187 protein-coding genes, 4 tRNA genes, 3 pseudogenes and 1 riboswitch (1 of these 195 cut by a window edge) are annotated in these 209,019 nt (G+C 68.2%); of the genes and pseudogenes, 83 read left to right on the forward strand and 111 right to left on the reverse strand.

Annotated elements, in window-relative coordinates; genetic code table 11:
* The 3 genes in view from LGR54_RS15940 to LGR54_RS15950 are tightly spaced (at most 55 nt apart) and all read right to left on the reverse strand, a layout consistent with a single transcriptional unit that may run on beyond the window.
* Nucleotides 1–804, reverse strand: partial view of an aspartate dehydrogenase gene (locus LGR54_RS15940; protein ID WP_230362979.1) — the 5' portion only. The gene continues 15 nt to the left of window position 1, outside the view; only the first 804 of its 819 coding nucleotides appear in the window; it begins with the start codon at nucleotides 802–804; the stop codon falls past the left edge of the window.
* Between the two features lie 4 nt (nucleotides 805–808).
* On the reverse strand, nucleotides 809–1,561 hold the full coding sequence (locus LGR54_RS15945) for an SDR family oxidoreductase (protein WP_230362980.1): 753 nt from the start codon (nucleotides 1,559–1,561) through the stop codon (nucleotides 809–811).
* A gap of 55 nt (nucleotides 1,562–1,616) precedes the next feature.
* A complete protein-coding gene (locus LGR54_RS15950; protein WP_230362981.1) occupies nucleotides 1,617–2,159 on the reverse strand; it encodes a cupin domain-containing protein in 543 nt (180 codons plus the stop codon).
* Nucleotides 2,160–2,329: 170 nt separating this feature from the next.
* On the opposite strand from LGR54_RS15950, the gene LGR54_RS15955 reads away from it, so the two are divergent.
* The 7 genes from LGR54_RS15955 (at nucleotide 2,330) to LGR54_RS15985 (ending at nucleotide 8,621) form a co-directional block, all read left to right on the forward strand.
* Nucleotides 2,330–3,016: a GntR family transcriptional regulator gene (locus LGR54_RS15955; protein WP_230362982.1), complete on the forward strand. Its 687-nt coding sequence runs from the start codon at nucleotides 2,330–2,332 to the stop codon at nucleotides 3,014–3,016.
* Nucleotides 3,017–3,092: 76 nt separating this feature from the next.
* A complete protein-coding gene (locus LGR54_RS15960; RefSeq protein ID WP_230362983.1) occupies nucleotides 3,093–4,199 on the forward strand; it encodes a branched-chain amino acid ABC transporter substrate-binding protein in 1,107 nt (368 codons plus the stop codon).
* A 140-nt stretch (nucleotides 4,200–4,339) separates the two neighbouring features.
* Nucleotides 4,340–5,281, forward strand: coding sequence for a branched-chain amino acid ABC transporter permease (locus LGR54_RS15965; protein ID WP_230362984.1), 942 nt, complete (start codon nucleotides 4,340–4,342; stop codon nucleotides 5,279–5,281).
* A 10-nt stretch (nucleotides 5,282–5,291) separates the two neighbouring features.
* The gene (locus LGR54_RS15970) at nucleotides 5,292–6,308 is read left to right on the forward strand and encodes a branched-chain amino acid ABC transporter permease (RefSeq protein ID WP_230362985.1); all 1,017 of its coding nucleotides are present in this window, start codon (nucleotides 5,292–5,294) and stop codon (nucleotides 6,306–6,308) included.
* Nucleotides 6,302–7,141: an ABC transporter ATP-binding protein gene (locus LGR54_RS15975; protein WP_230362986.1), complete on the forward strand. Its 840-nt coding sequence runs from the start codon at nucleotides 6,302–6,304 to the stop codon at nucleotides 7,139–7,141. The genes LGR54_RS15970 and LGR54_RS15975 overlap by 7 nt, the downstream gene beginning before the upstream one ends.
* Nucleotides 7,113–7,808 carry an ABC transporter ATP-binding protein gene (locus LGR54_RS15980; protein WP_230362987.1) on the forward strand — a complete coding sequence of 232 codons (696 nt, stop codon included), beginning with the start codon at nucleotides 7,113–7,115 and terminating at the stop codon, nucleotides 7,806–7,808. The genes LGR54_RS15975 and LGR54_RS15980 overlap by 29 nt, the downstream gene beginning before the upstream one ends.
* A gap of 42 nt (nucleotides 7,809–7,850) precedes the next feature.
* A complete protein-coding gene (locus LGR54_RS15985) occupies nucleotides 7,851–8,621 on the forward strand; it encodes an SDR family NAD(P)-dependent oxidoreductase (RefSeq protein WP_230362988.1) in 771 nt (256 codons plus the stop codon).
* Nucleotides 8,622–8,637: 16 nt separating this feature from the next.
* Here LGR54_RS15985 and LGR54_RS15990 read toward each other — a convergent pair whose 3' ends face one another.
* The gene (locus tag LGR54_RS15990; protein ID WP_230362989.1) at nucleotides 8,638–9,327 is read right to left on the reverse strand and encodes an HAD family hydrolase; all 690 of its coding nucleotides are present in this window, start codon (nucleotides 9,325–9,327) and stop codon (nucleotides 8,638–8,640) included.
* A gap of 173 nt (nucleotides 9,328–9,500) precedes the next feature.
* Here LGR54_RS15990 and LGR54_RS15995 point away from each other — a divergent pair, with 173 nt between their 5' ends.
* From LGR54_RS15995 to LGR54_RS16040, 10 genes are all read left to right on the forward strand, one after another.
* Complete coding sequence (locus LGR54_RS15995; RefSeq protein WP_230362990.1) at nucleotides 9,501–9,899, forward strand: hypothetical protein; 399 nt, start codon at nucleotides 9,501–9,503, stop codon at nucleotides 9,897–9,899.
* Between the two features lie 115 nt (nucleotides 9,900–10,014).
* Complete coding sequence (locus LGR54_RS16000; RefSeq protein WP_230362991.1) at nucleotides 10,015–12,906, forward strand: hybrid sensor histidine kinase/response regulator; 2,892 nt, start codon at nucleotides 10,015–10,017, stop codon at nucleotides 12,904–12,906.
* Complete coding sequence (locus LGR54_RS16005) at nucleotides 12,903–13,820, forward strand: diguanylate cyclase (RefSeq protein WP_230362992.1); 918 nt, start codon at nucleotides 12,903–12,905, stop codon at nucleotides 13,818–13,820. Before LGR54_RS16000 ends, LGR54_RS16005 begins: the two co-directional genes overlap by 4 nt.
* Before the next feature lie 298 nt (nucleotides 13,821–14,118).
* Nucleotides 14,119–14,787, forward strand: coding sequence for an FCD domain-containing protein (locus LGR54_RS16010; RefSeq protein WP_230362993.1), 669 nt, complete (start codon nucleotides 14,119–14,121; stop codon nucleotides 14,785–14,787).
* 23 nt (nucleotides 14,788–14,810) lie between these two features.
* Nucleotides 14,811–16,241: an MmgE/PrpD family protein gene (locus LGR54_RS16015; RefSeq protein WP_230362994.1), complete on the forward strand. Its 1,431-nt coding sequence runs from the start codon at nucleotides 14,811–14,813 to the stop codon at nucleotides 16,239–16,241.
* A gap of 63 nt (nucleotides 16,242–16,304) precedes the next feature.
* Complete coding sequence (locus LGR54_RS16020) at nucleotides 16,305–17,291, forward strand: tripartite tricarboxylate transporter substrate binding protein (protein WP_230362995.1); 987 nt, start codon at nucleotides 16,305–16,307, stop codon at nucleotides 17,289–17,291.
* Between the two features lie 102 nt (nucleotides 17,292–17,393).
* Nucleotides 17,394–17,870: a tripartite tricarboxylate transporter TctB family protein gene (locus LGR54_RS16025; protein WP_230362996.1), complete on the forward strand. Its 477-nt coding sequence runs from the start codon at nucleotides 17,394–17,396 to the stop codon at nucleotides 17,868–17,870.
* Nucleotides 17,867–19,393: a tripartite tricarboxylate transporter permease gene (locus LGR54_RS16030; RefSeq protein ID WP_230362997.1), complete on the forward strand. Its 1,527-nt coding sequence runs from the start codon at nucleotides 17,867–17,869 to the stop codon at nucleotides 19,391–19,393. The genes LGR54_RS16025 and LGR54_RS16030 overlap by 4 nt, the downstream gene beginning before the upstream one ends.
* The gene (locus LGR54_RS16035; RefSeq protein ID WP_230362998.1) at nucleotides 19,390–20,772 is read left to right on the forward strand and encodes an MmgE/PrpD family protein; all 1,383 of its coding nucleotides are present in this window, start codon (nucleotides 19,390–19,392) and stop codon (nucleotides 20,770–20,772) included. The genes LGR54_RS16030 and LGR54_RS16035 overlap by 4 nt, the downstream gene beginning before the upstream one ends.
* Nucleotides 20,769–21,542 carry an SDR family NAD(P)-dependent oxidoreductase gene (locus LGR54_RS16040; RefSeq protein WP_230362999.1) on the forward strand — a complete coding sequence of 258 codons (774 nt, stop codon included), beginning with the start codon at nucleotides 20,769–20,771 and terminating at the stop codon, nucleotides 21,540–21,542. Before LGR54_RS16035 ends, LGR54_RS16040 begins: the two co-directional genes overlap by 4 nt.
* 15 nt (nucleotides 21,543–21,557) lie before the next feature.
* Here the strand turns inward: LGR54_RS16040 and LGR54_RS16045 are convergent, their stop codons facing one another.
* Nucleotides 21,558–22,493 carry a LysR family transcriptional regulator gene (locus LGR54_RS16045; RefSeq protein WP_230363000.1) on the reverse strand — a complete coding sequence of 312 codons (936 nt, stop codon included), beginning with the start codon at nucleotides 22,491–22,493 and terminating at the stop codon, nucleotides 21,558–21,560.
* 195 nt (nucleotides 22,494–22,688) lie between these two features.
* On the opposite strand from LGR54_RS16045, the gene LGR54_RS16050 reads away from it, so the two are divergent.
* The 5 genes from LGR54_RS16050 to LGR54_RS16070 all read left to right on the forward strand — a co-directional run bounded on the left by LGR54_RS16050 (nucleotide 22,689) and on the right by LGR54_RS16070 (nucleotide 28,075).
* Entirely contained in the window at nucleotides 22,689–23,723 is a 1,035-nt protein-coding gene (locus tag LGR54_RS16050) for a PdxA family protein (RefSeq protein ID WP_230363001.1), read from the forward strand.
* An 87-nt stretch (nucleotides 23,724–23,810) separates the two neighbouring features.
* Complete coding sequence (locus tag LGR54_RS16055) at nucleotides 23,811–24,773, forward strand: tripartite tricarboxylate transporter substrate binding protein (RefSeq protein WP_230363002.1); 963 nt, start codon at nucleotides 23,811–23,813, stop codon at nucleotides 24,771–24,773.
* 136 nt (nucleotides 24,774–24,909) lie between these two features.
* Entirely contained in the window at nucleotides 24,910–25,389 is a 480-nt protein-coding gene (locus LGR54_RS16060) for a tripartite tricarboxylate transporter TctB family protein (RefSeq protein ID WP_230363003.1), read from the forward strand.
* A 44-nt stretch (nucleotides 25,390–25,433) separates the two neighbouring features.
* The gene (locus tag LGR54_RS16065; RefSeq protein ID WP_230363004.1) at nucleotides 25,434–26,933 is read left to right on the forward strand and encodes a tripartite tricarboxylate transporter permease; all 1,500 of its coding nucleotides are present in this window, start codon (nucleotides 25,434–25,436) and stop codon (nucleotides 26,931–26,933) included.
* A gap of 65 nt (nucleotides 26,934–26,998) precedes the next feature.
* Nucleotides 26,999–28,075: an isocitrate/isopropylmalate family dehydrogenase gene (locus tag LGR54_RS16070; protein WP_230363005.1), complete on the forward strand. Its 1,077-nt coding sequence runs from the start codon at nucleotides 26,999–27,001 to the stop codon at nucleotides 28,073–28,075.
* Between the two features lie 75 nt (nucleotides 28,076–28,150).
* Here the strand turns inward: LGR54_RS16070 and LGR54_RS16075 are convergent, their stop codons facing one another.
* From LGR54_RS16075 to LGR54_RS16110, 8 genes are all read right to left on the reverse strand, one after another.
* Complete coding sequence (locus LGR54_RS16075; RefSeq protein WP_230363006.1) at nucleotides 28,151–29,017, reverse strand: HlyD family secretion protein; 867 nt, start codon at nucleotides 29,015–29,017, stop codon at nucleotides 28,151–28,153.
* Nucleotides 29,014–29,223, reverse strand: coding sequence for a DUF1656 domain-containing protein (locus LGR54_RS16080; RefSeq protein ID WP_214010336.1), 210 nt, complete (start codon nucleotides 29,221–29,223; stop codon nucleotides 29,014–29,016). Before LGR54_RS16080 ends, LGR54_RS16075 begins: the two co-directional genes overlap by 4 nt.
* A gap of 4 nt (nucleotides 29,224–29,227) precedes the next feature.
* Nucleotides 29,228–31,291, reverse strand: coding sequence for an FUSC family protein (locus LGR54_RS16085; protein ID WP_230363007.1), 2,064 nt, complete (start codon nucleotides 31,289–31,291; stop codon nucleotides 29,228–29,230).
* Nucleotides 31,288–31,746, reverse strand: coding sequence for a MarR family winged helix-turn-helix transcriptional regulator (locus LGR54_RS16090; RefSeq protein ID WP_230363008.1), 459 nt, complete (start codon nucleotides 31,744–31,746; stop codon nucleotides 31,288–31,290). Before LGR54_RS16090 ends, LGR54_RS16085 begins: the two co-directional genes overlap by 4 nt.
* 117 nt (nucleotides 31,747–31,863) lie before the next feature.
* Nucleotides 31,864–34,200 (reverse strand): xanthine dehydrogenase family protein molybdopterin-binding subunit, encoded by a 2,337-nt coding sequence (locus LGR54_RS16095; protein WP_230363009.1) that lies wholly within the window; start codon nucleotides 34,198–34,200, stop codon nucleotides 31,864–31,866.
* Nucleotides 34,193–34,666, reverse strand: a complete 474-nt coding sequence (locus LGR54_RS16100) for a (2Fe-2S)-binding protein (protein WP_230363010.1) — start codon at nucleotides 34,664–34,666, stop codon at nucleotides 34,193–34,195. The genes LGR54_RS16095 and LGR54_RS16100 overlap by 8 nt, the downstream gene beginning before the upstream one ends.
* A gap of 13 nt (nucleotides 34,667–34,679) precedes the next feature.
* Nucleotides 34,680–35,981 carry a cytochrome c gene (locus LGR54_RS16105; protein WP_230363011.1) on the reverse strand — a complete coding sequence of 434 codons (1,302 nt, stop codon included), beginning with the start codon at nucleotides 35,979–35,981 and terminating at the stop codon, nucleotides 34,680–34,682.
* A 186-nt stretch (nucleotides 35,982–36,167) separates the two neighbouring features.
* Entirely contained in the window at nucleotides 36,168–37,010 is an 843-nt protein-coding gene (locus LGR54_RS16110) for an SDR family NAD(P)-dependent oxidoreductase (protein WP_230363012.1), read from the reverse strand.
* A 473-nt stretch (nucleotides 37,011–37,483) separates the two neighbouring features.
* On the opposite strand from LGR54_RS16110, the gene LGR54_RS16115 reads away from it, so the two are divergent.
* The 12 genes from LGR54_RS16115 (at nucleotide 37,484) to LGR54_RS16170 (ending at nucleotide 52,548) form a co-directional block, all read left to right on the forward strand.
* A complete protein-coding gene (locus LGR54_RS16115) occupies nucleotides 37,484–38,482 on the forward strand; it encodes a TRAP transporter substrate-binding protein (protein WP_230363013.1) in 999 nt (332 codons plus the stop codon).
* 20 nt (nucleotides 38,483–38,502) lie between these two features.
* Nucleotides 38,503–39,300, forward strand: a complete 798-nt coding sequence (locus tag LGR54_RS16120; protein WP_230363014.1) for an Asp/Glu racemase — start codon at nucleotides 38,503–38,505, stop codon at nucleotides 39,298–39,300.
* The gene (locus LGR54_RS16125) at nucleotides 39,297–39,869 is read left to right on the forward strand and encodes a TRAP transporter small permease (RefSeq protein WP_230363015.1); all 573 of its coding nucleotides are present in this window, start codon (nucleotides 39,297–39,299) and stop codon (nucleotides 39,867–39,869) included. The genes LGR54_RS16120 and LGR54_RS16125 overlap by 4 nt, the downstream gene beginning before the upstream one ends.
* Nucleotides 39,866–41,152 (forward strand): TRAP transporter large permease, encoded by a 1,287-nt coding sequence (locus LGR54_RS16130; protein WP_230363016.1) that lies wholly within the window; start codon nucleotides 39,866–39,868, stop codon nucleotides 41,150–41,152. The genes LGR54_RS16125 and LGR54_RS16130 overlap by 4 nt, the downstream gene beginning before the upstream one ends.
* Before the next feature lie 169 nt (nucleotides 41,153–41,321).
* A complete protein-coding gene (locus LGR54_RS16135) occupies nucleotides 41,322–42,536 on the forward strand; it encodes an efflux RND transporter periplasmic adaptor subunit (RefSeq protein ID WP_230363017.1) in 1,215 nt (404 codons plus the stop codon).
* Between the two features lie 11 nt (nucleotides 42,537–42,547).
* Entirely contained in the window at nucleotides 42,548–45,703 is a 3,156-nt protein-coding gene (locus tag LGR54_RS16140; protein WP_230363018.1) for an efflux RND transporter permease subunit, read from the forward strand.
* A 50-nt stretch (nucleotides 45,704–45,753) separates the two neighbouring features.
* Nucleotides 45,754–46,098, forward strand: coding sequence for a hypothetical protein (locus tag LGR54_RS16145; RefSeq protein ID WP_230363019.1), 345 nt, complete (start codon nucleotides 45,754–45,756; stop codon nucleotides 46,096–46,098).
* 332 nt (nucleotides 46,099–46,430) lie between these two features.
* The gene (locus LGR54_RS16150; RefSeq protein WP_230363020.1) at nucleotides 46,431–46,709 is read left to right on the forward strand and encodes a hypothetical protein; all 279 of its coding nucleotides are present in this window, start codon (nucleotides 46,431–46,433) and stop codon (nucleotides 46,707–46,709) included.
* A gap of 177 nt (nucleotides 46,710–46,886) precedes the next feature.
* The gene (locus LGR54_RS16155; protein WP_230363021.1) at nucleotides 46,887–47,606 is read left to right on the forward strand and encodes a response regulator; all 720 of its coding nucleotides are present in this window, start codon (nucleotides 46,887–46,889) and stop codon (nucleotides 47,604–47,606) included.
* Nucleotides 47,603–49,144, forward strand: a complete 1,542-nt coding sequence (locus tag LGR54_RS16160; RefSeq protein WP_230363022.1) for an ATP-binding protein — start codon at nucleotides 47,603–47,605, stop codon at nucleotides 49,142–49,144. Before LGR54_RS16155 ends, LGR54_RS16160 begins: the two co-directional genes overlap by 4 nt.
* Nucleotides 49,145–50,027: 883 nt before the next feature.
* Complete coding sequence (locus LGR54_RS16165; protein ID WP_230363023.1) at nucleotides 50,028–51,281, forward strand: Hint domain-containing protein; 1,254 nt, start codon at nucleotides 50,028–50,030, stop codon at nucleotides 51,279–51,281.
* A 310-nt stretch (nucleotides 51,282–51,591) separates the two neighbouring features.
* The gene (locus tag LGR54_RS16170) at nucleotides 51,592–52,548 is read left to right on the forward strand and encodes a glycosyltransferase (protein WP_230363024.1); all 957 of its coding nucleotides are present in this window, start codon (nucleotides 51,592–51,594) and stop codon (nucleotides 52,546–52,548) included.
* 127 nt (nucleotides 52,549–52,675) lie between these two features.
* Here LGR54_RS16170 and ldtR read toward each other — a convergent pair whose 3' ends face one another.
* The 3 genes from ldtR to LGR54_RS16185 form a co-directional block, all read right to left on the reverse strand.
* Nucleotides 52,676–53,188 (reverse strand): transcriptional regulator LdtR, encoded by a 513-nt coding sequence (gene ldtR, locus LGR54_RS16175; protein WP_230363025.1) that lies wholly within the window; start codon nucleotides 53,186–53,188, stop codon nucleotides 52,676–52,678.
* Between the two features lie 149 nt (nucleotides 53,189–53,337).
* The gene (locus LGR54_RS16180; protein WP_230363026.1) at nucleotides 53,338–53,769 is read right to left on the reverse strand and encodes a DUF6163 family protein; all 432 of its coding nucleotides are present in this window, start codon (nucleotides 53,767–53,769) and stop codon (nucleotides 53,338–53,340) included.
* 25 nt (nucleotides 53,770–53,794) lie between these two features.
* The gene (locus LGR54_RS16185; RefSeq protein ID WP_230363027.1) at nucleotides 53,795–54,859 is read right to left on the reverse strand and encodes an enoyl-CoA hydratase/isomerase family protein; all 1,065 of its coding nucleotides are present in this window, start codon (nucleotides 54,857–54,859) and stop codon (nucleotides 53,795–53,797) included.
* 151 nt (nucleotides 54,860–55,010) lie between these two features.
* Here LGR54_RS16185 and hemB point away from each other — a divergent pair, with 151 nt between their 5' ends.
* The 5 genes from hemB to LGR54_RS16210 all read left to right on the forward strand — a co-directional run bounded on the left by hemB (nucleotide 55,011) and on the right by LGR54_RS16210 (nucleotide 60,122).
* Nucleotides 55,011–56,072 (forward strand): porphobilinogen synthase, encoded by a 1,062-nt coding sequence (gene hemB, locus LGR54_RS16190; RefSeq protein ID WP_370638213.1) that lies wholly within the window; start codon nucleotides 55,011–55,013, stop codon nucleotides 56,070–56,072.
* A 181-nt stretch (nucleotides 56,073–56,253) separates the two neighbouring features.
* A complete protein-coding gene (locus LGR54_RS16195; RefSeq protein ID WP_230363028.1) occupies nucleotides 56,254–57,432 on the forward strand; it encodes a branched-chain amino acid ABC transporter permease in 1,179 nt (392 codons plus the stop codon).
* A gap of 8 nt (nucleotides 57,433–57,440) precedes the next feature.
* A complete protein-coding gene (locus LGR54_RS16200) occupies nucleotides 57,441–58,667 on the forward strand; it encodes a threonine ammonia-lyase (RefSeq protein WP_230363029.1) in 1,227 nt (408 codons plus the stop codon).
* Between the two features lie 91 nt (nucleotides 58,668–58,758).
* Nucleotides 58,759–59,280: an RDD family protein gene (locus LGR54_RS16205; RefSeq protein ID WP_230363030.1), complete on the forward strand. Its 522-nt coding sequence runs from the start codon at nucleotides 58,759–58,761 to the stop codon at nucleotides 59,278–59,280.
* Between the two features lie 83 nt (nucleotides 59,281–59,363).
* The gene (locus tag LGR54_RS16210) at nucleotides 59,364–60,122 is read left to right on the forward strand and encodes an arginyltransferase (protein ID WP_230363031.1); all 759 of its coding nucleotides are present in this window, start codon (nucleotides 59,364–59,366) and stop codon (nucleotides 60,120–60,122) included.
* Nucleotides 60,123–60,204: 82 nt separating this feature from the next.
* Here the strand turns inward: LGR54_RS16210 and parC are convergent, their stop codons facing one another.
* The 12 genes from parC to rpoZ all read right to left on the reverse strand — a co-directional run bounded on the left by parC (nucleotide 60,205) and on the right by rpoZ (nucleotide 71,657).
* Nucleotides 60,205–62,436 carry a DNA topoisomerase IV subunit A gene (gene parC / locus LGR54_RS16215; protein ID WP_230363032.1) on the reverse strand — a complete coding sequence of 744 codons (2,232 nt, stop codon included), beginning with the start codon at nucleotides 62,434–62,436 and terminating at the stop codon, nucleotides 60,205–60,207.
* 99 nt (nucleotides 62,437–62,535) lie between these two features.
* The gene (gene recO / locus LGR54_RS16220) at nucleotides 62,536–63,282 is read right to left on the reverse strand and encodes a DNA repair protein RecO (protein ID WP_230363033.1); all 747 of its coding nucleotides are present in this window, start codon (nucleotides 63,280–63,282) and stop codon (nucleotides 62,536–62,538) included.
* Nucleotides 63,283–63,312: 30 nt separating this feature from the next.
* A complete protein-coding gene (gene era, locus LGR54_RS16225; RefSeq protein WP_230363034.1) occupies nucleotides 63,313–64,266 on the reverse strand; it encodes a GTPase Era in 954 nt (317 codons plus the stop codon).
* Complete coding sequence (rnc, locus tag LGR54_RS16230) at nucleotides 64,266–64,982, reverse strand: ribonuclease III (protein ID WP_230363035.1); 717 nt, start codon at nucleotides 64,980–64,982, stop codon at nucleotides 64,266–64,268. The genes era and rnc overlap by 1 nt, the downstream gene beginning before the upstream one ends.
* On the reverse strand, nucleotides 64,979–65,734 hold the full coding sequence (gene lepB, locus LGR54_RS16235; protein ID WP_230363036.1) for a signal peptidase I: 756 nt from the start codon (nucleotides 65,732–65,734) through the stop codon (nucleotides 64,979–64,981). The genes rnc and lepB overlap by 4 nt, the downstream gene beginning before the upstream one ends.
* A 122-nt stretch (nucleotides 65,735–65,856) precedes the next feature.
* Nucleotides 65,857–66,276, reverse strand: a complete 420-nt coding sequence (acpS, locus tag LGR54_RS16240) for a holo-ACP synthase (protein WP_230363037.1) — start codon at nucleotides 66,274–66,276, stop codon at nucleotides 65,857–65,859.
* 7 nt (nucleotides 66,277–66,283) lie between these two features.
* Entirely contained in the window at nucleotides 66,284–67,075 is a 792-nt protein-coding gene (locus tag LGR54_RS16245) for a pyridoxine 5'-phosphate synthase (protein WP_230363038.1), read from the reverse strand.
* A complete protein-coding gene (pyrE, locus tag LGR54_RS16250) occupies nucleotides 67,072–67,665 on the reverse strand; it encodes an orotate phosphoribosyltransferase (protein WP_230363039.1) in 594 nt (197 codons plus the stop codon). Before pyrE ends, LGR54_RS16245 begins: the two co-directional genes overlap by 4 nt.
* 83 nt (nucleotides 67,666–67,748) lie before the next feature.
* Complete coding sequence (locus tag LGR54_RS16255) at nucleotides 67,749–68,486, reverse strand: transglutaminase family protein (RefSeq protein ID WP_370638214.1); 738 nt, start codon at nucleotides 68,484–68,486, stop codon at nucleotides 67,749–67,751.
* Nucleotides 68,487–68,624: 138 nt separating this feature from the next.
* On the reverse strand, nucleotides 68,625–68,804 hold the full coding sequence (locus LGR54_RS16260; protein ID WP_230363041.1) for a hypothetical protein: 180 nt from the start codon (nucleotides 68,802–68,804) through the stop codon (nucleotides 68,625–68,627).
* Between the two features lie 73 nt (nucleotides 68,805–68,877).
* Nucleotides 68,878–71,097, reverse strand: coding sequence for a bifunctional (p)ppGpp synthetase/guanosine-3',5'-bis(diphosphate) 3'-pyrophosphohydrolase (locus tag LGR54_RS16265; protein ID WP_230363042.1), 2,220 nt, complete (start codon nucleotides 71,095–71,097; stop codon nucleotides 68,878–68,880).
* 167 nt (nucleotides 71,098–71,264) lie between these two features.
* Nucleotides 71,265–71,657, reverse strand: coding sequence for a DNA-directed RNA polymerase subunit omega (gene rpoZ / locus LGR54_RS16270; protein WP_214010369.1), 393 nt, complete (start codon nucleotides 71,655–71,657; stop codon nucleotides 71,265–71,267).
* A gap of 235 nt (nucleotides 71,658–71,892) precedes the next feature.
* Between rpoZ and LGR54_RS16275 the strand changes: the two genes are divergently transcribed.
* On the forward strand, nucleotides 71,893–72,516 hold the full coding sequence (locus LGR54_RS16275; RefSeq protein ID WP_370638215.1) for an NYN domain-containing protein: 624 nt from the start codon (nucleotides 71,893–71,895) through the stop codon (nucleotides 72,514–72,516).
* Entirely contained in the window at nucleotides 72,513–73,178 is a 666-nt protein-coding gene (locus tag LGR54_RS16280; protein ID WP_370638216.1) for a uracil-DNA glycosylase, read from the forward strand. The genes LGR54_RS16275 and LGR54_RS16280 overlap by 4 nt, the downstream gene beginning before the upstream one ends.
* Here LGR54_RS16280 and epmA read toward each other — a convergent pair whose 3' ends face one another.
* Nucleotides 73,179–74,225 carry an EF-P lysine aminoacylase EpmA gene (gene epmA, locus LGR54_RS16285; protein ID WP_230363204.1) on the reverse strand — a complete coding sequence of 349 codons (1,047 nt, stop codon included), beginning with the start codon at nucleotides 74,223–74,225 and terminating at the stop codon, nucleotides 73,179–73,181.
* A 174-nt stretch (nucleotides 74,226–74,399) separates the two neighbouring features.
* Between epmA and efp the strand changes: the two genes are divergently transcribed.
* The gene (gene efp / locus LGR54_RS16290; RefSeq protein ID WP_230363044.1) at nucleotides 74,400–74,969 is read left to right on the forward strand and encodes an elongation factor P; all 570 of its coding nucleotides are present in this window, start codon (nucleotides 74,400–74,402) and stop codon (nucleotides 74,967–74,969) included.
* 96 nt (nucleotides 74,970–75,065) lie between these two features.
* On the opposite strand, the gene smpB is transcribed toward efp, so the two are convergent.
* Complete coding sequence (gene smpB, locus LGR54_RS16295) at nucleotides 75,066–75,542, reverse strand: SsrA-binding protein SmpB (RefSeq protein WP_214010373.1); 477 nt, start codon at nucleotides 75,540–75,542, stop codon at nucleotides 75,066–75,068.
* Nucleotides 75,543–75,688: 146 nt separating this feature from the next.
* Nucleotides 75,689–76,579: a 4-hydroxy-tetrahydrodipicolinate synthase gene (dapA, locus tag LGR54_RS16300; protein WP_230363045.1), complete on the reverse strand. Its 891-nt coding sequence runs from the start codon at nucleotides 76,577–76,579 to the stop codon at nucleotides 75,689–75,691.
* A 354-nt stretch (nucleotides 76,580–76,933) separates the two neighbouring features.
* Between dapA and LGR54_RS16305 the strand changes: the two genes are divergently transcribed.
* Nucleotides 76,934–79,210, forward strand: a complete 2,277-nt coding sequence (locus LGR54_RS16305) for a lytic transglycosylase domain-containing protein (protein WP_230363046.1) — start codon at nucleotides 76,934–76,936, stop codon at nucleotides 79,208–79,210.
* A 138-nt stretch (nucleotides 79,211–79,348) separates the two neighbouring features.
* On the opposite strand, the gene LGR54_RS16310 is transcribed toward LGR54_RS16305, so the two are convergent.
* The 4 genes from LGR54_RS16310 to LGR54_RS16325 all read right to left on the reverse strand — a co-directional run bounded on the left by LGR54_RS16310 (nucleotide 79,349) and on the right by LGR54_RS16325 (nucleotide 83,771).
* Entirely contained in the window at nucleotides 79,349–79,498 is a 150-nt protein-coding gene (locus LGR54_RS16310) for a hypothetical protein (protein WP_230363047.1), read from the reverse strand.
* A gap of 6 nt (nucleotides 79,499–79,504) precedes the next feature.
* Entirely contained in the window at nucleotides 79,505–81,610 is a 2,106-nt protein-coding gene (locus tag LGR54_RS16315) for a flagellar motor protein MotB (RefSeq protein WP_230363048.1), read from the reverse strand.
* Nucleotides 81,611–81,736: 126 nt separating this feature from the next.
* Nucleotides 81,737–82,996: an aminopeptidase gene (locus tag LGR54_RS16320; protein ID WP_230363049.1), complete on the reverse strand. Its 1,260-nt coding sequence runs from the start codon at nucleotides 82,994–82,996 to the stop codon at nucleotides 81,737–81,739.
* Between the two features lie 139 nt (nucleotides 82,997–83,135).
* Nucleotides 83,136–83,771 (reverse strand): nucleoside 2-deoxyribosyltransferase, encoded by a 636-nt coding sequence (locus LGR54_RS16325; protein WP_230363050.1) that lies wholly within the window; start codon nucleotides 83,769–83,771, stop codon nucleotides 83,136–83,138.
* Between the two features lie 214 nt (nucleotides 83,772–83,985).
* Between LGR54_RS16325 and LGR54_RS16330 the strand changes: the two genes are divergently transcribed.
* Nucleotides 83,986–84,885 carry a hypothetical protein gene (locus LGR54_RS16330; RefSeq protein ID WP_230363051.1) on the forward strand — a complete coding sequence of 300 codons (900 nt, stop codon included), beginning with the start codon at nucleotides 83,986–83,988 and terminating at the stop codon, nucleotides 84,883–84,885.
* A 21-nt stretch (nucleotides 84,886–84,906) separates the two neighbouring features.
* On the opposite strand, the gene LGR54_RS16335 is transcribed toward LGR54_RS16330, so the two are convergent.
* The 3 genes from LGR54_RS16335 to LGR54_RS16345 all read right to left on the reverse strand — a co-directional run bounded on the left by LGR54_RS16335 (nucleotide 84,907) and on the right by LGR54_RS16345 (nucleotide 88,760).
* Nucleotides 84,907–85,671 carry an aldolase/citrate lyase family protein gene (locus LGR54_RS16335; RefSeq protein WP_230363052.1) on the reverse strand — a complete coding sequence of 255 codons (765 nt, stop codon included), beginning with the start codon at nucleotides 85,669–85,671 and terminating at the stop codon, nucleotides 84,907–84,909.
* A gap of 14 nt (nucleotides 85,672–85,685) precedes the next feature.
* On the reverse strand, nucleotides 85,686–87,440 hold the full coding sequence (gene araD / locus LGR54_RS16340; protein WP_230363053.1) for an L-arabinonate dehydratase: 1,755 nt from the start codon (nucleotides 87,438–87,440) through the stop codon (nucleotides 85,686–85,688).
* 315 nt (nucleotides 87,441–87,755) lie between these two features.
* Nucleotides 87,756–88,760: a tripartite tricarboxylate transporter substrate binding protein gene (locus LGR54_RS16345; protein ID WP_230363054.1), complete on the reverse strand. Its 1,005-nt coding sequence runs from the start codon at nucleotides 88,758–88,760 to the stop codon at nucleotides 87,756–87,758.
* A 166-nt stretch (nucleotides 88,761–88,926) separates the two neighbouring features.
* Here LGR54_RS16345 and LGR54_RS16350 point away from each other — a divergent pair, with 166 nt between their 5' ends.
* Nucleotides 88,927–89,631 carry a GntR family transcriptional regulator gene (locus tag LGR54_RS16350; protein WP_230363055.1) on the forward strand — a complete coding sequence of 235 codons (705 nt, stop codon included), beginning with the start codon at nucleotides 88,927–88,929 and terminating at the stop codon, nucleotides 89,629–89,631.
* Between the two features lie 95 nt (nucleotides 89,632–89,726).
* A complete protein-coding gene (locus LGR54_RS16355; RefSeq protein ID WP_230363056.1) occupies nucleotides 89,727–90,314 on the forward strand; it encodes a cupin domain-containing protein in 588 nt (195 codons plus the stop codon).
* A 17-nt stretch (nucleotides 90,315–90,331) separates the two neighbouring features.
* On the opposite strand, the gene LGR54_RS16360 is transcribed toward LGR54_RS16355, so the two are convergent.
* On the reverse strand, nucleotides 90,332–90,547 hold the full coding sequence (locus LGR54_RS16360; RefSeq protein ID WP_230363057.1) for a DUF1127 domain-containing protein: 216 nt from the start codon (nucleotides 90,545–90,547) through the stop codon (nucleotides 90,332–90,334).
* A gap of 406 nt (nucleotides 90,548–90,953) precedes the next feature.
* On the opposite strand from LGR54_RS16360, the gene LGR54_RS16365 reads away from it, so the two are divergent.
* Nucleotides 90,954–91,391 carry a YqaA family protein gene (locus LGR54_RS16365; RefSeq protein WP_230363058.1) on the forward strand — a complete coding sequence of 146 codons (438 nt, stop codon included), beginning with the start codon at nucleotides 90,954–90,956 and terminating at the stop codon, nucleotides 91,389–91,391.
* A gap of 111 nt (nucleotides 91,392–91,502) precedes the next feature.
* On the opposite strand, the gene LGR54_RS16370 is transcribed toward LGR54_RS16365, so the two are convergent.
* Entirely contained in the window at nucleotides 91,503–91,787 is a 285-nt protein-coding gene (locus LGR54_RS16370; protein ID WP_230363059.1) for a hypothetical protein, read from the reverse strand.
* Between the two features lie 308 nt (nucleotides 91,788–92,095).
* On the opposite strand from LGR54_RS16370, the gene LGR54_RS26065 reads away from it, so the two are divergent.
* Both LGR54_RS26065 and LGR54_RS16380 read left to right on the forward strand, forming a co-directional pair.
* Nucleotides 92,096–92,956: a CatB-related O-acetyltransferase gene (locus LGR54_RS26065; RefSeq protein WP_230363060.1), complete on the forward strand. Its 861-nt coding sequence runs from the start codon at nucleotides 92,096–92,098 to the stop codon at nucleotides 92,954–92,956.
* Between the two features lie 1,580 nt (nucleotides 92,957–94,536).
* Entirely contained in the window at nucleotides 94,537–94,980 is a 444-nt protein-coding gene (locus LGR54_RS16380) for a DMT family transporter (RefSeq protein WP_230363061.1), read from the forward strand.
* A gap of 83 nt (nucleotides 94,981–95,063) precedes the next feature.
* Here the strand turns inward: LGR54_RS16380 and LGR54_RS16385 are convergent, their stop codons facing one another.
* The 4 genes from LGR54_RS16385 to LGR54_RS16400 form a co-directional block, all read right to left on the reverse strand.
* Nucleotides 95,064–95,306 (reverse strand): hypothetical protein, encoded by a 243-nt coding sequence (locus tag LGR54_RS16385; protein WP_230363062.1) that lies wholly within the window; start codon nucleotides 95,304–95,306, stop codon nucleotides 95,064–95,066.
* A 187-nt stretch (nucleotides 95,307–95,493) separates the two neighbouring features.
* Nucleotides 95,494–96,150: a hypothetical protein gene (locus LGR54_RS16390; RefSeq protein WP_230363063.1), complete on the reverse strand. Its 657-nt coding sequence runs from the start codon at nucleotides 96,148–96,150 to the stop codon at nucleotides 95,494–95,496.
* A 320-nt stretch (nucleotides 96,151–96,470) separates the two neighbouring features.
* Nucleotides 96,471–96,548, reverse strand: a tRNA-Pro gene (locus LGR54_RS16395).
* Between the two features lie 21 nt (nucleotides 96,549–96,569).
* Entirely contained in the window at nucleotides 96,570–97,106 is a 537-nt protein-coding gene (locus LGR54_RS16400) for a GNAT family acetyltransferase (RefSeq protein ID WP_230363064.1), read from the reverse strand.
* Nucleotides 97,107–97,233: 127 nt separating this feature from the next.
* Here LGR54_RS16400 and LGR54_RS16405 point away from each other — a divergent pair, with 127 nt between their 5' ends.
* On the forward strand, nucleotides 97,234–97,875 hold the full coding sequence (locus LGR54_RS16405) for a nitroreductase (protein WP_230363065.1): 642 nt from the start codon (nucleotides 97,234–97,236) through the stop codon (nucleotides 97,873–97,875).
* A gap of 49 nt (nucleotides 97,876–97,924) precedes the next feature.
* Here LGR54_RS16405 and LGR54_RS16410 read toward each other — a convergent pair whose 3' ends face one another.
* Entirely contained in the window at nucleotides 97,925–99,469 is a 1,545-nt protein-coding gene (locus LGR54_RS16410; protein WP_255607659.1) for an aldehyde dehydrogenase family protein, read from the reverse strand.
* A 461-nt stretch (nucleotides 99,470–99,930) separates the two neighbouring features.
* On the opposite strand from LGR54_RS16410, the gene LGR54_RS16415 reads away from it, so the two are divergent.
* Nucleotides 99,931–100,308 (forward strand): septal ring lytic transglycosylase RlpA family protein, encoded by a 378-nt coding sequence (locus tag LGR54_RS16415; RefSeq protein WP_230363066.1) that lies wholly within the window; start codon nucleotides 99,931–99,933, stop codon nucleotides 100,306–100,308.
* 821 nt (nucleotides 100,309–101,129) lie between these two features.
* Here LGR54_RS16415 and LGR54_RS16420 read toward each other — a convergent pair.
* From LGR54_RS16420 to LGR54_RS16445, 6 genes and pseudogenes are all read right to left on the reverse strand, one after another.
* A pseudogene (locus tag LGR54_RS16420) lies at nucleotides 101,130–101,385 on the reverse strand (MerR family transcriptional regulator); the annotation flags it as partial.
* Between the two features lie 46 nt (nucleotides 101,386–101,431).
* Nucleotides 101,432–101,740, reverse strand: coding sequence for an integration host factor subunit alpha (locus LGR54_RS16425; protein ID WP_230363067.1), 309 nt, complete (start codon nucleotides 101,738–101,740; stop codon nucleotides 101,432–101,434).
* Between the two features lie 112 nt (nucleotides 101,741–101,852).
* On the reverse strand, nucleotides 101,853–102,830 hold the full coding sequence (locus LGR54_RS16430; RefSeq protein WP_230363068.1) for a beta-ketoacyl-ACP synthase III: 978 nt from the start codon (nucleotides 102,828–102,830) through the stop codon (nucleotides 101,853–101,855).
* The gene (gene plsX, locus LGR54_RS16435; protein WP_230363206.1) at nucleotides 102,827–103,909 is read right to left on the reverse strand and encodes a phosphate acyltransferase PlsX; all 1,083 of its coding nucleotides are present in this window, start codon (nucleotides 103,907–103,909) and stop codon (nucleotides 102,827–102,829) included. The genes LGR54_RS16430 and plsX overlap by 4 nt, the downstream gene beginning before the upstream one ends.
* A 130-nt stretch (nucleotides 103,910–104,039) precedes the next feature.
* Nucleotides 104,040–104,576, reverse strand: coding sequence for a DUF177 domain-containing protein (locus LGR54_RS16440; RefSeq protein WP_230363069.1), 537 nt, complete (start codon nucleotides 104,574–104,576; stop codon nucleotides 104,040–104,042).
* Complete coding sequence (locus LGR54_RS16445; RefSeq protein WP_230363070.1) at nucleotides 104,573–105,133, reverse strand: ubiquinol-cytochrome C chaperone family protein; 561 nt, start codon at nucleotides 105,131–105,133, stop codon at nucleotides 104,573–104,575. Before LGR54_RS16445 ends, LGR54_RS16440 begins: the two co-directional genes overlap by 4 nt.
* Before the next feature lie 192 nt (nucleotides 105,134–105,325).
* On the opposite strand from LGR54_RS16445, the gene LGR54_RS16450 reads away from it, so the two are divergent.
* Nucleotides 105,326–105,877: an outer membrane protein assembly factor BamE gene (locus LGR54_RS16450; protein ID WP_370638217.1), complete on the forward strand. Its 552-nt coding sequence runs from the start codon at nucleotides 105,326–105,328 to the stop codon at nucleotides 105,875–105,877.
* Nucleotides 105,878–105,958: 81 nt separating this feature from the next.
* Here the strand turns inward: LGR54_RS16450 and LGR54_RS16455 are convergent, their stop codons facing one another.
* From LGR54_RS16455 to LGR54_RS16550, 20 genes are all read right to left on the reverse strand, one after another.
* Nucleotides 105,959–107,215: an FAD-binding oxidoreductase gene (locus LGR54_RS16455; RefSeq protein WP_230363071.1), complete on the reverse strand. Its 1,257-nt coding sequence runs from the start codon at nucleotides 107,213–107,215 to the stop codon at nucleotides 105,959–105,961.
* A 104-nt stretch (nucleotides 107,216–107,319) separates the two neighbouring features.
* The gene (locus LGR54_RS16460) at nucleotides 107,320–108,084 is read right to left on the reverse strand and encodes an ABC transporter substrate-binding protein (protein ID WP_230363072.1); all 765 of its coding nucleotides are present in this window, start codon (nucleotides 108,082–108,084) and stop codon (nucleotides 107,320–107,322) included.
* A gap of 107 nt (nucleotides 108,085–108,191) precedes the next feature.
* Nucleotides 108,192–109,337, reverse strand: coding sequence for a thiamine-phosphate kinase (gene thiL, locus LGR54_RS16465; protein ID WP_230363073.1), 1,146 nt, complete (start codon nucleotides 109,335–109,337; stop codon nucleotides 108,192–108,194).
* Nucleotides 109,338–109,344: 7 nt separating this feature from the next.
* Nucleotides 109,345–109,845: a transcription antitermination factor NusB gene (gene nusB, locus LGR54_RS16470; protein WP_230363074.1), complete on the reverse strand. Its 501-nt coding sequence runs from the start codon at nucleotides 109,843–109,845 to the stop codon at nucleotides 109,345–109,347.
* 7 nt (nucleotides 109,846–109,852) lie between these two features.
* Nucleotides 109,853–110,335 (reverse strand): 6,7-dimethyl-8-ribityllumazine synthase, encoded by a 483-nt coding sequence (gene ribH / locus LGR54_RS16475; protein ID WP_230363075.1) that lies wholly within the window; start codon nucleotides 110,333–110,335, stop codon nucleotides 109,853–109,855.
* Nucleotides 110,336–110,446: 111 nt separating this feature from the next.
* Complete coding sequence (locus LGR54_RS16480; protein ID WP_230363076.1) at nucleotides 110,447–111,037, reverse strand: riboflavin synthase; 591 nt, start codon at nucleotides 111,035–111,037, stop codon at nucleotides 110,447–110,449.
* Between the two features lies 1 nt (nucleotide 111,038).
* Nucleotides 111,039–112,133: a bifunctional diaminohydroxyphosphoribosylaminopyrimidine deaminase/5-amino-6-(5-phosphoribosylamino)uracil reductase RibD gene (gene ribD, locus LGR54_RS16485; protein WP_230363208.1), complete on the reverse strand. Its 1,095-nt coding sequence runs from the start codon at nucleotides 112,131–112,133 to the stop codon at nucleotides 111,039–111,041.
* 46 nt (nucleotides 112,134–112,179) lie between these two features.
* The gene (gene nrdR / locus LGR54_RS16490; RefSeq protein WP_230363077.1) at nucleotides 112,180–112,698 is read right to left on the reverse strand and encodes a transcriptional regulator NrdR; all 519 of its coding nucleotides are present in this window, start codon (nucleotides 112,696–112,698) and stop codon (nucleotides 112,180–112,182) included.
* Nucleotides 112,699–112,752: 54 nt separating this feature from the next.
* Nucleotides 112,753–114,054: a serine hydroxymethyltransferase gene (gene glyA / locus LGR54_RS16495; RefSeq protein WP_230363078.1), complete on the reverse strand. Its 1,302-nt coding sequence runs from the start codon at nucleotides 114,052–114,054 to the stop codon at nucleotides 112,753–112,755.
* 162 nt (nucleotides 114,055–114,216) lie between these two features.
* Nucleotides 114,217–114,927, reverse strand: a complete 711-nt coding sequence (locus LGR54_RS16500) for a metallophosphoesterase family protein (protein ID WP_230363209.1) — start codon at nucleotides 114,925–114,927, stop codon at nucleotides 114,217–114,219.
* A gap of 22 nt (nucleotides 114,928–114,949) precedes the next feature.
* Nucleotides 114,950–115,672, reverse strand: a complete 723-nt coding sequence (locus LGR54_RS16505; RefSeq protein ID WP_230363079.1) for an ATP12 family chaperone protein — start codon at nucleotides 115,670–115,672, stop codon at nucleotides 114,950–114,952.
* A complete protein-coding gene (locus LGR54_RS16510; RefSeq protein ID WP_230363080.1) occupies nucleotides 115,669–116,367 on the reverse strand; it encodes an HAD-IA family hydrolase in 699 nt (232 codons plus the stop codon). Before LGR54_RS16510 ends, LGR54_RS16505 begins: the two co-directional genes overlap by 4 nt.
* 130 nt (nucleotides 116,368–116,497) lie before the next feature.
* A tRNA-Val gene (locus LGR54_RS16515) sits at nucleotides 116,498–116,573 on the reverse strand.
* 458 nt (nucleotides 116,574–117,031) lie between these two features.
* Nucleotides 117,032–117,310: an HU family DNA-binding protein gene (locus LGR54_RS16520; protein ID WP_018386927.1), complete on the reverse strand. Its 279-nt coding sequence runs from the start codon at nucleotides 117,308–117,310 to the stop codon at nucleotides 117,032–117,034.
* Between the two features lie 338 nt (nucleotides 117,311–117,648).
* Nucleotides 117,649–120,087, reverse strand: a complete 2,439-nt coding sequence (gene lon, locus LGR54_RS16525) for an endopeptidase La (RefSeq protein ID WP_230363081.1) — start codon at nucleotides 120,085–120,087, stop codon at nucleotides 117,649–117,651.
* Between the two features lie 343 nt (nucleotides 120,088–120,430).
* Nucleotides 120,431–121,702 carry an ATP-dependent Clp protease ATP-binding subunit ClpX gene (gene clpX, locus LGR54_RS16530; protein ID WP_214010408.1) on the reverse strand — a complete coding sequence of 424 codons (1,272 nt, stop codon included), beginning with the start codon at nucleotides 121,700–121,702 and terminating at the stop codon, nucleotides 120,431–120,433.
* A gap of 449 nt (nucleotides 121,703–122,151) precedes the next feature.
* Nucleotides 122,152–122,784 carry an ATP-dependent Clp protease proteolytic subunit gene (locus tag LGR54_RS16535; RefSeq protein ID WP_214010409.1) on the reverse strand — a complete coding sequence of 211 codons (633 nt, stop codon included), beginning with the start codon at nucleotides 122,782–122,784 and terminating at the stop codon, nucleotides 122,152–122,154.
* A gap of 181 nt (nucleotides 122,785–122,965) precedes the next feature.
* Complete coding sequence (gene tig / locus LGR54_RS16540; RefSeq protein ID WP_230363082.1) at nucleotides 122,966–124,315, reverse strand: trigger factor; 1,350 nt, start codon at nucleotides 124,313–124,315, stop codon at nucleotides 122,966–122,968.
* A gap of 134 nt (nucleotides 124,316–124,449) precedes the next feature.
* Nucleotides 124,450–124,534, reverse strand: a tRNA-Leu gene (locus tag LGR54_RS16545).
* Nucleotides 124,535–124,680: 146 nt separating this feature from the next.
* Nucleotides 124,681–126,213, reverse strand: coding sequence for an NAD(P)H-hydrate dehydratase (locus LGR54_RS16550; protein ID WP_230363083.1), 1,533 nt, complete (start codon nucleotides 126,211–126,213; stop codon nucleotides 124,681–124,683).
* Between the two features lie 283 nt (nucleotides 126,214–126,496).
* On the opposite strand from LGR54_RS16550, the gene LGR54_RS16555 reads away from it, so the two are divergent.
* Together LGR54_RS16555 and glnA are read left to right on the forward strand one after the other, a co-directional pair.
* On the forward strand, nucleotides 126,497–126,835 hold the full coding sequence (locus LGR54_RS16555) for a P-II family nitrogen regulator (RefSeq protein ID WP_213355983.1): 339 nt from the start codon (nucleotides 126,497–126,499) through the stop codon (nucleotides 126,833–126,835).
* A gap of 79 nt (nucleotides 126,836–126,914) precedes the next feature.
* Nucleotides 126,915–128,324, forward strand: coding sequence for a type I glutamate--ammonia ligase (glnA, locus tag LGR54_RS16560; protein WP_230363084.1), 1,410 nt, complete (start codon nucleotides 126,915–126,917; stop codon nucleotides 128,322–128,324).
* Between the two features lie 163 nt (nucleotides 128,325–128,487).
* On the opposite strand, the gene LGR54_RS16565 is transcribed toward glnA, so the two are convergent.
* The 4 genes from LGR54_RS16565 to LGR54_RS16580 form a co-directional block, all read right to left on the reverse strand.
* The gene (locus LGR54_RS16565) at nucleotides 128,488–129,705 is read right to left on the reverse strand and encodes a diguanylate cyclase (protein ID WP_230363085.1); all 1,218 of its coding nucleotides are present in this window, start codon (nucleotides 129,703–129,705) and stop codon (nucleotides 128,488–128,490) included.
* A gap of 186 nt (nucleotides 129,706–129,891) precedes the next feature.
* Nucleotides 129,892–130,368: a 30S ribosomal protein S9 gene (rpsI, locus tag LGR54_RS16570; RefSeq protein ID WP_213355980.1), complete on the reverse strand. Its 477-nt coding sequence runs from the start codon at nucleotides 130,366–130,368 to the stop codon at nucleotides 129,892–129,894.
* Nucleotides 130,369–130,370: 2 nt separating this feature from the next.
* Nucleotides 130,371–130,832, reverse strand: coding sequence for a 50S ribosomal protein L13 (gene rplM / locus LGR54_RS16575; protein ID WP_230363086.1), 462 nt, complete (start codon nucleotides 130,830–130,832; stop codon nucleotides 130,371–130,373).
* 163 nt (nucleotides 130,833–130,995) lie between these two features.
* Complete coding sequence (locus LGR54_RS16580) at nucleotides 130,996–131,415, reverse strand: PaaI family thioesterase (protein ID WP_370638223.1); 420 nt, start codon at nucleotides 131,413–131,415, stop codon at nucleotides 130,996–130,998.
* A gap of 204 nt (nucleotides 131,416–131,619) precedes the next feature.
* Between LGR54_RS16580 and LGR54_RS16585 the strand changes: the two genes are divergently transcribed.
* From LGR54_RS16585 to LGR54_RS16605, 5 genes are all read left to right on the forward strand, one after another.
* Nucleotides 131,620–132,060: a CoA-binding protein gene (locus LGR54_RS16585; protein ID WP_230363088.1), complete on the forward strand. Its 441-nt coding sequence runs from the start codon at nucleotides 131,620–131,622 to the stop codon at nucleotides 132,058–132,060.
* Nucleotides 132,061–132,186: 126 nt separating this feature from the next.
* The gene (locus LGR54_RS16590; RefSeq protein WP_230363089.1) at nucleotides 132,187–133,482 is read left to right on the forward strand and encodes an O-acetylhomoserine aminocarboxypropyltransferase; all 1,296 of its coding nucleotides are present in this window, start codon (nucleotides 132,187–132,189) and stop codon (nucleotides 133,480–133,482) included.
* A 195-nt stretch (nucleotides 133,483–133,677) separates the two neighbouring features.
* A complete protein-coding gene (locus LGR54_RS16595; RefSeq protein ID WP_230363090.1) occupies nucleotides 133,678–133,839 on the forward strand; it encodes a DUF1127 domain-containing protein in 162 nt (53 codons plus the stop codon).
* Nucleotides 133,840–134,022: 183 nt separating this feature from the next.
* Nucleotides 134,023–135,450, forward strand: a complete 1,428-nt coding sequence (gene trmFO / locus LGR54_RS16600) for a methylenetetrahydrofolate--tRNA-(uracil(54)-C(5))-methyltransferase (FADH(2)-oxidizing) TrmFO (RefSeq protein ID WP_230363091.1) — start codon at nucleotides 134,023–134,025, stop codon at nucleotides 135,448–135,450.
* Nucleotides 135,447–136,544, forward strand: a complete 1,098-nt coding sequence (locus tag LGR54_RS16605) for a serine/threonine protein kinase (protein ID WP_230363092.1) — start codon at nucleotides 135,447–135,449, stop codon at nucleotides 136,542–136,544. The genes trmFO and LGR54_RS16605 overlap by 4 nt, the downstream gene beginning before the upstream one ends.
* 274 nt (nucleotides 136,545–136,818) lie before the next feature.
* Here the strand turns inward: LGR54_RS16605 and LGR54_RS16610 are convergent, their stop codons facing one another.
* Nucleotides 136,819–137,739, reverse strand: a complete 921-nt coding sequence (locus LGR54_RS16610) for a LysR family transcriptional regulator (RefSeq protein ID WP_230363093.1) — start codon at nucleotides 137,737–137,739, stop codon at nucleotides 136,819–136,821.
* Nucleotides 137,740–137,860: 121 nt separating this feature from the next.
* Between LGR54_RS16610 and LGR54_RS16615 the strand changes: the two genes are divergently transcribed.
* From LGR54_RS16615 to LGR54_RS16645, 7 genes are all read left to right on the forward strand, one after another.
* Entirely contained in the window at nucleotides 137,861–138,628 is a 768-nt protein-coding gene (locus LGR54_RS16615) for an SDR family NAD(P)-dependent oxidoreductase (protein WP_230363094.1), read from the forward strand.
* Nucleotides 138,622–139,344 (forward strand): SDR family NAD(P)-dependent oxidoreductase, encoded by a 723-nt coding sequence (locus LGR54_RS16620; protein WP_230363095.1) that lies wholly within the window; start codon nucleotides 138,622–138,624, stop codon nucleotides 139,342–139,344. The genes LGR54_RS16615 and LGR54_RS16620 overlap by 7 nt, the downstream gene beginning before the upstream one ends.
* 23 nt (nucleotides 139,345–139,367) lie before the next feature.
* Entirely contained in the window at nucleotides 139,368–140,144 is a 777-nt protein-coding gene (locus tag LGR54_RS16625) for a creatininase (protein ID WP_230363096.1), read from the forward strand.
* A gap of 19 nt (nucleotides 140,145–140,163) precedes the next feature.
* Nucleotides 140,164–141,120, forward strand: a complete 957-nt coding sequence (gene speB / locus LGR54_RS16630) for an agmatinase (RefSeq protein ID WP_230363097.1) — start codon at nucleotides 140,164–140,166, stop codon at nucleotides 141,118–141,120.
* On the forward strand, nucleotides 141,120–142,076 hold the full coding sequence (gene speB / locus LGR54_RS16635; protein ID WP_230363098.1) for an agmatinase: 957 nt from the start codon (nucleotides 141,120–141,122) through the stop codon (nucleotides 142,074–142,076). Before speB (LGR54_RS16630) ends, speB (LGR54_RS16635) begins: the two co-directional genes overlap by 1 nt.
* A 136-nt stretch (nucleotides 142,077–142,212) precedes the next feature.
* Nucleotides 142,213–142,701 (forward strand): DNA starvation/stationary phase protection protein Dps, encoded by a 489-nt coding sequence (gene dps, locus LGR54_RS16640; RefSeq protein WP_230363099.1) that lies wholly within the window; start codon nucleotides 142,213–142,215, stop codon nucleotides 142,699–142,701.
* Nucleotides 142,702–143,061: 360 nt separating this feature from the next.
* Nucleotides 143,062–143,610 (forward strand): MarR family winged helix-turn-helix transcriptional regulator, encoded by a 549-nt coding sequence (locus LGR54_RS16645; protein ID WP_230363100.1) that lies wholly within the window; start codon nucleotides 143,062–143,064, stop codon nucleotides 143,608–143,610.
* An 85-nt stretch (nucleotides 143,611–143,695) separates the two neighbouring features.
* Here LGR54_RS16645 and LGR54_RS16650 read toward each other — a convergent pair whose 3' ends face one another.
* From LGR54_RS16650 to cckA, 3 genes are read right to left on the reverse strand one after another with little or no spacing between them, the layout of a single operon-like run.
* On the reverse strand, nucleotides 143,696–145,324 hold the full coding sequence (locus tag LGR54_RS16650; protein WP_230363101.1) for an alpha-D-glucose phosphate-specific phosphoglucomutase: 1,629 nt from the start codon (nucleotides 145,322–145,324) through the stop codon (nucleotides 143,696–143,698).
* 16 nt (nucleotides 145,325–145,340) lie between these two features.
* Nucleotides 145,341–146,987: a glucose-6-phosphate isomerase gene (gene pgi, locus LGR54_RS16655; protein WP_230363102.1), complete on the reverse strand. Its 1,647-nt coding sequence runs from the start codon at nucleotides 146,985–146,987 to the stop codon at nucleotides 145,341–145,343.
* 32 nt (nucleotides 146,988–147,019) lie between these two features.
* The gene (gene cckA / locus LGR54_RS16660) at nucleotides 147,020–149,524 is read right to left on the reverse strand and encodes a cell cycle histidine kinase CckA (RefSeq protein WP_230363210.1); all 2,505 of its coding nucleotides are present in this window, start codon (nucleotides 149,522–149,524) and stop codon (nucleotides 147,020–147,022) included.
* Nucleotides 149,525–149,806: 282 nt separating this feature from the next.
* Here cckA and LGR54_RS16665 point away from each other — a divergent pair, with 282 nt between their 5' ends.
* On the forward strand, nucleotides 149,807–150,685 hold the full coding sequence (locus tag LGR54_RS16665) for a flagellar biosynthetic protein FliO (protein WP_230363103.1): 879 nt from the start codon (nucleotides 149,807–149,809) through the stop codon (nucleotides 150,683–150,685).
* An 81-nt stretch (nucleotides 150,686–150,766) separates the two neighbouring features.
* Here the strand turns inward: LGR54_RS16665 and dksA are convergent, their stop codons facing one another.
* On the reverse strand, nucleotides 150,767–151,183 hold the full coding sequence (gene dksA, locus LGR54_RS16670) for an RNA polymerase-binding protein DksA (protein WP_214010431.1): 417 nt from the start codon (nucleotides 151,181–151,183) through the stop codon (nucleotides 150,767–150,769).
* Between the two features lie 622 nt (nucleotides 151,184–151,805).
* Complete coding sequence (locus LGR54_RS16675; protein ID WP_230363104.1) at nucleotides 151,806–152,669, reverse strand: MipA/OmpV family protein; 864 nt, start codon at nucleotides 152,667–152,669, stop codon at nucleotides 151,806–151,808.
* Nucleotides 152,670–152,842: 173 nt separating this feature from the next.
* On the opposite strand from LGR54_RS16675, the gene LGR54_RS16680 reads away from it, so the two are divergent.
* Genes LGR54_RS16680 through LGR54_RS16690 form a run of 3 tightly spaced genes read left to right on the forward strand, consistent with a single transcriptional unit; the run spans nucleotide 152,843 to nucleotide 155,872 of the window.
* Nucleotides 152,843–153,352, forward strand: coding sequence for a histidine phosphatase family protein (locus tag LGR54_RS16680; RefSeq protein WP_230363105.1), 510 nt, complete (start codon nucleotides 152,843–152,845; stop codon nucleotides 153,350–153,352).
* 4 nt (nucleotides 153,353–153,356) lie between these two features.
* Nucleotides 153,357–154,820 carry a YcjX family protein gene (locus tag LGR54_RS16685; protein WP_230363106.1) on the forward strand — a complete coding sequence of 488 codons (1,464 nt, stop codon included), beginning with the start codon at nucleotides 153,357–153,359 and terminating at the stop codon, nucleotides 154,818–154,820.
* Nucleotides 154,821–154,822: 2 nt separating this feature from the next.
* Nucleotides 154,823–155,872 (forward strand): YcjF family protein, encoded by a 1,050-nt coding sequence (locus LGR54_RS16690; protein WP_230363107.1) that lies wholly within the window; start codon nucleotides 154,823–154,825, stop codon nucleotides 155,870–155,872.
* 509 nt (nucleotides 155,873–156,381) lie between these two features.
* Here the strand turns inward: LGR54_RS16690 and LGR54_RS16695 are convergent.
* Entirely contained in the window at nucleotides 156,382–156,702 is a 321-nt protein-coding gene (locus LGR54_RS16695; RefSeq protein WP_230363108.1) for a 2Fe-2S iron-sulfur cluster-binding protein, read from the reverse strand.
* Nucleotides 156,703–157,060: 358 nt separating this feature from the next.
* Between LGR54_RS16695 and LGR54_RS25890 the strand changes: the two genes are divergently transcribed.
* Nucleotides 157,061–163,249 carry an apolipoprotein acyltransferase gene (locus tag LGR54_RS25890; protein WP_304512004.1) on the forward strand — a complete coding sequence of 2,063 codons (6,189 nt, stop codon included), beginning with the start codon at nucleotides 157,061–157,063 and terminating at the stop codon, nucleotides 163,247–163,249.
* A gap of 830 nt (nucleotides 163,250–164,079) precedes the next feature.
* Here LGR54_RS25890 and LGR54_RS16705 read toward each other — a convergent pair.
* The 4 genes from LGR54_RS16705 to LGR54_RS16720 are packed head-to-tail and all read right to left on the reverse strand — an operon-like array spanning nucleotide 164,080 to nucleotide 167,791.
* Nucleotides 164,080–164,694, reverse strand: a complete 615-nt coding sequence (locus LGR54_RS16705; RefSeq protein WP_230363109.1) for an ABC-type transport auxiliary lipoprotein family protein — start codon at nucleotides 164,692–164,694, stop codon at nucleotides 164,080–164,082.
* Nucleotides 164,695–164,735: 41 nt separating this feature from the next.
* The gene (locus tag LGR54_RS16710) at nucleotides 164,736–165,782 is read right to left on the reverse strand and encodes an MlaD family protein (protein WP_230363110.1); all 1,047 of its coding nucleotides are present in this window, start codon (nucleotides 165,780–165,782) and stop codon (nucleotides 164,736–164,738) included.
* A gap of 8 nt (nucleotides 165,783–165,790) precedes the next feature.
* Nucleotides 165,791–166,633, reverse strand: coding sequence for an ABC transporter ATP-binding protein (locus LGR54_RS16715; protein WP_230363111.1), 843 nt, complete (start codon nucleotides 166,631–166,633; stop codon nucleotides 165,791–165,793).
* A gap of 9 nt (nucleotides 166,634–166,642) precedes the next feature.
* The gene (locus LGR54_RS16720) at nucleotides 166,643–167,791 is read right to left on the reverse strand and encodes an MlaE family lipid ABC transporter permease subunit (protein ID WP_230363112.1); all 1,149 of its coding nucleotides are present in this window, start codon (nucleotides 167,789–167,791) and stop codon (nucleotides 166,643–166,645) included.
* Between the two features lie 288 nt (nucleotides 167,792–168,079).
* Here LGR54_RS16720 and dgcA point away from each other — a divergent pair, with 288 nt between their 5' ends.
* A complete protein-coding gene (dgcA, locus tag LGR54_RS16725; RefSeq protein ID WP_230363113.1) occupies nucleotides 168,080–169,057 on the forward strand; it encodes an N-acetyl-D-Glu racemase DgcA in 978 nt (325 codons plus the stop codon).
* Nucleotides 169,058–169,072: 15 nt separating this feature from the next.
* On the opposite strand, the gene LGR54_RS16730 is transcribed toward dgcA, so the two are convergent.
* Nucleotides 169,073–170,206, reverse strand: coding sequence for an MFS transporter (locus LGR54_RS16730; protein WP_230363114.1), 1,134 nt, complete (start codon nucleotides 170,204–170,206; stop codon nucleotides 169,073–169,075).
* A 102-nt stretch (nucleotides 170,207–170,308) separates the two neighbouring features.
* Nucleotides 170,309–171,151 carry a bifunctional hydroxymethylpyrimidine kinase/phosphomethylpyrimidine kinase gene (gene thiD, locus LGR54_RS16735; protein ID WP_230363115.1) on the reverse strand — a complete coding sequence of 281 codons (843 nt, stop codon included), beginning with the start codon at nucleotides 171,149–171,151 and terminating at the stop codon, nucleotides 170,309–170,311.
* A 55-nt stretch (nucleotides 171,152–171,206) separates the two neighbouring features.
* A riboswitch (TPP riboswitch) is annotated at nucleotides 171,207–171,330 on the reverse strand.
* A 169-nt stretch (nucleotides 171,331–171,499) separates the two neighbouring features.
* On the opposite strand from thiD, the gene LGR54_RS16740 reads away from it, so the two are divergent.
* On the forward strand, nucleotides 171,500–171,736 hold the full coding sequence (locus LGR54_RS16740) for an Lrp/AsnC family transcriptional regulator (RefSeq protein WP_230363116.1): 237 nt from the start codon (nucleotides 171,500–171,502) through the stop codon (nucleotides 171,734–171,736).
* Between the two features lie 30 nt (nucleotides 171,737–171,766).
* Here LGR54_RS16740 and LGR54_RS16745 read toward each other — a convergent pair whose 3' ends face one another.
* The 3 genes from LGR54_RS16745 to LGR54_RS16755 are packed head-to-tail and all read right to left on the reverse strand — an operon-like array spanning nucleotide 171,767 to nucleotide 173,947.
* On the reverse strand, nucleotides 171,767–172,699 hold the full coding sequence (locus tag LGR54_RS16745) for a DMT family transporter (protein WP_370638218.1): 933 nt from the start codon (nucleotides 172,697–172,699) through the stop codon (nucleotides 171,767–171,769).
* A gap of 54 nt (nucleotides 172,700–172,753) precedes the next feature.
* Complete coding sequence (locus tag LGR54_RS16750) at nucleotides 172,754–173,503, reverse strand: cytochrome b/b6 domain-containing protein (protein ID WP_230363117.1); 750 nt, start codon at nucleotides 173,501–173,503, stop codon at nucleotides 172,754–172,756.
* Between the two features lie 3 nt (nucleotides 173,504–173,506).
* Nucleotides 173,507–173,947: a cytochrome c gene (locus LGR54_RS16755; protein WP_230363118.1), complete on the reverse strand. Its 441-nt coding sequence runs from the start codon at nucleotides 173,945–173,947 to the stop codon at nucleotides 173,507–173,509.
* A 253-nt stretch (nucleotides 173,948–174,200) separates the two neighbouring features.
* Between LGR54_RS16755 and LGR54_RS16760 the strand changes: the two genes are divergently transcribed.
* Nucleotides 174,201–175,013, forward strand: a complete 813-nt coding sequence (locus LGR54_RS16760) for a universal stress protein (protein ID WP_230363119.1) — start codon at nucleotides 174,201–174,203, stop codon at nucleotides 175,011–175,013.
* Between the two features lie 70 nt (nucleotides 175,014–175,083).
* Here the strand turns inward: LGR54_RS16760 and LGR54_RS16765 are convergent.
* Nucleotides 175,084–175,931 (reverse strand): annotated as a pseudogene (locus tag LGR54_RS16765) (fumarylacetoacetate hydrolase family protein).
* A 161-nt stretch (nucleotides 175,932–176,092) separates the two neighbouring features.
* Between LGR54_RS16765 and LGR54_RS16770 the strand changes: the two are divergent.
* The 3 genes from LGR54_RS16770 to LGR54_RS16780 all read left to right on the forward strand — a co-directional run bounded on the left by LGR54_RS16770 (nucleotide 176,093) and on the right by LGR54_RS16780 (nucleotide 178,694).
* Nucleotides 176,093–176,695, forward strand: coding sequence for a LysE family translocator (locus LGR54_RS16770; RefSeq protein WP_230363120.1), 603 nt, complete (start codon nucleotides 176,093–176,095; stop codon nucleotides 176,693–176,695).
* 119 nt (nucleotides 176,696–176,814) lie between these two features.
* Nucleotides 176,815–177,621 carry a UDP-2,3-diacylglucosamine diphosphatase gene (locus LGR54_RS16775; RefSeq protein ID WP_230363121.1) on the forward strand — a complete coding sequence of 269 codons (807 nt, stop codon included), beginning with the start codon at nucleotides 176,815–176,817 and terminating at the stop codon, nucleotides 177,619–177,621.
* Nucleotides 177,621–178,694 carry a glycosyltransferase family 1 protein gene (locus LGR54_RS16780; RefSeq protein ID WP_304512005.1) on the forward strand — a complete coding sequence of 358 codons (1,074 nt, stop codon included), beginning with the start codon at nucleotides 177,621–177,623 and terminating at the stop codon, nucleotides 178,692–178,694. The genes LGR54_RS16775 and LGR54_RS16780 overlap by 1 nt, the downstream gene beginning before the upstream one ends.
* A gap of 255 nt (nucleotides 178,695–178,949) precedes the next feature.
* Here LGR54_RS16780 and LGR54_RS16785 read toward each other — a convergent pair whose 3' ends face one another.
* A complete protein-coding gene (locus LGR54_RS16785) occupies nucleotides 178,950–179,951 on the reverse strand; it encodes a threonine/serine dehydratase (protein ID WP_230363122.1) in 1,002 nt (333 codons plus the stop codon).
* Nucleotides 179,952–180,111: 160 nt separating this feature from the next.
* Here LGR54_RS16785 and LGR54_RS16790 point away from each other — a divergent pair, with 160 nt between their 5' ends.
* On the forward strand, nucleotides 180,112–180,732 hold the full coding sequence (locus LGR54_RS16790; protein WP_214010451.1) for a helix-turn-helix domain-containing protein: 621 nt from the start codon (nucleotides 180,112–180,114) through the stop codon (nucleotides 180,730–180,732).
* 87 nt (nucleotides 180,733–180,819) lie between these two features.
* On the opposite strand, the gene LGR54_RS16795 is transcribed toward LGR54_RS16790, so the two are convergent.
* The 11 genes from LGR54_RS16795 to LGR54_RS16845 all read right to left on the reverse strand — a co-directional run bounded on the left by LGR54_RS16795 (nucleotide 180,820) and on the right by LGR54_RS16845 (nucleotide 196,466).
* Entirely contained in the window at nucleotides 180,820–183,996 is a 3,177-nt protein-coding gene (locus tag LGR54_RS16795; RefSeq protein ID WP_230363123.1) for an efflux RND transporter permease subunit, read from the reverse strand.
* Between the two features lie 17 nt (nucleotides 183,997–184,013).
* A complete protein-coding gene (locus LGR54_RS16800) occupies nucleotides 184,014–185,240 on the reverse strand; it encodes an efflux RND transporter periplasmic adaptor subunit (RefSeq protein ID WP_230363124.1) in 1,227 nt (408 codons plus the stop codon).
* 161 nt (nucleotides 185,241–185,401) lie between these two features.
* A complete protein-coding gene (gene murJ, locus LGR54_RS16805) occupies nucleotides 185,402–186,931 on the reverse strand; it encodes a murein biosynthesis integral membrane protein MurJ (protein WP_230363125.1) in 1,530 nt (509 codons plus the stop codon).
* Nucleotides 186,932–186,964: 33 nt separating this feature from the next.
* Complete coding sequence (locus LGR54_RS16810; RefSeq protein WP_230363126.1) at nucleotides 186,965–187,558, reverse strand: Uma2 family endonuclease; 594 nt, start codon at nucleotides 187,556–187,558, stop codon at nucleotides 186,965–186,967.
* Nucleotides 187,559–187,759: 201 nt separating this feature from the next.
* Complete coding sequence (locus LGR54_RS16815) at nucleotides 187,760–188,914, reverse strand: DegT/DnrJ/EryC1/StrS aminotransferase family protein (protein WP_230363127.1); 1,155 nt, start codon at nucleotides 188,912–188,914, stop codon at nucleotides 187,760–187,762.
* A 13-nt stretch (nucleotides 188,915–188,927) separates the two neighbouring features.
* A complete protein-coding gene (locus LGR54_RS16820; protein WP_230363128.1) occupies nucleotides 188,928–189,926 on the reverse strand; it encodes a Gfo/Idh/MocA family protein in 999 nt (332 codons plus the stop codon).
* Nucleotides 189,927–190,060: 134 nt separating this feature from the next.
* The gene (locus LGR54_RS16825; protein WP_230363129.1) at nucleotides 190,061–191,296 is read right to left on the reverse strand and encodes an SH3 domain-containing protein; all 1,236 of its coding nucleotides are present in this window, start codon (nucleotides 191,294–191,296) and stop codon (nucleotides 190,061–190,063) included.
* Nucleotides 191,297–191,682: 386 nt separating this feature from the next.
* Nucleotides 191,683–192,975, reverse strand: a complete 1,293-nt coding sequence (gene pncB / locus LGR54_RS16830; RefSeq protein WP_230363130.1) for a nicotinate phosphoribosyltransferase — start codon at nucleotides 192,973–192,975, stop codon at nucleotides 191,683–191,685.
* Between the two features lie 207 nt (nucleotides 192,976–193,182).
* Complete coding sequence (locus LGR54_RS16835; RefSeq protein WP_230363131.1) at nucleotides 193,183–194,739, reverse strand: DHA2 family efflux MFS transporter permease subunit; 1,557 nt, start codon at nucleotides 194,737–194,739, stop codon at nucleotides 193,183–193,185.
* 128 nt (nucleotides 194,740–194,867) lie between these two features.
* Nucleotides 194,868–195,989 carry an HlyD family secretion protein gene (locus LGR54_RS16840; protein WP_230363132.1) on the reverse strand — a complete coding sequence of 374 codons (1,122 nt, stop codon included), beginning with the start codon at nucleotides 195,987–195,989 and terminating at the stop codon, nucleotides 194,868–194,870.
* A 9-nt stretch (nucleotides 195,990–195,998) separates the two neighbouring features.
* Nucleotides 195,999–196,466, reverse strand: coding sequence for a MarR family winged helix-turn-helix transcriptional regulator (locus tag LGR54_RS16845; protein WP_230363133.1), 468 nt, complete (start codon nucleotides 196,464–196,466; stop codon nucleotides 195,999–196,001).
* 160 nt (nucleotides 196,467–196,626) lie between these two features.
* Between LGR54_RS16845 and LGR54_RS16850 the strand changes: the two genes are divergently transcribed.
* Nucleotides 196,627–197,718, forward strand: coding sequence for an alkene reductase (locus tag LGR54_RS16850; protein WP_230363134.1), 1,092 nt, complete (start codon nucleotides 196,627–196,629; stop codon nucleotides 197,716–197,718).
* Nucleotides 197,719–197,795: 77 nt separating this feature from the next.
* Here LGR54_RS16850 and LGR54_RS16855 read toward each other — a convergent pair whose 3' ends face one another.
* From LGR54_RS16855 to LGR54_RS16880, 6 genes are all read right to left on the reverse strand, one after another.
* On the reverse strand, nucleotides 197,796–198,764 hold the full coding sequence (locus LGR54_RS16855) for a transglutaminase family protein (protein ID WP_230363135.1): 969 nt from the start codon (nucleotides 198,762–198,764) through the stop codon (nucleotides 197,796–197,798).
* A gap of 26 nt (nucleotides 198,765–198,790) precedes the next feature.
* Nucleotides 198,791–199,066, reverse strand: coding sequence for a hypothetical protein (locus LGR54_RS16860; RefSeq protein ID WP_230363136.1), 276 nt, complete (start codon nucleotides 199,064–199,066; stop codon nucleotides 198,791–198,793).
* 455 nt (nucleotides 199,067–199,521) lie between these two features.
* Nucleotides 199,522–199,597 (reverse strand) — tRNA-Lys (locus LGR54_RS16865).
* Between the two features lie 89 nt (nucleotides 199,598–199,686).
* Nucleotides 199,687–201,186: a tripartite tricarboxylate transporter permease gene (locus LGR54_RS16870; protein WP_230363137.1), complete on the reverse strand. Its 1,500-nt coding sequence runs from the start codon at nucleotides 201,184–201,186 to the stop codon at nucleotides 199,687–199,689.
* Nucleotides 201,187–201,204: 18 nt separating this feature from the next.
* Entirely contained in the window at nucleotides 201,205–201,690 is a 486-nt protein-coding gene (locus tag LGR54_RS16875) for a tripartite tricarboxylate transporter TctB family protein (RefSeq protein ID WP_230363138.1), read from the reverse strand.
* 92 nt (nucleotides 201,691–201,782) lie between these two features.
* Entirely contained in the window at nucleotides 201,783–202,766 is a 984-nt protein-coding gene (locus LGR54_RS16880; RefSeq protein WP_370638219.1) for a tripartite tricarboxylate transporter substrate binding protein BugD, read from the reverse strand.
* Between the two features lie 238 nt (nucleotides 202,767–203,004).
* Here LGR54_RS16880 and pabB point away from each other — a divergent pair, with 238 nt between their 5' ends.
* The 3 genes and pseudogenes from pabB (at nucleotide 203,005) to LGR54_RS16895 (ending at nucleotide 205,998) form a co-directional block, all read left to right on the forward strand.
* Complete coding sequence (gene pabB / locus LGR54_RS16885; protein WP_230363139.1) at nucleotides 203,005–204,417, forward strand: aminodeoxychorismate synthase component I; 1,413 nt, start codon at nucleotides 203,005–203,007, stop codon at nucleotides 204,415–204,417.
* 28 nt (nucleotides 204,418–204,445) lie between these two features.
* Nucleotides 204,446–205,009, forward strand: a pseudogene (locus tag LGR54_RS16890) (aminodeoxychorismate/anthranilate synthase component II); the annotation flags it as partial.
* A 155-nt stretch (nucleotides 205,010–205,164) separates the two neighbouring features.
* Nucleotides 205,165–205,998, forward strand: coding sequence for an aminotransferase class IV (locus tag LGR54_RS16895; RefSeq protein WP_230363140.1), 834 nt, complete (start codon nucleotides 205,165–205,167; stop codon nucleotides 205,996–205,998).
* On the opposite strand, the gene LGR54_RS16900 is transcribed toward LGR54_RS16895, so the two are convergent.
* Complete coding sequence (locus LGR54_RS16900) at nucleotides 205,976–206,752, reverse strand: DUF930 domain-containing protein (RefSeq protein ID WP_230363141.1); 777 nt, start codon at nucleotides 206,750–206,752, stop codon at nucleotides 205,976–205,978. The two genes, LGR54_RS16895 and LGR54_RS16900, sit on opposite strands and share 23 nt — an antisense overlap.
* 378 nt (nucleotides 206,753–207,130) lie before the next feature.
* Here LGR54_RS16900 and LGR54_RS25895 point away from each other — a divergent pair.
* A partial coding sequence (locus LGR54_RS25895; protein ID WP_370638220.1) for a DUF6600 domain-containing protein occupies nucleotides 207,131–209,019 on the forward strand: 1,889 nt, incomplete at its 3' end.

Consider the following 209,019-nt stretch of genomic DNA (forward strand, 5'->3'; position numbering starts at 1 on the left):
ATCGAAATGGCGCCGCACCGCCGCGACAAGACTGAGCGCGGTAAGGACGGACGTCTTGGGATTGTCCGGCGACGGCCGGTTGGTAAAGCGCATCGCGGCACGGCCGGCCGGGCTCTCCACCGTGATCTCGTGCGTGTTGCTCGTCACCGCCGGATCGGCGACGACGCTGACGCCCGCAAGAGCCGGGCCGACGGCGAGTGCCACGGTGAGCCCGGCATTGAGATTGCGCGGGTAGCGCGCCGCCGCCTCGGCGGCACCGCCCTCGAACAGCACCACTTCCGCGGCCAGCGACACCGGATCGTGGCCGAGCGCGCGCAGTTCCTCGCTCCACGCCGCCGGCGGCTTGCGCGAGATGTAGCGCACCCGCGCATCCGGGAGGCCGGCTATGGCGGCGAGGTAGTCGAGCCCGCCAATGGCGCCGGCCGGCACGACGAGGCGCGCCCCGCTGGTCGCCGCGGCAAGGGTAAGCCGGTGCAGCAGCCCGTCATCGGCGAGCGCGCCGGTCGAGGCGACGACGAGGCTGATGCCGGCCTCCAGCAGCGCCGGTCCGTACTCAGCGACGGCGCCCTGCCCCGCCGCCTCGACCACCAGGGCCGGGCGAGCGGCAATCAGTGCCTCCAGCGTATCGACCGCGTCGACCCCCGCCAGCAGCGCACCATCCCCCCGCCGCAGCACCGTGAGGCGATAGGCCGGGTCGGCGCCGAGCGTCGCCGCCAGCGCACGGCCGATGGCGCCGAAGCCGATCAGGCCGATAGGGCGCTGGCCGACATGGCGCGGACAAGCCGGGTCGCGCGGCGCACTCATGGCCTCACCAGGCCGACATGCCGCCATCGACGGTGAACATCGCACCGGTGGCGAAGGAGGCCTCGTCGGAGGCGAGCCAGAGGATGGCGCTGGCGATCTCGACCGGCTGGGCCCAGCGATTGATCGGCGACCGCGCCTTCAGCTTGGCCTTGAAGGTCTCGGGATCGGGATGGTTGGCGACCATCTTCTCGAAATAGCTCGACCAGGTGACGCCCGGCGCGACGCAGTTCACCCGGATGTTCTGCTCGGCATGGTCGAGCGCCATCGCCTTGGTCAGCGCCGCGACGCCGCCCTTGGAGGCGACATAGGCGGCGCGGTCGAAGATGCCGACGGTGGCGACGTTGGAGGCGGTGTTGACGATGGTGCCGCCGCCCTGCGCCGCCATCGCCGGGATGGCATGCTTGCAGCAGAGGAAGACGCCCTTGAGATTGACCGCCATCAGCGCGTCCCAGTCGGCCTCCTCGGTATTTACAACCGTGCCCGGAATACCGTAGCCCGCATTGTTGGCGAGGATGTCGAGGCGACCGAAACGCTCTACGGCGGTATCGATCATCCGCTTCACATCGTCGTTGCGGCTGACGTCGACCGCCATGGCGATGGCGTTCGGGCCCAGGCGCTCGGCGACCTGGGCGGCACCCTCGCCGTTGCGGTCGGCCAGCAGGACGCGGGCACCTTCCCGCACGAACAGTTCGGCTGCCGCCTCACCGATCCCGGCGGCGGAGCCGGTGATGATGGCGGCTTTGTCTTTGAGACGCATGGAATCCTCGACAGTCAGGAAGGGGTCGCCTCCGGCCGGCAGGCGGCCGAAGGGCTCACGGCCGGCGCTGGTCGGTCGGCTGGGCGGCGAAGACGGTGTCGCGCTCGATCTGCAGCACGTTTTCCGGACGCGGGAACGGCTCGGGCGCCGGCTCGCCGGGCTGGCGGTCCCGGCCGATCAGGCGGAAGAAGTCCTCCAGCCCGTTCGGCACGATGAGCCAGGTCCAGAGGATGTCGCCCTCGCCCTCGTTGATGAACATGTGCCGGCGGTTGCGGCCGATGAAGAAGGCCGAGCCCGGCAGCATCGGATGGTCGACGCCGTCGATCACGGCACGCCCCTTGCCACTGACGACGAAGATGACCTCCTCGTTCCGATCATGGGCATGTTCGCGCACATAGCCGCCCGGCGGCACCGTCTGCGTCCCGAAGCCGATGGGAAACTCCATCGGCACGACATGCGGGGCGAAGATCACGTCGATATGGCCATTGGCAGGCACCGGCTGCCAGTAGCTGATCGCCTCGCCCGGCTGCTTGATCAGCACGTCGCCGACATGGGTCGCCGTGCCCGCCTGGGAAGTTGCGTCCGCTTGTTCCGACATGGGTCTGCTCCGCTCTCTCCGCAGAGAGGATTGAATACAATATTCAGGCTAGACCTCGAAAAATTGGAATGAAAGACCAAAAAATAAGCATTTATGAGATAAATATGCCTATTAAATAGGCTTGTTGATCTTCATCAATTGAATATCGTATTCAATATGGAGCGAATGGAATGATCGCGAAAGTCGGCCGCCAGTCGTTGACGGATCAGATCGTCACCGAATTGCGGCATCAGATCATCACGGGCCAGCTGGCCGAGGGCGCACCCCTGCGCCAGGAGAAGCTGGCCGCCGAGCTGGGGGTTTCCCGCGTCCCGTTGCGCGAGGCGATCCGCCAGCTGGAGGCCGAAGGCCTCGTGGTGTCGGAACTGCACAAGGGGACCGTGGTCTCCTCCCTGTCGCTGGAGGAGATCGAGGAACTGTTCGAGATCCGCATGCGCATGGAGACCTGGCTGTTCGAAGCGGCCATTCCGCACATGACGGAAGAGGATTTCGTCCTGGCCGAGACCGTCACCGACGAGGCCATGGCGAGCGGCAGCGTGGAGAACTGGGGCGAGCTCAACTGGCGCTTCCACGAGGCGCTGTATCGCCCGAGCGGCCACATGATCGCGCTGCGGCTGCTGCGCACCGTGCATGACAACGCCAACCGCTACGTGAACCTGCAGATCGCGGTGGCGGAGGATGTGGAGCGCGAGCTTCAGGACCATCGCGCGCTCATCGCCTTCGCCCGACTCGGCGACATCCGCCGGGGTAGCGACACGCTGCGGGCGCATATCCAGCGCGTCTCGCGCAACCTCATCGCGTCGCTGGCCGAAGGGCGGCGGGGCAAAGCGCGCAACGTCGCGCGCAACATCGCTTGAAGACCAGGCTGCCGGCGCGTGTTGGCACCCTGAATACAAACGGTCCGAAACGGACCCCGGAGAGAAGGGAACTGACATGCGTTTGAAGAACATGCTCTGCGCTGCCGTTGCCATGGCGGCGCTGACCGGAGCCGCGCAGGCCGACATCCTCATCGGCACGGCCGGGCCGACCACCAATGCCGAGGCGCTGTTCGGCACCACCTGGCAGAACGGCATGGACCTCGCCATCCGCGAGGCGAATGCGGCCGGCGGCGTCCAGGGACAGAAGCTCGTCCTCGTGCGCGACGACGATGGCGGCGATCCCAAGCAGGGCACGCTGATCGCCCAGAAGCATTGCGACACGGCCGGAATGCTCGGCGTGGTCGCCAACTTCAACTCGGGCGTCACCATCCCCTCGTCGGACATCTATAATCGCTGCGGCATGCCGCAGGTGACCAACGCCTCCAACCCGAAGGTCACCAAGGCCGGCTACAAGAACCTGTTCCGCCCGATCGCCAACGACTTGTCGCAGGGCGGCGCGCCGGCCGAATACGCGCTGACCAAGCTCGGCGCCAAGAAGGCCGCCGTGGTCCACGACAAGCAGGCCTTCGGCCAGGGCGTCGCCGAAGTGTTCCGCGACACCTTCACCAAGGGCGGCGGCACCGTCACCTCCTTCTCCGGCATCGCCCAGACGGATGTGGACTTCAGCGCGCTGCTCTCCTCGATCCGCGCCGAGAACCCGGACGTGATCTATTTCGGCGGCGTCATGCCGGCGGTCGGCCTGTTCGTGAAGCAGGCGCGCGAGCTCGGCATCAAGGCGACCTTCTTCGCCGCCGACAGCGCCTTCACGCCGGACTTCATCGCCGGCGCCGGCCATGCCTCGGAAGGCGCGGTGGTGTCGTTCCAGGCGCCGCCCTATGACTCGTCGCCGGCACTCAAGAAGTTCGCCGCCGACTACAAGGCCGCCTTCGGCGAGGAGCCGGGCCCGTACTCCGCCTATGGCTATGTCGAAGCCAGCATCATCATCGAGGCGATGAAGAAGGCCCCTGCCCCGCTGACCCGCGCCGGCATCGTCTCCGAGATCGCCAAGAGCGACTTCGACGGCATCGTCGGCCACGTCTCCTTCACGCCGGAAGGTGAGCTGCAGAAGCCCTTCCTGTTCCTCTACGGGGTGAAGGACGGCAAGTTCGGCCTCGTCAAGTAAGACCCGGTTTCCGGTTCTGCTGCTCCTGCTTCACGATCCGGTCCCCTCCGCCGTGAAGCCACTGGGTCCGGCGCGATGCGCCCCTGCATCCCCGCGCCGGACCCCTTTTCGCTCGACCCCGGAAGCAACGGAAGGCTGCCATGGGCGCCCTGATTCTTCAGCAGATCATCAACGCCCTCACCGTCGGATCGATCTACGCGCTCATCGCGCTCGGTTACACGATGGTCTATGGCGTGCTGCGTCTCATCAATTTCGCCCATAGCGAGCTGTTCACCGCCGGCGCCTTCATCGGCCTCGCGCTTGCCGGCGCGCTCGGCGTGGCCGGCCACCCGACCGGCGGGCTGCTCGTCGGCTTCATCACCTTCGTGCTGATCGGCCTCGCCGGCGTCAGCGTCGAGATCGTCGCCTACCGGCCGCTGCGCGGCACCTCGCGCCTCGCGCCGATGCTCTCGGCGCTCGGCATGGCGGTGGTGATCCAGAACGCGGTGATGCTGATCGGTGGCCGCCGACCGCTGATCTACCCGTCCTTCCTGCCCAGCGGCGTGATCGACACGTTCGGCGCCATCATCACCTACAAGCAGATCACCATCTTCCTCGTCGCCGTGATCCTGATGATCGGCCTTGAGCTGTTCGTGAACCGCACCAATCTCGGCGTGCGCATCCGCGCCGTGGCGGAGAATGCCGAGACCGCCTCGCTGGTCGGCATCAACCCGAACATGGCCATCTCGCTGATCTTCTTCATCGGCCCGGGCCTCGGCGCCGTCGCCGGCATCCTCTATTCGTCCTTCTACGGCGTGGCGACCTTCACCATGGGGTTCGTCATCGGCATGAAGGCCTTCACCGCGGCGATCCTCGGCGGCATCGGCTCGATCCCCGGCGCGGTGCTCGGCGGCTTCCTGCTGGGCTTCATCGAGACCTTCGCCACCGCGTGGATGCCGGTGCTCACCGGCGGCCTGATCGGCACCGAATATCGCGACATCTTCGCCTTCTCCGTGCTGGTCCTGATCCTGCTGTTCCGGCCCGCCGGCCTGCTCGGCGAGCACGTCAGCGAAGAAACCATGGTGTACAAGAGTGACTTCTGAGGCATCGCACATGGAAAGCCCCGCCCGCGCGGCGGCGCCCGCCTCGGGAGCCGCCGCCCCCCGCAAGCTCTGGCCCGGCGCGCTGGCGATGCTGGCCGTGCCGGTCCTGCTCCTCATCTTCGGGCCGCATCTGCCGTCCTACCCGCTGCGCATCCTCGACATGATCCTGCTCTATGCCGTGCTTGGCCTGGGGCTGAACATCATCGTCGGCTATGCTGGCCTGCTCGATCTCGGCTATGTCGCCTTCTACGCCATCGGCGCCTATTCCTGGGCGCTGCTGGCCTCCGGCCAGTTCGACATCCACCTGCCCTTCGCGCTGGTGCTGCTGATCGGGGCGAGCCTCGCCGGCCTCGCGGGTATCCTGCTCGGTATCCCCGTGCTGCGCCTGCGCGGCGACTATCTCGCCATCGTCACGCTGGGCTTCGGCGAGATCATCCGCGTGCTGATGAACAATCTCGACCGCGTCACCAACGGCCCGCAGGGCATTGCGCGCATCGACGAGGCGCATCTGTTCGGCTGGACGCTGAGCACGCCGGACGACTTCCTCTATCTCCTCGTCGCCATGCTGGTGGTGGTGTTCCTGTTCGTCTGGCGCATCCAGGAAAGCGCGCTCGGCACCGCCCTGTCCGCCGTGCGCGAGGACCAGGACGCCGCGCGCGGCTGCGGCATCAACACCACCCGCGTGAAGCTGGTCGCGTTCGCCTTCAGCGCCTTCATCGGCGGCGGCTGCGGCGTGGTGTTCGCCGCCATGCAGCGCTTCGTCAGCCCGGAGAGCTTCACCTTCTGGGAATCGCTGGTCATCGTGCTGGTGATCGTGGTGGGCGGCCTCGGCAATCCGTTCGGCGCGCTGCTCGGCGCGACGCTGCTGATCCTGCTGCCGGAATTGCTGCGCGCCTATGCCGATTACCGGCTGCTGTTCTACGGGATGGCGCTGGTGGTCATCATCCTCGCCCGCCCGCGCGGCCTGATCAGCCGGCAATACGGGCCGAGTTGGCTGATGCGCCGGCTGGGAGGCGGCAAATGCTGACATTCGACCACGTCACCAAGCGGTTTGGCGAACTGGCGGCCATCGACGACGTCTCCTTCGAGGTGAAGCCTGGCATCATCACCGCGGTCATCGGGCCCAATGGCGCCGGCAAGTCGACCCTGGTCAACATGGCCGCCGGCTCCTACGGCGTCACCTCGGGGCGCATCCTCGTCGATGGCGTCGAGCTGCAGAAGCTGCCGAAACACCGCATCGCCCATGCCGGGCTGTCGCGTACCTACCAGAACATCCGCCTGTTCGACGGCATGAGCGTGGTGAAGAACCTCGAAGTGGCGCTGGTGCCGCCGCGCGTCGGCAGCCTCATCGCCAACACCTTCGGGCTGAGCGGCCGCGCCGCCGCCGAGGAGCGCCGCGCCCGCTGCCACGCGGTGTTGGAGCGGCTGGGGCTGGCCGCCCATGCCGAGCGGCAGGCCGGCAGCCTCGCCTATGGCCAGCAGAAACTGGTCGAGCTCGCCCGCGCCATCGTCGCCGAGCCGCGCGTGCTGCTGCTCGACGAGCCGGCCGCCGGCCTCAACCATGGCGAGACCGAGCAGCTCAAGCAGCACATCCTCGCGCTGCGCTCCCCGGACCTCGCCATGGTCCTCATCGAACACGACATGAAGCTGATCATGTCGATCTCGGACATCATCGTCGTGATGAATCGCGGGCAGCTGCTGGCGCAGGGCACCGCCGCCGAGATCCGGTCCAACACCGAAGTGCAGGAGGCGTATCTTGGCCAGCCAGGAGCCATCAAGGACATCGAAGCCGCTGCTCGCGGTCGACGCAATCGAGTCCGGCTACGGGAGGGTGAAGGTCTTACATGGCATCAGCCTTGAGGTGCTGCCCGGCGAGGTCGTCTGCATCATCGGCCCCAACGGCGCCGGCAAGACCACGCTGCTGCGCACCATCAGCGGGCTGAACAAACCGACGCGCGGCTCCATCCGCTTCAAGGGCGAGGAGGTCGCCGGCCTCAAGCCCTACCAGATGGTGCGGCGCGGCCTCGGCCACTGCCCGGAGGGGCGGCGCGTCTTCCAGCTCTCCATCGAGGAGAACCTGATCACCGGCTACATCCCCGGCCGCGGCAAGAGCTTCGCCGAGCTGCGCGATCAGGTCTACGCGCTGTTCCCCATCCTCGGCGAGCGGCGCCACCAGTCGGCCGGACGGCTTTCCGGCGGCCAGCAGCAGATGGTGGCGATCGGCCGCGCGCTGATGGGCAGCCCGGAACTGCTGCTGCTCGACGAGCCCTCGCTCGGCCTGGCGCCGATTATCATCCACCAGATCTTCGAGATCGTGCTGAAGCTGGCCGAGAGCGGGGTGTCGATCATCCTCGTCGAGCAGAACATCGACCTGTCCTTCGAGGTGGCCGACTTCGTCTACGCGCTGGAGCACGGCTCGCTGCAATGCTCAGGCCCGGCCGCCAAGATGGCCGCCGATCCGCGCATCAAGGACATCTATCTGCCAAATCTCGAGGACCACCGCCTCGACGGCCAGGATTCCCACTAGCTCGCCCCGCCCGGGGCGCCGCGCATTGAGACGGAGAGCGTGATGTATCATCTCGACGGGCGCGTCGCCCTCGTCACCGGCGGGGCGGTCGGCATCGGGCGCGGCATCGCCACCCGCCTCGCCGAGGAGGGCTGCGACATCGCCATTCTCGACCTCGACGCGGCCGGGGCAGAGGAGACCGCCAGCATGGTGCGCGCGCTCGGGCGCCGGGCGCTAGCGCTGCCGGTCGACGTCGCCGACCACACGGCGGTGGATGCCGCCGTCGCACAGGTCCGCGCGGCATTCGGGCCCGTCGACATCGCGGTGAACAATGCCGCGATCACCGCCGTCGGCAAGGTTGTCGACATCGACGCCGCCGCCTGGAAGCGGGTGTTCGCCATCAACACCGACAGCGTGTTCCATGTCGCCAAGGCCGTGCTGCCGGACATGATTGAGCGGCGCGCCGGGCGCATCGTCAACATCGCCTCCTGGTTCGGCAAGATCGGCAAGCCGAGCTACGGCGCCTATTCCGCCTCCAAGGCGGCGGTGATCGCCTTCACCCAGTCGCTGGCGGCCGAGGTGGCGCCGCTCGGCGTCAACGTCAACGCGGTCTGCCCCGGCTCCATCGTCGGCACGCGGATGCGCGACGATGCCGACCGGATGTCGCGTGAGCAGGGCCTGCCCACCGCCAAGGAGCGCGAGCACATGATCCCGATCGGCCGCGTCGGCGTGCCCGACGACATCGCCCGGGTGGTCGCCTTCCTCGCCTCCGACGAATCCGCCTACATGACCGGCCAGGCGATCAACGTCACCGGCGGCTTGTGGATGAACTGAGCCCCCGCTTCGCCTTCTATCGCGCGACGAAGTCGAGGAAACCCGACAGGTCGCGATGGCGCGGCACGTCGGCCGGAAAATAGTCCGGCGCGCCTTCCGCGACGATGGCGAGGAAGGGAATGCCCAGTTCCACCGCCGCGTCGAACTCGGTGCGCGCATCGCCCACCGCCAGCACCTCGCCCGCCGCGAGATTTTCATCGGCGAGGATGCGGCGGAACTCCGGCAGCTTGAACCGGGGCGTGCCAGCGACCGACGTGAAGAACCCGTCCAGACCGCGCCGCACCAGCAGTGCCCGCAGCGCGATCTCGGGCATGCCGGAGACGAGATGCAGCGGCAATCGCCCGTGAAGCACTGCAAGCACCTGCTCCGCGCCGGGAATGAACGGCGCCTCCATCATCGCCGTGTCGATGAGTTCGGCAAACCGTCGGCACAGTGCGTCGAGCGCGGGCGGATCGCCCGGCCGGCCGAACAGCTCGCGCTCGTAATGGGCGAACTTGTCCCGGCGTCCGATGCCGCCATGCCGATCCTGATAGGCGACGACCTCGGCGAGCTTCTCCTCCGCCTCGCCCGCGTAGCAATCGGCGAAGGCCTGCGTCTTCAGCCGCGCGGAATCGAGGATGACGCCGTCGAAATCGAAGATGATCGCCTGCGGGCGAATGTCAGTCCCTCGATGCGAACCGTCTCGCTGCAAGCCCTCTGGGTACAAGCCGTCGTCTCCCTTTGACACATCGCGCGGGCCGCCACCCGCCTTATGACATCGATGCCGTCCACTACCAATTCCGAACGCCGACAGGATGGTGAGACGAGCGGTTTCCCGGTAGGTTGAGGGAACGGACTTACGAGGATCGGGGCATGGACGTAGCAGGCGAACCAGGGCGCATGGCGGGGCTTCCCTCGTCGCTTGCCGGGACGCGCCATCTCCGCGCTTCCCCCGTGCGCCCCGCCCCGCGCCGCGCCGGCGGCGGATGGCGCCAGCTCTGGCCGGCAGTCGCGCTGCTCGTGGTCAGCACCTCGGTCATCAGCCTGACGATGCTCACCGCGAAGGCCTCCACCGAGCATGTCGCCGTCGTGGTGCCGCCCTGGTACGGCGCCCGCGAGGCGATGGAGCTGGTCGGCCGTGCCGGCGGGCGGGTCATCGAGATGGGCCGGTTCGACAGCATGGTGGTTGCGACCCATGGCGAGGCCGACACACAGCAGCGTTTTCTCGACGCCTTGCGCAGCGAGGGCGCCTGGCTCACGCTGGACGCCGGCGCGCTACGCGGGTGCGCCACGCAGTAGTTTTGTTCTTTTCGGTAGCAACTTCCGCGCTTTTCAGTAGTGAATTTTCCGTACGGTGCCGGCCGGACATGACAGGGCCCGCCCTGCACCGTGAATTCCTTGTGAGACCGCCCCCATGATCGAGATCGACCGCCTGCGGGTCCGCTTCGGCTATCTGCTGCTCGCGCTGCTCTGGCTGCATGTGCCCGTGGCCATGGCCATCGCCTACGCCGTCGGAGTGGCGATGACGCCGCCAGCGCTGATCGCCGCCGGGCTGGCCGGCGCCTACACGGTCTCCTGGCTGGTCTACGGGGTGGAGCCCGTCACCCGCTATGTGTCGGCGGTCGCGCTCATGGGCATGCCGTCGCTATTCGTCTTCCTGCTGGCCGGGCATGGCTGGCAGATGGACCTGCACATGTATTTCTTCGCCTCGCTGGCGCTGATGATCGGCTGGTGCGACTGGCGCGCCATCCTCATGGCCGCGGTCGCGGTGGCCGTGCACCATCTCACGCTCAACTTGCTGTTTCCCGCCGCCGTATTCCCGGCCGGGCAGGACCTCTCGCGCGTCTGGCTGCATGCCGGCATCGTCGCCTTCCAGACTGCGATCCTCGTCTGGATCTGCGAGATGCTGGTCGGCGGCTTCTCCCGCATCCAGGCGATGAGCGACGAGATCATGCTCAGCAACGAGACGCTCGAGCAGCGCGTGGAGGAGCGCACCCGCGAGGCTCAGGCCGCCAATGCCGCCAAGGGCCTGTTCCTGGCCAATATGAGCCACGAGATCCGCACGCCGATGAACGCCATTCTCGGCTTCACCCATCTGGCGCTGCGCGGCGAGGTGCCGCCCAAACAGCACGAGTATCTCAACAAGATCAAGCAGGCGAGCACGGCGCTGCTCGGCCTGATCAACGACATCCTCGACTTCTCGAAGATCGAGGCCGGCAAGCTGGTGCTGGAGAAGTCCTGCTTCGACATCCGCGAGGAGGTCGAGGCCACCGTCGACATCGCCGGGCTGAAGGCAGCCGAGAAGCGGGTGGCGATCAACGTCACCTTCCAGCCCAACGTGCCGGACATGGTGGTCGGCGACGCGCTGCGTCTCAACCAGGTCATCCTCAACCTGGTCGGCAACGCGGTGAAGTTCACCGATCGCGGCGAGGTGCAGGTCGCCGTCCGCCGGCTGCCCGACACCACCCCGTCCGACGTGGTGCTGGAAATCGCGGTGCGTGATACCGGCATCGGCATGGACGCCGAGCAGCAGGCCAACCTGTTCCGCTCCTTCGCCCAGGCCGACAGCTCGACGACCCGCAAGTTCGGCGGCACCGGGCTCGGCCTCGCCATCACCCGGCAGTTGGTGGAGCTGATGGGCGGCACGATCGGCGTCGAGAGCACGCAGGGCAAGGGCAGCGTGTTCACCGTCACGATCCGCCTGGAGGAAGGCTTTGCCCAGCCCGCCAAGGTGGTGGAGTTCCCGCCCGCGCTGCTGAACCTGCGGGTGCTGATCGTCGACGACAATCCCGGTGCGCGGGAGATCCTGCACGCCATCTTCACCGGCTGGTCGCTGCAGACCGACCTCGCCGCCTCCGCGCCGGAGGCGCTGGCCGCGCTGGAGGCCGCCGCGACGCAGGGCACGCCCTACGACCTGCTGCTGGTCGACTGGAAGATGCCGACGATGAGCGGCGTCGATCTGGTGCGCGAGCTGGAGCGCACGCCCACCCTCACCCGGCTGCCGGTGGCGCTGATGGTCAGCGCCTATGCGCGGGAGGACGCCATGGCGGCGGCGCGCAATGCCGGCGTCGCCGCCTTCCTGGTCAAGCCGATCGATCCGCGCATGCTGCTCGACACCATCGTCGACCTGTTCCGGCCGAAGAGCGAAGCGGAGCTGAACGCGCCTTCCGGCCTCGACACCGCCGGCGGCATTCCGGCGGTGTCGGCCGGCGTGCGCGGCGCGCGGGTGCTGCTGGTCGAGGACAACGAGATCAACAGCGAGGTCGCCTTCGAGATCCTGACCGACGGTGGATTGCTGGTGGAGTTGGCTGGCAACGGACGCATCGCCTGCGAGATGGTGCTCGACGCCGGCCGGCACTACGACGCGGTGCTGATGGACGTGCAGATGCCGGAGATGGACGGCTACGAAGCCACCCGGCGCATCCGCCGGACCATCCCGTCGAGCCAGCTGCCGATCATCGCCATGACCGCCCATGCCTATGAGCGTGAGCGCCAGGCCTGCCTGGAGGCCGGGATGGACGATCACATCGCCAAGCCGGTCGACCCGCCACTGCTCATCGGCACCCTCGATCGCTGGATCCTCCGGCATCGCGACGGCGTGCGGCGCACGACGGCGGACGCGCCGGCGGCATCGCAGCCCCCCGTCGTTGCAGCGGCGGAAGCGCCCCGGGCGCCGGCCGGGCTGCCCGACATGCTGCCGCCCTTCGACATCGCCACCGCGCTCAACCGGGTGAACGGCAAGCGCCCGCTGCTCATGCGGCTGATCATCGGCTTCGGCGAGAAGAATGCCGGCACCGTCGCCACCCTGCGCCAGCAGATCGCCAAGGGCGAGTTCGACGAGGCCCGGCGGCTGGCGCACACGCTGAAGGGAGTGGCCGGTTCGCTGGAGCTGCGCCATGTCAGCGAAGCGGCCCGTCAGGCCGAGGACGCGCTGGCGCATCGCGAGACCGACAGGCTGGGCCCGCTGGTGGCCCGCCTCGACGAGGCCATGCAGCCCGCGCTGGCCGCGGCCCGCTCGCTCAGCCCCGCCGAGGAGGCGCCAGCGCCGGCTGTGGCGGCGGCCCTCCCCCCACAGGTGCGGTTCGACGACACGGCACGCGAACTGCTGGCCACGCTGACCACCCAGCTCGAGCGGCGCAGCATGGGCGCGCGCAAGACCTTCGAGCGGCTGGACCACGCCGTCGGCCCCGGCACGGCACTGCTGGAGCCGCTGAAGGCCGCCGTGAACAGCCTTGACTTCAATGCCGCGCTGGCCTTCTCACACCAGATTGCCGAGCGGATGGCGAATGAGGAGAGCCGATCTTGAACGAGCGCCAATCGGTGCTGATCGTTGACGATGAGGTCTCGAACATCGAGATTCTGTCGGCCGCGCTGGAAGACGACTACGAAATCTACTTCGCGACGTCCGGCGCCGAGGCGATCGATGTCGCGCGTACCAACCTGCCCGATCTCATCCTGCTCGACGTGCTGATGCCCGGGCTCGACGGCTACGAGGTGTGCAGCCTCCTCAAGGCCGACCCGATCATCGGCGACGTGCCGATCATCTTCACCACGGCGCTCGGTGACCGGGACGCGGAAGTGCGCGGCCTGATGCTCGGCGCCATCGACTACATCACCAAGCCGATCAGTCCGGTCGCGGTGCGGGCGCGCGTGCGCAACCATCTCGACATGAAGCGCATGCGCGACCAGCTGGCCGAGATGGCGGTCACCGACGCGCTCACCGGCCTCGGCAACCGGCGCCGGCTGGAGCGGGCGCTCGACCAGGACACGCTGCGGCTCGCCACCAGCGGCGCGCTGCTGTCGCTCGTCTTCGTCGATATCGACTTCTTCAAGCGCTACAACGATTCCTACGGCCACACCGCTGGCGACCGCTGCCTCTCCATGGTGGCGGCCGCGCTCAAGCGGACGATGAACCGCGCGGCGGATGTCGCCGTCCGCTATGGCGGCGAGGAATTCGCCTGCGTGCTGCCGGAATGCTCGCATGAGGAGGCAATGGAGGTCGCGCACCAGATCCATCGGCGCGTCCAACTGCTCGACATCCCGCACAAGACCTCGGACACCGCCTCCTTCGTCACGGTGAGCGTCGGCGTGGCCACCGCCGCCTGTGCGCTCGGCGCTTCTCCCGAGGCCTGGGTGCGGGCCGCCGACGAGCAGCTCTATCTCGCGAAATCCGCCGGCCGGAACCAGGTGCTCGGAACGCAGTTCGTCCTGGCGGTGTAGCCGTCCGTCCCGTGCCGGCTCACCGAGCGAGGCGCCGCGCCTTCCATTCGGGCGATGATCCGCCCCCTTCGCGCCTCCCCACATGGCGAGGCGGTGAAAGCGGCTCGCCCCGCCCCGCCGGGCGCTCCGGCACCCATACCTGTCCACCCTAAGGTCCCGCCGCCGCGACCGCTCCGACATGGCGCGGCGCGGGACGATGTGAGCTGCGAATAAGTCGCCTTCGAATAAATTGTCCTACAATCTTCAATTGACATGAGGGCAATTCCATCGCTAGATCCATGGCAACGGAGAGGGACGCATGCCGACGCCCGAAATCGAACTGCTCAAGTCGCGCTCCCTGCCGATGCTCATCGAGGAAGAGATCCAGCGGGTCATATTGAGCGGCCAGTACGCTCCGGGTGACCGCATCAACGAGAAGGAACTGACGCTGCGCTTCGGCACCAGCCGGGGACCGATCCGCGAGGCGCTGCGTTCGTTGGAATCCAGCGGGCTGATCGAGCAGATTCCCAATCGGGGCGTATTCGTTCGTCGCCTGACGCCGCAGCAGGCGGCGGAGATCTATGACGTACGGGCCTTCCTGTTCGCTCTCGCCGGGCGCCTGCTGGCAATGCGCGCCAGCGAAGCGGAGATCGCCACCTTGCGCGGCTTCGTCACCGCCATGGACGATGCGATCGCCGCCGACGACACCGACCGTTACCTGCGCGAGAACTTCGCGTTGCACGAATTCATCGTCGCCCATGCCGCCAATCCGGTGCTGGCCAGCCAGTATCTGTCGCTGATCAAGCAGCTCCAGCTCTACCGTGCCCGCAATTTGATGCTCGTCGATTCCATGCAGGTGTCGAACCGCGAGCACCACGAGATGGTCGAGGCGATCGCCGCCCGCGACCCCGACCGCGCCCAGGCGGCTCACATGGCGCATGTGATGTCGGCCAAGCATCGGCTGATGGCGAACGCCGGCCTTTCCTAACGTTTCATCGCAGGAGTGAATTCATGAGCGCTGCCGATATCACGAGCCAGGCGCTGCGGTTCGTCGAGACGACGACCTATGCGGATCTTCCCGAGGAGGCGTTGCGCATCGGCCGACGCTGCATCGTCGATGCCGTCGGCCTCTACCTCGCCGGCAGCCAGGAATCGTCCGTGCGCATTCTGGTCGCCGACGCGCTCGACCAGGGCGGCCGCGCCGATGCGCCGCTGCCGGCGGCGGGCGCCCGCCGCGTTCCCGCGCCGCTCGCCGGGCGCATCTGGGGCACGGCCGGCCATGCCCATGACTGGGACGACACCCAGGTCTCGCACGACCCGGCCCATGTCTACGGCCTGCTCACCCACCCCACCATCCCGCCGCTGACGGCGGCACTGGTCGTCGCCGACATGCTCGGGCGGCGCGACGGGCGTGAGGTGATGCTCGCCTTCCAGCTCGGCTTCGAAGTGGAGTGCAAGATCTCCGAATGGATGCTGCCCCGTCACTATCGGCGCGGCCACCATTCCAGCGGCACGGTCGGCACCTTCGGCGCCTGCGTCGCCGCCGCCAAGCTGCTCGGCCTCACCGGCCCGCGCCTCGCCCATGCCTTCGGCATCGCCGCCAGCCTCGCGGCCGGCATCCGGGTGAATTTCGGCACCATGACCAAGCCGCTGCATGTCGGGCGCGCCTGCGAGAACGGCATCACCGCCGCCCTGCTCGCCGCCCGCGGCTTCGACGCCGACCCCACCGCGCTCGACGGTCCCTGGGGCTTCTTCTCGGTGATGGGCGAAGGCTTCGACGCCGGCAAGGCGGTACAGGGTTTCGGCAATCCGCTGACCATCGTCAGCCCCGGCGTGTCGATCAAGCCTTATCCGTCCGGCATCCTCACCCATCAGTCCATGGACGCGATGCTGAAGCTGGTGCTCGACCATGACCTGAAGCCGGAACAGGTGGAGCGCATCCGCTTCTTCGCCGGCAAGAACATCATCGAGCCGATCCGCTACCCCATCGCCCGCAACCATTTGCAGGCCAAGTTCTCCATGCCGGCGCTGCTGGCGATGATCGTGCTGCGCCGGCGCGCCAGCCATCATGAATTCGAGGACGCCTTCGTCGCCGGCCCGGCGATGCAGGACCTGCAGGCGCGCACCGACGTCATCAACGACCTCGAGATCGACGCGCGCGGCTACGACCTGATCCGCTCGCGCATCGAGGTCGAGACGAAGGACGGTCGCACATTGGTGGAATGGGCGGATGAGCGCTATCGCGGCGGCCCGCTCAACCCGATCAGCGATGCCGATCTCGACGCCAAGTTCCGCATGTGCGCCGAGGGCGTGCTGGAGGCCTCGGCGCAGGAGGATGTGCTGGCGCTGGCGCGCAGCCTCGATACCGGCGCGGACCTTTCGCGGCTGATGGCGCTGCTCTCCGCCACCGATGCCGGCGAGATACGGGCAGTGGCGGAATAGCGATCCGCGGAACGACCGGCGAGCAACCCGAAGAGGTGCCGCCTTTCACTGGGAGGAACGAGCATGAACTTCAAGGTCGAACTGACCCGCAGAACGGGTCTGGCGCTCCTGCTGGCCGGCGCGCTGGCGGGCGGGAGCCTCTTCGCCGGCAAGGCCGCGGCCGATCCGGCGCCTTATCCGGTCAAGGTGGTGACGCTGGTCACCCATTCCAGCCCCGGCGGCGGCTCCGACGTGTTCCTGCGCGAGCTGTCGAAATATCTCGGCAAGTACATCGACGCCACCTTCGTCGTCGAGAACGTGCAGGGCGGCAGCGGTGCCAAGGCGGTAGCCCGGGTCGCCGGCGCGCCAGCCGATGGCAGCGTGTTCTACGCCACCACGCCGACCTACATCTACACCTCGCTGCTGTCCAAGCCGCCGAAGACCTACAAGGACCTCGAGCCGCTGGTGAACATCTTCGCCGACAGCGAGGTGGTGTTCACCCGTGCCGACGGCCCGTACAAGACGCTGCAGGACGTGATCGACAAGGCCAAGAAGGACCGCGGCAAGTGGGGCGCGGCCAACCCCGCCTCGCTGGAGCGCCAGGCGGCCGAGCAGCTTAAGCATGCCGCCGGCGTCAATGCCGCCATCGTCACCCATGAGGGCGGCGGCGACATGATGCTGAACGTGCTGAACGGCACGCTCGACATCGGTGTCGGCGAATTCCAGGAACTGCGCTCGCAGATCGAGGCCGGCAAGATCCGCGTCCTCGCCACCTTCAATCCGGAGCGCCTGCCGGAGAAGCCGGACGTGCCGACGGTGAAGGAAGCCGGCTTCGACGTCCAGCTGGTGAAGTTCCGCGGCCTCGCCGGCCCCAAGGGCCTGCCGGATGCCGTCACCAAGGCGTGGGACACCGCGATCCAGAAGGTGCTGCAGGATCCCGAGTACAAGAAGGAATACACCGAGGAAGTGCTGGTGGCGAAGTTCATCGACCACAAGGACTACCCCACCTTCGTGAACTCCTTTGCCACCACGACCGAAACCTTCCTGAAGGAGACCGGCGCCATCAAATAGCGCTGGCTCCCGCCACCGTCGGCGCGGTGGGCGCCGATCGGATCACCCTGCGCGACGCGGACCGCTAGGCGGCCGCGTCGTGGCTTCGGGAAAGGGTCTGCCATGAACAAAGATACCTGGAGCGGCGTGGTGCTGCTCGCGGTCGCCGGCGCCTATTACTGGGCCACGGGGGCGATCCCGGACAGCACGCTGGAGGACGAGGTCGGCGCCGTCGGCCTGCCGCACGTGCTCGCCGCCGCGCTGGCGGTGCTGGGGCTCGTTCTCCTCGTGCGCGGCGCGCTCGCCGCCCGGACGGAAGCCGCCGGAGGGCCCGAGGACGAGGAGCGCGACGCCAGATTGCCGCGCGCCCTCGGCTTCCTCGCCCTCGGCGCGGCCTATGTGCTGCTGCTTCCCTATGTCGGCTATTTCATCGCGGTGGCGCTGCTGATCGGCAGCGTGACGCTCTATGAGGGCGCCCCGCGGCGCTGGACGGTGCCCGTCGCGGCGCTGGGCGGTGCGGCGCTCTACTGGGCGGTCTTCGTCAAGCTTCTCGGGGTCAGCCAACCCGTCGGCACTCTGTTTCAGGGACTGTTCTCATGACGACGTTCTGGGACATCGTCCATCTGCTCACCGGCACGCCGCTGATCCTGGTGGCGATCATGGGCCTCACCTGGGGCATTCTCGGCGGCGCGCTGCCGGGCATCTCCGCCTCGATCACCATGGCGCTGGTGCTGCCCTTCACCTACACCATGGACCCGGCGATGGCGATCGCGCTGCTCGCCTGCGTCTATATCGGCGCCGAATATGGCGGCTCGATCCCGGCCATCCTCATCCGCACGCCCGGCACCAATTCCTCCGCCGCCACCGTGATCGACGGCTATGAGCTGAACCGCCAGGGCCGGGCCGGCGAGGCGCTCGGCATCTCGCTGATGTCCGGCGTGGTCGGCAGCCTGTTCGGCCTCGCCATGCTGGTGCTGCTCACCGAACCCCTGTCCTGGCTGGCGCTCGCCTTCACCCCGCCCTCCTATTTCGGGCTGGGCATTCTCGGCCTCAGCGTCATCGCCTCGATGACCGGCGGCTCGCTGGTGAAGGGCCTCGCGGCGGCGGTGATCGGCCTGATGATCGCCACCGTCGGCACCGACCCGATCTCCGGCGTCACCCGCTTCACCTTCGACGTGCCGGACCTCTTGAACGGCGTCGAGCCGGTGCTGGTGATGGTCGGCCTGTTCGCGCTCACCGAGCTGATGAGCCAGTCCGGCTCCACCTCGCTGACGCAGCTGAAGGAATCGGTGCGCATCCGCCTGCCCAGCCTTTCCATGATGAACAAGCTGAAGCGCTCGCAGACCATCGGCTGCATCCTCGGCCTGTTCGAAGGGCTCACCCCCGGCGGCGGCGGCTCCATCGCGGCCTTCATGTCCTATAACGAGGCGCGGCGCTGGTCGAAGACGCCGGAGAAGTTCGGCAAGGGCTCGGAGGAAGGCGTCGCGGCGCCGGAGACGGCCAATAACACCGTGGCGAGCACCGCGCTCATCCCGCTGCTCAGCTTCGGCATACCGAGCTCGAACTCCACCGCCGTGCTGCTCGGCGGCCTGCTGATGCACGGCCTGCTGCCCGGCCCGCGCCTGTTCGAGCAGAACCCGCAGGTGATCGACAGCCTCTATGTCGGCTCCTTCGTCGCCATCATCGCGCAGATCGGCGTCGGCATGCTGCTGCTGCCGGCGGCGGTGTGGCTGGTGAACCGTCCGCGTCCCTACCGCGCCGGCTTCATCTTCGCGCTCATCCTCTCGGGCATCTACACGCTGAATACCTCGACCTTCGATCTCGGCATCGCGCTGGCGCTCGGCGTCGTCGGCTATCTCATGCGGCGCACCGGCTTCCCCTTCCTGCCGATGATCCTCGGCGTGGTGCTCGGCCACATGGTGGAATCCAGCTACCGGCGCTCGCTGGTGCTGTCGGGCGGCGACATGATGGTGTTCCTGCAGGACCCGATCTGCGTCGGGCTGCTGCTCGCTGCCACCGGCTTCGTCATCTTCTCGCTCACCCGCGAGCTACGCGACGCGCGCCGGGCCAAGGCCCAGCACATTCGAGACCATCAGACCCACGGGCAGGAAGCGCACGGATGAACCAGCACAGCCCCCTCCCCGCCGCCCCGCTCGCCGCCACGGTCGGCACCTTCGCCGCCTCGGCGAAGCCGTCCTCCGCAGCGGCCGCGGTGTGCAGCAGCCTACTGTTCGACATCGCCGGGCTGATCGTCGCCGCGCGCGAGACCGACTATGTGCAGGCGGCGCTCACCAGCGCCGTCGACGAGGGCCGCTGCACCGCGCTCGGCCATGCCCGCCGGCTTGGCATGTATGACGCGGCGCTGGTCAACGGCACCGCCGCGCATGGCGAGGATTTCGACGACACCTTCGAGGGCGGCCCGGTGCATCCCGGCGCCGTGGTGGTGCCGGCGGCACTGGCGGCGGCCGAGCAGCACGGCATCGGCGGCGAGGCGGTGATGCGCGGCATCGCGGTCGGGGCGGAGCTGATGTGCCGGCTCAGCCTCGTCGCCCCGCAGGCGACGCACAAGGCCGGTTTTCACCCCACCGCGATCTTCGGCGCCCCGGCGGCCACCGCCACCGTCGCCGCCGTGCTCGGTCTGGACGCCGAGACCACTGCCCGCGCGCTGGGCATCGCCGGCAGCCTCGCCTCGGGCATCATCGAATATCTCGCCGACGGCTCCTCCACCAAGCGGCTGCATGCCGGCGCGGCGGCGCAGGCCGGGCTGCGCGCCGTGCACCTCGCCCGCGCCGGCTTTGCCGGGCCGCCGACGGTGTTCGAGGGCACGCATGGCATGTTCAAGGCCTTCGCGCCGTCGAAGACGCCGGACTTCGCCCGGCTGACCGAAGGCCTCGGCACGCGCTGGGTCATCGAGGGCCTCGCCTTCAAGCCCTATGCCTGCGGGACCATGACCCAGCCCTTCATCGACTGCGCGCTGAAGCTGGCGGCGAGCGGCGTGAGCGCGGACGACATCGTCGCGATCCGCTGCAAGGTGGGCGAAGGCACGGTGCACCGGCTGTGGGAGCCGCTCGCCGGCAAGCATCGCCCGCCGAACGGCTATGCCGGCAAGTTCTCCACCCCCTATTGCATGGCGGTGGCCTTCCTCGACGGCGCGGCCGGCCTCGGCCAGTTCACCGATGCCCGCTCGCAGGATCCCGCCGTGCAGGCGCTCGCCGCGAAGATCGCCTACGAGATCGACCCGGCCGACGAGTATCCGCGCAATTTCTCCGGCCAGCTCGATGCCACGCTCCGGGATGGCCGGGTGATGAGCTTCCGCCAGCCGCATATGCGCGGCGGCGCACACGAGCCGCTGGACGACGCCGAGCTGACGGCGAAGTTCGAGGCCAATCTGTCCTTCGGCCACATGGACGACGCCGGCATCGCCGCCCTGCGGGCCGCGTTGGCGGCCCTCGCCTCGGGCGGCGCCGTCGACCTCGCGCCCGCACGGTACGGCGCGCAATGACCCTCGTTCCCGACGCCTTCGCCTTCTCCGGCCGGGAGCTGGCCGGACGGGTCGCTCTCGTCACCGGCGCGTCGCGCAACATCGGCCGCGCCATTGCCCTCGCCCTCGCCGAGGGCGGGGCGGCGGTGATGGTCGTCGGGCGGCGCGACCGGACCTCGGTCGACGCCGTCGTCGACACCATCGCGGCGGCCGGCGGCCAGGCCCTGGGCGTGCTCGGCGACGTCACCCGCCCCGACGATGTCGCCGCCATGGTCGAGGCGGCGACCGAGGCGTTCGGCCGGCTGGACATCCTCGTCAACAACGCCGCGGTGCGCGACGAGGCACCGCTCGCCGAGCTCACCTATGAGCAATGGCGCAGCGTGATGGCGCTGTCGCTCGATGCACCGTTCCTGATGGCGAAGGCGGCGCTGGAGCCGCTGTCGCGTTCCGGGCAAGCGGCGATCATCAATATTGGCGGCCTCACCGCCTATATCGGCGCGCGCAACCGCGCCCATGTGGTCGCCGCCAAGGCCGGCCTCGACGGCCTGACCCGGGCGCTCGCGCATGAAATGGCCGGGAATGGAGTCACGGTGAACCTCGTCTCGCCCGGTCTGATCGACACGGTGCGCGACGGCGGTCCCCGCCCGCATCACCACGGCTCGACCGCCAATCTCGTCGGGCGGCGCGGCACCCCGGACGAGGTGGCAGCGCTGGTGCGCTTCCTGTGCGGCCCGGCGGCGCGCTACGTCACTGGCCAGACCCTGCACGTCAATGGCGGCGCCTATATGTGAGCGTCGCCGCGGGCGTCAGCCGGCGGCTCCCTCGTCGCGGAGCGCGGCGGCCTTTGCCTGGGTCCAGAAACGCTCCGCCGACTTCTTCAGCCGTGAGCGCGGCCGGAACAGCCGGATCTCCACCGCCACGTCCCAGGCCGGCGAGCCGGCATGCACCAGCCGCCCGGTGGCGAGTTCCTGATGGATGAGCACGGTCGGCAGCCAGGCGAGACCGGCGCCGTCCAGCGCCATCTCGGCGAGCAGCGTCGCGGGCCCGGTGAAGGTGGGGACAAGCGCGGAGGACTTCTCGCGTGTCTTCAGGAAGCCGTCGAGGATGCGCCCGACGCCGGATCCCGAATGATAGGTCAGATAGGCCAGCGGCTCCCTCGCCGAGCCCGGCAGCTCGAAGCGCGGCACGCTGGATCCCGCCTCGCGCGGCACGCTCACCGGGATCAGATGCTCCCGCCCCAGGATGATCGAATGGAAGCGCGACGCCTGAAGCCGCGTGGGCGTCGCCGGATGGTCATAGGCGAGGAGGAAGTGCACCTCGCCGTCGATCAGCAGGCGCTCGCAGATCGACATGTTGGCGGCGAAGAGCTGGATGGTGATGCCCGGTTCGCGGCTCTGGATCTTGCGGATCCAGTTGGGAAAGAACCGCTGCGACAGCACATGCGTCGAGGCGAACTGCACCGATTCCGACGTCGCCTGGGCGGTCTCCAGCACCCGCTCCCGCCCGGCCTCGACCCGCCGCAGCATGTCCTCGGCGAAAGGCCGGAAGCTGCGGCCGGCCGGCGTCACCTGCACCGAATGCGTGTTGCGCTCGAACAGCGGCGTCCCCAGCCACTCCTCCAGCGCCCGGATGCGACGGCTGAGCGCGGGCTGCGAGACGTGCCGGCTCTCGGCGGCGCGGGAGAAGCCGCCGGCATCGATGACGGCAATGAAATCCTTGAGCCAGCCGAGTTCGAGGTCCATGCGCCCAACGCATCAATTGATGTCGTACTGTTATTACCACGCACTCTTTCGCGCCGCTATGTTGCCAGCATCGGGACGGCATCGAGCGAGAGCGCGGCGGTGGGGATCCGGCGGCGGCGCCACGCGCGGACGCCCGCAAATCCCCGGCCTCGAACGGCGACCTCTCCTCTGCCATTCATATCGAAGAGGATAGTAATGACCCAAGAGCGGCTCACGGAGCGGCCCATCATCGCCCTCGTACCGGGCGACTGCACCGGCATCGGCCCCGAGCTCACCGCCCGGATACTGGCGGAAGGCAAGCTCGCCGAGGAGGCGCGGCTGGTGGTGGTCGGCGATACCCGGGTGCTGGCCCTCGGCATGCGGCAGGCCGGTGTCTCCTTCGAGGTCGCCACCATCGCCTCGCCGAAGCAGGCGGACTGGTCCCGCCCGGCCGTCCCCCTCGTCGACCTCGCCAATACCGACCCGGCGCTGTTTCCCCTGGGCGTCGCCAGCGCCGAAGCCGGCCGCCTGATCGGCGACACGCTGGCGGCGGCGATCAAATTCGCCCAGGCCGGCGAGGTCGACGCCGTCACCTTCGCGCCGCTGAACAAGCGCGCCATGTTCGACGGCGGCTGGAAATTCCCGGACGAGCACAAGATGTTCGCCCATCTCCTCGGCCACACCACCTATTTCTCGGAGATGAACGTCCTCGACAATCAGTGGATGTCGCGCGTCACCGGCCACACCTCGCTGCGCGAGGCGATCGACCTGATCAACGAGGCCAGCATCACCGACTCCATCGTCCTGGTCGATCGCATGCTGCGCAAGGCCGGCTTCGAGCACCCGCGCATCGCGGTGGCCGCGCTCAATCCGCATGCCGGCGAGAACGGCCTGTTCGGCCGCGACGAGATCGAACTGATCCGCCCCACCGTGGAGAAGGTGGCGCGCACCGGCATCGACGCGCGCGGTCCTTTCCCCGCCGATACCGTGTATGTGCGGGCGTTCGGCGGCGAATTCGACAGCGTCGTCGCCATGTATCACGACCAGGGGCAGATCGCGACGAAACTCAAGGGCTTCAACCGCGGCGTGACCGTCACGGCCGGGCTGGAGACCATTTTCACCACCCCGTCGCACGGCACCGCCTTCGACATCGTCGGCCAGGGCATCGCGAAGACCGGGGCGCTGGAAAACGCCATCCGGCTAGCGAGCCGGCTGGCCGACGCCACCGCGGCGACCGCCAAGGCCGCCTGACCATTACAGCGATCAAGGGTGGCGGTTTCGATCATCCGCATTCGGCAAGCCCGGCAAACGGGCCCATCCATTGTCTGGGAGGACAAGATGAAGAACTGGATTTCCATCGCCGTCGCATCGGCGCTGGTTCTCGGGGCCGGAGCGGCCAGCCCCGCAATGGCCGAGCTCAAGCGGCTCGAGATCGTCGCCCCGGCGGCGCCGGGCGGCGGCTACGACCAGAATGCCCGCATCATGCAGTCGATCTTCCAGAAGAAGGGACTGGCCTCGGGCATCCAGGTCGAGAACGCACCGGGCGCCGGCGGCACCATCGGCCTCGCCAATTTCGTCAACAAGAACAAGCGCAATCCCAGCGTGCTGATGGTCGGCCTGGCGCTGGTCGGCGCCGTGCTGACCAACAAGTCCGCCGTGACGCTCGACGACACCTACCCGCTCGCCCGCCTCAGCGGCGAGTATCAGCCGATCGTGGTGGCGCCGGACTCACCGCTCAAGACCCTTGATGACCTCGTCGCCAAGCTGAAGGCCGATCCCGGTTCCGTCTCCTGGGGCGGGTCGGGTCCGGGCAGCTCGGACCACATCCTCTACGGCCTGCTCGCGAAAGCCGCGGGCGTCGATCCGAAGAAGATCAACTATGTCGTGCTCACCTCCGGCGGCGAGATGCTGTCCGGCGTCATGGGCGGGCATGTCACGGTCGGCACCGGCGGCTACAGCGAATTGTCCTCGCAGATCAAGACCGGCCAGGTGCGTGCCCTCGGCATCGCCTCCCCCGAGCGGCTCCCCGGCGTCGACATCCCGACCTTCAAGGAGCAGGGCTACGACGTCTCCTTCGTGAACTGGCGGGCCGTCGTCTCCTCCGCCGATCCCAAGGGGCCGGAACGCGCCGAGCTCGAAGCGGCGGTGGCGGAGATGGTCAAGACCGAGGAATGGAAGCAGACCATCGGCGAGCGCGGCTGGCAGGACATCTACATGCCGCCGGCGGAATTCGCCAAGTTCCTCAAGGACGAGCAGGCGCGCGTCCAGGCGCTGTTCAAGGATCTCGGTCTGATCCAATGAGGACGGAACGTACCGTGGCGAGAGTCGGGAAACCGGGCTCGCCGCGGCGGCATCCCGGGGCGGCCGACGGCACCCCGGGGTACGCCCTTTCGGCCGCACATCCATGTCGGCAACGTGCAGATCGGGGAGTTTGCCCATGAACCCGGCAGCAAAGCTGCGAACCGCCCATGCCGTGCTGGGCGGGCTCATGCTGCTGATCGCCGTGGCGATCGGCGCCGACACGATCACGCATGTCTCGTCCGGCCAGCAGGCCGTCGTCGGGCCTGCCTTCTTCCCGCTGCTCATCGCGCTCGGCCTCGCCGTCAACGGTGCGGTACTGGTCGCCAACGCGCTGCGGTCCAGCTTCGCCGAGGAGGGCTGGAGCCAGATCGACATCGGTCCCGTCGCCCTGGTCCTCGCCGGCCTGCTGCTCCAGCTGCTGATCCTTGAGACGGCCGGCTGGATCGTCGCGACGACGCTGCTCTTTGTCATCGTCGCGCGGGCGTTCGGCAACCGTCGATGGCTGGCCAATCTCGCCATCGGCCTGATCGTCGCCGGCCTCTCCTTCTACGTGTTCAACGAGCTTCTCGGACTTTCGCTGCCAGACGGCTGGATCGTCGAGCACTTCCTCGACTGAACCGCGTCGCTCCGCCCGCTCGACCATCTGGGGACCAGGATCCCATGCAGACCCTTCAGTTTCTCCTCGACGGCTTCCTCGTCGCGCTCGCGCCGGCCAACCTGTTGTGGGCGGCCATCGGCGTGCTGGTCGGCACCGCCATCGGCGTGCTGCCCGGCATCGGGCCGGCGCTGACGGTGGCGCTGCTGCTGCCGGTCACCGCCACGCTGGAGCCGACCGCCGCCTTCATCATGTTCGGCGGCATCTTCTATGGCGCGATGTATGGCGGCTCCACCACCTCGATCCTGCTCAACACGCCCGGCGAATCCGGCTCCATCGTCACCGCCATCGACGGTCACTCCATGGCGCGCAAGGGGCGTGGGGCGCAGGCGCTGGCCACCGCGGCCATCGGCTCCTTCGTCGCCGGCACCATCGCCACGCTGGCGCTCACCTTCGTGGCGCCGGCCATGGTGCGCTTCTCGCTGCATTTCGGGCCGGCCGAATATTTCGCGCTGATGATGGTGGCCTTCGTCACGGTGACAGCGGTGCTCGGCTCCTCGCTGCCACTCGGCTTCGCCAGCCTGCTCATCGGCCTCGCGCTCGGCCTCATCGGCACCGACCGCCAGACCGGCGTCGCCCGCCTGACCATGGGCTTCCCCGAGTTGCTCGACGGCGTCGGCATCGTGATCGTCGCGGTCGGCCTGTTCGCCGTCGGCGAGGCGCTCTATCAGGCGGCACGCTACCGCTACGAGACCGAGGAGATCTACGCGATCAAGGGCTCGTTCTGGATGAGCCGGGAGGATTGGAGCCGCTCGTGGAAGCCGTGGCTGCGCGGCACGCTGATCGGCTTTCCCATCGGCGCCCTGCCCGCCGGCGGCTCGGAAATCCCCACCTTCCTGTCCTATGCCGTCGAGAAGCGCTTCGCCAAGCACCCGGAGGAATTCGGCCATGGCGCCATCGAGGCGGTGGCCGGGCCAGAGGCCGCCAACAACGCCTCGGCGGCCGGCGTGCTCGCCCCGCTGCTGGCGCTTGGCCTGCCCACCTCCGCCACCGCCGCGATCATGCTCGCCGCCTTCCAGCAATACGGCCTGCAGCCCGGCCCGCTGCTGTTCGAATCCAGCCCCGAGCTGGTCTGGGGCCTGATCGCCAGCCTCTATGTCGGCAATCTCTTCCTGCTGCTGCTCAACCTGCCGCTGGCGGGGGTATGGGTGAAGCTGCTCCTGATCCCGCGGCCCTGGCTCTATGCCGGCATCCTCACCTTCGCGACGCTGGGCGTCTACACGATCAACAACAGCGTGTTCGACCTCGCTTTGCTCTGGATCATCGGCATTGGCGGCTTCGGCATGCGCCTGATCGGCGTGCCGGTGGCGCCCTGCATCGTCGGGTTGATCCTCGGACCGATGGCCGAGCAGCATCTGCGCCGGGCGCTGGCGATCAGCCAGGGCGACATCTCGGTGTTCTACAACCCCTTCACCCATCCCCTGGCGTCCGGCCTGCTGGCCGTCGCGGTGGCGGCCCTGCTCATCCCCATGCTGATGCGGCTGCGCAAGCGTGCCATCGCCTGAACGGTGCCGTCGCCTGAACGGCGCCGCCACGCGCCCGCCTCCTCTGCGTTCCCATGGAGCCTGACATGTCTTCGCTCAAGATCGCGGTCCTTCCCGGCGACCACATCGGTCCGGAAATCACCGCCGCCGCCGTGCTGGCGTTGCAGGCCGCCGACCGTCGCTTCGCGCTCGGCCTCGCCTTCGAGGAGCACGTGATCGGCCATGCCAGCCTCGCGGCGCACGGCACCTCGCTGACCGACGATGTCTATGCCGCCGCCGTGGCGGCCGACGCCATCCTCCTCGGTCCCTGCGACAATGGCGGCTACCCGTCCTCGGCCGGCGGCATCAACGTGCCCGGGCGCTTCCGCCACGATCTCGACCTCTACGCCAATCTGCGGCCGTCGAAATCGTCGCCCAGCGTGCCGAACGCGCGGGCGGGCCTCGACGTGCTGGTGGTGCGCGAGAACTCGGAGGGCTTCTATCCCGACCGCAACATGTTCGAGGGCTATGGCGAGATGATGCCCGTCGAGGGCGTGGCAATCTCGATGCGCAAGATCACCGCACATGCCTCGAAGCGCATCGCGCACTCCGCCTTCCAGTGGGCGCGGCGGCGGCGCGGCCACGTGACCGTGCTCAGCAAGAAGCACATCTTCAAGATGACCGACGGCCTGTTCTACGACGAGTGCATGAAGGTCGCCGCCGAGTATCCGGACGTGCGCTGCGATTCGGTGATCGTCGACGCCTTCAACGCCGACATCTACATGCGGCCCGAGCGCTACGACGTGGTGGTGATGACCAACCTCATCGGCGACATCATCTCCAATCTCTGCTCGGCGCTGGCGGGCAGCCTCGGCCTCGGCGGCGGCCTGAACGCCGGCGCCGACCATGTGATGGCCAATGCCTCGCACGGCTCCGCGCCGGACATCGCCGGCGAGGACAAGGCCAATCCGATCAGCATGGTGATCTCGGCCGGCATGATGCTCGGCTGGCTCGGCGCCCGGCACGGCCGGGACGACCTGCTGCTGGCCGAGAAGGCGATCACCACCGCCATCGACCAGTCGCTCGGCAGCGCCGCGACACGGACGGTGGATGTCGGCGGCACCGCCTCCTGCCGCACCGCCGCCGCGACCATCGCCGAGGCGATCGCCCAGTACCGGGACTGAAGCAGCCCCGACGCCGGTGGCTGCTCCCTTACCGCGCCCCGCGCCCGCCTTGGCGGGTCGCCGGGGAGCGGCGGCTCACTTCTCCCCCACCGACACGGTGGCGGTGAGGCCGGCGACGAGCTGCACATTGGCCGGCGTCTCGTCGAGCACGATGCGCACCGGCACGCGCTGGGCGAGGCGCACCCAGCTAAAGGTCGGGTTGATGTTGGCCAGCAGCCCGGTGCCCACCGTGCGCTCGCGGTCCTCGATGCCGGTGGCGATGCTCTCGACATGGCCGCGCAGCGGCGCCGCCTGCCCCATCAGCCGGATCGTCACCGGCGCGCCGACCTGGATGCGGGCGAGCTTGGTCTCCTCGAAATAGCCCTCGATCCGCAGCGAGTCGGTATCGACCAGCGCCACCTTGGCGGTGCCGGTGGTCACGTAGTCGCCGGGCCGCAGGCTGAGATTGGAGATGGTGCCGTTGACCGGCGCCTTCACCTCGGTGCGATCGAGATTGAGCTTGGCGAGGTCGCGATCCGCCTGGGCCTGGCGGAGGGCCGCGCCGGCCTCGGCCTCGGACATCCGCATCTGCTCGGTCTTCTGCTCGGAAACGACGTCCTTCAGCTGCTCGTAGCGCTCGCGGTCGCGCACCGCCTGGTCGAGCGTCGCCTTGCGGCCGTCGACCACCGCCTCGGCCTGCTCCAGCGCGATGGCGAAGCGGGCGCGGTCGATGCGGAACAGCACGTCGCCCTTCTTGACGGACTGGTTGTCCTGCACCAGCACCTCGCTCACGAAACCCGACACGTCCGGCGCGACGCCGACCACGTCCGCGCGCACCTTGGCGTCGCGAGTCCATGGGTCGTCCATGTAATGGGTCCAGAGCTCGCGCCCGGCGCCGATCGCGGCGAAGACCAGGGCAAGAGTGACGATGACGCGGATGGCGCCGCGAAACGAGAACTTCATGACAGCCACCATTGGGACAGCAGGGACATGCCCTGTAACAGGATGACATAGAGGGCGACGTCGAACAGCCCGCGGTGCCAGACGAGGGCGTAGACGCCGAGAAAGGCCAGCACCCGCCGCACGACGAGGCTGACCAGCAGCGTCGCCACCATCAGCGCCAGCAGGTTGGGAATGTAGACGCCGTAGATATCGACTTCACCGGCCATGGACCTACTCCGCCGCCAGCAGCGTCGGCTGGTCGGGATGCTTGGGGGCGAAGCCGCCCGTGGGACCCGGCGCGTCGGGGAACAGTGCCCGGCGCAGGCCGACCAGCGCATCGAGCGTCCGCCGCGCCACCCCGCCCTCCTCGGGCGCGATCAGCCGCAGCGCGTCGTCGAGCGCCGCGCAGAGCTGTTCGGACGGGGCGATGAACCGGCGCCGGGCGGCGCGCTCGCGGTACAGCACCGTGAGGCTGGCGAGCACGCCGTCGACGGCGGTGCGCGCCTCATCCCTCAGTTCGCGCCGCGTCTTCTGCAGCTCGACGATGTTGAAGCCGACGCGCACCTCGGCAAAGCCGTCGACCTTCGCCAGCTCGACGTCGTCGACCATGGCGAGCCGCGGCACCAGCTGGCCCAGCCGGTCGAGCATGCGGCCGGCCAGCCGCTCGGGATCGTCGCGATGGCGACCCGAGGCGGTCTCGGCGAGATCCGACCAGCCGGCCTGCACCAGCCGCCGGGCCGCGATCTCCGCCCCGAAGGGCCGGGTCGCGATGGTCCAGACGAAGGCGAAGGAGATGCCGACGATAGCCGCGAGGCCCTCATTGGCGAAGCTCGCGAAATCGACGCTGTAGCGGTTCTGCATCGCCACGAAGGAGGCGGTGTTCACCGCCATCAGCACGCCCAGCATGTTGAACTGCGGCTTGGGAATGATCAGCCCGAGCAGCAGGAAGGGCGGCGCGAACACCAGCACCAGCATCTCGAAGTCATGCACCATCGGCAGGATGGCGAACTGGTACACCGCCGCGACGACCACGCTGACGGCGGTCAGCACCGCCATGGTGCGGATGAACGGCGCCGGACGGTCCATCGCGGCGAAGAACGAGCAGGCGACCGCCGCCATCATCACCGCGCCCGAGCCGCTGGACCAGCCGCTGACGATCCAGAAGCCGGTGAGGACCAGGATCGCCGCCACGCAGGAACCGGCGGAGAACAGCATCAGCCCGAAATCATAATGCCGGGCCCGGCTGACCACCCGGCGGTGGCGGAAGCGCGGACGCCACGGCCCGGCATGCTGGCCGCGCTCGATGTCGGCGCGCAGGCTGAGGCAGTCGCTCCACAGCGCGACGATCTCGGCAAGCCGGTCGAGCGCGCTCGACCGCATCAGCTCGGTCCAGTCGGCCGAGCCTTCCGGGCGGATCGCGGTCATCGCGGCGATGAGCTCGTCGGCGACGGCGGGATCGGCGGCGCGGCCCTTGGACAGCCAGTCGGCGACGCGTTGCAGCAGCGCGGCGAATTCCGCCGGCAGGCCGCCATCCTGCGCCTTCAGCGCGTGCAGCCGGTCGGCCAGCGAGGAGAGCAGCGGCAGCAGCATCAGCAGCCGGCCGCGCAGCTCGCGCGCATGGGGCAGCACGTCGCGGGTGGCGGCGTCATAGGACAGCTGGCTGATGATCAGGTCGAGGCCGGTGATGTCGGCGGCGAGCTTCTGCCGGCGCAGCGGCGTCTTCGGCAGGGCGCCCTCGCCGCGCAGGATCTCGCCGGTCCAGGAAGCGGCGTCGTCGAGCCAGCCGGAGATGCGCGCCGACAGCGCGGTGCCGACGCTCGTGGGGAACACCACGGCGCCGACGATGCTCGCGCAGGTGATGCCGATGATGATCTCCTCGCTGCGCGCCAGCGCGACGTCGAAGATCTGGTCGGGCGTGCTGATCACCGGCAGCGCGATCAGCGGCAGGCTGTAGCCGGCGAGCATGAACACATAGCTGCGCGGCGTGCGGTCGAGCATGGAGATGTAGAGCAGCGTGCCGGTCCACAGCGCCACGACGAGGCTGAGCAGCTCCGGGGCGTTGACGAAGATCGGCACGAAGAACACCGCCGCCGACGCGCCGATCAGCGTGCCGAGCGCCCGGTAGAGGCCCTTGGAGCTGGTGGCGCCGGCGAGCGGATTGGCGACGATGTACACCGCTGCCATCGCCCAGTACGGGCGTTGCAGATCGAAGGCCAGCGCGATGTAGAGCGCCAGCATGGACGCGAGAAAGGCCTTTCCCGAGAACAGCCAGTCCCGCCAGGACGGCAGGGTCACGACGACACCTCCTCAGGCGAACGCGCGGCAACGTCGTCGAACGCCTTGAGCACACGTAGCGCCGCCTCGAGGTCGGACGGGTCGATGCCGGTCAGCACCTGCCCGCGGACATCCACCAACACGTCTTCGATGCGGGAGGCCAGCTCTTCGCCGGCCTCGGTCAGCCAGATGGTCTTGGCGCGCCGATCGGTCGGATCGTCGCGCCGCTCGATGAGATCGGACGCCGCCAGCTGGTCCAGCAGCCGCACCAGCGACGGCCCCTCGATGCCGACATAGGCGGCAAGCGTCACTTGCCGCACCCCGCCGCCCAGCCGGCCGGTCCACAGCAGCGGCGCCGCGCAGGCCTCGGAAATGCCCAGCGCACCCAGCTCCCGTTCGGCGATGCGGCGCCATTGGCGTCCCGCCTGGAGAAGCTGGGCGGTGAGCGTCCGCCGGAGGGTGTTGATCTCGTTCATGGGCAGATCGATAGGATTCTAATTATATTTTTGCAAACAAAATATGTAACGACGCACTGGTTCGTGAAGGCAGCCGGCGACGATGGGCGAACCCGCTACGGCAAGCGCCCCTTCCGGTTACTTGGTCTTCAGCGCGGCGAGCACGGCTTCCGGGCGAATCGGCAGATGCCGCAGCCGCACGCCGACCGCCTCGAAGATCGCGTTGCCGATCGCCGGCGCCACCACCGTCGTGCCGGGCTCGCCCAGCCCGACCGGAACTTCCGTGCTGTCGACGAACTCCACCACGACCTCCGGCGCATCGACCATCCGCAACGGCGTGTAGCTGTCGAGGTTGCGGTCGCGAACCTGCCCGTGCTCGAACTCCGTGCCCTCGCACAGCGCCATCGACAGGCCCCACAGAGCCGCGCCCTCGCATTGGGCGCGCGCGCCGTCGGGATCGACGACGGTGCCGCAATCGACCACCAGCCAGATCTTCTGCACGTCGACGAAGCCGGTCCGCCGGTTCACATGCAGCTGGACCGCGCCGCCCACCCAGGTCGGCATCGAGCGCGACTGGCCGTAGCTGGTGGCCACGCCGATGGCGGTGTCGGCCGGCAGGCCCGGCTTGCCATAGCCGGACAAGGCGGCGACCCGAGCCAGCACCTGCGCCTGGCGCGCCGCGCCGCCCACCGAATCCGGCGCGGTGCCGGCGTTGCGGCCCTCGGCCTTCAGATGGTCGAGGCGGAACCGCACCGGGTCGCGGCCGCTCTTCACCGCCACCTCGTGCATGAAGCTCTCCACCGCCCAGTTGACCCAGCCCGGCGAGACCGAGCGCAGCCAGCCCGGCCGGAAGGTGCTCTCCGCCAGGTCGTTGGAGATCGCCCGCACCCGCTGCGCGCCTACCGAATACCAGTGGTCGGCGCCGTCGATGGAGAACGGGTCATAGGGCTCGCCATTGATGCCCTTGGGCATGAAGGCCGGCAGCATCGCCTTGGTCGGCCAGCCGGCCGCCACCGCCATGTCCATGGCGATGACGTTCTTGTCGGCGTCGAAGGCGATGCGCAGGCGCTGCACCGAGGGCGAGCGCGGGCTGTCGAACCGCAGGTCGTCCGACCGCGTCGCCACCATCTTCACCGGCACGCCGCCGAGCGCCTTCGAGGCCAGCGCCACCGGCACCGCATAGTCGCCGTTCAGGCGCCGGCCGAAGCCACCGCCCAACATGTAGCTGCGCATGACGACGCCGTTCTCGTCGACGCCCAGCGCCTTTTGCAGCCAGGGCAGCGCCAGCGATTGCCACTGGTTGCCGGTGTGGATCTCCCACACGCCCTCGGCATTGCGGAAGGCCAGCGCGTTCACCGGCTCCAGCTGGAAATGCAGCACCGTCGCGGTGGTGTATTCCGCCTCCATGGTGACGGCGGCGCGGGCGAATACCGGCGTGACGTCGGTGTCGCCGGTGTCCAGTACCGCCCCCTTGCCGTCATCGGCGATCAATTGGCGCGCATGCCGCTGGATGTCCGCCTCGCTCACCTTGGCGGCCGGGCCGGTCTTCCACTCCACCTTGACGAGGCCGGCCGCCTTCTGTGCCGCCCAGTGGCTGTCGGCGATCACCATCGCCCAGCCCGGCGCGGTTCCCGAGGGGTCGTCGAGCTTCAGCGTCTGCCGATAGCCCTTCACTGCCTTCGCCGCGCCGTCGTCGATGCGCAGGATCTCGCAGCCATAGCGGGTCGGCGGCAGGAGGGGCGCCGCGTGCAGCATCCCCTCGACCCTGGCGTCGATGCCGAAGATCGCCTGGCCGGTGGTCTTGCCGGCGATGTCGAGTGCGGTCACCTCGCGGCCGACCAGCGTCAGCTCGGCATGCGGCTTGAGCGGCAGCGCCTTCAGCTCCTCCTCGGTGAAGCGGCGCTCGATGCCCTGCGCCACCAGTTCGCCGAAGGTGGCGCGGCGCTCGCCGCCGGACACCACGCCGTCGGCGACGCTGAGCGTCGCGGCGTCGACGCCCCAGAGCTCGGCCGCCTTCTGCGCCAGCGCCGCCCGCCCCGCCGCCCCGGCCTGGCGATAGACCGGCCAGCTCTGCCACACCGACCAGCTGCCGCCGGTGACCATCAGCCCCCATTTGGCGGCGGTGTCGACATGCTCGATATGCACGTCGTCCCATCTGGCGCCGAGCTCGTCGGCGAGGATGCGGGCGATGGCGGTGCCGACATGCTGGCCCATCTCGGCGCGGATGATGTTGACGTTGACCCGCCCCTGCGCGTCGATCCAGTACCACAGGGTCGGCTCGTAGCGGGCGCCGGCCGCCGCGATCGGCGCGCCGCCGGGCACGGCGGGGTCCATCGCCGCGCGGCCGGCGCGCGGAAAGCCGAAGACGGCGCCGGCGGCGCACATCGAGACCAGGAAGCCGCGGCGGCTCAGGCTCCCGGCCCGGGACAGGCCGTCCTTGCCGGGGCGGCCGCGCAGGCCGGACAGGTCAGCCATTGGTCGCCTCCCCCCGCAAGGCCGCGGCCGCCTCGCGCACGGCGGCGCGGATGCGGTTATAGGTCATGCAGCGGCAGAGATTGCCGGTCATCACCGCGTCGATGTCGGCGTCGGTCGGGCCGGGAATGTCCTTGAGGAACGCCGCCGTCTGCATGATCTGCCCGGACTGGCAGTAGCCGCATTGCGGCACCTGCAGCCGGCGCCAGGCCTGCTGCACCGGATGGTTGCCGTCGGGGTCCAGCCCCTCGATGGTGGTGATCTCGGTGCCGGCGACGTCGGCCACCGGGGTGATGCAGGCGCGCGTCGCCCGGCCGCCGACATGCACGGTGCAGGCGCCGCACAGGCCGATGCCGCAGCCATATTTGGTGCCGGTCAGCTCCACGGTGTCGCGGATGACCCACAAGAGCGGCGTGTCCTCCTCGACATCGACGCTGACCTGCCGTCCGTTGATGGTGAAGTCGATCATGCCGATCCCCCCGTCAGTGCCCGGCGCCCTCGGCCCGGATGCGCGCCACCTGCGCGGCAAGCTCGGGCCAGGGCGCCAGCTTGGCGCGCGTCTCGCGCAGATAGGCCGCCACCGCCGCGATCTGCGCGTCCGACAGCGCGTGGCGGAAGGCGGGCATGACGATGCCGCCGGTGCCGTTCTTCGCATCGACGCCGTCGAGGATGACGTGAATGAGATTGGTCGGCTCGGCGAGCCGGGCGGAGGAGTTGATCGCCAGCTCCGGGCGCCCCTCGACCACCGTCGAGGCATTGTAGTGGCAGGCGGCGCAGGCGGTGGCGTAGAGCCGCTCGCCGAGATCGCGGCGATAGGCCGGGTCCAGGCGGCCGGCTTTCAGGCTGGCCATCACCACCGGGTTGTCGGCCGGGTTGGTGTCGGGGGCGCCGATCGCCGCGCCGAGATAGGCGCCGATCGCCTCGATGTCGCTCCTCGGCAGCTCGCGCAGGCCGGCATGCACCACCGGTCCCATCGGGCCGGCGGCGATGCCGTGATAGACCCCGGAGCCGGTGGCGAGATAGCGGGTGAAGTCGGCGGCGCTCCACGGCACCACCGAGGGATTGGCGGCAGTCAGCGCCGGGGCGATCCATTTGTCGATCGGCGCGCCGGCATAGGCCTCGCCGGTCTTCTCGGCACCGAGCAGGTTGCGCGGCGTGTGGCAGGCGCCGCAATGCGTCACGCCCTCGACGAGATAGGCGCCGCGGTTCCACTGCGCCGACTTGCCGGGATCGGGCCGGTAGCGGCCGAAATCGACGAAGAGCAGCTTCCAGCCGGCCTGCAGGATCCGCTGGTTGAGCGGGAACGGCAGGGTGTTGTCCCGGGTCTTCTCCGCCACCGGCGCCACGCGGGCCATCAGATAGGCATAGATCGCGTCGACGTCCTCGTCGGTCATCTTGGTGAAGTGGTCGAACGGGAAAGCCGGCAGCAGATGCGCGCCGTCGCGGCGGACGCCATCATGCATGGCGCGGCGGAAGGCGGCGGGCGACCAGCCGCCGATGCCGGTCACCGGGTCCGGGGTGATGTTGGAGGCGTAGATGGTGCCGAAGCCGGTCTCCACCGGGTAGTTGCCGGCATAGGACTGGCCGCCGGCGGCGGTGTGGCAGGTGGCGCAATAGCCTGCCGCCGCCAATATGCGGCCCTTCTCCACCATGTCCGGACTGAAGCTCGAAGGCTCCACGACGGTGACGACGGGCAGGCTCGGGCGATAGGCGTAGAACCCGAAGCCGGCCAGCCCGGCGATCACCACGACAGCAACGATCGACAGCAAGAACCGGGGACTCACGCGCGGCATCCCTAAGACGACCAACGCCTGAATTAGAATTCTTCTGACATGGAGCGTCAAAGCAATTCTGGCGGGAGCCAGCTCCACGCCACCGCAACTTTAGGTCAAGGCGCGCCGGTTTAACTGCGGTCCCCTGCCTCCCGCCGCCGCGCGCGGTCCCCGTGGCGCTCCCGCGCGCCGCCGGCCTCAGCCACCGCCCTTCATATAGGCGGCGAAGGCCTCGGCGTAGTCGGGATGCCAGCGCGACAGCGCCGGCCGGTTCTCGACGATGTCGCCCATGCCCCAGCGCATGCGCTTGAGGTCCATCTCGCGCGTCACCTCATTGTCCGGGCAGAGCAGGTAGAAGTCGCCCTTGCCGAGGCCGTCCAGCATGAAGTCGGCCACCTGCTCGGAGGTCCAGGCCCCCGCCGGCTTCTCGCTCACCCCCTTGGCGCGGGTGAAGCCGGTATAGGTGAAGCCGGGGATCAGCAGATGCGCGCTCACCCGCCCGCCGGTCTGTTTGACGAGGTCGTGCGAGACGGATTCCGCCAGCGCCCGCAACGCCGCCTTCGAGACATTGTAGGCGGTGTCGCCCGGCGGCAGGGTGATGCTCTGCTTGGAGCCGGTCACCACCACCGCGCCGGGCAGCGCCGAGCCGGTCATGTCCGGCAGGAAGAGCTGCAGCCCGTGGAACACGCCCCAGAAATTGACGTCCAGCGTGCGGCGCCACACCGCCTCGTCGGCGGCAAGCCCGCCACCGCCCTCGCGGCCGGCATTGCACATCAGCACCGTCACCGGCCCCATGCGGTCGGCCTGCGCCTTGGCGGCGGCCATCTGCGCGCGGTCGCTCACATCGGCCGGCGCCGCCACCGCCGCGATGCCCTCGGCCTTGAGCGCGTCCACCGCCTCGGTGAGCGCGGCGCCCGGCAGGTCGACGACGAGCACCGCCATGCCCGCCGCGCCGAAACGTCGGGCGGCGGCGAGCCCGATGCCGCTGGCGCCGCCGGTGACGACCGCGACGCGGTCGGGTGCGATGGCCGGATGTGTCATGGTGCTTCCCTCGGTTTCGCCGTGGCCCCGCCCGCCCCACTGGAACGGCCCGGCCAATTCCCGGGACGGCAGGCCCTTCCCTATAGCGCCGCCTCCCGCCGCCCCGAACCCGGCTTTCCTCATCGCCGCGTTGAACCTAGCTCAACGATCGGCAGGCGCGCGGCAGGAAAACACCCCCGCGCATCGGAAAATGCGATCATCAGCATTGAACATGTTTATTCCGATGCCGTAAAGTTATCCGCGTTTACCTGCACCATCACACGATGAAACGTATATTTATTGAATAGAGATTTCCTATCTTAGAAATAGAACTACATAATTTTATCTGATTAAATATGCGCCTTCATCCTGTATCGCTGCTTCCCCCATGGGCATACGTAGAGTTATTGGCACAGATTCCCTAGTGTTTCTGCTGCTGGCACGCTCGATGCAAACAGATCCGCGGTCTTTCTCTAGGGCAAGGAACGCGCATCATGTTCACTCTCTCGTCCCTGAAGCGGCTCGCCACCGTCGGCGTCGTTGCTTCGGTGCTCGGCGCCGCCGGGCTGGCCTCCCCGGCGTTCTCCCAGACAAAGCTGCGGCTGGCGGTGGAAACCAATGCCGGCGATCCGCTCAACATCATGCTGGCCAATTTCCGCGACGCGCTCGCCAAGTCGGCCGGCTCGGGCGTCGCCATCGAGTTCTTCGAGGGCGGCGCGCTCGGCGACGAGACCGCGCTGATGGAACTGATCCGCGCCGGCGAGGTGCAAGTCGTGCCGCTCGGATCCGACGTCGTCACCCTCGACAAGGGCTTCTCGGTGCTCGACACGCCGTTCCTGTTCGCCGACAAGGCGGCCGCCCGCGCCGCCTTCGACGGCAAGTTCGGCGAGCTGCTCGGCGCCTCGCTGCGCGAGAAGGCCGGCCTCGAGGTCCTCGCCTTCGGCGAACTCGGCTTCCGCACCATCTCGACCACAGCCAAGCAGATCAACGTTCCCGCCGATCTCAAGGGCCTGAAGATCCGCACGCCGGGGAGCCCGACCCGCATCCTCGCCTTCAAGACGCTGGGTGCCGCGCCCACCCCGATGCCGCTCGGTGAGGTCTACATGGCGCTGAAGCAGGGCGCACTGGACGGCCAGGAGAACCCGCTCTCGGTGATCAAGGACTTCTCCTTCTTCGAGGTGCAGAAGTTCATCGCGCTGACCAACCACGTCTACACCCCCATCACCCTCGCCATGAACGGCGCCGCCTATGACGCGCTCCCCGCCGAGATGAAGGCCAAGCTGAAGGAAGCCGCCAAGGCCGGCAGCGCTGCCACCCGCAAGGTCTCCGACGACAGCGACGCCCGCCTCGTCGATGAGTTCAAGTCCAAGGGCGTCACGGTGACGACGCCGGATCTCGCCGCCTTCCGCGCCGCCGCCGAGCCGGTGAAGGGCGAGATCGCCAAGGTGGTCGGCCCCGACCTCATGGCCAAGCTCGAAGCCAGCCTGAAGTGAATGCGAGCGAGCTTTCCGAGATGACCTCGATCACTGGTGAGGAAGCCCGCGAGGGCTTCCGTTACGACGGCTACGCCACCCTCGGCCGCCTCGGCCTCATCTACATCGCCTCCAGCATCGTCATGGACGCCGAATGGGCGGCCATGGCGGCGCCGGGCCTGTCGATCCACACCACCCGCGTGCGCCTGCCCAAGGTCACGCTGGAAGGCATCGACCAGATGATGAACGCGCCGGAGCTGGAGCAGTCCGCCCGGCTGGTCGGCTCGGCGCCGATCGACGTGCTGTGCTTCGGCGGTACCAGCGCCTCCTTCGTCTACGGTACCGCCTATGACAAGGCGCTGATCGGCCGCATGGAGGGCTGGGCGCCGGGGGTGAAGGCCACCACCGCCTCCACCGCCTCGCTCGCCGCGCTCAAGGAGGTGAAGGCCGGCCCGGTGGCGCTCGCCACGCCCTATGTCGACGCCATCCACCAGCGGGCAATCAACTTCCTCGAATCCAACGGCCACAAGGTGCTCAACAGCGGCAATCTCGGCATCGACGAGGATTGGGCGCTCGCCGAGGTGCCGCTGGAAAAGGTGTTCGACCATGTCGTCGCCTGCGACCACCCGGACGCCACGGCGATCTTCATCTCCTGCACCAATTTCCGCTCCGCCGGCGTCATCGAGGCGCTGGAGACCGCGCTCGGCAAGCCGGTGATCTCCGCCGTGCAGGCCTCGTTCTGGCATTGCCTGGAAGTCGCCGGCATCGACGGCGCCCGTCCCGGCTATGGCCAGCTCTTCGCCCGCCGCCTCGCTGCCGAAGGAGGAACGCCGTCATGACCTTCAAGCTTCTGGAGGCGCGGCGCACGCCCTCCGACCTTGTCGGCCGCGCCAGCCTCATCGGTGCGGCCTCCTGGCTCTTGGAGACCGCCGGCGTGGTGCTGATGGCGGCGCTGAGCGTGCTGGTGCTCGCCAACGCGACCGGCCGCTATTTCCTCAACAACCCGCTGCCCTGGACCGAGGAGGCCGTCTCGATCCTCTTGGTGTGGATCGCCGCGGTCGGCGTGGTGCTGGCGGCGGGGCGCGGCGCCCTGGTCGGCTGCGAGATCGTCACCAGCCGGCTGAACGCGCGCAATGCCCGCACGCTCTCGCAGGTGATCAGCTTCACCAGTGCTCTCCTGATGCTCGGCGTCGCCTGGTTCTCCTGGCGCTACATGATGGTGTTCGGCCGCGACGTCACGCCGATGCTCGACATACCCAAGTCCTGGATCTCCGGCGGCCTTCTCGCCGCCGCGCTCGGCATGGCCATCGCCTTCCTCTACCGCACCGTCGTGCCGCACGCCCCGGTGCACATCGAGGATCTCGCGCAGGAGATCGCCGACCACCCCGCCCATGAGGTGAAACTATGATGCTCGCCCTCGCCGGCGGCTCGCTCGTCGCCCTCTGCCTATTGGTCGTGACCGGCTTCCCGATCATCGTGGCGCTGGTCGCCTCGGTGTTCATCTTCCTGTCGATCAGCGGCGGCTGGTCGCTCGCGCTGCCGCAGCAGACGCTGACCGGCGTCGCCGACTACATCCTCGTCACCCTGCCCCTGTTCATCCTTGCCGGCGGCATCATGAACAATGGCGGCATCGCCAAGCGGCTGTTCGACTTCGCGGTGGCGCTGGTGGGGTGGATGCGCGGCGGCCTCGCCCATGTCGACGTGGTCACCTCGGTGCTGTTCGGCGGCATGATCGGCACCTCGGTGGCCGATCTCGCCGGCACCGGCTCGGTCACCATCCCGCATCTGAAGAAGCACGGCTATCCCGGTCCCTTCGCCGCAGCGGTCACCGCCACCTCCTCGGGGATCGGCGTGCTGATACCGCCCTCCTCGCCGATGATCCTCTATTCGGCGGTGACGGGCACCTCGCTCGGCGCGCTGTTCCTCGCCGGCGTGGTGCCGGGCCTGTTGATGGGCGGCATGATGATGGGGGTGATCTCCTTCCTCGCGCCGCGCCGGGGCTGGGGCACCGCCGGGCCTTTCATGCCGGCCGAGGTGTGGCGCACCGGCAAGCGCGCCATCCTGCCGCTCGGCCTGCCGGCCTTCATCCTGATCAGCCTGATCTCCGGCGTGTGCACGCCGAGCGAGGCCGGCGCCTTCGCCCTCGCCTATGCGTTCGTCCTGTCGAAATTCGTCTACCGCTCGATCACCTGGTCGGAACTGCGCCAGGTGACGGTGGATGGGGTGATCATGACCGGCGAGGTGTTGATCGTGGTGGGCTTCTCCACCGCGCTCGGCTGGGCGCTGTCGCAGGCCAAGGTACCGATCGCGCTGGCCGACGGCCTTCAGATGCTGTTCCCCTTCGAGGGGCAGACGCTGAAGCTGCTGGTCCTGCTGCTGCTGGCGCTGATCGCCGGCATGGTGCTCGACCCGCTGATCCCGATGATCATGCCGGTGCTGCTGCCCTCGCTGATCGCCATGCAGGTCGACCTCGTGCATTTCGGCGTGCTGATCGTGGTGACGGTGGTGATCGGCCAGATCACCCCGCCGGTCGCCATCGCGATATTGGTGTCCGCCAAGATCGCGCGGGAGGACGTGGTGCATGTGTTCCGCGCCAACATGCCGTTCTTCTGGGGCATGATCGCGTTCCTCATCCTGCTCACCGCGGTGCCGTGGCTCTCCACCGGCCTGCCGTCGCTGATGGCGGAATGAACGCGCCGGCGGCGGCCCGAGGGTCGTCGCCGGATCTTTCGGCGACAAATGTAACAATCCGTCGCGCATCGATGCCTCGCGACAGCTGACGACAAAATCGATGGTGCATCGCGGAAACTCCGCGACAAATGCCCGCTAGCGTCCCTCCCGGTTCAAACAAGGGACAGCTATGCGCACCCCCGTCACTCGTGCCGTGACACTTGCCGCCGGTCTGTCGGTCGCCGCCGCGCTCGCCGCCTTCCATCTCGTCTTCGAGATCCCGGCCGGTCTGCCGTCCTCCGCGCAGGCACAGAGCCCGCAACCGGCCGCCGCGCCGCCCACGGTGACGGTCGCCCCCCCGGTGCGGCGCGAGATCGTCGAATGGCGCGAATTCGCCGGCCGCTTCGAGCCCAGCGCCGCGGTGGAGATCCGCGGCCGCGTCGTCGGCCACCTCGCCTCCATCGATGTCGAGGACGGCGCGCTGGTCGAGGCGGGCCAGTTGCTCTTCACCATCGATCCCCGCCCCTACCGCGCCGCGCTCGACGAGGCCCGCGCCCAGCTCGCCAGCGCCGCGGCGCAGGTCGAGCTCGCCGATCTCGAACTCAACCGCGCCGAGCAACTGGTCAGCTCCAGCGCCGTCTCGCAGTCGACCCTCGACCAGCGCCGCCAGCAGAAGAAGGCCGCCGACGCCGCCCGGGCGCTGGCGGAGGCCTCCGTCTCCAGCGCCGAGATCGATCTCGGTTTCACCGACATCCGCGCGCCCTTCGCCGGGCGGGTGTCCAATCGCCGGCTCGACATCGGCGCGCTGGTGTCGGACGGCGCCATCCTGACCACGCTGGTGGCGCTCGACCCGCTGTATTTCGTGTTCGACATCAGCGAGCAGGACCTACTGGCCTACCGGCAGGCCGCCGAGAGCGGCACGCTGCCGCTGCTCTACGACCGCCGCATCGCCGTCGAGGCGCGCGGGCAAGCCGACCGCGACTGGCCGCACAAGGGCACCGTCGATTTCGTCGACAACCGGCTCGAGGCCGGCGCCGGCACGCTCAGGGCCCGGGCGGTGATCGCCAATGCCGACGACGCCGTCATCCCCGGCCAGTTCGGCCATGTGCGCCTGCCCTTCTCCGGCAGCTATGCGGCGATGCTGGTGCCCGAGACCGCGCTGACCACCGACCAGGCCGACCGCGCGGTGTTCACGGTGGCGGAAGACGGCACGGTCGCCTCCGCCCGGGTGCAGCTCGGCCCGCGCCAGGATGACGGGCTGCGCATCGTGCGCAGCGGCCTCGATCCCGAGGACCGCGTCGTCGTTGGCGGCCTGATGCGGGTACGCGCCGGGCAGAAGGTGACCACGCAGACGGCGGAGGCCGAGCCGCGCGCCGCCGCGCTCGCTCCTATCCCCGCCAACTGAGGGACGGTCCGATGCGCCTCGCCCATTTCTGCATCGACCGGCCGATCTTCGCCACCGTGCTGTCGATCCTCATCGTGCTGGTCGGCCTCGCCGGCTACGTCACCCTGCCGATCGCGCAATATCCGGAGATCGCTCCGCCCACCGTGGTGGTGAGCGCGCAATATCCCGGCGCCTCCGCCGAGGTGCTCAGCAACACGGTGGCCACCCCGATCGAGCAGGAGATCAACGGCGTCGAGAACATGCTCTACATGTCCTCGCAGGCGACCGGCGACGGCCAGCTCTCCATCACCGTCACCTTCGCGCTCGGCACCGATATCGACGACGCGCAGGTGCAGGTGCAGAACCGCGTCGCGGTGGCCTCGCCGCGCCTGCCGGAGGCGGTCAGCCGCGTCGGCGTCACGGTCCGCAAGTCGTCACCGGACATCCTCATGGTGGTGCAGCTGTTCTCGCCGGACAATTCGCGCGATCAGCTCTATCTCTCCAACTACGCCACCCTCCAGCTGCGCGACGCGCTGCTGCGGGTGCCGGGCGTCGGCGACGTGCGCCTGCCGGCCTCGCGCGACTACGCGATGGTGATCTGGCTCGATCCTGACCGTGTCGCCGCGCGCAATCTCACCGCCGGCGAGGTGGTGGAGGCGCTGGCGGCGCAGAACGTGCAGGTCGCCGCCGGCATGCTCAATCAGCCGCCAGTACCGCCGGGCGGCGCCTTCCAGCTCAATGTCGAGACGCTGGGCCGGCTGTCCGAACCGGCGCAGTTCGAGAACATCATCGTGCGCACCGATGCGGATGGCCGCGTCACCCGCGTGCGCGACATCGCCCGCGTCGAGCTCACGGCGCAAAGCTATCGCGCCGGCGCCAATCTGGACGGCCGTCCGGCGCAGCCCGTCCAGGTGGTCCAGCAGCCGGGCACGAACGCGCTGGAAACCTCCGAGCGGGTCGTGGCGGAAATGCGCCAGCTCGGCGAGACGCTGCCGTCCGGCGTCGCCTACGACATTCCCTTCAATCCGACGCTGTTCATCGAGGAGTCGGTCAACGAAGTCTACAAGACCCTCGGCGAGGCGATCCTGCTCGTGGTCGTCGTGGTCATCCTGTTCCTGCAGAGCTGGCGTGCCGCGGTCATTCCCATCCTCGCCATCCCGATCTCGCTGATCGGCACCTTCGCGGTGATGGCGGCGCTCGGCTACTCGCTCAACAACCTGTCGTTGCTCGGGCTGGTGCTGGCCATCGGCATCGTCGTCGACGACGCCATCGTGGTGGTGGAGAACATCGAGCGGCATCTGCGCGCCGGCCTGTCGCCGCGCGACGCCGCGCATCGCTCGATGGACGAGATTTCCGGCGCGCTGGTCGCCATCGCGCTGGTGCTGTCGGCGGTGTTCATTCCGGCCGCGCTGATCCCCGGCATTTCCGGCCAGTTCTTCCGGCAGTTCGCTGTCACTATCGCCGTCTCGACGATCATCTCCGCCTTCGTCTCGCTCACGCTGAGCCCCGCCCTCGGGGCGCTGCTGCTGAAGCCGCACCACGCGCATGCACCCCGCCGGGGGCCGCTCGGCTGGCTGGGGCGCGGCTTTTCCGCCTTCAATACCGGCTTCGACCGGCTCTCCTCCGGCTATGGCGGGATGACCCGGCGGGTGCTGCGGCTCGGCGCGCTCGCGCTCATTCCCTATGCCGGTCTCATCGCTCTCACCGGCTGGCAGCTCGAACGGGCGCCGCGCGGCTTCATCCCGGAGATGGACCAGGGCTATTTCATCACCTCGGTGCAGTTGCCGCCCGGCTCGGCGCTGCCGCGCACCGAGGCGGCGATGATCCAGCTGTCGAACCGATTGATGGAAATGGACGGCGTCGTCCATGTCGTCGCCATGGCCGGCATCGACGGCGCCACCTCCACCAGCAACTCCGCCGGCGGCATCGCCTTCGTCATCCTCGAACCCTTCGCCGAGCGGGCGGCGCGCGGCCTCGACGTCGATACCGTGATGGCGGCGATGCCGCGCCAGACCGCCGATATCGACGCGGCCCGACTGGTACCGATCAAGCCGCCGTCGGTACGCGGCATGGGCAATACCGGCGGCTTCAAGATGATGGTGCAGGACCGCACCGGCGGCACGCCGGCCGATCTCGAAACCGCGATCGGCGCCGTGGTGGCGGAAGCCGCCCGCCATCCCGAGCTGGTGCGCGTCTTCTCCTCCTTCAACACCGCCACCCCGAAGCTCTATGCCGACATCGACCGGGTGAAGGCGGAAATGCTCGGCGTGCCGTCGAGCCGGGTGTTCGAGGCGCTGGAGGTCTATCTCGGCTCCGCCTATGTCAACGACTTCAATCTCCTCGGCCGCACCTTCCAGGTACGGGCGCAGGCCGACGGCGCCTTCCGCCAGGATCCCGCCACCATCGCCAACTTCAAGACCCGCAGCGACAGCGACGCCATGGTGCCGTTGAGCGCGGTGGCGAATTTCGAGGAGCGCACCGGCCCCTATCGCATGCCGCGCTACAACCTCTCCATGGCCGGCGAGGTGCAGGGAGCGGCGGCGCCGGGCACCTCGACCGCCGGCGCGCTCGACAGCATGGAGGCGATCGCCACCAACGTCCTGCCGGCCGGCTACAGCTTCGAATGGACCGAGCTTGCCCTCCAGGAGCGGCTTGCCGGCAGCTCCGGGCTGATCGTCTTCGCCGCCTCCATCGTCTTCGTCTTCCTGCTGCTGGCGGCGCAGTACGAGAGCTGGATGCTGCCACTTTCCGTCATGCTCATCGTGCCATTGTGCCTGCTGGCGTCGATATCCGGCCTGCTGGTCGCCGCGATGAGCGTCGACATCCTCGCGCAGATCGGCTTCGTGGTGCTGATCGGCCTCGCCGCCAAGAACGCCATCCTGGTGGTGGAGTTCGCCCGCCAGCGCGAGGGGGAGGGCCTCGGCCCGGCCGAGGCGGCGGTGGACGCGGCGCGGGTGCGGCTGCGGCCGATCCTGATGACCTCGCTCGCCTTCATCCTCGGCGTGATGCCGCTGGTGCTGGCCGAGGGCGCCGGCGCCGAGCTGCGCCGCTCGCTCGGGGTGACCGTCTTCGCCGGCATGCTCGGGGTCACGCTGTTCGGCCTTCTCTTCACCCCGGCCTTCTACGCCATCTGCCGCGCCCTGCCCCGGCGGTCGGGCGCTTCGGTGCCGGCGAACGAACACGCCTGAGGCCGCCGCGCGCGGCCTCGCACGACTATTTCCATGGAACGGAGGTTCACATGTCCGACCATCCCGAACGCCCCTCCCCGCGCTGGCGCGACATCGGCGCCGGCTTCCTGCTCACCGCCGCCGTCCTGCTCGGCATGGTCGTGTTCGGCGATGCCGGGTCCGACATCGACCCGCTCGCCCTGCGCGCCGCCGACCCGCCGATCGTCAGCCGGCAGGTCGCCGACGACTGGCAGGAGAACGACGCATGGGGGCTGTATGACGACTGGCGGCCCGGCGAGCCGCCGACCTATCAGGTGACGACGCCGGAGGTCTCCTCGCGCGCCCGGCTGTACTGCCGTGGCGAACTGCCCGCCGCCTTCCTCGACGTGCTGCTGGAGGAATACGCGCGCTCCTAGGCAATGCCCCCCGCTCCGGCGGGGGCGAGCGCGCGGGACATCGCGCCGGCGGCCCCCATCGCCGGCGCGATGTCATCTCGAACGGCCAGCCACCATGCATCGGGGCAAGCCGTGACCGAAGCTCCGCAAAACTCACCCCGATCCGGCAAATGTATCCGCTGCCCAGAAACCTACAATTCCGATCGCCACGGATACATTGTCGGCACATATCGCCAAAACCCTGCGACAGGGCACGTTCATCTTTGCCATCAGACGACCACGACCGGGTCGTCGCCGAAAAGTTGTTTCCCTGAAGCCGACGGCTTCATCCAAGCAACCAAAAGGAATGGCATATGCGAATTCATACCGTCCGCGCCCTCGCCGCTCTTCTCTTGGCCGCCGCCGCTCTCACGCCGGCGAGCGCCGAGCTGCGCGCCTCCAGCGACGCCGAGCGCTATGCCGAGGCGCCGCGCAGCGCGCAGCAAGCCAAGCCGGCCCAGCGCGACGAGCCTCCCTCTTCCGCCAAGCCGGCCACCGCCCAGCAGCCCCGCGCCACCAAGACCCCTACCACCGTCGGCATCGTGCCCGACATCGCCCGCACCATCGAACAGAACGCCCGCGGCGGCCGCTGAACCGGGGGCCGCGAACCCGCCTTCCGGGCGGCGTTCGCGGTGCCGGCGGCCGGGGGCGCCCCCGCCGGGAGGAATTGTCGCAAGCCATCACGTGTGCGGCACCCGCGACATTCTGCGACAAATTTTTCGGTCGGCCCGCGAATTCTCCCTGTATTGGAATGGGCGAAGGACCAGCCGATGGAAGCGACACCGCACATTGCCGTCGTCGACGACAATCGCGACATCCGCGATCTCGTCGGCAAATATCTGCAGAAGCACGACTACCGCGTGAGCCTCGCCGAGAACGCGGCGGCGCTGCGGCGCCTCGTCGAGCGCAACGCCATCGACCTCGTGGTGCTCGACATCATGATGCCCGGCGAGGACGGCCTGTCGCTCTGCCGCTTCCTGCGCGAGACCACCCAGCTGCCGGTGATCATGCTGACCGCGATGGCGGAGGAAACCGACCGCATCGTCGGGCTGGAGCTCGGCGCCGACGACTATCTCACCAAGCCGTTCAACCCGCGCGAATTACTGGCCCGCATCAAGGCGGTGATGCGCCGGGTGCAGAGCCTGCCTCCGCAGCGGGCGCAGATCCAGGCGAAGGAAGTGCGCTTCGACCGCTGGCTGCTCCATGTCGGGCGCCGCGAGCTCATCGATCAGGACGGCATGAGCGTGCCGCTCTCCACCGCCGAGTTCCGGCTGCTCAGCGTGTTTCTCGACCATGCCGGGCTGGTGCTCAGCCGCGACCAGCTGCTCGACCTGGCGGTCGGACGCAATGCCGAGCCGTTCGATCGGGCGATCGACAACCGCGTGAGCCGGCTGCGCAAGAAGATCGAGAGCGATCCGAAATCGCCGGCGCTGATCAAGACCCATTGGGGCGGCGGCTACAGCTTCTCCGCCGAGGTGGTGTCGCAATGATCCGCCTGTGGAGCCGCAGCCTCACCGCGCGCTTCGTCGCCATCATGCTGCTGGCGCTCGCCTTCTCGCAGGGCGTGAGCTTCCTCTTGTCCATGGACGAGCGCGGCCAGGCGCTCGGCAAGGCCGCCAAGGCCGAATTCCTCAGCCGCTCCGCCTCGGTCGCCCAGCTTCTGGAATCGACGCCGCCGGAGCTGCGGGCGGACATATTGCGCGCCAGCGGCACCGGCTATTCGCGCTTCTGGGTGACGCCCGGCTTCCCGGCCGATGCCGCCGCCTGGCGGGAGGACGCGCGGCACCGGCTGGCCGAGTCGCTGCCGACGGTGGCGACCCTCGCCACCCCCGGCCATGCGTGGGCGACGGGGGATGACGAGATGTCGGTGGCCGGCATGTCCACCCAGGCAGGCGCCGCCGAGACGCAGCCGCTCGACAGACCGTCCTGGGTCGACATGCCCGCTTATGCCTGGCCGCTGTCGCGGCCGGCCAAGTTCCTCATTCTCGACGACGCCAACGGCATGGGCCTGACGGTGCGGCTCCAGGACGGGTCGTGGCTGTGCAGCGCCTTCGGCAAGAAGATCGTCAACAGCATCTGGAGCTCGCAATCGCTGCTGTCGCTGGGCGTCACCGCGCTGGTGCTGTCGATCAGCGCCGCCTTCATCGCGCGCTGGATGACGCGTCCGATGCGCCGGCTGGCGGTGGCGGCGGAGGCTTTGGGCCGCGGCGAGGGCGTCGAGCCGCTACCGGAGAACGGCCCGGACGACATCCGGCAGGCGGCGATCGCCTTCAACCTGATGCGGGCGCGCCTGCAGCGCTTCGTCGAGGACCGCACCCGCATGCTGGCCGCCATCGGCCACGATCTGCGCACGCCGATCACCTCGCTGCGGCTGCGCACCGAGTTCGTCTCCGATGACGAGACCCGCGAGCGGATGCTGGCGACCCTCGACGAGTTGCGCGCCATGACCGAGGCGACGCTCGCCTTCTCGCGCGAGGAGGCGGCCGAGGAGCCGACCCGCAATGTCGATCTCACCGCGCTGGTGGAAAGCCTGTGCGACGACCTCATCGAGATCGGCCACCAGGTGAGCTTCGTCGAGGCGCCGCGTATCGGCTATCGCTGCCGCGCCGATGCGCTGCGCCGTGCCGTTCGCAATCTCGTGGAGAACGCGGTGCGCTACGGCGAGCGAGCCCGCGTTGCCGTGCGCTCGCATTCGGGCGGCATCGAGATCGCCATCGAGGACGACGGCCCCGGCATTCCCACCGAGACGATGGAGCAGGTGTTCGCCCCGTTCTTCCGGCTGGAGAATTCGCGCAACCGAGAGACCGGCGGCATCGGCCTTGGCCTCTCCATCGCCCGCAACATCGTGCGCCATCACGGCGGCGACGTGACGCTCAGCAATACCGACAGCGGGTTGCGGGCGGTGATCGCCCTGCCCCACGCCGCCCCTGGCGATGGCCGCGATGCCGACAGCGGCGAGGGCAAGGCCCGCAGTCGCCTCCCCGCCTGGCACGCCCCGAGCCCGCGGCCCAAGCCCGCCGCCGTCTGAGCCGCCCGCCCCCGGGCGCTCCGCTCGCGCTCTCCCCTGACGCGCATCAAGGCCCCGCCGCTCGCGGGCGCGCGCTTGCGCCCCTCCTGAAGGCCCGGCTCCACGCTGCCGTCACGGCGGGTGGTGAAGCGTCGCATGTCGTCGGCTGCGACGTCACGCTGGCGCGCGCCGGACGATCTTCCGGCCTGCGGCGGCCTGCGGCGCCCGTGCCGGCGACCGGCCGCACCGGCTGCATTTCCCGGCACCGCAACGTGCGACCGCGCGCCGCGCGTCACCTGCTGATCGCTCGATAAAAAGCATTCACAAGACAGCGCAAACAAAAAAATCAGGTCGATAGGTAAGCCCGCCTGACTTTACCTCGAAAAAATTCCGATTCCTCCGAGGGATATCAAAAAACAGCTCCCACCCTCCTCATTTGCGGCGAGCATTTTCCGCAATTTCCGAAACTGTTACGGGCATTAAAAGTTTCAAACGAAGATAAAGCGAAGGTTCGTTTTCGGCCATTGTCATATTTTATAACGTAATTTCAGTGTGTTGACTCACCACGGCCGAACCGAGCACGGCGAACTCGCGAGCGGCGCGATTGACTCCCCTAGAGGAATCCGCAAGAATTTCGGGGCTAGAGTCTATTCTCGTATAAAATTCGAATATCTAGTATCGATGCCGCCAGCACCATCCATATACTGGAAGGTCGCTTTGTCATGCTTATATTTTATAGAATTATTACGTATTATAATACTGTTGTCTGGTTTTTTATTTTATGCATCATTAGAAAAAGATAATTTGGCCAAGTATTTAGAGCGCATATAATTTTGCGCAACGGGTACGTTTGCGCCATTTATCATAAATAAATGATTCCGCACGTATCAATAGGGGCTGCGACATGGCGGTAATAAGCGTTAATCTTGGAAGTTCCGATCAAACTATTGATTCCAGCAATTTCAATGCAGGTGACACGATCAGCATCACTGCTCTTGGCAGTAATACGCTGACGATCGATGGCGTCACGACGACGGTCAATTATGGGTTGGTGGGCGCGCAGGCCGCCGCAAACGTGACGATCGATGCCGTCAACGGCGCGAACGTCACGATCAACAACCCGATTGCCAATGTGAACGCCCTGTCTACCTTCACCTATGGGGTGAGCGGCGACTCCGCCATGACTCTGGCGTCCGGCACCGTGGTGCTTTCGCTGTCCACGAGCCCGAGCGTGGTCTTCTCCGCTGGCGGTGGCTCGTTCATCTACAACGACAATACGCTGCTGGGCAGCTCGATAACCTTCAACGTCAGCGGCTTCAGCACCGGCGACGTGGTGGGCGCGACGGATCAGCTCTTCACCAGTTCCAGCTACAGCTCCGGCACCCTCTCCCTCGTGTTCTCCGACAACGATGCCCTGGATGCCGATACCGTCCGGTACAACGTGGCCATGAGCCAGACGGACTACGACTTCATCGTCGCGAATGGCGGCGTGTCGGCGTTCATCAACGGCTCCGGCGACTTCGTCATGCCGGTGTGCTTCACCCGCGGCACGCTGATCGATACCCCGGAAGGCCCGGTGGCGATCGAGACGCTGAAGGCCGGCGACAAGGTGCTCGGCCGCTCCGGCGTGCGTGAGGTGAAGTGGGTCGGCTGGCGCGATTACGGCCCCGCCTGGCTGCGCAGCGCCGAGGCGAAGCTCCGCATCGCGCCGGTACGCATCCGCGCCGGTGCCTTCGCCGACAACATGCCGTCGAGCGACCTCCTGGTCTCTCCCTGGCACCACCTCCTGGTGAACGGCAAGCTGGTGCGCGCCAACGACCTGGTCAACGGCAGCACCATCGTGCAGGAGCTGGACACCCGCTCCGTCTCCTACTGGCACGTCGAGCTCGACCAGTTCGACGTGGTGCGCGCCCATGGCGTGTATTCGGAATCCTGGGCCGACGGCGGCAATCGCGACTTCTTCCAGAATGTCGACGTGACCACGCTGCGCCCCGAGGATCGCCAGCGCCGCAAGGCGGATCGCCCCGGCTTCGAGGCGCTGCGCGACGAGAAGCGCATCCGTCCGATCCGCGAGAAATTCGCCCTCCGCGCCAGGAAGCTGGCCGCCCGCGAAGCCGAGGCCGCCAGCGCCACGGACCGGACCGTCGCCGCGGCCTGATCCTCAGCCGCGCCACGCACCCATGAGCGGGACCCGCTTCGGACAACCGGAGCGGGTCTTTGCTGTCAGGTCCTCAGGCTTGCATGCGCCCGACCTCTGCGCGTAAAAACGTGCATTGATCGGTTCTTGCATCCATTGGCCGGGCATATTCGGCGCGAATGATAGTTTTACCGCCAAACGGACAGATATTTCACGCATGCATCACGTAGCGGTCACGGGATCGAGCCAGGCCAATCCTTATATGGATCTCCTCCTCTCGCGATGCCCGGCGTCGATCTCGCTCTCCCGGATCAGCAACAAGAAGATTTCCTTGATAAACGCGGAGCCGGCTCCGCAAATCGTTTTCATCAACTGGGAAGAACAGCTGTTCAGCGGCGCCACCTCCGCCTTCTCGGTGCGGTCGCTGACCACCCGCTATGTGCGCGAGCTGCGCAAATACAAGGAAGCCGGCGGACGCATCGCCTGGATGATCCACAACGCCCATCCCCACAGCGATCTGTTCACCCACCACGTCACGATGATGCGGCAGAAGATCGCGGCATTCGCCGACGTCATCCTGCATCAGAACGTCGGATCCCTGCGCTACCTCGAAACGGTCGATAGCGGCATCGATGCCGGGAAGAACTATTACCTGCCGCATCCGTCCTATCTGTCGGCCTATGATCTTCGGCCGTCACCGGAGAGCGAAAGGAAGTCGATCCTCATCTTCGGGCGCCTGCTGCCGTACAAGAACCTCGAATGGTTCATCCGGTTTCATGAGCTGCACATGCCGAAGGTGCCGCTGACCATCGCCGGCCAGTCGGACGACGCCGACTATGTGGATTTCCTCCGCAAGGCCGCCGCCGGAAACCGCAAGATCACCATCCTGGCGGAGCGCATCGAGGACCATGCGCTGCAGGGCCTGTTCGACAAGGCCCGCTGCGTGGTGCTGACCGACCATGACACGCTGAATTCCGGCATCGCGCATCTGGCGCTTCAGGGTGGGGCGGTCATCGTCGCGCCGGACACCGCCTATTACCGCGAAGTGCTGCCGCCGCCGGCCCACCGGTATTTCTACCCGATGAATTACATGGGGTTGAAGAAGGCGATCCAGGCCAGCTTCAAGCTGAGTCCCGACGGCCATCGGCAGCTGATCGCCTCCTATATGCGGCGGGCGCAGTATGTGAACAGCGACCGCATCAGCGATGCGCTGTTCCGGATCTTCGGTACCCTGCTCGATATGAACGCCGTGGCAGATCCGGCGCCGATCGCGCTGGAGGAATCCTGATCCTCGTCGCCGCGCACCGCCAGCGGGCGGCGCGCATGCCGCGCGAACCGTCCCCGCGGCGCCACCGCGCGTCCCGGCGAAACGCGGAGCCCGCCGATCCGGTGACCCGGAGGCGAACCGCCCGGCCTCACAGGCGATAGAGGATCTGGTCCGTCCAGAAGCGCTCCAGCCGCTGCAGCGCCTTGTTGATCACCTGGAAGTCCTGCGAGCCGATGCCGCCGATCTGCTCGATGGTGGCGATGTGCTTGGCGTAGAGCGAGCCCACGATGTCGCGCACCTCCTCGCCCTTGCGGGTCAGGCTGATGCGCACCGCCCGCCGGTCGACGCGGGAGCGCTGGTGGTCGAGATAGCCGGTCTCGACCAGCTTCTTCAGATTGTAGGAGACGTTGGCGCCGAGATAATAGCCGCGCGTGCGCAGCTCGCCTGCGGTCAGCTCGGAATCGCCGATGTTGAACAGAAGCAGCGCCTGCACCGGGTTGACGTCGTCGCGGCCGCGCCGGTCGAACTCGTCCTTCACCACGTCGAGCAGACGGCGATGCAGCCGCTCAACCAGCGTCATCGCCTCGTGATAGAGCGGCGTGATCGGGTCCTGCGGCACGTCGTCGGGTACGGGCGCCAAGGCCCGCGCTGCACTTCTCATCTCGACACCCCGGCTCGAACGTCATGGGGAATTCTTCCCCTTGGGGACTTCTCCCTCTGTCGTTCCATATTCCGGGGTGCGTCTGAAAGCCCGTTTAAGCGGAAGGCTGAATCGAATCCAAACGTCTATGGCTTACAAAGGGTTAAGCCTCAGCGTTCCGCCTCGCGGCCGGCCTTGTAGGTGAGCCAGGCATAGACCGCCACCAGCACGGTCTCCACCGCCGCGACGATGATCAGCCGCCCCACGCCTTCCGGCGCCGAGACGTTGATCAGGATCTGCACCATGGCGGTGACCAGCCAGAGCACCACGCCCCAGGCCGCCCCCAGCCATAGGCCCACCGCCGCCACCGGATTCATGATGGCGGCCCAGATCACCGCCGATTGGGCGGCCAGAGACAGCATCTCGAAGCGGCTGGTCTCGCCGTCCCAGACCCCGCAGATCAGCGTCCAGCTGTACACCGTCTTGATCAGCAGCAGCCCGGCCAGCCCGCGCAGATAGAGCAGCACCCGCCGCTGCCAGGGCGGCATGGCGGCGCCGGCGGGACCGAGGGTGGCGTCGATGGGATCGTAGAGTGTGCTCATTCTGCCTCAATAGCGGAAATTCGCGTCACGTCAGCAGCAAATCGTCTGGCAAGGGCTCGTCGAACATCGCCGCGACGGCGGCGGGGTCGACCTCGTCGAGGGTCGCGGGCTGCCAGCGCGGCGCCTGGTCCTTGTCCACCAGCACCGCCCGCACGCCCTCGTAGAAATCGTGGCCCGCCAGCAGCCGCGTCACCATGCGGAATTCTAGTGTCAGGCAGCCGGCGAGATCGTGGGCGAGGCCGCGCTGCATCTGCGCGAAGGCGATGTGCACGCTGGTCGGCGAAGCCCGGCGGATCGTCTCCGCCTGCTTGGCGGCGAATTCGCCCTCCACCCCCTCTAGCGTGGCGGCATGATCGAGCGCCGCCATCACCGCCGCCACGCTGCCGCCGGCGAACACCCGATCGATGGTGGGAAACAGCGGGCCGAGCGGCGGCGGTGGCGGCACCACGGAAAACCGCGCCAGCAGCGGTTCCACCGCATCGCCGGCGGCGAGCGCGGCGACGAGGTCCGGCCAGCGCTCCGCCGGCACGTGATGGGTGTAGAGGCCGAGCGCCATGGCGTCGGCCATGCCGATGCGCGCGCCGGTCATGGCGAGCCAGGTGCCGCTCCAGCCAGGGAGGCGCGGCAGCACATAGGTGCCGCCGACATCGGGAAACAGGCCGATCGCCACTTCCGGCATTGCGAAGCCCAGCCCCTCCCCGGCGACGCGGTAGCGGGCATGGCCGGAAATGCCGAAGCCGCCGCCGAAGCACAGCCCGCCGACCAGCGCCACGAACGGCTTGGGATAGCGCGAGATCAGATGATTGAGCGGGTATTCGTCGCGCCAGAAGCGGCGCGCCTCCTCGGCCCGCCCCGCGCGGCCGAGATCGTGCATCGCCCGCACGTCGCCGCCGACGCAGAAGGCCCGCTCATGCGCCGAGCGCAGCACCACTACCGACACCGCCGAATCGTCGGCCCAGGCGTCGAGCGTCGCCCGCATCGCACACACCATCTTGTGATCGAGGGCGTTCAGCGCCTTCGGGCGGTCCAGCGTGATGATTCCGGCGGTACCCGAGACCTCGAAACGGATACCGATGGGCTCATTGATCATGCCTGCTCTCCCAGCCGCGCGCGCCGCCGGGGGGCGCGTCAACGTGACCTGCGACATATTTCGCGCGATTACGCAATCGTCCGGGTGAATATGTCGCCTCGAAGCTTTTATGACGTTATAAGTGTTCGAAACTGGCTTCGAAGAGTGCGCCATGCCCATTCCTTTCGCCCGCCCGCGCCCGGTAAATCTCGACCCGATGGGCCGCACCGACGCTGCCACCCGCCTCGACCTCACCCATCGCCCGCGCCGCAACCGCAAGGCGGACTGGACCCGTCGGCTGACGCGCGAGAACACGCTGACCGTCGCCGATCTCATCTGGCCGATCTTCGTGATGGACGGTTCGGAGGCCCGCACCCCGGTCTCCTCCATGCCCGGCGTCGAGCGGCTGTCGGTCGACCAGGCGGTGCGCGAGGCGGAGCACGCGGCGAAGCTCGGCATTCCCGCTTTGGCGCTGTTTCCCTACACCGACCCCGAGCTGCGCACCGTCGACGGGCGCGAGGCGCTGAACCGCGACAATCTGGTCTGCCGCGCGCTGCGCGCCATCAAGGACGCGGTGCCGGAGATCGGCCTCATCACCGACGTGGCGCTCGACCCCTATACCAGCCACGGCCATGACGGCCTCTTGTCGTCGGACGGCCGCATCCTCAACGACGAGACCATCGCGGTATTGATCGAGCAGTCCCTGGTGCAGGCCGATGCCGGCGCCGACGTCATCGCGCCGTCGGACATGATGGACGGCCGGGTCGGCGCCATCCGCCGGGCGCTGGACGCCGAGGGCCATCTCGACGCGCAGATCCTCGCCTACAGCGCCAAATATGCCTCGGCCTTCTACGGCCCCTTCCGCGACGCGGTCGGCTCGACCGGTTGCCTGAAGGGCGACAAGCGCACCTACCAGATGGATCCCGCCAACGGCACCGAAGCGCTGCGCGAGGCCGCCCTCGACATCGAGGAAGGCGCGGACATGCTGATGGTGAAGCCGGGCCTGCCCTATCTCGACATCGTCTGGCGGCTGAAGGACACCTTCGGCCTGCCGACCTTCGCCTATCAGGTGTCCGGCGAATACGCGATGATCGAGGCGGCGGCGCGCAATGGCTGGCTCGACGGCGAGAAGGCGATGATGGAGAGCCTGATGGCCTTCAAGCGCGCCGGCGCCGACGGCGTGCTCACCTATTTCGCCCCCCGCGTCGCCGAGAAGCTCGCCCGCGAGGCTTGATCCGCGCCGGACCGGCGGCGGCTGTACTGATCGCCGGTCCATGCGCCTCATCGTACACCTCACCGTACTCTGTCTCGGCCTGCTTCTGGCGGGTTGCGGGTCGGTGATCGACGCCGATCAGGCGCGCATCTGCCGCGACGTCGCCCCCGCTTTGCATGATGAGACCCTCGTCATCGACGAGGTGTCGCTCACCCCGGTCCCGGGGACGAACGCGCTCCGGCTCGCCTATCGGACGCGCCTCGGCTCCCGCGCGGTGCCGCACTGGATTATCTGCTCCTTCGCCGGCCAAACCGGTGCCGCCCGTGCGACGCTGACCGCCGTCGACACCGATCGCGGCCCGCTAAGTGACGTCAAATTCTACATAATCAAGCGCTGGTGGCTGACCGGCGCGCCGCCCCGTGCCGCGCCGACCGCCTGGCTGCACCTGTCGCATCGGCAGGCCTACTGGCTGCAGCAGGCGATAAACGGCACCACCCTGGCCGGCATTTACGGCCTGGTCGCCACCGGCTTCGCCCTGGTGCACGGCCTGCTCGGACGCATCAATCTCGCCTTCGGAGAGATCGCCGTCGCCGGCGGCGTCTACCTGCTCATCGCCGTCGGCCTCGAAAGCCTGGCCGGACGGCTCGGCCCCGGCGAGCTGGCATTTGCGATTGTCATTGGGATTTTATTTTCAATGTCAATCAGTTGGCTGGTCGGCCGCCACGTGGTCCTCCCGCTCACCACCGCCACTACGTCGCCGCAGACGGTGCTGATCGGCACCATCGCGGTCGCCATTGTGGTGGCCGAGGCGGCCCGCATCACCGCCCCGGACCGGCTGAACTGGCTGCCGCCGCTGCTCAACATCCCCCTCCCGCTCGCCGGCGGTGGGGGCTTCACGACGACAGTGACGGCGGCACAAATGCTTGCCGCCGGCATGAGCCTCACCGGTGCCTCGACCCTGCTGGCCCTGATGGAGTTCACCCGTTTCGGCCGCGCCTGGCGCGCGCATGCCGACGACCCGCTGATGGCAGCGCTTCTCGGCGTGCGCGTTCCCACCCTGCGGGACGGCACCTTCCTCATCGCCGGAGCCGCCGCCGGGCTCGCCGGCGCGGTCAGCGTGATCGCCTATGGTACGGTCCAACCGGGAGAAGGACTGGCCATCACGCTCAAAGCCTTGATTTCGGCCATTATCGGGGGCATTGGCTCTGTGCCGGGCGCCTTTCTCGGCGCCGTCATCGTTGCCGGCGTCGAAATCGTGTGGTCGGCGGCCTTCGATATCGCGTATCGCGATCTCGTCATCTATGTCCTTCTGGTCGCCTTCCTCGTATTGAGGCCCGGTGGGCTTCTCAACAATGCGGCCCCGCGGCCGCGCGAATTTTGAGTGGTTTCATGTCGCTTCCCGTAACTCCCGCCGATATCGCCGCAGCCCGCCATGTGCTGACCGGCGCGGTGCTGCGCACGCCCACGCTGCCGGCGCCGCGCCTGTCGGCGATTACGGGCGCGCATGTCTTTGTCAAATATGAGAATCTTCAGGTCACCGCGAGCTTCAAGGAGCGCGGCGCGCTGGTGAAGCTCGCCAGCCTCAGCGCCGAGGAGCGCGCGCATGGCGTGGTCGCCATGTCGGCCGGTAACCATGCGCAGGCGGTCGCCTATCACGCCGCCCGGCTCGGCATCCGCGCCACCATCGTCATGCCGAAGTTCACGCCGATCGTGAAGGTCGCCGCCACCGAGGCGCATGGCGCCCGCGTGGTGCTGCATGGCGAGACGGTGGCCGATGCCAGCGAGGAGGCCGACCGCCTCGCCCGCGCCGAGAACCTCGTCTGGGTCCATCCCTATGACGACCGCCACGTCATCGCCGGCCAGGGCTCCATCGCCGCCGAGATGCTGGAGGACGCACCGGATCTCGATGTCCTGCTGGTGCCGATCGGCGGCGGCGGGCTGATCTCCGGCATGGCGGTGGCCGCCCGCCATATCCGCCCCGACATCGAGCTGATCGGCGTCGAGACCACGCTCTACCCGTCGATGTGGAACGCGCTGCACCAGCAGAGCCTGCCTTGCGAGGGCACCACGCTCGCCGAGGGCATCGCGGTGAAGAATGTCGGCGCGCTCACCCGCGAGATCGTCTCGGCACTGGTGTCGGATGTGGTGCTGGTGGACGAGCCGACCTTCGAGCGGGCGGTGAACCTGTTCCTCACCCAGCAGAAGACGCTGGCGGAGGGCGCCGGCGCCGGCGGCCTCGCGGCGCTGCTGGCCGAGCCGGACCGCTATCGCGGCCGCAATGTCGGCCTCGTGGTCTCCGGCGGCAACATCGATCCGCGCACCGTCGCCTCGATCATGCTGCGCGAGTTGGAGCGCGAGGAGCGCATCGTCTCCTTCCGCTTCTCCATGCTCGACCGGCCGGGCGAGCTCGGCATCATCTCGACGCTGCTCGGCAAGCTCGGCGCCAACATCCTGGAAGTGGAGCACAAGCGCCATTTCCTCGATGTGCACGCCAAGGGCGCGCGGCTCGACGTGACGGTCGAGACCCGTGACCGCGCCCATGCCGACAATGTACACCGGGCGCTGCTCGCCGACGGCATGGATGTGGTGCGCATCGACTGGCAGTCCGGCAACTAGGACCGGCCAGCCGGCGCAGGCCACCCGGGCAGGCTCTTGCCTGACCGGCACCCGAAGGCCATTTGTGAAGGGACCGTCCCTGGAGACCTCCATGTCCGATCCCTTCGCATTTGGCGGCCCCGCCGAATCCAGGCCCTACGCCTATGATCCCGTCGCCGAGCCGGAATATTTCCGCGGCGTGCTGTGGCGACGCTTCTTCGCCTTCGTGATCGACGCGCTGATCATCTGCGTACCGGTCGGCTTGGCGGCGCTTGTGATCTTCGTCTCCGGCTTCGTGACCTTCGGGCTCGGCTGGCTGCTGTTCGGTCTTCTCAGCCCCGCCTTTGCCATCTGGGCGCTGGTCTATAGCGGACTGACACTGGGCGGCCGCGAATCGGCCACCATCGGCATGCGGGTGATGGAGATCGAGATGCGGCTTTGGTACGGCGCACCGATGTATTCGCTGCTCGCCGTGCTCAGCGTGGTGCTGTTCTGGGTGTCGTTCAGCGTGCTGACGCCGCTGGTGGTGATCATCGCCCTGTTCAACAGCCGCAAGCGTTTGCTGCACGATCTGCTGCTCGGCACCGTGGTCACCAACACCGAGACCCGAGCGAGCGCGCTGCGCCGGCGCTGACACATTCACGCGATACGCATTTCTGCCTTTGACGCCGCGACCGGCTCGCGCGATCCTCTCAGCAGTCGAACATCGAAACGGCCGTGACGGAACACTCTCGCGATACGCCGCAATTCTATCTGACGGCTCCCTCTCCTTGCCCCTATCTGCCGGGTCGCGAGGAGCGCAAGGTGTTTACCCATTTGGTCGGCGAGCGGGCGACCCAGCTCAACGACGTGCTGACGCATGGCGGCTTCCGGCGCAGCCAGTCCATCGCCTATCGCCCGGCCTGCGAGCATTGCCGGGCCTGCGTATCGGTGCGCATCGTCGTCAACGATTTCCAGCCGTCGCGCCGCTTCCGCCGGGTGGCGAAGCACAATGACGACCTCGTCGGCGACATGCGGGCGGCGGTGCCTACCGCCGAGCAATATTCGCTGTTCCGCGCCTATCTCGACAGCCGCCATGGCGATGGCGGCATGGCCGACATGACCGTGCTCGACTACGCCATGATGGTCGAGGATAGCCATGTGCGGACCCGGCTGGTGGAGTATCGCCGGCGCGGCCCGGATACCGCCATCCATGGGCGCGGACAGGGCGCGCTCTATGCGGTGGCGCTGACCGACGTCCTCGCCGACGGCTTGTCGATGGTCTACTCGTTCTACGAGCCGGACGAGGCCGCGCGCTCGATCGGCACCTACGTCATCCTCGACCACGTCGCCAAGGCCAAGGCGATGGGCCTGCCCTATGTCTATCTCGGCTACTGGGTCGATGGCTCCACCAAGATGGGCTACAAGAGCCATTTCCTGCCGCAGGAGCGCCTGACCGCGCATGGCTGGGAGCGCGTCGCCGCCGCCGCCGAATAGGTGTGGTTTCCGGCTTTTTCGTTAGCCAACGAAACGAAAAAACGGCAGGGCAACTCCCAACGAGGCAAGGCCTCACGCGCCGTCAGAACCGGTTATTCCGCGGAAATCCCTTAGGCGGCAAACGACCGGCGCTGGCACGCTCCCCGCGCCATTCCGTCAGGTCCGCCACCGTCCAGGTACGGCCCGACGTGTCCACCCAGGTCAGGCCGTCGGCAAGGGTGAACACCTTCAGGTCGGACATCTGCCCGTCCTTGTAGCGCTGCAGCCGCACGCCGCGCCCGCGCGCCATCTCCGGTATCTGCGACAGCGGGAACACCAGCAGCTTGCGGTTCTCGCCGATCACCGCGACGCTGTCACCGGCGGCGACCACCAACCGGGCCGCGTCCTGCCCGTCGACGGTCAGCACTTGCTTGCCCTTGCGGGTATTGGCGACGCATTCGTCCTCGGCGACGACGAAGCCCCTCCCCTCCTTCGCCACCACCAGCAGCTTGCGCCCGCCCTGATAGGGCTGAACGTCGACCACATCGGCCTCCTGCTCGAGGTCGATCGACAGGCGCAGCGGCTCGCCATGGCCGCGCCCGCCCGGCAGCTTGGAGGCGTCGAGCGTGTAGAAGCGGCCATTGGTGGCGAAGACCAGGAGCTTCGAGGTGGTCTCGGCGAAGAAACTCAGCTTGAGGGAATCGTCGCCCTTGAAGGCGAGCGAGGAAAGGTCCGCGACATGCCCCTTCAGCGCGCGGATCCAGCCCTTCTGCGACACGACGACGGTGATCGGCTCGCGCTCCACCAGCGCCTCGCTCACCGCGTCGGCGTCATGGGCGGCCGCCTCGCCGAAGCCGGTGCGGCGCCGGCCGAGTTCGGTCTCCGGCCCGAACAGCTTGCGGGTCTCGCTGATCTGCCAGGCCACCGTCTTCCACTGGCGCTCCTCGGAACCGAGCAGCTTCTCGATGCCGTCCTTCTCCTTGGACAGCGCGTCATGCTCCTTGCGGATCTCGAATTCCTCGAGCCGGCGCAAGGACCGCAGGCGCATGTTGAGGATGGCCTCGGCCTGCACCTCGGTGAGCTCGAAGCGCGCCATCAAAGCCGGCTTCGGCTCATCCTCCTCGCGGATGATGCGGATCACCTCGTCGAGGTTGAGATAGGCGATCAAATAGCCGCCGAGCACCTCCAGCCGGTGCTCGATCTCGGCAAGCCGATGACGCGAACGGCGCAGCAGCACGTCCCGGCGATGGTCCAGCCATTCGCGCAGCACCTCGGCGAGGCTGACAACCTTCGGCACCAGCCCGCCGACCAGCACGTTCATGTTGAGCGGGAAGCGCGTTTCCAGCTCGGTGAGCTTGAACAGGCTCTCCATCATCAGCTCGGCATCGACATTGCGCGCCCGCGGCTCCAGCACGAGGCGTACATCCTCGGCGGATTCGTCGCGCACATCGGCGAGCAGCGGCAGCTTCTTCTCGTTGAGAAGGTCGGCGATCTTCTCGACCAGCCGCGACTTGGCGACGCCGTAGGGGATCTCGGTGACGACGACGACATAGGTGCCGCGCCCGGTCTCCTCCTTGTGCCAGCGCGCGCGCAGGCGGAAGCCGCCGCGGCCGGTGGCATAGGCATCCGCCATCGAGGCGGGGGATTCGATCACCACGCCGCCAGTCGGGAAGTCCGGCCCCTTCACATAGGCCAGCAGGTCGTCCGTCGTCGCCTGCGGGTGCTCGATCAGGTGCAGGCAGGCGTCGAACAGCTCGGCGGCATTGTGCGGCGGGATCGAGGTCGCCATGCCCACCGCGATGCCGGTCGAGCCGTTGGCGAGCAGGTTGGGAAAACCGCCCGGCAGCACCACCGGCTCTTCCGCCGTGCCGTCATAATTGGGACGGAAGGCGACGGCGTCCTCATCGATACCGTCGAGGATCAGTCGCGCCACCTCGGTCAGTCGCGCCTCGGTGTAGCGCTCGGCCGCGGCGTTATCGCCGTCGATATTGCCGAAATTGCCCTGGCCGTCGACCAGCGGATAGCGCTGGGCGAAATCCTGCGCCAGACGGACCATGGCGTCGTAGATCGCCATGTTGCCGTGCGGATGGAAGGAGCCCATCACGTCGCCGACGATCTTCGCGCTCTTGCGGAAGCCGCCGCCGGGATCGAGGCGCAAGAGCCGCATGCCATAGAGGATGCGGCGATGCACCGGCTTCAGCCCGTCGCGCGCGTCCGGCAGCGCCCGGTGCATGATGGTCGACAGCGCATAGGCGAGATAGCGCTCCTCGAGCGCGGCCTTCAGGCCGACAGGCTCGATGATGCCGTCGTCAGTCGGAATCGGTCCCTCTCCCATGATCCCTCGCTAGCGCGAATAGGCGACAAGAACAAGACGCGAACACGCCGGGTGTGACGCTATCCAAAGTCTTGTGGCGTCAAAGAAACAATGTCCCGCCTACAGCTCCCACCGCCGGGCCGGCACCTCGCGCAGCACCGCCTGGAGGAAGGCCGCCCGCGCGTCCGGCATCGGCGCCCCGCGTGGCTCGAACACCCGGCGGGCGAGGAAATGACCGGTCAGCTCGAAGGCGGCGCGCAGATCGTCCCCGATCGGTGCCTCCGCCACCTCGCCGACGAGGAAGAAAGGCAGCGGGAACAGCTGGGCCCGCCATGGCTCGCCGGCATCGCGGCTCACCGCCCGGCCGGATTTCGGCGAGACATAGAGCAAATCGTTGCGCCCGCCGGTCGCCGCGCAGCTGTCGAGCTCGAGCCCGAAGCCGAGTTCGGCCAGCATGGCGAGCTCGAAGCGCGCCAGCAGCATGCCGGCCAGCGCCGGCTCGTCGAGATGCTCGATCACCGTCTCCAGCGTCGCATAGAGCCCGGGATGCGGGTCGCGCTCCGGCAGTTGCCGGACCAGGCTGCCGAGGTGACTGATCGCGAAGGCCGAATGCGCCCGCTGCATCAGCCGCTCGGCGCGCGCCTGCGTGACTTCCAAGGTGAAGGCGCCGAGCTGCTCGTCGAGCCGCGCCCGCCAGGCGACGTGCACGCTGTTGCCCGGCTGCAGCGACGGCGCCTGCCGGCGCGATCCGCCGCCGCGCACCAGCCCGAGATGGCGTCCGTGCGAGGCGGTGAGCAGCTCGACGATGGCATTCGCCTCGCCATGACGGCGAAGCCCCAGGATGATGCCGTCGTCGGTCCATTCCATCGCGGTGCCCTGCCCCGCTTCCGCGCCGGGCTAGTCGGCGTCGGGGAACTCGAGCCCCATCTCGCGATAACGCTCGGGATCATCGGCCCAGTTCTCGCGCACCTTCACGAACAGGAAGAGATGCACGGGCTGCTCGACGATCTCGGCCAGCTCCTTGCGTGCCGCCATGGAGATCGCCTTGATGGTCTCGCCGCCCTTGCCGAGCACGATCTTCCGCTGGCTCTCGCGCTCGACGAAGATGGTCTGCTCGATGCGCACCGAGCCGTCCTTGCGCTCCTGCCAGCTGTCGGTCTCGACCGTCGAGCGGTAGGGCAGCTCCTCGTGCAGGCGATGGAACAGCTTCTCGCGGGTGATCTCGGCGGCCAGCATGCGCATCGGCGCGTCGGAGATCTGGTCCTCCGGATAGAGCCACGGCCCCTCCGGCAGCACCTCGACCAGCCACTGGCGCAATTGCACAAGCCCGTCGCCCTCAAGCGCCGAAATCATGAATACGCGGTCGATGGTTATGTGCTCGGCCACCTTGGCGGCGAGTTCGAGCAGGCTGTCGCGCTTCACCAGGTCGATCTTGTTCAGGATGACCGCGCGGGGGCGCTTCACCTGCGCAAGACCGCGCATGATCGCCTCGACCTCCTCGGTGATGCCCACGCGGGCGTCGATGAGCAGCGCCACCGCATCCGCATCGCCCGCCCCGCCCCAGGCGGAGCGCACCATGGCCTTCTCCAGCCGGCGCTTGGGCGCGAAGATGCCGGGCGTGTCGACCAGCACGATCTGCGTCGTCCCTTCCAACGCGATGCCGCGCACCAGCGCGCGCGTCGTCTGCACCTTGTGCGAGACGATCGACACCTTGGTGCCGACCAGCGCATTGGTCAGCGTCGACTTGCCGGCATTCGGCGCGCCGATCAGGGCAACGAAGCCGCAGCGTGTGGCGGCATCGGGTCCGGCGGCTTCAGGCGTGGCGCCGGGACCGGCGTCTGTGTCGTTCATCAATTTACCCGTTCGAGAAAGGCGGCGGCCGCGGCCTTCTGGGCGCTCTGCTTGGAGGAGCCGACGCCCTCCATCGGCTCCCATCCGGGCACTTCGACCGCAATGCGGAACTGTGGATTATGATCCGGTCCCTCGCGCTCCACCAGCCGATAGTTCGGCGGCGGCAGGCCGCGTGCCTGCGCCCATTCCTGCAAGGCCGTCTTGGGATCGCGGCCGGCACTGCCGTGCCGCTGCAGCCGGGGCCGCCAGAAACGCTCCACCAGCTTTTCCGCCGCCGGGAAGCCCGCATCGAGATAGACCGCCGCCAGCACCGCCTCGGTGATATCCGCAAGGATGGCCTGCCGGTGGCGCCCGCCGGTGCGCTCCTCTCCGGCGCCGAGCCGGACGAAGGGAGCGATCCCCATCTCCTGCGCCACCTCGGCACAGGCCTCCTCGCAGACGAGATCGGAAAGCCGTCGTGACAGCTCGCCTTCCTCGGCATCGGGATAGGAGCGGTAAAGCATGTCGGAGACCACGAGCCCGAGCACGTGGTCTCCGAGGAACTCCAGCCGCTGATAGGATTTCACCCGCGCCCGGCTACCCTGCACCCCGGTCACCGCGCTGATATGGGTCAGCGCCAGCGCGAGATGTCCGATATCGGCGAAGACATGACCGAGCGACTGCTCCAGCGCGCCGAGACCGTCGCGGGCGCCGCCCTCTTTGGAAGCGCGGCTCATCGCACGAAGGAGAAGATGCGGTCCCAGCGTACGGTCCAGGGCCACTTCCACACCTGCCAGGCTGCCTCGCCCTCCTTCACCGAGAAGAAGATCATCTGCGCGCGGCCGATCAGGTTCTCATAGGGCACGTAGCCGACCTGGCTGAGCACCCGCGAATCGGTAGAATTGTCGCGGTTGTCGCCCATCATGAAATAATGACCGGGCGGCACCTGGTAGACGGGCGTGTTGTCGTAGAAGCCGTTATCGACGAGATCGAGCGTCTGATAGCTGACGCCGTTGGGCAGCGTCTCGCGCCACACCTTCACGCGCTGCACGCGGCCGCCGCCCTCGTCGTCCATCCAGTAACCGGCATCCTCGCGCTTCACCGGCTCGCCGTTGATGTGCAGCACGCCACCGATCATCTGGATCTGGTCGCCCGGCAGGCCGATGACGCGCTTGATGTAATCGGTGCTCTCGTCGCGCGGCAGCTTGAACACCACCACGTCGCCGCGGTTCGGCGTCGAGCCGAGGATGCGCCCGTCGAACAGCGGCGGCGAGAGCGGCAGCGAGAAGCGGCTATAGCCGTAGCTGAACTTCGACACGAAGAGGTAGTCGCCGACCAGCAGCGTCTCCTTCATCGAGCCGGATGGAATGTTGAATGGCTGGAACAGGAAGGTGCGGATGATGAGGGCGATCAGAAAGGCCTGGAGTATGACCTTGGCCGTTTCGCCCAGGCCGCCTTCCTTCTTCTTCGGTTCGGTCGTTGCGCTCATGTGCTTTCCGCTAGGCCGCGCTTCGGCTGGCGCCGGCACGGCACCCCTGTATCGAGGCCATCGGGCTCCTATAGCCGCTCGCCACGCCTGCGGCAACGCGCGCTCTTCACGATCGCCGGAGCTTACGCTCCGGGACTTGGCGACCCGCTCGGCACCGCGCTGATGATCACGAAGGCCTGGGCGATCGGTCCGTCATCGGTGATGGTGAGGTCGATGCGCGCCTCGTAGCCCGCCGGCGTCATCGCCTCGAGCCGCGCCTTGGCGCCGCCGGTCAGCAGCAGGGTGGGACGGCCGGACGCCAGGTTCACCACCCCCATGTCGCGCCAGAACACGCCCTGCGACAGCCCGGTGCCGAGCGCCTTGGAGCACGCCTCCTTGGCGGCGAAGCGCTTGGCGTAGCTCTCGGCCCGGCGCACCCGCCGGTCCGACTTCGCCCGCTCGACCGGGGTGAACACCCGCTCGACGAAGCGCTCGCCATGGCGCTCCAGCACCTCGGCGATGCGGCGGGCGTCGGTGATGTCGGAGCCGATACCCAGGATCATGTCGCCCTCACGCTGCCTTGCCGGCGCGCAGCTGAGCCCGGCCGCGCGCCATGGCGGCGCGCATGCGGCGGATTGCCGTCTCCAGCCCCTCGAAGATCGCTTCGCCGATCAGGAAATGGCCGATGTTGAGCTCGCGCACATGGCCATTGGCGGCGACAATCTCGGCGGTCTCGTAGTCGAGCCCGTGGCCGGCATGCACTTCGAGCCCGAGCGTGGTCGCCTGCTCAGCCGCGCGGATGAGCCGCTCCAGCTCGGCGGCGGCCTCCTCGCGGTGGCCGGCGACGCGATGGTCGCACCAGGCGCCGGTATGCAGCTCGATCACGGCGGCGCCGATATCGGCGGCGCGCACGATCTGGTCGGCGTCCGGGGCGATGAACAGCGACACCCGGATTCCGGCAGCCGCCAGCCGCTCCACGCGGTGCGCGAGGTCGATGCCGCCGGCAATGACGTCGAGGCCGCCCTCGGTGGTGCGCTCCTCGCGCCGCTCCGGCACCAGGCAGCAGGCATGCGGCCGCAGTTCGGTGGCGATGGCGACCATCTCGTGCGTCGCCGCCATCTCGAAATTGAGCGGGATGGTCAGCGACTCGCGCAGGCGGCGCATGTCGTCGTCGCGGATATGGCGACGGTCCTCGCGCAGATGCGCGGTGATGCCGTCGGCCCCGGCGGCGGCGGCGAGCGCCGCGGCCCGCAACGGATCGGGCAGCGCTCCGCCGCGCGCATTGCGCACCGTCGCGACGTGGTCGATGTTCACGCCCAGCCGGATCGGCGGCACCAGGACGGGAGCGGCGGGGCTGCTCATGCCTTCGCTCCCTGGATGCCGCGGCTACCCGGCTTCACCGCCGGCAAGGCGGCGAGCTCGGGCGGCAGCTTGTCCGGCTCGTAATTGGGAATGTCGAGGCTGACCAGCGTCACCAGCGGCACGCCGAGATCGGCCTTGCCGCCGGAGCGATCGATCAGGCAGGCGGCACCGACGATCTTGCCCGGGTGATGCGCGATGGAGGCAAGGCATTCGCGCGACGACAGGCCGGTGGTGACGATGTCCTCCACCATCAGCACCCGTGCGCCCTCGGGAATGGAGAAGCCACGCCGCAGCACGAACTGGCCGTCCTCGCGCTCGACGAACACCGCCTTGGCGCCGAGATGGCGGGCGGTCTCATAGCCGGGGATGATGCCGCCCATGGCGGGCGAGACGACATAGTCGATCGGGCCGAAGGCCGCCTGCGCCTTCTGCGCCAGCGCCCGGCAGAGAAGCTCGGTGCGGGCGGGATCCATGAAGATGAACATCTTCTGCAGGAACACCGAACTGCGCAGCCCGGAGGAGAGGATGAAATGTCCCTCGAGCAGGGCGCCGGCGGCGCGGAACTCGGCGAGGACCTCGTCTTGGGTCATGGCGGCAAACCGATCGAATGATTGAACCGGCGGGTGATAGCCCATCCGCCGGTCCACGTCACGTCGCCGCATCGCGCCCCGCCTCAGGCAGCGACCGATTCGGCGACCGCCATCTCGTCGGTCCACACCTCGAAGCTGACGAGCTGGTGGGGGCCGAAGGTGCAGATGATCGGCACGTCGGTGGCGTCGCGCCCGCGCGCCATCACCACCCTCCCCGTGCGCGGCACGTTGTGGCGGGCATCGAAACAGTACCAGCGGCCGTCGAGATAGGCCTCGAACCAGGCGCTGAAATCCATCGGCGCGGGGTCGCGCGGCACGCCGATATCGCCTAGATACCCCGTGCAGTAGCGCGCCGGAATGTTCATCGCCCGGCACAGCGTGATCGCCAGATGCGCGAAATCACGGCACACACCGTGCTTCTGCGCCAGCACGCCGGCGGCCGAGCGGGTGCAATCGGCGTGCGGATAGCCGAACTCGATATGGTCGTGCACGAAGTCGCAAATGGCCTGCACCCGTGCCCAGCCCTCCGGCACATGGCCGAAGCGCTTCCACGCCTCGCCAGCGAGCAGGTCGGTCTCGCAGTAGCGGCTGCCGAGCAGGAACACCATCACCTCCTCGGGCAGCTCGTCGAGCGGCGACTGCCGGGCGGCAACGTTGACCACGTCGATGGTCCCGGGATCGTGGATGACGCCGTGATGCTCGATTTCGCTGCGTCCGGCCGGCAGCACGGCACGCCGCCGCACATTGCCGAACATGTCGAGCGCGATCGTGGTGGTCAGGGTGTGTTGGTCGCCGCCGCGCAGGAACATCGGCGACTGCACGATAATGTCCCGATGGCGGGAGCTATGAACATCGACGGCGAACGTCGCCGGTGTCGGATTGGCGCAATCCAGCGCCATCCGAAATCCATATCGGATCCGCATGCTTGTTCAATCCTGTCTTGAAGGGGCGCTGCCGCCTCAGCGGGAGACGCGGCCATGGCGGGAGCGAACCCGCACGGAAACCAGTTCGGCGCGGCCGACGAGCGCGTCGACCCGGCCGATGGCCTCCAGAGCGCCATTGCCAAGGGTACGGCCGCCCAGCTGCTTGATGAAGCCGGCGACGATACGCAACGCGCTGTGAACGACATCCACCATCATCGCCTCCTTCGTCGCCGGCCGGTTCGGCCTGTTCGAAGCGACAACGCGATGAGGGCGCCGGGGTTCCGGCGTATCAGCCGTTGACGCGCTCGACGCTCGACACCACCGGCCGCGAGCGCAGGTCGGAAATGATGCCGTTGAGGTGGCGTAGATCGTAGACGCCGATGTCGATCACCATCCGGGTAAAATCCGGCGACCGCGAGGACATGTTGAGGTTCTCGATATTGCCGTCGCGCTCACCGATCACCTGAGCGATCTGCCCGAGCGAACCCGGCTCGTTGGTCGCCACCACCACGATCTGCACCGGGAAGCGCTGCGGATCGTCCTCGTCGACGTCCCAGCGCACGTCGAGCCAGCGCTCCGGCTCCTCTTCGAAATCCTGCAGCGCCGGCGACTGGATCGGGTAGATGGTGATCCCCTCGCCCGGCGTCATGATGCCGACGATGCGATCGCCCGGCACCGCGCCGCCATTGGGCGCGAAGCGCACGGGCAGCTCGCGGTTGATGCCGCGGATCGGAATGGAGGTCTTGGGGTCGGGCGCGATCTCCACGCCCGGAATCTTGAATTTCAGGCTCTGGCCGCGCTCCAGCTCGAACCAGCCCTCGCCCTTCGGCGCCTGCTTCTCCTCCGGCCGCGGCCCGGTCCATTCCGGGTAGAGCGCCTTGACCACGTCGTCGGCCCGCATCTCGCCGAGGCCGACCGCCGCATAGACCTCCTCCGTCGTCGTGCGGGCGAGCCGGCCCACCGAACCGGCCAGCTTCTCGTCGGAGAACGCTTTGCCGGCCCGCGCCATCGCCCGCTCGACCATGCGCCGACCGAGGCCGGCATATTGCGCGCGCACCGCCACGCGGGTGGCCCGGCGGATCGCCGCGCGCGCCTTGCCGGTGACGACGATGGATTCCCAGGCGGCGGGGGGCGTCGCGCTCGGCGAGGTGATGATCTCCACCTCGTCGCCATTGTGCAGGCGCGACACCAACGGCGAGACCTTGCCGTTGATCTTGGCGCCGATCGCCATGTTGCCGACGCCGGTATGCACCGCATAGGCGAAGTCGATCGGCGTCGCCCCGCGCGGCAGTGCGATCAGCCGCCCCTTGGGCGTGAAGCAGAACACCTGGTCGTGGAACAGCTCGAGCTTGGTGTGCTCGAGGAACTCCTCCGGGCTCGATCCCTCGGCGAGCAGCTCGATGGTCCGGCGCAGCCAGGCATAGGCGTTGGAATCGCGGGTCAGCAGATCCTCGCCCGCCGGCGCCGGCTCGCCGTCCTTGTCCTTGTAGATCGCATGCGCGGCGATGCCGTATTCGGCGATCTCGTGCATCTGCCTTGTGCGGATCTGCAGCTCGACGCGCTGGCGCCCGGGACCGACCACCGTGGTGTGGATCGAACGGTAATCGTTCTGCTTGGGGGTGGAGATGTAGTCCTTGAAGCGGCCCGGCACCACGCGCCACTTGGTATGCACGACGCCGAGCGCCGCGTAGCACTCCGCCACCGAGTTCACGAGAAGGCGGAAGCCGTAAATGTCGGAAAGCTGCTCGAAGGCGACCGACTTCTGCTCCATCTTGCGCCAGATGGAATAGGGGCGCTTCTCGCGTCCCTTCACGGTCGCGTCCAATCCCTTCTGGCTCAGCGCGTCGGTCAATTCCCGCTCGATCGCCGCGACCAGTTCGCCATTGTGCTCCTTCAGCGCGTTCAGCCGGCCGAGGATGGATTCATAAGCCTCGGGCGAGAGCTGGCGGAACGACAGGTCCTCCAGTTCCTCGCGCATGTCCTGCATGCCCATGCGCCCGGCGAGCGGCGCATAGATGTCCAGCGTTTCCTGCGCGACGCGGTTCCGCTTTTCCTCCGGCACCCATTTCAGGGTGCGCATGTTGTGCAGGCGGTCGGCGAGCTTGACCAGCAGCACGCGCACGTCGTCGGCGATGGCGAGCAGCAGCTTGCGCAGGTTTTCCGCCTGCTTGGCCTGCTTGGAGACGAGGTCGAGCTTCTTGATCTTGGTCAGACCCTCGACCAGCGCTCCGATCTGCGGGCCGAACCACTTGTCGATCTCGTCGCGGGTGGCGTCGGTATCCTCGATGGTATCGTGCAGCAGCGCCGCCACGATGGTGGCGTCGTCGAGCTTGAGATCGGTGAGGATCGCCGCGACTTCGAGCGGGTGCGAGAAATAGGGGTCGCCGGAGGCGCGCTTCTGCGTGCCGTGCGCACGCATGGCATAGACATAGGCGCGATCGAGCAGCGCCTCGTCGGTATTGGGATTATACCGCCGCACGCGCTCGACGAGCTCGTACTGCCGCATCATGACAGGGATCTCGCGAGGGGGAACGACCCGTCCGTTCCTGTCGGCTAGATATGTCCGCGGGTGAGGTCAGCGCAAGCGCCGCAACGGAAATTCCGCCGTAAAAGCAGCAGCCCGGCACGAGGCCGGGCTGCAACGGAAAGATCGAAGCTCTTTCGGTAGAGGAGGCCTCAGCCTTCCTCGTCGTCGCTCGGCTCCGGCGGCACCAGGCCCTGGAGGCCGGCCAGCAGCTCTTCCTCGGTCATACGGTCGAGCATGACGTCGGGATCGTCCGCACCGCCCTCGCTGCCGCCCGAGGCGATCATCGGAACCGTCTCGGCCTCCGGCTCGTCGACCTCGGTGAACTTCTGCAGCGAATGGATCAGATCTTCCTTCAGGTCTTCCGGCGAGATGGTCTCGTCGGCGATCTCACGAAGGGCGACGACCGGGTTCTTGTCGTTGTCGCGATCGACAGTAATCGGCGAGCCCGACGCGATCATACGCGCGCGGTGACCGGCCAGAAGGACGAGTTCGAAGCGATTGTCGACCTTGTCGATGCAATCCTCGACGGTGACGCGAGCCATGCTCCGGCACTCCCATGGGTTATTTCGGAAAGCGCTGCCATATCGCATGCCCGGCAAGAGGGCAAGCGATCCGCCGGGCGACTCAATCACAATCGTGACTTTCAGCCGTCATCGACAGCGATTTCACCGCGCATACGCGCAAAATTGCGCTATGAATCGTTTACGGGGCGGAAAGTCAGTTTCGCAAGCGGTCGGCGGAGCTTCATTTGGACGTATTGATTAGGTAAACGCCGTAATGGTTCAACCCATGGAAAAGATTGCATTATTTATTGATGGCGCCAACCTCTATTCAGCAACGAAGTCTCTTGGTTTTGATATTGATTACAAGCGACTTCTAAAGGAGTTTCAGAGCCGCGGATACGTATTGAGGGCCTTTTACTATACAACTCTCGTCGAGGATAATGAGTATTCCTCCATCCGGCCGCTGCTGGATTGGCTGGATTACAATGGGTATTCGGTTGTAACAAAACCGGCTCGGGAATTCACCGACAGCCAGGGACGTCGGCGCGTGCGTGGCAATATGGACATCGAGCTTGCCGTCAATGCGATGGAGCTCGCCGCCCATGTCGATCACATCGTGCTGTTCTCTGGCGATGGCGATTTCCGCTCCCTGGTCGAGGCGGTGCAGCGCAAGGGCGTGCGGGTCAGCGTCGTCTCCAGCGTCAACACCCAGCCGCCGATGATCGCCGATGAGCTGCGCCGGCAGGCCGACGCCTTCATCGACCTCGTCGACCTTCAGGCCCGCATCGGGCGCGACCCGAACGAGCGGACCGGCCGCATGAGCGAGCCCCCGCGCTTTCTTGAACGGCGCGGGCCGGTACCAGGGGTCGGCGGCGACGAGGAGCTCGCCAACCGGTGAGCGCGCGTGACGTTGTGACCGCGCCGGTTGCGGAGCCGGCGCGGAACTGCCCGCTTTGCCCTCGCCTGGTGGCGTTCCGCGAGCAGTGGCGGGCAGCCGAACCTCTCTGGCATAACGCTCCGGTACCCTCCTTCGGGCCGGTGGACGGGCGTCTTTTGATCGTCGGCCTGGCTCCCGGCCTTCGTGGCGCCAACCGCACCGGCCGCCCCTTCACCGGCGACTATGCCGGCGAGCTGCTCTATGACACGCTGATCCGCTTCGGCTTCGCCACCGGCAGGTTCGAGGCGCGCCCCGACGACACGCTGCGGCTGAAAGACGCGCGCCTCACCAATGCCGTGCGCTGCGTGCCGCCGGAGAACAAGCCGACCACCGAGGAAATGCGCCAGTGCCGCCCCTTCCTCGCCGCCACCATCGCCCAACTGCCGAACCTCGGCGCCATCGTCGCGCTGGGCAAGATCGCGCATGACCAGGTGCTGGCCGCGCATGGCGAGAAACTGTCGCACCACAAATTCGCGCATGGCGCGGTGCATCGGCTCGGCAACGTGGTGCTGTTCGACAGCTATCACTGCTCCCGCTACAACACGAATACTGGCGTGCTGACCCCCGAAATGTTCCGCACCGTCTTCGCCGCCGTGCGGGCGCATGTCGATACTCTCGCCTGATCAGGGCGCGACGGGCGCCCACAGCACATCTTCGATGCGCCGCGCGCCGGTTGCCAGCAGCACCAGCCGGTCGAGCCCGAGCGCGATGCCGGAGGCTTCCGGCATCCGGGCCAGCGCGGCGAGGAAATCCTCGTCGATCGGGTAGCGCTCGCCGTAGAGCCGCTGCTTTTCTTCCATCCAGCCAATGAAACGCCGCCGCTGCTCCGCGGCGTCGGTGAGTTCGCCGAAGGCATTGGCGAGCTCGACGCCGCAGACATAGAGTTCGAAGCGCTCCGCCACGCGCGGATCGCCGGGCTTGGGCCGGGCGAGCGCCGCTTCGCTGATCGGGTACTCGCACAGGATGGTCGGGCGGCCGATGCCGAGGAACGGCTCGATCTTCTCCACCATCACCCGGGTGAAGACATCGGCCCAGACATCGTCCGGCGCGACGCGGATGCCGGCGCGCTGCGCCGCCTGCCACAGCGCGTCGCGATCCGTCGTCCCCGCCGCGTCGAGGGTGGCGAGCAGGTCGATACCGGCGAAGCGCACGAACGCCTCGGCCACCGTCAGCCGCTCGGGCTCCAGCCGGACATCGGCGAGATGCGGCCCGAAGCGGAACACATCCGCCCCCGCAGCGGTCGCCGTCGCGCCCAGCAGCGCCGCGCAGTCGTCCATCAGCGCCGCATAGTCCTGCCGCGCCCGGTACCATTCGAGCATGGTGAACTCGGGATGATGCAGCGCCGTGCGCTCGCCATTTCGGAACACGCGGGCGAAGGTGAACAGCCGCTCCTCGCCGGCCGCCAGCAGCTTCTTGGCGGTGAACTCCGGCGAGGTGTGGAGATAGCGGGTGGAAGCGGTCCCGTCCGGTGCCACCAGCTGGGTCGCGAAGGCATGCAGGTGCGTCTCGTTGCCGGGCGAAACCTGCAGGACCGGCGTCTCGACCTCGATGAAGTCGCGTTCGTCGAAGAACGCCCGCAAGGCGGCGAGGATGCGCTGGCGTCCGATCAGGAAGGGCCGGCGGTCGGCATGGACGTCCGGCGACCACCAGGGCGAGATCGCGGGCGACATCCCGGGCGAGAGCTCAGTTTTCGGCATCGGGCGGCTCCGTCATTCACGCGAAGAAAGGACTTGGCCACCGTGGGGTTGGCGGCGGGCGGTCGCGCTTGTATAGGAACCGCCCGAAGGAATCCCGGTCAGCGCCTGTTCATCCCGTGCGGCGCACCCAACAGCCAGAGGACCGCAATGGTCAAGGTCATCGCCAGCACGCTGCGCAAGGGCGCCGTGGTCGACATCGACGGCAAGCTCTATGTCGTGCTCACCGCCGACAATATCCATCCCGGCAAGGGCACGCCGGTCACTCAGCTGGACATGCGCCGCATCTCTGACGGCGTGAAGATCTCCGAGCGCTACCGCACCACCGAGCAGGTCGAGCGCGCCCATGTCGAGGATCGCCCCCACACTTTCCTCTATTCGGATGGCGAAGGCTTCCACTTCATGAACCCGGAGAACTACGACCAGTTGGCCGTGCATCCGGACGTGGTCGGCGACCAGGCCCCCTATCTGCAGGAAGGCATGCAGGTCATGCTCAAGCTGCATGAGGGCAACGGCATCGCCATCGAACTGCCGCAGCGCGTGACGCTGGAAGTGGTCGAGACCGAGCCGGTGGTGAAGGGCCAGACCGCCTCCTCCTCCTACAAGCCGGCCATGCTGTCGAATGGCGTGCGCTCGGCGGTCCCGCCGCATGTCGGCGTCGGCACCCGCGTCGTCGTCATGACCGCCGACGGCTCCTATGTCGAGCGCGCCAAGGACTGAGCCTTCGCTCGTCCCACGCGAATGAAAAAGGCCCGGGCATTCCCGGGCCTTTTGTTTTTCGGCGACGCTCTTTCCGGCCGCGACACTCTTGCTGGCTCAGCTCCGGTCGCGCATCAGGCGCTGCTTGTCGCGCGCCCAGTCCTTTTCCTTAGCCGCCTCGCGCTTGTCGTGCGCCTTGCGGCCGCGGGCGATGGCGATCTCGACCTTGGCGCGGCCCTGCTCGTTGAAATAGATGCGCAGGGGCACCACCGTCATGCCCTCGCGCTCCACCGCCTGCCACAGCTTGGAAATCTCGCGCATGTGCAGCAGAAGCTTCCGGGGCCGGCGCGGCTCATGGTTGAAGCGGTTGGCCTGCAGATATTCCGGGATGAAGGTGTTGTAGATGATTGCCTCGCCGGACTTCGCCGAGACATAGCTCTCCGCCACGGTGGCCTTGCCGCTACGCAGGCTCTTCACCTCGGTGCCGGTCAGGGCGATGCCGGCCTCGAACACCTCGCCGATGTCGTAGTCGAAACGGGCGCGGCGGTTCTCGGCCACGACTTTACGGGGAACAGTCTTTTTCTTCTCGGTCATCTCGCTCAGCTCCGTGCCGGGGCCCGAGCATTTCCCGGCCGGGCGTCGCCGCCCGGCCGATCAGGAAAGGCTCCAGCCAAAACCTGAGCCGATGCCCGCCATGCGCCGCAATGGCGCATGGCGCGGGCTCAGGGCTCCGGCCGGCGTCAGTTGATCAGTCCCGCATGGGTCATGGCGGCGCGGACGATTTCCTTCGTCTTGTCGCTCACCGGCACCATGGGCAGGCGCGCTTCATCGGCGATCTTGCCGAGCACGCTCAGCGCATATTTGGTGGGACTCGGGTTGGTTTCAACGAACAGCGCCTGAAACAGCGGGAACAGCCGGTCCTGCAAGGTCAGCGCGGCACGGAAATCCCCGGCGAGGCAGGCGTTCTGCAACTGCGAGCACAGCTTCGGCGCCACGTTGGAGGCGACCGAGATGCAGCCGTCGCCGCCATGCGCCATGAAAGCGAGGGCGGTGGCGTCCTCGCCGGACAGCTGGTTGAAGGACGGACCCATGGCCTGGCGCTGCTGGCTGACCCGGGCGAGATTGGCGGTGGCGTCCTTCACGCCGGCGATGTTCGGCAGTTCGTACAACCGGGCCATGGTCTCCACCGACATGTCGACCACGGACCGGCCGGGAATGTTGTAGATGATGATCGGAATGCCCACGGCGTCGTTGATCGCCTTGTAGTGCTGGTACAGGCCTTCCTGGCTCGGCTTGTTGTAGTAGGGCGTGACCACGAGCGCCGCATCCGCCCCCGCCTTTTCGGCGTGACGGGCGAGATCGATCGCCTCGACGGTGTTGTTGGAGCCGGCACCGGCGATCACCGGCACACGGCCCGCCGCCTGCGCGACGGTCCATTCCACCACGCGCTTGTGCTCGTCATGGGTCACGGTCGGGCTCTCGCCGGTCGTCCCCACCGGGACGAGGCCATGCGTGCCTTCATCGATCTGCCAGTCGACCAGGCCGCGCAGCGCTTTCTCGTCGAGCGCGCCATCGCGGAACGGCGTCACCAGAGCCGTAAAGGAACCACGAAAGGGCGGCGTGTGAGGCATGGCGCGCTCCTGGAATTTTCTGAATCATTGGCGCCCGGCGCAACGTCTGCACCGGCAAAGGGGCTTTCAGATATCGCGTCGGCGGTTCGCGCGAAAGGGGTGTCGTGGCCGGAAGAGCCGATCTTCCTTGGCAAAGTTGCGGCTTTGCGGCACGTTGCCTTGGTTTCGCCGGGTAAGCAGGCAACAAGGTCGGCCGTTGACGCAGATCACGTGCCGCCGATCACAATGCGCGTGAACGGCTGTTGGTTAGCACTTCGTCAACGAGATCGCGAGACAACTAAAACGGACGCGAGCCGGATCATGGCCCGTGTGCGTCGCGTGGGCGACGTCTGTTTTTGGGGAGTGCGTGAACCGATGAGCCTCGAACCGCGTCGCCGTTGCGGCTTCATCCTGCCGGTCGTGGCCAGCCTCCTGCTCGCGGCGACCGCTCCCTTCGTCTCGGCTCACGGCGCCACGCCGACCCCGCCGCAGAAGCCCAAGGCAGCCGCCAAGACCACGGCCAAGACCGCTGCCGCTCCCAAGCCTCCGGTGAAGCCTGCCGCCAAGGGCAAGGCGACAGTGGCGGCGAAGCCCGCCCCTGCCCCCAAGCCCTCGGCCAAGCCGGCCGCCACCGCGGCGAAGAAGCCTGAAATCGCCGTGCCGGCATCGGCGAATTCCTTTGTCGCGGCCTCCGCCACCGCCGGCGCCGCGTCTTTCCTGTCGCCGGCCTTTGCCGGAACGTCGGGCTTCTCGCCCGATCTCAAGCAGGCAGTGGCACTGGTCGAGCAGGGCAACGCCACCGACGCCCTCGCCATGGCCGACCGCATGCGCGACCCCGGCTCGCAGGCTCTGGTGCGCTGGCTCGCCCTGCGCGTCACCGCCCGCGGCGTCGGCTACGATCAGGCGGTGGCGATCCTGCGTGCCCATCCGACCCTGCCGACGCCGATCGTGCTGCGCCGCCGGCTCGAATTTCTGCTCTATGCCGAGAACAAGGATCCGGCGACCATCACCGCCTTCTTCGCCGAGCAGCGCCCCTATTCCGGTGAAGGCAAGATCGCCCTCGCCCGCGCCCTGTTCGCCGGCGGCGACCAGGGCAACGGCGCCGCCTGGCTGCGCGATGCCTGGCGCAACGATCCGCTGTCGTCGGATACCGAAGCCACCGTCATCGCGGAATTCGGCGGGGTGCTGTCGCGCGCCGACCACAAGTACCGCGCCGACAAGATGCTCTACAACGAGGACGCCGAGCGCGGCCTGCGCGCGGCCGCCCGCGCCGGCGCCGACGTCACGGCCCTCGCCAAGGCCCGTGTCGCGCTGTTCAACAAGTCGGCCGGCGACCCCGCCAAGCTGCTCGCGGCCGTGCCGGGCTCGCTTCGGTCGGATCCGGCCTATCTCTACGCGCTGGCCAAGATCCAGCGCCGCGCCGGCGACGATGCCGCCGCCGCCCGCACCCTGTCGGCGGCGCCGAAGGATCCGAACCTGCTCATCGACACCGACGAATGGTGGGTCGAGCGGCGCCTGGTCTCGCGCGAGTTGCTCGATGCCGGCGACGCCCGCACCGCCTACAAGATCGCCGCCGAGACGGTGACGCCGGACAACGAGCACTACGTCGCCGACGCCCAGTTCACCGCTGGCTGGATCGCGCTGCGCTTCCTCGGCGATGCCCGCACCGCCCAGCAATATTTCGCCCGCATCCCGCAGGGACAGACCCATCCCGCCACCCTCGCGCGCGGCTTCTATTGGCAGGGCCGCGCTTTGGAGGCGGCCGGTAACACCGGCAGCGCCCGCGCTCAATACGAGGCGGCGTCCGGCTACAACTCGGCCTATTACGGCCAGCTGGCGCGCGCCCGTCTCGGCCGGCCGGACTTCTCCGTGCGCGGCGCCCCGGCGGCCAGCGCCGCCCAGCGCGCCGCCTTCGCCCGCGACGAGGGCGTGCAGATCTTCAAGCTGCTGCAGAAGCTCGATAAGACGGCGCTCACCGTGGCGCTCGCCCACGACCTCGCCGAGCGCCTGCCCGACCCCGCCTCCATCGGCATGCTCGCCGAGGTCGCGCGGGCCGACGGCGATGCGCGCACCATGACGGTGATCGGCAAGGTCGCGCTGTCGCGCGGCATGCCGCTGGAAGCCGAAGCGTTCCCGACCATCGGCGTGCCGCGCTACCAGCCGATCGCGCAGGATGTCGACCGTGCGCTGGTCTTCGCCATCACCCGCCAGGAGAGCATGTTCAACGCCTCGGCGGTGTCGAGCGCCGGCGCCTCCGGCCTGATGCAGGTGATGCCGGCCACCGGCCGCACCATCGCCAATCGCACCGGCGCCCGGCTCGACGTGGCGCAGCTGCGCAGCAATCCCACGGTGAACGTGCAGTTCGGCGCCGCGGAATTGCGGGCGCTGCTCGACAATTACCAGAACAACTACGTGCTCACCTTCGCGGGCTATAATGCCGGGCGCGGCAATGTCGCCAAATGGATCGCCCAATATGGCGACCCGCGCGACCCGAGCGTCGATCCCATCGACTGGGTCGAGCGCATCCCCTTTTCCGAGACCCGCAATTATGTGCAGCGGGTGATGGAGAACGCGCAGGTCTACAAGTCCCGCTTCGGCTCGCGCGGCAGCCTGCAGATCGAGGCGGACCTGCGCGGCTCGCGGGTGGACTGAGTCCGGCTGGAGCGCCGCCGGACCAACCGGCGGCGATCGCTCAACTCCGGCGCAGCGTGCGACGCAGCCAGCAACCGACGGCACAGCCGATCACGTAGGTGACGAACAACAGCAAAGCTGTATCGACGGCGAACGCGGTCACGGCTTGGCTCCCAGCTTGGCGTCCGGCGTGTCATCCGCCGCTGCGCGACTGCGCCGCGGCGCGCAGCCGCAGAACCAGCCGGTCAGCAGGCCGATGGCCGCCGCGCCGAGTACATAAGGCCAGAGTTCCAGTGCCAGAAAGGCCATCTGCCACTACCTCACGATCAGCAGGATGCCGCCGTCCTCCCCGCCACGGCTGGCTGACTGCGCTGCCAGCGTGCCGAGGGGGCCGACCCAGAGACGTTCCGGCGCGATGCCGGCGGCGGCGAGATAGTCGATCACCGCCCGCGCCCGCGCCGCCGCCTGATCGGAATCGATGTCGGCATGGGCGACGCTGATCTCGATGGCGACGTCCGGACAGCCGGCGGCGGCCGCCGCCACGCGATCGAGAAGCCCGTAGCTCACCGGATCGAGACGCGCGCCGCCGGCGGCGAAGACGATGCCGCCGCGCTCCAGCAGAGTGGCGACGGCCAGACGGCAGGCATCGCGGTCGAGCGTCTCGCGGCGCGAAAGGACGTCCAGGCTCAGATCCACCGAAAAGCCCGCAGGCACTTCCTGCTTCAGGCTCTCGCCGATGGAAACCACCGCCGCGCTGTGGAAGGCGGTACCGGTGAGCCGCAGCTTACGATCGTCGAAACGCACCTCGCCGGTATCGAGGCGGGAGAGCTCGCGCAATGCCAGGCGGGCAGCCGCCTCGAAGCCGTCCGGCGCCCCCTGCGCCAGCGCCGAGACGTCGTTCACCGTCAGGCCGGGAAAGTAGCGTTTGACGGCATCGATGATCTGCCCATGCGCCTGCGACGTCGGATAGAAGCCGGAGATGGTGAGCCCCTCCCCGTCCTTGCGCATGCCGAACACATAGGGCGCCACCACCGGCGGGCGCACGTCGCTTTGCAGGGCGAAGCCCTTGGGCACCGATTGCGACAGCGCGGCGCTCACCGCCAGATAGGCGGCCGAATCCACCGCCTCGCCGGAAATGGTGAGCGTGGTGGCGAGGCCGCGCACCGAGCCCGCGCGCAACCGCGCCAATTGGGCGATGCCGAACGCGGTAGCGCTCGCCCACGCCTCGGCCGGCGGACCACCGGCGGCGATGCGCATCTCGTCGCTGACCGGCAGGCCGGGGAAACCGGCGCGCACCGCGTCGAGGGCGAGCTTCTTGGCGTTCTCGGACGGGGCGAAGCCGGTCAACCGCAAACCGCTGGCCCCATTCAACACGCCCCAGATGAAGGGCGAGACCGTGGGCGGCTCCACCGCAAAGCGGGTGAGCGTATAGCCCTCGGGCAGGTTGCGCCGCGCACCGGCAAGCGCGTCATAGGAGGCGAAATCCGGCGCCGTGCCCTCGATGGAGATCGTCGTTCCCGACAGCGCCACCTTGCCGTCCGGCAGCCGCCCGAGCTGGTCGAGCGAGAAAGCCACGGCCTTGAGCCATCCCTGGGTCGGCGGCGAGCCATCGGCAAGCCGCAGCTGGTCGGAGATCGCCGCGCCGGGCACCGCGCTGCGGACGAGATCGAGCAGGGCCCGCCGCGCGTCACCGAGCGGAATGTAGCCGGAGAGCTTCACGCCGTCCTGCTCGCGCTCCGCCGACCAGACGAAGGGCGCCACCGCCGGGGGCAGCACCGCGAAGCGGGCAAGATCGAAATCCGTCGGCAATTCGCTGCGCACCGTCACTTCCAGCGCGTCATAGGTGGCGAAGTCCGGAGCACGTCCTTCGATGGAAAAGGAATTGTCGGCGATCGTCACCCGGCCGGACGGCATTTTCGCCAGTTGCTGGATGCCGAAGATCACCACGCCGGCGAAATCGCCGGCCGGTACACCGCGCGCGCGCGTTAGTTCCTTGTCACCGGTCACCACGACGCCCGGCGCCATCTGGGCCGCCGCTTCGACGATGCGTTTGCGCGACCAACGCGACGGCACATAGCCGGAGAGATGCAGCTTGGAACCATCGCGCACCACCGAGAAGGTAAAGGGCCGGCGCTCCGGCAGCAGCGTGGTGCGGTCCTCGATGCTGCGCACGCCGGACAGCGCGGCCAGCTCGGTGCGGACCTTGACCCGCGCCTCCTCGGAGAGCGCCTCGCCTTCCAGCTTCGCGTCGCGGCCGTCGAAGCTCGCACGCGCCCAGGATTCGCCGATATTCACCAGCAGCGCCTCGGCCCGCTGCGTCAGATCCTGTTCGGCGGGCGCGCGCGCGACAACCACCGCCGCCACGATAAGCAGCGCCAGGGCGGGCAAGCCCTTCCACCAGGCGAGCCAGCGACACCTCACGATACGTCTCCCGATCCGCGCGGGCTCCCACGATCATCCCCGCGCGGCACGAGTTCATCACAGTTCGTCGACATCAGGAAGCGGCACTCCGGCGACGGCGCACGCCGAGCGGCACGCGGAAGGCGATCATGCCCATTCGCCCTGCCGCATCACCGGCTCCGCGGAGCCGTCGGCCCTGAGACCATCGACGTCGACCTCGCCCGAGCCGATCATCCAGTCGATATGGATGAGGCTGGAATTGGCCCCACGCGCCGCCAGCTGTTCGGGCGACAGGTCGGCGCCGTTGACGAAGCACTTGGAATAGGACTGGCCGAGCGCGATGTGGCTGGCGGCATTCTCGTCATAGAGCGTGTTGAAGAACAAAAGACCGCTCTTGGAGATCGGCGAGGAATGCGGCACCAGCGCCACCTCGCCGAGCCGACGCGAACCCTCGTCAGTGTCGAGCACCTTGGCCAGCACGTCGAGGCCGCTGGCGGCGTGCGCCTCGACGATCCGCCCCTCCTCGAAGCGCACGCGGATGTCCTTGATCAGCGTGCCCTGATAGGAGAGCGGCTTGGTGCTCGCCACATGGCCGCTGACGCGCAATTTGTGCGGGGTGGTGAAGACTTCCTCGGTCGGGATGTTGGCGTTGCAGACCACGCCGTTCTTGGCGACCGACGCCCCGCCGGCCCATTCATGCTCGTCGGCGAGCCCCACGGTGAGGTCGGTGCCCGGCCCGCGAAAGCGCAGCGCAGCGTAGCGCTTGTCGTTCAAGAGCGCCGTCCGCTTGTTGAGCTCCTCATTATGCGCCTCCCAGGCGGCGACCGGGTCGGGCGTGTCGACCCGCGAGGCGGAGAAGATCGCATGCCACAGCTTGGCGACCGCGATGTCCTCCGGGTCGTCCGGGAACATCGCTTTCGCCCAGGCGGGAGACGCATAGGAAACGATGGTCCAGTTGATGTCGAAGCCGGCGATCAGCGACAGCGCCGGCATATAGGCCTTGGAGCGGGCCCGGTTGGCACGGGAAACCTTCTCGGGATCCTCATGCGCCAGCAGCGAGGGGTTCTCGCCGGCGATGGCGAGACGGGCCGCCCCGCCCTTGAAGGCGTTGGCCATGCCCTCATAGAGCCAGCCGGAGGCAGTGTCGAAGCTCGAATCCGCGGCATTGCGGAAGCGCATCAGCGTCGCTTCCTCGTCGGAGAACAGCGTCGTGACCAGCGTCGCACCAGCCTTGTAGGCATGCTCGGTGATCCGGCGGACCAGCGGCAGCGCGTCGAGCGAGGCGGTGATCACCAGCTCCTGCCCCGCCTTTAGGCCGAGGCCGACCTCCACCGCCACTCGTCCCAACCGGTCGAGCCGTTCCTCATGCGAAAGGGCCTCGGGGGGAACGCCTGCATGCCTGGTCATCATGGTCTCCAGATTGGTGCGGACACGCCGCCCATCAGCCGGCATCAAGGAACCTGCGGCGGCCTCCGTCAAGACCATCCGCCGCGCTGCTGCAAGACCGACGCCACTCTTTCGCTCGCGAAGCCAGCATCCGCCCCGTTCACCGCCCGGCCAGCCAGTCGACCACCCAACCCGCGGCCAGCGCCGCGGCGAAGCTCACCGCCAGCGCCGCCATTACCATGATACGGGTATCGCGGTGAATCGCCCGGTGGCGCGCCTCGTCCCGCCGCGAACCCGCTGAGGCCGCCAGCGCCGCCGTCGCAGCCGCGATCGCCTCCTGCGGCGAAGCGAACACCTTTTGCCCGTCGCGGACGATCATCAGATTCTCCGGCTTGGCGAAGTCCTCGATGAGATAGCCCGCGGCATCGCGCCCCACCCCACGGCTGGGATCGGCGGCGATCCGCTCGGCAAGGTCGCGGCCATCCTCCGACCACAGGAACACCGGCAAGCCCAGCGCCTCGGCATAGCCGATCTCGAAAGCGGTGCCGGGATCCATATGCGCGCCGCGGAACGGGCTGATATTGGCCACCACCGCGTCGGCGCGGCGGATCAGCGCGATACAGTGGTCCCGGATATCGTCGGCGGTCGCGGGCGCCTCGCCTTCCTGCAGCGGATAGAGACCGATGGCGCCGTGGCCGGCGCAGGCTGCCTTCAGCCGCTCGCCTTCCGCCAGCGCGTCGGGTCGGAACACCTCGGGACCGGCAAGATAAAGGCTCGGCCGCCACGGATCGGACATGGGAATTCCCCGCGCGGATGTCTGGACGCAGTCGGCTCGTCCTATACGGCGGCGGCACGTCCGGCAATCGCACCGCGGCGATCCGCGTGGGCAGCCGACGCGTCCCTGCGGCAGTAGCGCTTACCCCGCATCGCCAATTCGGTTACATGCAAGGTATGCCGGTGCAAGATCGGCCGGCCCCGACCGGGCCACTCCGCTCACGGGAGACTGGAGAATGACAGACAAACGCGAGCCCTCCTTCGAAGCAGACAACGGCAACGGCAACGGCACGGTGCCGGCCGAAGCAGCGGCGCGCCCCGCAGCGATTCCAGCGCCGCAGCCCTCTCCGCCGCGTCCGGCGCCCCCCAAGGCGGGTCGAACGCCGCCGGAAGATCCGGCGCAATTCCAGCGCTGGATCGAGATCGAGAAGCTGAAGGTCGAGCTGAAGCGGCTCGAACTGGAGCAGCAGCACCTGCAGACGGCGACCGAGCCGCCCTCGCACCTGCTCGGCTATGTCACGCTGGCCCTGATCGCGGCCATTGCCGGCCTGCTCATCTATGTGGTGATGACGCTGGTGCCACTGCGCGAGGAAGTCGCGCGGCTGCGGACGGCACAGCTGGCCGCCCCCACCGCGACCACCGAGGCGGCGCCCGCCGCCTCGCCGCAGATCGCCCAAGCCCCTGCAGCGGAGCCACCGGCGGCGGACGCGTCCCCCGGCCCACAAGCCACTGACACGACGCCGAATTCCGACCCAGCCGCCACGCCGCCGGCACCGGCCACGGCGGAAGCGCCCGCCCCCGAGCCCGCGGCGGCGGAACCGGCGCCACCGCCCGCCGTCACCTATACGGTGCGGATCTTCGCCACCGCCTCCATCGACAAGGCGAAGCTGGAGCGCTTCGCCAATGTCGCCAAGGCGGCGGGGTTCAATGTCGACGTCTCGGCGGCGGAGGTGTTCCAGCCGCTGCGCAATGCGCTGTCCTACCACCCCGGCGTCGGTGATGCCGCGAACCGGCTCGCCCGGGCGTTGCAGGCGAAATATCCCGGCATCAACCTCGATTCCAAGGCCTCGCCCTCGATCACCGACATCGCCAAGAACGTGTTGATTCTCAACATCATGGACGATGCCGTAAACTGATCGACGGCGAACCCCTGCCGCTCACGGCTTGAAGCGCTTCTTCAGGGCTTCCGAGCCGCGCGCCAGCAGGCCGACATCGGAGCCGACGGCGGTGAACAGGCACCCGGCCTCGATGTAGCGCTTGGCCAGCGCCTCGTCGCCGGTGAGAATGCCCGCCCGGTTGCCGGCCTGACCGATGCGACCGATGAGTTGTACGATGAGATCGACGACATAGGCATTGCCCTGGTCGCCGAGATAGCCGATGGCGGCGGACAGATCGCCCGGCCCGATGAACACCCCGTCGACGCCCGGCACCGCGGCGATCGCCTCCAGATTCTCCATGCCACGCCTGGATTCGATCTGCACCAGCACGCAGATCTCCTCCTGGGCGCGGGCGTAATAGTCCTTCACCCGGCCGAAGCGGGACGAGCGGGCGCTCGCCGCGAAGCCGCGAACGCCGTCCGGCGGGTAGCGGGTGGCCGCCACCGCCGCCGCCGCGTCCTCGGCGGTCTCCACCATCGGCAGCAGGAAGCTCTGCACCCCGGCATCGAGGAAGCGCTTGATCCACACCGGGTCGTTCACCGGCGGCCGCACGATCGGCTGCACCCGGTTCTCCATGCAGGCCTGCAGTTGGCACAGCACCATCGGCAGCTCGTTGGCCGAGTGCTCGGTATCGATCAGCAGCCAGTCATAGCCGGAGCCGGCGAGGATCTCGACGCTCACATGGCTGGCGAGGCTGCACCACAGGCCGATCTGCTGCTCACCGGCATAGAGGCCGCGCTTGAAATGGTTGGCGGGCAATTCCACGGAAGAAATCCTTCTCAATAGATCGAGGGTTCGCCGACGGGAGCGCCGAACGAGGTTTCCAGGAAGTCGAAGTCGCAACCTTCATGCGCCTGCTTGATGTGGCGGGAGAACATCCAGCCATAGCCGCGCTCGTAATGCGGCGGCGGCGGCACCAGCGCGGCGCGGCGGGCGGCGAGCTCGGCCTCGTCCACCAGCATGTCGATGCGCCGGTTCGGCACGTCGACGCTGACGAGGTCGCCGGTGCGCAGCAGGGCGAGCGGGCCGCCGACATAACTCTCCGGCGCTACATGCAGGATGCAGGCGCCGTAGCTGGTGCCGCTCATGCGCGAATCCGAGAGGCGCAGCATGTCGCGCACGCCCTGCTTGATCAGCTTTTTCGGGATCGGCAGCATCCCCCATTCCGGCATGCCCGGCCCGCCCAGCGGCCCGGCATTGCGCAGCACCAGCACGTGGTCAGGCGTGACGTCGAGATCCTCGTCGTCGATCGCTGCCTTCATGCTGGGATAATCGTCGAACACCAGCGCCGGCCCGGTATGCACCCGCAGATGCGGGGCGCAGGCACTCGGCTTGATGACGCAGCCGTCCGGCGCCAGATTGCCGCGCAGCACCGCCAGCGCGCCCTCGGCATAGATCGGGTTGTCGACCGTGCGGATGACGTCGTCATTATAGACCTCCGCCCCGACGATGTTCTCGCCGAGCGTCCGGCCGGTGACGGTCAGCGCGTCGAGATGCAGGAAATCCGTCAGCCGCGTCATCAGCGCGCGCAGGCCGCCGGCGAAGTAGAAATCTTCCATCAGATACGCGTCGCCCGAGGGCCGGACATTGGCGATCACCGGCACGAGGCGGCTCGCCCTGTCGAAATCGTCGAGGCCGATATCCACCCCGGCGCGGCGCGCCTGCGCGATCAGATGGATGATGGCGTTGGTGGAGCAACCCATCGCCATCGCCACGATGATGGCGTTCTCATAGGCCGGGCGCGTCTGGATGCGGGCGGGCGTCAGGTCCTCCCACACCATCTCGACGATCCGCCGCCCGCAGGCCGCCGACATGCGGTTGTGCCCGACATCCGCCGCCGGCACCGAGGAGGCGCCCGACAGCGTCATGCCCAGCGACTCGGCGATGGCGGTCATGGTCGAGGCGGTGCCCATGGTCATGCAATGGCCGAAGGAGCGGGCGATGCCGCCCTCGATCTCGCCCCAGGCCTTCTCGTCGATATTGCCGGCGCGGCGCTCGTCCCAGAACTTCCACGCGTCCGAGCCGGAGCCGAGCGTCTTGCCTTTCCAATTGCCGCGCAGCATCGGCCCGGCCGGCAGGTAGATCGCCGGCACGCCGGCGCTGGTGGCGCCCATCAGCAGAGCGGGGGTGGACTTGTCGCAGCCGCCCATCAACACCACGCCGTCGATAGGATGGGCGCGGATGCCCTCCTCCACCTCCATCGCCGCCATGTTGCGGTAGAGCATGGAGGTCGGCTTGAGGAAGCTCTCGGAGGCGGAATGCACCGGCAGTTCCAGCGGGAAGCCGCCGGCCTGGAACACGCCGCGCTTCACGTCCTCCACCCGGTCCTTGAAATGGCCGTGGCAGGGATTGAAGTCCGACCAGGTGTTGAGGATGCCGATGACCGGCTTGCCGACCCAGTCCTCCGGCGCATAACCCATCTGCCGCAGCCGCGAACGATGGCCGAAGCTGCGCAGATCGTCATGGTTGAAATACCGGGCGCTGCGCAGCTGTTCGGGGGTCTTGGCGGGACGGTTCTTCGGATGCGCGTTCATGAGGCACCTGTGGAGGCATGGCGGCAAAGGATTGGGCGGAGGGCGGTACGTCTTCTTCCTTCAACGTCCCTCTTTCCGCCCGAACTCGGCCACTGCCGAGCTCGGTTGCGGCGAGGTCGAAACCGGAAGCATCCGGTTCCGACGGAGAGATGGCCCCCCCAGCGGATCGGAGAGGGGGCCGCCGCTCGGAAGCAAACAAGACCCTTCACCCACCCCTCACCTCTCGGGGAAAGGGAGCCGAAAGCTCTGCGCGGCGATGGCACGGCAGCAGCCGGCGACAACGCGCAGAGTCGGAGCCCGCCCTTCACTCCGCATCTATTGCGTGACGATGTTGCCCGCCTTCACCACCTCGCGCCAGCGGGCTTCTTCCGCCTTCTGGAAGGCGGCGAACTCCTCCGGCGTGCTGGCGACCACCTCGAAGCCCATCTCGTTGAACTTCGCCTTCACGTCGGGCGCGGCAAGGCCGGCGGCGAAGGCCTTCACCACCTTCGCCTTCACATCGGCGGGAAGCCCCTTCGGCGCGGCGGCGGCCTGCCAGGAATAGACGTCGAGCCCGTCAACGCCGGCCTCCTTCATGGTCGGGGTATCCGGCAGCACCGGGTTGCGCGCGGAGGCGGTGACGCCCAGCACCTTCAGCTTGCCGGCCTTGATGTGGTTGGCGACCGAGCCGAGATTCTGGAACGACACGTCGGCATGGCCGGCAATGAGGTCACCGATGGCCGGCCCGCCGCCCTTATAGGGCACGTGGATGCCGGAGGTGCCGGTCTTCTGCCAGAACAGCGCCGCCGTCAGATGGTCGGAGGAGCCGACGCCCGACGAGGCGAACGTCACCTTGTCCGGGTTCTTCTTCAGATACTCGACCAGTTCCTTCACCGAATTGGCCGGGAAGGACGGCGTCGCCACCAGCACGTTGGGGGTGCGCACCGCCACGGTGATGAGATCGAGATCGGTCTTCGGGTCGTAGCCGAGCGCCGGGTTGAGCGCCGGGTTGATGGCGAATACGCCGATCGAGCCGACCAGCAGCGTGTAGCCGTCGGCCGGCGAGTTCTTCACATGCTGCGCGCCGGTGGCGCCGTTGGCGCCCGGCCGGTTGTCGATCACCACCGACTGGCCGAGCGTCTCCGGCATCTTCGAGGCAATGAGGCGGGCGGTGGAATCCGAGGCGCCGCCGGGCGGGAACGGCACCACGACGGTGACCGGGCGGTCGGGATAGGCCTGCGCCGGCAGCATCAGCGGGCCGGCGGCGAGCGCCGACAGGGCGGCGAGCGAGGCGAGCGCGGTGCGGCGGGACAGCATGCGGGAAAGGATCGCGCGGGACATGTTTCCTCCTGATCGTCCGATTGGACCGGGTGGAGGCGGACCGTTGGCGCGGCCTCGTGCCTCCCCTCGAATTCCCGTCTGCGCGGGATGGGCTGCTTGAGCGTGAATGCACTAAAGCTCTAATGCATCAGTGAAGTCAAGCCAAGGCTGGTGTAGGCTACAGCCCATGAACGTGACCGCGATTCCACGCCCTTCCCGGGACCCACACCGCCACGCCGCGCCGCAGGTGTTCGACTATCTGCGCGAGCGGATCGTCAATCTCCAGCTGCCGCCCGGCACGGTGATCTCGCGCGCCGAGCTGCAGGAGCTGTTCGGCTTCTCCTCGACGCCGGTGCGCGACGCGCTGCTGCGGCTACAGGAGGAATCGCTGGTCGAGATCTTCCCGCAGCACGCCACCGTGGTGAGCCCCATCGATCTCCGGCTCGCCCGGCAGGCGCAGTTCCTGCGTCGCTCCATCGAGCAGGAGGCGGTGCGCACGCTCGCCTTGCTGCCGGACACCGAGCGCCGGCCGGTGGCGGAGCGACTGGAGACCGCCATCGACATCCAGGCGGCGCTGCTCGGCCGGGGCGACCTCGAGGCCTTCCATGTCGCCGACCGCGACTTTCACCGGCTGTTCTTCGAGGCGGTGGGGGTGCCTGACCTCTGGGTTCTGGCGCGCCGGCACGCCGGCCATATCGACCGCATCCGCCGGCTGCACCTGCCGATTCCCGGCAAGGCCGAGCAGGTGATCGCCGATCATCGCGCCATCGTCGCCGGTATCGCCGCCGGCGATCTCGGCGCGGCGCAGGCGGCGCTGCGCACCCATCTGTCGAAATCGCTCGCCTTCACCCCGGACCTGCGCGCCCGCTGGCCCGCCTATTTCCGCGACTGATCGCCGGATGACGGCACGCGCGCCTTCCGCTCCGCGCCGGCTATTCCTACAAGGACGGCAGGGTTCATCTTCGGCGCGACGGCGGGAGCAGGACCATGTCGAAGCACGGGCGCGACGCGCGCGAGGGGCTCGCGGAGTCCGGAGCCGGCGAGATGCGGGCCGGCGCGGTGCTTGTGTGCCAGCCCGGCGAGGCCGCCAGCACCTGGCAGCCCATGCCGGCCAATGGCCATGTCGAGATGATGTTCGCCCCGGATCTGGTGACGATGGAGCAGCCGCTCGCCTTCGGCACCCGGACCGTACCGCCAGGCGGCCATGTGCGCGAACTCGCGCATCAGTGCAGCGAAGAGATCGTCTACGTGCTGCACGGGCGCGGGCGCGCGGTGATCGACGGGGTCGAGCACCCGATGCGGCCGGGCACGGCGTTCTTCCTCGGCCGCAACCGCCGCCGCATATTCGTCAACGAGGGCGACGAGAACCTCGTCTTCACCTGGCTGATCGTACCGGACGGACCGGAGGATTTCTTCCGCCGCATCGGCCGCCCGCGCCGGCCGGGAGAGCCAGCGCCGGAGCCGTTCGCGCGCCCCGCAGAACCACGGGAGATCGAGCGGGAGATCGCGTACATGCGCTCACCCGCCAATCCAGGACAGCCTGGGCATCCGTCATGCGCAATGCGCAGAGCTTAAACGCCCTAAAACGGTACTCAGATAGCCGTGACGAGACGCAGACGACGCTGCAACGCTTCCTGCGGCACGTCCGCAGCAGACCGCATGGCAATGTCGTGGATGTCGGCACGGCTGAAGCCGAGCTCACCGAGCTCACGGTCGCTATAGGCCTCAAGCTCGCGCTGGGTCTGGCGATACTGGCGACGACGCGCAAAGGCCGTCCGCAAGGCGATGCTGATCTTTTCGATCTGCATGATGGTGTTCTCCTCTTTTTCCATGCTGCAGGGCAACATGATTGAGACGAACATAGTTTGCGACGCAGCATCGCAGAAGCGTAAATCCTGCGTCCCAGTAATGCGTTTTGCGCAGGACTACGCCCCTCCAAATAGCCATCCAGCCCCGCTTCCCCCTGCGTGACAGCGCAATGTGGCGGTACCGGTGGGGCAATGGCCGGCCGGCTCGGCCCCCCCCTCGCAACCTCCCTGCCGGCGGGACACGGCGCGCAGGACACGGCGCGGCAGACCGCCCGGCACGGACCCCACGACCAGCCCGCGGGTGACCGCCACACCGCGGTAGCCGGCGCCGATGGCCGGCGGGCGGGCGGGCGACTGGCGGTTTGGCGGGTGGCGGCATGGCGGGTGGCTTGGCTATAAGGCGGCGATGATCGATCTCGCCGCCTATGCCGGGCTGTTCCTCTCCGCCCTCGTCGCCGCCACCATCCTGCCGATGCAGTCGGAAGCCGTGCTCGCCGGCCTCCTCGTCGCCGGTGGGCAGCCGGCGGCACTGCTGATCGCCGTCGCCAGCGCCGGCAACGTCCTCGGCTCGGTGGTGAACTGGTGGCTCGGCCGCTTCATCGAGCGCTATGCCGACCGGCCGTGGTTCCCCGCCAGCCCGGACAAGCTCGCCCGCGCACAGGACTGGTACCGTCGCTACGGAAAATGGTCGCTGCTGCTGAGCTGGGCACCGGTGATCGGCGACCCGCTCACTTTGGTCGCCGGGGTGATGCGCGAGCCGCTCCCGATATTCCTCGTGCTGGTGACGCTCGCGAAGGTCGCGCGCTACCTGGTGCTAGCCGCCATCGTGCTCAACGTGATGTGAGCCTGTCGCGCAAGCGATGGACAACGGCACAAGCCGGACGGCAGATCCCCACCGCCCCGCACTCTCGCCGGGCATGCACGGCCACCCGGCTGTCACCCGCCCTCAGACGCGTCAGGCCGAGCGGTTCTTGATCGCGCCGATGATCGCCGTGAGAATCGCACCGCCGGCGCCGCCGGAAACCACATTGGCGATCACGCTGCCGATACTGAAATTGCCGCTCGCCATCGACGCCTGGATCGCCGGCAGCACCAGCGGCACCAGCTGCCCGAGCACGCCCCCGCCGACGAGCCCCGCGACGGTATTTCCGAGCGTACCGAGGTCGAAGGACGGCGCCGTCTTTCCGACGGCGTTGCCGCCAAGAGCGCCAGCAACCAGATTGATCAGAAGCTGTTCCATTGAATTTTCCCAGCCCAAATTCCAGATCGGGGCAGGTTGCGCCCTCGCCATCGCTCCCGCAAGAGGTAGTATATGCTGCACCGCAGCTCATACGGCGGCTGATTTCATGCTGCGCCGCACTGATCCGGCGCCGCGGAAACTGGGAAAATTCCCGTCCCCTGCCGGGATCCGCCCGCGAAATACTCGACGTCGGCGGCCATGAAATCGAGAGACGTTTCGCGCATCGGGGGTGACGTAGCTACGTTGCGAGACTCCCGTAACGCCGGCAATGGCGAAGGAAGGATACTCGTTTCCCTTGCCTAAGCGTTGTGGCTACCGCTACCATGCCTGCGACTAGGCACGGTGGATGCATGCAATATCCTGTTACGGTGAAGTTCAATAAACCTATCCAGGATTGGTGTGAGGAAAACCGGATTTTCCTTGCCCATGTCCATAAGATTTCCGGCGTCTACAAATTCGGAACACCTCTGCGCTTCGACGTTCCGGTCTTTGCCGAGCCTTATGCTACCCTGCCGGATCGCGCCTTCATGACGACCGGCGCGTTTTCCTACTGTCGATCGAGCGGCCTGCCGCAGGCCATGCGGGTGGGCCGGTTCTGCTCCATCGCCGTCGGCTGCGAGGTCATGGGCGTGGAGCACCCCATGACCAGCATCACCACTCATGTCATGGCGTTCCGCAAATATTGGCAGAACGACATCACCAAGATGCGCGGCGATGCTCCCGAAATCCTGAAGGTGACCCCGGGCGCCAAGGGCGTAACGGTCGGCAACGATGTCTGGATCGGCCAACGCGTCTTGCTGCGGCGCGGCATCACCATCGGCGATGGCGCCGTGATCGGCGCCGGCTCGGTGGTGGTCAAGGACGTTCCGCCCTTTGCCATCATCGGCGGCGCGCCAGCCCGGATCATCCGCTTCCGCTTCGATGAAGAGACCATTGCGCGCATCCAGCGCGTCAAATGGTGGGACTATGCGCCGGAGCATTTCGCCGGCATGGACCTGTCGGACCCGCGCGCGTTTCTCGACAGCCTCGAGGAAAGGATCGCCGGCGGTCTTGAGCCCTACAAGCCGCAGCCCTTCAACCTGGCCAAGGTGTTTTCCAAGCTGGCCGGCGCCGCCGCCCGCACGCCACCCGCCGCCCCGCCCGGCTGGAGCAGAGACGCCGCCGAGTAGCGCCCGGCTCGATTACCCCAATCGTCCCGGCGGATGCGCCGAGGTCGGCATCGGCGAAAACAGGTCGAGATGCCCGCAACGTGGTGTGGGCGCTTCGCTTGTCGGACGACGCATCGTTGATGCCCACACCGGCCGCCACCCGCACTGAAATCGGCTTGGAGCGCGCTTCCTGTCGCTCTGCCGCACAGCGGCCTACCGGAGCCCCCTGTGGCCGCCACCGGCATGGTGCCGACCGGTTTCCGATGATGCCGGATCGGTCCTCGACATGACTCCCTCGACATGGCGCCCGCTTATCCCCGCCCGACGGCAGACACACCGCCCGCCCCGCCTCCGGCCATAGCCCCGTGCAGGACAGCGAGGATCGACGCCCGATCGGACAGCCCGCCATGTAAAGAAGCCATCAGGCCCGCGCCGGACCGCCATCGCAACCTTGCCGAACACGGCTTCGGCAAGCTCGAACACTTTCGCGGCGTCACAACACCCGCCGACCGGCAAGCAAAAGTCTTCGGCCGCACGTCCTGTCCCGTCGCACCTTCGTTTCACGACGTCGACATTCAGCAACCGGCCACACGCCGCCGCGCAGGCAGGTATTGATCCGGCAAGCGGCAAATACTGCCGCTAAGCGGGGCCCGTCTCCGCCACTCTGCGGGCCACCGTTCTTACGAAGGTTTCAGCCGCATTGCCGCTCACCCTCCCGATCCCGTCGACCCAGATGCCGAGGACCGCGAAGTTCTTCGATTCGGCAATGTAATGGTACTCGCGGGGAAGATGGCGAAGAGAGGCCAGCCTCGTGGTGAAGGCGGGCCGCTGGGCAGGAGCGCCATAGGAGACGAACCTCACATAGGCATGGCGGTCCAAGTGGATATTCGTGCGATCACTCGAATCAAGCATTCGTCACTCCCTTCTGGAAGAAGGATTTCACGCTCCTTCACAGTTGCCAAGAGAATCTCGATTCGGATGATGTCTTAAATTCGCGTAAATCCGGCGAATAGCCTCAGGCCGGCAATGCCCGTGGGCGCGACGACAATGGTGCGGGCCTCCCCCCGAATTACGCAAGATCTCCGCTACCCTCTGCCATTGTCGGGCAGCGGAAGCACTCGCCCGGCCTGGCGCGGAGCTGCCGCGCCGAGACGAACGTCCCGACCTCTTCGGCCGGGACGTCATGCCTATTGTCGGGCGAGCGACCTTACGAGCTCCCTGACCTGATTGGGGCCAAGAATATTTCCACCAAGGGGGGCGAAATCAGAGGGAATCTGGACATGCCAGGACGGGTTTTCGTCGACCATCTCCACGGCTTCAGCGAGCGTGGCGACAACATCGCCCTCCCAAATGGTCAACACCTTCACAGGACTAGCAAGAGTGAGATTTGGCACATTTTCCTCCTAATTTATTGGCGATTTTAATTTTCACCTATGAGGTTATTATCATTCTCATCCAATAGTTTTCGGTGGTATTCGGCAGCTTACGGTAGAAGATCTCGAAATATTTTCGCCGGCATTCCACCATCGTCCTGCGCCGCATCGTCCTGATCGGCACGACGGTCCGCGGCCATGGCCCGTGCCCCGCGATATGCTGCTGCCATGAACCTGATTCTCTATGCCATCGTGATAGGCGCAGGCATCGCCGTCGCCTTCCAGCAGGTGCTCAACGCTAATCTGCGCGCGGATCTCGGTTCGCCCTATTGGGCGGGGTTCGTCAGCTATGCCGTCGGCATGCTCGTCATGATTACCGTGCTGCTGGCGACCGGCAGTTCCTTGCCGTCCGCGACCGCCATCAACCGGACATCATGGTGGTCCTGGTCGGGCGGCCTGTTCGGCGCAGTATTCATCCTTGCGGTGATCTTTGCCGTTCCGCGCGTTGGAGCCGCCACGACGCTGGCGCTGATCGTCGTCGGCCAGATGCTGGGATCGCTGGCATTCGACCATTACGGCATCCTCGGCCTGCCGCAGCAGAGCGTGTCCATGGCCCGCCTCGCCGGCGTGGCGCTGCTCGTCGCCGGCGTTTTCCTGATTCAGAAATCATAGGCGCCGGCCCGACCCGCTCGACGGCCCTCACCCGCGAGGACGCCCGCGGCGGGCCGGCACGGCATGGGGCGAAGCGTGAGAGCCTAGTGCCCCCGCTCGCCCACCAGGTCGTTTGATTCCGCCCACCACACAAAGGCGTTGCCGGCCTCCAGGACGTCGTCCGGATCGGCCGCGCTTTGCAGCCGACGGATGAGACCATCATAGTCGCCCTTGCGGTGGGGATTGGCCCGGGCGAAGGCGAGAGCTTCTTCCAGCGTGGTGATGTCGAAAGTCGCCGACCCGGCATGCACACGAATTGCGGGAATGGCGACGGATGTGCGATCCATAGCAGAGCCTCCCTGCGGTCGATTTATGTTAACGCATGGCGCCGGCGCAGGTTCCATCCCGTAGGGGCATCCGCCTTGCCGGAGTTGTCCCAGCTTTCGCGCCGGCTCTGCCTCTTCGCTCGCCCCCCCCCCGCCAACCGGCGGGCGTATCGACGCAGACATCGTCCGCAAAAGCGGCTCTTGGGGACTACAACGCCTCCACGGCTTCGTCAGAAGGCGCTCTCTTGTTTCCAGATTTGGGAAATTTCAGTTTCGCGATTCGATATGCCTCGCGCAAACCTCCTGGATTGATCCCTTTTCTCCAGCGCCAGCGAGCGCGGATTTCATGATCTTTATCCACCCGCGGGCCTTCATCGCCGCGATCAATAAAAGCATAATCTATGTGGGTCGACAAATTATTCAACAACGACTTAAGACAGGCACTTTTCTCAGCAACACCATGAACTTCCCCAGCCATCACAACTTGAGCACGAGACGCATATGCATAATGCCTCATCTGCTGCACATCAATCGCACAGTTACTGTTAGGCAATAGAGCCAAAATGATATCGTCCAATTTTTTTAACGTGGCATCTATATAACTAATTATATCACCATTAAAAAAATTGGATCCACGATCGTTCATTATTGCCACAGCGGCATCAAATTGCTGCCTGACTACGATTCTGAAAAGATCTTCGGCAATGCGATAATTAATTATGCGCTGCATCCTCTCCGCCTCTGCCGACGCCCTCGCTTCAGCTTCACGGACCCGCCCGTCTCTCCTTGCCTGCCACCACGCAAATGCGATCGCCAGCATCGCGCCAAGAAACTGCATCCACGCGGCGACATCTCCAGAACTCATCTTAAAAGAACCCGTTAAGCGTCATCGCGACAATCCGTGCGGCCACGAGCAACATCGCCGCCGGGAGTGTCCGATGGTACTTTCGATTGCCTACTGACACGCGCCCCCGCGCCGGGGCGCGAATCGCCCCATGCCCCAATTTTGTGGGTCGCAGCGTTCCAGGCGCAAATGCACCTTCACGGGCGATGCATCCCGGTATTGCTGGTGAATCGACAGTTTTTGGGGAGGGATCTCGCGCGCCTAGCATGCCCCGGGAGGGGGTGGGGACACGGCAAAGTACGCCGGCGCCCTTCGCAAGATTTTGATTTTTCTTGGATAAATGGTCGGAGCGAGAGGATTTGAACCTCCGACCCCTAGTCCCCCAGACTAGTGCGCTAACCAGGCTGCGCTACGCTCCGACGCCGTGAGGCGCTGTCTCTCTAGCGATTTGATCCCGGCGATGCAAGCGGCGCCGGGATCTCGCCATGGGATATCTCTGCGGGCACCGGCGCCGGCGGGCCCCGTTCCGGCCCCACCTGCCGTTCCACCGAGGCGCTGAAGCGCTGGAACAGGCCGAGCGACACCAGCGCCACGCAGCCGATCCCCACCAGCAGCGCCGGGTAGATCACCTGCGAGATCTCCTCGCGCGCGGTCTCGAACAGCAGCACCAGCGCCTCGAGGAAGATGGCGATGATGATGGTGGAGAGAAACTTGGTCAGCCCGCGCCGCGCGTCGGCGGCGGTGCGCTTCTCCCGCCCGGCCGGTACTTCCTCCTCGAAGAAATATTTGGCGACGTCGAACAGCGCGATGGCGACGATGAGATAGCCGACGATGTTGAGCAGCGCCTCATGCACCAGCGTGTCGCCGCCGAGCCCCTCGCGCAGCGCCGTATAGGGGGCGTAGACCAGCAGCACCGCCGCCACCGCCATCAGGGCGCAGGCGGCGACGGCGAAGACGGCACGGATGAGAAAGCTCATGGGGAGGGGCTCCGTTGACCCCTGGCCAACTAGCGCGCCTCGCCGGGTCTTCAAGTACCGCGTCCCGCCACCCTGCCCGCCGCGCCTCGTGTATAGTCGCGCCGCCGCCACCGACCGGAGACCCGCCATGGCCCATGAACACGCGACCGCCGAGCTCGTCCGCGATCCCGGTTTCGTGCCGCCGCCGGCGCTGGAACCGATGATCGAGCGGCTCGCGGCGCGCCGTTCGGCGCCGCTGCGCAACCTCGGCGGACCGGCGCTTACGGAAGAGGAGCTCGACCTGCTGTTCCGGCTGGCGCTGCGGGTGCCCGATCACGGCCGGCTGGTGCCCTGGCGCTTCATCGTCATCGAGGGCGAGGCGCGGGCCGCGCTCGGCGCCCGGCTCGATCAGCTCTATGCGCGGCAGAATCCGGACCTACCCGCCGCCAAGGCCGATATGTGGACGCTGTATCTGATGCGCGCGCCGCTCACCGTGGTGGTGGTGAGCCGGCCCGATCCGGCCGCCAAGGTGCCGGAATGGAACCAGCAGCTCTCCGCCGGCGCCGCCGGCATGGCGCTGACCGTGGCGGCGAGCGCGCTCGGCCTTGCCTCGCAATGGCTGCTGAAATGGCCGGGCCGCGACCGCGAGGCGGCGGCGCTCGCCGGCGTCGAGGCCGGCGAGACGGTCGCCGGCTTCATCCATATCGGCCGGCCGACGGTCGACAGCCCGGACCGGCCGCGCCCGGACGCCACCAGCGTGGTCAGCCGCTGGCAGCCGGCGGAGGTGTAAGCTCGACGTGAGACCGGGCCGATGAGGCCCGGCCCCTAAGCCCGCGCGATCAACCCTCGACGTCGAAGGAGACGCCCTGCGCCAGCGGCAGGGTGCGCGAGTAGTTGATCGTGTTGGTGGCCCGCCGCATATAGGCCTTCCAGGCGTCGGAGCCCGCCTCGCGGCCGCCGCCGGTCTCCTTCTCGCCGCCGAAAGCGCCGCCGATCTCGGCGCCGGACGGGCCGATATTCACATTGGCGATGCCGCAATCCGAGCCTTCCGCCGACATGAAGGTCTCGGCCTCGCGCATGTCATTGGTGAAGATCGAGGAGGACAGGCCCTGCGGCACGCCGTTCTGCAGCGCGATCGCCTCGGTGAGGCCGCCGACCCGCAGCACATAGAGGATCGGCGCGAAGGTCTCGTGCTTCACCACGTCGACCTGTTCGTCGATCTCCACCAGCGCCGGGCGGACGTAATAGGCGTCGTCGGCGCCGGCCACCGCCACGCGCTCGCCGCCATGCACGGTGGCGCCGGCGGCACGGGCCTTGTCGAGCGCCGCCTGCATGCCCTCATAGGCCGCCTTGTCGATCAGCGGGCCGATCAGCGTGCCGTCCGCACGGGGATCGCCGATGGTCACCGAGCCATAGGCCTTGGCCAGGCGCGGCACCAGCTCCTCATAGACGCCCTCATTGACGATGAGGCGGCGCAGCGAGGTGCAGCGCTGGCCGGCGGTGCCCATGGCGGCGAAGGCGATGCCGCGCAGCGTGAGGTCGAGATCGGCCGAGGGGCAGACGATGGCGGCGTTGTTGCCGCCGAGTTCCAGGATCGAACGGCCGAAGCGCTTGGCCACCCGCTCGCCGACGATGCGGCCCATGCGGGTGGAGCCGGTGGCGGAGATCACCGGCACGCGGGCGTCGTCGACCAGCGACGAGCCGATCTCGCCGCCGCCCACCAGCACCTGCGACAGGCCTTCCGGCGCATCGCCGAAGGCGGCGGCGGCGCGCTCGAACAGCGCCTGCACGGCGAGCGCGGTGAGCGGGGTCTTCTCGGAGGGCTTCCACAGCAGACTGTTGCCGCAGACCAGCGCCAGCGCCGCGTTCCACGACCACACCGCGACCGGGAAGTTGAAAGCGGTGATGATGCCGACCGGGCCGACCGGGTGCCAGGTCTCCATCATCCGGTGGCCGGGGCGCTCGGAGGCGATGGTGAGGCCGTAGAGCTGGCGCGACACGCCGACGGCGAAGTCGCAGATGTCGATCATCTCCTGCACCTCGCCGAGGCCCTCGGAGACGATCTTGCCGGCTTCCAGCGTGACGATGCGGCCGAGCGCCACCTTGTGGGTACGCAGTTCCTCGCCGAGCAGGCGCACCAGCTCGCCGCGGCGCGGCGCCGGCACGGTGCGCCAGGCGTGGAAGGCCGCGACGGAGCGCTCCACCGCCGCGCCGACATCGGCCGGGCTCGCCTCGGCGACATGCGCCACCACCTCGCCGGTGACCGGCGAGTGCACCGCACGGCCACCGTCCTGCCACAGCGCCGGGTCGACGCCGAGCGAGCCGAGCAGGTCCGCCACCTCGCCGGCGACCGGGCCGAGGGCTGCGTTGATTTTCGCCGTCATGATCATGCTCCTCGCAAGCGCCATCGGCGGGCCGCGATCCGGCACGCCTGGATTGGCCGCGTGCATAGCACCGCTGGGCGGCACAAATCCATGCTGCGGGAGGATGAGCCGGAAAGCCTGCCCCTGCGGTAGGTTAGCCGCGATGAGGGGCGCGGCGGTGGCGGCGCGACGAAGAAAAATCCGCCATTTTCACTCTGCGGCAGGATAAGAATTCACCGCGATGATGTCTTGCATCTTGCCTGCGTATAACCCACATCAGGGTCACGAACAGCCTCGACAATAGGTCACGAACACTGTCAGTATGTCCCTGTTCGCCGACGAATTATCCATGAAAAGATCCATGGACAGATTCGCGAAATCACATTCCCGACACGAAATAGCTGTCCTCACGCCGCACTCCTTTTGCATCCGAATCTCCTGGATGCAACAGGAGAAGGACAGAGGTATTGACGGCTTGGGGAATGGGACGGATCGCCGGCGCGACACTGACCGCCGCGATCATCTTCGCCGCCAGCGGCAATGCTGCTTCAGCAAACTCGGCAAGCGTGAAAAGACCGGCCGCCACCAGTGGGATGGCGTCCTATTACGGCTATGGCGGACGCACCGCCAACGGTGAGCGCCACAACGCTCAGGCCCTCACCGCCGCGCATCGCACCCTGCCTTTCGGCACCAAGGTGCGGGTGACCAACACGGCCAATGGCCGGTCGGTCGTCGTGCGCATCAACGATCGCGGCCCCTTCATCCGCGGTCGCGTCATCGATGTCTCGACTGCCGCTGCGGAAAGCCTCGGCTTCCGCTCGCGCGGGGTCGCGAGGGTCGATCTCGCCGTGGTCAATTGAAGGCCTTGGGTCAACTGACGGCCGTGGCGTGACGTTCTTATGTGAACGCCTGGCCGGGACGATGGTTCCTGAGCCGCGTGCGAAACGCGCTCAGACCTCGCCCCGGCGGGCTTCCATCAGCAGGCGATAGCACTCCTCGAGATCGACGAGCGCCGCCTTGAGCTCGCGCACCTGCTCCTCAGACAGGCCGTCCTCCGGCCCCTCCAGCGGGCGGAACGAGGTCAGCCGCGACGGCGCCTCCTCGCGCACCGGGGCCGGCGGCACATAAGCGGGCAGCGGCGGCACCGGGAACGGCTCCGGCGATTCTTGAGGATACGGCTCGGCCGGGTACCGCTCGGCATGACGCGGGGCGCCGAAGGGAGCTTCCGGCTCGCCGCCGACGCCGCGGAACGGAAAGGACGGCCCGTCATCCTCGTCCTCGTCGTCGAAACGCGGCTCCACCTCGCGCGGATGCTGCGGGTGCGATTCCGCGCGCGGCGCATCGAAGCGCGGCTCGATATGGCGCGGCTCACCATGCCGTGGCTCCGCATGACGCGGCCCGCCCGGATGCGGCTCGATATCCGGCAGCAGCGGCATGTCGAGGAAATTCGGTTCGTCTTCGGAGGATCGGCGCCGGGCCGGCTTGCGTGCCGCCGCCCGCTCCGGCTCGTCGTCGCGCGGTGCGCCGCCGCGACGCCCCGGCAGCAGGCCGAAGAACCCGCTCAGCGAGGACCGGCCGGCAGCGGCCTTGCCTTCCTGCGCCTCGCCCTCGTCGTCCCCGCCGGCCGGCGCGGCAACGGTGCGCGGGCCTTGCCCGCCTTCCATCGCCTCGCGCAGCACCGCCTGCACGTAGCGCGGCCCTTCCTCCTTGAGGATGCGCTGCACCCCGCGGATCGTGTAGCCCTCGCCATAGAGCAAATGCTGGATGCCGCGCAGAAGCTCGACGTCATCCGGCCGGTAATAGCGGCGACCGCCGCCGCGCTTCAACGGACGGATCTGCGGGAACTTGGTCTCCCAGAAACGCAGCACGTGCTGCGGCAGATCGAGCTCGTCGGCGACCTCGCTGATGGTGCGGAAGGCGTCCGGGCTCTTCTCCACGGCGAGGGTTCCCTCCCTTCAGCTCACACGAACGACGCGGCGCGACTCACTCTTCGGTGACGTCTTCGCCGTTGATCTGCTGCTTGAGGATGTTGGACGGCTTGAACACCATGACGCGGCGGGGCGCGATCGGCACTTCCTCGCCGGTCTTCGGGTTGCGGCCGATGCGTTCGCCCTTCTGGCGCACCACGAAGGAGCCGAAGGAGGACAGCTTCACCGTCTCGCCCTTGGCCACGCAATCGGCGATTTCCGACAGCACCGTCTCGACCAGCGAGGCGGATTCGGTCCGCGACAGCCCCACACGCTGGTACACCGCCTCGCAAAGATCCGCGCGCGTGATCGTCCGACCTGCCATTGCCCCGTCTCCGCCTTCTTCGTGTTGTGGCGCTGCCCTGTGTCAACCTAGGCGCCGTCGCCCGCACAGGTCAACGGGGCGCGCGCGCGCAGCCACCGGCCGCAGCGACAACCTACCAGCGAACCAGCGCCGATGCCCAGGTAAAGCCGCCGCCCATCGCCTCCAGCAGCACCACGTCGCCGGCCTTGATCCGCCCGTCCCGCGCCGCCGTGGCCAGCGCCAGCGGAATCGAGGCGGCGGAGGTGTTGCCGTGCACGTCGACGGTGAGCACCACCTTCTCCGGCGCGATGCCGAGCTTCACCGCGCTGGCATCGATGATGCGGCGATTGGCCTGATGCGGCACGAACCAGTCGATGGTCGACGAATCGATGCCGGTGGCGTTGTAGGCGTCGGTGATGACGTCGGTGATCATGCCGACCGCGTGGCGGAACACCTCGCGGCCTTCCATGCGCAGGAAACCGGTGGTCTTGGTCGAGGAGACGCCGCCATCGACATAGAGCTTGTGCTTGTGGCGGCCGTCCGAGCGCAGATGCGTGGTGAGCACGCCGCGCTCGTCGGGCGCGCCGCTCGCCAGCACCGCCTCCAGCACCAGCGCGCCGGCGCCGTCGCCGAACAGCACGCAGGTGGTGCGGTCCGACCAGTCGAGGATGCGCGAGAAGGTCTCGGCCCCTATCACCAGCGCCCGGCGGAAGCTGCCGGCCTTCAGGAAATTGTCGGCGGTCGCCAGAGCGTAGACGAAGCCCGAGCACACCGCCTGCACGTCGAAGGCGGCGCCGCGGGTGATGCCGAGTCCGGCCTGCACCGTCACCGCCGAGGCGGGGAAGGTGTTGTCCGGCGTCGAGGTGGCGAGCACAATGAGGTCGATGTCGTCCGGCGTGAGGCCGGCATCGTCGAGCGCCGCCCGCGCCGCCTTGATGGCGAGGTCGCTCGTCACCTCGTCCTCGGCGGCGATATGCCGCTCGCGGATGCCGGTGCGCTGGACGATCCATTCGTCGGAGGTGTCGACCATCTGGGCGAGGTCGGCATTGGTGAGGGTCCGCGCCGGCAGATAGGCGCCGACGCCACGCACCACTGAAGTCAAGCTGCTCACGATGAAACCTGCAATTCTGCCGCGTTGGCCCCGTCCGCTTCCGGCGAAGCCCCGGCCGCGCGCGGCCGCCCCTTGATGCCGGCCTCGATGCGCGACAGCAATTGGTAGCGCACCATGTCGTAGCCGATGTCGATGGCCGAGGCGAAGCCCTCGGCGTCGGTACCGCCGTGGCTCTTGATCACCACGCCGTTGAGCCCGAGGAACACGCCGCCATTCGACTTGCGCGGGTCGAGCTTCTCCCGCAGCAGCGCGAAGGCGCCGCGGGCGAACAGATAGCCGATCTTCGCCATCAGGCTGGAACGCATCACCCCGCGCAGCAGCTCGGCGAACTGCTTGGCGGTGCCCTCGGCGGTCTTCAGCGCGATGTTGCCGGAGAAGCCCTCGGTCACCACCACGTCGACCACGCCGCGGCCGATGTCGTTGCCCTCGACGAAGCCGCGATAGTCGAGCCCGGGATGCTCGGCGGCCCTGAGCGTCGCCCCGGCCTCCTTGACCTCCTCGACGCCCTTGATCTCCTCGACGCCGACATTGAGCAGCCCGACCTTCGGCGTCTCCATGTCGAAGACGATGCGCGCCATCGCCGCGCCCATCACCGCCATGTCGACGAGATGCTGGGCGGTGGCGCCGATCGAGGCGCCGACGTCGAGCACCACGCTCTCGCCGCGCAGCGTCGGCCACAGGCAGGCGATGGCGGGGCGGGAAATGCCGGCCATGGTCTTCAGGTTGACCTTGGCCATCGCCATCAGCGCGCCGGTATTGCCGGCCGAGACCGCGCAATCGGCCTCGCCGAGCCGCACCGCGTCGATGGCCTTCCACATGGAGGAGACCTTGCGGCCGCGCCGAAGCGCCTGGCTCGGCTTGTCCTCCATGGTGACGACGACGTCGGTGTGGAACACGGTGCTCGCGGCGGCGAGCTTGGGATGCTGGGCGAGGATCGCGCGGATCTTCGCCTCGTCGCCGAACAGCAGATAGCGGATGTCCGGGTGCCGCGTCAGCGCGACGGCGGCGCCGGGAAGCACGACGTCGGCGCCGTGGTCTCCCCCCATGACGTCGAGCGCGATTCTTACGGGCGATGACATGAAGCGGCTACTGGTCTCGTTCATTCAGGGTCGGCACAGGCCGGGCGTGGCCCGCCGCCGGGACATGAGGGCATGCCCCAGTTGCGGGCGCGTGACAATAGCGGCTCGCCGCCATGGAGCAACTTTCGGCTCAGATGTCGCCGCTGCCCTCGGTCTTCTTCAGCCGGGCGAGCGCGGCGAAGGGCGAGGCTTCCTCCGGCCCCGGCTCGGCCGGCGTCTCGAACGCCACCCCCGGCTTGCGCGGATAGGGGTCGAGCCCCAGCGCCAGGAATTCCGCCACCACCGCGCCGACATCGATGACGCCGTCGACGATCGGATCGGGCATGTCCTGCTCGCTCACCTCGATCTCCTGGCCGGGCCGGATTTCCGGCAGCTTCGCGGCCGGCGCGAAGCTCATCTCGATGTCCTCGCTCACCGGGGCGTCGAAATCCTCGAGCGTGACGACGCAGTTCTGCCGCACCACGGCGTCCACATGGCCCTCCACCCGCACGCCGCCGCGCTGCGGGATCAGCTTCACCGTGGCGGTGAGCCTGGGAATGCCGACAATGCCGAAATCCTTGGCCAGCGCCGCGCGCGTCGCCTCGTCTGGCGCGAGCTTCACCGTCGTGCCGTCATCGGGAAGGGTGGCGACGAGGACGGGATGGGTCAGGGGGGCCGCATCGCTCATGATGATGTGTTCTCCACGAAGCTGGGTGCGCCGACGGCCGGCAAGGGCAGCTCGCCGCGCGCAAAAGTCTCGAACGGCGTCGCCTTGAGCGCCGCCACCAATTGGCGCAACCGCACCGCCAGCGCCGCGGCCTCGGCCTGGCGCTCCGGCACTGAAGCGTAGACGTTGCGCAGCAGCGCCTCGGCCAGCGCGCCGTCCTCGGCCGCGAGCGCGGCATCATAGACGCCGGCGCGGCCATAGAAAGCCGAGGCCACCTTCTTCATCTTCTTCGGCACCGTGAGGTCGCCGACGCCCATCTCGCGCAGATTGGCGTCCATGTCGCGGCAGAAGGCGTCGAACACCCGCTGGCCCAGCTCCTTGCCCGCCTCGCCCTCGTCCTTGAGGCGATGAAACAGCAGGAAGGCATGCAGAAGGATCATCTCGAAGCGACCGGCAATGCTGTCGGCGACGCCATAGTCTGTGTAATAGGCCGGATCGCGCGATTGCGCCACGATCACGCCATAGAGCCGCTGGATGGTCTCGCGTCCGTCGTCCCGGCGGAAGAATCGCAGGATCATGGCGAGCCCCTGTCCCGTTGCCTCGGCCTCATTGCCGCCGCGCATGGCGCCGCATCGAGGCGGGTTAGCGCGGGTGTGAACCGCTGGCAAGCCTGCTGGCAGGCCCGGACGGGGATTTCCCGTTGCCTCACGGCGGCAGCCTGTGCTTTTTGCGCGGGACGATGTGCGAGATCGTGCACAGGAGTAGGATGAATGGCAGTGCGGTTTGAGCGACGGCAGGCGGACCAACGGACCGGACGCATCGGGCAATGGCCCGCGCGCCTCGCCGGGGTTAGCGGCGTCGCCGTCATCTGCGCCGGCCTCGCCGCCTGTGCCGACATGCCGGTGGCGACCTCCAATATGGGCCTCGCCCGCACGCCGTCGAGCTTCGTCACCGAGCAGCAACGCGGCTATGTCGCCACCCCCGGCGCGCTCGACCAGATTCCGATCGGCTCCAGCCAGGAGCAGGTGCTGCTGGTGCTCGGCACCCCCTCCACCGTCGCCACCGTCGATGGCGAGGTGTTCTATTACATCTCGCAGAAGACCAAGAAGGTGATGTTCATGCGGCCGGAGGTGATCGAGCAGCGGGTGCTGGCGATCTATTTCGACCCCAAGGACAAGCGCGTCACCCGCATCGCCGACTATGGCCTGAAGGACGGCAAGGTGTTCGACTTCGTCTCGCGCACCACCCCGACCGGCGGCAACGAGCTGTCGGTGCTCGGCCAGATCTTCACCTCGGCGCTCGGCGGCCCGAGCAACGACTAGAGTCGGATCCGGGCCGGCCTCTCCGGCCCGGACACCCCTGCTGGTACGCTCCCCCGGCGCGGAAGCGCCCGGCTTTGGCGTTCAGCCGAAGCGCGACGGCGCGAACGGCGCGACGTCGACCGCCGGCGTCTCGCCGCTCATCATCTCGGCGACGAGCCGCCCGCTGATCGGGCCGAGTGTGAAGCCGAGATGCTGGTGCCCGATGGCGAGCCACAGCCCCCTCACCTTCTCGCCGCCCGCCCCGCTCGCCGGGCCGATCGCCGGCAGCATGTCCGGGAAGGCTGGCCGGCAGCCCATCCACGGCTCGGCCTCGACGCGGGCGCCGAGCGGGAACAGCTTGCGGGCGACCGCCTCGGTGCGCTCCAGCTGCACCGGCGTCTTGCGGGCGTCGCGGCGGGCGAACTCGACGCCGGTGGTCAGGCGGATGCCGAGCTCCATCGGGGTGATGACATAGCCGCCCTCCTCGTCGAGCACCGGCCGCGACAGCTTCGCCCCGCCCTCGCCGCGATAATGCATGTGGTAGCCGCGCTTCACCGCCAGCGGCAGCCGCACGCCGAAGGGGCGCAGCACGTCATCCGCCCACGGCCCCAGCGCCACCACCACCTCGCGCGCCTCCACGAGGCCGTCGGCGGTCGACATCGCCCAGCCGGTGCCGAGGCGCACCAGGCCGCGCGCGTCGCCGATCCGGAGCACGCCGCCCAGCGCCGCGAAATGCCGCGCATAGGCGCCGGTGACGCCGCCGGGGCTGGAGACCGAATGCGGGTCGGTCCAGATCACCGCGCTGGTGAAATCCGGCCTCAGATCCGGCTCCAGCGCCAGCGCCTCGTCCACACCGAGCTCGCGCATGGAGAGGCCGTATTGCCGCGCCAGCGGGAATTCCTTGCGCTCGTTGTCGAGCCCTTCCGGCGTGCGGTAGAGCTTCAACCAGCCGCCCTCGCGGAAATAATGCTCGGCCCCGGCGAGCGCCGCCAGCCGGGCATGCTCGTCGAGGCTGTGGCGCAGCAGCGTTTCCATGGTGCGGGCATAGGCGAGGATGCGCTCCGGCGCCGAGGCCTTCCAATAGGCGTACATCCAGGGCACCAACCCGGGCAGCGCGTCCCAGTGGTAATTGGCCGCCGGGTTGCGCCCGAGCGCCACGTCCATCAGCGCCTTGAGGTCGCGCGGGAACGCCACCGGATAGATCGAGGAGCGCTCGACGAGGCCGGCATTGCCGTAGGAGGTCTCCTCGCCCGGCCCGCGCCGGTCGACCAGAGCCACCGCCTGCCCGCGCAGCTTGAGATTGAGCGCCACGCTGGTGCCGACGATGCCGGCACCGAGCACGAGCGTATCGACTTTCATGAGAGACACCGTCCACTGGCCGGCACGAACGCGCCGGACTGCCGAGAAGGAAACCGGCACGGCGGCCCGCGAGCCGCCGCGCCGTTAATCGCAAGCCTGCCGGCTCAGTAGATGTCGAAGGGGAAGTACTTTGCGTTGATCTTCTTGTAGGTGCCGTCGGCGACGATCTCCTGGATCGCCTTGTTCAGCGCCTCGCGCAGCTCGTTGTCTTCCTTGCGCACGGCGATGCCGGTGCCCTGCGGATTGACGTCCTTCAGGTCGGCGCCGAGGAACTTGCAGCACTTGCCGTCGCTGCTCTTCTCCAGCCATTCATAGAGCACGAACTTGTCGGCCAGGATGGCGTCGAGCCGGCCGGCGGCGAGGTCGGCATTGGCCTCGTCCTGGGTCGGGTAGAGCTTGATCTCCGAGTCCTTGTACTTCTCTTCCAGATACACCGCCGCCGTGGTCGAGGACTGCGTGCCGACGGTCTTGCCCTTCAGCCCGGCCGGCGAGATGTCGGTGATCTTGGTGTCCTTCGGCGCGATGACGCTGCCGGGGGTCTGGTAGTAGGGAACCGTGAAGGCCACCTTCTCCTTGCGCTCGTCGGTGATCGACATCGAGGCGACGATGGCGTCGAACTTCTTGGACAGCAGCGCCGGGATGATGCCGTCCCAATCCTGGGCGACGAAGGTGCATTCCACCTTCATCTTCTCGCACAGCGCCTTGGCGACATCGATGTCGAAGCCGACCAGCTGGCCGGACGAATCGACCGAGTTGAAGGGCGGGTAGGCGCCCTCGGTGCCGATGCGGACGGTCTTCGTCTGCGCCTGCGCGGTGGCGGCGGTCAGGGCGAACACGGCGACGGCGGCGAATAGTCTGGCGATCTTCATTGGGAAAGCCCCCTCGGTTGGACGTGCCGGAAGGCTCGTCAGCGCGCAAGCTAGGGCGGCGCGATGTCACGGGCAATCGGCGGAAAGACCGAGACGGCCCGTCACCCTCAGAAATGACTGAAGCTGCGGCGGGCGAGCGCCAGCTCCGTGCCGTCCGGCCCGGTCACGGCCAGCCCAGCGCCGGCCCGGGTGGCGCCGATCTCGGTGAGGCCGAAGCCGGCGGCGGTCGCCACCATGCTCAGCGCGTCGAGCCGGTCATGCGGCACCACGGCAAGGATCTCGTAATCGTCGCCGCCGGCGAGCACCGTCTCCATCAGCGCCGGCTCGGCGGCCACCGCCGCGCGCGCGGCCGCGCTCAGCGGCACCGCGCCGGCGCGGATCTCGCCGCCGAGGCCGGAGACCGCCAGCAGCTTCTCGGCGTCGCCGATCAGCCCGTCCGAGACGTCCATCGCCGCGCTGGCATGGGCGCGCAGCGCTTCGGCGAGCGCGAGGCGCGGGCGCGGATGCAGATAGCGGTCGGCGAGAAAGGCCCGGCCGGCCGCGTCGAGCGCCTGGAAGCCCGGCCGGTCCGGGTTGAGCCGCAGCGCGAGGCCGAGCGCGCCGTCGCCGATGGTGCCGGTCGCGACGATCGCCTGCCCCGCTTTGGCACCCGAGCGCTTCACCATCGTCCCGCAAGGCACGGCGCCGAGTGCGGTGATCGAGATGGTGAACGGGCCGGGCGTCTTCACCGTGTCGCCCCCGAGCAGTGGCGCGCCATAGTCGCGGGCGTCCTCGCCGATGCCGCGCGCGAAGGCGTCGAGCGCGGCATCGTCCATGTCGGGCGGAATGGCGAAGGCGAGCAGCACGCCGAGCGGACGGGCACCCTTGGCGGCGAGATCCGAGAGGTTCACCCGCATCGCCTTGCGGGCAATGCTCGCGGGCGGGTCGTCGGGGAAGAAATGCACCCCGGCCACCAGCGCGTCCTTGGTCAGGATGAGGTCGTGGCCGTGCGGCGGGGCGAGGAAGGCGGCGTCGTCGGTGAGGCCCAGCGCGCCGGGATGGGTGGCGAGCGGCCCGAATAGGCGGGCGATCAGCTTGTCCTCGCCGGAGGACCTGCCTGCCGAAGACTTGCCTCCCGAAGACTTGGTCGCGGAGGCATTGGCCGGAGTGGCACAGGCACCCGAGGAATTGGCACCGGACGCCTTGGCCCCGGAGGACGTGCCCCGCGAGCCCTTGGCCGTCCCGGAACCGCCGTCCTCCCGCCTGTCCGCCATGATCGCCTCAGCTGCCGAATTCGCCCGCGCGCATCTCGCGCGCCAGTCCATCCAACACCGCATTGACCATTCCGGTTTCCTCGCGATCGAGGAAAGCGGCGGCGACGTTGACATATTCCGCGACGACGACGCGGGCGGGAATGTCCGGCCGGCCGTGCAATTCATAGGCGCCGGCGCGCAGCACCGCGCGCAGCACCGTCTCGATGCGCTTCAGCGGCCAGCCCTTCACCAGCGCGGCGTCGAGCATCGGATCGATCACCCGCTGCTCGCGCACCACCCCGCCGACCACGTCGCGGAACAGGGTGAGGTCGGCGCTGGCGATCTCGTCGCCCTCGATCTCCCGGCCGATCCAGTGGCTCTCGAACTGGGCGAGGATCTCCGGCAGCGGCGTCTGCGCCACGTCCATCTGGTACAGCGCCTGCACGGCGTTGAGCCGCGCCGCGCTCTTGCGCAGCGGCTTGTGGTTCACCGGCTTGCCGGCGGATTTGGCGTCGGTCGAGTTGTTCATGCCCGCCTCACCACGACCGGCGCTTCAGGCGCAGCAGCGCGAGCGCCGCCTCGACGGCGCCGCCGCCCTTGTTGCCGTCGGACACGCGGGCGCGCACCCAGGCCTGCTCGTCATTCTCGACGGTGAGGATGCCGTTGCCGAGCGGCAGCTTGCGGGCCACCGAGAGGTCGATCAGCGCCCGGGAGGATTCCCCGGCGACGATCTCGAAATGATAGGTCTCGCCACGCACCACGCAGCCGAGCGCCACCGCGGCATCGAAGGGCCGGCCGGCCGCCTCGGCATTGTCGAGGGCGAGCGCGATGGCGGTGGGCACCTCCAGCGCGCCGGGTACGGTGAGAACCTCGCAGCTGGCGCCGACAGCCTCGACGGCGGCACGGGCGCCGGCCAGCAATTCGTCGTTGAGGTCGTCGTAGAAACGGCCTTCGACGATCAGGATGCGAGCGCCGTCTAGACGCTCGGCCGCCTCGACGGCGCGGCGGGGGGTCGCCATGGAAAGAAACCTCGCATTCGGAAACGAAGCGACGACGTACGCCGCCCGACGAAACTCCGCAAGACGCCTCTGCGCAACTCTGCTTCCCGCGTCGGCGCTATCGATCCCGCCTCAGCGGAACTCGGCCAGCCGCGCCGCGTAGCGGGCCATCATGTCGACCTCGATGTTGACGCGGTCGCCCGGCTGCACCGCCCCCCAGGTGGTGTGGGCAAGCGTGTGGGGGATGAGCAGGCAGGAGAAGCGCTCGCCCTCCACCGTGTTGACGGTGAGTGAGGTGCCGTCCAGCGTCACCGAGCCCTTGGTGGCGATGAAGGGCGCCAGCGCACGCGGGGCGGCGAAGGTGAAGCGCGTGGTCTCGCCGAGATCCTCGCGGGCCACCACCTCGGCCTGGCCATCGACATGGCCCTGCACGACATGTCCACCGAGCTCGTCGCCGATCTTCAGCGCCCGTTCGAGGTTGATCCGCTCCCCCTCGGCCCAGTCGGCGACGGTGGTGAGCGCCAGCGTCTCCGGCGCCGCCTCCACCGCGAAGCTGTCCGGCTGCGTCGCCACCACGGTCAGGCACACGCCGGCGCAGGCGATGGAGGCGCCGAGATCGATGCCCGCCGTGTCATAGGCGGTGCGCACCGTCAGCCGGCGCACGTCGTTGCGACGCTCCACCGACACCACCTCGCCGATATCGGTGACGATCCCCGTGAACATGCTAGCGTCGCCTCAATATGCGCAGCCGGTCCGGCCCGTGCCGCTCGGTTTCAACCGTGGTGAGATAGGCGTCGAAGGCGTCGAGCGCGAGCCCTTCCAGCGCATCGACGGCATTGCGGCCGAGCAAGCCCGGCGCCTCGAACAGGCTGGCCTCGTCGATGAGCCTGGCGGTGAGGAAGGCGCTCGCCAGACGCGGCCCGGCCTCCACCATCGCGCGCGTGATGCCGCGCGCGGCCAGCAGCCGCAGCGCCGCCTCGAGGTCGAGCCGGCCATCCACTGTGGCGCCGACCCGCATCACCTCGACGCCGCGCTCGCCGAGCGCCCGCTCGACCTCGGCCGGCGCGCCCTCGCCGGCGATCACCCAGACCGGGGCGACGTCGAGATTGGCGAGCAGCCGCGCCGTCGCCGGCAGCCGCAAATGACTGTCGAGCACCACCCGCACCGGCGAGCGCCGGTCCATGCCCGGCAGCCGGCAGGTAAGGTCCGGATCATCAGCCAGCACCGTGCCGATGCCGGTCAGCACCGCGTCATGGGTGGCGCGCATCATGTGCACCCATGCCCGCGCCTGTTCGCCGGTGATGGCGGCCGGCCGGCGGCCCTCCAGCCCGGCCTTGCCGTCGGCGGAGACCGCGAGCTTCAGCATCACATGCGGACGGCCGCGCACCACGCGGCTGATATGGCCGGCATGGGCGAACCGCGCCTCTTCCGCGCCCGGCCCGACGGTCACCTCGATGCCGGCCTCGCGCAGGATCGAAAAGCCGCGTCCCGCCACCCGGTCGTCGGGATCGCCGATCGCCGCCACCACCCGGGCGATGCCGGCGGCGCGGACGGCGTCGACGCAGGGCGGGGTGCGGCCGTGATGCGAGCAGGGTTCCAGCGTCACATAGAGCGTGGCGCCGCGCGCGGCCTCGCCGGCCTGCGCCAGCGCCTGCGGCTCGGCATGCGGGCGCCCGCCGGGGGCGGTGGCGCCATGGCCGAGAATGAGCGGATTGCCGTGTTCGGACAGCCGGTCGAAGCGCGCCACCACGGCGCCCACCGCCGGGTTCGGCCAGGTCTGGCCGAGATGCCGGCGGCCCACCGCCAGCGCCGCACCCATTAGCGCCGCATCGAGGTGCGGGTCGGCAGGATCCCGCACCGTGGCATCAATCCTTGTCGGGATCGGCATCGATATCAGCAGCCACATCGGTCGGCACGCCGCCAACCACGCCTTCGCGGGTCTGCAATTCGCCGATCAGCGCGTGGAAGTCCTTGGCCTCGCGGAAATTGCGGTACACCGAGGCGAAGCGGACATAGGCGACGTCGTCGAGCTGCTTGAGGCTCTCCATGACGAGCTCGCCGATCATCTCGGAAGAGATCTCGCTCTCGCCCTGGCTCTCCAGCCGGCGGACGAGGCCGGAGACCAGCCGCTCCACCCGCTCGGGGTCGACCGGGCGCTTGCGCAGCGCCACCTCGATGGAACGGGCCAGCTTGTCGCGGTCGAACGGCACGCGGCGGCCGGAGCGCTTCAGCACGGTCAATTCGCGCAGCTGCACGCGCTCGAAGGTGGTGAAGCGGCCGCCGCAATCCGGACAGATGCGGCGGCGGCGAATGGCGGCGCTGTCCTCGGTGGGACGGGAGTCCTTCACCTGGGTGTCGAGGCTCCCGCAATAGGGACAGCGCATGTCGTTTCCTCTTTAAGCCGGTTCCCTCGCGGGGGGCTCCCTTGCAGGCCTATCTCAGCCGTAGATCGGGAAGCGGGCCAGCAGGCCCTTGACCTTCTCGCGCACCGCCGCCTCGACCAGGCTGTCCTCGTCGGTGCCCTTCTGCGACAGCACGTCGAGCACCTCGGCGATCATGTCGCCGATCTGCTGGAACTCGGCGACGCCGAAGCCGCGGGTGGTGCCGGCCGGAGTGCCGAGCCGCACGCCGGAGGTCACGAACGGCTTCTCCGGATCGAAGGGGATGCCGTTCTTGTTGGTGGTGATGTGGGCACGGCCGAGCGCGATCTCCGACACCTTGCCGGTGAGCTTCTTCGGGCGCAGGTCGACCAGCATCAGATGCGTGTCGGTGCCGCCGGAGACGATCTCGAAGCCGTGGCCCTTGAGGTTCTCGGCCAGCGCCTTGGCGTTCTCGACCACGTTCTTCGCATAGACCTTGAACGAGGGCTGCAGCGCCTCGCCGAAGGCCACCGCCTTCGCCGCGATCACATGCATCAGCGGGCCGCCCTGGATGCCGGGGAAGATCGCCGAATTGATCTTCTTGGCGATGTCCTCGTCATTGGTGAGGATCATGCCGCCGCGCGGGCCGCGCAGGGTCTTGTGGGTGGTGGTGGTCACCACATGCGCATGCGGGATCGGCGAGGGGTGCACGCCACCCGCCACCAGGCCGGCGAAATGCGCCATGTCGACCATCAGATAGGCGCCGACCGAATCGGCGATCTCGCGCATCTTGGCGAAGTCGATATGGCGCGGATAGGCCGAGCCGCCGGCGACGATCAGCTTCGGCTTGTGCTGGTCGGCCAGCTTGGCCACCTCGGCATAGTCGATGCGCTGGTCGTCCTCGCGCACGCCGTAGGGCACCGCCTTGAACCACTTGCCGGACATGTTCACCGGCGAGCCGTGGGTCAGGTGGCCGCCGGCGGCGAGGTTGAGGCCGAGATAGGTGTCGCCCGGCTGCAGCAGCGCGAAGAACACGCCCTGATTCGCCTGGCTGCCGGAATTGGGCTGCACATTGGCGAAGGCGCTGCCGAACAGCTTCTTGGCGCGCTCGATGGCGAGGTTTTCCGCCACGTCGACGAACTGGCAGCCGCCATAGTAGCGCCGGCCGGGATAGCCCTCGGCATATTTGTTGGTCAGCACCGAGCCCTGCGCTTCCAAAACCGCGCGGGAGACGATGTTCTCCGAGGCGATCAGCTCGATCTCGTCGCGCTGACGGCCGAGCTCGGCGGCGATCGCCGCGGCGAGTTCGGGATCGGCCTCGGTGAGGCTCGCCGAAAAGAAGGGGCTCGCCGACTGCGCGGCGGTAACGGGCGACGACATCAGGGGCCTCCGTGGCTCCGGGCGCGGCGGGCTGGACCAAGCGGCAAGTCCGCGCGCCCGTGCGAACATGGCGGGTCGCTTAGCACAGCGCCAGCGGGGTTTCAAAGCTTCGCCGCGCAGGGCAGGCATGAGCGCCGCCCGTCGCCAGACTTGCGCGGCGGCTCAGCTCTGCAGCACCCGCACCTCCGCCCCCTCCAGCACCACGCAACTCAGCCGCCCGGTCTTCCAGGCGCCGGTGTCGACATTGATGCGGTTGGCGCGGATGTCGACCTCCTCCACCGGCGTGTGGCCATGCACCACCCGCTTGCCGAAATCGGCGGTGGAATCGAGAAAGACCCGGCGAATCCAGATCAGGTCGTGTGCGGTCTGCCGCTCCAGCGCGACGCCCGGCCGCACCCCGGCATGGCAGAAAAAATAGTCGCCGAACTCGGCGCTGAAGCCGAGACCGGCCAGGAACGCCGCGTGCTCGGGCGGGATCGCCTCCCGCGCCGCCCGCCGCAGCGCCTTGCCGCCGACATCCTCCGCCGCCACGCCGTAGGAGGCCAGCGCGGCGACGCCGCCATTGCCGAGCCAGCGGTCGAGCGGGCCGCTGCCATCGAGCGCCGCCCGCATCATCGCCTCGTGATTGCCGGTGAGACAGATGGCGCCGCGCTCCTGCTGCAACCGGAGCACCCGCTCGATCACCGCGCGGCTGTCCGGCCCGCGGTCGACATAGTCGCCGAGAAACACCAGGCGCACGCCCTCATGCCCCTGCGCGTCGCGCTCCACCGTCTCCAGCAGCCGCTCGAGCAGATCGAGGCGGCCGTGAATGTCGCCGAAGGCATAGACGCGCAGCCCGTCGGGAATGCGGTAGCGGGAAGTCGTGTCGGCCATGTCGTCCACGCGCGCCTCCCGCCTAGGGCGCCTCGAGCAGCGCCAGCGTGCGGGCGGCGCTGGAGAAATCGCGCCAGCGCCCCTGCCGGCGGCGCTCGGCCTCGCTGTCGGTGCCCCAGGCCTGTTCCTGCACTTCCTCGTCGATATGCGCGGCGCGCCAGGCGTCCTCGGCGGTGAGCCGCCCGTGAAGCACCGCCAGGGCGATCAGCGCCGAGCCGCTCAGCGTGGTCATCAGGCTGAGCGCGGCGAGACGCAGCGGCTCGTCCGGCAGTTGCGCCGCCACCGCGTCGAGCGCGACCTGCGGCTGGGTGACGTGCATCACCCCCTCGGCGAGCAGGAAGCGAGCGCCGAGACGCGCCTGCGCCCAGTCCAGCACCGGGTCCCACAGCTGCGCCTGCAGGGCGACCAGCTTCTCCGGCCCGTCGGTGCGGTAGCAGACGAGGTCCGAGCCGGCATAGCGCACGATCTCCGCCCCCACCGCCTCCATGGCACCGGCGACGCCGTCGCGCGCCGAATTGACCAGGCGGGTGATCGGCATGGAGAGCGGGTCGATCGTCTCGCCCTGCCCGGCCCATTCGGCGGCGATCTCGCGCGCCAGCGCCTCGCCGGGCACGCTGAGCGGATGCCGGCCGGGCGTGCGCACCGGGCGGCCGTCGAGCTGCACCTGGAACCCGTCCGGGCCCGGCACCGCGCTCACCTCCTTGTAGAACCGCTTGATCGGCGCGGCGGCGCTGCCGAGGCTCATCGCCCCGCCCCCTCGGTGCTCTCGTGCGCCAGCTGCTGCCAGAGCGCGTCGAGGCCCTCGGCCAGCTCGCCGGCGCCGTTCACCAGCAGGTGCGCGCCGCCCTCCTCCAGCATCTCCGCCGGGTGGTAGCCCCAGGTGACGCCGATGGCGCCGACTCCGGCGGCGCGCGCCATGATCATGTCGTAGCTGGTGTCGCCGACCAGCACGGTGTCGCGCGCCTGCGCCCCCACCGCCGCCATTGCCTGCTGCACCATGGCCGGGTGCGGCTTGGAGGGGGCGTCGTCGGCGGTCTGGATGGTGACGAAGCGGCCTTCCATGCCGTGATGCTTCAGCACCGAGGCGACGCCGCGCTGCGACTTGCCGGTGGCCATGCCGATCAGCACGTCGTCGCGCCGGTGCAGCGCCTCGACGAGATCGTGCATACCGGGGAACATCGGCTCGGTGAAATTGCCTTCGTCGCGCAAATCGTGAAACGCCGCGCGATAGAAGCCGGCCAGTTCCTCGGCCGGGAAGTCGGGCGCATGGTTGCCGAGCTTGCGCATCGCCTCCACCAGCGACAGGCCGACAATGCCGAGGATCGCCTCGCGCGGCGGCAATTCGATGCCGGCGCGGGCGAAGGCGCGGGTCATGGCGGAGACGATGACGTGCTGGCTGTCCACCAGCGTTCCGTCGCAATCGAAGAGGACGAGTTTCACGTTCTTCCCATCCGGCATCGCGCCGGCCTCGCCCGGACGCGACCGCTCGCGACCGGCTTGCAGGAGCTGAAGGTAAACCGGCGGCGCCTTGCCTGCGGTACCGGCTCGTCGCGATCGCCGCTGCGGCCGGTGGTGGGCGGTGACGGGCTCGAACCGCCGACCCTCTCGGTGTAAACGAGATGCTCTACCAACTGAGCTAACCGCCCTCGCCGACCCGCGGCCAAATCGCTGCGTGTCCGGGCGTGGCCGGCCGCCGCCGAAGCGGACGCCGGGCGCAACGCCCACCGGCCATGGCCGGCTCATGGGCGAGATAATCGGAATCGTCGGCCACGTAAACGGGCTTGCCGCATATTCCCGCCGGATCGGCCGCGCATGGCGGCGGGCCGGTACCCCACGACGGTCCCTGGAGACGGGCCACGGGGACGGGCTGCGGACGGAAGTACGGCAAAGAAGTACGAAGGCGGCCGAAGCCCGGCCCCTGCCTTCGTCCTCGGGGCACGCCGCGCTGGGCATGGTCCCGGTCGGCACGCTCCCCCGCCGGGGGACCGGCCGAGGAATAGTCGGGAACCGCGGGCCGGTTCCGCCGGCCGTCCGGCATGACGCCGGCTGCGGCAGGGCGCGTCCACTTGCGTGGATCGCGCCCCGGCCCGCGCGTCCGGCTGGATCAGCCGTTGACGGTTTCCTTCAGGCCCTTGCCGGGCGTGAACTTCGGGGCCTTGGAGGCCTCGATCTTCACCGGGTTGCCGGTGCGCGGATTGCGGCCCTCACGGGCGGCGCGGGTGACGACGGAGAAGCTGCCGAAACCGATCAGCTTCACTTCCTCGCCGGCCTTCAGCGAAGCGGCAATGGCATCGAAGGTCGCGTCGACCGCGGCGGCGGCGGCCGCCTTCGTCAGCTTGGCCTGCTCGGCCACGGCGGCGACGAGTTCGTTCTTCGTGGTCATGAGACCGTTCCTTCCCTTGATTGCACAAGAATCGTCAGTGGGTTGCACGGACGACGGGCGCGTACCTTTCCCGAAATTGCGGCGATTGCAAGCATGATCGGCTTCAAAACCCGCATGAATAAACGGTTTTATGTACCAAGAAGTATTCAGGCACCTCAAAATGGAAGTGTTTGGCACGCCTCCAATTTGAGCGGGGCGCCGCGTCCATGCGCCGCGCCGCCCCCGCCCGCCCCTTACCGCTCGCCTGCCGGTTGCATGGCGATCGTCGGCCGGGCGCCGGCGCAAACGAAAACGGCCCCGGATGACCGGGGCCGTTCGCGTCTCGGATCGTGCGACGATCAGTGGGCGGCGACGCCGCCAGCCTCGTCGCGTGCGATCACCGGCTCGACCGGCGCGGGAGCATCGACCGGCTTCTCTTCCCACACGATCGGCTCGAGCTGGCGCACCAGCGCGTGACGGAGCACTTCGTCCATCCGCGACACCGGCACGATTTCCAGCGCGTTCTTCACGTTGTCCGGGATGTCAGCCAGATCCTTGGCGTTATCCTCGGGGATGAGCACCTTCTTTATGCCGGCGCGCAAGGCGGCGAGCAGCTTCTCCTTGAGGCCGCCGATCGGCAGCACCCGGCCACGCAGCGTGATCTCGCCGGTCATGGCGACGTCGCGGCGGATCGGGATGCCGGTCAGCACCGAGGTCAGCACGGTGGCCATGGCGACGCCGGCCGACGGGCCGTCCTTCGGGGTCGCCCCCTCGGGAACGTGGACATGGATGTCCCGGCGCTCGAACAGCGGCGGCTCGACGCCGAAATCGACAGCGCGCGAGCGGACATAGGAGGCCGCCGCCGAGATCGATTCCTTCATCACGTCGCGCAGATTGCCGGTCACCGTCATCTTGCCCTTGCCGGGCATCATGACGCCTTCGATGGTCAGGATCTCGCCGCCGACTTCCGTCCAGGCAAGACCCGTCACCACGCCGACCTGGTCCTCGAGCTCGGCCTCGCCGTAGCGGAACTTCGGCGGCCCGAGATACTCCTCCAGCTGTGCCACGGTGATCTTCACGCTCTTCTTCTTGGAGAGCATGATGTCCTTCACCACCTTGCGGGCAAGGTTGGAGATCTCGCGCTCGAGGTTGCGCACGCCCGCTTCCCGCGTGTAGCGGCGGATCAGGGTGAGCAGCGCCTCGTCGTCGATCGACCATTCCTCGGGCTTCAGGCCGTGCTTGGTCAGCGCCTGGGCGATCAGGTGCTTCTTGGCGATCTCGGCCTTCTCGTCCTCGGTGTAGCCGGCGATGCGGATCACTTCCATGCGGTCCAAGAGGGCCGGCGGAATGTTCAGCGTGTTCGCCGTCGTCACGAACATCACGTTCGACAGGTCATAGTCGACCTCGAGGTAATGGTCGTTGAAGGTCGAGTTCTGCGCGGGGTCGAGCACCTCGAGCAGGGCCGCCGACGGATCGCCGCGGAAATCGGCGCCCATCTTGTCGATCTCGTCCAGGAGGATCAGCGGGTTGGCCTTCTTGGCCTTGCGCATCGACTGGATGATCTTGCCCGGCATGGAGCCGATATAGGTCCGCCGGTGACCACGGATCTCGGCCTCGTCACGCACGCCGCCGAGCGACATGCGCACGAATTCGCGACCCGTCGCCTTGGCGATCGACTTGCCAAGCGAGGTCTTGCCGACGCCGGGCGGACCGACGAGGCACAGGATCGGGCCGGTCAGCTTGTTCTGACGGCTCTGCACCGCGAGATATTCGAGGATGCGCTCCTTGACCTTGTCGAGTCCGTAATGCTCGGCGTCGAGCAGGCCCTGCGCGTAAGGCAGGTCCTTCTTGACCTTGGAGCGGTTGCCCCACGGGATCGACAGCACCCAGTCGAGATAGTTGCGCACCACGGTGGCTTCCGCCGACATCGGCGACATCTGCCGGAGCTTCTTCAGCTCGTGCGTCGCCTTCTCCCGGGCCTCCTTGGAGAGCTTCACGGTCTTGATGCGCTCTTCCAGTTCGGCGAGTTCGTCGCGGCCTTCCTCGCCGTCGCCGAGTTCCTTCTGGATCGCCTTCATCTGCTCGTTGAGATAGTACTCGCGCTGGGTCTTCTCCATCTGGCGCTTGACGCGCGTGCGGATGCGCTTCTCGACCTGCAGGACCGAGATCTCGCTCTCCATCAGCGCGAGCACCTTCTCCAGCCGCGCCGGCACCTGGAGGATCTCCAGCACCGCCTGCTTCTCGGGAATCTTCACCGCGAGATGCGAGGCGACGGTGTCGGCCAGCTTCGAGTGGTCCTCGATCTGGGTGACGACGCCGACGACTTCCGGCGAGACCTTCTTGTTGAGCTTCACATAGCTCTCGAACTCGGCCAGCACCGAGCGGCTCAGCGCTTCCGCCTCGATCTTGTTGCCCGCGTCCTCCTCCAGCGCCACCGCCTCGGCCTCGTAGAGGTCGCTGCGGTCGGTGTAGTGGCGGACCTCGGCGCGCGAAATGCCCTCGACCAGCACCTTCACCGTGCCGTCGGGCAGCTTCAGGAGTTGCAGCACCGAGGCGAGCGTGCCGATCTTGTAGATGGCGTCGGTGGCGGGATCGTCGTCGGACGCGTTCTCCTGCGTGGCGAGCAGGATGAAGGTGTCGTTGCGCATCACTTCCTCGAGCGCGCGGATCGACTTCTCGCGGCCGACGAAGAGGGGCACGATCATGTGCGGGAAGACGACGATGTCGCGCAGCGGCAGCACCGGGAAGGTCTGCGGGACGCCGGGCGTGAGCGCGGTGCGAGGCTTCTGGCTCGTCATGGCTCTTTACCTTTCTGTTGCCGGCCGGCCGCCGGAGCTTTGCGCTGGACCCCGAAGGCATCCGCGCAGCTGTCCGTGGGACCGTGCCGCAATGCGGCCGGAACGCGAGCGAAAATCTCTCTGCGATGGCGGGAGGTTAGGCCGCTTCGGGCAGGTCGTTCCGATCGAGGACCGGGGGTTGAAGCTCAGATGGAGATGCCGTCCGGCTCCGTCAAGGGCGTCGCCACCCCGTCCGGGAACCGTCGCGCGCGGCATGGCGCGACCGATCCGGCTCCTCCCGGAAGCCCCGGCCGGGCACGCGCTCCTGCGAGCGCGCCCGGCCGTATCCGTCTCTCGGGCGCCCTCAGGCACTCGCACCCGCATCGCCGGCGGCGGCACGGTCCGCGTAGATGTAGAGCGGACGCGCGTTCTGCTCGACGACCTCCTTCGAGATGACGACCTCCTCGACGCCCTCCAGCCCCGGCAGGTCGAACATCGTGTCGAGCAGGATGCCTTCCATGATCGAGCGCAGGCCGCGCGCGCCGGTCTTGCGCTCGATGGCCTTGCGGGCGATGGCGCCCAGCGCCTCCTCATGAATGGTGAGCTCGACGTTCTCCATCTCGAACAGCCGCTGATACTGCTTCACCAGCGCGTTCTTCGGCTCGGACAGGATCTTCTTCAGCGCCGCCTCGTCGAGGTCGCCGAGGGTGGCGATCACCGGCAGTCGGCCGATGAATTCCGGGATCAGGCCGTACTTCAGCAGATCCTCGGGCTCCACCTCGCGGAACACCTCGCCCGGCTTGCGGTCTTCCGGGGCGGCGACGACGGCGCCGAAGCCGATCGAGGTGCCCTTGCCGCGCGACGAGATGATCTTGTCCAGCCCGGCGAAGGCGCCGCCGCAGATGAACAGGATGTTGGTGGTGTCGACCTGCAGGAACTCCTGCTGGGGATGCTTGCGCCCGCCCTGCGGCGGCACGGAGGCGACGGTGCCTTCCATGATCTTCAGCAGCGCCTGCTGCACGCCCTCGCCCGAGACATCGCGGGTGATCGACGGGTTGTCCGACTTGCGGCTGATCTTGTCGATCTCGTCGATATAGACGATGCCGCGCTGCGCCCGCTCGACATTGTAGTCGGCCGACTGCAGCAGCTTGAGGATGATGTTCTCGACATCCTCGCCGACATAGCCCGCTTCGGTGAGCGTGGTGGCGTCCGCCATGGTGAAGGGCACGTCGAGGATGCGGGCCAGCGTCTGCGCGAGCAGCGTCTTGCCCGAGCCGGTCGGCCCGATCAGCATGATGTTGGACTTGGCGAGCTCGACGTCACCGTGCTTGGTGGCGTGGTTGAGCCGCTTGTAATGGTTATGCACCGCCACGGAGAGCACGCGCTTGGCGTGGAACTGGCCGATCACGTAGTCGTCCAGGACCTTGCAGATCTCCTTGGGGGTGGGAATCCCGTCGCGGGACTTCACCAGGGAGGACTTGTTCTCCTCGCGGATGATGTCCATGCACAGCTCGACGCATTCATCGCAGATGAACACGGTCGGTCCCGCAATCAGCTTGCGGACCTCGTGCTGGCTTTTGCCGCAGAACGAGCAGTAGAGGGTGTTCTTGCTGTCGCTGCCGCCAACCTTGCTCATGCGTCTCTCCGTCCGCTCGGCGACCCGGGGGAAGCCCGGCCTCGCCTCAGTCTCGCAGGCCGCCGCGGGCCTCCAAGAGGGAGAAACGCGACGGCATCAGGGCCGTCTGTCAGGAAGTGACCCGAGGGTCTGATCCGCCGGCAAGTCGACCATGCCTAGTCCAATGTCCTAGCCAAGCATGGGTTCGCCGCAGCGATCAAGAAGGCAATCGTGCCGTCCCCGCTTTCGCTTGGACCGAACGCTGCCCGTCGTCACCTCGTCACACCTCCTGATCAACAATCACGCACGCTGCCGCATCACGCAAATCGTCGCGGTGCATGTCACCCATGCAAGCGCGATGCCGCTTCATGTGCAAGTGCCGGTTTCCCGGACAGCCCGCCCTCCCCTTCATATAGGAAGCCGGCGTTGCCCGGAAAACACGTCATCATCGCAAAATCTGGTTAACCGTCTCAACTCTTGGCGGGTGCGTCGTCGGGACGCTTGTCGATCACTTTGTCGATAATCCCGAACGCCTTGGCCGCTTCGGAGGTCATGAAGTTGTCGCGCTCGAGCGCTTCCTCGACCTTCGCGAGCTCCTGCCCGGTGTGGTGGACATAGATCTCGTTCAGCCGGCGCTTGAGGCTTTCGACCTCGCGGGCGTGGATCAGGATGTCCGTCACCTGGCCCTGATAGCCGCCGGAAGGCTGGTGCACCATGATTCGCGCGTTGGGCAGCGCGAAGCGCATGTCCTTCTCGCCGGCGGTCAGCAGCAGCGAGCCCATCGAGGCCGCCTGGCCGATGCACAGCGTCGACACCGCCGGCTTGATGAACTGCATGGTGTCGTAGATCGCGAGGCCCGACGTCACCACTCCACCCGGGGAGTTGATGTACATCGAGATTTCCTTCTTGGGGTTCTCGGCTTCGAGGAACAGCAGCTGGGCGACCATCAGCGTCGACATGCCGTCCTCGACCGGCCCGGTCAGGAAGATGATCCGCTCCTTCAGCAGGCGCGAATAGATGTCGTAGGAGCGCTCGCCCCGGTTGGTCTGCTCGACCACCATCGGGACAAGATAGTTCATGTAAGTATCGATCGGATCACGCATATTTTATCCTCGACAGGCCGGCGCGAAAGGCGCCTCGAATCTCGTCCCGCCCACAATAAAGGGAAACGCCGTGCCGACCAGCCCGACCGGCCATTAAGCCACGGGGCGTCCCCGCATAAGCGGAAGCCGCCGGCCGGGGGGCCGACGGCTTCGCAGGATCTCGAACGATCTGTCGAAAGCGTCAGGCCTTCTCGACCTCGTCCTCGGCGTAGAGCTCTTCGCGGGTGACGGGCTTTTCCGTCACATTGGCGAGCTCCAGCAGGAAGTCGACGACCTTCTCCTCGAAGATCGGCGCGCGCAGGGTGGCGAGAGCCTGGGCGTTCTTGCGATAGAACTCCCACACCTGCTGTTCCTGGCCGGGGAACTGGCGGGCACGTTCGACGACGGCGCGGGTCACTTCGTCGTCGGAAACCTGAATGTTGTTCTTCTCACCGATTTCCGCAAGCACCAGGCCGAGACGCACGCGGCGCTTGGCGATCTTCTCGTAGTCGGCGCGGGCCTCCTCCTCGGTGGTGCCCTCGTCGGCGAAGCTCTTCTTCTGAGCTTCCATCTCCTGGGTCACCGAGCCCCAGATGCCCTCGAATTCCTGTTCGGCAAGGGTCGGGGGCACGTCGAACTGGTGCAGGCCGTCGAGCGCGTCGAGCAGGCGGCGCTTCACCTTGGCGCGGGAGGCGTTGGCGTGCTCCTGCACGATGCGGCTCTTGACCGTCTCCTTCAGCGCGGCGAGGTCATCCATGCCGAGGGTCTTGGCGAACTCGTCGTCGAGCTTCAGCTCGCCGGGTGCCTCGATCTTCTTGGCGGTGGTCTCGAACTCGGCGTCCTTGCCGGCGAGATGCGCGGCCTGGTACTCCGCCGGGAAGGTCACCTTCACGGTGCGGGTCTCATCGGCCTTGATGCCGGTGAGCTGATCTTCGAAGCCGGGAATGAAGCTGCCCGAGCCGATCACCAGCGGCACGTCCTCGGCGGCACCGCCTTCGAACGTCTCGCCGTCGATCTTGCCGACGAAGGAGATGGTGACGCGATCGCCCTTCTCGGCGGCGCCTTCCTTGTCGGTGAACGGGCGATTGGCCTCGGCGATGCGGCTCACCGCCTCGTCGACTTCCTCGTCGGTCACGGCGAGAACCGGCTTCTCGAGCGAGATGGTCTTGAAGTCGCCGAGCTCGATCTTCGGCAGCACTTCGATGCCGACGGTGTAGGAAAGGTCGGCCTTGCCGTCGATGACCTCCTTCACCAGCGTCTCGTCCTGCGGCAGCTCGACCTTGGGCTGCATGGCGAGCTTGAAGCCGCCATCCTCGACGATCTTGGTGTTGGCTTCGTTCACCGCCTGGTCGATCACCTCGGCGAGCACGGACTTGCCGTACATGCGCTTGAGATGGGCGACCGGCACCTTGCCCGGCCGGAAGCCGTTGAGGCGGACCTTGTCCTTCATCTCGTCGAGGCGGGCATTCGCCTTGGCGTCCAGTTCGCTGGCCGGCAGCACCACGCGATATTCGCGCTTGAGACCTTCGGCGAGGAGTTCGGTGACCTGCATTGTCGTTCGGCCTTCGTCGTGAGCGCCGCGTCGCGGCGTGCCTGATAGCGTCGGTTGCGAGAGCGGCGCCGCCTGGAGCGGCCCCTGCCCTCGACGATGGGGTTCGGGCTCGGCGGCAACGGAGGGGCAAACCCTGGTGCGGGCGGAGGGGCTCGAACCCCCACGACTTTCGTCACTGGAACCTAAATCCAGCGCGTCTACCAGTTCCGCCACGCCCGCTTTGCGCGCCGCCGCTCCGGTCACCGGCATTCGCCATCGACCAAGGCACACGGACGCACGCACCCGAATAGGTGCCGCCAGCCGGGTGCGGGCTTATAGCACGGACCTGCCGCCGCGCCAGCCCAAAATGCGCGTGAGCTTTGGCTTCAGGCCGGCCCGCCCAGCCGCGCGAACAGGCGGCGAAGGACCGGCCGCAGCGCATCGACGAGATCGTCGGCGACGAGGCCGGGCCCGGCCTCCCTCCCCGCCTCGCCATGCAGCCAAACTGCCGCCGCCGCCGCCTCGAAGGCCGGCATGCCCTGCGCCAGCAGTCCGCCGACGATTCCCGCCAGCACGTCGCCGGCACCGGCGGTGGCGATGGTGGGTGGCGCGTTCGAGGCGATGGCGGCGCGCCCGTCCGGGCTCGCCACCACGGTGTCCGGCCCCTTGAGCAGCAGCACCGCGCCGATCAGCGCCGCTCCCGCCCGCGCCCGCTCCAGCTTCGAGCCCGCCTCCGTCACCGAAGGCTCCTCGGCGAACAGCCGCGCGAACTCGCCGTCATGCGGGGTCACCACTGCGGCGGGCGATTTGGCGAGGGCACGCGCCAGCCCCCGCGCATCGCCGGCATAGGAGGTGATGAGGTCGGCATCGACCACCAGCCGCCGCTCGGCCGCCGCCTCCAGCTTGGCCCGCGTCGGCGGCCCCACCCCGGCGCCGGGTCCGAGCACCACCGTGCCGAGCCGCCGGTCGGCGAGCAGATGCGCCAGCCCCTCGGCATCCTCGACGGGGCGCACCATCACGGCGGAGAGATTCGCCGCATGGATCGCCAGCGCCTCCGCCGGGCAGGCCACCGTCACCAGCCCTGCACCCGTCCTCAGCGCGGCCTTGGCCGCGAGCCGGGTCGCGCCGGTGGCGAAGGCCGGCCCGGAGACCGCGACGAGATGCCCGCGTGTATATTTATGCCCGTCGACCCGCGGCACCGGGAACTGCCCGGCCCACAATTCCGGAACATTGGCGAAGGCGCGCGGCCGGATCTCCGCCAGTACGCCGGCGTCGATGCCGATATCGACGACCTCCAGCGTACCGGCATGCATGCGCCCCGGCATCAGCAGGTGCCCCGGTTTCGGCCGGAAGAAGGTGACGCTCGCTAGCGCCCGGATCGCCGCCCCGCGCACCACTCCGGTCGCCCCGTCAATGCCCGAGGGCAGGTCGACCGCCACCACCGGCACGCCGGCGGCGTTCACTCGCTCGACGAGAGCGCAGACCTCGGGATCGAGGTCGCGGGCGAGGCCGGCGCCGAACAATGCGTCGACGATCAGATCGGCCGCACCGACATCGACATCGGCCGCATCGTCCACCTCACCGGTCCAGAGATCGATCATGGCCGCGGCATCTCCGCGCAACCCGGCGCGGGCGCCGGCAAGCGCCAGCCGCACGCGATAGCCCTGACCCGCGAGCCGCCGCGCCGCCACGAAGCCATCGCCACCATTATTGCCCGGCCCGCAGAGCACCAGCACCCGGCCACCGGGCAGGCAACGCCGTGCCGCCGCCTGTGCCACCGCCGCCCCCGCCCGCTCCATCAGCACCGTGCCGGGGGTGCCGCCGGCGATGGTCAGGCCGTCCGCCCGCCCCATCTCGGCGGGGGTGAGCAGCTCGAATCCGCCCGACCTGCTTTCCGGCCCTCGCAAGGCTGTGGACATCCTCGCCTCTCCTGCTCGGCTTTCTTAAGCGGCAAAGCGACACACTTTGCTCAAATTACACGCAGCCGCGGGCAGCACCCCTGGCAAAATGCAGCCTACAAATTAATCATTACGATCAAAAAATAATCATATCGACCGTAAAGATATCGGCAGGCCCCAGCCGGATCGACACAACAAGCTGATATCATGCTGCTTTCAGCGCTGCTATCGTGCTTGGCATGGGTTCTGCTTTGACGCGGGTGGCTCAGTCGCGGTGACGGCCGGGCCAGGGAGACGAGATCAGATGAAGAAGATTGAGGCCATCATCAAACCCTTCAAGCTCGACGAGGTGAAGGAGGCGCTGCAGGAAGTCGGCCTGCAGGGCATCACCGTCACCGAAGCCAAGGGTTTTGGCCGGCAGAAAGGGCACACGGAACTCTACCGTGGCGCCGAGTACGTGGTAGACTTCCTGCCCAAGGTGAAGATCGAGGTCGTCGTAGGCGACGAGATGGTGGAGACGGCGATCGATGCCATCCGGCGCGCGGCCCAGACCGGCCGCATCGGCGATGGCAAGATTTTCGTTTCCAACATCGAAGAGGCGATCCGCATCCGCACCGGGGAGTCCGGCGTCGACGCCATCTGATGGGCGATGCCGGGCTCTTGTTTTAGCCCGGCAAACCCCGCTGCCCGCCAACGGGCAGCGCAATCAGAGGCAAGATACTATGACGACGGCCAAGGACGTCCTGAAGCTCATCAAGGACAACGACGTCAAATACGTCGACCTGCGCTTCACCGATCCGCGCGGCAAGTGGCAGCACGTCACCTTCGATATCTCGATGGTGGACGAGGATTTCTTCGCCGAGGGACAAGCGTTCGACGGTTCTTCCATCGCCGGCTGGAAGGCGATCAACGAATCCGACATGCACCTGCAGCCGGACCTCGATTCGATCAGCATCGACCCGTTCTTCGCCGAGACGACGCTGGTCGTCGTCTGCGACGTACTGGAGCCGACCACCGGCGAGCCCTATGGCCGCGACCCGCGCGGCATCGCCAAGAAGGCCGAGGCCTATCTGAAGAGCACCGGCATCGGCGACACCGTCTATGTCGGTCCCGAGGCCGAGTTCTTCATCTTCGACGACGTCCGCTTCATGGCCGACCCGTACAACACCGGCTTCAAGCTCGATTCGAGCGAGCTGCCGACCAATGGCGACACGGAATATGAAGGTGGCAATCTCGGCCACCGCGTGCGCACCAAGGGCGGCTACTTCCCGGTTCCCCCGGTCGACAGCGCGCAGGACATGCGCGGCGAGATGCTGGCGGCGATGGCCCGCATGGGCGCCAAGGTCGAGAAGCACCATCACGAGGTGGCTTCCGCCCAGCACGAGCTGGGACTGAAGTTCAACACCCTGGTGACGATGGCCGACCACCTGCAGGTCTACAAGTACTGCATCCACCAGGTGGCCAACGTCTACGGCAAGACCGCGACCTTCATGCCCAAGCCCGTCTATGGCGACAACGGCTCCGGCATGCACGTGCATCAGTCGATCTGGAAGGACGGCAAGCCGCAGTTCGCCGGCAACAAGTATGCCGACCTCAGCCAGGAATGCCTGTGGTACATCGGCGGCATCATCAAGCACGCCAAGGCGCTGAACGCCTTCACCAACCCGCTGACCAACTCCTACAAGCGTCTGGTCCCGGGCTATGAAGCGCCGGTGCTGCTCGCCTATTCGGCGCGCAACCGCTCGGCGTCCTGCCGTATCCCCTACACCACCTCGCCCAAGGCGAAGCGCGTCGAGACCCGCTTCCCGGACCCCGGCGCCAACCCCTACCTCGCCTTCGCCGCCCTGCTGATGGCCGGCCTCGACGGCATCCAGAACAAGATCGATCCCGGCCCGGCGATGGACAAGGATCTCTACGATCTGCCCCCGCGCGAGCTGAAGAAGATCCCGACCGTCTGCGGTTCGCTGCGCGAGGCGCTCTCCTCGCTCGACAAGGACCGCGAGTTCCTGAAGAAGGGCGGCGTGTTCGATGACGACTTCATCAACGCCTATATCGAGCTGAAGATGACCGAGGTGATGCGCTTCGAGATGACGCCGCACCCGGTCGAGTTCGAGATGTACTACTCGATCTGACCGGATCGCGGGCGGGAGCCTCCCGACCCGACGACGCGACAAGGAAAAGGGCGCCGACGGCGCCCTTTTTCATGACCGGCTTCCCGGCAATGTCCCCTTGTGGGGTCCGGCCCGGAATCGCGGACGATTTCGGCGGCACAGACGCTTCAGGATCGATGGCGGCTCAGGAATGCGGCGAAGCGGCGCGCCGCTCGCCACCCATCTGTCCCGCGTTCCAGTCACCCGGCCGGTGAACCATCACCCGGTCACGCCCGCCCTGCTTGGCGGCATAGAGCGCCATGTCCGCCCGCTCCTGCAGAACCGATAGCGCCTCGACAGGCGCGAGAGCCGGCAGTTCGCCGACCGCGATGCCGATGCTCGCCGACAGCCGCGCCTCGCGCATCGGCAGCCCTTCGCCCGCCTGGCGGAAGGCAAGGCGGATGCGCTCGGCGATCTCCCGCGCCGTCCCGACATCGGCGCCGGGCAGCACGATGCCGAACTCCTCCCCGCCAAGACGGGCGACGATGTCGGTGCCACGCAGATTGTTGCGCAGCACCTGCGCGAACAGGCACAGCACCTCGTCGCCGGCGGCATGGCCATAGACGTCGTTGATCGCCTTGAAGCGGTCGAGATCGAGCACCAGCACCGCCACCGGCCCGCCGCCGGCGGCAACCTCACGGGTACGGGCCTGGAAGCCCCGCCGGTTCAACAGTCCCGTCAGGTCGTCGACCAGCGCGGCTTCCTCGAAATGCCGCTCGCGGCGCTCGCGCACCATGCCGATCACGCAGAAAGCCATCAGCAACTGGAAGGCGACGAGCTCGAAGGCATAGGCCATCAGGCTCGGATCGAGCAGGACATTGCCTTCGACATTCACCGTCGCGACGCCGAGCAGCAGCAGCCCCGGCCGGGCGAACATCGTGAAAAGGTGCACCGCCAGCAGCCCCATGGCGAGCCGGCGCGACACCAGCCGGTCGGCGCGGCGGCGATAGAGCTCGCGAATGCTCAGCACGACCAGCAGCGCTGTGAACGCCAGCATCACCCACATGCGCGCCACCGCGTCGTCGCGGAAGCCGGGCAGTTGGCAGATCGCCAGCCACGCCGCGATCAGCACCGCCGGCAACAGCATGACCGGCCGTCGCCGGTCGAAGGCGCGAAAGCCGTTCCAGCCGAGGCCCCAGGCGAGCAGCAGCGCGGCATTGGAGAGCTCGATGGAAACGAAGCCCGGCACCACGCCGCGCGCCGCGAGGCCGGCCAGCCCCATGGTGGTGAGCACGAAGGCAGTGCCCCAATAGCCGAGCGCGTTCTCCCCCGGCCACATGATCCAGGACACCAGCAGCACGCCCGCGATCAGCAGCGTCGAGAAGGTCGTGAAGGACCAGATCGTCAGCGGGTCGTAGAACATGCAGCCAGCACCGAGCGGGGCGGTTCCCGGACCTTCGAGATAGCGGAATGCGGGCACCGTGCCTAGCGACCCGCCGTGCTGAACGCGACAGGAAACATGGCGGGAAACACAGGAGAACCTGTGGCAAACAAAAAGGGCAGGCCGCGAGGCCTGCCCTTTCGATGTCGCAGCGGAGAAATCCGCCGATCAGCGCTTCGAGAACTGGAAGCTGCGGCGAGCCTTGGCGCGGCCGTACTTCTTACGCTCGACGACACGCGAGTCGCGGGTCAGGAAGCCGCCCTTCTTGAGCGGGCCACGCAGCTCGGGCTCGTAATAGGTGAGCGCACGGGAGATGCCGTGGCGCAGTGCGCCGGCCTGGCCGGAGAGGCCGCCACCGGAAACGGTGCAGACCACGTCGTACTGACCGGTGCGGGCCGCAGCGGTGAAGGGCTGCTGGATGATCAGCCGCAGCACCGGGCGCGCGAAATAGACCTCGAGCTCGCGGTCGTTGACGACGATCTTGCCGGTGCCGGGACGCACCCACACGCGGGCGACGGCGTCCTTACGCTTGCCGGTGGCATAGGCGCGGCCGAACTTGTCGAGCTTCTGAACGTGCTTGGGGGCCTCGGGGGCCTGAGCCTTCAGAGCGTCGAGGGCGTCGAGGGACTGGAGAACCTCGGCCATGATCAGTTCCTCACATTCTTGCGGTTCAGCGCGGCGACGTCGAGCGCCTCCGGCTGCTGGGCCTCGTGCGGGTGAGCCGAGCCCTTATAGACGCGCAGGTTGCCCATCAGCTTGCGGCCGAGGGGACCGCGGGCGAGCATGCGCTCCACCGCCTTCTCCACCACGCGCTCCGGGAAGCGGCCGTCGAGCAGGAACTTCGCAGTCCGCTCCTTGATGCCGCCGGGGAAGCCGGTGTGATGGTAGTAGACCTTGTCGTTGCGCTTGTTGCCGGTCAGCGCCACCTTCTCGGCGTTGATGACGACGACGTTGTCGCCGCAATCGACGTGCGGGGTGTAGATGGCCTTGTGCTTGCCCTTCAGGCGCGTGGCGATGATGGTCGCGAGCCGGCCGACCACGAGGTCGGTCGCATCGATCACCACCCACTTCTTCTCAATGTCGGCAGGCTTTGCCGAAAACGTCTTCATGGGATGTATCCATATGCGTAAGGATGCCGCCTTGAGGCCGCACTTCACTTGGGCGCGGCTTGTAACCGAGCGGCACGCGCACGTCAATCGCACAGCACGCGGATTAATATAGCAAAATCAGCAACTTGCGAAATAGGTATAAAAATACCTCGATCTAAGCCCCTCAAATTGCTCGCGGCGGGATCGAATAGGTGGTCACCGCATGGGCGCACAGCTCCTCTTCCCCCTCCCCGCGCAGGGCGACCTCGCACACGGCGAGCCGCTGGCCGAGCTTGATGAGGCTGGCTTCGGCGAGCAGCGGCCCCGGCGCCGGGCGGCGCAGGAAGTTGATGGAGAAGTTGGTGGTTACCGCCAGCGGCACCGGCCCGATGGCGGCGAGGATCACCGCATAGGCGGCGATGTCGGCGAGCCCCATCATCGCCGGCCCGGACACCGTGCCGCCCGGGCGCAGATGGTCGTCATCGGCGAGAAGGCGCAGAACCACGCCTTCGCCGTCCACGCCGGCTATCTCGTGCGGCCGGCCGGAACCGAAGGCCTGCGGAAACTCGGCGACCAGATAGGCCTGCAGTCGCCCGGCATCCATGCCCTCGCCCGGCCTCGGGCTCCGCTTGGCGCGCGAATCCACGCTCCGCTGCGCCTCGCGCGCCGCCATCTCGTCCATGGGCTCCTCCCGTTTCATCGTTCGCGACAGTATCGTCGCCCCGGCAGCTCCCGCCAGCCCGGCGCGGGACGGATAGATTTCATGGATGCCATCACCATATGCGATGGCCACCGACGGAGGTTGCGCATGAATCACGATGCCTATTCCGATGCCTATATAGCCGAGCAGCTCGGCCGCATCCGCACCATCGCCGTGGTCGGGGCGAGCCCGAATCCGGCCCGGCCGAGCCATGGCGTCGCCCGCTATCTCGCCATGCAGGGCTTCCGGGTGTTCGCGATCAATCCCGGCCAGGCCGGGCGCGACATTGCCGGCCTGCCGACCTATGCCCGCCTCGCCGACGTGCCGGAGCCGATCGACATGGTCGACGTGTTCCGCGCCCCGGAATACCTGCTGAAAGTGGTGGAGGAGGCGCTGGCGCTCTCGCCGCTACCGAAGCTGATCTGGTCCCAGCTCGGCGTGCGCGACGACGCGGCGGCCCGACGCGCCGAAGTGGCCGGCATCGCCGTCATCATGGATCGCTGCCCGGCGATCGAGATGCCGCGCCTGCGCCTCGGTGGCCCGCATTGAGGCTGCCGCCTGAAATCACATGAATTTTTCGTACTGAAAAATTCTATACGTCGCTGTTGCGTTTTTTATCCGCCCGGCGTGAACTACCTCCGTCGGCGGCGCGGCCGCCCGCGGAGGATGCCCAGAATGAGCGACAACAGCACCGATCAGACACCCGGCTTCGCCACCCTCGCCGTGCATGCCGGCGCAGCGCCGGACCCGACCACCAAGGCGCGCGCCACGCCGATCTACCAGACGACCTCCTTCGTCTTCGACGATGCCGACCACGCCGCCGCGCTGTTCGGCCTGAAGGCGTTCGGCAACATCTATACCCGCATCGGCAACCCCACCAACGCGGTGCTGGAGGAGCGGGTGGCGGCACTCGAGGGCGGTACCGCCGCGCTGGCGGTGGCGTCCGGCCATGCCGCGCAGTTGCTCGCCTTCCAGACGCTGCTGTCGCCCGGCGACGAGTTCGTTGCCGCCAACAAGCTCTATGGCGGCTCGATCAACCAGTTCAACCACGCCTTCAAGAGCTTCGGCTGGAACGTGGTGTGGGCGGATCTCGACGACGTCGCCTCGTTCGAGCGCGCCATTTCGCCAAAGACCAAGGCGATCTTCGTCGAATCGATCGCCAATCCCGGCGGCATCGTCACCGACATCGCCGCCATCGCGAAGATCGCCAAGCGCGCCGGCGTGCCGCTGATCGTCGACAACACGCTGGCCACCCCCTACCTCATCCGCCCCTTCGAGCATGGTGCCGACATCGTCATCCACTCGGCGACCAAGTTCCTCGGCGGCCATGGCAATTCCATCGGCGGCCTCCTCGTCGACGGCGGCTCGTTCAACTGGCTGCGCGAGGGGCGCTACCCGTTCCTGTCGCAGCCGCGGCCGGAATATGAAGGCATCGTCATCGGCGAGACCTTCGGCAATTTCGCCTTCGCCATCGCCGCCCGCGTCCTCGGGCTGCGTGATCTCGGCCCGGCGCTGTCGCCCTTCAACGCCTTCCTGATTCTCACCGGCATCGAGACGCTGCCGCTGCGCCTCCAGCGTCACAGCGACAACGCGCTCGCCGTGGCCAAATTCCTCGCCGAGCACCCGAAGGTGGAATGGGTGAGCTATCCCGGCCTGCCGGGCGACCGCTACTACAACCTCGCCCAGCGCTACACGCCGAAGGGCGCCGGCGCGGTGTTCACCTTCGGGCTCAAGGGCGGCTTCGATGCCGGAGTGGCGCTGGTGTCGAGCGTCAAGCTGTTCTCGCACCTCGCCAATATCGGCGACACCCGCTCGCTGATCATCCACCCCGCCTCCACCACCCATCGCCAGCTGTCCGAGGCGCAGAAGGTGGCGGCCGGCGCCGGCCCGGACGTGGTGCGGCTGTCGGTGGGCATCGAGGACGCCGCGGACATCATCGCCGACCTCGATCAGGCGCTGGCATCAGCCTGATTGCGGTGCAGCAAAGGCAAGCCGTGCAAATATGAATGAATTATGGGCGTCTCATGCGTGCGCCGCATGGCTGGGATGCCACATACATTCTACTAGAGGAGCAGTCTGTCGCATATATAGGCAGCGAAATGATTACGGAGCGTGCAACCAACCTTGGGTCAGCGCTCCGCATTCGCAACCTGATGGAGACTGAAAATGCTGCTCTGGGGCTTTATCGCCAAGCAGATCCGCCGCTGGCAGGCGTATCGCCGCACCGTTACCGAGCTCTCCCAGCTCGACGACCGCACCCTTGCCGACATCAACGTGTCGCGTTCGGAAATCTTCCGCGTGGCCCGTCAGGCGGCCGCTGCGGCCTGATGGCGGCTCACCCCGCCTGCGGATCTTCTGAGAACGCGGACTAAACGGCCCCGGCCTTCCGGGGCCGTTTTCGTTTGTGGGCCGCTCGCTGCCGGGTATACGCGCCATCTCTCCGAGCGATAATCCTGCGCCGGACCGCGATCCGTGCTAAGGGGCCGCCCGGAAAAGCGGACCCTACCCAGCATGAGCGTGAATACTCCTTCTCCCGTCCATATCGTCGGCGGCGGCCTCGCTGGCTCGGAAGCCGCCTGGCAGCTCGCCCGTCGCGGCGTGCCGGTGGTGCTGCACGAGATGCGCCCCACCCGCGGCACCGATGCCCACAAGAGCGACGGCCTCGCCGAGCTGGTGTGCTCCAACTCCTTCCGCTCGGACGATGCCACCTCCAATGCGGTGGGTGTGCTGCATGCGGAGATGCGCCGGCTCGGCTCGCTGATCATGGCCTGCGCCGACCGTCACCAGCTTCCCGCCGGCGGCGCGCTCGCCGTCGACCGCGATGGTTTCTCGCAGGCGGTCACCGAGGCGATCACCACGCATCCGCTGATCACGCTGGAGCGCGGCGAGATCGCCGGCCTGCCGCCAGAAGACTGGGACAGCGTCATCCTCGCCACCGGCCCGCTCACCTCGCCGCCGCTGGCCGAGGCGATCCGCGAGCGCTCGGGCGAGACCTCGCTGGCCTTCTTCGACGCCATCGCCCCCATCGTGCATTTCGATTCCATCGACATGGACGTCGCCTGGTTCCAGTCGCGCTACGACAAGCCGGGCCCGGGCGGCACCGGCGCCGACTACATCAACTGCCCGATGGACAAGGCGCAGTACGACGCCTTCGTCGCCGCGCTGATCGCCTCCGACACCGTGCCGTTCCGCGAGTTCGAGGCCAACACTCCCTATTTCGACGGCTGCCTGCCGATCGAGGTGATGGCCGCGCGCGGCCCGGAGACGCTGCGCCACGGTCCGATGAAGCCGGTCGGCCTCACCAATCCGCGCGATCCGCTGGTGAAGTCGCACGCCATCGTCCAGCTCCGGCAGGACAATGCGCTCGGCACGCTGTTCAACATGGTCGGTTTCCAGACCAAGGCCCGCCATGCCGAGCAGGTGCGCGTTTTCCGCATGATTCCCGGGCTGGAAAACGCCGAATTCGCCCGCCTCGGCGGTTTGCACCGCAACACATATCTGAACTCGCCGCGCGTCCTCGACGGCACGCTGCGGCTGAAGGCCGAGCCGCGCCTGCGCTTCGCCGGGCAGATCACCGGCTGCGAGGGCTATGTGGAAAGCGCCGCCATGGGGCTGATCGCCGGCCTGTTCACCGCCGCCGAGCGGCTGGGCGTGGAGCTTGCACCGCCGCCCGTCACCACCGCCCATGGCGCGCTGCTCGCCCACATCACCGGCGGCCATATCGAAACCGTGGAGCCGGGCCCGCGTTCCTTCCAGCCGATGAACGTCAATTTCGGCCTGTTCCCGCCGCTCGCGGCCAACCCGACCCGCGACGCCGAGGGCAACCGCCTGCGCGGCACCCAGAAGACCGTCGCCAAGAAGCAGGAAATGGCCCGCCGGGCGCTGGCCGACATCGACGAATGGGCGCGCACCGCCACCCCCGGCGAGGTACCCGCGTGAGCCGCCGCTTCGCCGATCCGTCGATGCCGACCGCCCGCAGCGCCGGCGGCCGCTTCGAGCTCGACACCGTGCTCAAGCGCGACATCTTCTCCACCATCGAGCGCGGCCTCTGGCATGACGCCGAGGGCGAGCACCCCGCCGTGCGCCGACACTATGCCGGGGTGAAATGGTGGGTGAAGCCGCTCGCCCGGCATTTCGCCCGCCGCGAGGCCCGCGCGCTGCGCCGCGCGCAGGGCAGCGGCCACACCGTGCCGGTATTCGCGCTGGAGGAAGGCTGGCTGGTGCGCGGCTTCGTCGACGGCCTGCCCCTGCAGATCGCCTGCCCGGTCGGCAACGCCGCGTGGTTCGCCGCCGCCCGCGAGGGGCTGCGCCAGGTGCACCGGCGCGGCATCGCCCATAACGACCTCGCCAAGCCGCAGAACTGGCTCTACGCCGCCGATGGCGGCGCGGTGCTGATGGATTTCCAGCTCGCCATCTGCTTCTCGCGGCGCTCGAAGCTGTTCCGCATCGCGGCTTACGAGGACATCCGCCACCTCCTGAAGCACAAGCGCAGCTTCTGCCCGGAGGCGCTGACGGCGCGCGAGAAGAAGATCTTGGCCCGCAAGAGCCTGATCAACCGGGTGTGGATGGCCACCGGCAAGAAGGTCTACAACTTCGTCACCCGCAAGCTGTTGAACTACCACGACACCGAGGGCCGCGGCCCGCGGGCGATGGAGGAAGGCCCGCGCCTCGCCGCCGCGCTGGCCAGCGCCCCCGGCGTGCGCGACGCGCATATCTGCGACTTCCCGACCCCCGGCGGCAGCTTCGGCCTCTACGCCTTCGTCGAGGCCGCGCCGGACGTCACCGAGGCGGCGTTGCGCGCCCATCTCGCAAGCACCCTGCCCGGCCATACCCCGCCCGAGCACATTCAGCTGGTGTCCGAGCTGCCGCGCGACGAGACCGGCGAGGTGCGCGACGATCTGCTGCGCCTCGTCGCGCTGAACCAACTCGACCAGATGGACCAGCTGCCCCGCACCCCGGCGCAGCAGGCGGCGCTCGACGCCATCATCCGCGAGCGCAGGAACCTGAGCGACCGGGTGCGGCGGGGGATTTGAAGGCCTGGCGCAACATTCCGCTGCGCCTTTCTCGTCCCTCTCCCCGCCCGAACTCGGCTGTTGCCGAGTTCGGACTCGGCAGGGTCGAAGCCGGAAACATCCGGCTTCGACGGAGAGGTGGCCCGCGCAGCGGGTCGGTGAGGGGCGACGACGCTGGGAAGCGTTGAGCCCCCTCACCCCACCCTTCTCCCCCTCGGGGAGAGGAGGCTCCAAGGCGGTAGCGGCAGCCTCACGTCCAGCCCGCTCTCCCCGCCAGCGCCCGCAATGCCGGCCTCTAGCGCACCGGCTCCGGCGACGAGCTCCCCGCCACCGCCCGCAACTCCCGCACGAAGGCGTCGATCAGCGGCCGCTCGCCCTTCAGCCGGCGTGTCGCGACGAAATGCGCCGATTCGAAGCCGTAGCTCTCGGGGCGGATGACCCGCATCTGCCCGCGCCGCACCCAGTCCTCGCCGATATGGCGCGGCAGGTAGCCGATGAAATGGCCGGAGAGAATCAACATCACCTGCGCCTCCATCTGCACGATCGAGGCGCTGGCTCGTGGATGATTCACCCGGTAAAGGTCGTCGAAATGCCGGTAGCCACGCACGCTGAACAGCGCCGCCTCGATGTCCGCCTGGCCGATCTCCCGCGCCGGCCGCTCGAACAGCTTGTGGCCGCGCCCGCAATAGAGCGCCTGCGGCTCGCGGTGCAGCGGGATGTAGGCGATGCCCGGCACCTTCTGCGAGAAGGCGCCGATCACCACGTCGCGCTCGCCGTCGAGCAGCGCCTGCTCCAGCTCCTGCGGCGTGCCCAGCACCAGGTCGACGAACACCTCCGCCGCATAGTCCATGTAGCGCGACAACGCGGTCTGCAGGCCGAGATGCGGGTTGGTCACCACCCCGTCGAGAATGCCGATGCGCAGCCGCCCGACCAGCCGGTGCCGGTCCTGGCCGATGCGGACGTGGAAACCCTCGATGTCGTCGAACAGCCGCCGCGCCGCCGCCAGCGTCGATTCGCCGAACGGGGTGAGGCGGAATCCCGCCCGCCCGCGCTCGCAGAGCTGGCCGCCGAGCTTGCGCTCCAGCGCGGCCAGATGGGTGGACAGCGTCGATTGCGACAGGTTGAGCGCGATCTGCGCGTCGTGGAAGCCTCCCTCGTCGGCCAGCACCACGAACACCCGCAGCAGCCGCAGGTCGATATTGTCGAGACGGCGCATCGCGGCTCCGGGCAAGGCTCAGGAACGTTACATCGATAAATATCGATACAAACTTTCATTAAATGTGATTTTTGTGAATGTGAATCCGGGCGAGCATTGGTCGGCTCCTGGGGGAACACGCATGACCGATATCGGCCTCGCCGGCCTTGCCGGCCGCACCGTGCTGGTGACCGGCTCCAGCCGCGGCATCGGGCTCGGCATCGCCCGCGGCTTCGCCGCCGCCGGCGCCCGGCTGCACATGCTAGCCGACGATGAGGCGATCTTCGAGGCGGCCGCGCGGCTCGGCGCCACCGGGCACCGGGTCGACATCACCAAGACCGGCGACGTCGCCGCGCTGGCCGCCGAATTGCCCCGGCTCGACGTACTCGTCAACAATGCCGGCCTCGAACTGATCACCCCGCTGGACGACGGCAGCGCCGAGAACGAGGCCGCCTTCCGCCGTGTCGTCGAGATCAACGTCGTCGGCACCTTCCTCGTCACCCGTGCCCTGCTGCCGGGCATGGGCGCGGGTGGGCGCATCGTCAACACCGCCTCGATCTGGTCGCGCGGGTCGGAAGCGATGTTCGGCGCCTATGTCGCCTCCAAGCACGCGGTGATCGGCCTCACCAAGACCTGGGCGAAGGAACTCGGCCCGCGCGGCATCACCGTCAACGCCGTCTGCCCCGGCTGGGTGCGCACCGAGGCCTCGCTGCGTTCCCTCCATCGCATGGCTGAGGCGCGCGGCGTTGCGCCGGACGGCCTCCTCAGCGAGATCGTTTCAGCGCAAATTCTCCCCGGTCTCATGGAGCCGGACGACATGGCCGGCGCCTATCTGTTCCTGGCGTCCGACCTCGCGGCCAACATCACCGGCCAGAGCCTCGGCGTCGATCGTGGAGAATTCCCATGGTAGCGCCCCACAAGGATTTGCGCGTCGTCGTCACCGGCGCGGCGAGCGGCATCGGCCTTGCGAGCGCCAACGCGCTGGCCGCCGCCGGCGCCAAGGTGGTCGGCTTCGACCTGCATCCGCCGGAAGTGGCGAGCTGGCCGACCATCCTCACCAATGTCGCCGACGAGGCCGCCGTCGCCAGCAGCATGGAGGCCGCCGCCGCCCATCTCGGCGGGCTCGACGTGGTGGTGAGCTGCGCCGGCATCTGCATCGAGACGCCGCTCGCCAGTTTTGACATCGCGGCCTATGAGCGCATGGCCAGCGTCAACATCCGCGGCCCGATCCTGATGGCCCGCGAGGCTCTGAAATATTTCGCCGGCGAAGGAGCGTCGCGGGGGCGCATCATCAACATCGCCTCCGAGCTCGCCTATCTCGGGCGCGCCGGCTATTCCGGCTATGCCGGCACCAAGGGCGCCATCGTCACCCTGACCCGCTCCTGGGCCCGCGAGCTCGCCCCGCACATCCAGGTCAACGCCATCGCGCCCGGCCCGGTCGACACCCCGCTGCTCGACTTCGAGAACCTGACCGAGGACCTCAAGCGGCTGGAGACCGGCAATCCGTTCGGTCGCGTCGGCCGGCCGGAAGAGGTGGCGCAGGCGGTGCTGTTCCTCGCCAGCCGGGCAACGGGCTTCATCACCGGCCAATGCATCAGCGTCGATGGCGGCGCGGCAATGCACTGAAACGACAACACCAGAGGAAGATCATGGTCGACAGCGTGCGTCTCGACGAACTGAGCTGGCCGGAATTCGCGGCGAAGGTCGCGGCTGGCGCCCCGGTATTTCTGCCGCTCGGCTCCACCGAGCAGCACGGCCCGCATCTGCCTCTGGGGGTCGACGTCGTGCTGCCCACCGGCGTGTGCGAGCGGGTGGCGAAGGCGGTGGGCGGCATCGTCGCCCCCACCGTCAATTACGGCTGCAAGTCGATGCCGCGTTCCGGCGGCGGCGAGCAGTTCCCCGGCACGCTCAGCCTCGACGCCCACACCTTCGCGCTCGTCGTGCGTGACGTCATCCGCAATCTCGGCCGCCAGGGCGTGCGCCGGCTGGTGGTCGTCAACGGCCATTACGAGAACCTCTGGCCGTCGGTGGAGGGCCTCGACCTCGCCTTGCGCGAACTGAAGCGCGACGGCATCGACGACATGCAGGTGATGCGCCTCGAATATTGGGACTTCGCCACCCGCCCGACGCTGGACAAGCTGTTCCCGGCCGGCTTCCCCGGCATCGAGCTCGAACATGCGAGCCTGCTCGAGACCTCGCTGATGCTGCTGTTCCGGCCCGAGCTCGTCGAGATGGACAAGGTGCCGACCGATGGCCCGGCCACCTTCCCGACCTATGACCGCTTCCCGATTCCCGCTGATTTCGGCCTGCCGCCCTCCGGCGTGCTCGCCGTGGCGGTCGGCTCCACCACCGAGAAGGGCGAGCTGCTGATGGCGGACTACCTCACGCACATCTCCGCCGCCATAACCAAGGAGTTCGGGCTCTGAGCCCGGCCGAGGTCTGACCATGACAGGACGTTTCGAGCCGCTCGATTCCGGCACCGTGCCGCGCTACGCCGGCATCCCCACCTTCATGCGGCTGCCGCAGGCCGAGCCGGCCGAGGTCGACATCGCCCTCCTCGGCATTCCCTATGACGGCGGCGCCACCAACCGCGTCGGCACCCGCCACGGGCCGCGTGAGATCCGCAACCAGTCGAGCCTGATGCGCCGCGTGCATCACGTCACCGGCTTGTCGCCCTATGACCGCGCCCGCATCGCCGATTGCGGCGACGTGCCGTTCGACCCGATGGACCTGATGCGCACGCTCGACCTCATCTCCGCGCATTATGCCGGGGTGAAGGCGGCCGGCGCGCTGCCGCTGACCGCCGGCGGCGACCACCTCGTCTCGCTGCCGATCCTGCGCGGGCTGGCAGCGGACGGGCCGGTCGGCCTCATCCAGTTCGACGCCCATTCCGACACCTATGACAGCTTCTTCGGCGGCAGCCGCTACAATCACGGCACGCCGTTCCGCCGCGCCATCGAGGAAGGGCTGGTCGACCCGAAGCGCTTCGTGCAGATCGGCCTGCGCGGCGCCATCTCCGACGCCGGCAATTACGACTTCGCCACCGCCGCCGGCGTGCGGATCATCTTCATCGAGGAGTTCGTCGAGCGCGGCGTCGCCGACGTCATGGCCGAAGCGCGCGCGATCGTCGGCGACAAGCCGACCTATGTCACCTTCGACATCGACTGCATCGATCCCTCGCAGGCTCCCGGCACCGGCACGCCGGAGATCGGCGGCTTCTCCACCCGCGAGGCGCAGCAATTGGTGCGCAAGTTGGAAGGGCTGAACCTCATCGGCGCCGACCTCGTCGAGGTCGCCCCGCCGCTCGACCCCTCCGGCCTCACGGCGCTGACCGGCGCCACCATCTTCTTCGAGCTGCTCTGCGTGCTCGCCGGCGTCGTTGACGCGAAAGGAAGCAAGTGATGGCCCACGGTTATGAAGGCGGCCGGCTCGACCTGCCCTTCGTCGGCATCTGCACCTTCGGCAAATACCCGCTCGAACTCGACTGGTCGAAGATCGACGCCGACGTCGCCGTGCTGGGCGCCCCGTTCGATCTCGGCACCCAGTGGCGCACCGGCACCCGCACCGGGCCGCGCGCCATCCGCGAGGCCTCGACGCTGTTCTCCTTCGGCCATGCCGGCGCCTATGACCACGAGGACGACGTCACCTATCTCGCCGCCGAGACCACCCGCATCGTCGACATCGGCGACGCCGACATCGTCCACACCGACACGCTGCAGAGCCACGCCAACATCGAGGCCGGCGTGCGCGCCATCCTGAAGGCCGGCGCGCTGCCGGTGGTGCTGGGCGGCGATCATTCGATCAACATCCCCTGCATCAACGCCTTCTCCGACGAAGAGCCGATCCACATCGTGCAGTTCGACGCGCATCTCGACTTCGTCGACGAGCGCCACGGCGTGCGCTTCGGCCACGGCAACCCGCTCCGCCGCGCGGCCGAGAAGGACTATGTGACCGGCCTCACCCAGCTCGGCATCCGCAACGTCTCCTCCACCGCCCGCGAAGGCTACGAGGCGGCGCGGGCCATGGGCTCGGACATCCTCAGCGTGCGGCAGATCCGCAAGCTCGGCACGGAGGCGGTGCTGGCGCGCATACCCGCGGGCAAGCGCTACTACGTCACCATCGACATTGACGGCTTCGACCCGTCGATCGCTCCGGGCACGGGCACGCCGAGCCATGGCGGCTTTGCCTATTACGAGGTGCTGGAACTGCTGGACGGGCTGACCAAGCGCGGCACGGTGGTCGGCATCGATCTCGTCGAGGTCGCTCGCGAATATGATCCCGGCGGCGTCACCGGCATATTGGCGGCGCAGGTGCTGCTGAACTTCATCGGCCGCATCCTGCACAACCGCACCGCCTGACGGACACGCGGCACGCGCCGGCTCTTGAACTCGGGCTCTCGCGCCCGATTTCCTCTCATCGAAGCGACGCGGGGGGTGGCCTCCCGCGCCGGGGCGGTGCCATGATGCGCCGGGATCGTGAACGAGAGAGACACATATGAGCGACCACAGCACCAGCAATGACGTGCCCTCCAACGCCAAGAAGGTCGCCATCGACCTGCTCAACAGCAATGTTGCGTCATCGATCGACCTCGCGCTCGCCACCAAGCAGGCGCACTGGAACCTGAAGGGGCCGCAGTTCATCGCCGTGCACGAGATGCTGGACGGCTTCCGCACCCAGCTCGACGACCACGTCGACACCATGGCGGAGCGCGTGGTGCAGCTGGGCGGCACCGCGCTCGGCACCACCCAGGTCGTCGCCAAGACCACCTCGCTCGAGGCCTATCCGACCGACATCTACAAGGTGAAGGACCATCTCGGGGCACTGATCGAGCGCTACGCCAAGGTGGCCAACACCGTGCGCAAATCGATCGACGAGGCCGACGAAGCCGGCGATGCCACCACCGCCGACATCTTCACCGCCGCCTCGCGCGACCTCGACAAGGCGCTGTGGTTCCTCGAGGCCCACGTCCAGGAACCCGCCTGAGTCTAGATCCGCCTGAGCCGAGGCCGGGTTCAACCCGGCGCGAATCTTCCTCGAACAGCTGCGGCCGGGCCGGAATTATTCCGGTCAGGCCGTGGCTTTTCGACGTAATTCCGTGGCAATGAAAAATGCGGCGGCGGACGGCGCGGGCCGCGATGGGCGTTGCGGCGCAAGGAAACCGGGAGGCACCGGGGCCACTACTTGGCCGAAATCTCCGGTGTGCAAGCTAACGTTGCACCTCTCCTCATATTTGTCTTTTTCCTATCAGCATTTAGGATCCAATGGCTAAAGAATCGGTCCGGCGCCTTGCGGGTCTGCTGGAAAACAGCTGTATTGCGTTGGAAAGTGGGGGGACAGTATCGCATGGCAGGTAACGCGGCTTCGTCCGGCAAATCGCCGGAGAACGAGTTCGATCGCGACCTCATGCCCCCGGAGAACTCCGATGCGGGCGATCCGGTCATCACCCATCTCGAGATCGCCCGGCTGATCGAGCGGGCCCACCGGCGCTTCCTCGACCTTCTGCGCATGGAGCTGACCCGGCTGTCGACCGACGACATCAGCCCCTCGCAGGTCATGCTGCTGTTCACCATCGGCGCGGACGAGCTGTCGGTGCGCGACCTCTTGGAGCGTGGCCACTATCTCGGCTCCAACGCCTCCTACAATCTCAAGCAGCTGGTCGATGCGGGCTATGTGAACCGCACCGCCTCGCAGCGCGACCGGCGCTCGGCGCGGCTCAAGCTGACGCCGAAGGCGGTCGATCTGTGCGATCGCATCCGCGCGATCCACGATCAGGTGCACCGGCAGACCACCCGCGACGACGCGGATTCCCGCGACCTCGTCACCGCCTACAACGTGCTGCGCAAGCTTGAAATGTTGTGGACGGGCTCGCTGCGCTACGGCGAGGGCGCCTAAGGCTTCGCCCTCCCCTCCCATTGCCACCGACAGCAAAAAGGGCGCCGAGGCGCCCTTTTTCTTTTTCCGCCGCAGGCCGGATCCGTCAGGTGATGACGTCCGGCGCGCTGCGGCCGGTACGGCCCTCGATGTCCGGCAGGCTGCGCGAGATGGCGATCAGGTCGGCCAGCGCCGCCTGTGTCTCCAGCGCGTGCTTGCCGGCGTCCGGCTCGAAGCGCTCGATATAGACGCGCAGCGTCGCCCCGGCCGTGCCGGTGCCGGACAGGCGGTAGACGATGCGCGAGCCGTCGGTGAAGAACACCCGCACGCCCTGCTTGGTCGTCACCGAGCCGTCGACCGGATCGTGATAGGCAAAATCATCGGCCTTCTCGACCGTCAGCCCGCCGAAGCTCTGCCCCGCCAGCCCGTCGAGGCGGCCGCGCAGATCGGCCATCAGCCCGTCGGCGGCGGCGCTGTCGACCTCCTCATAGTCGTGGCGGGTGTAGTAGTTGCGGCCATAGGTCGCCCAGTGCTCCCGGACGATCTCGGCGACGCCCTGGCGGCGGGCGGCGAGGATGTTGAGCCACATGAGCACCGCCCACAGCCCGTCCTTCTCGCGCACATGGCTGGAGCCGGTGCCGGCGCTCTCCTCGCCGCAGACGGTGGCGAGGCCGGCATCGAGCAAATTGCCGAAGAACTTCCAGCCGGTCGGCGTCTCGTAGCTCTTGATACCCAGCTTCTCGGCAACGCGATCCGCCGCGCCCGAGGTCGGCATGGAGCGGGCGATGCCGGCGATCCCCGCCTTGTAGCCCGGCGCCAGATGCGCGTTGGCGGCGATCATGGCGAGCGAATCCGACGGGGTGACGAACTGGCCGCGCCCGATGATCAGGTTGCGGTCGCCGTCGCCGTCCGAGGCCGCGCCGAGGTCGGGCGCCTTGTCGGACATCAGGAGGTCGTAGAGATCCTTGGCGTGGACGAGGTTCGGGTCCGGGTGATGCCCGCCGAAATCCGGCAGCGGCACGAAATTGATCACCGTGCCGTCCGGCGCGCCGAGCTCGCCTTCCAGGATCGCCTTGGCGTAGGGGCCGGTCACGGCGCTCATGGCGTCGAAGCGCATGGAAAAGCCGCCGGCGAACAGGTCGCGAATGGCGCCGAAGTCGAACAGCGAGCCCATCAGCTCGGCATAGTCCTCGACCGGGTCGATGACGTCGACCACCATGTCCTCGACGCGGGCGATGCCGGCCACGTCGAGGTCGATGTCGTCAGCGTCGGAGATCTTGTACGCGGCGATGGTCTTGCTGCGCTCGAAGATCGCGTCGGTGATGCGCTCCGGGGCCGGCCCGCCATTGCCGATATTGTACTTGATGCCGAAATCGCCGTGCGGGCCGCCGGGATTGTGGCTGGCCGAGAGCACGATGCCGCCGAAGGCCTCGTGCTTGCGGATGACGCAGGAGGCGGCCGGCGTCGACAGGATGCCGCCCTTGCCGACCAGCACGCGGCCGAAGCCGGCGGCGGCGGCCATCTTGATCACCGTCTGGATCGCTTCGCGGTTGAAGTAGCGCCCGTCGCCGCCGACGACGAGCGTTTCTCCCTCAAAGTTCTCCAGGCTGTCGAAGACCGACTGGACGAAATTCTCGACATAGTTCGGCTGCTGGAAGACGGGCACCTTCTTGCGCAGGCCGGACGTGCCCGGCTTCTGCCCGTCGAAGGGCGTGGTGGCGACGGTACGGATCATTTTACCCCCAGAGACGCTACTTCGCGGAAACGCCAAGCACGGTGAGATGCTGCAAGAGTCCGGCCGAGGAGCCGCTCAGCGAGGGCGGCGCAACGCCGCTCTCCACCGCCGGCATCAAGGTGTCGGCCAGTTCCTTGCCGAGCTCGACGCCCCATTGGTCGAAGCTGTTGATGTCCCAGATCGCCCCTTCGACGAACACCCGGTGCTCGTAGAGCGCGATGATGCGCCCGAGCGCGTAGGGGTCGAGAATGCCATAGGCCAGCGTCACCGAGGGTCGCGAGCCGGGGAACACCCGGTGCGGGGCCAGGCGGTCGGCCTCGGCCGGCGCCACGCCCTTGGCGGTGAGCTGGTCGCGCGCCTCCTCCAGCGTGCGCCCGCGCATCAGCGCCTCGGATTGGGCGAGGCAGTTGGCCATCAGCATGGTGTGGTGGCGTTCGAGGCCCGGCTCGTGCCCGCGCGCGGCGATCAGGAACTCGACCGGCACCGGGCTGGTGCCCTGGTGGATCAGCTGGAAGAAGGCGTGCTGGCCGTTGGTGCCCGGCTCGCCCCACACCACCGGCCCGGTGTCGTGGGACACCGGCTTGCCCTCGCGGGTGACGCGCTTGCCGTTGCTCTCCATGTCGAGTTGCTGGAGATAGGCCGGCAGCCGGGCGAGGTGCTGGTCGTAGGGAATGACCGCGCGGGTGGCGTAGCCGCAGATGTCGCGATGCCAGATGCCGGTCAGCGCCAGCAGCACCGGCAGGTTCTCCTCCAGCGGCGCGCTGGCGAAATGCGCGTCGAGATCGGCCGCCCCGTCGAGGAAGGAGCGGAACGCCTCGCCGCCAATGGCGATCATCAGGGGCAGGCCGACCGCCGACCAGATCGAATAGCGCCCGCCGACCCAGTCCCAGAAGTCGAAGATTCGGTCGGAGGCGATGCCGAATGCCGCCACCTTGTCGAGCGCCGTCGACACGGCGGCGAAATGCGAGCCCACCGCCTTCTCCCCCAGCGCCCCGGCGAGCCAGGCGCGGGCGGAGTGCGCATTGGCCATCGTCTCCTGGGTGGTGAAGGTCTTGGAGGCGACGATGAACAGCGTCGTCTTCGGATCCAGCGACTTCAGCGTGTCGTAGAGATGCGCGCCGTCGACATTGGAGACGAAATGCAGGCGCGGCCCGTCATGGTAGGGCGCCAGCGCCAGCGTCGCCATCGCCGGACCCAGGTCGGAGCCGCCAATGCCGATGTTCACCACGTCGGTGAAGCGCTCGCCACCCTCACCGGTCACCGTACCGGCCCGTACGCCCTCGGCGAAGGCGCCCATGGCGGCGAGCACGCCCTCGACCTCCGGCATGACGTCCTGCCCGTCGACGAGCACCACCTCGCCCGCGCGCCGGCGCAGCGCGGTGTGCAGCACGGCGCGATCCTCGGTGATGTTGATCCGCTCGCCCGACAGCATGGCGTCGCGCTTGGCCTCGACCCCCGCCGCACGGGCGAGGTCGAACAGCAGGGCGCGGGTGGTGTCGGTCAGCGAGGTCTTGGAATAGTCGAGGAGCAGGTCGCCGAAGCGCAGGGAAAAGCGAGAGAAACGATCGGGGTCGGCGGCAAACAGGCTGGCAAGGGTTGCGTTGGCTTCCCCAGCGCGATGTTCGGCAAGCGTCGTGAAAATCCGGTCGACGTCGGCGCTCATAAATATCTCCGGCTCTGGCAATGGGAGACAGCCTACGATGTAGGCGTGAGGCTGTCCTTTACCGCTTCAATCAATTGCTTCAGCGTAAATGGCTTCGGCAAAAAGCCGAAATCCGCACCTTCGGGCAGGTTCTTGGCAAAAGCCTCCTCGGCATAACCCGACATGAAGATGACTTTTATGTCGGGATACGAGACCTGCAATTCCCGCAGCAGGCTCGGACCGTCCATTTCCGGCATCACGACGTCGGAAAGGACCAGTTGCACCGCCTTGCCGTGCTCCTCCATCACCTCCAGCGCCTCGATGCCCGAGCCGGCTTCCAGCACCTGGTAGCCGCGCGAGACCAGCGCGCGGGCGGCGAAGGCACGCACCGCTTCCTCGTCCTCGACCAGCAACAGCGTGCCGCGTCCGGTGAGATCGGCCGGCTTGGCCGCCACCTCCGGCTCGGCGACCTTGACCGGCACCTCGTCCACCGCCGGCACATGGCGCGGCAGGAAAACGCGGAACACCGTGCCGCGCCCGGGTACGCTCTCAAGGTCGATGGTGCCACCGGTCTGCTTGACGATGCCGTACACCGTCGACAGGCCGAGGCCGGTGCCCTTGCCGACCTCCTTGGTGGAGAAGAACGGCTCGAAGATCTTGTCGATGATGTCAGCCGGAATGCCGGTGCCGGTATCGGCCACCTCGACCAGCACGTGGTCGGCCTCCGGCAGGCCAGCGCGGGCGTATTGCGCCGTCTCCCCGGCCCTCACATTGGCGGTGCGGATGCTGAGCGTGCCGCCGTCCGGCATGGCGTCGCGGGCATTCACCGCCAGGTTGACGATCACCTGCTCGAACTGGTTGAGGTCGGCCTTCACCGGCCACAGGCCGCGCCCTTCCTTGACTTCCAGCTTCACCCGCTCGCCGAGCAGGCGGCGCAGCAGCATGGAGAGGTCGCTCATCACGTCGCCGAGGTTCAGCACCTGCGGGCGCAGCGTCTGTCGGCGCGAGAAGGCGAGCAACTGGCGCACCAGCCCGGCGGCGCGGTTGGCGTTCTGCTTGATCTGCATCACGTCCTGGAAGGACGGGTCGGTCGGGCGCGCATTGGCGAGCAGCAGGTCGGAATAGCCGATGATGGCGGTGAGCACGTTGTTGAAGTCGTGCGCCACTCCGCCGGCGAGCTGGCCGACCGCCTGCATCTTCTGGCTCTGCGCGAACTGGGCTTCCAGCGTGCGCTGCTCGGTGGTCTCGGTGGCATAGACGATGGCCGCCTCCGCCTCCTCGCCGCCGTCCTCGACCGGGGCGAGGTAGAAGCGGGCCGAGCGGGCCGCGTCGCCGGCGAAGCCGACATCCACCGGGCCGGGCGGCGCCTGGCCGGTGAGCACCTGCTCCAGCGCCACCACCAGCGCCGGACGCGAGGCATCGGCGGCGGCCTCGACCAGCCGGCGCGCCTGCCCGGTGTCGCCGCTGCCGAAATGGCGGGCGAACATGGCGTTGGCGCGCACGATCCGCCCCTTGCGGTCGATGGTGGCGATGGCGATCGGCGAATTGTGGAAGAAACGGGCGAAGCGCACCTCCGCCGCCCGCAGCGGATCCGCCTCGTTGTCGGCACGGGAGCGGTTCACCACCAGGGTGCGCGAGGCGCCCGGCGTGCCGTCGGCGGCGAAGGAAACCCGATGCCACATGCGCACCGGCAGCCGCTGGCCGTTCTTGCGCTTGAGATCGAGATCGAACACCTCGGTGCGCACGCCGCCGGGCATCGGCATCATGCCGGTAAGCAACGCGGCGGACGGACCCGGCACGATATCGGCGACGGTCAGCCCGCCCGGCCCGAACTCGGCGAGGTCGTAGCCCAGCCAGTCGACCAGCGTGGCGTTGATGTAGTGGATCGCCCCGCCCGCCGCCGAGAAGAAGCCCGCCGGCGCGTGGTCGAGATAGTCGATGGCGTGCTGCAGCTCGAGGAAGGCGGTTTCCTGCCGCTCCCGCTCGCGGGTGAGGTCGGTCACCGTCCAGATCACGGTGCGGCCCGGCGCCGGGCGGGCGCCGAGCTTCAGCCAGCGGACCGGCGTGCCGGATGGCCCGGCGATGCGCACCTCTTCGGAAACCGCCCGCCCCTCGCGCACGCCCTGCGCGAGGCGATAGACCGCCTCGGAGGCATCGGGATCGGTGGTGAACAGCCGCTCGATCGGACGGGCATCGTCCATGGAGGCCGCGCCGGTGACGGCGAGATAGCTGGCATTGGCGTGCAGCACCCGCCCGAGCGAATCGACGAGGCTCATGCCCTCCGGTGCACTGTCGACGATGCGGCGGGCCAGTTCGTCGGACGGGTCGGGCATGCCGAAGCGCAGCAGCCCGGCGGCATAGGCGAACAGCGCGAAGACGCCGATCACCGCCAGCGCGCTGAGCAGGCCGACGATCCAGGGGTCGGCGTTCTCCCGCCCCAGCAACAGCAGCGACACCACCGCGCCGACGAGCGCCAGCGCGACCGCCAGCACCAGGCGGATGCTGCCGCCGATTTCGCGACGGTCGAGAGGGTGATCGTCGGGTCCGCTGCCTGCCATGTCCATGCCAGAAGCCGTCCTGCATCCGCAGCCCCAAGGGTACCGCCGGCGCGCCGGAAGGCGAGTCACTGATTCCCCTTGGTGCCCGAGCGCGCCGACAGGGGCAAGGGTGGATTTGGCGACGTACCGGATTTGCCCCAATTGCGAACGGGTTCACCTGTAGGCTTCAGCTGATCCGGAACCAGCGGAAGGGTTGCCGCCGGCCCGGTTCCGCTCCAGAAAGAGGCACGATGCCATCGGAAGCCGCGCACCGGCACCCCTGGCACCACGGAGACAAGCTTTATGTTCGACACGCTCTTCGCCAATGGCAGCCTGACCGGCACCGGCGTTCTCGCCGCCATCGGCATCGGCCTCGTCCTTCTGGTGGTGCTGGTGATCCGGCTCGGCCGCCGCGGCCGCCATCGTCATTCCGGCGTGGGCGGCCACCGGCTGGCGGTGCTCGACCAGGTGGCGATCGACGAGACACGCCGGCTGGTGTTGATCCAGCGCGACGACGTCCAGCACCTCGTCATTCTCGGCGGCGGCAGCGATTTCCTGGTGGAGGCCGGTATCGGCCGTGCGGCCGCGCGACAGGCCGCCCCGCCGGAGCCGGCCCCGATCGCCGAGCGCGCCCGTCCCGTCGCGGCGGCGGCCCCGGCGCCCCGCCCGCCCGTGCCGGCACGCGAGGAGCCGCCGGTCGCGGCTGCTCCCGCGCCCGCCGCGCCCAAGCCTGTGGTAACGCCCGTGGCGGCTACCGTGGCGGCGCCAGTCATCGCGGCTCCCGCCGCCGTGCCGCCCCGGCCGGCCGAGCCGCCGGTGCCAGTGCCGGTGCTCGACGCGACCGGCATCGAGGCAGAAACCGCCTTCGTCGAGGAGACCAGCGCCGCCCGGCCGGCGGGTGGCACCCGGCGCGTGGCGGTAAAGCTCGATCCGCATTTCGCCGGCATGGTCGACCAGCTGGAGGCGACGCTGCGCGGGCCTGCAGCTGCCCCGGAGGCCCCGAGCCGCGCCGCGCCTCAGGAGACGCCGTCCCGCGCTGTGCCGCCGGTCGCCTCGGCCGAGCCTGCCGACGAGGCGCCGCGCGCGGCCGCGCCGCCGGTGCAGCCGGCCCAGCGCCCCGCCGTCGACCCCGATTTCGAGAACGAGATGGCCAGCCTGCTCGGCCGCAATCGTCGCTCCTAGAAATCCATCTGTGGAAAAGCAAAGAGCGGCCCGCCGACAGGACGGGCCGCTCTTTTTTAACGGCTTACACGGGAGCGCGGATCAGTCGTCGCGATAGACGCGCTCGCGGCGCTCGTGACGTTCCTGGGCTTCGATCGACAGTGTCGCGATCGGCCGGGCCTCGAGGCGCTTCAGCGAGATCGGCTCGCCGGTTTCCTCGCAATAGCCGTAGCTGCCGTCGTCGATGCGTTCCAGCGCGGCGTCGATCTTGGCGATCAGCTTGCGCTGGCGGTCACGGGCCCGCAGCTCGATGGCGCGGTCAGTTTCGGAAGAGGCCCGGTCGGCGATGTCCGGGTGATTCTGGTTTTCGTCCTGGAGATGCTGAAGGGTTTCCTTCGCCTCGCGCAGGATGTCGTCCTTCCACTGCAGCAGCTTGTGGCGGAAATATTCCCGCTGCCGCTCATTCATGAAAGGCTCGTCCTCGCGGGGGCGATATTCCTCGTCGATGACTACCGACATCGGCCTTCGTCCTCGTGTTGCAGGGTATGCCCCTTTCGGGCGCAGCTTATAGCGTTCCAAACGGCACCGTACAACCGTCCTGATTGTCATCCACACGACATGAAATGGCGGATTTTTCAGCAGCTTGCGCGGAAATTGCGGGCAGCCCTCCCGCCCTGCGACGCTTGGCCCGCAACAAGTCGCGCCCGGACCGCAACCATGCGAGCCGGGACGCCCCCATGCGATTCGAAGGACTTCCGCCGGTGTCACCCCACCGCGCCGGACGGCGGCGAACGTCTCCCTCGCAGGGGAGCGCGCCGCTGGTCGGCCGAAAGGCAGCGAAATACCAGGAGGACCGTCTTGGCGGCGAAAACGGCCGAAGCACCCGCCCCCGGCTGCTTGAGACTATACCGGCTGTGACACCCTCGCGCGGCCGGTGGGCGGACCGTTCTGCGCCTCTGCGTCCCCCCAACCATATGACTGTGGACGACCCGCCCGTCCGGAGCGGCCAACGCGGCGGATCGAGCGCTTCGCCATCATGGCGCGTCACGACGATAGCTGCCGCACAAACGAAAAATCCCGCCCGGCGGCAACGCGGGGCGGGACTTGATCAGGCTCGGCGGCGCCCGAAAGGGCGCCAGTCTCACTGGAAGCCGAGGAAGAAGGTATAGGACAGCGAGACGCCGGCCTGGAACTGGTTGCGGTCGCCGTTCTGCACCACAAGCGGGCTGTCGGCGGCGTCGCCGGTCAGATACTCGTATTCGGCGAACACCGAACCGGTCCAGTTCGGGTTGAAGCGCTTCATCACCTGGCCGCCGACACCCACCGAATAGATGCCGCCCCCGGCCTGGTAGGGCGCGAGGTTGTTGCCGAGCGCGGTCGCCGCGGCCGACTGCTCCGGCGTGATGCCGAAATAGGTGTCGACGAAGCCGGAGCTGGCCAGCTTCAGGCGCGGGCCGCCGGAGATGGTGAGCTCGCCCCATTCCGGTGCGAAATGGATGGCGTCGAGCGCGAAGTCGGCCACCACGCCGTCATAGCCGCCAAAGCCGTAGCGCACCTCGGTGCGGAAGCGCAGCCAGTCGAGCGGGTAGAACTGCAGATAGCCGCCGACTTCGAACGCATAGTCGATGTCGCCGAGGCCGCGCAGATTGGACGAATCGCCCTCGTCGCGCTTCCAGACCATGTTGGCGACCGGACCGAGCTCGAAGGTGCCGACATTGAACAGCGCGATGCTCGGGCTGTCGTTGAAGCTGCTGAAGCGGCTCAGCTCGTTGGCGCGGTCGATGCTGATGATCGGCATGAAGCCGAACTCATAATCGCCGGAGCCCAAATATTCAGGCTGCGCCATGACATAGCCGCCCAGCGTCAGCGTCCACTGACGATCGGTGGGCGTCTCCGTCTGGATGGTCACCGGCTGAACGGCGGACAAATCAGCCGCCTGCGCCAGCGTCGCGAATCCCAGCACACCCGCCGCGACTGCCAGTCCCGTCACACCGATCGACCGCATTTACCCAACCCTATGCCCGCGTTGCAGTCCGTTCATAGCTCAGCCTAGCCGAACTTTGGTTGCGGAAAAGTCACTTAACGGAAGTCGTTTGTCACAATACCACAAGGACGGGCAATCGGCCGGACGGCGCCTATATAGGTGCGGCGTCCTCTTTCCGGGTTCGGGTTCTCGCCATGCTGCGTCTGATGTTGTTCCGACACACCAAGTCCGACTGGCCCGCCGGGGTCGCTGATCGCGAGCGCCCGCTCGCGCCGCGCGGCCGCAAGGCAGCGCCGATCATGGGCAGCTACATGGTGAGCACCGGCCTCACGCCCTCGCAGGTGCTGGTCTCCCCGGCCCGCCGCACGCTGGAGACATGGGCGGCGGCCTGCGACGCCTGGGCCTCGCCACCCGTAACCACCTATGAGGAGGCGATCTACGAGGCCGCCCCCGAAATGCTGCTCGACGTCATCCGCCGCCGCGGCAACGGCTCTCCCCTCATGCTGGTCGGCCACAACCCCGGCCTCGAATCGCTCACCGCCCGGCTGGTGTCGTCCGCCGACCGTGCCCGGCTGCCGGTGAAGTTCCCGACCGGCGGGCTGGCGGTCATCGACCTGCCGGCGGAGAGTTGGGCCGCCGTCACGGCCGGCAGCGGCACGCTGGAGCGTTTCGTCACCCCGCGCGGCGTCGCCGAGGAGGACTGACCCGTTGCCGTCCTGGTACGAATCGCTGGTGGAGGAGGCCCGGCTCGCCGCCCTCACCCTGCTCGACCGCGCCGAGGAGCTGGCCAATCCCACATTGCGGCTCGGCATCACCGGCCTGTCGCGGGCCGGCAAGACGGTGTTCACCACCGCCCTCGTCCATGCGCTGATGCGCGGCGAGCGGATGCCGGTGTTCCGCGCCATGCATGAAGGCCGCATCGCCCGCGCCAGCCTCGAACCGCAGCCGGACGACGCGGTGCCGCGCTTCGACTATGAGGGCCATCTCGCCACGCTGGTGGACGAACGCCGCTGGCCGGAATCCACCCGCCGCATCAGCGAGCTGCGCCTCGTCGTCGATTACGCGCCCGCGCGCGGCGGCAAGCGCAGCCTGACCCTCGACATCCTCGACTATCCCGGCGAATGGCTGCTCGACCTGCCCCTGCTCGGCCAGTCCTATGCCGATTTCGCCGCCCAGAGCCTCAACCTCGCTCGCGCGCCAGCCCGCGCGCCGCTCGCCGCCCCGTTCCTCGCCGCGCTAGCCGCCACCGCGCCGGAGGTGCCGGCGGACGAGGCGCAGGCGCGCCAGCTCGCCGCGCTGTTCACCGATTATCTCGCCGCCTGCCGCGCCGAAGCGGTGTCGATGAGCCTGCTGCCGCCCGGCCGTTTCCTGATGCCCGGCGACCTCGAAGGCTCGCCCGCCCTCACCTTCGCGCCGATCGACCTGTCGCCGGGAGCCGAGGCCCCGCCCGGCTCGCTGCACGCCATGATGGCGCGGCGCTTCGAGGCCTATAAGGAACGGGTGGTCCGCCCGTTCTTCCGCGATCACTTCGCCCGGCTCGACCGGCAGATCGTGCTCATCGACGTGCTGGCCGCGCTCAATGCCGGCCCGGCGGCGCTGGCCGATCTCGAAGCGGCGCTCGACGGCATCCTCGCCGCCTTCCGCATCGGCCGCGACAGCTGGCTCGGCGCCCTGTTCCGCCACCGCATCGACAAGGTGCTGTTCGCCGCTACCAAGGCCGACCATCTGCACCATGCCAGCCATGACCGGCTGGAGGCGATCCTGCGCCGCCTCGTCGAGCGGGCGCTCGCCCGCGCCGAGAGCACCGGCACCGAGATCGACGTGGTGGCGCTCGCCGCCGTGCGCGCCACCCGCGAGGCCAGCGTCAAGCGCGGCCGGACGACGATGCCCGCCATCATCGGCGTACCGGAAGCCGGCCAGCACGGCGCCGACGCCTTTGACGGCCTCGCCGAGGCCGCCGTGTTCCCCGGCGACCTGCCGGACAACCCGGCCGCGCTGTTCGACCCGACGCTCGGCTTTCGCGGCCTGTCGGATGCCGAGGGCGGCGATTTCCGCTTCCTGCGTTTCCGGCCGCCTTTGGTGATGCGCAATGCCGAGGGCGTTCCTCTCGCTTTGCCGCATATCCGGCTCGATCGCGCCCTCGACTTCCTGCTCGGCGATAGGCTGAGGTGACCATGACCGACAAATCCCCCGCGAGCGGGCATCGCCGCCCGCAAGCCTTCCGCCTCGACGACCCCGATGTCGTGGTGGCCGAGGACGGCCGCCCGGCGCCGCGCGGCGCCATCGTCGTCACGCCGAGCCTCGCCGTGCCGGAGGCCGAGGAGACCCCGCCGCTGCCGGCCCCGCCGCCGTCCGCCTCGCGCTGGACGACGCTGTTCTGGAGCGGCCTGGGTGGCCTGGTCTCACTCGGGCTCGGCCTCGCAGTCTCCAAGCTGATCGAGGACCTGTTCGCCCGCGCGGACTGGCTCGGCTATACTGGCCTTGCCTTCGCGGCGCTGTTCGTCGTCGGCGCCCTCGCCATTCTCGGGCGCGAACTGTTCGGCCTGATGCGGCTGCGCACCCTCAACGCGCTGCGCGAGCAGGCGGCGGAGGCAATCGCCAAGGACGACCGTAAGCAGGCCGAGGCGGTGACGCGCGAGCTCATGGCGCTGGCCAAGACCTCGCCCCGCCTGTTCCGCGCCCGCACCGAGCTTGCCGGCCATCTCGACGCCATCATCGACGGCGCCGATCTGGTGCGCCTCACCGAGCGCCATCTGATGGCACCGCTGGACAGCGAGGCGACGCGGCTGGTGTCGGACGCCGCCAAGCGCGTCTCCGTCGTCACCGCCGTCTCGCCACGCGCGGCGGTCGACCTCATTTTCGTGCTGCTGACCGCGGTCAGCCTCGTGCGCCGGCTTGCCCTGCTCTATGGCGGAAGGCCCGGCGCTCTCGGCATGTTCCGGCTGTTCCGCCAGGTCATCGCCCATCTCGCCGTCACCGGCGGCATGGCGGCGGGCGACTCCCTCCTACAGCAGCTGGTCGGCCACGGCATCGCCGCCAAGCTGTCGGCCCGGCTCGGTGAAGGCGTGGTGAACGGCCTGCTCACCGCCCGGCTCGGCCTCGCCGCCATCGAGGTGACGCGGCCGCTGCCCTTCGCCGCCCTGCCGGCGCCGGCGCTGTCGGACGTCGCCTCCGGGCTGATCGCCCGCAAGGACAGCGAAAAAGACGAGCCGAAACAAGGTTAACGAAGCGCTACGTGAATCAGGATGCGAGCTCCGCCCCGCCGTCGCACACCGCGACGACGCCCCGTGAAATCCGTGGACTTTCAGCAGGATCGGCCGGCGAGCGGAATCCGCTTCTGACCGCTGTCGACGGCCGCGATGCCATCCGGCCGGCCACGTCGATCACGCCGCCGACCCGCGTGAACCGCTGCATGAGGCCGTTGAATCGCCCTCTGCGGAACCATCCGCAACCCACTGACGCGACTCGAACAATGGCCGGCGCCACCTCAGCCTGCCCTGATGCTGACATCGCTCGGCATCGGAGGCAACGGCCGTCACGCGCGTGCATCGCCCCGGGCGCCTCTCCGGCGACCACGCGGCGCCCGCCCTCTCGCGAACCGGTGGTGCGATGCCGCACGCAAAGACGGCCCCGTCAGGCGCATCCGCCCGACGTGACCGTCTCATTCAAGGGCTGCTCGGCGCCAACGGGCGGTCGAACCAACGCGCCCGGCCTCACCGTAAAGGTGCCGTCCTCACCCCTGATGGCTGGGCGTGCGTACCACGAGGCCGTCCAGCGCGTCGGTGATCTTGATCTGGCAGGAGAGGCGCGACGTCGGCTGAACGTCGGAGGCGAAATCCAGCATGTCCTCTTCCATCGGCCCCGGCTCGCCCACCGTCGCGACCCAGGCATCGTCGACATAGACATGGCAGGTGGCGCAGGCGCAGGCGCCGCCGCATTCGGCGTCGATCCCGGGCACGCCGTTGCGGATCGCCGCCTCCATCACCGTGGAGCCGACAGGCGCATCCACCGCCCGCTCGGTGCCGGCAGCGTCGATAAAGGTGATTTTCGGCATGGCAAACCGTTCGTAGAAAAAGAACAAATTCAGGCTAGGCAGCCTTGATAGACTCGCCGGCGGGCGAAAGCCAGCCGTCGGACCCTTCGTCCTGCGTAGGGTATGCTGCGGCGCAATGCTTTGAAAACAATGCGTTAACGGGCATGGTGAACAGGCCGTTAACGATAACCTCAATCAGCCGATTAACCCCAGTTCCATTTTCTTATCCCACAAGCGTAGGATACGGGTGCGGTGAACTGACGTTCCGATAAGGGTTTTCGGCCTATTTGCCTGAACCCTTGGGGGGCGGCAGGACCGCATACCCCGGCACGGCGGCGCAAGCCGTTCGGAGTTGCGTAAGGACCGGAGGCGACAGCCTATGTCGACGAGCACGAAGAAGGTGCATCAGGATCCCGCCGAAGCGGCGCTTTCGGCGATCGAGGAGGCCCTGAGCCTTGACCTCGCCGAGGAAGAGGCACGCACCAGGCCAGCGGACGCCGCCCACGCGGCACCCGAGGGGTCGGATCCATCGCGGACGGAGACCGCCGAGGTCGCCGACGCCGCGACGCACGAGCACGTCGACCTGCCGCCGGCCCGCGACCCCGATGGTCCGCGGATCGAGGAGCGTTTGCGCGAGGAGTTCGACGACACCTTCGATTTCGACGCCGAAGGCTCACTCACGCGCGACGTCGAGCTTGGCGATTTCGATACGTCCCTGTCCGAGCCCGATGACGAGCCGGTGGCCACCCGCCTCGGCCCGCCCCCGATCCTCGATATTCCGCGCCCGGACTTCTCCGAGCCGGCGCCCGCGGCACGCATCGCCGCCCGCACCGACGCCACGCCGACCGTCGCCGCGGGTCCGCGCGCGGCGAACGACGACCGCCAGTCCATCGGCCAGCTGCTGGCGGCGCTGCAGCGTCGCCCCTCCGCCACGCCCTATTATCTCGCCGCCGGCGCCTCGGCCGCCTGGATCGCGGCCGGCGGCTTCCTCGCCACCTCGGCCTTCCGTGGCAGCGGGCTCGACCTGTCGCAGATGCTGACCTCGCCCGCCGCGCTCGCGGTGGCGGCGGGGCTGATCATTCCGCCGGCCTTCTTCTTCTCGCTGGCGGCGATGTCGCGCCGCATGCAGGAGATGCGGATCGTCGCCCAGTCGATGGCTCAGGTCGCCATGCGGCTTGCCGAGCCGGCCGCCGCGCCGGCCCCCGTCGCCGAGGCGCCCCAGCCGGCGCGCTTCCAGTCGCCGCTGCCGGCGATCGACGAAGAGATCCAGCGCAACCTCAGCCGGGCCGGCGAGCTCGAGACCCTCGTACGCTCCGAGGTTGGCGAGCTCGAACGCGCCTATGAGGCGAACGAGACCCGCATGCGCCAGCTCATCGAGCGGCTGCAGGGCGAGCGCGAAATGGTGCTCTCGCACGCCGAGCACATCCGCGAGGCCATCGCCGCCGCGCATTTCTCCTTCACCCACGAGGTCGACGGGGTCAGCGAGCGCATCAACACCACCGTCTCCGAGGCCGCCGACCGCGTCACCGCCACCCTGTCCGACAAGGGCGAGAACATCACCCTGGCGCTTGGCCGCGTCGGCGATACCATCATCGACGCCCTGTCCGACAAGGGCGGCGACCTGATCGATCGCCTCCAGTCCACCGGTGCCGACGTCAACTCCAACCTGTCCACCGCCAGCGACAAGCTGATTTCGACCCTCTCCATCCAGACCGACGAGATCAGCACCCGCCTGTCCGGCATCACCGGCGAGCTTGCCACCACCCTGACGAGCCGCACCGACGAGATCGGCGACCGGCTGATGCGCACCGCCAGCGAACTCGCTGACGTGGTGACCAGCCGCACCGACGAGATGGGCGCCAAGCTCACCGCCACCACGCTCAACCTCACCGAGACCCTGACCACCCGCTCCAACGACATCAGCGATGCGCTGGTCGGCACCGGCACCCGCCTTGCCGACGAGATTGCGGTGCGTGCCAGCGAGGTCAATCAGACGCTGAAGAGCACCGGCGACTCGCTGGTACTCGACCTGTCGGTGCGCGGTGGCGAAGTGGTGCGCAAGCTGGAAGAGACCGGCTCGCGCGTCGCCGACACCATCACCGTGCGCGGCGACGACCTCGCCGACCGCATCGCCGACACCAGCAATCGCATCTACGACACCATCGCGGTGCGCGGTGGCGACCTCGAGCGTTTGCTCGGCGAAACCGGCGAGCGGGTCGTCCATCAGATCACCCTCGCCAGCGCCGGCGTGCACGACACGCTGGCGGCTTCCGTCGAGCAGTTCGGCCAGGATCTCGCCCAGCGCGGCGGCGCGATGAGCCAGCAGCTCTCTTTGGTCGGGACCGAAGTGTCCCAGACCATCGCCCAGCGCAGCGAGACCGCCGACCGGCAGTTCCGCGAGAACACCGAAGCCGCCATCTCCTCGCTCGCCTCGCACAGCGACGAGGTCCGCGATCTGCTCACCTCGCGTATCAAGGCTATCGAAGAGACCCTCTCGGTCCGCGGCAACGAGCTCGCCGACCGTATCGGCTCCGATACCGCCCTGCTCGGCCGCCAGATCACCGACGGCCTGCGCGATTTCGACACCGTCCTGCAGACGCACGGCTCCGACATCGTCGAGCGGATCACCGAACGGGTCGAAACCATCTCCCGGGCGATGGACGCCAACCTCACCGGCTTCGACGATCAGGTCTCCGCCAAGACCGAGCAGGTCACCACCGCTCTCGACCAGCGCCTCGCCAACATCGAAGGCGTGCTCGACCGTGGCCTCGAGGGGCTGAACGACACGCTGTCGGGCCGCACGGTGGAATTCGCCAAGACCCTGGCCGACGGCGCCCAGCTCGCCACCGAGGCGATGGACAAGTCGCTGGGCACGCTGGACGGCTTCTTCGCCGACCGCGCGCGCCAGGTCACCGACGCGCTCACCGAGCGCCTGGACTCGGCGGCGCGTACCCTCACCGACGGCGCGAACTCCGCTAATGACGCCATGAACCAGTCGCTGGCGGTACTGAACGGCTTCTTCGAGGAGCGGACCCGCGGCGTCACCGAAGAGATCGGCCAGCGGATCGAGCTCGTCGACCGTACGCTTGCCGGCCACTCGCGCGACATCGCCGAAGTGCTCGACGTCCGCGTCAACCGTTTCGAGGAGACCATCGTCGGGCGGCTGGAAAGCGTCGCCACCTCGGTCGAGGTGCGGGGTGCGGCCATGGCCGACCTGCTCGGCCAGCGCATCGGCGCCGTTTCCGGCCAGCTGCGCGGCGAGGCGAGCGACATCGAGCAGAACCTCACCGCCCTCATCGACAATGTCAGCCGCACCTTGGCCGACCGCGCCGGCGATGTCGCCTCGCTGTTCGACACCCGCACCGAGGAGATCGGCCGCCTGCTCGACGAGCGCGGCAACGGCCTGCTCGCGGCGCTGGAAGACCGCACGGTCGGCATCACCAGCGAGATCGGTCGCACCTCGAACGAGATGCTCGCGGCCATCGACGACCACCGCGACACGCTGGCACAGGCTCTCGACCGCACCCGTACCGGGGCGGTGGAAGAAATATTGCGGGCCAGCGAAGAGCTGCTGCAGACGCTGGAATCGCGCTCGGGCGTCATTGTTTCCGCCTTCGAGGTGGCCACCAGCGACCGCTCCGACCAACTCATCCGCGTCAGCGACGAAGTGCTCAGTGCGGTGGAAGCCCGCACCATCGGCCTGCTCGACGCCTTCCAGCGCTCGACCGCCGGTGCAGCCGGCGACATGGCGCGGGTCGGCGACGACCTGATTTCCAACCTGCGCAACCAGAGCGGCGAAGTCGTCGCCGCCCTGCAGCAGGCTGGCGGCCAGCTGACCGACGAGCTCGCCCGCAACTCCGCCAGCCTGGTGAGCGATATCGATGGTCGCAGCGCCCAGTTGGTGGACGTGCTGCGCCAGTCGAGCGACGTCACCTCCGCCGAATTCCTGCGCCTCACCGAGCAGTTCGTGCGCGAGCTCGACGAGCGTGGCGGCACCATCGTCGACACCGCCCGCCAGACCGCCGAATTCGCCGCCGCCGAGCTTGCCCGTGTCGGCGAGGACTTCGCCGTCTCGCTGGACGGACGCGGCGAGGCCATGGTCAGCGCGGCCCGCCAGACCGCCGAGGCTGCGACCTCCGAGCTGTCCCGCGTCAGCGACGAATTCGTCGCCTCGCTCGACGGGCGTGGCGAGGCCATGGTCAGCGCGGCCCGCCAGACCGCCGAGACCGCGACCTCCGAGCTGTCCCGCGTCAGCGACGAGTTCGTCGCCTCGCTCGACGGACGTGGCGAAGCCATGGTCCAGGTGGCCCGGCAGACCGCCGAAGCCGCAGCGACCGAACTCGCCCGGCTCAGTGACGAGCTGGTGCAGGCGCTGGATGGTCGCAGCGAGGCCATCGTCGATGCCGCGCGCCAGACCACCGACTATGCCTCGGCCGAGCTCGCCCGCGTCAGCGAAGCCTTCTTGGGTTCGATCGACGGACGCGGCGAGGCCATTGTCGGCGCCGCTCGCCAGACGACCGAATACGCCGCCGCCGAGCTCGCCCGCATCGGCGAGGAACTGACCGGTACCCTCGACGGCCGCGGCAACGCCATCGTCGACGCCGCCCGCCAGGCCGCCGAGTTCGCCTCCTCCGAGCTGGTCCGCATCGGTGAGGAACTGGCCGGCACCCTCGACGGCCGTGGCAACGCTGTGGTCGATGCCGCCCGCCAGACGGCGGAAACCGCCGCCGCTGAACTCGCCCGCATCAGCGAGCAGCTGGTGAGCGATCTCGACGGTCGCGGTGGCGCCATCGTCGACGCCGCCCGCCAGACCGCCGAATTCGCCTCCTCCGAGCTGGCGCGCCTCAGCGACGAGATCACCACCACCCTCGACGGGCGCGGCGCCGGCATCGTCGACGCGATCGCGGAGAGCGGCCGCACCGCGCTGGCGGAGATCGCCGCCACCAAGGAAGCGCTGCACGGCGACATGGTCGGCCTGCTCGACCGGCTCGGCGACGTCAACGTCCAGCTTCAGGACGTGCTCGCCGGTTCCACCTCCAACCTCGTGGAAATCGAGAACGCGATCTCCGCGCGGCTGGAGAGCTTCCGCTCCACCGTCACCAACCTTGAGGAGACGAGCCAGCTCGCCTCCGGGCGGATGGATGAGCAAATCCGCGAGCTGCGCTCGGTCGCGACCGACGTGCTGCAGGACGTCGCCACCCTCAGCCGCACCTTCACCGAGCAGGCCGGCATCATCACCGATGTCGCCGGCGCCCTCGGCTCGGCGCACAGCACGCTGGACGAGACCCTCGGCGGTCGCCACGAGGCGCTGCTCACCCTCGCCGACACGCTGAAGGCCCGCACCGGCGAGATCGACGGCACGCTCGCCGACTACGCTCGCGCGCTCGACGACACCTTCGCCCGTGCCGAGAGCCGAGCCGCCGAGCTAGCCCGCAGCATCGTCGAGAGCGCCACCTCCTCCACCGACGCGGTCGTCACGCAGCAGGAGAAGCTGCGCAAGACCGTCGAGGCGGAACGCGAGCGCACCCTCGCCGACCTCCACCACACCTATGAGCAGGCGGTGGGCGAGGTCAGTGAACTGATGGCCAAGGCGCATGAGAGCTTCACCGGCACCGCCGACGAGCTGCGCCGCTCGGCCAACGATATCCAGGGCCTCCTGGAGAACACCCGCGAGGAGCTGAAGCGCGGCATCCTCGTGCTGCCGGAGGAGACCGAGGCGAGTGCCGCCACGCTGCGCCGCACGGTGAGCGACCAGATCAAGGCGCTCGCCGAGCTCAACGACATCGTCGCCCGCCATGGCCGGGCGCTCGACATCGACACGGGCGGGCGCGGCCGCCAGCCGGCGCCGGCGCCCGCACCGGCTGCCGCTCGCCCTGCCGAGCCCCCGCGCCGCCCGGAGCCGATCCGCGCCGAGACGCCGCGTCCGGCGACCGTCCGTCCCGAGGCGCCGCGCTACGAGCCGGCTCCGCGTCCCTCGACGACGACGCCTCCAGCCCGTCCTCAGGCGCCTGCCGCCGCCCAGCCTGCCCGCAAGCCGACGCCCGCGCCGGCTCAGCCTGTGGCACGCCCCGCCGCTCCCGCGCCGGATGCGCAGAGCGGCTGGCTCTCCGAGCTGCTGGCCCGCGCCGACACCGAGGCGTCCGCACCGGCCCCGCGTACCCCGGCCCCTGCCCGCCCGGCCGAGCCGCGGCCGCGCCAGCCGGTCAATGAGCGGCCGGTGCAGCACACCATCGAATCGCTCGACTCGCTGTCGGTCGATATCGCCCGCATGATCGACCATGAGGCGGCGGTGGAGTTGTGGGAGCGCTACAAGCGCGGCGAGCGCAACGTGTTCACCCGCCGGCTCTACACCATGCAGGGCCAGCAGACCTTCGAGGAGATCCGGCGCAAGTACCGTCGCGACCTCGAATTCCGCGACACGGTGGACCGCTACATCCTGGAGTTCGAGCGGCTGCTCGAGCAGATCTCCCGCGACGAGCGGGGCCAGGCGCTGACCAACACCTACCTCACCTCGGATACCGGCAAGGTGTACACCCTCCTCGCCCACGCCGCCGGCCGATTCGACTGAGCGGCAAGCGCATCGCAAACATCGGAACGGGCGCCCTTGCGGCGCCCGTTGCCGTTTCGGGGACATCCTCCTCCTGTCGGAGGGAAACATCCGTTGGAGGCGCTCGACCCTGCCCTCGACCCGCGGGCTCCATTCGTCCGCCCTCTTCCGCCCCACCTGCCCCGGGCACCGGCCGATGCCGCCGCGATGGACCCGGCATCCCCCGCACGTCAATGAAGCGGTCATGGGGCCGTACGGGATCGTAACCGCCAGCGATCGCCCGGCAGGTTGAAGCGGACGACGACCTCACCCCGTTCCACCGGGTTGAACACCTGTCGCTGATGATTCCGGCGGTGAAGGGCAAGGTCGCCCCGCGTGGCGATCGGCCGACGCGTCATGTGGTCGGGATAGGCAAGGGCCAGGGCACCCGGCCGAAAAGCGACCAGCGGCAAAACCGACGAGGCAGGATCAGCGTGGCCAGGCGCAACCAAACCGGCGCGGCGGATCGCGGCCGTTGGCGAGGTGGCCGGGAAAGAAAATCAACCGGACGCTACAGACCCGTGTCGCCGGGCTCACCGGCACTCCGCCCCCGGCCATTGCTCGACCGCCAGCCGCCGGCGAGGCCATTCGCTCGCATCCGGTGTCCGCCGGACATCCGGGTCTCGTCGAGAACGCCCCCCGCCTCGACGGGCAGACAGTCGCGGAGATTGCACTCGGCATCACGCGCAGGATCGCAAGGGTCCGTGATCACCGCGGAGGATCAGCCTCGTCCCGGCATCCCCGCACCACGCAGGGAGCCCGGGAGGCCGCGCCCGTCGCACCTCCCCAGCCGAAACGTCCGGCGAGACTGCTCAGCGGCGGCCGGAGGCCCAGGTCACCAGTTCGATCAGCACCTGGTCGGAAGCTTCGTCCAGCGCCCGTGTCGCTTCTGGCCCGCTGGTGCCGGCGGCCGGTGCGCGGCCGGTGAACACCCGCGCCGCGACGATGCGGCCACTGGTGCCTGCGACGATGCGGGCGGAGATCTCCACCACCGCCTCGACGCCGTCATGGGTCCGCAGCCCGAAGGAGCGGATGTCGGTGAGCAGCTGGTAATCGGCGGAGACGCCGTCGCCGGCCCGCACCACCCAGCGCCCGCCGGCGCCATTCTCGAAGGTCTCGATCAGCCGCGCCTGCAGCAGCGCCGGCAGCCGGTCGCTCCACTGCGCGTCGCCGAGATAGGTGATCTGCCCCGGACGCGGCTCGACGACGATCTGCTGGGTGTCCAGCACCTGCAGCGCCGCCGGCGTGCTCACCGCCAGCACGCCCGGCATCGAGCGCGGCGCGGTGAAGCCGCTCGGCGCCGACAGGTCGAAGGTCGGGATCGGCTTGCTGCCGAGCAGCGAGGCGCAACCGCCCAGCGCCAGCGAGACGGCCAACGCCGCCGCGACGCCGCCCAGTCGGCGGCGCCGTCCGTTCAGAACTCCCACGCCCAGGTCCCCACCCGTTCTTGATTCACGCCCAGCCATCATTACCGTCCTGTGTAGCTGGGAACCGACGACCCGCCAAAGATGAACTGGCGGGGGTTGCGTTCGAGATTGCGGAAAACCCGTTCGATCTCGGAGAGCGTGCGGCGCCCGTCGGCGGCCAGCGCCTCGTACTGCCTCAGGCCCGGACCGGTGAACTGGTTGAGGTTCTTGGTCAGCTCGGCGGTCCGCACATCGAGATTGGCCGCCAGCTTGCGCACCTCGGCGGCGGCGGCGGTGATCTCGGTGAACATGCCCTGTCCGTCCTTGCCGGTGGTCAGCCCGTTCACATTGTCGAGGATGCTGTCGACCTTGTCGGACATAGTGCCGAGACGCGCGGTGAACGCGTTGATGTCGTTCACCGTCGCGCGCACCTTCTCCGGGTCGACCGCCTGCACCGTCTTGTCGAGACTGGCCGCCAGCACGTCGATCCGCCGCGCCGCGGCGCCGACATCGGTGATCAGCCCGTTAATGTTCTCGGCATTGCTGCCGAGCACGGTGGTGAACTTGTCGACATTGTCGATCACCGTGCCGATCTTGCCCTCATTGGCGCGCAGGAGGTCATCGACCCGGCGCACCACGTCGTCGACCCGGCCCATGATCTGCTTGGCGCCCTGCACCAGATCTTGCATCGCGCTGGCATCGGCCTCGATGCGCGGCAGCTGGCCCTCTTCCGGCTCGCGCAGCGGCTGGGCGTTCGGCTGGCCGCCGACGAGACCCACCGAGGCGAGGCCGGTCAGCACCTGCGCGTTCAATTGGGCGCGGGTGTCGCTCTTCACCGGCGTCGAGGGCTGCACCGCGATGGTCGCGACCACCCGGCGCGGATCCTGAGCGTCCAGCCGTAGCCCCGTCACGTCGCCGACCGGGATGCCGTTGAAGGTGACGCCGGAGCCGGTCTGCAACCCGCTCACCGCGCCGTTGAACACCACGTCGTAGAAGGTGCGCGGCCCGCGCGAGGCCGAGCCGTTGAACCACCAGACGAAGGCGAAGCCCGCCGCGACGACCAGAAGGGTAAACAGGCCGATGATCGTATAATTGGCACGTGTTTCCATCGTCCGGTCTACCGTCCTTCGTCATGGCCGGCGCCGCGGCCGTCCTGAGGGCCGATACCGGCCGCCCGCGCCCGCTTGCCGTGGAAATAGGCGTGCACCCAGGGATGATCGGATTTCAGCATCGCCTCGATCGGTCCCACCGCGATCACCTTGCCATCGGCAAGGGCGGCGATTCGGTCGCAGACGCTGTGCAGGCTGTCGAGATCGTGCGTTACCATGAATACGGTCAGCCCCAAAGTCTGCTGCAGCGTGGCGATCAGGTCGTCGAATTCGCCGGCGCCGATCGGGTCGAGACCCGAGGTCGGCTCGTCGAGAAACAGGATTTCCGGATCGAGCGCCAGCGCCCTCGCCAGCGCCACGCGCTTGATCATGCCGCCGGAAAGCTCGGACGGCATCTTCTCCAGCACGTCGGGCGGCAGCCCCACCATCTCAACCTTGGCGAGCGCCACCTCGTCCATCAGCCGCTGCGACATGGTGAGGAATTCGCGCATCGGGAACTGGATGTTCTGCTTCACCGTCAGCGAGGAGAACAGCGCCCCCTGCTGGAACAGCACGCCCCAACGCTGCTCCAGCTTGCGGCGGCCCTCGAAGTCGAGCGCGTCGAGGTCCTGGCCGAACACCTCGACCGTGCCGGACACTTTCGGCACCAGGCCGAGAATGGTGCGGGTCAGCACCGACTTGCCGCCGCCCGAGGCGCCGACGAAGCCGAGGATCTCGCCGCGCCGCACGTCGAGCGACAGGCCCTTCAGGATCTTGCGATCGCCGAACGCGACCACCAGGTCGCTGACATGGATGATCGCCTCGTCGGTCGGTTCGGCTTGCGGATGGCTGAGGTCGGCATCGAGTTGCATCGCCGGCCCCTACATGTCGATCGCGGCGAAGAACATGGCGAACAGGCCATCCACCACGATCACCAGGAAGATCGCCTTCACCACCGAGGCGGTGGTGTGTGTACCCAGCGATTCCGACGAACCGCCGACCCGCATGCCCTCCATGCAGGCGATCAGGCCGATGATCGCCGCCATGAACGGCGCCTTGATCATCCCGACCTCGAAGGTGTTCAGCGAGATCGCCTCGCGCAGCCGGTTGATGAAGATCTCCGGCGAGATGCCGCCATAGAGCCAAGTCACCAGCCCGCCGCCGAACAGCGCGCACATCGAACCGATGAAGGTGAGCAGCGGCACCGCGATGACCAGCGCCACCAGGCGCGGCAGCACCAGCACTTCGTTAGGATCGAAGCCCATCACCCGCAGCGCGTCGACCTCCTCGCGCATCCGCATCGCGCCGAGCTCGGCGGTGAAGGCGCTGCCCGAGCGGCCGGCCACCATGATCGAGACGATCAGCACGCCGAGCTCGCGCAAAGTGAGGATGCCGACCATGTCGACCACATAGGTGGTCGCGCCGAAGCGGCGGAAATGGAAGATGCCCTGCTGGGCGATGATGCAGCCGATCAGGAACGTCATCAGCGCGACGATCGGCACCGCGCGCAGGCCGGTACGCTCCAGATGGAAGACCATCGAGGTCCAGCGGAAGGTCTGCGGCCGCAGCAGCACCCGCAGGAACGCCGCCGTCACCGCCCCGATGAAGGAGAGGAACAGCATCGCGTCCTTGCCGGTCTCCACCACCGTGCGGCCGATGACGTCGAGGCCGCCGGCGATCGCGTTGAGGTGGTGACGTGGCGGCGGCACCTCGTGGCAGCCTTGCGTGATCTCGTTCAGCAGCGGCTGGAAGCGGCGTTCGAGGCCGACGACGCTGACCTTCGCCCCGGCTTCGCCGAAGCGGCGCACCAGCCGGTCCACCATCACCGCGCCGACCGTGTCGACGCGGCGCACGCCGGAAAGGTCGAGCCGCGCCGTCTCGGTCGCGCCGGTCCCGGCCTCGGCCAGCGCCGCGTCCACCGCCCCTTCCAGGGCAGCGCTCTGCGTGGCGACCCAGCGGCCGTTCCCGACGACCACCAGCTCACGCCCGTTGCGGGCCGTGGCGAGCAGCGGCGCTTCAGCAGCTCCCAATTCCGGCTCCCTCATTCCACGCGGCGCAAGCAAAACGGCGACGGCGAATCCGGACCGCAGCCTCGGAATCCCATGTAACCTCTTATCCGCGCAGCGGTCCCGCTGTCGAGGGTGCGGGCGTCGGCACCCACCCAATAGAGGTATTAAAATACGCCCACCTATTGGTCGGCCGATCACTGTGCTTTCCCTGTGACGCCCTGGCGCCACATTTACCGGCACACTTGTCGCCTCGCTTCACCCCGTACGGATTCGCGCCCGTCTCCTCCCGTTCACCTCCCCTATCGGTCCATGCCCCAGCTCATCATCCGCGCCGAACGCTTCCCCATTGCCGGCCGCTTCACCATCGCCCGCGGCTCCAAGACCGAGGCGGCCGTCGTCGTGGCCGAGTTGCATGACGGCCCGCATGTCGGGCGCGGCGAATGTGTGCCCTATCCGCGCTATGGCGAAAGCGTCGAGGCGACCGTCGCGACGCTGGAAGCGCTCGTCGACGCCGTCGCCGCCGGCCTCGACCGCGCCGCGCTGCAGGAAAAACTGCCGCCGGGCGCCGCCCGCAACGCGCTCGACTGCGCCCTGTGGGATCTCGAGGCCAAGCAGAGCGGCCGCCGGGCCTTCGAGCTCGCCGGCCTGCCGGAACCGCGCCCGGCCGTCACCGCCTACACGATCAGCCTCGACACGCCCAAGGCGATGGCGGAAGCCGCCCGCCTCGCCGACCGGCCGCTGCTCAAGCTCAAGCTCGGCGCGCCCGGCGATGCCGAACGGCTGGCCGCCATCCGCGCCGCGGTGCCCGCGAGCGAACTGATCGTCGACGCCAATGAAGGCTGGCGCGCCGAGGACCTGCCAGCGCATTTTGCCGCCTGCGCCGCCGCCGGCGTCACGCTGATCGAGCAGCCGCTGCCGGCCGGCGCCGACGCCGCGCTCTCCGAGATCGCCCGGCCGGTACCGGTCTGCGCCGATGAGAGCGTGCATGGCCGCGACAGCCTCGCCGGGCTGGTCGGCCGCTACGACGCGATCAACGTCAAGCTCGACAAGACCGGCGGGCTGACCGAGGCGCTCGCTTTGGCACGGGAGGCCCGCGCCGCCGGGCTCGACATCATGGTCGGCTGCATGGTGGCGACCTCGCTCGCCATGGCACCGGCCCTGCTGGTCGCCGGCCTCGCGCGCATCGTCGATCTCGACGGGCCGCTGCTGCTCGCCCGCGACCGCGAGCCGTCCCTGCGCTACGAAGGCAGCGTCGTCCATCCGCCGCAGCCGGAACTCTGGGGCTGAACGGCCCCCGCCGGCTCACCCCGGCTCGCGCTCCCGCAGGCGGTGGGTGATCAGTGCCAGCACGGCACCCGCCGCCCCCAGCCCCGCCGACAGGAAGAAGGTGCCCGCGCCGATCCGGCCCCATAGCGGCCCGGCCACCAGCGTGCACAGCGCCACGCCGATGGTCACGCCCCAGGTCGCCAGCGCCTGCAGGCTGGCGCCGCGGCCGGCCGGCGCGTGGCGCGCCACCAGTTCCACCATGCCGAGATAGGTGCAGGCGAAGGTGCCGGCATGCAGCGTCTGCAACAGCGGCAGCAGCGCCGCCGGCGGATCGAGCCCCATGGCGGCGAAGCGGATGACGGCGCAGATCCCGCCCAGCGCGATCAGCAGCGGCGGCCCCAGCCGGCGCGTCAGCCGGGTGCCGACATGGAACAGCGCCACCTCGGCCGCCACTCCCACCGCCCACAGCGCGCCGATGGCGCCGCCGCTCAGCCCCTTGGCCTGCCAGTGCAGCGAGGAGAAGGCGTAGAGCACGCCATGCGAGCCCTGCACCAGCGCCGCCGCGCCGAGGCCGACCAGCAGCACCGCCGGGATGCGCCCGCCGACGGCCTCGCTTCTGGCGCTCGGCGCCGACGCCTCCTCCAGCGGCAGCGCCAGCAGGGCACAGGCGAGGCACCCCGCCACGATCAACCAGAGCACGCCGTCACCGGGAAACGCGCCGAGCACAGCTCCGCCGGCGATGCTGCCGCCAATGAAGCTGACCGAGCCCCACAGCCGGGTGCGGCCATAGTCGAGCCCGATGGCGCGCCGCCGCGCCACCGTATAGGCATCGAGCACCGGCAGCGTCGGCTGCCAGAACACCGAGGCGAGGCCGAGCGCCGCCAGCATCGTCCACGGACCCGGCGCCGCCAGCACGGCGAGGAAGCACAGCGCCGAGGCAAGCGAATACAGGATCACCGTCAGCCGTGGCCGCCCGGTGCGGTCGGCGACGAGGCCGCCCAGCGGCTGGGTGCACAGCCGCGCCAGCAACGGTACCGACAGCGCCACCGCGATGAACGCCGCGTCATAGCCGCGCCCGGCCAGCCAGACCGGGAAGAACGGCAGGTAGATGCCGATGCCGAAGAACAGCCCGACATAGACGCTGGCGATGATATGGCGCTGGGCGATCACGGACGGCACGACGCGCGGGAAAACGACTCGCGCGGGATGCGCGACCGGTGCTGCGATAGCACCGCCCGCCGCCGCTGCGAACGGCCGAGTTGCCGCTACGGCCTATTTGCCGCCCTCGCCCCACCAGGCGTGGAAATGATGCACCGGCCCGTGGCCGCGCCCGATCTCCAGCCGGTCGGCGGCGCCGATGGCGCGGGTGAGGTAGGCCTTGGCCGCCTCGACGGCCGGGCGCAGCACCAGCCCGCGCGCAAGCCCGGCGGCGATGGCGGAGGACAGCGTGCAGCCGGTGCCGTGCGTGTTGCGGGTGGCGAGGCGCGGGGCCGACAATTCCATGAAGCCCTCGTCGTCGAGCAGCACGTCGACGCTGTCCGGTCCCTCGCCATGGCCGCCCTTGATCAGCACCGCGCGGGCGCCGAGCGCGCGCAGCTTCTCCGCCTGGCGGCGCGTGGCGGCAATATCGGCCGCCGCCGCCTCGTCGAGCAGCGCCGCCGCCTCGGGCAAATTGGGGGTGATCAACAGCGCACGCGGCAGCAGCTGGCGGCGCAGGCTGTCAATCGCCTCGGGCACCAGCAGCCGGTCGCCGGAGGCGGCGATCATCACCGGATCGAGCACCACCGCGGCGAGGCGATGCCGGTCGAGCCCGGCCGCCACCGCCTCGATCGCCTCCGGGCGCGAGAGCATGCCGATCTTCACCGCATCGACTTTGAGATCGGAGAACACCGAGTCCATCTGCGCGGCGATGAAGGCCGGCGGCACGTCGTGGATGCCGGTCACGCCGAGCGTGTTCTGCGCCGTCAGGGCGGTGATGACACTGGCGCCGTAGACGCCGAGCGCGGAGAAGGTCTTCAGATCGGCCTGGATTCCGGCGCCGCCGCCGGAATCCGATCCGGCGATGGTCACCGCGATCGCGGTCTTGGTATCGGCGGTGGTCGTCTGCTCGCTCATCGGCGCCTCCTGGCCGGTGAAGGCCGGGCGCGTCCGTGGCGGGGCGCGGGCGCCCCGTTGCGCGCGACCCGTTTCCTCCGCCGGCATGACCCGGATCAGGTTCGTGGGTTGGCGCCGGCACGAACCGGCTTCGCCTCTCAGCCCCGCAGCACAGCCACGGGACACCCCAACGCGATCGTCGCCAATGAGTTAAGCGATGCACGCGCCCGGCGCAAGGCACGCGTGGCGGTGGATCTGGCCCCGCATCCGGCCGCGCGTCGCGCGCCGCATGTCGGTGCTCCGGGGGTTGCGCCGGCCGTGGCCTTCTGGTCCTGTGGCGGCACTCGTTCAGGCTACCGGAATCCCGCCATGGTCCCCTTCTTCATGCAGATCAAATGTCATCTCGGCCGCTCCTACGAGGTGGCGAACGCCATCGCCGACGCCGAGATCGCGTCGGAGGTCTATTCGACCGCGGGGGACTTCGACCTGCTGGTGAAGTTCTACGTGCCGACGGAAACCGATATCGGCCATTTCGTGAACCAGCGCGTGCAGGTGATCCCCGGCATCCAGGACACCCGCACCATCATCACCTTCAAGGCGTTCTGAGGCGGACCGCCCAGCGGCCCGCAAACTATCTTAAGTCGCCGGGCCGCCCGGCGGACCGGCGGCGGCATCCTCTTCGCGGGCCCGGTTCGGCCGGCGCTCGCGCAGGATGACGAACAGCCCGGCGCCGATGACGATCAACGCTCCGGCCACCACCAGCAGCGGCGGCATCTCGCCGAACAGCAGGAAGCCGAGCAGCAGCGACCACAGCATCGCCGAATAGTTGAACGGCGCCACCACGGAAGCCGGCGCGAAGCGGTAGCTCTCGGTGAGCAGAATCTGCCCCACCCCACCGAACAGGCCGATGGCGACCAGCAGCACGGCATCGCCCCAGCCCGGCAGCACCCAGCCCCAGGCGGCGGTGGCGAGGCCGGCGACGGCCGCCAGCGACTGGAAATAGAACACGATCGCCGCCGTGGTCTCGCTGGCGGTCAGGCGCCGCACCTGCACCATGGCGCCGGCGGTGCAGAAGGCGCCGACCAGCGCGCAGGTGGCGCCGATGGCGCTCTCGCGCGTCTCGAAGCCGCCATTCATATGCGGCCACAGCATCACCACCACGCCGCCGAGGCCGACCGCGACCGCCGCCCAGCGATAGAGCTGCACCCGCTCGCGCAGCATCACCGCCGCCAGCGCCACGGTGATCAGCGGAGCCGTGAAGCCGATGGCCGTGGCGTCGGCGAGCGGCAGGAAGGCCAGCGCCGAGAACGACAGGCTCATGGCGATCACGCCGATGATGCCGCGCAGCACATGCCCGAGCGGGTTGGCGGTGCGCACCGCCGCGCTGATCTCGTTGCGCAGGGTGAGCAGCGCCAGCAGCGGAAACAGCGCGAAGAACGAACGCGCGAACACCACCTCACCGGTCGGAATCCGTTCCGAGACGATGCGGACCATGGCGGCCATGATGGTGAAGACGAAGGTCGCGCCGATCTGCAGCGCGATCCCCTTGAGCGCATTCATGCGCGCCATGGAGCATGAGTCCCGCCCTGCGGCAAGATGATCTTCCGCAGGGCGGGAATGCGTTCAGGGAAAGGGATTTCCGCCTGCCAACGCGATACCGCCGAATACGATTACCGCCGCCAGCAGGAGGCAGCCCAGCGCCGCCAGGATCGAGCCCGGCGTTGCCGCCGCGCGGTCGGCATAGGCGCGGGTCGGCTTGCGGCCGGTCACCATCGCCTTGACGAGATTATCGCCGCCGAACAGCGAGTAAGCGAGGTTGGCCACCACATGCAGGCCGATCAGCCCCAGCAGGATCGGATAGATCTGCTGGTGCAGCTTGGAGCCCAGCGAGATCGCCTCCGAGCTCGCCGCCGCCACCATCGGCCCGTCGACCATGATGTCGTCGGTGGTGTAGAGCCCTGCCACCGCCTGCGCCGCCACCGCCGCCAAAAGGGCGATGGTCATCCATCCCCCCAGCGGGTTGTGGCCGAGATAGGCGACCTTGCGGCCTGTCACCAGCCCGCGCAGATAGGCGAGAGCCGAGAACGGCCCGCGCAGGAAGCCGGTGAAGCGCGCGGTGCTGCCACCGACCAGTCCCCACAGCAGCCGGAACACCAGCACGGTGAGGATGGCGAGGCCGTTCCACATGTGCCAGACCAGCCCGACATCGCCGTAATATTTGCTGGCGAAGGCGAGTCCGACCAGCGCCGCCAGCGACCATTTCGCCAGCCGCGTCGGCAGGTCCCAGGCCAGCACGGTGGCTGGCCCGGTATCCGCGCCCGACCGCAGATCGACCCGAGCGATCCCGGCCTCGCTCATATCGGCCTGGCTCATCGGTCAGCTCTTGGCGCGGAAGGTCTGGTGGCAGGTGCCGCAGGTGCGGACCACGTCGGGGAAATTCGCCTTGAAGCTCGCCTCGTCGGTGATCGCCGCCTTGGCGGCGGTAGCGTCGGCGCCGAACTTGACGAACAGCGCCTTGAACTCGGCGTTCTGCGTCCACACCGCCGGCAGCGCCTCGGTCTTGCCACCGCCCGAGCCCTCGGGGAACAGCGCCGGCAGGGTGGCGGCGTGCTTGGCATAGCTGTCGAGAGCCGTCTGCACCGTGGCGAGGTCGAAGGGCTGGCTGCCCTTCAGCATCGCGCCGACCGGGCGCGTCACCTGCCCCCACTCCTTCATCAGCTTCTCGCGCTCGGCAATCGGATCCTGGGCGAGGACACTGGTGGCGGCGACGACGGAAATCGCGGCGGCGACGGCAAAGGCCGCCTTACGGCTCATCATGAATGCGCTCCCTGCAAAACCGGGCGAAATGGGTATCCCGGCGCGCGCCAGATTAGTGGCGCTCCAATCTGCTGCAACGCAATACAAGGTGCATCGCGCGCTCGTGATCGCCGGAGATCCGGCACTACCCGTAGCCGGCTACAGCAAAACAGGTTTCCACCGGCCGTGATTTACCTAATATTTCCAGTCGAGGACGTGACGTAGCGTTATCGCGCCTCCCCATGGGAAACGCCGACCAAAAGAAAGTGGAATCATGTCCGTACGCACCGTTCTCCTCCATGCCGCCCCCGACAGCGGCTTCGACGACCGGCTCGCCTGCGCCGTGGCGCTGGCCAAACAGTCCGGCGCCCGGCTGGTGGCGCTCTACACGCTGTATCCGGCCGGCGTGCCGCGCGTGGGGCGCGCGCTGTCGATCTATGTGAACGAGCTGAAGCGTGAGGCGCGCGAGAAGGAGGCCGAGACCCGCGCCCGCTTCGACGCCGCGATCGCCGCGGCCGGTATCGCCGCCGACTGGAGCGTGGTGGATGGCGAGGTGACCGCCGAGCTGCGCAAGGCCTCCGATTTCGCCGATGTCACCGTGGTCAGCGAGACCGTGTCCGGCACCAGCGACGACGAGCTCGCCGCCATCCTGCCCGAGCATCTCGCCCTCACCTCTTCCGGCCCCGTGCTGGTGGTGCCCACCGCCAAGAAGGTGCCGGCCCGCATCGGCCGCGTGGTGGTGGCGTGGAAGTCCTCGCGCGAGGCCGGCCACGCGGTGCGCCTCGCCTTGCCGCTGCTGAAGTCCGCCGACCAGGTGCTGGTGCTGACGGTCAGCGAGGATGGCGGGGCGCCCCCGGAGAGCGGCGCGCAGCTCACCGGCTTCCTCAAGGCGCACGGCGTCAATGCCGAGCACAAGCATGTGGAAGGCGACCCGACCAAGGCGATCACGACGGAAAGCGCGGCCTTCGGCGCCGACCTCCTGGTGATGGGCGCCTATAGCCGGGCGCGCCTGACCGAGCTGGTGCTGGGCGGCGTCACCGCCTCGCTGATCGCCAATCCGCCGCTGCCGCTGCTCTGCGCGCATTGACGGCGACCGGACGGCGCAAGGCCGCCCGATATCGCGAAGTGGCCGGGCGCCCCGCGCCCGGCTGGCCGCCTCATCCCTCGAAGGGCACGACCTTCTGGCGCTGCTCGCCCAGCCCCTCGATGCCGAGGGTCATCACGTCGCCCGCCTTCAGATAGAGCGGCGGCTTCATGCCGAGCCCGACGCCCGGCGGCGTACCGGTGATGATCACGTCGCCGACGTCGAGCACCATGAACTGGCTGATATAGGACACCAGGAAGTCGACGCTGAAGATCATCGTGGCGGTGGAGCCGCGCTGGCGTCGCTCGCCGTTCACGTCGCACCACATGGCGAGCTTGCCGACGTCGTCGATCTCGTCCGGCGTCGCGAGGAACGGCCCGAGCGGCCCGAAGGTCTCGCAGCTCTTGCCCTTGATCCACTGGCCGCCGCGCTCGATCTGGAAGGCGCGCTCGGAGACGTCGTTGGCGAGGCAGAAGCCGGCGATATGCGCCCGCGCGTCCTTCTCCTCGACATAGCGGGCGCGCGTGCCGATGACGATGCCGAGCTCCACTTCCCAGTCGAGCTTGGTCGAGCCCTTGGGCTGGATCACGTCGTCATTCGGCCCGACGATGCAGTTCGGCGCCTTGGAGAACAGCACCGGCTCGGACGGGATAGCCATGCCGGATTCCTCGGCATGGTCGGCATAGTTGAGCCCGACCGCCACGAAATGGCCGGGACACGCCACGCAGGCGCCGAGCCGCACACCGGGCGCCGCCGCCGGCAGCGAGGCCGGCTCGATCGCGCGCAGCTGCGCCAGCCCCTCGGGGGACAGGGCCGCCCCGCCAATATCCGCTACGATCCCGCTCAGGTGCGCACCACGTCGTTGGCGTCGAGCAGGCCGGGCTTCTCCTCTCCGGGAGCGCCGAAACGCACCAGTCTCATTCCGTCATCCTCATATTGATCGGGCGGGCGCGGATCATCGTCCCGCCGCCGGTGCGAGGCAACCCGCGTCGTCATGTCGATTCACACGTCGATTCCGGGTTGCGGCGCGGCCTCCGCGCCACTAGCTCTGGCGACGCCCGCCACCGGGCGACGTGCAGGCGGTGATCCTTGTGAACGTGCCGATCCTCTCGCTCATCCTGTTCGGCCTCGCTGGCGGCATCACGCCCGGCCCGAACAACATGATCTCCGCTGGCACCGGCGCCGCCTTCGGCTTCCGCCGCACCCTGCCGCAGATCTTCGGCGTCGCCATCGGCTTCGCCATCATGGTGGTGGCGGTCGGGCTGGGGCTCGGCGGGCTGTTCGTCGCCGTGCCGCAGTTGCACTGGCTGTTGAAGCTGGTCGGCGGCGCCTATCTGCTGTTCCTCGCCTGGAAGATCGCCAGCGCAGCCGGCGGCATGGGCGCCACCGCCATCGAGCGGCCGCCGACCCTCCTGCAATCGGCACTGTTCCAGTGGGTGAATCCCAAGGCCTGGGCCTTCGCGCTCAGCGTCATCCCGGCCTTCACCACGCCGGGCGGCGATCTCATCGGCGAGGTACTGCTGATCGCCGGGGTGCTCGGCCTGCTCAGCCTGCCCTGCCTCGCGGTCTGGGCCGGCTTCGGCGTGCTGATCGGCCGCCTGCTCTCCACTCCGCGCCAGCATCGCATCCTCAACATCGTCATGGGCGCACTGGTAGCGCTGAGCGTCGTCACGCTGTTCGCCTGATTCCGCACTGCGGCATAACTGTCATAAAAGCGTGATCCGAGTCGGGCTATCTGCCGCCATGACCCTATGGAAGCGCCGGACCGTTCTGCCGTGGCGCGTTGACGGGGAGGTCCCTCGCGGTGAATGACGCACCCGACGCGCGGCACTACCGCTCGATCTTCCTGTCGGATGTCCATCTCGGCACCAAGGGCTGCCAGGCGGACATGCTGCTGGATTTCCTGCGCTGGCACGAGGCCGACACCATCTATCTCGTCGGCGACATCGTCGATGGCTGGCGGCTGCGCTCGGGCTGGTACTGGCCGCAGGCGCATAACGACGTGGTGCAGAAGCTGCTGCGCAAGGGCCGCAAGGGCGCGCGCATCGTCTATCTGCCGGGCAATCACGACGAGTTCCTCCGCGACTATTACGGCAGCCATTTCGGCGGCATCGAAGTGGTGGAGACGGCCATCCACGAGGCGGCCGACGGTCGGCGCTTCCTCGTCATCCATGGCGACGTGTTCGACGTCGTGGTGCGTCATGCCAAGTGGCTCGCCTTCCTCGGCGACGGCGCCTACACCGCCGCGCTCGGCGTCAACACCTACCTCAACTGGATCCGCCGCAAGCTCGGCTTCCCCTACTGGTCGCTCAGCCAGTGGGCCAAGCTGAAGGTGAAGAACGCGGTGAGCTTCATCGGCCGCTTCGAGGAAGCGGTGGCCAACGAGGCGCGCCGGCACAAGGTGGACGGCGTCATCTGCGGCCACATCCACCACGCGGTGATGCATGACCGCTTCGGCGTCGACTATCTGAATTGCGGCGACTGGGTGGAGAGTTGCACCGCCATCGTCGAACATCCCGACGGGCGCTTCGAGATGATAGACTGGGCCCGCCGCTCCCGCGAAGGGATCGATGTGCCGCTTGCGCTCCCCGCTCCGAAAGTCGCCGCCTGATGCACATCCTCATCGCCTCCGATGCCTGGGCGCCGCAGGTGAACGGCGTGGTTCGCTCGCTCGAGCACACCGCCCGCGAGGCCTCAGCCTTCGGCGCGCGCGTCTCCTTCCTGACGCCGCAGGATTTCCGCACCGTGCCGATGCCGACCTATCCCGAGGTGCGGCTGGCGCTCGCCACCCGCGCCATGGTGGCCCGGCGCATGGACGACATCGGCGCCGATTTCGTGCACATCGCCACCGAGGGGCCGATCGGCGTGCTGGCCCGCCGCGTCTGCCTGTCGCGCGGCCAGGTATTCACCACCAGCTACCACACCCGGTTCCCGGAATATCTCGCAGCCCGCGCCCCGGTGCCGCGCGCGCTGTCCTATGCCTGGCTGCGGCGCTTCCACAATGCCGGCGCCGGCATCATGGTCGCCACCGCCACCATCGAGGCGGAATTGAAGAAGCGCGGCTTCCTGCGGCTGATGCACTGGTCGCGCGGTGTCGACTCCGAATTGTTCCGCCCGCGCGACGAGGCCGAGCGCGCCGCCGACCGGCTCATCGACCCGCTGCTCGACCTGCCCCGCCCGATCTTCCTCTATGTCGGCCGGGTGGCGGTGGAGAAGAACATCGGCGCCTTCCTCGACCTCGACCTGCCCGGCAGCAAGCTGGTGGTCGGCGACGGCCCGGCCCGCGCCGAATTGCAGGCGAAGCATCCCGAGGCCCGCTTCCTCGGCCTGCGCGAGGGCGAGGCGCTCGCCCGCGCCTATGCGGCGGCGGACGTCTTCATGTTCCCGAGCCTAACCGACACCTTCGGCATCGTACTCCTGGAAGCCCTCGCCAGCGGCCTGCCGGTCGCCGCCTTCCCGGTCGCCGGCCCGCTGGACGTCATCGGCTCGGCACCGGCCGATGCGCCGGTCGGCGTGCTCGACCACGATCTGCGCCGCGCCGCCCTCGCCGCGCTTGAGATCGGCCGCGACGCGCCGCGCGCCTTCGCGCTGCGCCACAGCTGGCGCGCCTGCACAAGGCAGTTCCTCGACAATGTCGAACAGGCGCAGACCAGCGCCGAACGCGCCCGCGCGCTCGCCGGCTGATCGGCTGGTTCGTTGGGTCTTCCTCGCCCGGTTTTGCTTCCGGAGCCTCGCCGAGAGTCCTCATCCCAACAGAACGCCCTCATCCTGAGGTGCCCGCCGTCAGGCGGTCCTCGAAGGATGGTCGTCAGTGGCGCTTTACCGAGCCTCCTTCGAAACTCGGTATCGCTCGCACCTCGGGATGAGGTGGCTCTAGAGACCAGCCATCGAAATCGACGCACCCTGTGAGGCCTCCCGTCGGTCCGCCTTGCGTGCCGCTCAGGCCCGCTGACCCGCCGCGAAGTCGAGGCAGCGCTCGAACATGGCAGCATCGACATTGCCGCCGGACAGCACCACCGCCGCCACCTTGCCGGTGAGGTCGAGCTTGCCGGCCAGCACCGCGGCCAGCGCCACCGCTCCGCCCGGTTCCACCACCAGCTTCAGCTCCTCGAAGGCGAAGGCGACCGCGCGCATCACCTCCTCGTCGGTGGCGGAGACGCCCTCGCCCGCCAGCTGCGAGGAGATCTGGAAGGTCAGCTGCCCCGGCGTCGACGCCAGCAGCGCGTCGCAGATCGAGCCGGAGACGCGGTTGTTGCGCTCGCGCCCGCCGGAGCGGAACGAGCGCGCATGATCGTCGAAGCCGGCCGGCTCGGCGGTCAGCACCCGCGCATCGGGGAACATCTCCTTCACCGCCAGCGCGATGCCGGACACCAGCCCGCCGCCCGACGCGTTGGAGATCACCACATCCGGCGCGAGGTCGCGCCCCGACAGGTCGCGCACGATCTCAAGCCCCACCGTGCCCTGCCCGGCGATGATGTAGAAATCGTCATAGGGCGGCACAAACACCGCGCCGCGCTTGGCGGCGATGGCGTTGGCGATGGCATCGCGATCCTCGGTCTCACGGTCGTACTCCACCACCTCGGCGCCGAAGGCGATGGTGCGCGCCTTCTTCATCGCCGGCGCGTCCTTCGGCATCACGATCACCGAGGGCATGCCCATCAGCGTCGCCGCCGCCGCCACGCCCTGCGCGTGGTTGCCGGAGGAGCAGGCGACCACGCCGCCGATCTTCTGGCTCTCCGGCAGGCGGGAGATGCGGTTATAGGCGCCACGGAACTTGAACGAGCCGGTGCGCTGCAACGGCTCGGCCTTGAGGAACACCCGCCCGCCGGTGAGCGCGTCGAGACGCGGCGAATTCAGCAGGGGGGTACGCACCGCCACGCCGTGCAGGCGGTCGGCGGCGGAAACGACATCGTCGAAATTGGGGAGGAGAGGCTCGGTCATGCCGGCAATCTAGCGCCGGCGGAACGATTCCGCACGACCCTTGTCGTTGCACCATCGGGTGAGCACAACATTGTTCGTGGCCGCCGCACCGGACGCCCCGGCGCTTGCGCCCATGGGGGGCGGCACCCTAAAATTCGCCTTCATCGAGGAAGGAGACAGCATGTCCGGCCGCACGCGCAGCATGGATCGTGGCGGCATGGAAGCCGGCGCCCTGGCCATCACCGGCCAGCTCGGCCGCACCATCCAGCGGCTGCGCAAGACCTACAATTTGTCGCTTTCCGAACTTTCCGAGCAGTCGGGCGTGGCGAAGTCGATCATCAGCCAGATCGAGCGCAACGAGACCAACCCGACGCTCGCCACCGTCTGGCGGCTGTCGCAGGCGCTGGACGTCTCCATCGAGCGCTTCCTCGCCGCCACCGATGACGAGCCCTTCGTCGAGCACCTCACCCGTGCCGACACGCCGATCCTCGTCTCCGAGGACGGCAAGTGCCGCCTCACCATCACCGGCTGGATCAAGACGGTGGAATGGCTGCAATGGTTCGACTTCGTCGCCGAGCCCGGCGGCGAGTTGGTGTCGGACGGCCACCAGCGCGGCTCCATCGAATGCCTGTCGGTGCTGTCCGGCGAGCTGGAGGTGGAATGCGCCGACACTACCGAGCTCGCCCGCGCCGGCGAGACGCTGCGCTATCGCTGCGACCGCCGCCACGTCATCCGCAACACCGGCACCCAGACGGCGCACGCCACCATGGTCTGCCTGCTGAAGGCCGCCGTGCTGGACTGAGCCGCACCGGCCAGCCGGCCAGCCGCCACATGAAAAAGGCCCCGCTGCCATCGGCAGCGGGGCCTTTTCTCTTGGGGGGCGTGCGGCCTAGTGGGCGCCGCTCGCCACGGCCTTTTCCTCATTCTTCCGGGCCCGGCGCTTCTCGCCGAAGCTCGCCAGCCAGCGGCACACCACATAGAAGGTCGGGGTGAACAGCAGGCCGAAGAAGGTCACGCCGATCATGCCGGAGAACACCGCCGTGCCCAGCGCCTGGCGCAGTTCCGAGCCGGCGCCGGTGGCGATCACCAGCGGCACCACGCCGAGGATGAAGGCCAGCGAGGTCATGATGATCGGGCGCAAGCGCAGCTGAGCCGCCTGGGTCGCCGCCTCGAAGCGGTTCGAGCCCTGGTCTTCCAGCTGCTTGGCGAACTCCACGATCAGGATCGCGTTCTTCGCCGCGAGACCGATCAGCACGATGAAGCCCACCTGGCTCAGGATGTTGTTGTCCTGGCCGCGCAGCAGAATGCCCGTCACCGCCGCGATCAGACACATCGGCACGATGAGGATGACCGCCAGTGGTAGTGTCAGGCTTTCATATTGTGCCGCCAGCACCAGGAAGACGAACACCACGCCGAGCCCGAAGGCGAAGATCGCCGTGTTGCCCGCCCGCTGCTGCTGGAAGGCCAGCGTCGTCCACTCATAGGAGAAACCGTCCGGCAGCGTCTCGGCGGCGATCTGCTGCATCAGCTGGATCGCCTGGCCCTGCGAGATGCCGGCGACGTCGCCGTCGAGCTCGGCCGCCGGATAGAGGTTGTAGCGCGGCACGCGGAAGGGGCCGGAAATGTCGCGCACCGTCGCGAAGGAGCCGAACGGCACCGTCTCGCCGCTGGCGTTCTTCACCCGCAGCCTCAAAAGGTCTTCCGGCGTCAGGCGGAAGGGCGCATCGGCCTGCGCCTGCACGCGGTAGGTACGGCCGAACAGGTTGAAGTCGTTGACATAGGTCGAGCCGATATAGGTCTGCAGCGTCGAGAAGGCGTCGGCCATGTTGATGCCGAGCAGTTGCGCCTTGGTGCGGTCGATGTCGAGGAACAGCTGCGGCGTCGAGGTCTCGAACAGCGAGTAGACCTGCTTGAGACCCGGCGTCTGGTTGGCCCGGCCCATCATGGCGTAGACCGCACCCTGCAGCGCCTCGTAGCCGCGCCCGCCGCGATCCTCGATCATCATCCGGTAGCCGCCGGCATTGCCGATGCCGTTCACCGGCGGCGGCTGCACAACGATCATGAACGCTTCCTGTATCGAGGCGAGCTTGCCGAACAGGGCGCCCTGGATCGCCGTCGCCGACTGCTCGGGATGCTTGGCACGCTCATCGGCCGGGCCGAGGATGACAAACATGGCGCCGGCATTCGGCGCGTTGGTAAAGGTGGCGCCGGAGAAGCCGACGATGTTCACCACATGGGCGACGCCCGGCGTCGCCAGCACCTTCTGCGCCGCCTGCGTCATCACCTCGTTGGTGCGCGAGAGCGCGGCGCCGCCCGGCAGTTGCGAGGCGACGATCAGGTAGCCGCGGTCCTGCGCCGGGATGAAGCCCTGCGGCGTCGAGCGGAACAGTTCGAGGCCGCCGGCGAGGACGGCGACATAGACGATCAGCACCACCACGGCGAGCCGCACCAGCTTGCTGGTGAGCCAGCCATAGCCGCGCGACAGACCGTTGAAGCCCTTGTTGAAGTAGTGGAAGAAGCCGGTGATCGGCCGGGCGTACCAGGCCGGCTTGTAGTCGGGATCGTGCGACTTCAGGAGCAGCGCGCACATCGCCGGCGACAGCGTCAGCGACACCAGCAGCGAGATCAGCGTCGAGCCCGCGATGGTCAGCGCGAACTGGCGGTAGAACTCGCCGGAAATGCCGGTGATGAAGGCCGAGGGAATGAACACCGAGGCCAGCACCAGCGAGATCGCCACCAGCGCACCGCCCACCTCGTCCATGGTCTTGTAGGCGGCGTCGCGTGGGGAAAGTCCCGTCGAGATATTATGCTCGACGCTTTCCACCACCACGATGGCGTCGTCCACCACGATGCCGATGGCCAGCACGAGGCCGAACAGCGACAGATTGTTCAGCGAGAAGCCGAACAGACTCATGATGAAGAAGGTGCCGATCAGCGACACGGGAATGGCGAGGATCGGGATGATCGCCGCCCGCCAGGATTGCAGGAACAGCACCACCACGATGACGACCAGGATGATCGCCTCGAAGATGGTGTGTTCCACCGCCTTCACCGATTCGGCGATGAACTGCGTCGGGTTGTAGGCGGTCGAATAGGCGACGCCGGCCGGGAAGCTCTGGGCGATGCGCTTGATTTCCGCCTCGATCGCCTGGCCGGTGGACAGCGCGTTGGAGCCGGGCAGCTGGAAGATGCCGAGCGCTACCGAGGGCTTGGAATCGAAGTAGGAGATCGAGGAATTGTCCTGTCCCTCGATGTCGATGCGCGCCACGTCGCGCAGCCGCACCACCGCATTGCCGGACTGGCGGACCACGATGTTACCGAACTCCTCCGGCGTCGACAGGCGGCCGAGCGTGCGCACCGCCACCTGGAAGGCGAGCTGCTTGTCCACCGGCGGCGCGTTCAGCACGCCGGAAGCGACCTGCACGTTCTGCGCCTGCAGCGCGGCGGTGATGTCGGTCGGGGCGAGCCCCAGCGCCTGCAGCTTCTGCGGGTCGAGCCAGACCTGCATCGCATAGTCGCGCGAGCCGAACACGGTGATCGAGCCGACGCCCGGCACGCGCTGTAGCTGGTCCTTGATCTGCAGGTTGGCGTAGTTGGAGATGAATAGGCTGTCGCGCGAGTCATCCGGCGAGAACAGGCTCACCACCATCAGGATGTCCGGCGAGGACTTGGCGACGGTGACGCCGATCTGCTGCACTTCCTGCGGCAGGCGCGGCGTGGCGACCGCGACGCGGTTCTGCACCTGCACCTGCGCGATATCGAGGTCGGTGCCGATGTCGAAGGTCACCGCGATGGAGAAGCGGCCATCGGCGGTGGAGTTGGAGGAGACGTAGAGCATCCCCTCCACGCCGTTGATCTGCTGCTCGATCGGCGAGACCACGGTATCGGCCACCGTCTCGGCCGAGGCGCCGGGGAACTGGCCGGTGACGTTCACCACCGGCGGGGCGATGTCGGGATATTGCGCGACGGGAAGCGAGATATAGGCGACCGCGCCGAGGATCATCACCACGATGGAAACCACCGAGGCGAAGATCGGGCGATCGATGAAGAAGTGCGAGAATTTCATGATCGGGGCTCCCGCGCTCAGTTGGCGGGCTTGGCGGCGGTGCCTTCGCCTGCCGGGGCGGCGGCCGCCGGCTTGGGCTCTTCCGGCTTGCCGACCACCTTGGCGCCGGGACGGATGCGCACCAGCCCGTTGACCACCACGAGATCGTCCTTGTTGAGGCCCGAGGTGATCACGCGCAGCCCGTCTTCCTGACGGCCGAGGGTGACGTATTTGATCTGCGGCACCTGCGGCTCGCTGCCCGGCTGCATCACATAGACGAACTTGCGGGTCTGCTCGGTGCCGATGGCGACGTCCGGCACCAGCACCGCGTCATGCGGCGCCGAGGCGGGCACGCGGATGCGACCGAACATGCCCGGCGTGAAGCTGCCATCGGGATTGGCGAACACCGCGCGGCCGCGGATCGTGCCCGTGCTTTCGCTGATGGCGTTGTCGACGAAGTTCATCTCGCCCTTGTGTGGGAAGCCGGTCTCGTTGATGAGGCCGAGGCTCACCGGAATGGGCGTGATCGAGCCGTACTGGCGGCTGATCTTATCCATCTGCTGGTAGCGGATGTAGGAAGCTTCGTCGAAGGTGAACTCGAAATAGATGGGGTCGGTCGACACGATCGTCGCGAGCAGCGTGTTGGTGTTGACGCCGCCCGTGCCGCCAGTCACCAGATTGCCCACGGAGGCCCGGCGGTCGCCGATGCGCCCGGTAACCGGCGAGCGCAGTTCGGTGAATTCGAGGTCGAGCTGGGCCGCGTGAACCGCCGCCTGCGCCGCCGCCGCCGCGGCACGGGCCGAACGCTCGGTCTGCTGACGCTGGTCGAAGGTCTGCCGGGAGATGGCGGTCGAGGTCTTGTCCTCGATCAGCGTCTGCGCGCGCTGCAGGTCGGAGGCGGCGAAGTCGACATCGGCCTGCGCCTTCTGCAGGTTCGCGTTCGCCTGATCGAGCGCCACCTGATACGGCCGGCGGTCGATGGTGAACAGCAAGTCGCCCTTCTTCACCATCTGGCCGTCGGTGAAGTTGATGTTGTCGAGATAGCCCGAAACCCGCGCGAAGACCTGGACGAGGTCGATCGCGGTGAAGCGCCCGACATATTCGTCATAGTCGGTGATCTGCTTCACCTGCGGCTTGGCGACCGTCACCGGCGCCGCCGGCGGCGCGCTCCCCTGCGGCTTCTGCTCCGAGCAGGCGGCGAGGCCGAGCCCGAGGCCGGCGAGGACGAAAACGGGGGCAAAGCGGCGAAGCGCAGGAAACGTCATGAGTTCGACTCCGGAACGTGCAATCTCCGACGCGCGCAACAAACACGTCGGGCCGTCCGATAGGGCCGCCATCCCTCATCGACCGGCATTCTGGCTAGGCTGGTACCACAGTTTTGCTGCACTGCGTAAGCAATAAAAATCGATCCTATCGAATTCGCCGGTCACGGTTTCAACAGCATTTTCAGCCGTCGCCGTCCCACCAGAACTCCGACCAGCACCACATAGGCGGCGCCGGCCACCGCAACGCACAGCGCCAGCATCGCCTCGTCGTGCAGGCCCGGAAGCGTGGCGATCAGCGGCTGGCCGAACCGCGTGGTGACGTAGAGTACCGCTGCGACGCCAAGCCCGATCGCGGCGAGACGCGGCAGCAGCGCGAGCAGCGCCCTATCGCCGCAGCCATAGCCACGGCGCAGCGCGAAGCCGATCAGCACGACGAGGCTGATCCAGCCGCCGACCGAGGTGGCGAAGGCGAGGCCCACCTGCGCGAAGTCGTGCATCAGCCACACCTTCAGCGCGATGTTCACCGCCGCCGCACCCAGCGTGGCGATCACCGGCGTGCGGGTATCGCCGCGGGCATAGAACGGCGCCATGAAGGCGCGCAGCACCACGAAGGGAATGAGGCCGATCGTGTAGGCCGCCAGCGTCTGCGCCGCCGCCCGCGCCGCCTCGCCGGTGAAGGCGCCGCGCAGGAACAGCCCGCGCATGATCTGCTCGGGCACGACGAGGCAGGCGGCGAGGAACGGCAGGGCGAGCAATATGGTCAGTTCCACCGCCCGTGCCTGCGCGTGCCGCGCGCCCTCCTCGTCGCCGGCGGCGAGGCGGCGCGACATCTCCGGCAGCAGCACGATGCCAGCGGCGATGCCGATCACCCCGATGGGGAGCTGGTTGATGCGGTCGGCATAGAACAGCGCCGCGATCGCCCCCTGCGGCAGGAAGGAGGCGATCAGCGTGTCGGCGAAGATGGCGAGCTGCACGCCGGCGGCCCCGAGGATCGCTGGCCCCAGCGCGACGAGGAAGCGCCGGGTTTCGGGATCGAGGCGCGGCCATTCGAATCGCGGCCCCAGCCCGTGCCGCTCGGCATCGAACACCAAGAGCCCCACCTGCAGAAAGCCGGAGATCAGCACACCCCAGGCCGCCGCGTCGCCGGCGGTCGGGAACCAGCCGGCGACGCTGAGCGTGCCAACCATCGCGACATTGAGCAGGATCGAGGCCGCCGCCGCCGCCCAGAAGCGCTCATTGGCGTTCAGCACGCCGCCGACCAGCGTCACCACCGCGATCAGCCCGAGATAGGGGAAGGTGATGCGGGTATAGCCGACCGTCAGCTGGAAGCGCTCCGGGTCGCCGGCGAGGCCGGGCGCCAGCGTCGCCACCACCAGCGGCGTGGCGATGAGCGCGAAGACGAGAAAGGCGAGTTGCACCACCACCACGCCCGAGAGCACGCCATCGGCGAAGCGCGCCGCCTTGGCGTCGCCCTCCTGCGTCTTCACCCGCGCATAGGCGGGGATGAAGGCGGTGTTGAAGGCGCCCTCGGCGAAGATGGCGCGAAAATGGTTGGGCAGGCGGAAGGCGATGTAGAAGGCGTCCGCCACCGGACCGGCGCCGAGCACCGCCGCCATCATGATGTCGCGCGCGAAGCCGGTAAGCCGGGACAGCAGCGTCCAGCCGCCGACCGAGAAGATGCTGCGAATCATGGAATGTCCGGCGTCGTTGAGCGTCGCGGGAACCTAACGGAGCCCGCCCTCGCCCGCCAGCGGATCGGGGAAGGCGACATCTTCGTAGAGTTCGGCCATGGCGAGATCGGTGCCGATGGCGGAAAGGACGATGATCCCGTCGAGGCCGTCGAACTGGACGATTTCCCACGCGCTGCCCGGCGCCCGCCACCACAGCAGCGCCCGCGGCAGGTCGGGCTCGACGAGCAGGATATAGGCGAGCGACGGCAACGCCTTGTATTCCTCGAGCTTGTTCACGAGGTCGGTGTGCCGTGTCGAAGGCGACAGCACTTCGACGATGAGACAGGGAGAGGTTGCTTCGAAGGCGGTGTCGGCGCGCGTACCGCAATCGACCTGCGCGTCGGGGCGACGGATATTGCCGGACATGGTGGCCACCGCGATATCGGCCGTATGCGCGTGGCAGGGGGAACCACGCAACTTCCGACGCAGCGTCGCCAGAACATTCAGCATGATCGTATCGTGTCGCTGGCTCGCCCCGGTCATCGCCTTGAGTGGAAAACCGTCCACCAATTCGTAGCGCACGCCCTCCTCGCCGGGCCAGCGATAGAATTCTTCGGGCGACATGCGCTTCAGGGCGGGCGGTGCCATCGAAGGCGGCTCCAGCAATAACACCGGCATAGTCTACGAGAGCCCGTAATGGCTGGCGACTCCGTTTCGCCGAACGGCCGGTACCGGCACCGCCCGCCCCTCCCGGCACCTGCGCCGCCTGCCCCGCCACAAAAGAAAATGCCCGGACGCGGGTCCGGGCATTTCATTGTGTCCATCGAGATCGGAGGCAGGCGCCCTGCCCTACTTCCCCAGCGCCCGGCGCACGGCGGCGATGATGCGGTCCTGCGAGGCCTCGTCGAGATAGGCATGCATCGGCAGGCTGATCACCTCGCCGGAGAGCGCCTCGCTCACCGGCAGGCCGTTGCCGGCGGCCGGGTACTGCGCATAGGCCGGCTGCTTGTGCATCGGGATGCGGTAATACACCGCCGTCGGCACGCCTTCCTTCTGCAAGGTCGCGGCGAGCCCGTCGCGCACGCCGTGCGGCAGGCGAATGGTGTACTGCGCCCACACCGAGGTCGCACGCGGATCCACCATCGGCACGATGCAGACATCGGCCAGCGCCTCGTTGTAGCGCTTGGCGGCGCGGTCGCGGGCGGCGACCTCGTCCTCGAAGATCGCCAGCTTTTCCAAAAGGATCGCCGCCTGGATGGTGTCGAGCCGGCCGGTCATGCCGATGCGGACGTTCTCGTATTTGTCGACGCCCTGCCCGTGCTCGCGCACGCTCTTGAGCACCGTCACGAGCTCGTCATCATCGGTGAAGATCGCGCCGCCGTCGCCGAAGCAGCCGAGCGGCTTGGCCGGGAAGAAGCTGGTGGCGGTGGCATCGCCGAACGAGCCGGTGCGCTTGCCGTTCCAGGTGGCGCCAAAACCCTGCGCGGTGTCGCACAGCACCTTCAGCCCATGCGCCGTCGAGATGGCGAGGATGGCGTCGAGATCGGCCGGCTGGCCGAACAGGTCCACCGGGATCACCACGCGGGGCTTCAGCCCCTGCCGCTCGGCGACCGCGATGGCGGCCTCCAGGCTGGCCGGGTCCATGTTGAAGGTGTCGGCGAGCACGTCGACGAACACCGGCGTCGCCCCGACCCACGGCACCACCTCGGCGGTGGCGCAGAAGGTGAAGGAGGGGCAGAACACCGCATCGCCCGGCCCGACGCCCCAGGCCATCAGCAGCATGGCCAGCGCATCGGTGCCGCTGGAGCAGGAAATCGCGTGCTTGGCGCCGGCGAACTCCGCCAGCTGCTTCTCCAGCTCGATGACTTCCGGTCCGTTGACGAACCGGCAGTGGTTGAGCACGCGCGTCACCGCCTCGTCGATGCGAGTGCCGAGCCGGGCGCGCTGCGCGCCGACATCGATGAAGGGGAGCGGCGCGGCGTTGGCGGTCACATGGTCGTTCATGTCTGTCCTCGGACTAGACGGCGGCGCGGACGCGCGCGGTCGAAACGGAAGCCGGACGCGCGGCATCGGGGCCTTCCAGGCAACGGATGGCGGTGGCGATGCTGGCGACACCGTCCTCGCCGGTCACCGGCGGGGCCGCCTCCCCGCGCACGGCGGCAAGGAAGCGCGACAGCTCGACCCGGAGCGGCTCGGCATAGGCGACAGGCAAATGGCGCATGGAATAGCTGCCATCCGGCTTGTAGTCGAAGCACTCGGTCACCTGCCGGGTGAGCAGGTCGCCGATGACGTATTTCTTGCGGGTGGCGACATGCACCGTGCGCGCCTTGAACGGCGTCAGCCAGTTGGTGTTGATGTGCGCCAGCACGCCGTTGGCGGTGCGGAACTGCAGCAGCGCGATATCCTCGCGCTCGGCGACCGCCGCCTTCACCTGCGGCTGGATCTCGGCGATCTCCGAGCCGGTGAAATGGCAGATCAGGTCGATGTCGTGCACCGCGAGATCGATCACCACGCCGACATTCGACATGCGCGGCGGGAACGGCCCGACGCGGGTGATGCCGATGGAGAGGATCTCCTCGCCCTCGATCGCCTTCTTCACCGCCTCGACGGCCGGATTGAAGCGCTCGACATGACCGACCATCAGCGCGACGCCGCGCGCCTTGGCGGCGGCGACGATGGCCTCGCCTTCCGCGACGCTCGGCGCGATCGGCTTTTCCACCAGTACATGCGCGCCGGCGCCGATGGCGGCCAGCGCCACGTCGTGGTGCAGATGCGTGGGAGCGGCGACCACCACCGCGTCGACGCCGAGCGCGGTGAGCGCCTCGATGTCCGCGACCGCGGCGCAGCCGAGCAGCCCCGCGACCTTCCCGGCCTGGGCGGCATCGGGATCGGCGATGCCGACCAGTTCGGCTCCCGGCAGGTCGGCCAGCACGCGGGCATGGTTCGCGCCCATGACCCCGACGCCCACCACACCGACACGAACCGTGCGGGGCGCCTCTTTCAGGCTGTTCGACATGCGAGGATTCCTTGACTGCCAGCGTGACCAGCGCCGTCTAACATGCGCCCGTCAGGCTGGCGAGGCGCCGACCCGTGGCCGGCGCTTCACTCTTTGCTTCAGCGTGTTACCGCAAATCGGCCGCCGGGCGGCAGCTATTCGGTGCCGGAAGCATCCGCTTCCTTGGGAGCGCCGGGGCTCAGGAAGGTCTTGTAGATGAAGCCGCGCTTGCCGTCGGCGACGATCTCACACCAGCTGCCGCACGCCACCAGCTCGACCTGCTGGCCACTCTTCAGCGTCTGCATCGCCGCCGCGCCCTTGTTGGGAGCGGTGCGCATGGTCACCGGCGAGCGGATCGTCGCCCCGCCGGTCGGCGCGGCGCCGCTCGTCTCCGAGGAAACGGCCGCATCGGCGACCTCATCGGCCTGTACGGCGACAGCAGGGGCCGCCGCGGCCGGAGCCAGGGCGGCGACGCGACGCGGCGGTGCCGGCGGCGGCAGCGGTGCCCGACGCGGCAATTCGGTTTCCGGCGCGACGACGGCAAGCGGCGAGGGTTCCGGCGCCGCAAAGGCCGTCAGGCCGCGCACCGCCGGCCCGGGCTCGGTCGGCTCCGGCGCCAGCAATGTACGGGCGGAGATCGAAGGCATGACCGGCGGCGGGGTAACCGCCTCGGTCATCCGAAGCACCGGCGCGGGCGGCGAGGCCGGCTCGACGACGGCGACACGGGTCGGTGCGGCAACGGCCGGCGCGGGGGCCGAGGGCGCGACCGCGGCAATGGCGGCATTACCGATCACTTCCGGCGCCACCCGGGCCTCGTCACGCCCGACGACGGACTGCAAGGCCATCGCCGCGCCGCCGAGAGCCGCGATGCAGACCGCCAGCACGCCGAGGCGCTGCCAGGTAAAGGCCTCGCGGGAGGCCGGGCGGCGGCGGCGCGTAACCGGCTCGCTCTCCGTACGACTGGGAGCGCCGAACATGCGCCGGCGGGCGGCCTGCGCGTCGACAGCCGCCTCGGCGGAGCCGGCGGGCGACGCGGCGGCGGCCTCAGTCGCCGCGGCATCCGCCGGCCGGCGTGAGGAGATGATGTTTCGGGTATCGCTGAGCGCCGAGAGCTTGCTGCGCAACTCGGCAAAACCCAGCGGCGCGGGGCGGGTCTCGGAACCTGCCGGGGCGGAACTTGCCGGGGTTGCTCGCAGCGACCGAATCACCGGCTCGGCCATTTTTCGTTCAGACATGCCCGGCGCCTCCGAGGAGGATGTCTCTACGGCCTGGGGCGGCAACGCCGGCCCTTCGGGCCTCGTCTGCTCCAGCGAACTGATCATGGCGCGATAGTCGCGTACCAGCGAAGCGGAAAGCTCTGAAGCGGATCGTCCCTGCGCGTTGGTCGTCATGGCGACTTCAGCCCTTCAACCGACGCAGGACGCGAAGAACCGAGGCCTGAGACGGACAGCAGCGAGGCGAATCGGAAAGACCAATGTCACTATAGCCATTTGCGGCCATTGCGCCCTTCCGCCGGAACCCGCGGTCAAATCCGTCCATCATGCGTTACGCCTAACTCTTTCCGGCAGGGCCACGTGCCCCGCACCGACTCATCCACCCTGCGTCGATTCTTCAGCCGGCGGCACAGTACCGGCAGAAGGTATCTTGATGCAAGAAAGACACACGACTCAATTTTCACCATGGAGGTGGATTGCGGCAACTCTTGGCCAAGCTTTCTGTGCCTGCGCGGCCAACGCTACCTCGATACCCGCTGCGGGCAAGTTATCCTCAGCCCCGCTCACACCATGATCTCCCTTTCCGCCTGCTCCGCGACATGGAAGACCCGCTTGTAGCGGGCGATTTCCTCCGCCGGCCCCATCGCCTTGGTCGGGTTGTCGGAGAGTTTCACGGTGGGGCGCCCATCGGCCGAAATCACCTTGCAGACGATGGAGATCGGGTCGAGCCCGCCATCGGCGACGAAGCCGCGGAAGTCGTTGGTGAGCAGGGTCCCCCAGCCGAAGCCAAGCTTCATGCGGCCATGGAAGTGCCGGTGGATGCGGACGATGTCCTCGACGTCGAGACCATCGGAGAAGATCGCCAGCTTCTGCGTCGGATCCTGCCCCCGCGCGCGCCACCAGGCGATGGCTTCCTCGCCCCCGGCGATCGGCTCCTTGCTGTCGATGCGGATGCCGGTCCACTGGTCTACCCAGTCGGGCGCATCGGCGAGGAAGCCGGTGGTGCCGAACGTATCGGGCAGCATGACGCGCAGATTGCCCTCGTAATCCTGCTGCCAGTCGAGCAACACCCGGTAGGGCGCCCGGGCGAGCTCCGCGTCGGTGTCGGCCAGCGCGGCGTAGACCATGGGCAACTCATGCGCGTTGGTACCGGTCGCTTCCACCTCGCGCCGGAGCGCGATCAGGCAGTTGGAGGTGCCGAGGAAGCTCTCGCCGAGCCCCTCGATCATCGCCTGCACGCACCAGTCCTGCCACAGGAAGCCGTGCCGCCGCCGCGTGCCGAAATCGGCGACGTTCACCCCTTCGAGCGCGCGCAGCCGCTCCACTTTTTCCCACACCCGGGTCATGGCGCGGGCGTACAGCACCTGCAATTCGAAGCGCCCCAGGCCGCGCAGCACCGCCCGCGAGCGCAGCTCATTGATGATGGCGAGCGCCGGAACTTCCCACATCGTGGTTTCGATCCACGGCCCTTCGAAGGTCAGCTCGAACTGGCCGTCGCGCTTTTCGAGGTGATAGGGCGGGAAGCGGAAGCTCTCGAGCCAGGCGATGAAATCCGGCGAGAACATCTGGCGCTTGCCGTAGAACATGTTGCCGCGCAGCCAGGTGGATTCGCCGCGCGTCAGGCTGAGCGTGCGCACATGGTCGAGCTGCTCGCGCAATTCGCTCTCGTCGACGAAGTCGGCGATGCGCACGCGCCGGGTGCGGTTGATGATGCCGAAGGTGACGCGGGTATGGAAATGACGACGATAGATCGTCTGCGCCATCAGGAGCTTGTAGAAGTCCGTGTCGAGCACGGAGCGGACGATCGGATCGATCTTCCAGGTGTGATTGTAGACGCGCGATGCGATGTCGATCATGAAGCCCAGCCCGGTTCCGGCGAGCCTCTTCTAGAACATATTCCGGGCAGACCGAAATGACCTCGAGGGCAACAATCGCTCCAAGCCCTTGACGTTGGAGCTATTCCAACATCGCGGCCGAGACGACTGCCCCCGTGGAAAGCGCCGGTCGAAGGCGCCGATCCCGGCTTCCGACCGCCACTCTCGACCGCGCGAGACGACCCGGGATCAGTCGAGCACCTCGACATGGCTGTCGGCCGTGGGGGCCCGCGACGGTGTCTTCATCAACAGCAGCAGCAGCGCGGTCGGCAGCGTCACCAGCATCATCAGCTTGAAGTCGTCGACATAGGCGATGGCGGTGGCCTGGCGGGTGATCTCGGCGTTGAGGGCGGCCAGCGTCGAGGGATTGGCGATGTTCCAGAACTGGTAGGCGCCGCCGCTCTGCACCGCGGAATTGAACGGCGTCACATGCTCGGCGATCTGCGCGTGCATGATCTGGGTGTTCTGCGCCAGCAGGAACGAGGTGATCGACACGCCGATGGCGCTGCCGACATTGCGCACTAGGCTGAACAGCGCGGTGCCGTCAGTGCGCAGCTCCGGCGTCAGCGTGGCGAAGGCGACGACGGTGAGCGGCGTGAACACGAAGCCGAGACCCGCGCCCTGGGCGATGCTGTTGATGATCATCGAGTGGGTGTCGATGTCCGGCGTCCAGCCGGTCATGTCCCACAGGCTCCAGGCGATCATGGCGAGGCCGCCGAACATGACGACCCGCGGGTCCAAGCGCGACACCAGCCGCCCGGCGATCATCATCGCGACCATGGTGCCGAAGCCGCGCGGCGCCATCAAAAGGCCGGCGGTCTGCACCGGATAGCCGCTGAGCCGTTGCAGATAAGGCGCGAGCAGCGCCGAGGTGGCGAGCAGCACCAGGCCGATGGCGAACATGATCACGAGCCCGGCGGCGAAGTTGCGGTCGCGAAACAGCCGTGGGCTCAGGAACGGCTTTTCGTGCGTCATCATGTGCACGGCGAAGAGATAGAGGCCGAGCCCGGCCAGCACCGCTTCCACCACCACCTCGGTGGAGCCGAACCAGTCGAGCTGCTCGCCGCGATCCAGCATCATCTGCAAGGCGCCGATGCCGAGCGCCAGCACTCCGAAGCCGGTCCAGTCGAAGCGCAGCGCATCGTTGCGGCCTTCGTCCTGCATGAACACCACCAGCCCGGCCAAGGCGAGCAGGCCGAAGGGCAGGTTCACATAGAACACCCAGCGCCAATTATAGGCATCGGTCAGCCAGCCGCCGAGCGTCGGGCCGAGGATCGGGCCGAGCATGACGCCCATGCCCCAGATCGCCATTGCCTGGCCGCGCTGGTGGGCAGGGTAGATGTCCATCATCGTCGCCTGCGACAGCGGCACCAGTGCCGCGCCGAACACGCCCTGCGCCAGGCGGAAGATCACCATCTGGGTCAGCGACTGCGCCACGCCGCACAGCATGGAAGCAATGGTGAAGCCGATCAGGCTGGCGAGGAACACGCTCTTGCGGCCGAAGCGGGCGGAGAGCCAGCCGACCGGCGCCGTCATGATGGCGGCGGCGACGATATAGGAGGTCAGCACCCAGGTGATCTGGTCGGCGGTGGCCGAGAGCGAGCCCTGCATATAGGGCAGCGCCACATTGGCGATGGTGCCGTCGAGGGCCTGCATCAGCGTCGCCGTCATCGCGCAGACGGTGATGATCGCGCGGGTGGCGCCGACGGGACGCGCGGAAGCGGCGGCGGAAGCGGCGACGGACATGTTCCATGCCTCATGGACCGGCGAATGGCCGGAGGAGCGATGAGACGGGCGGGATCACCGGCCGGTAAGGCCGCACCCCACCCGTCTCGACCGGCTGCTTTGGGGGGCGGAAGCAGCCGATGGGGAAATCACAGAATGTCGCGCAGGCTGCGCGAATGCCCGGTATCGATAGCGACGAAGGCGCTCATGCCGGCACGCAGCACCGGATCGTCGGCCTTGTGCTCGACGCGGATGCGCACCGGCACGCGCTGCACCACCTTCACCCAGTTGCCGCTGGCGTTCTGCGCCGGCAGCACGGAGAACTCCGCGCCGCTCGCCGGCGCGATGCTGTCGATCACGCCGGTCCAGTTGTGCCCCGGATAGGCGTCGATGCTGACATCGACCTTGTCGCCGTGCTTCAGATGGGAGAGGTCGGTCTCCTTGATGTTGGCCTCGACCCACATGTCGTCGGCGGAGATCAACCCCACCGCGCCCTGGCTGGTGAGCGCCGCGGTGGCGGCGACCAGATAGAGGCCGGGCTGGAGGCTATCGACCTCGGTCACGGTGCCGGCGAACGGCGCCCGCACCACCGCATGGTCGAGCTGGCGCTGCGCCTCGTCGAGGGTCGCCTTGGCCTGGAGGTAGAGCGGATGCTGCTCGACCGCGAGGTCGGGATGCCCGCCCAGCTTGGCGAGCAGGACCGCCGCCTGCTGCTTGATCGAATCGTGCTTGGCCCGATCGGTCTCCAGCGTGAAACGAGCCTGATCATACGCCGCACGCGACACCGCGGCGGCGTCCTTCACCAGCACGTCGTAGCGGTCGAAGATCGCCTGGTCGTTCTGCACCGTGGCATTGGCGGCGGCGATGTCGCTCGCCATGCGCTGGTAGTCGACCTTCATCGATTCCAGCGTCAGCCGGGTCTGGTCGAGATTGGCCTGCGCGTTGTGCACCGCGATCTCGTATTGGCGCGGATCGACACGGAACAGCACGTCGCCGGCCGCGACCTGCTGGCCTTCCTTGACGTCGACATCGGTGACGAGGCCGGACACGTCGGTGGACACCATCAGCTTGCCGGCCCGCACATAGGCGTCGTCGGTGGAGACGTAGCGCCCCCCGGTGAGCCAGAAATAGCCGGCGCCGAGCGCTACCACGGCGATGCCGCCGAGCATCAGCGGTGCCCGCAGGCGGCCCCGACGCCTCGGCGTGACGGCCGGAGGCGCCGGCTTCGCGTCAGCCTCGCCGGCAGCGGAATCTTTGGTGCGGTCAAGCATGGGACGGTCTCACGCGGCGGGTTCCGACGAGTTCGGAGCACGGCTTTCACTGTTCAGATTGGCCTTCATCAGGCCGAGGGTGGCTTCCATCTCGGCAACCGCCTCCGGCGTCACATTGGCTCCAAGAAGCTGGGCCACCATCTGTTTGCGGGCCTCGGCGATCTCGCCGATGATCGGACCTGCGGCGGGCAACAGATGCAGCCGCCAGACCCGCCGGTCATGCGGATCATGCCGCCGCTCGACGAAACCACGCGCCTGCAGGCGATCCACCAGCCGGGCGACGGTGATGGGCTCGACCTCGACAAGCTGCGCCAGCTCGTTCTGCGTCAGCCCCGGCGAACGCTGCAATTTGACGAGGATCACCCATTGGGCTCGCGTCATGTCATAGGCGCGCGCCCGCTGGTCGAACTTGGTACGCATCAGATGCGCCAGCTCGTGCAGCAGCGACAGGAAATCGAAGTCGGGTTGGCAGCTCATCTCTCACCTACGTGGCATAATATAACGCACGTTATTATCACGCACAACATGACACATACCCTACTAAAGTAGCGCAAGCTCGTGCCTTCGGGATATCTGGTGCGACGCACAACGGTATCTATCTGAAACGGGAACGTTCCCCATTCGAGGACATTTCCGAATGACCACCTCGCTTTTCGAGCCCTATCGCCTCGGCGGCATCACGCTCGCCAACCGCATCGTCATGGCTCCCCTCACCCGCAACCGCGCGGTGGCAGGCAATGTGCCCAACCCCTTGTCCGTGAAGTATTACGCCCAGCGCGCCAGCGCCGGCCTCATCGTGACCGAGGCCACCCAGGTCTCCGACACCGCCCAGGGTTATCAGGACACGCCCGGCCTCTACACTCCCGAGCAGATCGAGGGCTGGAAGCCGATCACCGAGGCGGTACACGCCAAGGGCGGCCGCATCTTCGTGCAGATCTGGCATGTCGGGCGCGTCTCGCACCGTTCGCTGCAGCCGGGCGGCGCCGCGCCGCTGGCCCCCTCCGCCATCCGTGCCGAGACCAAGACGTTCGTGAACAATCAGTTCACCGAGGTCGACACGCCACGCGCGATCGAGACCCACGAAATCCCCGGCATCGTCGACGACTTCCGCAAGACGGCCGCCAACGCCATCGCCGCCGGCTTCGATGGCGTCGAGATCCACGCCGCCAACGGCTATCTCATCGACCAGTTCCTGCGCGACGGCGCCAACCAGCGCACCGACCAGTATGGCGGCTCCATCGAGAACCGCGTCCGCTTCCTCAAGGAAGTGACGGAAGCGGTGATCGGCGAGATCGGCGCCGACCGCACCGGCATCCGCATCTCCCCGGTGACCCCGGCCAACGGCCTCACCGACAGCGACCCGGCCGCGCTGTTCACCCATGTGGTGGACGTGCTGGAGAAGCTTGGGCCGGTCTATGTGCACCTGATCGAGGGCGCCACCGGCGGGCCGCGCGACATCGTGCCCGGCTTCGATTTCGAGGCCCTGCACAAGCGCTTCAGCCGCACCTGGATGGTCAATAACGGCTACGACAAGGCGATGGCCGAGCAGGTGGTGTCGACCGGCCAGGCGGATCTCGTCGCCTTCGGCAAGGTGTTCATATCCTCGCCCGACACGGTGGAACGGCTGAAGAAGGACCTGCCCTTCAACGAGCTCGACCGCGACCACCTCTATGGCGGCGGCGAGAAGGGCTACACCGACTATCCGACGCTGGAATCTGCCGGCGCCTGATCAGCTGGCACGCGAAGCAACGCAAGCAAAGGGCCGCCGAGAGGCGGCCCTTTCGTTTGATCCGGCCTGTGCCCGTCTCAGGCGGCCGCCGTTTCCGATGGCGCACTCGCGACCGCCTCGGACTGCCCTTCCGCCAGCTCGGAGGCGACCGGCTCCGCCATGTCGGTCTCTGGCTGCGGCGAGCGCACGGAGACGTCGACGGTCATGCCGAGATAATCGCCCACCAGGCCGGTGAAGCCGCCGGCGACCGGCACCGCCTGAGCGGGATCGCGGGTCACCGCCACCCGGATGAGATTGTCGGCGGCAATCGACCCGTTCGTCGGGTCGAACTCGATCCAGCCGGCGCCCGGCAGATAGATGTCGGCCCAGGCATGGGTGGCGCCGGCGCCGACGATACCGGCATTCTCGCCATCGAGCGCCGGATCGTAGAGATAGCCGGTGACGAACCGTGCGCCGAAGCCCAGCGCGCGCACCGCCTCGATCAACAACAGCGCGAAATCCCGGCAAGAGCCCGAGCCGAGCCGCAGCGTCTCCAGCGGCGGCTGGGTGCCCTGCTCGTGCCGCACCTGATAGGCGAAGCCGGTGTGGATGCCGGCATTGATGTCCGACAGCAGCGCCATGGTGTCGGTCGGCCGGCTGGCGATGAACCCCTTGGCCCAGGCTTCGAGCTCGCCATTGGGATCGGGATAGTGGCATTCGAGCATGCGGCCGAGATCGGTGCGGTCGTCGGTCGAATAGACGAAGGGATAGGTGGCCGCGCCCTCCTCGACCTCGAAGATCGGCGCGCCGAGGCCGAACCGCTCGATGGTCAGCACGCTCTCGATCTTCAGCTCGTTGGACGGCTCGATGAAGTCCACCACCGCGACGGAATTGCCGAACACGTCGTGCATCCAGCGGATATTGCCATGCGGCCACAGCGTCAGCTCGGCGCCGACCAGCCGCAGGTCGTGGCTGTCGCGCGGGCGCAGCATCAGCCGGTGCGGCTGGAACACCACCGGGTTGGCATAGGTGTAGTGCGTGACGTGACGCACGGTGAGAGTTTGCATGCAGGAAATTCCTTACGGATCGGCGTTCAGCGTGACAGCAAACGACCGACGAGAAAACCGGCGATGCCAACCGCGATCAAAGCGTTGAACGAATATTTTCGTTCCGGCAGCCCCATGGCACGCCTGCTCGGAGGATCGAGGCCCGCTTCATCAGGCAGCGGCATGTCCGGCAGGGTGGAGACGATGTCTTCGATCATCCGCGGCGCCCGTGCCGGCGCGGTCCTCGGACGCGACGCGCGAGCACGAGGAGGCATTTTTTTACCGTCCGCGTCGGACGCCTTCGAGGGGTCGGGCTTCGCCATCTCCGCTCTCCTGTTCTGAACCGGCTCGCAAGCACAACGCACAGGAGAGTGTTTGGTTCGCCGTCAGCTCCGCCCGGAAATGAACGCCACGACTTCCGTCGGCCCCTGCGCGTGGACGAGCTCGATCCGGCGCCCACCGCAAATGTCGCAGCGCAGCTGGGCCCGCTGGGCCTCCGCATTGTCGGGAAGCGCGTTCAATTGGTCGCTACGGCCGAGGATGGATCGCCGTCCGCAGCGCAGGCAGCGGGCGCAGAGGGTGCCGGAGTTTTGAATGGCCTGTTTCTCCTGTCAGGTGCGTCGACGTCTTTCAACGTCGCATACTCGCCGCACGAAACGTGTCCGCGGCTGTCGAAACGACCGAAACTCGCCACGACCAAGCCTGCCGTGACGCACCAAGGATAATATAGTTTGCAAGCTGAGCAGCAAACCGGTCGGGTAGTGCCACTCTCTGAGAGTGGTGGGCGCACTAGGGCTCGAACCTAGGACCCGCTGATTAAGAGTCAGCTGCTCTACCAACTGAGCTATGCGCCCGACCGGGGTGCTTCGCGAAGGCATTTCCGTCGCGAGCGGCGGTCATGTACCAAAGCCGCCCGGGCCTGTCTACCGGCCCGGGCAATTTTTTACTCTTTAAATGCCTCTTCGCGCTTCTTACGCACAGATGGCAGCAACACCAACGTCAGTGCCAGCACGGCGATGCCCAGCATCACCGCCGAAAGCGGGCGGGTGACGAACACACTGGGATCGCCGCGCGAGATCAGCATGGCGCGGCGCAGATACTCCTCCAGCATCGGTCCGATGATGAAGCCGAGCAGCAGCGGCGCCGGCTCGCAATCCAGCTTGACCAGCAGGTAGCCGAACACGCCGAAGGCGGCCATGGCGTAGACGTCGTAGACGTTGTTGTTCACGCTGTAGACGCCGATGCAGCAGAAGCCGATGATCAGCGGGAACAGGATGTGGTACGGCACGGTGAGCAGCCGCACCCATATGCCGATCAGCGGCAGGTTCAGCACCACCAGCATGAAATTGCCGATCCACATGGAGGCGATGATGCCCCAGAACAGATTCGGCTGCTCGTTCACCACATTGGGGCCCGGCACGATGCCCTGGATGATCAGCGCGCCGATCATCAGCGCCATCACCGGGTTGGACGGGATACCCAGCGTCAGCATGGGAATGAAGGAGGTCTGCGCGCCGGCATTGTTGGCGCTCTCCGGCCCGGCGACGCCCTCGATCGCGCCCTTGCCGAACTGCTGCGGGTACTTGGAAACCCGTTTCTCCACCGAATAGGAAGCGAAGGAGGAGAGCATCGCGCCGCCGCCCGGCAAGATGCCGAGGAAGGAGCCGAGGATCGTGCCGCGCAGCACCGGGGCGATGATGCGCTTGAAGTCCTCCTTCGACAGCATCAGGCCCTGCACCTTCTGCACCATCACGGTGCGGGTGTGCTCGTCCTCGAGGTTGCGGATGATTTCCACCAGGCCGAACAGGCCCATGGCCAGCGCCACGAACTCGATACCGTCAGCGAGTTCCACGATGTCGAAGGTGAAACGCGGCGTGCCGGTATAGACATCCTGCCCGGACAACCCGAGCAGAATGCCCAGCACCACCATCGCCAGAGCCTTCACCACTGAGCCGGAGGCCAGCGACACCGAGGCGACAAGCCCTAGAACCATCAGGGAAAAGTACTCCGGTGGTCCGAATTTCAGCGCGATTTCGGCGAGCGGCGGGGCGAAGACGGCGAGCAGGAAGGTGGCGACCGAGCCGGCGAAGAAGGAGCCCAGCGCCGCCGTGGCGAGCGCCGCGCCCGCCCTGCCCTGCCGCGCCATCTGGTAGCCGTCGATGGCAGTCACCACCGACGAGCTCTCGCCCGGCAGGTTGATCAGGATCGCCGTGGTCGAGCCGCCATATTGCGCGCCGTAATAGATGCCGGCGAGCATGATCAGCGCCGAGACCGGCGGCAGGCCGAAGGTGATCGGCAGCAGCATGGCGATGGTCGGCACCGGGCCGAGCCCCGGCAGGACGCCGATCAGCGTGCCCAGCAGCACGCCGATGAAGCAGTAGAACAGGTTCTGGAAGGTGAAGGCGACCGAGAAGCCCAGCGCCAGATGATCGAAGATTTCCATGGACTTAACTCTCTCCGATCAGTAGCCGCCGAGCCACGGGCCGAGCATGGGGAGCGGCAGGCCGAGGCCCTTGATGAACACCGCCCAGGCGAAGGCGACCATGATGGCCGCCATGAGCGCGCCGCTCCGCAGCGAGAATCGCCGGCTCGCCGCCGCGGAGATGAACACCGCCAGCCCCATCGCCGGGCCGAGCCCCAGCGGGCGCACCGCGAGGCCGAACACCACCACCGACAGGGTGATCAGCGCGAGCCCCTGCCAGGGGATCGCGATCCGCCGGGCGTCCTCGTCGGCCTCCGCATCACCGCCGAAAGCGAGACCGGTGAGAAGTATGATGAGGCCAAGTGCGGCCAGAATCCCGCACAGGACGAGCGGGAAGTAGCCGGGTCCCATCCGGATCGCCCGACCGATCGGCAGATCGGATCCGAGCCAGGCGAACCAGGCGCCCAAGAAGATGAGCAACAACCCGGTGACGACGTCCTTCGGGCTTCGGACAAAGCGACCCATGCGGAACCTCGCGGAGAAAAGAGGCGACACCCGTCCGGCCACCTACCCCAGGGGAAGATGGACGGCCGGGAATGACGTTAAGGAAAGCGGGATCAGTCGGCGAAGACGCCGGCCTGCTCGATGACCGGCTTCCACTTGGCGACTTCGGAAGCGACGAAGGCCTTGTGCACTTCCGGCGTGGCGCGGTCCTGCGAGACCGGCTCGGTGCCGAGGTCGGCGAAGCGGGCGATCACCTTGGGATCCTGCAGTGCCTGCTTCAGCGCCGCGTTCAGCTTGGCGACCACCGCCGGGGGCGTGCCCTTCGGCGCGTACATGCCGTGCCAGACGGCGATCTCGAAGTCCTTCACCCCGCCTTCCTGCATGGTGGGGACGTCCGGCAGCGCCTTGAGGCGCTCCTTGGTGGTGACGGCATAGGCCTTCACCTTGCCGGCCTTGATCTGCCCGGTGGTGTTGGTGGTCTGGTCGCACATCAGGTCGATCTGGCCGCCGATGAGGTCGTTCATCGCCGGGCCCGTGCCCTGATACGGCACGGTGGTCATCGGGGTGCCGAGCGCCGACATGAACAGCATGCCGCACAGATGCGAGGCGGAGCCGACGCCGGCATTGCCGTAGATCACCTTGTCCTTGTTCGCCTTCACATAGGCGACCAGGGCGGCGATGTCCTTCGGCTCCAGCGAGGACTTGGCGATCATGGTCATCGGCACGTCGGTGACGAGGCCGACTTCCTCGAAGTCGGTCAACACGTTGTAGGGCAGCTTGCGGTAGAGCGTCGCCGAGGTGGCCTGGCCAATGTGATGCAGCAGGACCGTGTAGCCGTCCGGCGTCGCCTTGGCGACCTGGCCGGCGCCGCGGGTGCCGCCGGCGCCGCCGACATTCTCCACCACGATCTGCTGGCCCAGGCTGCGCGACATGGATTCGGCGATCAACCGCGCGACGGTGTCGGTCGGGCCGCCGGCCGCGAACGGCACGATCATCGAAATGGCGCGGTTGGGATAGTCCTGCGCCTGAGCCCCGGCGAGCGGCATCAGCCCGAGAGCGAGAGCCGCGAAACCCGCGGCGACGGTCTTCCATGTCATCTTGGCGTTCCTCCAGAACGATTATTGGGTCGCGTTATTGTCGCTGGCGCCGTCCCTGCCCGGCAGCGCCTTTTTGTTCCGGCTAGGCCATCATCCGGCTGCCTCACCGTCAAGCTCGCTTTTGGGCCTATTCTCAAGATGTTTACGCCACTGATGCATTAGAGCGCCACTTGCGACCAATAGGCCAGCCCGCACGCGGCGGCTAGGAACTGCGCCGGCAAGGCCCCATATTCCGCCCATGATTCAGGAGCCGCCCCCACTCGCCGTCTCGATCGGCCACGCCGAACCCTGGCACACCGCCCGGCGGCTGGCGGCGGCGTTCGACGGGCTGGCCTTCCTCGACAGCGCCATGGCGCATCCGCAGCTGGGACGGTGGTCCTTCGTGGCGGCCGATCCGTTCGGCCGCTTCCGCGTCGAGGGCGGTATCGCCAATTGGAACGGCGTGCCCGAGGACGGCGCGCCGATGGAGGCGCTGCGCCGCCGGATGGCGCTCTACGCCCAGGGGCCCCTGCCCTGCGACGCCCCCTTCCAGGGCGGCGCCATCGGCACCTTCGCCTATGAGGCCGGCCGGTTGTTCGACCGCTTCCCCACCCCGCGTCCCGAGCCGGGCGAAGGTCCGGAGATCGATCTCGGCTTTTACGACGTCGTGCTGGCCTTCGACCTCGTCGGCCGGCGCACCTACCTCATCTCCACCGGCTGGCCCGAGACCGAGCCGCAGGCGCGGCTCGCCCGTGCCCGCGAGCGCATGGCGCAGATGAGCGCGGCGCTGAAAGCCCCGCTGCCGCCGCTCGACACCGCGCTGCCGGCGGTCGACTGGACGTCGAATTTCGACGCCCCCGGCTATGAGGCGGCGGTCGCACAGGTGATCGCCTATATCCGCGCCGGCGACATCTTCCAGGCCAACTTCACCCAGCAGTTCCGCGCCCGGCTCGGCAAGGTCGACCCGCTCGCCATCTATGAGCGGCTGCGCACCGCCAACCCCGCCACCTTCGCGGCGCTGATCCTCAGCGAGGGACGCGCCATCGCCTCCTCCTCGCCCGAGCGCTTCCTGGCGCTCCGCGCCGCCGGGGACGGGCTGGAGGTCGAGGCCCGCCCGATCAAGGGCACGCAGCCGCGCTCGGTGGAGCCGACGCTCGACGCCTTTCGCGGCCGCGAGCTGGTCGCCAGCGAGAAGGACCGCGCCGAGAACGTGATGATCGTCGACCTGCTGCGCAACGATCTCTCGCGGGTGTGCCGTCCCGGCACGGTGAAGGTGCCGCGACTGTGCGGGCTGGAGACCTATGCCAATGTGCATCACCTCGTCTCGGTGGTGACCGGAACGCTGGAGACCGGCCGCGACGGGCTCGACCTGATCGCCGCCTCCTTCCCCGGCGGTTCGATCACCGGGGCGCCGAAGATCCGCGCCATGGAGATCATCCGCGAGCTGGAGGGCATGCCGCGCGGCGTCTATTGCGGCTCCATCGGCTATCTCGGCTTCGACGGCACCGCCGACCTCAACATCGCCATCCGCACCGTGACGCTGGAGAAGGGCGAGGCCCGCTTCGGGGTGGGCGGCGGCATCACCCTGCTCTCCGACCCGGCGGCGGAATATCGCGAGAGCCTGACCAAGGCCGAGCGCCTGTTCCGCGCCTTCCGGCCGGACGGGCGATGAGGCGGAGCCGCAACATGGGAGCGATGACATGATCGTCCTCATCGACAATTATGACAGCTTCGCCTTCAACGTGGCGCGCTACCTCGTCGAGCTCGGCGCCGAGGTAGAGGTGCTGCGCAACGACGAGGTGAGCGCTGCCGCGCTGGCGGCGCGCCAGCCGGAGGCGCTGGTCATCTCGCCCGGCCCCTGCGCGCCGAACGAGGCCGGCGTCTCGCTGGAGGCGATCCGGCAATTGTCCGGCACCGTGCCGATCCTCGGCATCTGCCTCGGCCATCAGTGCATCGCCCAGGCGCTGGGCGGGCGGGTGCGGCGGGCGAAGGAGCCGATGCACGGACGCCCCTCCGCCGTCACCCATCGCGGCAGCGACGTGTTCGCCGGCCTGCCCTCGCCTTTCGCCGCCGGGCGCTACCATTCGCTGGCGGTGGACCTCGATCCGGCCGGGCCGCTGGAGGCGACCGCCTGGAGCGCCGATGGCGAGATCATGGGCCTCGCCCATCGCGAGCACCCGACCTATGGCGTGCAGTTCCACCCGGAATCCGTGCTGACCGAACATGGCTACCGGCTGATGGAGAACTTCCTCAAGCTGGCGCGCGTGAGGACGCCGCATGCGGTGCCCGGCACGCGGCTGTCGCCGACCGGATGGACCGAGACGCCCGCGCCCTCGCCCGCCGCCCCGCTGGTGCTGCCGCAGACCGAAGGCTGGCGCGGAGGGCATGTCGCGTGAGCGCGACAAGCGATGGATCTCGCGTGAGCGCGACCGCCGATGCATCCTGCGTGAGCGTCGAGGATCGGGGTTTCACCCTTGGCGACGGGGTGTTCGACACCGCGCTGGCGCTGGGCGGCGTGGTGTTCGCCCGCGCCGGGCATGTCGAGCGGCTGCTCGCCGCCTGCGCCGCCATCGGCATCGTTCTCGAACGCCAGCGGGTGGAGGCGGCGCTCGACGCGGCGCTGACACCGGCGCCCGCCATCCTGCGCACCACGGTGACGCGCGGGACCGCCGCGCGCGGCCTGTGGCCGGCCAGCGTCGGCCAGCCGACGCTGGTGGTGACGACGGCACCGTGGAGCCCGGCATTGCTCGGCCAGCCGGCGCGCCTCGTCACCGCCGCCGGGCGGCGCAACGAGTTCTCGCCGACCGCCAACCTCAAGACGCTCGGCTATCTCGACGCCATCCTCGCCGCCCGGCAGGCCGCCGAGGCAGGAGCGGACGACGCGCTGATCCTCAACACGCGCGGGCGGGTCGCCTGCACCACCATCGCCAATGTGTTCGCAGTGACCGGCGACCGGCTGGCGACGCCGCCCCTCACCGAGGGCTGCCTGCCGGGCATTTTGCGCGGGCTCGTCTGCGAGACCGCCCCCGCGCTCGGCCTAGTGGTGGAGGAGCGCCCGCTCGCCGAGGTCGAACTCGCCGGCGCCGACGCGGTGTTCCTCACCAACAGCGTGCGCTTCCTGCGTCCGGCCACCGCGCTCGACGGCCAGCCACTCGGCACCGACTGGTGGGCGATCGACGCGCTGATGGCCGAGCTGGGGCGGCGGGTCATCGCCGAATGCGGCGTGGCGCTCAGTGGACCGCCGGCAGGTTGAGCGACGTCCAGTCCTGACGCGGGATCGGCGCGCCGACCTTGAAGGCGAAGCCGACCACCCGGCGCAGCCCGGCGTCGAGATCGCAGGAAAACGAAACCTCGTACCATTTCAGATGGCTGCGGAAGGCGCCGCCGCCGGCAACCAGGCTGTTGCCGCGCATGCGGGTGTCGGCGCGGGCGTAATCGACCAGGCGGTCGGGCTGGTAGCCGGGCTGCCAGGCGTGGATCTGCTCCATCGCCTCGAGGTCGCAGAGCTGGGCGATGCGCTCCTCCTCCGCCAGCGTGGCGAGCGCCCGTCGCGTCGCCCGGCTGCGCGGATCGGCCAGCGCCTGCTCCGACAGCATGCGGGTCGGGCGGATCATATCGTCCGGCCGATTCGCGGGGGTGACGGGCGACGGCGTGGCGGGCACCGGCTCGGAGGCGGGAGGTGTCGAGGCAGCGGAAGGCGTGGAAGCGGGAATGTCGGGCGCGGGAGGTGCCGGCGCGACACCGCGTAGGCGGTCGAAATCGCGAGCGCTGATCACCTCGGTCTCCACCGCCGGCCCCTCCACCGGCTCCGGCGACGGCATCACCGTCATCCGCAGCACCAACAGCAGCGCCGCCAGATGCAGCGCCAGCGCCCCGACGAGCCGCAACGCCGCCACGCCCCGCCGCGCATGGGCGGAAGGCGGGAACGGCGCGTCCAGCGCGGCAAGCTCGACGCGCGGAGCATCGACAGCGGCAGCCACGGGGGCGAGCGTGGGGGCAGCCATCATGCGGGCGGCGCCATTCGAGGGGTCTCCGATACCGCCCCAGCCATTCCCGACCGGGCGGGCAGCATTATGGCGGAGCCTGTTCAAGCGGGCGCCGGCACGGCCTCGTCCCATCGGCGGGCGCGACGAGAGTACGCAGCAGATCGCAGCCCCGGTGTCGCGGCGATCCGTATTTCCGACCCATTTGATACCTAGCAACCTCAGAGGAATCGCACGGATACCGTAAAAATTCGCTGGGAGTTCGAAGTCATGATTTCGACATTATCCTTCGACCTACAAGACTACTCCCGCCAACAGATCTCCTGACAATTTCCCATCTGCAACTTTTCCAAACGAACGACGTTAACTTACACTTCGCATCCGTTAGTACGAGGTACGTACATGCTTCGCCTCAACCGCCCGCTGCTCGCCATGGGCCTGACCGCGAGCCTGCTCGCCACCGCCGCGACGCTGCCGGCCACCGCCCAGAACGCGCCGGTGCGGCTGGCGCAGGCCGGGCCGCCACAGGGAGGCGCCAGCCTCGACGTCAACGTGTTCTACGACCAGCTCGGCGACTACGGCTCCTGGGTCCAGCATCCCGACTACCAGTACGTGTTCGTGCCCAACAATGTCGGGCCGGGCTGGCGGCCCTACCAGGAAGGGCGCTGGGTGTGGACGGACGCCTATGGCTGGTACTGGGAATCCTACGAGCCGTTCGGCTGGGCCACCTATCATTACGGCCGCTGGGGTTATGACCCGGCCTATGGCTGGTTCTGGGTGCCCGGCGACACCTGGGCGCCGGCCTGGGTGACCTGGCGCCGCGGCGGCGGACGCACCGGCTGGGCGCCGATCGCCCCCGACCGCGCCGGCTACGCCGTCGGCCGCCCCGTCGCCTATGCGCCGCCGGTGGCGGAAAGCTGGGTGTTCGTCGAGGACCGCTACATGGGCGAGGAGGACCTCTCGCCCTATGTCGCGCCGATCCCTGCCATCGGCAGCTATCTGCGGGCGGCGCCCGATTATTACGAGCCGAGCTGGAATGACGGCTACTACGTCAATCGCGGCTTCGGCGCCGATGTCTACGGCCCGCCGATCCGCGAGCGCATGGTCTCGCGCGAGGTTGTCTATGTCGATCGCCAGGACGAGCTGTTCTACAACGCCGGCACGCTGGCGATCTTCGCGCCGTTCATCGCCTTCGGCGACCGCTACGCGCCGCCGCCGCGCTATGAGCGCCAGATCGATCCCGGCCGCCGCCCGCTCATCCGGCAATATGTCCGCGAGGACCGCAACATGGGCGGCCCGGCCGGCCTGTTCGCGCCTTCGGCGGCGCTCCTGGGCGCGCTGGAGCCGGAGCAGCGGCGCGAACTGCGCGAGCGCCGGTATGGCGACCCGGACGGCTACCGCCGCGACCTCGACCGCATCGAGCGCGACCGCGGCGACCGCATCCGCCAGCTGCGCCGCGAGGCCGATTCGCGCGCCGACACACTGGAGCGCGAACGCCGGCAGGCGGTGGACCAGCGCCGCCAGCAGATGGACCGCATCCGCGACGAGCAGCGCACCCGGGCGGAGCGGGTGAATGCCCGCCCGGACGCCGTTCCCGGTCAGCGCCCGGGCATGCCGCCGGGGGCGCGTCCCGACGCCCGCCCCGATGCTCGCCCGGATATGCCCACGCCCCGGCCCGGCCTGCCGCCGGGTGCCCGCCCCGATGCGGTGGCGCCTCGCCCCGGCCAGCCGCCCGGCCAGCGTCCGGACCAGCTGCGTGCCAATCAGCAGCAGGACATCGAGCGCCGCCGCGTCGAGCAGGAGCAGCAACGCCAGCAGATGGACCAGCGCCGTCAGCAGGATCAACGCCGTCAGCAGGCCGATCAGCAGCGTCAGCAGCAGGACCAGCAACGGCAGCAGATGGAGCAGCGGCGGCGGGAGCAGGCTGACCAGCAGCGCCAGCAGCAGGACCAACGCCGCCAGCAGGCCGATCAGCAGCGCCAGCAACAGGAGCAACGTCGGCAGCAGCAGGACCAGCAGCGTCAGCAGATGGACCAGCGTCGCCAGCAGGCCGATCAGCAACGCCAACAGCAGGAGCAACGTCGGCAGCAGCAGGACCAGCAGCGTCAGCAGCAGGACCAACGCCGTCAGCAGGCCGATCAGCAGCGCCAGCAGCAACAGGACCAGCGCCGCCAGCAGATGGAGCAGCGGCGTCAGCAGGGCGACCAGCAGCGCCAGCAGCAGGACCAACGCCGTCAGCAGGCCGATCAGCAGCGCCAGCAGCAACAGGACCAGCGCCGCCAGCAGATGGA

Origin of the sequence: Ancylobacter sp. Lp-2, from assembly GCF_020523795.1 — a bacterium.
Classification (GTDB): Bacteria; Pseudomonadota; Alphaproteobacteria; order Rhizobiales; family Xanthobacteraceae; genus Ancylobacter.

Bases quoted from the DNA above. Each gene is read 5' to 3' on its own strand.
- LGR54_RS15945 (WP_230362980.1), bottom strand. From the start codon at position 1,561: ATGCGTCTCAAAGACAAAGCCGCCATCATCACCGGCTCCGCCGCCGGG.
- LGR54_RS15950 (WP_230362981.1), bottom strand. From the start codon at position 2,159: ATGTCGGAACAAGCGGACGCAACTTCCCAGGCGGGCACGGCGACCCAT.
- LGR54_RS15955 (WP_230362982.1), top strand. From the start codon at position 2,330: ATGATCGCGAAAGTCGGCCGCCAGTCGTTGACGGATCAGATCGTCACC.
- LGR54_RS15960 (WP_230362983.1), top strand. From the start codon at position 3,093: ATGCGTTTGAAGAACATGCTCTGCGCTGCCGTTGCCATGGCGGCGCTG.
- LGR54_RS15965 (WP_230362984.1), top strand. From the start codon at position 4,340: ATGGGCGCCCTGATTCTTCAGCAGATCATCAACGCCCTCACCGTCGGA.
- LGR54_RS15970 (WP_230362985.1), top strand. From the start codon at position 5,292: ATGGAAAGCCCCGCCCGCGCGGCGGCGCCCGCCTCGGGAGCCGCCGCC.
- LGR54_RS15975 (WP_230362986.1), top strand. From the start codon at position 6,302: ATGCTGACATTCGACCACGTCACCAAGCGGTTTGGCGAACTGGCGGCC.
- LGR54_RS15985 (WP_230362988.1), top strand. From the start codon at position 7,851: ATGTATCATCTCGACGGGCGCGTCGCCCTCGTCACCGGCGGGGCGGTC.
- LGR54_RS15995 (WP_230362990.1), top strand. From the start codon at position 9,501: ATGGCGGGGCTTCCCTCGTCGCTTGCCGGGACGCGCCATCTCCGCGCT.
- LGR54_RS16000 (WP_230362991.1), top strand. From the start codon at position 10,015: ATGATCGAGATCGACCGCCTGCGGGTCCGCTTCGGCTATCTGCTGCTC.
- LGR54_RS16010 (WP_230362993.1), top strand. From the start codon at position 14,119: ATGCCGACGCCCGAAATCGAACTGCTCAAGTCGCGCTCCCTGCCGATG.
- LGR54_RS16015 (WP_230362994.1), top strand. From the start codon at position 14,811: ATGAGCGCTGCCGATATCACGAGCCAGGCGCTGCGGTTCGTCGAGACG.
- LGR54_RS16020 (WP_230362995.1), top strand. From the start codon at position 16,305: ATGAACTTCAAGGTCGAACTGACCCGCAGAACGGGTCTGGCGCTCCTG.
- LGR54_RS16025 (WP_230362996.1), top strand. From the start codon at position 17,394: ATGAACAAAGATACCTGGAGCGGCGTGGTGCTGCTCGCGGTCGCCGGC.
- LGR54_RS16030 (WP_230362997.1), top strand. From the start codon at position 17,867: ATGACGACGTTCTGGGACATCGTCCATCTGCTCACCGGCACGCCGCTG.
- LGR54_RS16035 (WP_230362998.1), top strand. From the start codon at position 19,390: ATGAACCAGCACAGCCCCCTCCCCGCCGCCCCGCTCGCCGCCACGGTC.
- LGR54_RS16040 (WP_230362999.1), top strand. From the start codon at position 20,769: ATGACCCTCGTTCCCGACGCCTTCGCCTTCTCCGGCCGGGAGCTGGCC.
- LGR54_RS16045 (WP_230363000.1), bottom strand. From the start codon at position 22,493: ATGGACCTCGAACTCGGCTGGCTCAAGGATTTCATTGCCGTCATCGAT.
- LGR54_RS16050 (WP_230363001.1), top strand. From the start codon at position 22,689: ATGACCCAAGAGCGGCTCACGGAGCGGCCCATCATCGCCCTCGTACCG.
- LGR54_RS16055 (WP_230363002.1), top strand. From the start codon at position 23,811: ATGAAGAACTGGATTTCCATCGCCGTCGCATCGGCGCTGGTTCTCGGG.
- LGR54_RS16060 (WP_230363003.1), top strand. From the start codon at position 24,910: ATGAACCCGGCAGCAAAGCTGCGAACCGCCCATGCCGTGCTGGGCGGG.
- LGR54_RS16065 (WP_230363004.1), top strand. From the start codon at position 25,434: ATGCAGACCCTTCAGTTTCTCCTCGACGGCTTCCTCGTCGCGCTCGCG.
- LGR54_RS16070 (WP_230363005.1), top strand. From the start codon at position 26,999: ATGTCTTCGCTCAAGATCGCGGTCCTTCCCGGCGACCACATCGGTCCG.
- LGR54_RS16075 (WP_230363006.1), bottom strand. From the start codon at position 29,017: ATGAAGTTCTCGTTTCGCGGCGCCATCCGCGTCATCGTCACTCTTGCC.
- LGR54_RS16080 (WP_214010336.1), bottom strand. From the start codon at position 29,223: ATGGCCGGTGAAGTCGATATCTACGGCGTCTACATTCCCAACCTGCTG.
- LGR54_RS16090 (WP_230363008.1), bottom strand. From the start codon at position 31,746: ATGAACGAGATCAACACCCTCCGGCGGACGCTCACCGCCCAGCTTCTC.
- LGR54_RS16095 (WP_230363009.1), bottom strand. From the start codon at position 34,200: ATGGCTGACCTGTCCGGCCTGCGCGGCCGCCCCGGCAAGGACGGCCTG.
- LGR54_RS16100 (WP_230363010.1), bottom strand. From the start codon at position 34,666: ATGATCGACTTCACCATCAACGGACGGCAGGTCAGCGTCGATGTCGAG.
- LGR54_RS16110 (WP_230363012.1), bottom strand. From the start codon at position 37,010: ATGACACATCCGGCCATCGCACCCGACCGCGTCGCGGTCGTCACCGGC.
- LGR54_RS16115 (WP_230363013.1), top strand. From the start codon at position 37,484: ATGTTCACTCTCTCGTCCCTGAAGCGGCTCGCCACCGTCGGCGTCGTT.
- LGR54_RS16120 (WP_230363014.1), top strand. From the start codon at position 38,503: ATGACCTCGATCACTGGTGAGGAAGCCCGCGAGGGCTTCCGTTACGAC.
- LGR54_RS16125 (WP_230363015.1), top strand. From the start codon at position 39,297: ATGACCTTCAAGCTTCTGGAGGCGCGGCGCACGCCCTCCGACCTTGTC.
- LGR54_RS16130 (WP_230363016.1), top strand. From the start codon at position 39,866: ATGATGCTCGCCCTCGCCGGCGGCTCGCTCGTCGCCCTCTGCCTATTG.
- LGR54_RS16135 (WP_230363017.1), top strand. From the start codon at position 41,322: ATGCGCACCCCCGTCACTCGTGCCGTGACACTTGCCGCCGGTCTGTCG.
- LGR54_RS16140 (WP_230363018.1), top strand. From the start codon at position 42,548: ATGCGCCTCGCCCATTTCTGCATCGACCGGCCGATCTTCGCCACCGTG.
- LGR54_RS16145 (WP_230363019.1), top strand. From the start codon at position 45,754: ATGTCCGACCATCCCGAACGCCCCTCCCCGCGCTGGCGCGACATCGGC.
- LGR54_RS16150 (WP_230363020.1), top strand. From the start codon at position 46,431: ATGCGAATTCATACCGTCCGCGCCCTCGCCGCTCTTCTCTTGGCCGCC.
- LGR54_RS16155 (WP_230363021.1), top strand. From the start codon at position 46,887: ATGGAAGCGACACCGCACATTGCCGTCGTCGACGACAATCGCGACATC.
- LGR54_RS16160 (WP_230363022.1), top strand. From the start codon at position 47,603: ATGATCCGCCTGTGGAGCCGCAGCCTCACCGCGCGCTTCGTCGCCATC.
- LGR54_RS16165 (WP_230363023.1), top strand. From the start codon at position 50,028: ATGGCGGTAATAAGCGTTAATCTTGGAAGTTCCGATCAAACTATTGAT.
- ldtR (WP_230363025.1), bottom strand. From the start codon at position 53,188: ATGAGAAGTGCAGCGCGGGCCTTGGCGCCCGTACCCGACGACGTGCCG.
- LGR54_RS16180 (WP_230363026.1), bottom strand. From the start codon at position 53,769: ATGAGCACACTCTACGATCCCATCGACGCCACCCTCGGTCCCGCCGGC.
- LGR54_RS16185 (WP_230363027.1), bottom strand. From the start codon at position 54,859: ATGATCAATGAGCCCATCGGTATCCGTTTCGAGGTCTCGGGTACCGCC.
- hemB (WP_370638213.1), top strand. From the start codon at position 55,011: ATGCCCATTCCTTTCGCCCGCCCGCGCCCGGTAAATCTCGACCCGATG.
- LGR54_RS16200 (WP_230363029.1), top strand. From the start codon at position 57,441: ATGTCGCTTCCCGTAACTCCCGCCGATATCGCCGCAGCCCGCCATGTG.
- LGR54_RS16205 (WP_230363030.1), top strand. From the start codon at position 58,759: ATGTCCGATCCCTTCGCATTTGGCGGCCCCGCCGAATCCAGGCCCTAC.
- parC (WP_230363032.1), bottom strand. From the start codon at position 62,436: ATGGGAGAGGGACCGATTCCGACTGACGACGGCATCATCGAGCCTGTC.
- recO (WP_230363033.1), bottom strand. From the start codon at position 63,282: ATGGAATGGACCGACGACGGCATCATCCTGGGGCTTCGCCGTCATGGC.
- era (WP_230363034.1), bottom strand. From the start codon at position 64,266: ATGAACGACACAGACGCCGGTCCCGGCGCCACGCCTGAAGCCGCCGGA.
- rnc (WP_230363035.1), bottom strand. From the start codon at position 64,982: ATGAGCCGCGCTTCCAAAGAGGGCGGCGCCCGCGACGGTCTCGGCGCG.
- lepB (WP_230363036.1), bottom strand. From the start codon at position 65,734: ATGAGCGCAACGACCGAACCGAAGAAGAAGGAAGGCGGCCTGGGCGAA.
- acpS (WP_230363037.1), bottom strand. From the start codon at position 66,276: ATGATCCTGGGTATCGGCTCCGACATCACCGACGCCCGCCGCATCGCC.
- LGR54_RS16245 (WP_230363038.1), bottom strand. From the start codon at position 67,075: ATGAGCAGCCCCGCCGCTCCCGTCCTGGTGCCGCCGATCCGGCTGGGC.
- pyrE (WP_230363039.1), bottom strand. From the start codon at position 67,665: ATGACCCAAGACGAGGTCCTCGCCGAGTTCCGCGCCGCCGGCGCCCTG.
- LGR54_RS16260 (WP_230363041.1), bottom strand. From the start codon at position 68,804: ATGATGGTGGATGTCGTTCACAGCGCGTTGCGTATCGTCGCCGGCTTC.
- LGR54_RS16265 (WP_230363042.1), bottom strand. From the start codon at position 71,097: ATGATGCGGCAGTACGAGCTCGTCGAGCGCGTGCGGCGGTATAATCCC.
- rpoZ (WP_214010369.1), bottom strand. From the start codon at position 71,657: ATGGCTCGCGTCACCGTCGAGGATTGCATCGACAAGGTCGACAATCGC.
- LGR54_RS16275 (WP_370638215.1), top strand. From the start codon at position 71,893: ATGGTTCAACCCATGGAAAAGATTGCATTATTTATTGATGGCGCCAAC.
- epmA (WP_230363204.1), bottom strand. From the start codon at position 74,225: ATGTCGCCCGCGATCTCGCCCTGGTGGTCGCCGGACGTCCATGCCGAC.
- efp (WP_230363044.1), top strand. From the start codon at position 74,400: ATGGTCAAGGTCATCGCCAGCACGCTGCGCAAGGGCGCCGTGGTCGAC.
- smpB (WP_214010373.1), bottom strand. From the start codon at position 75,542: ATGACCGAGAAGAAAAAGACTGTTCCCCGTAAAGTCGTGGCCGAGAAC.
- dapA (WP_230363045.1), bottom strand. From the start codon at position 76,579: ATGCCTCACACGCCGCCCTTTCGTGGTTCCTTTACGGCTCTGGTGACG.
- LGR54_RS16305 (WP_230363046.1), top strand. From the start codon at position 76,934: ATGAGCCTCGAACCGCGTCGCCGTTGCGGCTTCATCCTGCCGGTCGTG.
- LGR54_RS16310 (WP_230363047.1), bottom strand. From the start codon at position 79,498: ATGGCCTTTCTGGCACTGGAACTCTGGCCTTATGTACTCGGCGCGGCG.
- LGR54_RS16320 (WP_230363049.1), bottom strand. From the start codon at position 82,996: ATGACCAGGCATGCAGGCGTTCCCCCCGAGGCCCTTTCGCATGAGGAA.
- LGR54_RS16325 (WP_230363050.1), bottom strand. From the start codon at position 83,771: ATGTCCGATCCGTGGCGGCCGAGCCTTTATCTTGCCGGTCCCGAGGTG.
- LGR54_RS16330 (WP_230363051.1), top strand. From the start codon at position 83,986: ATGACAGACAAACGCGAGCCCTCCTTCGAAGCAGACAACGGCAACGGC.
- araD (WP_230363053.1), bottom strand. From the start codon at position 87,440: ATGAACGCGCATCCGAAGAACCGTCCCGCCAAGACCCCCGAACAGCTG.
- LGR54_RS16345 (WP_230363054.1), bottom strand. From the start codon at position 88,760: ATGTCCCGCGCGATCCTTTCCCGCATGCTGTCCCGCCGCACCGCGCTC.
- LGR54_RS16350 (WP_230363055.1), top strand. From the start codon at position 88,927: ATGAACGTGACCGCGATTCCACGCCCTTCCCGGGACCCACACCGCCAC.
- LGR54_RS16355 (WP_230363056.1), top strand. From the start codon at position 89,727: ATGTCGAAGCACGGGCGCGACGCGCGCGAGGGGCTCGCGGAGTCCGGA.
- LGR54_RS16360 (WP_230363057.1), bottom strand. From the start codon at position 90,547: ATGCAGATCGAAAAGATCAGCATCGCCTTGCGGACGGCCTTTGCGCGT.
- LGR54_RS16365 (WP_230363058.1), top strand. From the start codon at position 90,954: ATGATCGATCTCGCCGCCTATGCCGGGCTGTTCCTCTCCGCCCTCGTC.
- LGR54_RS16370 (WP_230363059.1), bottom strand. From the start codon at position 91,787: ATGGAACAGCTTCTGATCAATCTGGTTGCTGGCGCTCTTGGCGGCAAC.
- LGR54_RS16380 (WP_230363061.1), top strand. From the start codon at position 94,537: ATGAACCTGATTCTCTATGCCATCGTGATAGGCGCAGGCATCGCCGTC.
- LGR54_RS16385 (WP_230363062.1), bottom strand. From the start codon at position 95,306: ATGGATCGCACATCCGTCGCCATTCCCGCAATTCGTGTGCATGCCGGG.
- LGR54_RS16390 (WP_230363063.1), bottom strand. From the start codon at position 96,150: ATGAGTTCTGGAGATGTCGCCGCGTGGATGCAGTTTCTTGGCGCGATG.
- LGR54_RS16400 (WP_230363064.1), bottom strand. From the start codon at position 97,106: ATGAGCTTTCTCATCCGTGCCGTCTTCGCCGTCGCCGCCTGCGCCCTG.
- LGR54_RS16405 (WP_230363065.1), top strand. From the start codon at position 97,234: ATGGCCCATGAACACGCGACCGCCGAGCTCGTCCGCGATCCCGGTTTC.
- LGR54_RS16410 (WP_255607659.1), bottom strand. From the start codon at position 99,469: ATGACGGCGAAAATCAACGCAGCCCTCGGCCCGGTCGCCGGCGAGGTG.
- LGR54_RS16415 (WP_230363066.1), top strand. From the start codon at position 99,931: ATGGGACGGATCGCCGGCGCGACACTGACCGCCGCGATCATCTTCGCC.
- LGR54_RS16425 (WP_230363067.1), bottom strand. From the start codon at position 101,740: ATGGCAGGTCGGACGATCACGCGCGCGGATCTTTGCGAGGCGGTGTAC.
- plsX (WP_230363206.1), bottom strand. From the start codon at position 103,909: ATGTCATCGCCCGTAAGAATCGCGCTCGACGTCATGGGGGGAGACCAC.
- LGR54_RS16440 (WP_230363069.1), bottom strand. From the start codon at position 104,576: ATGAGCGATGCGGCCCCCCTGACCCATCCCGTCCTCGTCGCCACCCTT.
- LGR54_RS16445 (WP_230363070.1), bottom strand. From the start codon at position 105,133: ATGATCCTGCGATTCTTCCGCCGGGACGACGGACGCGAGACCATCCAG.
- LGR54_RS16450 (WP_370638217.1), top strand. From the start codon at position 105,326: ATGGCAGTGCGGTTTGAGCGACGGCAGGCGGACCAACGGACCGGACGC.
- LGR54_RS16455 (WP_230363071.1), bottom strand. From the start codon at position 107,215: ATGAAAGTCGATACGCTCGTGCTCGGTGCCGGCATCGTCGGCACCAGC.
- LGR54_RS16460 (WP_230363072.1), bottom strand. From the start codon at position 108,084: ATGAAGATCGCCAGACTATTCGCCGCCGTCGCCGTGTTCGCCCTGACC.
- thiL (WP_230363073.1), bottom strand. From the start codon at position 109,337: ATGGCGGACAGGCGGGAGGACGGCGGTTCCGGGACGGCCAAGGGCTCG.
- nusB (WP_230363074.1), bottom strand. From the start codon at position 109,845: ATGAACAACTCGACCGACGCCAAATCCGCCGGCAAGCCGGTGAACCAC.
- ribH (WP_230363075.1), bottom strand. From the start codon at position 110,335: ATGGCGACCCCCCGCCGCGCCGTCGAGGCGGCCGAGCGTCTAGACGGC.
- LGR54_RS16480 (WP_230363076.1), bottom strand. From the start codon at position 111,037: ATGTTCACGGGGATCGTCACCGATATCGGCGAGGTGGTGTCGGTGGAG.
- ribD (WP_230363208.1), bottom strand. From the start codon at position 112,133: ATGGGTGCGGCGCTGGCGGTGGGCCGCCGGCATCTCGGCCAGACCTGG.
- nrdR (WP_230363077.1), bottom strand. From the start codon at position 112,698: ATGCGCTGTCCCTATTGCGGGAGCCTCGACACCCAGGTGAAGGACTCC.
- glyA (WP_230363078.1), bottom strand. From the start codon at position 114,054: ATGTCGTCGCCCGTTACCGCCGCGCAGTCGGCGAGCCCCTTCTTTTCG.
- LGR54_RS16500 (WP_230363209.1), bottom strand. From the start codon at position 114,927: ATGGCCGACACGACTTCCCGCTACCGCATTCCCGACGGGCTGCGCGTC.
- LGR54_RS16505 (WP_230363079.1), bottom strand. From the start codon at position 115,672: ATGAGCCTCGGCAGCGCCGCCGCGCCGATCAAGCGGTTCTACAAGGAG.
- LGR54_RS16520 (WP_018386927.1), bottom strand. From the start codon at position 117,310: ATGACCACGAAGAACGAACTCGTCGCCGCCGTGGCCGAGCAGGCCAAG.
- lon (WP_230363081.1), bottom strand. From the start codon at position 120,087: ATGACGAGCCAGAAGCCTCGCACCGCGCTCACGCCCGGCGTCCCGCAG.
- clpX (WP_214010408.1), bottom strand. From the start codon at position 121,702: ATGAGCAAGGTTGGCGGCAGCGACAGCAAGAACACCCTCTACTGCTCG.
- LGR54_RS16535 (WP_214010409.1), bottom strand. From the start codon at position 122,784: ATGCGTGATCCGATCGATACTTACATGAACTATCTTGTCCCGATGGTG.
- tig (WP_230363082.1), bottom strand. From the start codon at position 124,315: ATGCAGGTCACCGAACTCCTCGCCGAAGGTCTCAAGCGCGAATATCGC.
- LGR54_RS16550 (WP_230363083.1), bottom strand. From the start codon at position 126,213: ATGTCCACAGCCTTGCGAGGGCCGGAAAGCAGGTCGGGCGGATTCGAG.
- LGR54_RS16555 (WP_213355983.1), top strand. From the start codon at position 126,497: ATGAAGAAGATTGAGGCCATCATCAAACCCTTCAAGCTCGACGAGGTG.
- glnA (WP_230363084.1), top strand. From the start codon at position 126,915: ATGACGACGGCCAAGGACGTCCTGAAGCTCATCAAGGACAACGACGTC.
- LGR54_RS16565 (WP_230363085.1), bottom strand. From the start codon at position 129,705: ATGTTCTACGACCCGCTGACGATCTGGTCCTTCACGACCTTCTCGACG.
- rpsI (WP_213355980.1), bottom strand. From the start codon at position 130,368: ATGGCCGAGGTTCTCCAGTCCCTCGACGCCCTCGACGCTCTGAAGGCT.
- rplM (WP_230363086.1), bottom strand. From the start codon at position 130,832: ATGAAGACGTTTTCGGCAAAGCCTGCCGACATTGAGAAGAAGTGGGTG.
- LGR54_RS16580 (WP_370638223.1), bottom strand. From the start codon at position 131,415: ATGGATGCCGGGCGACTGCAGGCCTATCTGGTCGCCGAGTTTCCGCAG.
- LGR54_RS16585 (WP_230363088.1), top strand. From the start codon at position 131,620: ATGAATCACGATGCCTATTCCGATGCCTATATAGCCGAGCAGCTCGGC.
- LGR54_RS16590 (WP_230363089.1), top strand. From the start codon at position 132,187: ATGAGCGACAACAGCACCGATCAGACACCCGGCTTCGCCACCCTCGCC.
- LGR54_RS16595 (WP_230363090.1), top strand. From the start codon at position 133,678: ATGCTGCTCTGGGGCTTTATCGCCAAGCAGATCCGCCGCTGGCAGGCG.
- trmFO (WP_230363091.1), top strand. From the start codon at position 134,023: ATGAGCGTGAATACTCCTTCTCCCGTCCATATCGTCGGCGGCGGCCTC.
- LGR54_RS16610 (WP_230363093.1), bottom strand. From the start codon at position 137,739: ATGCGCCGTCTCGACAATATCGACCTGCGGCTGCTGCGGGTGTTCGTG.
- LGR54_RS16615 (WP_230363094.1), top strand. From the start codon at position 137,861: ATGACCGATATCGGCCTCGCCGGCCTTGCCGGCCGCACCGTGCTGGTG.
- LGR54_RS16620 (WP_230363095.1), top strand. From the start codon at position 138,622: ATGGTAGCGCCCCACAAGGATTTGCGCGTCGTCGTCACCGGCGCGGCG.
- LGR54_RS16625 (WP_230363096.1), top strand. From the start codon at position 139,368: ATGGTCGACAGCGTGCGTCTCGACGAACTGAGCTGGCCGGAATTCGCG.
- speB (WP_230363097.1), top strand. From the start codon at position 140,164: ATGACAGGACGTTTCGAGCCGCTCGATTCCGGCACCGTGCCGCGCTAC.
- speB (WP_230363098.1), top strand. From the start codon at position 141,120: ATGGCCCACGGTTATGAAGGCGGCCGGCTCGACCTGCCCTTCGTCGGC.
- dps (WP_230363099.1), top strand. From the start codon at position 142,213: ATGAGCGACCACAGCACCAGCAATGACGTGCCCTCCAACGCCAAGAAG.
- LGR54_RS16645 (WP_230363100.1), top strand. From the start codon at position 143,062: ATGGCAGGTAACGCGGCTTCGTCCGGCAAATCGCCGGAGAACGAGTTC.
- LGR54_RS16650 (WP_230363101.1), bottom strand. From the start codon at position 145,324: ATGATCCGTACCGTCGCCACCACGCCCTTCGACGGGCAGAAGCCGGGC.
- pgi (WP_230363102.1), bottom strand. From the start codon at position 146,987: ATGAGCGCCGACGTCGACCGGATTTTCACGACGCTTGCCGAACATCGC.
- cckA (WP_230363210.1), bottom strand. From the start codon at position 149,524: ATGGCAGGCAGCGGACCCGACGATCACCCTCTCGACCGTCGCGAAATC.
- LGR54_RS16665 (WP_230363103.1), top strand. From the start codon at position 149,807: ATGTTCGACACGCTCTTCGCCAATGGCAGCCTGACCGGCACCGGCGTT.
- dksA (WP_214010431.1), bottom strand. From the start codon at position 151,183: ATGTCGGTAGTCATCGACGAGGAATATCGCCCCCGCGAGGACGAGCCT.
- LGR54_RS16675 (WP_230363104.1), bottom strand. From the start codon at position 152,669: ATGCGGTCGATCGGTGTGACGGGACTGGCAGTCGCGGCGGGTGTGCTG.
- LGR54_RS16680 (WP_230363105.1), top strand. From the start codon at position 152,843: ATGCTGCGTCTGATGTTGTTCCGACACACCAAGTCCGACTGGCCCGCC.
- LGR54_RS16690 (WP_230363107.1), top strand. From the start codon at position 154,823: ATGACCGACAAATCCCCCGCGAGCGGGCATCGCCGCCCGCAAGCCTTC.
- LGR54_RS16695 (WP_230363108.1), bottom strand. From the start codon at position 156,702: ATGCCGAAAATCACCTTTATCGACGCTGCCGGCACCGAGCGGGCGGTG.
- LGR54_RS25890 (WP_304512004.1), top strand. From the start codon at position 157,061: ATGTCGACGAGCACGAAGAAGGTGCATCAGGATCCCGCCGAAGCGGCG.
- LGR54_RS16710 (WP_230363110.1), bottom strand. From the start codon at position 165,782: ATGGAAACACGTGCCAATTATACGATCATCGGCCTGTTTACCCTTCTG.
- LGR54_RS16715 (WP_230363111.1), bottom strand. From the start codon at position 166,633: ATGCAACTCGATGCCGACCTCAGCCATCCGCAAGCCGAACCGACCGAC.
- dgcA (WP_230363113.1), top strand. From the start codon at position 168,080: ATGCCCCAGCTCATCATCCGCGCCGAACGCTTCCCCATTGCCGGCCGC.
- thiD (WP_230363115.1), bottom strand. From the start codon at position 171,151: ATGAGCGAGCAGACGACCACCGCCGATACCAAGACCGCGATCGCGGTG.
- LGR54_RS16740 (WP_230363116.1), top strand. From the start codon at position 171,500: ATGGTCCCCTTCTTCATGCAGATCAAATGTCATCTCGGCCGCTCCTAC.
- LGR54_RS16745 (WP_370638218.1), bottom strand. From the start codon at position 172,699: ATGGCGCGCATGAATGCGCTCAAGGGGATCGCGCTGCAGATCGGCGCG.
- LGR54_RS16750 (WP_230363117.1), bottom strand. From the start codon at position 173,503: ATGAGCCAGGCCGATATGAGCGAGGCCGGGATCGCTCGGGTCGATCTG.
- LGR54_RS16755 (WP_230363118.1), bottom strand. From the start codon at position 173,947: ATGATGAGCCGTAAGGCGGCCTTTGCCGTCGCCGCCGCGATTTCCGTC.
- LGR54_RS16760 (WP_230363119.1), top strand. From the start codon at position 174,201: ATGTCCGTACGCACCGTTCTCCTCCATGCCGCCCCCGACAGCGGCTTC.
- LGR54_RS16780 (WP_304512005.1), top strand. From the start codon at position 177,621: ATGCACATCCTCATCGCCTCCGATGCCTGGGCGCCGCAGGTGAACGGC.
- LGR54_RS16785 (WP_230363122.1), bottom strand. From the start codon at position 179,951: ATGACCGAGCCTCTCCTCCCCAATTTCGACGATGTCGTTTCCGCCGCC.
- LGR54_RS16790 (WP_214010451.1), top strand. From the start codon at position 180,112: ATGTCCGGCCGCACGCGCAGCATGGATCGTGGCGGCATGGAAGCCGGC.
- LGR54_RS16795 (WP_230363123.1), bottom strand. From the start codon at position 183,996: ATGAAATTCTCGCACTTCTTCATCGATCGCCCGATCTTCGCCTCGGTG.
- LGR54_RS16800 (WP_230363124.1), bottom strand. From the start codon at position 185,240: ATGACGTTTCCTGCGCTTCGCCGCTTTGCCCCCGTTTTCGTCCTCGCC.
- murJ (WP_230363125.1), bottom strand. From the start codon at position 186,931: ATGATTCGCAGCATCTTCTCGGTCGGCGGCTGGACGCTGCTGTCCCGG.
- LGR54_RS16810 (WP_230363126.1), bottom strand. From the start codon at position 187,558: ATGGCACCGCCCGCCCTGAAGCGCATGTCGCCCGAAGAATTCTATCGC.
- LGR54_RS16815 (WP_230363127.1), bottom strand. From the start codon at position 188,914: ATGAACGACCATGTGACCGCCAACGCCGCGCCGCTCCCCTTCATCGAT.
- LGR54_RS16820 (WP_230363128.1), bottom strand. From the start codon at position 189,926: ATGTCGAACAGCCTGAAAGAGGCGCCCCGCACGGTTCGTGTCGGTGTG.
- LGR54_RS16825 (WP_230363129.1), bottom strand. From the start codon at position 191,296: ATGACGACCAACGCGCAGGGACGATCCGCTTCAGAGCTTTCCGCTTCG.
- pncB (WP_230363130.1), bottom strand. From the start codon at position 192,975: ATGATCGACATCGCATCGCGCGTCTACAATCACACCTGGAAGATCGAT.
- LGR54_RS16835 (WP_230363131.1), bottom strand. From the start codon at position 194,739: ATGTCCGTCGCCGCTTCCGCCGCCGCTTCCGCGCGTCCCGTCGGCGCC.
- LGR54_RS16840 (WP_230363132.1), bottom strand. From the start codon at position 195,989: ATGCTTGACCGCACCAAAGATTCCGCTGCCGGCGAGGCTGACGCGAAG.
- LGR54_RS16845 (WP_230363133.1), bottom strand. From the start codon at position 196,466: ATGAGCTGCCAACCCGACTTCGATTTCCTGTCGCTGCTGCACGAGCTG.
- LGR54_RS16850 (WP_230363134.1), top strand. From the start codon at position 196,627: ATGACCACCTCGCTTTTCGAGCCCTATCGCCTCGGCGGCATCACGCTC.
- LGR54_RS16855 (WP_230363135.1), bottom strand. From the start codon at position 198,764: ATGCAAACTCTCACCGTGCGTCACGTCACGCACTACACCTATGCCAAC.
- LGR54_RS16860 (WP_230363136.1), bottom strand. From the start codon at position 199,066: ATGGCGAAGCCCGACCCCTCGAAGGCGTCCGACGCGGACGGTAAAAAA.
- LGR54_RS16870 (WP_230363137.1), bottom strand. From the start codon at position 201,186: ATGGAAATCTTCGATCATCTGGCGCTGGGCTTCTCGGTCGCCTTCACC.
- LGR54_RS16875 (WP_230363138.1), bottom strand. From the start codon at position 201,690: ATGGGTCGCTTTGTCCGAAGCCCGAAGGACGTCGTCACCGGGTTGTTG.
- LGR54_RS16880 (WP_370638219.1), bottom strand. From the start codon at position 202,766: ATGACATGGAAGACCGTCGCCGCGGGTTTCGCGGCTCTCGCTCTCGGG.
- pabB (WP_230363139.1), top strand. From the start codon at position 203,005: ATGATTCAGGAGCCGCCCCCACTCGCCGTCTCGATCGGCCACGCCGAA.
- LGR54_RS16900 (WP_230363141.1), bottom strand. From the start codon at position 206,752: ATGATGGCTGCCCCCACGCTCGCCCCCGTGGCTGCCGCTGTCGATGCT.